The sequence below is a fragment of the Ramlibacter sp. Leaf400 genome (assembly GCF_001424545.1).
Taxonomy (GTDB): Bacteria; Pseudomonadota; Gammaproteobacteria; order Burkholderiales; family Burkholderiaceae_C; genus Ramlibacter.
The window spans coordinates 386622-589402 of record NZ_LMQL01000012.1 but is presented as its reverse complement, the minus strand read 5'-3'; the positions used below and the strand labels follow the sequence as shown (position 1 = coordinate 589402).

Annotated in this window: 166 protein-coding genes, 1 tRNA gene and 3 pseudogenes (1 of these 170 only partly in view); 58 read left to right on the top strand and 112 right to left on the bottom strand. The window is 69.9% G+C overall.

The window, feature by feature from the left end:
* A partial coding sequence (locus ASG30_RS18475) for an acyl-CoA dehydrogenase family protein (RefSeq protein WP_268793589.1) occupies positions 1–258 on the top strand: 258 nt, incomplete at its 5' end.
* An 87-nt stretch (positions 259–345) separates the two neighbouring features.
* Here ASG30_RS18475 and ASG30_RS18470 read toward each other — a convergent pair.
* Entirely contained in the window at positions 346–1377 is a 1032-nt protein-coding gene (locus tag ASG30_RS18470; RefSeq protein ID WP_055900112.1) for a MerR family transcriptional regulator, read from the bottom strand.
* A 150-nt stretch (positions 1378–1527) separates the two neighbouring features.
* Here ASG30_RS18470 and ASG30_RS18465 point away from each other — a divergent pair, with 150 nt between their 5' ends.
* Together ASG30_RS18465 and ASG30_RS23045 are read left to right on the top strand one after the other, a co-directional pair.
* Positions 1528–2379 carry a DUF4399 domain-containing protein gene (locus tag ASG30_RS18465; protein WP_055900109.1) on the top strand — a complete coding sequence of 284 codons (852 nt, stop codon included), beginning with the start codon at positions 1528–1530 and terminating at the stop codon, positions 2377–2379.
* A pseudogene (locus ASG30_RS23045) lies at positions 2376–2822 on the top strand (transglutaminase-like domain-containing protein); the annotation flags it as partial. The gene ASG30_RS18465 and the pseudogene ASG30_RS23045, both read left to right, overlap by 4 nt.
* Before the next feature lie 345 nt (positions 2823–3167).
* Here ASG30_RS23045 and ASG30_RS22800 read toward each other — a convergent pair.
* The gene (locus ASG30_RS22800; protein ID WP_055900106.1) at positions 3168–3614 is read right to left on the bottom strand and encodes a PACE efflux transporter; all 447 of its coding nucleotides are present in this window, start codon (positions 3612–3614) and stop codon (positions 3168–3170) included.
* Positions 3615–3834: 220 nt separating this feature from the next.
* Here ASG30_RS22800 and ASG30_RS18455 point away from each other — a divergent pair, with 220 nt between their 5' ends.
* Positions 3835–6654: a PAS domain-containing hybrid sensor histidine kinase/response regulator gene (locus ASG30_RS18455; protein WP_156385610.1), complete on the top strand. Its 2820-nt coding sequence runs from the start codon at positions 3835–3837 to the stop codon at positions 6652–6654.
* Positions 6655–6692: 38 nt separating this feature from the next.
* Here the strand turns inward: ASG30_RS18455 and ASG30_RS22685 are convergent, their stop codons facing one another.
* Positions 6693–7205: a hypothetical protein gene (locus tag ASG30_RS22685; protein WP_156385609.1), complete on the bottom strand. Its 513-nt coding sequence runs from the start codon at positions 7203–7205 to the stop codon at positions 6693–6695.
* A 247-nt stretch (positions 7206–7452) separates the two neighbouring features.
* Between ASG30_RS22685 and ASG30_RS18450 the strand changes: the two genes are divergently transcribed.
* The 3 genes from ASG30_RS18450 to ASG30_RS18440 all read left to right on the top strand — a co-directional run bounded on the left by ASG30_RS18450 (position 7453) and on the right by ASG30_RS18440 (position 9489).
* On the top strand, positions 7453–7845 hold the full coding sequence (locus tag ASG30_RS18450) for a hypothetical protein (protein ID WP_156385608.1): 393 nt from the start codon (positions 7453–7455) through the stop codon (positions 7843–7845).
* A 173-nt stretch (positions 7846–8018) separates the two neighbouring features.
* Positions 8019–8969 (top strand): Bug family tripartite tricarboxylate transporter substrate binding protein, encoded by a 951-nt coding sequence (locus ASG30_RS18445; RefSeq protein ID WP_327212934.1) that lies wholly within the window; start codon positions 8019–8021, stop codon positions 8967–8969.
* Between the two features lie 4 nt (positions 8970–8973).
* Positions 8974–9489: a carboxymuconolactone decarboxylase family protein gene (locus ASG30_RS18440; RefSeq protein ID WP_055900097.1), complete on the top strand. Its 516-nt coding sequence runs from the start codon at positions 8974–8976 to the stop codon at positions 9487–9489.
* Positions 9490–9658: 169 nt separating this feature from the next.
* On the opposite strand, the gene ASG30_RS18435 is transcribed toward ASG30_RS18440, so the two are convergent.
* Genes ASG30_RS18435 through ASG30_RS18385 form a run of 11 tightly spaced genes read right to left on the bottom strand, consistent with a single transcriptional unit; the run spans position 9659 to position 20531 of the window.
* Positions 9659–10216: a carboxymuconolactone decarboxylase family protein gene (locus ASG30_RS18435; protein WP_055900094.1), complete on the bottom strand. Its 558-nt coding sequence runs from the start codon at positions 10214–10216 to the stop codon at positions 9659–9661.
* A 2-nt stretch (positions 10217–10218) separates the two neighbouring features.
* Positions 10219–11196 (bottom strand): Bug family tripartite tricarboxylate transporter substrate binding protein, encoded by a 978-nt coding sequence (locus tag ASG30_RS18430; protein WP_055900091.1) that lies wholly within the window; start codon positions 11194–11196, stop codon positions 10219–10221.
* Positions 11193–12836, bottom strand: coding sequence for an AMP-binding protein (locus ASG30_RS18425; protein ID WP_055900238.1), 1644 nt, complete (start codon positions 12834–12836; stop codon positions 11193–11195). The genes ASG30_RS18430 and ASG30_RS18425 overlap by 4 nt, the downstream gene beginning before the upstream one ends.
* A gap of 22 nt (positions 12837–12858) precedes the next feature.
* Positions 12859–13560 carry an ABC transporter ATP-binding protein gene (locus ASG30_RS18420; RefSeq protein ID WP_055900088.1) on the bottom strand — a complete coding sequence of 234 codons (702 nt, stop codon included), beginning with the start codon at positions 13558–13560 and terminating at the stop codon, positions 12859–12861.
* Positions 13553–14320 carry an ABC transporter ATP-binding protein gene (locus tag ASG30_RS18415; RefSeq protein ID WP_082522184.1) on the bottom strand — a complete coding sequence of 256 codons (768 nt, stop codon included), beginning with the start codon at positions 14318–14320 and terminating at the stop codon, positions 13553–13555. The genes ASG30_RS18420 and ASG30_RS18415 overlap by 8 nt, the downstream gene beginning before the upstream one ends.
* Positions 14317–15297: a branched-chain amino acid ABC transporter permease gene (locus ASG30_RS18410; RefSeq protein ID WP_055900083.1), complete on the bottom strand. Its 981-nt coding sequence runs from the start codon at positions 15295–15297 to the stop codon at positions 14317–14319. Before ASG30_RS18410 ends, ASG30_RS18415 begins: the two co-directional genes overlap by 4 nt.
* Positions 15297–16181, bottom strand: coding sequence for a branched-chain amino acid ABC transporter permease (locus ASG30_RS18405; RefSeq protein WP_055900080.1), 885 nt, complete (start codon positions 16179–16181; stop codon positions 15297–15299). The genes ASG30_RS18410 and ASG30_RS18405 overlap by 1 nt, the downstream gene beginning before the upstream one ends.
* A gap of 10 nt (positions 16182–16191) precedes the next feature.
* Positions 16192–17442, bottom strand: a complete 1251-nt coding sequence (locus ASG30_RS18400) for an ABC transporter substrate-binding protein (RefSeq protein WP_055900077.1) — start codon at positions 17440–17442, stop codon at positions 16192–16194.
* A 26-nt stretch (positions 17443–17468) separates the two neighbouring features.
* The gene (locus ASG30_RS18395) at positions 17469–18263 is read right to left on the bottom strand and encodes an enoyl-CoA hydratase/isomerase family protein (protein WP_055900074.1); all 795 of its coding nucleotides are present in this window, start codon (positions 18261–18263) and stop codon (positions 17469–17471) included.
* A 10-nt stretch (positions 18264–18273) separates the two neighbouring features.
* The gene (locus ASG30_RS18390; RefSeq protein WP_055900071.1) at positions 18274–19344 is read right to left on the bottom strand and encodes an acyl-CoA dehydrogenase family protein; all 1071 of its coding nucleotides are present in this window, start codon (positions 19342–19344) and stop codon (positions 18274–18276) included.
* Entirely contained in the window at positions 19341–20531 is a 1191-nt protein-coding gene (locus tag ASG30_RS18385; RefSeq protein WP_055900068.1) for an acyl-CoA dehydrogenase family protein, read from the bottom strand. The genes ASG30_RS18390 and ASG30_RS18385 overlap by 4 nt, the downstream gene beginning before the upstream one ends.
* Before the next feature lie 148 nt (positions 20532–20679).
* On the opposite strand from ASG30_RS18385, the gene ASG30_RS18380 reads away from it, so the two are divergent.
* Positions 20680–21363: a TetR/AcrR family transcriptional regulator gene (locus ASG30_RS18380; RefSeq protein ID WP_082522183.1), complete on the top strand. Its 684-nt coding sequence runs from the start codon at positions 20680–20682 to the stop codon at positions 21361–21363.
* A 188-nt stretch (positions 21364–21551) separates the two neighbouring features.
* Here ASG30_RS18380 and ASG30_RS18375 read toward each other — a convergent pair whose 3' ends face one another.
* The 3 genes from ASG30_RS18375 to ASG30_RS18365 form a co-directional block, all read right to left on the bottom strand.
* Positions 21552–24998 (bottom strand): hypothetical protein, encoded by a 3447-nt coding sequence (locus ASG30_RS18375; protein ID WP_156385607.1) that lies wholly within the window; start codon positions 24996–24998, stop codon positions 21552–21554.
* A 487-nt stretch (positions 24999–25485) separates the two neighbouring features.
* A complete protein-coding gene (locus tag ASG30_RS18370; protein ID WP_055900059.1) occupies positions 25486–26745 on the bottom strand; it encodes an acyl-CoA dehydrogenase family protein in 1260 nt (419 codons plus the stop codon).
* Between the two features lie 16 nt (positions 26746–26761).
* Entirely contained in the window at positions 26762–27781 is a 1020-nt protein-coding gene (locus ASG30_RS18365; RefSeq protein WP_055900056.1) for a phosphotransferase family protein, read from the bottom strand.
* Positions 27782–27894: 113 nt separating this feature from the next.
* Between ASG30_RS18365 and ASG30_RS18360 the strand changes: the two genes are divergently transcribed.
* Complete coding sequence (locus ASG30_RS18360) at positions 27895–28689, top strand: SDR family oxidoreductase (RefSeq protein WP_055900052.1); 795 nt, start codon at positions 27895–27897, stop codon at positions 28687–28689.
* Here the strand turns inward: ASG30_RS18360 and ASG30_RS18355 are convergent.
* The 3 genes from ASG30_RS18355 to ASG30_RS18345 are packed head-to-tail and all read right to left on the bottom strand — an operon-like array spanning position 28686 to position 31173.
* On the bottom strand, positions 28686–29582 hold the full coding sequence (locus ASG30_RS18355) for a DMT family transporter (RefSeq protein ID WP_055900049.1): 897 nt from the start codon (positions 29580–29582) through the stop codon (positions 28686–28688). The genes ASG30_RS18360 and ASG30_RS18355 overlap by 4 nt on opposite strands.
* Positions 29579–30358 (bottom strand): 2-keto-4-pentenoate hydratase, encoded by a 780-nt coding sequence (locus ASG30_RS18350; protein WP_162243755.1) that lies wholly within the window; start codon positions 30356–30358, stop codon positions 29579–29581. Before ASG30_RS18350 ends, ASG30_RS18355 begins: the two co-directional genes overlap by 4 nt.
* A gap of 5 nt (positions 30359–30363) precedes the next feature.
* Positions 30364–31173 (bottom strand): enoyl-CoA hydratase-related protein, encoded by an 810-nt coding sequence (locus ASG30_RS18345; protein WP_055900043.1) that lies wholly within the window; start codon positions 31171–31173, stop codon positions 30364–30366.
* Between the two features lie 141 nt (positions 31174–31314).
* On the opposite strand from ASG30_RS18345, the gene ASG30_RS18340 reads away from it, so the two are divergent.
* The gene (locus ASG30_RS18340) at positions 31315–34800 is read left to right on the top strand and encodes an indolepyruvate ferredoxin oxidoreductase family protein (protein WP_055900040.1); all 3486 of its coding nucleotides are present in this window, start codon (positions 31315–31317) and stop codon (positions 34798–34800) included.
* 103 nt (positions 34801–34903) lie between these two features.
* Here ASG30_RS18340 and ASG30_RS18335 read toward each other — a convergent pair whose 3' ends face one another.
* Positions 34904–35686, bottom strand: a complete 783-nt coding sequence (locus tag ASG30_RS18335) for an SDR family NAD(P)-dependent oxidoreductase (RefSeq protein WP_055900037.1) — start codon at positions 35684–35686, stop codon at positions 34904–34906.
* Positions 35686–37845, bottom strand: coding sequence for a fatty acid oxidation complex subunit alpha FadB (gene fadB, locus ASG30_RS18330; RefSeq protein ID WP_055900034.1), 2160 nt, complete (start codon positions 37843–37845; stop codon positions 35686–35688). Before fadB ends, ASG30_RS18335 begins: the two co-directional genes overlap by 1 nt.
* Before the next feature lie 304 nt (positions 37846–38149).
* On the opposite strand from fadB, the gene ASG30_RS18325 reads away from it, so the two are divergent.
* Together ASG30_RS18325 and ASG30_RS18320 are read left to right on the top strand one after the other, a co-directional pair.
* The gene (locus ASG30_RS18325) at positions 38150–39307 is read left to right on the top strand and encodes an acetyl-CoA C-acetyltransferase (protein WP_055900031.1); all 1158 of its coding nucleotides are present in this window, start codon (positions 38150–38152) and stop codon (positions 39305–39307) included.
* 2 nt (positions 39308–39309) lie between these two features.
* Positions 39310–40449 carry a CaiB/BaiF CoA transferase family protein gene (locus ASG30_RS18320; RefSeq protein ID WP_055900028.1) on the top strand — a complete coding sequence of 380 codons (1140 nt, stop codon included), beginning with the start codon at positions 39310–39312 and terminating at the stop codon, positions 40447–40449.
* 17 nt (positions 40450–40466) lie between these two features.
* Here the strand turns inward: ASG30_RS18320 and ASG30_RS18315 are convergent, their stop codons facing one another.
* From ASG30_RS18315 to ASG30_RS18270, 10 genes are all read right to left on the bottom strand, one after another.
* Positions 40467–41444: a quinone oxidoreductase family protein gene (locus ASG30_RS18315; RefSeq protein ID WP_235579836.1), complete on the bottom strand. Its 978-nt coding sequence runs from the start codon at positions 41442–41444 to the stop codon at positions 40467–40469.
* Complete coding sequence (locus ASG30_RS18310) at positions 41441–42607, bottom strand: L-lactate dehydrogenase (RefSeq protein WP_200947326.1); 1167 nt, start codon at positions 42605–42607, stop codon at positions 41441–41443. Before ASG30_RS18310 ends, ASG30_RS18315 begins: the two co-directional genes overlap by 4 nt.
* A gap of 4 nt (positions 42608–42611) precedes the next feature.
* Positions 42612–43817 carry an ABC transporter substrate-binding protein gene (locus ASG30_RS18305; protein ID WP_055900022.1) on the bottom strand — a complete coding sequence of 402 codons (1206 nt, stop codon included), beginning with the start codon at positions 43815–43817 and terminating at the stop codon, positions 42612–42614.
* Positions 43818–43842: 25 nt separating this feature from the next.
* On the bottom strand, positions 43843–44877 hold the full coding sequence (locus ASG30_RS18300) for a branched-chain amino acid ABC transporter permease (protein ID WP_082522182.1): 1035 nt from the start codon (positions 44875–44877) through the stop codon (positions 43843–43845).
* Entirely contained in the window at positions 44877–45746 is an 870-nt protein-coding gene (locus tag ASG30_RS18295; protein WP_055900019.1) for a branched-chain amino acid ABC transporter permease, read from the bottom strand. Before ASG30_RS18295 ends, ASG30_RS18300 begins: the two co-directional genes overlap by 1 nt.
* Positions 45747–45749: 3 nt before the next feature.
* Entirely contained in the window at positions 45750–46466 is a 717-nt protein-coding gene (locus tag ASG30_RS18290) for an ABC transporter ATP-binding protein (RefSeq protein ID WP_055900016.1), read from the bottom strand.
* Entirely contained in the window at positions 46463–47239 is a 777-nt protein-coding gene (locus tag ASG30_RS18285; protein WP_055900013.1) for an ABC transporter ATP-binding protein, read from the bottom strand. The genes ASG30_RS18290 and ASG30_RS18285 overlap by 4 nt, the downstream gene beginning before the upstream one ends.
* A gap of 82 nt (positions 47240–47321) precedes the next feature.
* The gene (ilvD, locus tag ASG30_RS18280) at positions 47322–49205 is read right to left on the bottom strand and encodes a dihydroxy-acid dehydratase (protein WP_055900229.1); all 1884 of its coding nucleotides are present in this window, start codon (positions 49203–49205) and stop codon (positions 47322–47324) included.
* A gap of 2 nt (positions 49206–49207) precedes the next feature.
* Positions 49208–50173 (bottom strand): D-2-hydroxyacid dehydrogenase, encoded by a 966-nt coding sequence (locus ASG30_RS18275; RefSeq protein ID WP_055900010.1) that lies wholly within the window; start codon positions 50171–50173, stop codon positions 49208–49210.
* Positions 50170–51558 (bottom strand): FAD-binding oxidoreductase, encoded by a 1389-nt coding sequence (locus ASG30_RS18270; RefSeq protein WP_055900007.1) that lies wholly within the window; start codon positions 51556–51558, stop codon positions 50170–50172. Before ASG30_RS18270 ends, ASG30_RS18275 begins: the two co-directional genes overlap by 4 nt.
* A gap of 200 nt (positions 51559–51758) precedes the next feature.
* Between ASG30_RS18270 and ASG30_RS18265 the strand changes: the two genes are divergently transcribed.
* The 6 genes and pseudogenes from ASG30_RS18265 (at position 51759) to ASG30_RS22680 (ending at position 59129) form a co-directional block, all read left to right on the top strand.
* Positions 51759–52358: a TRAP transporter small permease gene (locus ASG30_RS18265; RefSeq protein ID WP_162243754.1), complete on the top strand. Its 600-nt coding sequence runs from the start codon at positions 51759–51761 to the stop codon at positions 52356–52358.
* Positions 52355–53632, top strand: a complete 1278-nt coding sequence (locus ASG30_RS18260) for a TRAP transporter large permease (RefSeq protein WP_055900004.1) — start codon at positions 52355–52357, stop codon at positions 53630–53632. The genes ASG30_RS18265 and ASG30_RS18260 overlap by 4 nt, the downstream gene beginning before the upstream one ends.
* Before the next feature lie 59 nt (positions 53633–53691).
* Complete coding sequence (locus tag ASG30_RS18255; protein ID WP_055900001.1) at positions 53692–54717, top strand: DctP family TRAP transporter solute-binding subunit; 1026 nt, start codon at positions 53692–53694, stop codon at positions 54715–54717.
* A gap of 20 nt (positions 54718–54737) precedes the next feature.
* On the top strand, positions 54738–58271 hold the full coding sequence (locus ASG30_RS18250; RefSeq protein WP_055899998.1) for an indolepyruvate ferredoxin oxidoreductase family protein: 3534 nt from the start codon (positions 54738–54740) through the stop codon (positions 58269–58271).
* A 146-nt stretch (positions 58272–58417) separates the two neighbouring features.
* Positions 58418–58777: pseudogene (locus ASG30_RS23235) on the top strand (type II toxin-antitoxin system RelE/ParE family toxin); the annotation flags it as partial.
* Positions 58778–58793: 16 nt separating this feature from the next.
* Positions 58794–59129 carry a helix-turn-helix domain-containing protein gene (locus ASG30_RS22680; protein ID WP_055899995.1) on the top strand — a complete coding sequence of 112 codons (336 nt, stop codon included), beginning with the start codon at positions 58794–58796 and terminating at the stop codon, positions 59127–59129.
* A 37-nt stretch (positions 59130–59166) separates the two neighbouring features.
* On the opposite strand, the gene ASG30_RS18240 is transcribed toward ASG30_RS22680, so the two are convergent.
* The 12 genes from ASG30_RS18240 to ASG30_RS18185 form a co-directional block, all read right to left on the bottom strand.
* Complete coding sequence (locus ASG30_RS18240) at positions 59167–59958, bottom strand: SDR family oxidoreductase (RefSeq protein ID WP_055899992.1); 792 nt, start codon at positions 59956–59958, stop codon at positions 59167–59169.
* A 22-nt stretch (positions 59959–59980) separates the two neighbouring features.
* Complete coding sequence (gene ilvD / locus ASG30_RS18235) at positions 59981–61825, bottom strand: dihydroxy-acid dehydratase (protein ID WP_055899989.1); 1845 nt, start codon at positions 61823–61825, stop codon at positions 59981–59983.
* Positions 61826–61856: 31 nt separating this feature from the next.
* On the bottom strand, positions 61857–62663 hold the full coding sequence (locus tag ASG30_RS18230) for an enoyl-CoA hydratase (protein WP_200947325.1): 807 nt from the start codon (positions 62661–62663) through the stop codon (positions 61857–61859).
* A complete protein-coding gene (locus ASG30_RS18225) occupies positions 62660–63526 on the bottom strand; it encodes an SDR family oxidoreductase (RefSeq protein WP_055899986.1) in 867 nt (288 codons plus the stop codon). Before ASG30_RS18225 ends, ASG30_RS18230 begins: the two co-directional genes overlap by 4 nt.
* Positions 63523–64344, bottom strand: coding sequence for an enoyl-CoA hydratase/isomerase family protein (locus tag ASG30_RS18220; RefSeq protein ID WP_082522180.1), 822 nt, complete (start codon positions 64342–64344; stop codon positions 63523–63525). The genes ASG30_RS18225 and ASG30_RS18220 overlap by 4 nt, the downstream gene beginning before the upstream one ends.
* Positions 64341–65489, bottom strand: a complete 1149-nt coding sequence (locus ASG30_RS18215) for an acyl-CoA dehydrogenase family protein (RefSeq protein ID WP_055899983.1) — start codon at positions 65487–65489, stop codon at positions 64341–64343. Before ASG30_RS18215 ends, ASG30_RS18220 begins: the two co-directional genes overlap by 4 nt.
* A gap of 97 nt (positions 65490–65586) precedes the next feature.
* The gene (locus ASG30_RS18210) at positions 65587–68283 is read right to left on the bottom strand and encodes a LuxR C-terminal-related transcriptional regulator (RefSeq protein WP_055899980.1); all 2697 of its coding nucleotides are present in this window, start codon (positions 68281–68283) and stop codon (positions 65587–65589) included.
* A 233-nt stretch (positions 68284–68516) separates the two neighbouring features.
* Positions 68517–68607, bottom strand: a tRNA-Ser gene (locus ASG30_RS18205).
* Between the two features lie 55 nt (positions 68608–68662).
* Positions 68663–69973, bottom strand: coding sequence for a serine--tRNA ligase (serS, locus tag ASG30_RS18200; RefSeq protein ID WP_055899977.1), 1311 nt, complete (start codon positions 69971–69973; stop codon positions 68663–68665).
* 53 nt (positions 69974–70026) lie between these two features.
* A complete protein-coding gene (locus ASG30_RS18195; RefSeq protein ID WP_055899974.1) occupies positions 70027–71010 on the bottom strand; it encodes a Bug family tripartite tricarboxylate transporter substrate binding protein in 984 nt (327 codons plus the stop codon).
* A gap of 20 nt (positions 71011–71030) precedes the next feature.
* The gene (locus ASG30_RS18190) at positions 71031–72089 is read right to left on the bottom strand and encodes an aromatic ring-hydroxylating dioxygenase subunit alpha (RefSeq protein ID WP_055899971.1); all 1059 of its coding nucleotides are present in this window, start codon (positions 72087–72089) and stop codon (positions 71031–71033) included.
* 102 nt (positions 72090–72191) lie between these two features.
* A complete protein-coding gene (locus tag ASG30_RS18185) occupies positions 72192–73025 on the bottom strand; it encodes a helix-turn-helix transcriptional regulator (RefSeq protein WP_156385603.1) in 834 nt (277 codons plus the stop codon).
* A 131-nt stretch (positions 73026–73156) separates the two neighbouring features.
* Here ASG30_RS18185 and ASG30_RS23130 point away from each other — a divergent pair, with 131 nt between their 5' ends.
* A complete protein-coding gene (locus tag ASG30_RS23130; RefSeq protein WP_268793588.1) occupies positions 73157–73288 on the top strand; it encodes a hypothetical protein in 132 nt (43 codons plus the stop codon).
* 25 nt (positions 73289–73313) lie between these two features.
* Here ASG30_RS23130 and ASG30_RS18180 read toward each other — a convergent pair whose 3' ends face one another.
* The 4 genes from ASG30_RS18180 to ASG30_RS18165 are packed head-to-tail and all read right to left on the bottom strand — an operon-like array spanning position 73314 to position 87679.
* Complete coding sequence (locus ASG30_RS18180; RefSeq protein WP_055899965.1) at positions 73314–75833, bottom strand: ABC transporter permease; 2520 nt, start codon at positions 75831–75833, stop codon at positions 73314–73316.
* 59 nt (positions 75834–75892) lie between these two features.
* Positions 75893–82324 (bottom strand): type I polyketide synthase, encoded by a 6432-nt coding sequence (locus tag ASG30_RS23125; protein WP_055899962.1) that lies wholly within the window; start codon positions 82322–82324, stop codon positions 75893–75895.
* Positions 82325–82333: 9 nt separating this feature from the next.
* Positions 82334–86899 carry a MupA/Atu3671 family FMN-dependent luciferase-like monooxygenase gene (locus ASG30_RS18170; protein WP_082522179.1) on the bottom strand — a complete coding sequence of 1522 codons (4566 nt, stop codon included), beginning with the start codon at positions 86897–86899 and terminating at the stop codon, positions 82334–82336.
* 21 nt (positions 86900–86920) lie between these two features.
* Positions 86921–87679, bottom strand: a complete 759-nt coding sequence (locus ASG30_RS18165) for a 4'-phosphopantetheinyl transferase family protein (protein WP_055899956.1) — start codon at positions 87677–87679, stop codon at positions 86921–86923.
* Positions 87680–87944: 265 nt separating this feature from the next.
* On the opposite strand from ASG30_RS18165, the gene ASG30_RS18160 reads away from it, so the two are divergent.
* Positions 87945–88727 (top strand): polysaccharide deacetylase family protein, encoded by a 783-nt coding sequence (locus ASG30_RS18160; RefSeq protein WP_235579834.1) that lies wholly within the window; start codon positions 87945–87947, stop codon positions 88725–88727.
* Between the two features lie 15 nt (positions 88728–88742).
* On the opposite strand, the gene ASG30_RS18155 is transcribed toward ASG30_RS18160, so the two are convergent.
* The 13 genes and pseudogenes from ASG30_RS18155 to ASG30_RS18095 form a co-directional block, all read right to left on the bottom strand.
* Positions 88743–89585, bottom strand: coding sequence for a formate dehydrogenase accessory sulfurtransferase FdhD (locus ASG30_RS18155; RefSeq protein ID WP_055899953.1), 843 nt, complete (start codon positions 89583–89585; stop codon positions 88743–88745).
* A gap of 37 nt (positions 89586–89622) precedes the next feature.
* Positions 89623–90174 (bottom strand): hypothetical protein, encoded by a 552-nt coding sequence (locus ASG30_RS18150; protein ID WP_055899950.1) that lies wholly within the window; start codon positions 90172–90174, stop codon positions 89623–89625.
* Positions 90175–90190: 16 nt separating this feature from the next.
* The gene (locus ASG30_RS18145) at positions 90191–91438 is read right to left on the bottom strand and encodes a formate dehydrogenase subunit gamma (RefSeq protein ID WP_055899947.1); all 1248 of its coding nucleotides are present in this window, start codon (positions 91436–91438) and stop codon (positions 90191–90193) included.
* Positions 91422–91646 carry a hypothetical protein gene (locus ASG30_RS18140; RefSeq protein WP_055899944.1) on the bottom strand — a complete coding sequence of 75 codons (225 nt, stop codon included), beginning with the start codon at positions 91644–91646 and terminating at the stop codon, positions 91422–91424. Before ASG30_RS18140 ends, ASG30_RS18145 begins: the two co-directional genes overlap by 17 nt.
* Positions 91646–92263, bottom strand: a complete 618-nt coding sequence (gene fdh3B / locus ASG30_RS18135) for a formate dehydrogenase FDH3 subunit beta (protein ID WP_055899941.1) — start codon at positions 92261–92263, stop codon at positions 91646–91648. Before fdh3B ends, ASG30_RS18140 begins: the two co-directional genes overlap by 1 nt.
* A gap of 10 nt (positions 92264–92273) precedes the next feature.
* The gene (locus tag ASG30_RS18130; protein WP_055899938.1) at positions 92274–95261 is read right to left on the bottom strand and encodes a formate dehydrogenase subunit alpha; all 2988 of its coding nucleotides are present in this window, start codon (positions 95259–95261) and stop codon (positions 92274–92276) included.
* Between the two features lie 22 nt (positions 95262–95283).
* Complete coding sequence (locus tag ASG30_RS18125; protein ID WP_055899935.1) at positions 95284–95493, bottom strand: hypothetical protein; 210 nt, start codon at positions 95491–95493, stop codon at positions 95284–95286.
* Positions 95494–95683: 190 nt separating this feature from the next.
* Complete coding sequence (locus tag ASG30_RS18120) at positions 95684–96304, bottom strand: TorD/DmsD family molecular chaperone (RefSeq protein WP_055899932.1); 621 nt, start codon at positions 96302–96304, stop codon at positions 95684–95686.
* Positions 96294–98372 carry a 4Fe-4S binding protein gene (locus tag ASG30_RS18115; protein ID WP_200947324.1) on the bottom strand — a complete coding sequence of 693 codons (2079 nt, stop codon included), beginning with the start codon at positions 98370–98372 and terminating at the stop codon, positions 96294–96296. Before ASG30_RS18115 ends, ASG30_RS18120 begins: the two co-directional genes overlap by 11 nt.
* On the bottom strand, positions 98299–98937 hold the full coding sequence (locus ASG30_RS18110; RefSeq protein WP_055900218.1) for a DUF3306 domain-containing protein: 639 nt from the start codon (positions 98935–98937) through the stop codon (positions 98299–98301). Before ASG30_RS18110 ends, ASG30_RS18115 begins: the two co-directional genes overlap by 74 nt.
* A complete protein-coding gene (locus tag ASG30_RS18105; protein ID WP_055900215.1) occupies positions 98930–99445 on the bottom strand; it encodes a DUF3305 domain-containing protein in 516 nt (171 codons plus the stop codon). Before ASG30_RS18105 ends, ASG30_RS18110 begins: the two co-directional genes overlap by 8 nt.
* 44 nt (positions 99446–99489) lie before the next feature.
* Positions 99490–100578, bottom strand: coding sequence for an iron-sulfur cluster carrier protein ApbC (gene apbC, locus ASG30_RS18100; protein ID WP_055899927.1), 1089 nt, complete (start codon positions 100576–100578; stop codon positions 99490–99492).
* A gap of 276 nt (positions 100579–100854) precedes the next feature.
* A pseudogene (locus tag ASG30_RS18095) lies at positions 100855–101367 on the bottom strand (zeta toxin family protein); the annotation flags it as partial.
* Positions 101368–101518: 151 nt separating this feature from the next.
* On the opposite strand from ASG30_RS18095, the gene metG reads away from it, so the two are divergent.
* Entirely contained in the window at positions 101519–103606 is a 2088-nt protein-coding gene (gene metG, locus ASG30_RS18090) for a methionine--tRNA ligase (RefSeq protein ID WP_055899924.1), read from the top strand.
* Here metG and ASG30_RS18085 read toward each other — a convergent pair.
* A complete protein-coding gene (locus tag ASG30_RS18085; protein ID WP_055899921.1) occupies positions 103563–104489 on the bottom strand; it encodes a LysR substrate-binding domain-containing protein in 927 nt (308 codons plus the stop codon). The two genes, metG and ASG30_RS18085, sit on opposite strands and share 44 nt — an antisense overlap.
* Before the next feature lie 110 nt (positions 104490–104599).
* Between ASG30_RS18085 and ASG30_RS18080 the strand changes: the two genes are divergently transcribed.
* The 3 genes from ASG30_RS18080 (at position 104600) to ASG30_RS18070 (ending at position 108435) form a co-directional block, all read left to right on the top strand.
* The gene (locus ASG30_RS18080; RefSeq protein WP_055899918.1) at positions 104600–105580 is read left to right on the top strand and encodes a tripartite tricarboxylate transporter substrate binding protein BugE; all 981 of its coding nucleotides are present in this window, start codon (positions 104600–104602) and stop codon (positions 105578–105580) included.
* Between the two features lie 4 nt (positions 105581–105584).
* Positions 105585–106433: an N-formylglutamate amidohydrolase gene (locus tag ASG30_RS18075; RefSeq protein WP_055899915.1), complete on the top strand. Its 849-nt coding sequence runs from the start codon at positions 105585–105587 to the stop codon at positions 106431–106433.
* 349 nt (positions 106434–106782) lie between these two features.
* A complete protein-coding gene (locus ASG30_RS18070; protein ID WP_082522176.1) occupies positions 106783–108435 on the top strand; it encodes a SulP family inorganic anion transporter in 1653 nt (550 codons plus the stop codon).
* Here the strand turns inward: ASG30_RS18070 and bamE are convergent.
* Complete coding sequence (gene bamE, locus ASG30_RS18065) at positions 108432–108932, bottom strand: outer membrane protein assembly factor BamE domain-containing protein (RefSeq protein WP_055899909.1); 501 nt, start codon at positions 108930–108932, stop codon at positions 108432–108434. The genes ASG30_RS18070 and bamE overlap by 4 nt on opposite strands.
* Before the next feature lie 42 nt (positions 108933–108974).
* Between bamE and ASG30_RS18060 the strand changes: the two genes are divergently transcribed.
* From ASG30_RS18060 to ASG30_RS18045, 4 genes are all read left to right on the top strand, one after another.
* Positions 108975–109199 carry a DUF3460 family protein gene (locus tag ASG30_RS18060; RefSeq protein ID WP_055899906.1) on the top strand — a complete coding sequence of 75 codons (225 nt, stop codon included), beginning with the start codon at positions 108975–108977 and terminating at the stop codon, positions 109197–109199.
* 58 nt (positions 109200–109257) lie between these two features.
* A complete protein-coding gene (locus ASG30_RS18055; RefSeq protein ID WP_082522194.1) occupies positions 109258–110055 on the top strand; it encodes a segregation and condensation protein A in 798 nt (265 codons plus the stop codon).
* Positions 110055–111623: an L-aspartate oxidase gene (gene nadB / locus ASG30_RS18050; RefSeq protein WP_055899900.1), complete on the top strand. Its 1569-nt coding sequence runs from the start codon at positions 110055–110057 to the stop codon at positions 111621–111623. Before ASG30_RS18055 ends, nadB begins: the two co-directional genes overlap by 1 nt.
* A 169-nt stretch (positions 111624–111792) precedes the next feature.
* Positions 111793–112353 (top strand): 3-keto-disaccharide hydrolase, encoded by a 561-nt coding sequence (locus tag ASG30_RS18045; RefSeq protein ID WP_235579833.1) that lies wholly within the window; start codon positions 111793–111795, stop codon positions 112351–112353.
* A 166-nt stretch (positions 112354–112519) separates the two neighbouring features.
* Here ASG30_RS18045 and nadA read toward each other — a convergent pair whose 3' ends face one another.
* Together nadA and nadC are read right to left on the bottom strand one after the other, a co-directional pair.
* The gene (gene nadA / locus ASG30_RS18040; protein ID WP_055900212.1) at positions 112520–113635 is read right to left on the bottom strand and encodes a quinolinate synthase NadA; all 1116 of its coding nucleotides are present in this window, start codon (positions 113633–113635) and stop codon (positions 112520–112522) included.
* 8 nt (positions 113636–113643) lie between these two features.
* Complete coding sequence (nadC, locus tag ASG30_RS18035) at positions 113644–114504, bottom strand: carboxylating nicotinate-nucleotide diphosphorylase (RefSeq protein WP_055899894.1); 861 nt, start codon at positions 114502–114504, stop codon at positions 113644–113646.
* A gap of 106 nt (positions 114505–114610) precedes the next feature.
* Between nadC and ASG30_RS18030 the strand changes: the two genes are divergently transcribed.
* Positions 114611–114934, top strand: a complete 324-nt coding sequence (locus ASG30_RS18030) for a thioredoxin family protein (protein ID WP_055899891.1) — start codon at positions 114611–114613, stop codon at positions 114932–114934.
* Here ASG30_RS18030 and ASG30_RS18025 read toward each other — a convergent pair.
* The 5 genes from ASG30_RS18025 to ASG30_RS18005 form a co-directional block, all read right to left on the bottom strand.
* Entirely contained in the window at positions 114931–115617 is a 687-nt protein-coding gene (locus tag ASG30_RS18025; RefSeq protein ID WP_055899888.1) for a hypothetical protein, read from the bottom strand. The genes ASG30_RS18030 and ASG30_RS18025 overlap by 4 nt on opposite strands.
* Positions 115618–115669: 52 nt before the next feature.
* Complete coding sequence (locus tag ASG30_RS18020) at positions 115670–116662, bottom strand: NAD(P)H-dependent glycerol-3-phosphate dehydrogenase (protein WP_055899885.1); 993 nt, start codon at positions 116660–116662, stop codon at positions 115670–115672.
* Positions 116663–116680: 18 nt separating this feature from the next.
* Positions 116681–117142 carry a protein-export chaperone SecB gene (gene secB, locus ASG30_RS18015; protein WP_055899883.1) on the bottom strand — a complete coding sequence of 154 codons (462 nt, stop codon included), beginning with the start codon at positions 117140–117142 and terminating at the stop codon, positions 116681–116683.
* A gap of 115 nt (positions 117143–117257) precedes the next feature.
* On the bottom strand, positions 117258–117518 hold the full coding sequence (gene grxC / locus ASG30_RS18010) for a glutaredoxin 3 (RefSeq protein WP_055899880.1): 261 nt from the start codon (positions 117516–117518) through the stop codon (positions 117258–117260).
* Positions 117519–117560: 42 nt separating this feature from the next.
* On the bottom strand, positions 117561–117968 hold the full coding sequence (locus ASG30_RS18005) for a rhodanese-like domain-containing protein (protein ID WP_055899877.1): 408 nt from the start codon (positions 117966–117968) through the stop codon (positions 117561–117563).
* A gap of 73 nt (positions 117969–118041) precedes the next feature.
* Here ASG30_RS18005 and gpmA point away from each other — a divergent pair, with 73 nt between their 5' ends.
* The 3 genes from gpmA to ASG30_RS17990 all read left to right on the top strand — a co-directional run bounded on the left by gpmA (position 118042) and on the right by ASG30_RS17990 (position 121240).
* Positions 118042–118785 carry a 2,3-diphosphoglycerate-dependent phosphoglycerate mutase gene (gene gpmA / locus ASG30_RS18000; RefSeq protein WP_055899874.1) on the top strand — a complete coding sequence of 248 codons (744 nt, stop codon included), beginning with the start codon at positions 118042–118044 and terminating at the stop codon, positions 118783–118785.
* Positions 118786–118953: 168 nt separating this feature from the next.
* A complete protein-coding gene (locus tag ASG30_RS17995) occupies positions 118954–120396 on the top strand; it encodes a S41 family peptidase (RefSeq protein ID WP_055899871.1) in 1443 nt (480 codons plus the stop codon).
* 85 nt (positions 120397–120481) lie between these two features.
* Entirely contained in the window at positions 120482–121240 is a 759-nt protein-coding gene (locus tag ASG30_RS17990) for a HesA/MoeB/ThiF family protein (protein WP_055899868.1), read from the top strand.
* A 981-nt stretch (positions 121241–122221) separates the two neighbouring features.
* Here ASG30_RS17990 and ASG30_RS17985 read toward each other — a convergent pair.
* Both ASG30_RS17985 and ASG30_RS22675 read right to left on the bottom strand, forming a co-directional pair.
* Positions 122222–124447 carry an AsmA family protein gene (locus ASG30_RS17985; RefSeq protein WP_082522175.1) on the bottom strand — a complete coding sequence of 742 codons (2226 nt, stop codon included), beginning with the start codon at positions 124445–124447 and terminating at the stop codon, positions 122222–122224.
* A 7-nt stretch (positions 124448–124454) separates the two neighbouring features.
* Positions 124455–124598, bottom strand: a complete 144-nt coding sequence (locus ASG30_RS22675; protein ID WP_156385600.1) for a hypothetical protein — start codon at positions 124596–124598, stop codon at positions 124455–124457.
* 241 nt (positions 124599–124839) lie between these two features.
* Between ASG30_RS22675 and ASG30_RS17980 the strand changes: the two genes are divergently transcribed.
* On the top strand, positions 124840–125226 hold the full coding sequence (locus ASG30_RS17980; RefSeq protein WP_055899865.1) for a response regulator: 387 nt from the start codon (positions 124840–124842) through the stop codon (positions 125224–125226).
* A 45-nt stretch (positions 125227–125271) separates the two neighbouring features.
* Here ASG30_RS17980 and ASG30_RS17975 read toward each other — a convergent pair whose 3' ends face one another.
* Complete coding sequence (locus ASG30_RS17975; protein ID WP_013902425.1) at positions 125272–125904, bottom strand: response regulator; 633 nt, start codon at positions 125902–125904, stop codon at positions 125272–125274.
* A 110-nt stretch (positions 125905–126014) separates the two neighbouring features.
* Between ASG30_RS17975 and ASG30_RS17970 the strand changes: the two genes are divergently transcribed.
* From ASG30_RS17970 to ASG30_RS17945, 6 genes are all read left to right on the top strand, one after another.
* Positions 126015–127379, top strand: coding sequence for a CHASE3 domain-containing protein (locus tag ASG30_RS17970; RefSeq protein ID WP_235579832.1), 1365 nt, complete (start codon positions 126015–126017; stop codon positions 127377–127379).
* A gap of 198 nt (positions 127380–127577) precedes the next feature.
* Entirely contained in the window at positions 127578–127880 is a 303-nt protein-coding gene (locus ASG30_RS17965; protein WP_055899862.1) for a hypothetical protein, read from the top strand.
* An 8-nt stretch (positions 127881–127888) separates the two neighbouring features.
* Positions 127889–128269, top strand: coding sequence for a hypothetical protein (locus ASG30_RS17960; RefSeq protein ID WP_055899859.1), 381 nt, complete (start codon positions 127889–127891; stop codon positions 128267–128269).
* On the top strand, positions 128266–128730 hold the full coding sequence (locus ASG30_RS17955; RefSeq protein ID WP_055899856.1) for a hypothetical protein: 465 nt from the start codon (positions 128266–128268) through the stop codon (positions 128728–128730). Before ASG30_RS17960 ends, ASG30_RS17955 begins: the two co-directional genes overlap by 4 nt.
* Positions 128731–128806: 76 nt before the next feature.
* Complete coding sequence (locus ASG30_RS17950) at positions 128807–129127, top strand: BON domain-containing protein (RefSeq protein ID WP_442965694.1); 321 nt, start codon at positions 128807–128809, stop codon at positions 129125–129127.
* Positions 129128–129194: 67 nt separating this feature from the next.
* A complete protein-coding gene (locus ASG30_RS17945; RefSeq protein ID WP_055899853.1) occupies positions 129195–130352 on the top strand; it encodes a zinc-binding metallopeptidase family protein in 1158 nt (385 codons plus the stop codon).
* Between the two features lies 1 nt (position 130353).
* Here ASG30_RS17945 and ASG30_RS17940 read toward each other — a convergent pair whose 3' ends face one another.
* From ASG30_RS17940 to ASG30_RS17930, 3 genes are all read right to left on the bottom strand, one after another.
* On the bottom strand, positions 130354–130809 hold the full coding sequence (locus tag ASG30_RS17940; protein ID WP_082522174.1) for a BON domain-containing protein: 456 nt from the start codon (positions 130807–130809) through the stop codon (positions 130354–130356).
* A 79-nt stretch (positions 130810–130888) separates the two neighbouring features.
* Positions 130889–133342: a ligase-associated DNA damage response DEXH box helicase gene (locus ASG30_RS17935; RefSeq protein ID WP_055899847.1), complete on the bottom strand. Its 2454-nt coding sequence runs from the start codon at positions 133340–133342 to the stop codon at positions 130889–130891.
* On the bottom strand, positions 133339–133857 hold the full coding sequence (locus ASG30_RS17930) for a MarR family winged helix-turn-helix transcriptional regulator (protein WP_055899844.1): 519 nt from the start codon (positions 133855–133857) through the stop codon (positions 133339–133341). The genes ASG30_RS17935 and ASG30_RS17930 overlap by 4 nt, the downstream gene beginning before the upstream one ends.
* Positions 133858–133963: 106 nt before the next feature.
* Here ASG30_RS17930 and ASG30_RS17925 point away from each other — a divergent pair, with 106 nt between their 5' ends.
* The 4 genes from ASG30_RS17925 (at position 133964) to ASG30_RS17910 (ending at position 139209) form a co-directional block, all read left to right on the top strand.
* A complete protein-coding gene (locus ASG30_RS17925; RefSeq protein WP_082522173.1) occupies positions 133964–134947 on the top strand; it encodes a Bug family tripartite tricarboxylate transporter substrate binding protein in 984 nt (327 codons plus the stop codon).
* An 18-nt stretch (positions 134948–134965) separates the two neighbouring features.
* Positions 134966–135922 (top strand): Bug family tripartite tricarboxylate transporter substrate binding protein, encoded by a 957-nt coding sequence (locus ASG30_RS17920; protein WP_055899841.1) that lies wholly within the window; start codon positions 134966–134968, stop codon positions 135920–135922.
* A gap of 125 nt (positions 135923–136047) precedes the next feature.
* A complete protein-coding gene (locus ASG30_RS17915; protein WP_055899838.1) occupies positions 136048–137388 on the top strand; it encodes a sulfatase family protein in 1341 nt (446 codons plus the stop codon).
* A gap of 159 nt (positions 137389–137547) precedes the next feature.
* Positions 137548–139209 (top strand): SulP family inorganic anion transporter, encoded by a 1662-nt coding sequence (locus ASG30_RS17910; RefSeq protein WP_055899835.1) that lies wholly within the window; start codon positions 137548–137550, stop codon positions 139207–139209.
* Here the strand turns inward: ASG30_RS17910 and ASG30_RS22795 are convergent.
* The 24 genes from ASG30_RS22795 to ASG30_RS17790 all read right to left on the bottom strand — a co-directional run bounded on the left by ASG30_RS22795 (position 139199) and on the right by ASG30_RS17790 (position 166608).
* Entirely contained in the window at positions 139199–139609 is a 411-nt protein-coding gene (locus ASG30_RS22795; RefSeq protein WP_055899832.1) for a GtrA family protein, read from the bottom strand. The two genes, ASG30_RS17910 and ASG30_RS22795, sit on opposite strands and share 11 nt — an antisense overlap.
* Positions 139606–141075, bottom strand: coding sequence for a hypothetical protein (locus ASG30_RS22790; RefSeq protein ID WP_055899829.1), 1470 nt, complete (start codon positions 141073–141075; stop codon positions 139606–139608). The genes ASG30_RS22795 and ASG30_RS22790 overlap by 4 nt, the downstream gene beginning before the upstream one ends.
* An 8-nt stretch (positions 141076–141083) precedes the next feature.
* A complete protein-coding gene (locus ASG30_RS17895; RefSeq protein WP_082522172.1) occupies positions 141084–142142 on the bottom strand; it encodes a glycosyltransferase family 2 protein in 1059 nt (352 codons plus the stop codon).
* A gap of 138 nt (positions 142143–142280) precedes the next feature.
* Entirely contained in the window at positions 142281–143099 is an 819-nt protein-coding gene (locus tag ASG30_RS17890) for a DUF429 domain-containing protein (protein WP_055899826.1), read from the bottom strand.
* On the bottom strand, positions 143096–143503 hold the full coding sequence (locus ASG30_RS17885) for an acyl-CoA thioesterase (protein WP_162243752.1): 408 nt from the start codon (positions 143501–143503) through the stop codon (positions 143096–143098). Before ASG30_RS17885 ends, ASG30_RS17890 begins: the two co-directional genes overlap by 4 nt.
* Before the next feature lie 43 nt (positions 143504–143546).
* Complete coding sequence (locus tag ASG30_RS17880; RefSeq protein WP_055899820.1) at positions 143547–143969, bottom strand: BLUF domain-containing protein; 423 nt, start codon at positions 143967–143969, stop codon at positions 143547–143549.
* 2 nt (positions 143970–143971) lie between these two features.
* Positions 143972–144706, bottom strand: a complete 735-nt coding sequence (gene folE / locus ASG30_RS17875; RefSeq protein WP_200947323.1) for a GTP cyclohydrolase I — start codon at positions 144704–144706, stop codon at positions 143972–143974.
* A gap of 25 nt (positions 144707–144731) precedes the next feature.
* Positions 144732–146450 (bottom strand): ATP-dependent DNA ligase, encoded by a 1719-nt coding sequence (locus tag ASG30_RS17870; protein ID WP_055899817.1) that lies wholly within the window; start codon positions 146448–146450, stop codon positions 144732–144734.
* Positions 146447–147484: a ligase-associated DNA damage response exonuclease gene (locus tag ASG30_RS17865; protein WP_055899814.1), complete on the bottom strand. Its 1038-nt coding sequence runs from the start codon at positions 147482–147484 to the stop codon at positions 146447–146449. Before ASG30_RS17865 ends, ASG30_RS17870 begins: the two co-directional genes overlap by 4 nt.
* Positions 147481–148698, bottom strand: coding sequence for a cardiolipin synthase ClsB (gene clsB, locus ASG30_RS17860; protein WP_055899811.1), 1218 nt, complete (start codon positions 148696–148698; stop codon positions 147481–147483). Before clsB ends, ASG30_RS17865 begins: the two co-directional genes overlap by 4 nt.
* A gap of 12 nt (positions 148699–148710) precedes the next feature.
* The gene (locus ASG30_RS17855; protein WP_055899808.1) at positions 148711–149439 is read right to left on the bottom strand and encodes an endonuclease/exonuclease/phosphatase family protein; all 729 of its coding nucleotides are present in this window, start codon (positions 149437–149439) and stop codon (positions 148711–148713) included.
* Complete coding sequence (gene nudB / locus ASG30_RS17850; protein ID WP_055899805.1) at positions 149436–149891, bottom strand: dihydroneopterin triphosphate diphosphatase; 456 nt, start codon at positions 149889–149891, stop codon at positions 149436–149438. The genes ASG30_RS17855 and nudB overlap by 4 nt, the downstream gene beginning before the upstream one ends.
* 620 nt (positions 149892–150511) lie before the next feature.
* Positions 150512–152314 carry an aspartate--tRNA ligase gene (gene aspS, locus ASG30_RS17845; protein ID WP_235579831.1) on the bottom strand — a complete coding sequence of 601 codons (1803 nt, stop codon included), beginning with the start codon at positions 152312–152314 and terminating at the stop codon, positions 150512–150514.
* 43 nt (positions 152315–152357) lie between these two features.
* Entirely contained in the window at positions 152358–153020 is a 663-nt protein-coding gene (locus tag ASG30_RS17840) for a DUF502 domain-containing protein (RefSeq protein WP_055899799.1), read from the bottom strand.
* A 19-nt stretch (positions 153021–153039) separates the two neighbouring features.
* Positions 153040–153393, bottom strand: coding sequence for an FmdB family zinc ribbon protein (locus tag ASG30_RS17835; protein WP_055899796.1), 354 nt, complete (start codon positions 153391–153393; stop codon positions 153040–153042).
* An 89-nt stretch (positions 153394–153482) separates the two neighbouring features.
* Positions 153483–154940, bottom strand: coding sequence for a sodium:solute symporter family protein (locus ASG30_RS17830; protein WP_200947322.1), 1458 nt, complete (start codon positions 154938–154940; stop codon positions 153483–153485).
* A 57-nt stretch (positions 154941–154997) separates the two neighbouring features.
* The gene (gene ubiB / locus ASG30_RS17825; protein WP_055899793.1) at positions 154998–156563 is read right to left on the bottom strand and encodes a ubiquinone biosynthesis regulatory protein kinase UbiB; all 1566 of its coding nucleotides are present in this window, start codon (positions 156561–156563) and stop codon (positions 154998–155000) included.
* Positions 156560–157141, bottom strand: a complete 582-nt coding sequence (locus ASG30_RS17820; RefSeq protein WP_055899790.1) for a hypothetical protein — start codon at positions 157139–157141, stop codon at positions 156560–156562. The genes ubiB and ASG30_RS17820 overlap by 4 nt, the downstream gene beginning before the upstream one ends.
* A 99-nt stretch (positions 157142–157240) precedes the next feature.
* A complete protein-coding gene (locus tag ASG30_RS17815) occupies positions 157241–158257 on the bottom strand; it encodes a Tim44 domain-containing protein (protein WP_055899787.1) in 1017 nt (338 codons plus the stop codon).
* A gap of 40 nt (positions 158258–158297) precedes the next feature.
* On the bottom strand, positions 158298–159029 hold the full coding sequence (ubiE, locus tag ASG30_RS17810) for a bifunctional demethylmenaquinone methyltransferase/2-methoxy-6-polyprenyl-1,4-benzoquinol methylase UbiE (RefSeq protein ID WP_055899784.1): 732 nt from the start codon (positions 159027–159029) through the stop codon (positions 158298–158300).
* A 53-nt stretch (positions 159030–159082) separates the two neighbouring features.
* On the bottom strand, positions 159083–159505 hold the full coding sequence (locus ASG30_RS17805; protein WP_055899781.1) for a gamma-butyrobetaine hydroxylase-like domain-containing protein: 423 nt from the start codon (positions 159503–159505) through the stop codon (positions 159083–159085).
* An 11-nt stretch (positions 159506–159516) separates the two neighbouring features.
* The gene (locus tag ASG30_RS17800; RefSeq protein WP_055899778.1) at positions 159517–161154 is read right to left on the bottom strand and encodes a ShlB/FhaC/HecB family hemolysin secretion/activation protein; all 1638 of its coding nucleotides are present in this window, start codon (positions 161152–161154) and stop codon (positions 159517–159519) included.
* A gap of 67 nt (positions 161155–161221) precedes the next feature.
* Positions 161222–162580 (bottom strand): FecR family protein, encoded by a 1359-nt coding sequence (locus ASG30_RS17795; RefSeq protein WP_055899775.1) that lies wholly within the window; start codon positions 162578–162580, stop codon positions 161222–161224.
* A gap of 152 nt (positions 162581–162732) precedes the next feature.
* Positions 162733–166608: a DUF3683 domain-containing protein gene (locus ASG30_RS17790; RefSeq protein ID WP_055899772.1), complete on the bottom strand. Its 3876-nt coding sequence runs from the start codon at positions 166606–166608 to the stop codon at positions 162733–162735.
* A gap of 235 nt (positions 166609–166843) precedes the next feature.
* On the opposite strand from ASG30_RS17790, the gene ugpB reads away from it, so the two are divergent.
* From ugpB to ugpQ, 5 genes are all read left to right on the top strand, one after another.
* On the top strand, positions 166844–168148 hold the full coding sequence (gene ugpB / locus ASG30_RS17785; protein WP_055899769.1) for a sn-glycerol-3-phosphate ABC transporter substrate-binding protein UgpB: 1305 nt from the start codon (positions 166844–166846) through the stop codon (positions 168146–168148).
* A 171-nt stretch (positions 168149–168319) separates the two neighbouring features.
* Positions 168320–169201 carry a sn-glycerol-3-phosphate ABC transporter permease UgpA gene (gene ugpA / locus ASG30_RS17780; protein WP_055899766.1) on the top strand — a complete coding sequence of 294 codons (882 nt, stop codon included), beginning with the start codon at positions 168320–168322 and terminating at the stop codon, positions 169199–169201.
* Position 169202: 1 nt separating this feature from the next.
* Positions 169203–170057, top strand: coding sequence for a sn-glycerol-3-phosphate ABC transporter permease UgpE (ugpE, locus tag ASG30_RS17775; protein WP_055899763.1), 855 nt, complete (start codon positions 169203–169205; stop codon positions 170055–170057).
* A 3-nt stretch (positions 170058–170060) separates the two neighbouring features.
* A complete protein-coding gene (locus tag ASG30_RS17770) occupies positions 170061–171071 on the top strand; it encodes a sn-glycerol-3-phosphate import ATP-binding protein UgpC (protein WP_055899760.1) in 1011 nt (336 codons plus the stop codon).
* Positions 171068–171811 (top strand): glycerophosphodiester phosphodiesterase, encoded by a 744-nt coding sequence (ugpQ, locus tag ASG30_RS17765; RefSeq protein WP_055899757.1) that lies wholly within the window; start codon positions 171068–171070, stop codon positions 171809–171811. Before ASG30_RS17770 ends, ugpQ begins: the two co-directional genes overlap by 4 nt.
* A 1-nt stretch (position 171812) precedes the next feature.
* On the opposite strand, the gene ASG30_RS17760 is transcribed toward ugpQ, so the two are convergent.
* The 3 genes from ASG30_RS17760 to ASG30_RS17750 all read right to left on the bottom strand — a co-directional run bounded on the left by ASG30_RS17760 (position 171813) and on the right by ASG30_RS17750 (position 174320).
* The gene (locus ASG30_RS17760) at positions 171813–172403 is read right to left on the bottom strand and encodes a DUF3501 family protein (protein WP_055899754.1); all 591 of its coding nucleotides are present in this window, start codon (positions 172401–172403) and stop codon (positions 171813–171815) included.
* Positions 172404–172419: 16 nt separating this feature from the next.
* On the bottom strand, positions 172420–173766 hold the full coding sequence (locus ASG30_RS17755) for a (Fe-S)-binding protein (protein WP_055899752.1): 1347 nt from the start codon (positions 173764–173766) through the stop codon (positions 172420–172422).
* Positions 173767–173897: 131 nt separating this feature from the next.
* Positions 173898–174320 (bottom strand): rubrerythrin family protein, encoded by a 423-nt coding sequence (locus ASG30_RS17750; RefSeq protein WP_055899749.1) that lies wholly within the window; start codon positions 174318–174320, stop codon positions 173898–173900.
* Positions 174321–174540: 220 nt separating this feature from the next.
* Here ASG30_RS17750 and ASG30_RS17745 point away from each other — a divergent pair, with 220 nt between their 5' ends.
* From ASG30_RS17745 to ASG30_RS17710, 8 genes are all read left to right on the top strand, one after another.
* Complete coding sequence (locus ASG30_RS17745) at positions 174541–175161, top strand: VOC family protein (protein WP_055899746.1); 621 nt, start codon at positions 174541–174543, stop codon at positions 175159–175161.
* Between the two features lie 4 nt (positions 175162–175165).
* On the top strand, positions 175166–176890 hold the full coding sequence (locus ASG30_RS17740; protein WP_055899744.1) for an FAD-dependent oxidoreductase: 1725 nt from the start codon (positions 175166–175168) through the stop codon (positions 176888–176890).
* 14 nt (positions 176891–176904) lie between these two features.
* Complete coding sequence (locus tag ASG30_RS17735; RefSeq protein WP_055900193.1) at positions 176905–177111, top strand: DUF2783 domain-containing protein; 207 nt, start codon at positions 176905–176907, stop codon at positions 177109–177111.
* 77 nt (positions 177112–177188) lie between these two features.
* Complete coding sequence (locus ASG30_RS17730; protein ID WP_055899741.1) at positions 177189–180062, top strand: valine--tRNA ligase; 2874 nt, start codon at positions 177189–177191, stop codon at positions 180060–180062.
* A gap of 323 nt (positions 180063–180385) precedes the next feature.
* The gene (gene wecB / locus ASG30_RS17725) at positions 180386–181696 is read left to right on the top strand and encodes a non-hydrolyzing UDP-N-acetylglucosamine 2-epimerase (RefSeq protein WP_268793587.1); all 1311 of its coding nucleotides are present in this window, start codon (positions 180386–180388) and stop codon (positions 181694–181696) included.
* A 106-nt stretch (positions 181697–181802) separates the two neighbouring features.
* Positions 181803–182603, top strand: coding sequence for a hypothetical protein (locus ASG30_RS17720; protein WP_156385598.1), 801 nt, complete (start codon positions 181803–181805; stop codon positions 182601–182603).
* Between the two features lie 91 nt (positions 182604–182694).
* Positions 182695–184068 (top strand): glycosyltransferase family 2 protein, encoded by a 1374-nt coding sequence (locus ASG30_RS17715; protein WP_055899737.1) that lies wholly within the window; start codon positions 182695–182697, stop codon positions 184066–184068.
* Complete coding sequence (locus ASG30_RS17710) at positions 184065–185264, top strand: hypothetical protein (RefSeq protein WP_055899735.1); 1200 nt, start codon at positions 184065–184067, stop codon at positions 185262–185264. The genes ASG30_RS17715 and ASG30_RS17710 overlap by 4 nt, the downstream gene beginning before the upstream one ends.
* Positions 185265–185304: 40 nt before the next feature.
* Here the strand turns inward: ASG30_RS17710 and ASG30_RS17705 are convergent, their stop codons facing one another.
* The 6 genes from ASG30_RS17705 to ASG30_RS17680 all read right to left on the bottom strand — a co-directional run bounded on the left by ASG30_RS17705 (position 185305) and on the right by ASG30_RS17680 (position 199090).
* Entirely contained in the window at positions 185305–185526 is a 222-nt protein-coding gene (locus tag ASG30_RS17705; protein WP_055899733.1) for a hypothetical protein, read from the bottom strand.
* A gap of 20 nt (positions 185527–185546) precedes the next feature.
* On the bottom strand, positions 185547–186893 hold the full coding sequence (locus tag ASG30_RS17700) for an HlyD family type I secretion periplasmic adaptor subunit (RefSeq protein WP_055899731.1): 1347 nt from the start codon (positions 186891–186893) through the stop codon (positions 185547–185549).
* Positions 186890–188680, bottom strand: a complete 1791-nt coding sequence (locus tag ASG30_RS17695) for a type I secretion system permease/ATPase (RefSeq protein WP_327212935.1) — start codon at positions 188678–188680, stop codon at positions 186890–186892. Before ASG30_RS17695 ends, ASG30_RS17700 begins: the two co-directional genes overlap by 4 nt.
* 56 nt (positions 188681–188736) lie before the next feature.
* Positions 188737–196140: a peroxidase family protein gene (locus ASG30_RS17690; RefSeq protein ID WP_055899727.1), complete on the bottom strand. Its 7404-nt coding sequence runs from the start codon at positions 196138–196140 to the stop codon at positions 188737–188739.
* A gap of 567 nt (positions 196141–196707) precedes the next feature.
* Positions 196708–197391, bottom strand: coding sequence for an SCO family protein (locus tag ASG30_RS17685; protein ID WP_200947321.1), 684 nt, complete (start codon positions 197389–197391; stop codon positions 196708–196710).
* The gene (locus tag ASG30_RS17680) at positions 197375–199090 is read right to left on the bottom strand and encodes a multicopper oxidase family protein (protein ID WP_082522171.1); all 1716 of its coding nucleotides are present in this window, start codon (positions 199088–199090) and stop codon (positions 197375–197377) included. Before ASG30_RS17680 ends, ASG30_RS17685 begins: the two co-directional genes overlap by 17 nt.
* Positions 199091–199406: 316 nt before the next feature.
* Here ASG30_RS17680 and ASG30_RS17675 point away from each other — a divergent pair, with 316 nt between their 5' ends.
* Together ASG30_RS17675 and ASG30_RS17670 are read left to right on the top strand one after the other, a co-directional pair.
* Positions 199407–200366, top strand: coding sequence for a Bug family tripartite tricarboxylate transporter substrate binding protein (locus ASG30_RS17675; protein WP_055899721.1), 960 nt, complete (start codon positions 199407–199409; stop codon positions 200364–200366).
* A 220-nt stretch (positions 200367–200586) separates the two neighbouring features.
* Positions 200587–201195, top strand: a complete 609-nt coding sequence (locus tag ASG30_RS17670) for a hypothetical protein (protein ID WP_156385597.1) — start codon at positions 200587–200589, stop codon at positions 201193–201195.
* Between the two features lie 7 nt (positions 201196–201202).
* Here the strand turns inward: ASG30_RS17670 and ASG30_RS17665 are convergent, their stop codons facing one another.
* The 3 genes in view from ASG30_RS17665 to ASG30_RS17655 are tightly spaced (at most 13 nt apart) and all read right to left on the bottom strand, a layout consistent with a single transcriptional unit that may run on beyond the window.
* The gene (locus ASG30_RS17665; protein ID WP_055899717.1) at positions 201203–201919 is read right to left on the bottom strand and encodes an ABC transporter ATP-binding protein; all 717 of its coding nucleotides are present in this window, start codon (positions 201917–201919) and stop codon (positions 201203–201205) included.
* Entirely contained in the window at positions 201919–202689 is a 771-nt protein-coding gene (locus ASG30_RS17660; RefSeq protein ID WP_055899715.1) for an ABC transporter ATP-binding protein, read from the bottom strand. The genes ASG30_RS17665 and ASG30_RS17660 overlap by 1 nt, the downstream gene beginning before the upstream one ends.
* A 13-nt stretch (positions 202690–202702) precedes the next feature.
* On the bottom strand, positions 202703–202781 hold the 3' end of the coding sequence (locus ASG30_RS17655) for a branched-chain amino acid ABC transporter permease (protein ID WP_055899713.1). It continues 1043 nt past the right edge of the window; only the last 79 of its 1122 coding nucleotides appear in the window; the start codon falls outside the window, past its right edge; it ends in the stop codon at positions 202703–202705.

Genomic DNA, 202781 nt, shown 5'->3' with positions numbered 1-202781 from the left:
TGCCTGCGCCTGGGCCGCATGAAGGACGAGGGCACGGCTTCGGTGGAGATCACCTCGATCATGAAGCGCAACTCCTGCGGCAAGTCGCTGGACATCGCGCGCATGGCGCGCGACATGATGGGCGGCAACGGCATCAGCGACGAGTTCGGCGTGGCGCGGCACCTGGTGAACCTGGAGGTGGTGAACACCTACGAGGGCACGCATGACATCCATGCGCTGATCCTGGGGCGGGCGCAGACGGGGATCGCGGCGTTTTAGTCGGGAGCACGCAAGCGAACGCGGAAATGAAAAAAGCGCGCCGAGAGGCGCGTTTTTGTCATGGGTCTTTGGCGGAGCAGGAGTCTGTCAAGGGTGTGTCAGGTCGTCCTGCAACTCCGTTCCGCCGTGCTGCGCCACGAGGTGCAGCGCATGCTCGAACAGCGCACGGGCCGAGCCCGAGATCGAGCGCAGGTAGGCGTGCAGCCGCGCGTCCTCGGCGCTGTCGTGCAGGCACTGCTCGCTGTAGGCCTCGAAGCTGGCCAGCTGGTTGATCAAGTCCGCCAGGTGGCGTGGACATTCGCACACGATTGATGTCGGCGCCGCGGCCACGCGGGCCAGCAGGGCCTCGGAGTAGCGCCGGCGCGGGATCGCCGCGCCCGGGCTGAAGGCGCCCATGGACTCGCGGGCGTTCACCACCTTGAGGGAGCGGATCAACTCCACCAGCTCGGCGTCGGGCAAAGGCTCGCGCCGCACCAGCACGCCCGCAGTGCGGATGGCCGCGAGCAGCGGCTCGGCACCAAAGTTGTAAAGGAGGATGGCGCGGCTGACCCGATGGTGTTCGATGGCACGCGCGAGCATCCGATGGGCGGAGACGTTGACGGCGTTCAGTCGCACCAGCAGCAGGTCGGCGGGCGGCGCCTCGTCCAGCGGCACTTCGCCATCGATCGCCTCTTCAAGCGAGGCGTAGACCTGGCGCACGTCGAGCGACTCGCCTTCATCGCCGCGCCGCCACTGCGGCGTCTGCAGGCGTGCGGCAATCGCGTCGCCCACCACGATGGCCGACACCCTGGGCGGCCGCACGGGAGCCGGGCCTGATTCGGCCGATGCCCCCGCCAGCAGTCGCTGCAACTCGTTCACTGGCAGCCGTGCGATGGCACCGACGCTGTGGCCGGAGGCGGTGAGCAGTCGCATCAGTCGCGCCTTCGTCACGTCCGACTCCACGTACAGGCGGTGCCGCCCCGTGCTCTTGGCCGGGCTGAAGGCGACGTAGCGCTTCTCCCAGACCCGCAGGGTGGCGACGGGCACCCCCGATAGCCGCGAGACGCCGCCGATGCGATACGAGCCGGCCGCGAGCGGGAGCGTGTCGTCGACCGCGCCTTCGTTGAGTAGGTTTTGCATAGGTATGAGCCGCAGTTGTATCGGGCTTAAAGGCTCAATTCGTTGACAGTTTGGCGGAGTAACTCGACATTTGTTTCAGTTTAGCCCCATTTCAACGCTGGTCACAACCTCTTCAGCCAACCCTCGATTCTGAACAAAACAGGAAAGCTCATGCAATCTCGCGCCCGTCACCTGCTCTCAGCTTTCGCCGTTGCCGCGGCCTCGCTCCTGCCGACCGCCCAGGCGAGCGACAACGACGAAGCTGTCGTCCACCCCTGGGTCGTGCCGCCGGCCAGCTTGCAGCCGAGCGCGCACTTCACCAATCTGAACGATGGCGACCTGGTGCAGTCCCCCTTCGTCGCCCGGTTCGGCCTGTCGATGCGCGGCCTCGTACCCGCTGGCAAGAACGCAGGCAAGGCGGGACACCACCACCTCTTGGTGAACCAAGCCCTGCCGCTGGACTTCCGGCAGCCACTGCCCTTCACCGACAAGTACATCCACTTCGGCAAAGGGCAGATGGAAACGGTCCTGAACCTGCCCCCAGGCAAGTACCAGCTCAGCCTCCTTCTGGCCGACCAGGGGCACATCCCGTATTTCGTCTACAGCAAGCCGCTGCAGGTCACCGTGACAGAGCAGCGCGCCGTGGCGCCAGCATCGGTCCAGGGACCTCCGCGGGTCGAGATTCTCGGCCTCGCCGAAGGCGCGACGGTGCGCGGTCCCTTCCGCGTGCTGTTCCACGCCAGTGGGCTGAACGTGGCCCATGCCGCCGCGAAAGTGGCCGACACCGGCCACTTCCGGCTGACCATCGAACGCAAGGGCGGCAAAACCGAGGTCCTGGACTTCCCGGGCGGCCACACCGAGGTCTGGCTCGCGCCGCCGCCCGGCGTCTACCAACTGCGGCTGGACCTGGTGAACAACCTCGACGGCCGGCCGGTCGCGACCGCTTCGGCTCTGAGCGTACGTGCGGAGAGCGCGCGGCTCGGGGCCATGCAGCCCGCCGCTGCGAAGGTGGCGCAGCGATGACGGGCACCGCCCCGCTCGCTCCGGCAGACAGCTGGTGGTCCGCGTCCGTCCCCCCGGACGTAGCGGCGGACGAGCACCAGTGGCTGGGTGCCACGGCGCAGTTGGATCTGGGTCATCCCAAGGTCCGCATCACCGCCCAGAAGCTGACGCAGGCGCGGCAGACGCATGCCGCGCGCGCCGCCGCCCTGCACGACTTCGTGCGGCGCCTGCCGTTCTCCACCCGCCCCATCGACGAACGCGTCACGGCCAGCGAGGTGCTGCGCATCGGCCGCGGAGACTGCCACAGCAAGGGCGTACTGTTCGTGGCCCTGTGCCGTGCCGCTGGATTGCCCGCACGCTTGCTCTACGTCCAGCTGCGGCCGCGTTACCTCGACGGGATTCTGAGCGAGATGCCGACCGTGATGCCCCATGCAGTCGGCCAAGTGTTCGTGGAAGGCCGCTGGCACAGCACGGACGGTTATGTGGTCGACCCGGCCCTGTTTGCCAATGCCAAGGCCTTGCTGCGCGAATCGGTACGTGATTGCGGCTGGGGCATCGTGCGCGAGGCGCGGGGCGCATGGGATGGCCGCAGCGAATCGCTGCACCAATTCCGCGCCGCCGACGTGCTCGACGTCTTCGGCGCCGTGCATGACCCCGCGCACTTCTGTCGCAGCGGCGGCAGCGCGCCGCCACGCGGCTGGCTGGGCGGCTGGCGCTTGGCCGTGAGATCCCGCCTGGTCAACCGCCGCGTGGCCCGGATCCGCACGCGACCCGTGCAGCAGACGGCCGGCACCGTTCTGGAATCGTCGCTAGGCACCGACGGTCTTCCCCTCTTTCTGCACGGCCGATGCAGGCAACCCGAAGACCCGATCGAAGGCCCATGTGAACGCGATGGCGTAGACGAAGAAGAACACGAGCAGTCCGAGGTTGGCCACGAATGCTGCCGCCGGCGAGATGTCGAGCCAGAGCGACATGACGGGGAGGAGGATGACCACCAGCCCGCCCTCGAAACCAGCCCCGTGTGCAAGCCGCCTTGCAAGCGAGCGTCCCCGCACGATTTGCCTCGATTCCCAGCGCTCGAAGATCCAGTTGAAGACGTAGTTCCAGGTGAGCGCGATCGTGGACAGAACGACGGCCAGCCCTAACGTGGATGTTGGCGGCTCGTCGAAGGCAAAGCTCAGGGCCGGCCCCACGGCGGCGATGGCGATGGCTTCGTAAAGGACGGCTTGAAGAACGCGGCGGGCAAGAGGTGACATCGTGGGCGTGAAGCAGAAGCGGGGCGGAGCGGTCCAGCGACACACGGGTGGGCTGGTGGCGATGCCGGGAGATTACGGGTGTGGGCGTTCTTGTGCCCCACGACGGTGGGGAAGCCTGGGATCGTCTGGGTGGTTGTGCCGCAACACTGGACAGCCGGGCGCTTGACCCCGGGGGTCAGGTCCCGGACGTGCAGGTATCGGGTTCCTCGGTGCGCTACGGATGAGTTGCGCCGACGCGGTCCATGACCTGAAAAGGACCGCGAACCGCAACCACGGCCGGGAAAAGATGGCACAGTGCTGGGCCCGCCGAACCCCCTTTCCCTTCCTGTTCCCCCCCGAGATGCACTACCAGCCGCCCCCTGTGGATGGCGCCCACGCGTGGGCCGCCGAGGACCGGTTGCGCCTCGCCGCCGAAACCGCGGGCCTGGGCTTGTGGACCTGGGATGTCGCCACCAGCGCCGTCGAATGGTCGCTCGAGTGCTACGCGATCCACGGCATGCAGCCGGGGACCTTCGAGGGCTCCAAAGAGGCTTTCTTCGAGCTGGTGCACCCCCACGACCGCGGCCGAACGCAGGCCGAGGTCCAGGCCGCGATCGAGCAACGTCGCCGCTACGAGAGCGAATTCCGCATCGTCTGCCCCGACGGCACCATCCGCTGGGTGGCCAACACCGGCGTGGCCCGATACGACCCGCAGGGTCGCTGCACCTCGGTGCTGGGCACCATCCAGGACATCACCGCGCGGCGCGCCACCGAAACGGCCTTGCAGGTGGCACTGGAGGCGAGCGGCACCGGCACCTTCCGCTGGTCGATCCAAACCGACGCTCTGTGGTGGGACACGGCGCTCGATCGCTTGTTCGGGCTGGAGCCGGACCAGGTGGTGCGCGGCCTGGAGGAGTTCATCGCGCGTGTGCATCCAGAGGACCGCGCCGAGGTCATCGACCGCTGCAATCGCTGCAAGGTGCACGGCGAGGATTTCGAGATGGAATTCCGTGTCGTCCATCCAGATGGCTCCATCCGCTGGCTGTACGACCGCGGCCGAACCTTCCTCGACGCGGCCGGCCGACCCCAGACGATGACCGGCGCTTGCGTCGACATCACGGAACGCAAGCAGGCCGAGTCGGCACTTCGCGCCAGCGAAGTGTTCTACCGGCAGACACTCGAATCCGTGCCGGGCCTGACCTTCACGACGCGCGAGGACGGCTTTTGCGACTACCTGAGCGACCAGTGGTCGACGTTCACCGGCATCCCCGCGCACGAACACCTCGGCCGTGACTGGGTCCAGGCGCTCCACCCGGACGACCGTGACCGCGCGCGTGAGGCCTTCGAGTCGGCCGTTGCCGCGAAATCGAACTACACGGTCGAGTACCGCATGCGACGGCACGACGGCCAGTACGAGTGGTTCAAGGCGCAAGGGCACTTCATTCCCGGACATGGCGCGCTGCCCGCGCGATGGATCGGCACCGTCGTGAACGTACACGACCTCAAGGAGACGGAGGCCGCCCTTCGGGCTCGCGAGCGGGAGCTTCGCACCCTGACGGAAAGTTCGCCGGATGTGATCGTCCGTTTCGACCGCGAGCTGAGGCATGTGTTCGTCAGCGCCGCCATCGAGCGCATCACCGGCCTGCCGCCGTCGATCTTCATCGGCCGCACCAACCGCGACCTGGGCATGTCCCCGGCCTTGTGCGACCAGTGGGAGGCGGAGATTCGCCGGGTCTTCGACGAGGGGAGTCCGGGCGTCTCCCACTTTGACATGCCCACGGGCGGCGAGACGCGGCACTTCATCAGCAGCCTCGTGCCGGAATTCGATGCCCACGGCCAGGTGGAGTTCGCGCTATGCATCACACGCGACAGCACGGAAGCCTGGAGGGCGCAGGAGGCGCTTCGCCGCGCCGACCGCCAGAAGGATGACTTCCTGGCCACGCTGGCACACGAACTGCGCAATCCGCTCGCACCGCTGCGCACCGGGCTTGCCGTCCTACAGCGCAGTGGTTCCACGCCCGAGCAGGCTCATGTGCAGGGCATCATGGAGCGCCAGCTCGATCACATGGTGCGACTTGTCGACGAGCTGCTGGACGTCGCGCGCATCAGCCAGGGCAAGGTGGTGCTGCGGCGCGAGCTGCTGCCCCTGGACGCTGTCCTGAATCAGGCCGTCGAAGCGGCGCGCCCCTGGCTGGAGACGCACGGCCACGCGCTGATCTGGGACGGCGCGGACCCGGACTGGCACATCAACGCCGACGCCACCCGCCTGGTGCAGGTCGTGGGCAACCTGCTGAACAACGCCGCCAAGTACACGCCGGCGCGCGGCATCGTCACGCTGAAAGCAGCGCTCGAGGGCAACGAACTGCGCATCAGCGTGGAAGACACGGGCGTGGGCCTGCCTCCCGAGCTGCTGGAGCGGGTCTTCGAACGCTTTGTGCAGGTCGACCAGCACCTGGAGCGCGCCCAGGGCGGGCTGGGTATCGGCCTGAGCGTGGTCAAGTCGCTGGTGGAGATGCACGGCGGCCGTGTGGCGGCGCACAGCGGCGGACCGGGCACGGGGAGCAGGTTCACCATCTGGCTGCCGCGGGCACACAAGACCCCAGGGAACGCGATCCAGGTGCCACCGTCGGGCGCCGCCTCGGGGCCTGCCGCGCAGCGGGTGCTGATCGTGGACGACAACGAGGACGCTGCAGAGACGCTGGCGATGGTGCTGGAGTTGGAAGGACACGAGACGCGGCGTGCCTGCGACGGGCCGTCGGGCCTGCGCGAGGCCGAGGCATGGCGGCCCGACATCGTCTTCCTCGACATCGGGATGCCGGGAATGAGCGGCTACGAAGTGGCCTCGCGCTTGCGTGCTCTGCCCGGTTGGCAGCACACCTTGCTGGTAGCCCTGACCGGTTGGGGTACCGAGCAGGACCGGGCTCGCAGCGTCGCGGCGGGCTTCGACGTGCACCTCACCAAGCCCGTTGACCTGCTCGCCGTGGAGGCCCTGCTCACCGGTGTGAGCGGGCAGGCTTCCGGTCTGCCGAGCAGCCGCTCTGGAAATCAGTTGCGAGCCTGACCTTCCGGCAAGGCGCAGGCAGCCGGCTTGAAGAATGCCTAGCAACGCCCCTTCTTCGCTTGTCCAGGAGGGCAGAAGTTGCCACGCCCAGAAGGTGCGTGAGCGCGTGCCTCGCCATCGGCGCGCACGACAACGGCTGCCGGTGCGGGCTGCGCGACGACCTTCGGCTGCGCGGAACCTTTATCGGTGAGCGACTTGCCAACGCTCGACCCGAGGGCCCCGCCCGCGCCTGCGCCCACCACGGCTCCCGTGCTGCCGCCCAGCTTTTGCCCGACCGCGGCACCAGCGCCGCCGCCGACGGCTCCGCCCACGATGGCACCGGTTTTACCCGAACCGGATGTCGTCGCGGCTGCGCCCACGCCGCCGCCCAACGCACCACCGATCACCGCGCCGTTCTTGCCGCCGACTTGGCTGCCGATCAGCGCACCCGCGGCTCCTCCGACTCCCCCGCCGACCGCGGGCCCCACATCCCCGGCCGCAGCACCTCCAGATGCCAACAGAAGGCACACGAACGTGGATGCGATGGAGACGACCTTCAGAGCGTGTTTCATGATTTCAGCCTCGCAGGCTTATGGAAGGTCCACAGCTTCACAAAGCGCGCACGAACAGTCCAGCTTCGAGATGGATGGAGGCGACAGACGGGCCTGTTTGTCTTCCGAGCGGCCAGTGCGGTGTCTGCTTTAGACCCGAAGCAGCGGTGCCACAGGGTGGCTGCGGACGAGGAGCGGCTAACGCTCCGGTTCAGCGGCAAGGTCAAGGCCCGGAGCATGGGATGGCCGGCGACGGCAAAATGGAACGATGTCCCTGCCACGATTGAGTCCTGCGGCCGTCGAAGCACTTGCACGCCGGCACCGTGGCGGCACCCCGTGCCCCAGCTGCAGGCCGTTCACCAGCCCGGGCTGGGAGGCGTTTCCCACCACTGGCGACGAGGCATTGCTGCAACCCATCGGCGCCTTGTGGCTGCCGGAGGATGACGAGCCGACGCTGGAAGAAGCACCGCGCCCGGTGGGCGTTGACAGCTGGTCCCCTTTGGCGCCCATCTCGCTGGCGCACCACCCCTACAACCGTTGCGAGGTCTGGGCGTGCGTGAGTTGCCACCTGCCATTCCTGCGCTACACCGAGTACGGCGGCTACTACGTGGAACGGCGCATCCGCCAACTCCAGGCCAATCGCGTGGGCTCGCCTAGCTGACGTTCAGAGGGCAAGTGGAAAGCACGCGCCGCGGCGGCTGACCGGCAAGTCACTGGTGCGCGCAGTGCCGGTCGCGTACTGCGCCGAGCGTCCAGAAGCTCAGGGTAAGCAGGGGTATTTCGACGCACGCGACGCTTCTAGCATGCCAACTCCTCGCCACCGGAGTCCACATCGTGAAGAAGCTGATCATCGGTGCCCTCGTCGCGTTGTCGGCCGGCATCGCCGCGGCCCAGGACTGGCCATCCAAGCCGATCCGGCTCATCGCGGTGTTCCCGCCCGGCGGCTCGGTCGACCAGGTGGCGCGCATCCTGGCCGAGGCGCTGCGGCCGCAGTTGAACCAGACGGTGGTGGTGGAGAACATCGGCGGCGCCTCCGGCGCCATCGGCACCGCCGCAGTGGCTCGGGCAGCGCCCGACGGCTACACCTTCGGCGTGGTGTTCGACACGCACGCGGTCAATCCCGGACTCAAGCCCAACATGGGCTTCGACACGCTGAAGGACCTGGAGCACGTCACGCTGATCGGCACCGCCCCCATGGTGCTGGCCGCCACCAAAGGTTCGCCGCACGCCAGCTTCACGAGCCTGGTGCAGGCCGCCAAGGGCAAGGAGCAATCCAGCTACGGCAGCATCGGCACCGGCAGCCTGGGCCACCTGGCGATCGCCTCGCTGGCCAAGGGAGCCGGGTTCAACTGGTCCCACATTCCTTATCGGGGGGGCGGGCCGCTGATGAACGATGCGGCCGGCGGCCACGTGCCTCTGGTGGTGGGCTCGCTGTTCCTGGTCAAGCCGCACGTGGACAGCGGCAGCCTCAAGCCACTGGTGGTGTCCACCAGCACGCGCTCGAAGCAGATGCCCAACGTGCCCACCATCGCCGAGAGCGGCTTTCCCGGCTTCGACGCGCCCGCATGGTGGGGCGTGATCGGCCCGGCCAAGGTGGACCCGGCCATCGTGCGGCGGCTCAACGAGGCCGTGACCAAGGCGCTGCGCACGCCCGAGGTGGCGCAGAAGCTGAGCGCCCAGGGCATCGACATCACCGCCGGTGGCCCCGAAGTGTTCAAGCCCTTCGTGGAGAAGCAGATCAGCACCTGGGCGCGCTTCGTCAAAGACAACAACATCACCGAGTAAGCCGATGGCCCGCCTGTTCTACGCCGATCAGGACGACCCCGCAGCCGCACCCCTCGTAGAGCGCATCGTTCGCGAGCGCGGCCAAGTCCTCAACCTGTACGGGATGTTGCTGCACAGCCCGCCCGTGGCCGAGGGCTGGCTTGCCTTCCTCACGGCGATCCGTCAGAAGTGCCAGCTGTCGCCCCGGCTGCGCGAACTGGTGATCCTGCGCGTGGCCGTGATCAACGAAGCGGAGTACGAGTTCGACCAGCACACGCCGTTCGCGCTGGCCGAGGGCATGTCGCAGCAGCAACTGCAGGCACTGCGCGCAGGCGATTTCGGCGCTTTCGACGCAGTGGAACGGGACGTGCTGGCGTATTGCGACTCCATGACGCGCGAGATCCACGTGCCCGATGCCGTTTTCGATGCGGTGCGGCGCCACTTCGATGAACGCGAGATGGTCGAGCTCACCGCCACGGTGGCGGCCTACAACCTGGTCTCCAGGTTCCTGGAAGCGCTGCGCATCGATCACGACCACTGAGCCACGAGTCGGCCTGCCAGCTCTGCTGCGGCGGCACGTTTCGCTCCAGCCGCCCCATCACGTCTTCAGCGCATCGGGCGTGCTGGCCCCCAGCCCAGACCGCCACGAGCGGGCGACCACCTCGAACGAGTTCTCGGGGGCCGCAAGGAGTTTCGGGGCTCAAGAGCCGCTAGCGCTGCGGCGGTGGGTAGTAGGCCCGACTGCCGATGTCGACACCGTCCTGCTCGATCTCGACCTCCAGGTTCTCCAGGACGCGTGACACCATCATGTAGAGGCCGATGGTCAGCAGCAACTCGGTGAGCTGCCGCGGCCCCAGGGACGCCTTCATAGCTTCGAACTGCTCGGGTGGCGCTTTCACCGAGCGGACGACGCTGTCCGTGAAGCGCAGCACCTTGTCCTCCAGGCTGTCGCTGGCTTGAGCAGCCTGCAGGTCGAGCGCCCTGCGGATACGCTCCTCGCTCACGCCCACGTGGCGGGCCAGTCGCTCGTGCTGATGGATCTCGTAGGCCGAGCGGCAATGCGCGCCGACCCGAAGGATCACGATCTCGCGCAGCTGCGGGTCGAGTTCGGTTTTCGTCAGCACCGAGCCGGCCAGCTGCACGAAGCCAGGCAGCAGCGTCGGTGCGTTCGCAAGGACGCGATAGATGTTGTAGGGCGGACGGGTGGCGAGCAGCTCCTGGAGCTCGGGCGCCATCGCCTCCGGTGCGACGGGGTCGATGCGGGCCATGCTCAGTCCAGCTTCAGTCCGATGCGATTGATCACCTTGCCCCAGTAGTCGGTCTGCTCCTGGATGAAGGTGGCGAACTCCTGCGGCGACGTGGCGCGCGGACGCAGGTTCAGCTGCGCGAAGCGCGCCTTCAGCTCGGGCGTGTCGAGCGACTTGCGGATCTCCGCGTTGAGCCTGGCGACGATCGGCGCCGGTGTGCCCGCCGGCGCCACCACGCCGCTCCAGCCCTCGATGGCGAAACTCGGGTAGCCCGACTCGGCGACGGTCGGCACGTCTTCGAGGCCGGCGAGGCGGCTCGGGGAGGTGACCGCGATCGGCTTGAGCTTGCCGCTCTTGATGAAGGCCATGGTCGGCGCGACGTTCTCGAACACCAGCGGCACGTGGCCGGCGATCACGTCGGTGATGGCGGGGCTCGCGCCCTTGTAGCCGACCAGTTGCATCTGCACGCCAGCGGTGTCCTTGAACACCTCCGCCGTCAGGTGCGGCGAGCCGCCCGGAACCGCTGCGAAGTTGTACTTGCCTGGATTGGCCTTGAGCAGCGCGACCAGTTCCTTGACGTTGTTGGCGGGGAACTGGGGGTTGGCCGCGATGATGTTGGGCAGCATCGCGACCAGCGACACCGGCGCGAAATCCTTGATGTGGTTGAACGGCAGGTTCTTGAACAGGTGCGGGTTGATCGCATGGGTCGGGATGGTGCACAGCATCAGCGTGTACCCGTCCGGGGAGGCCTTGGCCACGAAGTCGGTCGCGATGTTGCCACTGGCGCCGGGCTTGTTCTCCACCACCACTTGCTGGCCCAGCCGTTCGCCCAGGTGCTGCGCCAGGATGCGGGCCGCCAGGTCGGTCGAGCCGCCCGGCGTGAAGCCCACGATCAGCTTGATCGGCTTGGCCGGCCAGTCGGCCTGCGCAGCGGCGTGAACGGGGACGAGGCAGGCCAGGGCCAGCGCGGCGAATGCCGTTCGGCGGTCGAATGTCTTCATGCGGATGTCTCCTGTTGCAGTCGATCTCTGACGTCCTTGCGCAGCAGGTCTTTCTTGATCTTGCCGGAAGCCGTCTTGGGAAACTCATCGACGACGATGAGCTTTTCAGGGAATTTCTGGCGGGCCACGCCGGCCGCAGCCAGCGTCCTGCTCACGGCCTGGAGCGACACGTCGGCGCCCGGCTGGGCGATCAGGTAGGCGCAAACGGTCTCGCCAAGGCGGGCGTGCGGCATCGCGACCACCGCCGCCTGCAGCACGCCCGGATGCTCGTGCAGCAGGTCCTCCACTTCCTTGGCGCTGATCTTCTCGCCGCCGCGGTTGATCAGGTCCTTGATGCGTCCGGTGAAGACGATCGCGCCTTCGGGCGTGCGGATGCCGACGTCGCCGGTGTGGAAGAAACCGGAACGATCGAAGGAGGCGGCCGTGTCCGCCGCGTTCGCATAGCCGAGGAACAGGCCGGGGCCGCGCGCGCAGATCTCGCCCTCCGCGCCCGGCGCCACCGGCTCGCCGCCGGCGTCGAGCAGCACCACCTCGTAGTCGATCTCCGTGCCATCGGTCTCGGCGGCCAGCCTGGCCTGCTGCGGCTGGACAAAGCCGAGCGTGATCACCGGCGCCTCGCTCGAGCCGTAGACGCGGAAGGCGCGGCAGTTCTCCAGAACCCGGGCCACGCGGTGGATCAGCTCCGGCGGTACGGCCGCGCCGCCGCAAGGAAAGGTCCGCATGCTGGGCAGGCGCCTGCCCTGCTGCTGGGCCAGGTCCAGCAACTCCTGCAGGAAGGGCGTCGCGCACAGCGTGAAGCAGATGCCGTGGCGCTCGATGAGGTCCGCGGCCTGCGCCGCGTCCCATTTGTCCATCAGGACGCAGCAGGTGCCTTCGAAGAACGGAAACTCGATGCCGTAGGTGTACCCGGTGACATGGGTCACCGGCGAGGGCATCAGGGTCGTGTCGCCGGGCCGCAGGCCCCAATGCCGGCTGGCCATGAAGGTGGAGCGCGCGAGCGTGTTGTGGCTGTGGAGCACGGCCTTGGGGCGGCCGGTGGTGCCCGAGGTGTACAGCATCAGCTTGATCGCGTCGGGCGAGACCAGCGGCAGCTCGGGCAGCGGCGGCGCCTGCGCGAGGAGGTCGCGCAGGTCGCTGCCCGTGCCGTCCGCTCCGCGGACGGTCCACACATGCTGCAGCCCGGGCAGCGAGGGGCTCAGGCGCGCCATCATCTGCGCATAGTCGAAGCCGCGGAACTCCTGCGCGATGAAAATGCCCTTGGCTTGGCTGTCCTGCAGGATCAGCTGCACTTCCTTGTCGCGGTAGATCGGCACGATCGGCACGATCACCAGGCCGAGCCTGCAGGCCGCGAGGTCGATCAGCACCGCCTCGTGCCAGTTGGGCGTCTCGAAGGCGAGACGGTCGCCCGCGCGAAAGCCCTTGCTCCACAAGGCGGCCGCGAGTCGTCCGGATTGCTCCCAGGCCTGTCCGGCCGTCAGCGCCAGATCGCCGCAGACGTGCGTCACGAAGTCCGGCGACCGCTCCGCCAGCCGCCGCGCGCGGTCGGCGATGGTGAGCTCGGCCCACTCCCCGCCTTCCTTCCAGCGCCGGGCCTGCGCCTCATCCCAACGAACTTCGAAGCCGCTGATGTCGTGTCGCATGTCGTCGTCCTGCATGAAGGCGCTACACGGCGAGGTAGCGGGCCTTGAGTTCGGGCTGCGCATCGAACGCGGCCCAGTCGCCCTGGAACACCACGGTTCCGCTGTCCAGGAGATAGACGTACTCGGTGCACTGGCGCGCGTAGGCGATGCTCTGCTCGGCCACCAGCACCGTGAGCCCGAGCTGCTCGCGCGCCCGCTTCACTTCGTGCGCGAGATCCATGGCCAGCCTGGGCGCCAGCCCCTCGGCAGGCTCGTCGAGCAGCAGCAGGGTCGGCGACGCCATCAGGCCGCGGGCCACGGCCACCAGCTGCTGCTGGCCGCCGGAGAGCTGGTCGCCCATCCGGTCCAGGAGGTCGGGCAACAGCGGGAAAAGGCGGCAGACCTGCTCGATGTCCATCACGCGCCGGCCTTCCAGCGCGTGATGCGCCAGCTCCAGGTTCTGCCGCACGCTCAGGCTGCTGAAGATGCGGCGGTCTTCCGGCACCAGGGCCAGGCCCAGGCGGGCGCGGCCACGCGTCGGAACCCCGGTGAGCGAGCGGCCGCCCAGCACGATCTCGCCGCTGCAGGCCGGTCCCGCATCGAGCAGTGCCTTCATGAGCGTGGACTTGCCGGCGCCATTGCGCCCCAGCAGCGCGACGCCGGCACCTGCCGCCACGCTCATGTCGATGCCGAACAGCGCGCGGATGTCGCCATAGCGCGCCTGGAGATTGCGCACTTCAAGCATGGCTGCCCTCGTCGCCAAGATAGACCTCCTTCACGCGGGCGTCGGCGCGGATCTCGGCCGGCGTGCCCGATGCGATCAGCTTGCCGTAGTGCAGCACCGAGATGCGGTCGGCCAGGCCGAACACCACGTCCATGTCGTGCTCGGTCAGCAACATCGAGACGCGGCGTTGCTGCTTCACGCGCAGCAGCATCTGCACCGTGGCCTGCCGTTCGGCAGCCGACATCCCTGCCGTGGGCTCGTCCAGGAACAGCACGGCGGGCTCGAGCGCCAGCACCATCGCCAGCTCCAGCCGCTTGCGGTCGCCATAGGCGAGGGAGCCGGACAGCGCGCGACGGTGGCGCTCCAGGCCGGTGTCGACCAGCAGCTGCTCCATCCGCTGGGCGAGCGCGCCGGCCACCTCCCTGCTGACGGAAGCGAGCGGATTTCCGCGGCGCGTGCGCGCTTCGAGCGCGAGCCGCAGGTTGTCCTGCACGTCGAGCTTGCCGAACACCCGCGCCACCTGGAAGGTGCGGCCGAAGCCGCGGTGCACGCGCTTGTGGGCGGGCAGGCGGCTGACGTCCTCGCCCTGGAACACGACCCGGCCCTGGTTGGCCAGCAGCTCGCCGGTGAGCACCTTGAACAGCGTCGTCTTGCCCGCGCCGTTGGGGCCGATCACCACGTGCGACTCGTCGGCGCCGATGGTCAGGCTGACGTCGTGCAGCACCGCGATGCGGCCGTACGACTTGCGCAGCCCGCTTGCTTCCAGCAATGCGCCGCTCATGGCCTGCCCTTTCCGCGCGTCATGCGCGCCAGCAAGCCCAGCACACCGCCTGGCATGGCGAGCACCACCGAGAGCAGCAGCAGGCCCGTCACGAGGTCCGACACCCCGACCAGCGTTCGCGTCACATAGAACACGGCGGACAGCAGCACGGCGCCGAGCGCAGGGCCCCAGAAATAGGCGCTGCCGCCCAGCAGCGTGTAGAGGATCGGGTTGGTCGAGTTGGACCAGTGCGCGAGTTCCGGCGTCACGATCTGGGCCCAGGGCGCGACCAGCGCACCGGCAGCGGCCGTCATCATCCCGGCGATCGTGAAGATCACGAGCCGGTGCAGGCGCACCGGGATGCCCAGGAACTCGGCCCGCTCCGGATCCTGCTTGAGGGCCTGCAGCGCGCGTCCGAAGGCGGTGCCGATGACGAAGCGGATGGCGGCGATCATGGCGCCGCAGGCGATGACGATGAAGTAGTAGAAATTGTCGCCCTGCCCCAGGTCCAGCCGCGCGGCGCCCAGGGACAACACGGGGCGCGCCAGTCCGCTCAGCCCGTCGTTGCGGCCCAGCATGCCGGTGTTGGTGATCAGCAGGTGCAGCAACTCGGCAAAGGAGAGCGTGAGGATGGCGAAGTAGACGCCTTCGCTGCGCCGAAGGGCGACAGCGCCGACCACTGCTGCGAGCAAGCCGCCGGCGGCCGCGGCCATGATCCACGCCGGCAGGAACGGCCAGCCCAGCGACTGGGTGAACACGGCAGCCGCATAGGCGCCGGCCGCGAAGAACATGGCCTGGCCGAAACTGAGCACGCCCGACAGGCCGAACAGCAGGTTGAAGCTCAGGCCGAACACCGCGTTGATCCAGACCAGGCCGGCGATGAAGATCAGGCCGCGATTGAGCACGCTGGGCACCAGCAGGCCGAGCGCCATCACCACCGCCAGCACGATCCAGTCGCGCCGGGCCGGCCCGCCGAGAAAACTGCTTCGGTGTTCCATCAGTGCTTGCGTCCCATCAGGCCCTGCGGCCGCAGCAGCAGGATCAGCGTCATCGCGACGAAGAATGGCAGGCCGGGCAGGCCCGGCAACACCCACTGGCCGATGGCGTCGATCAGCCCGAGCAGGATGGAGCCGAAGAACGCGCCGCTGATGCTCCCCATGCCGCCGACGATGATCACGCCGAAGGCATAGATCACGAAGGCGCTCGCCAGCGAGGGCGAGAGGGCCTGGTTGGACACCAGCAAGCCGCCGGCCAGGCCGGCCAGGGCGAAGCCGAGGGCGACGGTTGCCGTGTAGACGCGCCGCACGTTGACGCCCAGCAGGGCCGCCATCCACGGATCGGCCGCAATGGCCTTCACCAGCCGTCCCGCCTTGGTCCGGTTGAGGAAGACCTCCAGTGCCACGAAGACGACCAGGCCCGAGGCGATGATGAACAGCGACAGCCGCGGCACGACCGCCGAGCCCATCACCCATGCGCCATCGAGCACCGTCGGCGGCATCACGCTGTGGTATTTCAGGCCCCACACCAGCTTGGTCGAGCCTTCGCAGACCAGCAGCAACGCATAGGTCGCGATCAGGATGTACGCGTCCTCCACGCCGGCCAGCCGCCGCAGCACGAGCCGATCGACGATCAGTCCGAGCACGGCGACCAGCACGCCGGCCGCCAGCGACCCGAACAGGTAGAGCGCGATCGAGTCGCTGGCGCCGATCCACTGCGCGAGCGAGAACGCCGCATAGGCGCCGATCATGAAGAACCCGCCGTGCGAGAAATTCAGGATGTGCAGCGTGCCGAACACCAGCGTCAGGCCGGCGGCCACCAGGAAGGTGGCCATGGCCCAGGTCAGGCTGTTGACAAGGAGCGTGGCGATGTCGGCCGCTTGCATCCCGGGCAACTCAGGCGGTGCGCAGCTTGAGCTTCTGGCCGGGCAGCGGCGGCAGGATCGCGGCCTTGCCGTCGACCTTCACGTACTGCGTGACGGCGTAGCCCTTCTCGGTCTGGGCCGGCTCGATGTAGACCAGTTCCACGTCCTTGACGGCCTGGTTGTCTTCGGCGCGCATGTGGCGCGGGCCGGTGACGGTGTCCCAGGTCAGGCCCTTGAGGTTGGCGATGACGGCCTTGGTGTCGGCCGACTTGCCCTTCTCGATCGCGGTCTTGAGCGCGTAGATGGCGGCGTGCGCCTCGCCGGCCCAGCCGAGCGGCTCGTTGTCCCTGGTCTTGGCCAGGTAGTCGGCGACGAAGCGCTCGCTCATCGGGTTCTTGTTGCCGGCCGGGTAGTAGTGCATGCCGGTCCACTGGGGCGGCAGTTGCTGCTTGAGGCCGCGGGCGACGAGGAATTCGTTGGCCGAATCGCAGACCACCTTGTAGCGCTGCATCAGGCCGAAGCCGCGCGCCTGCTGGAACATGGTGATGGCGTCGCCGCCGTAGGTCGAGTTGTAGCAGCCGTCGGCCTGCTGGCGCAGCGCCGCGGTGATCGCGTTGCGGTAGTCGGAGACGCCGTAGGGCATCAGGATCGGCTCCAGGATCTCGGGCTTCTTCCTGGCGACCTGCGGGTAGAACTCGAGCAGGCCGTCGACGAAGATGCCCCAGGTGGTGCGTCCGTACTCGTGGTCCGGGATCAGGCCGGTCCAGCGCGTGATGTTCGGGTACTTCTCGGCCATCAGCTTGGCCTGGGCCCGGCCGCGCGCGTCGGGGCTGTCGCCGGCGCGGAACATGTTGGCCGAGTAGGCCTCATGGTTCATCTTCTCGGTGCCGGCGCCGCAGGTGATGTGCACGCCGTTCTCCTGCTGCATCACCGGCACCAGCGCCAGCACCACCGCGCTGGAGATGCCGCCGATGTGCAGGTTGACGCCGGCGCCGAGCAACTCGCGCGCGGCAGCCAGTGCCGCGGCAGGGTTGGCCTTGTCGTCGCGGATCTCCAGTGCGACCTGCCGGCCCAGGATGCCGCCGGCCTTGTTGATCTGGTCGACGGCGACTTCCGCGCCGTTCTTGACGTAGGTGCCGATGAACTCCTGCGGCCCGGACAGCGGCGTGATGAGGCCGATCTTCAGCGGCCCGCCCTGGGCCCGCGAGAGGCCGGGCAAGGCGAGGCTGGAGGCGGCGACAGCGCCGTACTGGAGGACATGTCTGCGGTTGAGTTGGCTCATCGTTCGACTCTCTTTGTTGATCGGGTTCAGTGGCCGGTGAATACGGGTTTGCGTTTCTCGCGGAATGCCTTGACCGCCTCGGCGTGATCGGCGGTGCGGTTGGACAGGCACTCGTACGCGATGCCAGCGTCGAAGTGCGCGTGGAAGAGCGCCTTCAGTGGCAGGTTGGTGGCGACCTTGCTCCAGCGGATCGCGCGGGTCGCGCCCGCCGCCAGCTTGCGGGCAAGCGCATCGACGGCGGCGTCGAGTTCGGCGCGCGGCATCACCTCGGTCACGAGGCCGATGCGTTCGGCCTGGGTCGCCGTCATCAACTCACCGGTGAGCAGGTACTTCTTGGCCTTGGCGTACCCGACGATCTGCGGCCAGATGAACGCGCCGCCGTCCCCTGCGACCAGGCCGACGCTCACGTGCGGGTCGCCGATCTTGGCTTCCTCGGCGCACAGGATGATGTCGCACAGCAGCGCGAGGCTGGCGCCCAGGCCGGTCGCATGGCCATTGAGCTTGCAGATCAGGGGCTTCTCGAGATCGAGCTGCGAGAAGACGATGTCCTTGCCTTCGCGGGCGGTGCGCTCGAATTCCTCGGGGTCGTCGATGCTCTCCTGCATCCAGTCGATGTCGCCTCCGGCGCAGAACGCCGAGCCGTTGCCGGTGAGGACGACGATGTCGCTCTCCGGGTCGCGCTGCGCGTCCTCGAACACGCGCGACAGCTCCAGGTGCAGGCGGCCGTTCACGGCGTTGCGCTGCTCGGGACGGTTCAGCGCGATCGTCAGCACGCGGCCGTCGCGGCGCAATTCAAGGCACTTGTAGTCTTCGAAGTTCATTCAGGGGACCTCAGCGGATGGAAAGGGCGGCGGCGAACTGGCGCAGGTGCTGCTCGTGGCCGCCGGAGAGCTGGTCGTCCGCGATGACCCGGCGCAGGTAGTGGCTGAGTGCGTATTCGTCGGTGATGCCGATGCCGCCGTGCAGCTGCACCGCCTCCTGCAGCATCAGCCTGGACTGCTCGCCCACGAAGGCCTTGGCGCCATGCACGTCGCGTGCAGCAGACTCGGGCTGCGCCTGCAGGGACTGCGTCGCCTGCGCCAGCACGGCGCGGCATTCGCTCAGGCGGATGGACATGTCGACCGCGCGGTGCTGGATGACTTGCTGGGTGCCGATCGCGGCGCCGAATTGCCGACGAGTCTTGATGTAGTCGAGCGTCAGCGTCATCGCGGCCTCCATCGCGCCGACCGCGTCGGCGCACAGGGCGAGCGCCATGAGCAGCGCGGGATGCGGACTGTCGCCGGCGTCGAGCGCTTCGCCCCGACACCCCTCGAACTCCAGCGTCGCGCCGCCGCGGCCATCCAGCAGCGGATAAGTGTTTCGCTTCATGCCGGGTGCATCCGGCTCGATCCAGTACCACCGGCGGCCGCCGGCCTCGCCGGCCTGCACCAGCAGCGCGTCGGCGATGTCGCCGTCCAGCACCACGTCCTGTCGGCCGTGCAGCTGGCCCGCGTGGACCTGCACGGGCACCGCCGGTCGCGCGAAAACGCAGGCGACGCGCACCGCGCCCTCGTTCATGGGTGCGAGCCAGCGCCCGCGCTGTTCGGCGCTCCCATGCCGCATCACGATGTCGGGCGCAATGAACCCGGAGGAAAACAGCGGCTCGTTCACGAGCGCCTGGCCGGCCGCCTGGGCAAGCAGCGCGATGGAGCTGACGCGAAGACCCAGGCCGCCCTCCTGCTCCCCGATGGCCACGCCGAGCCAGCCCATGGAGGCCATCTCGTTCCAGGCCGACGCGCTGAATCGCCGCTCGCCGGCAGGCAGCTTCTGGCGCTGGTCGAAGGCATGGCGCTCGCGCGTGTAGCGCTGCGCGGCCTGCGCGAGGGCGGCGTCGGTCTCGTCGAAGTATTCGTCGCGCTTCACAGTCCGAGCTCCGCCTTGGCAATGATGTTGCGCTGGATCTCGTTGGACCCGCCGTAGATGGTGGCCGCGCGGCCGTGCAGGTATTCGCGGATGAAGCCGGGCGTCTGCGCCGGGCCGGCGTGGCTCTCGGCGCGCTCGGCATTCACCTGGGCCGGGTCATAGGCCAGCGCCTGCGGCCCCAGCCATTCCATGGTGGCCTCGGCGATCGCCTGCTGCAGCTCGGAGCCGCGGATCTTCATGATCGAGGCCTCGGCGCCGGGGGGCGCGGCCGGATCCATCTGGCGGGCCGCCTGCAGGCAGAAGGCCCGCAGGGCGTGAAGCTTGAGTTGAAGCTGCGCGATCCTGCGCCGGAACACGGCTTGTTCATCCGGGCGGTCGCCGCCGGCTTCGACCATCGTGTTCAAGTGCTCGAGTTGCCGCATCGACTTGCCCGTCTCGGCGGCGATGACGCGCTCGTTGCTCAGCAGGAACTTGGCGTATTTCCAGCCGCCGCCCTCCTCGCCCACCAGGCTGGAGAGCGGCACGCGCACGTCGTCGAAGAACACTTCGTTGACGTGGTGGCAGCCGTCCATGGTCTTGATCGGCCGCACGGTGATGCCGGGCGTCTTCATGTCCACCAGCAAGAAGGAGATGCCCTGCTGGCGCCTTGCTTCCTCGCTGGTGCGCACCAGCAGGAAGATCCAGTCGGCCCACTGCACGTAGCTGGTCCAGATCTTCTGTCCGTTGATGACGTAGTGGTCGCCGTCACGCGTGGCGCGGGTCTTGAGCGCGGCCAGGTCGGAGCCCGCGCCCGGCTCCGAATAGCCCTGGGCCCACCATTCGGTGCTCGCCAGGATCGGAGGCAGGAAGCGCTCCTTCTGCGCCGCGGAGCCGAAGGTGAAGATGACGGGGCCGACGTAGCTGATGCCGAACGGGATCAGCCAGGGGGCGCCACCGACGGCCGACTCTTCCTCGAAGATGAACCGCTGCATCGGCGTCCAGTCGCAGCCGCCCCATGCCTTGGGCCAGTGGCCCGCGACCCAGCCGCGCGGAATCAGGGAGTGCAGGAAATCGAGGTAGTCCTGCTTTTCCAGGTACAGCCCGGCGCGGACCTTGGCCCGCACGCGCGCTGGCAGCTCGCGCTCGCAATAATCCCGCACCTCGGCGCGAAACGCCGATTCGGCTTCCAGGAGGTCGGTGGGGATCATGGTTATTCCGCAGTGCCGGGTCGAGCGAGGTGTTTAAAAATGAACCGTGGTTCAGAATTCATTATTGGTCGTTTGCCGACGGACGGCGCTAGGGTAAACACCAGCGGCGAACCTCGGCGGTGCGGCTGCTGAGCAGGGGAACAGTGCGATGGCAGACAAGGCAGTGACCGAGCCGGGGGCCGACCGGCCGGCTCGCAAGCTCTCCGACGGGGCGCTGCGGGCGCGCGCGGAAAAAGCGGCGCGGGTGCGCGACCAGCTGATGGTTTCGGCCGCGCGCGTGGTCGGCGACCATGGCTACCGCGATGCGTCGGTGCAGCGGATCACCGCCGACGCGGGGCTGGCCCAGGGCACCTTCTACCTCTACTTCGCCTCACGCCAGGCGCTGTTCGACGAACTGCTTCCGCATTTCGGGCTGCAGATGCTCGAGCAGGTCCGCTTGCGGTCGGAGGACGTGCACGGCTTCCTCGAACGCGAGGAGATGGGCATGAAGGCGGTGGTGGAGTACCTGCACGAGAACCCCTGGTTCTGGCGCCTGCTGAACGAGGCGGAGGTGGAGGCGCCGGTGGCCTGGCAGCGCCACCACGAAGAGGTGACGCGCCGCTACGTCAGCTTCCTGAAGCGCGCACGCGCCGCGGGCGACCTCACGGGGTACTCGGTTGCGGAGCTCGCGACGCTGGCGCAGCTGCTGGTCGCGGCGCGCGACTACATCTACCGGACCCACCTCACCACGCACGGCCGCGGCAAGAAGGTGCCACCGGCGGTGCTCAAGACCTATCGCAAGTTCATCGAGAACGGTCTGGCCCCGCGTGACCCGGAACCGCCTGCGGGCTGAACGGCACTCGCCGACGGGCCGGATCTGCCCTCCGACTTCAAGGGCGACTCCCGGTTCGAAAGAGGTGGACTCCGGGCGTGGGTCGCTCCGGATGGCGATGCAGCATGCGCTGGCCCTGCGCAGGCCGACAGCTGCAACCCGGACGGAACAACGAAGCCCCAGGCGGCTGAGGTTCTCAGCGTTGCCGCCTACTGCACGTTGGCACTGACAGAAGCATTGGCATTGATCGTGAAGGTGCAGGTCCTGGTCTTGTTGCCGCCGCTGGAGCAAGCACCGGACCAGATCACATCGCGGCCGTTCGAGGCGCTCAGCGAGACCGACGTTCCCGTGGCAAAAGAGGCCGAGCCGCTGCTGCCGACGTTGACATTGATGCCCGCAGGACTGGATGTGATGCGCTCCCCGCTGCGCCCGCTCGCACTCACCGTCAAGGTCACACTGGTGCTGGGCGGGCTGACCGTGAGCGTCGCCGTCCTGGTGACACCGCCAAGCACGGCGGAGATGGTCGCCGCAGTCGCGGCCGTGACCGCGCTTGTCGTGACGGCGAAACTGGCGCTGCTGGCACCCGCCGGCACGGTGACACCGGCGGGGACGCCGGCCACTGCCGGGTTGCCGCTGGCCAGGGCCACGAACGCACCGCCCGAGGGTGCCGCTGCAGTCAGGCTCGCGGTTCCGGTCGCAGAGGCCGGGCCGACCACGCTGGCGGGGTTCACCGACACGGAGGACAGGCTCGCTACGGCCGCAGTCGTGGCCGCCCGCGGCTCGAAGCGCCGCGTACTGGAGAACGGACCGAACACACCCGCCGAGTTCTGCGCCCGCACGCGCCACCACAAGCGTTGCGCGGGCAGGCCGTCGATGGTCGCCTGGGAGACGTTGACCACGCGGCTCGCCCTGAAGGGCGCCGCCATGGTCGAGGAATCGTCGATCTGGATCTCATAGCTGGTCGCGTTGGCGACGTCGCTCCAGTCGAAGGTTACGGGTTGCGCCGGCCTTGCGTCGTTGGCCGGAGACAGCAGCGTCGGCGCCGATGGCGCCTCCGGCGTCGGCGCGGTCGGCGGATTCACCGTGAGCGCGGCAGTACGCGTTGCGCCGCCGAAGACCGCGGAGATGGTTGCCGCCGTCGCGGCCGTGACCGGGGCCGTCGTGACCGTGAAACTGGCGCTGCTGGCACCGGCGGGGACGGTGACGCTGGACGGCACGGTGGTCGCGGCCGAGTTGTCGGACAGCGTCACCACCGCTCCGCCGCTTGGCGCGGCGCCGCTCAAGGTCACGCTTGCGGTCGAAGACGTACCACCCGTGACGCTGGCGGGGTTGAGGCTCACTGCCGAGAGCGTCGGCCCGGCCGGCGGTGCGGACGGGCCCACGGTGAGCGCCGCGAACTGAAGCATGCTGTCCAGACCGGCGGAGAGCTGAACGGTCGTCAGCGCGCTGGGAAAGGTGGTCACCGTGAAACTGGCGCTGGTGGCCCCGGAGGGAACGGTGACGCTCGCCGGCACGCTGGCCGCCTGGGGAAGGTTGCTCCACAGATTGATCGCGACCCCGCCGGCCGGCGCGGCGCTCGCCAGCCGGACGGTGCCCGTCGCCGAACTGCCTCCAGCGACACTGGTCGGGTTCACCGTGAGCGAGGTCAGCGCCGGCAAGGCGGGATACAGCGCCAGCGGGACGGACCGAGTCACGCCGCCGCCGGACACCGAGATCGTCACGACGGCCTGCGCAGTCACCGGGGCGGTGGTGATATTGAAGAAGCCGACACCGCTGCCGGCGGAAACCGTCACGACGGCCGGCACGCTGGCAAGCGCCGGGTTGCTGCTCGTCACCTGCAGAAGCTGGTCGAATCCCGTGCCCTCCGCGGCGGTGACGACGCCCTGGGATCCATTGGTCGTCGACATCGGCCGGACGAAGAACGATGTGGGCGCCGCGGCGGGTTCCAGCGTGATCGGCCACTGCGTCGTCACGCCGCCCGCGCTGGCGGTGACGGTGACCACCGTGCTCGTCGGCACCGGGCTCGTCTGGATGGAGAACCCGGCTCCGATGGAGCCGGCCGGAATGGTGACCGAATTGGGGACGATGGCAGCCGCAGAGTTCGTCGAGAGGTTCACGATGAATCCTCCCGCCGGGGCTACGCCGGGGAAGGCGCCACCCTCCAGATCCACATAGCCGGACATCGTTGCGCCGCCCGTGGCGCGGGTCGGACCGGACTGGAGCGGATCGTCGTTGAGGGTCGGCGGCAGCACGGTCAGCTGGCGCGAAAGGGATGCGCCATTGAGCGTCGCGGTCAGCACCACCGGCGTCGGGGCGGTCACCTGCCCGATCGGAATCGCAATGCTGTTCTCGGCGAAGCCAGCGCCTACCGTGAGCGTTGCCGGCACTGGCACCAGGCCCGGGTTCGAGCTGGTCAGGGCGACCGTCGCCCCGCCCGTCGGCGCCACGGCAGTGAGCTGGACACCGACATGGCGGCCAGGCCCGCCGTACACGGACTGCGGCAGGGCGCCGCCCACCGTCGTGATTGCCACAGGCACGGGCGGCGCGGCGCTGACCGTGAATCTTCCCGTCGCGGACCATTCGGTGTTGGCGTTGGTGGAGGCGCCGGTGCGTGGATCGAGCGAAGACAGGCCATGCTGCGAGAGCACGCGCCAGAACTTGGGCCCCGGCGTGAGCGGCGGCAAGACGGCGAACGGCTCGGTGTTCTGGTTGTAGAACGCCTCGATGGTCGAGAACGTCGAGTCCTTGGCAACTTCCCAGACATAGCCCGCGGCCTGCGGGTTGGGGACATGCTCCCACCTGAGCGTGATCGGAAGCGTCAGCGTCTCGCCATTCACGGGCGACACCAGCACCGGCGGCGGCCCGATGGGGTTGTTGTAGAAGACGGAGTACTGGATGACGTTGGACGGCAAGCTGCGGATGCCTCCGGCGAAATCCGAGTCCGTGGCGAAGACGCGCGCATAAAAGATGCCCTCACCCAGGCTGGGGTGGTGCACGAAGCCGTCGGTGGTCGCGCGGATGTTCTCGTTCCAGAACGTCACAACGCCCGGGGTGCCCAGCGGGAAGCTGGGATCGCTCGAGACCTCCAGGCGGTAGGTCGGGGCACCTGGAACGGCGCTCCAGCTGAAATGCACGCTCTCGTACGGATGGAAGGTCGAATACCCGCGCGTGGGCCCGAGCACGGGTGTCCCCGGCGTGCCGGCGCCGGCCCCGGTGACATTGAAGCTCTGCGGCGGCGACCACGCGCTCTGTTCGCCCGCGCTGCTCACCGCCTGGACCTGCCAGAAATAGAGGGCAGGCAAGAGACCGCTGAGGGTGTCCTGCGTGGTGGTTCCGCTCGTCGAGTCTGCGAAGACCAGGGGCGCCATGCCCGGTGAGGGGCTGACTCTCCAGTTGTAGCCGGCGATCGCAGCGCCGTTCGGGTCGGTGACGGCTGACCAGGACATCGTGGCGGGAACCGTGACGTTCGCGCCGTTGACGGGACCGAGCGGCGTTGGCGCAGGCGGGGCGGCAGCGGCCATGCCCCCGCCAAGGAGGCCGAGAACAACGATGAAAAGCGCGCTGACCCGCTGCAAGGCGCCAAGCCAGCTCGAATGCTTCACTTTTGTGAAAGGAGCCAGGCGCCACCGCATCAGCGCCAGGGTCATCGCGGTCAAGGCCCTCTCGGTCGAGGACCTGTTCATAGCGTCTCTGGAGATCATTGGCTTCTCCCAGAAATCTCCGCCCGCTCGCCAGTTCTGCCGCCGCCTTCGCGGCCTGGCAGGAGATGGGCTCCGTCTCAGGCCGCGGGTGGCTTGCATCAGCCGTGCCCGCTTTCCCCGGAGGACCTCATCCAGCCCTTTGCCGCGCAGAGGCGGATACACCGACCGTCGCGGTCGATCAACTGATCTGTCGAGTGGGGGAAGTGCCGCAGCGGTTTGGGCAGTTCACCCACCATTCGAGTTCAGCGCGTCAGCGCAAGCCTGTGCGCTCGAGGGCACCGACGACTGCCGGCCTGGTCAATGCTCCGGGCGCCCCCAACCAGCGGCCGTACAGTCCGCCAATTGGTCCGCCAATTGGTCCGCCAGAATACAAAGCGGCCCATCCATAGTTCGAGCCGATGAACATCCGACGAGAGTCTCTGCTGTTCAGAACGGCACGCCGCTAGCCCGAGTTGGTGCGCCCGCGGTAGTACGCCGCCGTGCTCCCCAGATTCTCCCGCGCTTTGGCCAGTTCGGCCCGCGCCACGCTGCGCAGGTGGACCTCATCCGGCCCGTCCAGGAAACGCATCGCGCGCCCCCAGGACCAGAGATAGGACAGCGGCGTGTCGGGCGTGAGTCCCATCGCGCCGAACACCTGCATCGCCCGGTCCAGAACACGCGTCTGCAGCTGCGCGGCCACCAGCTTGATGGCGGACACGTCGATGTGCGCCGCCTTGTTGCCGAAGCTGTCCATCTTCCAGGCGGCCTGCAGCACCAGCAGGCGGGCCTGGTCGATCTCCACGCGCGACTGGGCGATCCAGTCCTGCACGTTGGCGAAGTCCGACAGGTGCTTGCCGAAGGCGCGCCGCGACAGGGCGCGCTCGCACATCAGCTCCATCGCCAGCTCGCACTGGCCGATGGTGCGCATGCAGTGGTGCACTCGCCCCGGGCCCAGGCGCGCCTGCGCCAGGGCGAAACCTTCGTTCTCGCGGCCCAGCAGGTTGGTCACCGGCACGCGCACGTCGGTGTACGTCAGCTCGCAATGCCCCTCGGGGGCGTGGTGATGCATGATGGGCACGTTGCGCACGACTCGCAGGCCCGGCGCCTCGAGCGGCACGATCACCATCGAGTGCCGCTGGTGGCGCGACGCCCCCCCGCTCTCGTCGGTCACGCCCATCACGATGGCGAACCGGCAGTTCGGATGCAGCGCGCCGGTGGTGAACCACTTGCGCCCGTTGATCACGTAGAAGTCGCCATCGCGCCGGATGGTCGTCTCGATGTTGGTGGCGTCCGACGAGGCCACGTCCGGCTCGGTCATCGAGAAGCACGAGCGGATGCGGCCGTCCAGCAGCGGATTGAGCCAGTGCTCGCGCTGCTGCGGCGTGGCGAACAGGTGCAGCAGCTCCATGTTGCCGGTGTCGGGCGCGTTGCAGTTGAACACCTCGGAGGCCCAGGGGATGCGGCCGATGATCTCGGCCAGCGGCGCGTACTCCAGGTTGCTCAGGCGCGTGCCCGGCTCGTCTTCGCGCAGCGCCGGCAGGAACAGGTTCCACAGCCCGGCCTGGCGCGCCTTCTTCTTCAGCGGCTCGACCACCTCGCTCGGGTAGGTGCCGGTGGCGGCGATGCGCTCGAACTCGCCGTCGCGCGGCAGCACCTCCCGGTCCATGAACTGGCGCAGCGTGCGCTGCATCTGCTGCGTGGCTTCGGGAAACTGGAAATGCATGGGAAGGTCCTTCTTTTCAGAGCTGCGGCACGCAGGTTTCGATGGCCTCGAGCCCGCGGCCGGCCAGGGCCACGGCCAGCACGCCGACTTCGGCGGCGTTGTCGGACGCGGCGGTGCCACGCGCGGCACGCGCCGCGATGCCGGCGAAGATCACGGACCAGCGCATCAGCGCGAAGGCCCAGTGGAAAGGCGTGGCCTGCCGGGCGGGGTCGGTGCGACCCGAGCGCCGGTAGTAGTGCGCCAGGTACTCGTGCTCGCCCGGGATGCCCAACGCCTGCAGGTCCAGCCCGCGGATGCCGCCGTATTCGGAGGGCAGCGTGCGCCAGGCCACCGTGTTGAACGCGACGTCGGCCAGCGGATGGCCCAGCGTCGACAGTTCCCAGTCCAGCACGGCCACCACGCGCGGCTCGGTGGGATGGAACAGGAGGTTGTTCAGCTTGAAGTCGCCGTGCGCGATGGCCGTCTCGTCGTCCTCCGGCAGGTGCGCACCCAGCCAGGCCAGCAACTCGTCGATGGCCGGGATCGGCTCGATGCGCGACAACTCCCACTGCTGCTGCCAGCGCCGCAGCTGCCGCTGGAAGTAGCCGCCCGGCTTGCCGAAGTCCGCCAGTCCGGCCGCGCGCCAGTCGACCGCGTGGAGCGTGGCTAGCGTGTCCGCCATGGCGAAGTAGATCGCGCGCCGCTCGGCAGGCGTGACGCCGGGCGCCGCGTTGTCGTTGAAGACGCGGCCCGGCACCCGCTCCATCACGTAGAAGGGCGTGCCGATCACGTCCGGCTCCGCGTGGTACAGCAGGACCGGGGGCACCGGCAGGTCGGTCGCGGCCAGGGCCTTCATCACCCGGTACTCGCGGTCCACCGCATGGGCCGAGGGCAGCACGTCGCCCGAGGGCTTCTTGCGCAGCACCAGCTCGCGGTTGTCGAATGAGACGAAGAAGGTGGGGTTCGACTGGCCGCCGCCGATCTTCTGCAGCCGCAGCTGCCCGGCCAGGCCGGGGATCTCCCGGCGCAGGAAGGCATCGAGTTGTCGCGTTTCCATGGTGCTCCCATGGTGGCAGTGGCGCGGGCGTGCGTATTCGTCGCAACGGACGATTGCGGGCCGCGGGGGTACCACTACCCTCGCCCGCATCCCTGAACCCCCCGGAGGTCGCCTTGTCCCCTGCCCGCACCGTTTCCCAACTGCACGACCTGACGGGCCGCACGGCGCTGGTCACGGGCGGCTCGCGCGGGTTGGGCCTGCAGATGGCTCAGGCCCTGGCCGAGGCCGGCGCGCGGGTGCTGATCTCCTCGCGCAAGCAGGGCGACCTGGACGATGCGGCGGCCACGCTGCGCGCCGACGGCCACGCAGTGGACACCTTCGCGGCGGACGGCCGCGACGACGTCCAGGTGGGCGCGCTGGTGGACCACGCGTTGGCCACGCTCGGCCCCGTCGACATCCTGGTCAACAACGCCGGCGCCACCTGGGGCGCGCCGGCGCAGGACCATCCCCTGGACGCCTGGGACAAGGTGATGGACCTCAACGTGCGCGGCGTGTTCCTGCTGTCGCGCGAAGTGGCCCGCCGCAGCATGATCCCGCGCGGCCAGGGCCGCATCGTCAACGTCTCCTCCATCGCCGCGCTGGGCGGCAGCGGCAGCATGCAGGCCGCCGCGTACCACGCCAGCAAGGGCGCGGTGGCCAGCCTGACGCGCGCGCTCGCCTGCGAATGGGGGCCGCACGGCATCAACGTCAATGCGATCCTGCCCGGCGTGTTTCCCAGCCGCATGGCGCGCCACCTGCTGGCGCCGGGGACCATCGAGCCCATCGTCGCGCAACTGCCGCTGCGCCGCGTGGGCGACGACGAGGGCCTCAAGGGCGCGGTGCTGCTGCTCGCGTCCGACGCCGGCAAGCACATCACCGGCGTGCTGCTGCCGGTGGACGGCGGCGCTTCCGCCGTCGTCGGGGCCTAGCCGCCGCGCCCGGTGCCCAGCCGCGTGCCGGCCAGCACCATGGCCAGCGCCAGCAGGTGCCAGCCGGTGAGCGGCTCGCCGAGGAAGACCACCGCCGACGCGATGCCGAAGATCGGCACCCAGTAGAGCCACATGGAGGCGCGCGCCATGCCGATGGCGGCGATGGCGCGGTTCCACATCAGGTTGCCCATGCCGGTGGACAGCGCGCCGGACAGCAGCACGGCCGCCCACAGCCAGCCCGCCTCCACGGCCCGCGGTGCCTCGCCGTTCCACAGCGCCGCGATGGCGGTGTGCACCAGCAGGCAGGCCGCGCCCACCGCGTGGATGATGAGGCTGACCACCACGGCATCGACCTGCACCAGCAGGCGCTGCGCCACCACCGCGCCGATGGCGAACAGCAGCACGCCACCCAGCACCATCAGGTCGCCGATGCCGCTGCCGGCCAGTTGCGCGGACGGGCGGTTCAGGATCGCCAGCGCCACGCCGGCCAGCCCGATCAGCACGCCCAGGAACCGTCGTCCGCCGAGCCGCTCGCGCAGCAGCACCAGGGCGAGCAGCGCCGCCAGCAGCGGGTGCAGCGCGGTGATCAGCGCGCCATTGGTGGCGCTGCTGCGGCGCATGCCCTCGGCGAACAGCCACTGGTTGAGGTACACCATCAGCAGCGCGCACAGCAGCAACTGGCGCCATTGCGCGGGCTGCAGGCGGGCCACCAGGGCGCGCCCGGGCAGCAGGCAGGCCAGCGACACCACGGCCGCCAGCATGCGCAGCCCCGACAGCAGCACGGAATCGAAGTGGCCGGTCAGCCACTTGAGCACCGGCAGGTTGAGCCCCCACACCAGCGTCGTGAGCAGCAGCATGCCCTGCACGCCGGTGGGCGGGGCCGCGGGCTTCACGTGAGGGTGAGCGTCACCGACCCCAGGGGCCCGAACTCCGCGACGAAGCTTCCGGCGCCCGGCGCCGGCCAGGGCGCGGTGCAGGCGCCGGTGCTCAGCAGCGTGCCCGCGCGCAGCACCTCGCCGCGCGTGGCAGCTTCGGTCGCCGCCAAGGCCAGCGCGTGCAGCGGGTCGCCCAGCACGGCGTCGCCGCTGCCCTCACGGATCACCTCGCCGTCGCGCGAGAGCGTGACCGGCAGCGTGCGCAGGTCCAGCGCGCGCCAACCGGCGCAGTCGGTGCCGCGCACCCAGTCGCCGGCATAGGCCAGGTCGGCCACGATGGCGCAGGCCGGCGCCTCGGCCCACTGTGCGTAGCGACTGTCGGCGATCTCGATGCAGGGGAATGCGGCGGCGATCGCGTCGGCCACCGCCTCGCGGGGGGGCGCGCCGTCGCGCGCGTCCAGGTCGGCGCCCAGCACGAAGCCGATCTCCGCTTCCAGGATGCAGGCAAAGAAGCGGCTGCGCGGCAGCACGACGCCGCTGGCATGGCTGCGCCCGCGAAGGATGGGGCCCAGCAGCGGCGCCTTGAGCCCCAGCCGCTCCAGCGCGGGCGCGCTGGTGACGCTCAGCTTGGCGCCGTGGACCGCATCGCCGTCCTGTTGCAGCACGCGCTGCAGGTGGGTGTGCTGCAGCGCGTAGGCCTCGGGCAGGCCGCACTGCAGCTCGGAAGGATGCACGCCGAACGGCGCGCCGCTGCGGCGGGCCTGCAGCAGGCTGCCGATCCAATCGCTGGCCAAGCGCGTCAATCCCGCGGCGGGAAGACCGGGTCCCGCTTCTGCAGGAAGGCCTGCACGCCTTCGCGAAAGGCCGGACGGTCGATCAGCTCGCGCTGGCGCGAACGTTCGTAGTCGAGTTGCTGCGCCAGGTCGTTGCCTTCCGCGGCTTCGTAGGCGGCGCGCGCCTCCAGCGCCGCGCCGGCAGGCAGCTTTGCCAGGCGACGCGCCAGCCCCAGAGCTTCGTCGGCCAGGGAGGCATCGGCCACGCAGGCCCAGGCCACGCCCCAGTCCACCGCCTGCTGCGCCGGCAGCCGGTCGCCCAGCAGCGTCAGCCCCATCGCGCGCTGGCGGCCCAGGCGGCGCGGCAGGAACCAAGTGCTGCCCATGTCGGGCACGATGCCCAGCCTGGGGATGAAGGGCAGGTACAGGTAGGACGACTGGGCCATCAGCAGCACGTCGGCCGCGAGGGCCAGCCCCGCGCCCGCCCCGGCCGCCGGACCGTTGACGGCGCAGACCACCGGCACCGGCAGCGCACGCAGCGCCAGCACGATGGGGTTGGTGAGTTCGGCCATGAAGTCCGCCGTCCACGCGCCCAGCGAGGGGTTCGCGGCCGCGGCCTGCTGCATCTCCTCCAGGTCCGCGCCCACGCAGAAGGCGCGGCCCGCGGCCGTCAGCACCAGCGCGCGCACGGAGGTGTCGCCGTGCAGCCGCCGCAGCGTGTCCAGCAGCTCGCGCTGCAACGGCATGGTGATGGGGTTGGGCTTGTCCGGGTGCTGCAGCGTGACGGTGGCGATGCCGTCCGCGATGGCGCAGCGCACGAGGGGCGTCTCGGTCATGGGCGTTCTCCTGCGGGCATTCTGCAAGCCCGGCGGCGGCCCCGGTTCGTCCGTTGCGACGATTCCGTTCTCGTCGGTTCGGACGATCCCCCACCCCGCCCCCGCTGACAGACTGGGCGACCTTCCCTCACGTGGTGACCCATGCAGCTGCGCACCGTCTCACTCGACGACAAGTACGCCGACACGTCCCGGCCCGCCCTGGTCAGCGGCCCGCAGGCCCTGGTGCGGCTGCTGCTCACGCAGCGCCGGCGCGATGCCGCCGCCGGCCTGTCCACCGCCGGCTTCGTCAGCGGCTACCGCGGCTCGCCGCTGGGCTACGTGGACCAGGCGATGTGGGACGCGGCCGCTTGGCTCGATGGCCACCAGGTGGTGTTCCAGCCCGGCGTCAACGAGGACCTGGCCGCCACCGCCGTGTGGGGCACGCAGCAGCTCGCCGTGATGAAGGACGCCACCGTGGACGGCGTCTTCGGCCTCTGGTACGGCAAGGGCCCCGGCGTGGACCGCTCGGGCGACGTCTTCAAGCACGGCAACATGTCCGGCACGCATCCGAAGGGCGGCGTCCTGGTGCTGATGGGCGACGACCACCCGGGCAAGTCGTCCACGGTCGCCCACCAGAGCGAGCAGGCCATGGCGGCCCACCTGATGCCGGTGCTCTACCCCGCGCACGTGGGCGAGGCGGTGCGCTTCGGCCTGCTGGGCTGGGCCCTGTCGCGCTACTCGGGCTGCTGGGTGGGCTACAAGACGGTGAACGAGAGCATCGAGCAGACCGCCACCGTGCCGCCGGAGGAGGACTTCGCCATCGCCACGCCGGACAAGGGCGAGCTGCCGCCGGAAGGCATCCACTACCGCGGCGTGTTCGCGCCGGCGCGCGACGAGATCATCCACAAGCGCTGGCGGCTGCCGCTGGCGCAGCGCTTCGCCCGCGCCAATCGCATCGACCGGGCGGAGTTCGGCACCGCGCAGCGGCGGCTGGGCATCGTGACCGCCGGCAAGAGCTACGGCGACGTGATGCAGGCGCTGCGCTACCTGGGCATCGACGCCGCGCGGGCGCAGGCGCTGGGCCTGGACGTCTACAAGGTCGGCATGATCTGGCCGCTGGAGCCCAAGGGGCTGCGCGAGTTCGCGGCCGGCTGCGACGAGCTCTTCTTCGTGGAGGAGAAGGCCGCCTTCATGGAGCCGCAGGCCGCCGCCCTGTTCTACAACGACGCGCAGCGGCCGCGCATCACCGGCAAGCGAGACGAGCAAGGCCTCGAGCAGCTGCCCTCCGACGTGCAGCTGCAGCCGCTGCAGCTGGCGCAGGTGATCGCCGAGCGCCTGCGGCGCACTGGGCGGCTCGACGCCCAGGCCCAGCAGCGGCTGGCCACGGTGAAGGCGCTGCAGCGTTCGCTGCAGCCACTGTTGGACGCCAGCCCGAAGCGCCTACCTTTCTTCTGCTCCGGCTGCCCGCACAACACCTCCACGGTGGTGCCCGAAGGCAGCATCGCGCTGGGCGGCATCGGCTGCCACGGCATGGCGATGTGGGCCAAGCCCGGCACCACGCTGCTGGGCCCGCACATGGGGGGCGAAGGGGCGGGCTGGGCGGGGCTGCACCACTTCACCAGGCGCCCCCACGTCTTCCAGAACATGGGCGACGGCACCTACTACCACTCGGGCCTGCTCGCATTGCGGCAGGCGGTGGCGTCGAAGGCGAACATCACCTTCAAGATCCTCTACAACGACGCGGTGGCGATGACGGGCGGGCAGCCCGTGGACGGGCCCATCAGCCCGCTGATGGTCGTGCGCCAGGTGCTGGCCGAGGGTGCGCAGCGAGTGGCCCTGGTGAGCGAGGACCCGTCCCGCTACGTGCTGCGCGCGCTGCCCGAAGGCGTGCGGCTGTACCCGCGGGCGCAGCTCGACGCGGTGCAGCGCGAGATGCGCGACGTGCCGGGCTGCACCGTCATCGTCTACGAGCAGACCTGCGCCGCCGAGAAGCGCCGCCGGCGCAAGCGCCAGGAGCTGCCCGACTCGCCGCGCCGCATGGTGATCAACGAAGCCGTGTGCGAAGGCTGCGGCGACTGCGCCGTGCAGTCCGGCTGCGTGTCCATCGAGCCGGTGGAGACTGTGCTGGGCCGCAAGCGCCGCATCAACCAGTCCAGCTGCAACAAGGACTATTCCTGCGCCAAGGGCTTCTGCCCGTCTTTCGTCACGGTGGAAGGCGTGGAGATGAAGAAGCGCGGCCGCGCCGCGGTGCCGCCGGCGCTGTTCGACGGCCTGCCCGCGCCGCACCTGCACGCCCTGCCCGGCATGGGCCTGGGCATCATGCTTTCGGGCATCGGCGGCACCGGCGTGATCACGGTGTCGGCAGTGCTGGCCATGGCCGCGCACCTGCAGGGCCTGAACGCCTCGGTCTATGACATGACGGGGATGGCGCAGAAGAATGGCGCGGTGCTCAGCCACGTGCGCCTGGCCGTCGCCGGGCAGCCGATCCCCACGCAGACCGTCGGCGTCGGCGAGGCCGGCCTGCTGCTGGCCTTCGACCTGATCGCCGCGCTGGCCGACGACGTGTACCGAACGCTGGCCGAGGGTACGCGGGTGGTCGGCAACGAACGCGTGCAGCCCATGGCCTCGGTGCAGTTCAACCCCGACGAGAAGATCGACACCACCCTGCTGGCCCGCCGCATCGCCGGCCGCGTGGGCAGTGGACATGCCGAATGGGTCGATGCCACCGGCATCGCGCTGGCGTTGTGCAGCGACGCGATCGCGGCCAACTTCTTCCTGGTCGGCGTCGCGCTGCAGAAGGGCTGGCTGCCGATCTCGCTGGAAGCGCTAACCCAGGCGCTGGAGCTCAATGGCGTACAGGTGGCCTTCAACCTGCACGCGCTGCGGCTCGGCCGCCTCTGGGCGCACGACCCGCAGGCGGTGCGACGCCTGTGCGACGCGCAGCAGCTGGCGCCGCTGGTGCCGGCGCCGCAGACGCTGGACGAGCGCATCGCCGACCGGGGGCAGCGCCTGGCCGCCTACCAGGACGCGGCCTATTCGCAGCGCTACCGCGCCGCCATCGGCGCGTTGCGGCGGGCCGAGGAGAAGGCGGTCCCCGGCACCACCGAGCTGACGCAGGCCGCCGCCGAGGCGCTCTACAAGCTGATGGCCTACAAGGACGAGTACGAGGTGGCGCGGCTGCACGCCGATGCCGCGTTCCGCGCCCACATCGATGCGCAGTTCGAGGGCGCCGCGCCGCGCCTGCGATTCCACCTGGCGCCGCCGCTGATCGCCCGGCGCGACCCGCGCACCGGCCACCTGGTCAAGCGCGAGTTCGGCGGCTGGGTGCTGCCGGTGTTCAAGGTGATGGCCAGGCTGCGCTTCCTGCGCGGGACCGTGCTGGACGTGTTCGGCTACACGGAGGAAAGGCGGATGGAACGCCGCCTGGTCGGCGAGTACGAGGCGCTGCTGCGGACGATCGCCGCGGGGCTGGCGCCGCACAACCACGCGCAGGCGGTCGAGCTGGCCTCGGCGGCGCTGGCCATCCGCGGGTACGGGCACGTGAAGGAGGCGAACGTGCGCAAGGCGAAGGGGGAGGAAGAGCGGCTTCGGCGGGCGTTCGAGGAGGCTGCGGCGGTGGAGGCTGAAGGAGAGCTGGCGGTGGCGTGAGACGGGCGCCGGGGCTTGCGCGCGTCGCGCGCAGGTGAAGGCGGGAGCTCTGGATTCCCGCCTTCGCGGGAATGACGGAGGTCCCTTTGAATGACGGAGTTCCTCAGCGCGGCGCCATGCGGATCGCGCCGTCGATGCGGATCGATTCGCCGTTCATGTAGCCGGTGGTGATCAGCATCTCGGCCACCTGCGCGTACTCCTCCGGCCGGCCCAGGCGCTTGGGGAAGGGCACGGACGCGGCCAGCGCCGCCTTCACGTTCTCGGGCGCCGCCTGCAGCAGCGGCGTGTCGAAGATGCCGGGCAGGATGGTGTTGACGCGGATGCCCTCGGACATCAGGTCGCGCGCCACCGGCAGCGTCAGGCCCACCACGCCGGCCTTGGAGGCGGCATAGGCGGCCTGGCCGATCTGGCCGTCCTGGGCCGCCACCGAAGCGGTGTTGATGATGGCGCCGCGTTCACCGTCCGCCAATGGCGCCAGCGTGAGCATGCCGGCGGCGGACTTGGCGATGCAGCGGAAGGTGCCGATCAGGTTGATCTGGATGATCTTCTCGAAGTCCGGCAGTGGGAAATGGCGCGGCTTGCCCGTGGCCTTGTCGAAGCTGGCGGTCTTGACCGCGTTGCCCGTGCCCGCGCAGTTGACCAGGATGCGCTCTTGCCCGTGCGCCTCGCGCGCGTGGCGAAAGCCCCGCTCCACGTCCTCGTCGCTCGTCACGTCGACCGGGCAGAAAACGCCACCGATCTCGCGGGCCATCTGCTCGCCCCGCTCCGCGTTCATGTCGAACAGCGCGACCTTGACGCCGTGGGCCGCCAGCCGGCGCGCGGTGGCGGCACCGAGGCCGGAGGCGCCGCCGGTGACCACCGCGGCGATGTCGGATCCGAGTTGCATCAGAAGCTTCCTTGTGCGTAGAAGGTGCCGCCGCCCGCGGCCAGCTGGCGCATGCGGGGCGTGGGTTCGTACATGGGGCCGTGGACGCGCAGCGCATCGCAGCGGCGCACCACCTCGTCCAGCCCCAGCCAGTCGGCGTACTTGAGCGCGCCGCCGATGTAGAGCGGGCAGCCCAGGGCCAGCAGCAGCGCCATGTCCAGTTCGGCGGGCGTGGCCACCACGCCCTCTTCCAGAGCATGCGCGGCTTCGACGATGAAGGGCAGCATCAGCCGGTCGACGATCTCCTCGTCGGCGAAGGCGCGCGGCCCGCCCGGCTGCAGCGTCGCCAGCAGCTCGGGCGTTTCCGGCGCGACCTTCCTGACCAGGCGGCCGTTGGCGTCACGCTCGTAGCGGTAGAAGCCCGCCCCGCTCTTTTGCCCCAGGCGGCCCTGGGCCAGCATCAGCTTGAGCGCGTCGTGTTCCAGCGGCGGCATGCGATGCGGGTAGCCGGCCGCGATCACGTCGGCCACGTGGCTGCCGGTGTCGATGCCGATCACGTCCTGCAGGTACGACGGGCCCATGGGCCAGCCGAAGGCCTCCATCGCGCGGTCGATGGCCTGGTAGTCGGCGCCGTCGGCGATCAGGCGCAGCGCGGCGCCGGTGTAGGCCATCAGCACGCGGTTGACCAGGAAGCCCGGGCCGTCCTTGACGACGACCGGCGTCTTCTTCATGGCGATCGCATACGCGACCGCGGTGGCCACGGCCTCCTCGCTGGTCGCGCTGCCCTGCACCACTTCCACCAGTTGCATGGAAGGGACCGGGTTGAAGAAATGCATGCCGACGAAACGCTCCGGACGCTCGAGCGCGCGCGCGACGTCGTCGATGCGCAGGCTGGACGTGTTGCTGGCCAGCACGGCACTCTCGCCCAGGCGGCTTTCCAGCGCGCCCAGCACCTGGTGCTTGACCTCCAGCCGCTCGACGATGGCCTCGACCACGATGTCGGCCTGGCCCACGCCCTCTTGGCCGGTCTGGAGGGTGATGGCCTTGAGCACCGCCTCGGACTTCTGCGCTGTCAGGCGGCCCGCCTTCACCTGGCGCGCGAGCAGTCGGCCGGCCTCGCCCAGCGCGCCCTCCAGCGCCTTGGGCGAGACGTCGCTGATGCGCACCGGGATCCCGCTGCGAGCGCTGGTCAGCGCGATGCCGCCGCCCATGATGCCGGCGCCCAGCACCACGGCCTGCTTCACCGGCCGGGCCCCGTTCATGCGCCGCCTGGCCGCCTTGCGGATGGCCTGCTCGCTCAGGAAGACCTGCACCAGCGAGGCCGCGGCCTGCGTCTTGGCGATGCGCGCGAAAGCCTCGCTCTCCAGCGCCAGCGCGGCGTCGCGGTCGAAGGCGGCGGCGCGCTCCATCAGGTCCAGCGCGGCCAGCGCGGCGGGCTGGTGCGCGCCGCTGGCGGCCGCGACCGACTTGCGCCATTCGGCGAAGCCGGCGCAGCGGCCCGAGCCGTTGCCGTCCAGCGGCTTGCGCTTGCGCTGCTGCGCCGCCCGCCAGTCGATGGCGCCGTCGGCGGCCTGGCGCAGCAGGTCCAGCGCGGTGGCTCGCAACTGCTCGCTCTCGCACACCACGTCCACCGCGCCCGCGGCCAGCGCGTCTTCGGCATCGCGCGGCTTGCCATCGGCGATCCACTGCACGGCCGCCTGCGGCCCGGCCACGCGCGGCAGCCGCACGGTACCGCCGAAGCCGGGGAACAGGCCCAGCTTCACCTCGGGCAGCCCGACCTGCGCCTTGCGCGACATCACGCGGATCGCGCAGGCCAGCACGAATTCCATGCCGCCGCCCAGCGCGTAGCCGTCGATCGCCACCACGGTGGGCAGCGCCAGGTCTTCCAGCGCCACGAAGGCCTCGTTCGAGGAGCGCACGTCCTCCACCAGGTCGGCATGCGGCAGCTTGAACTTCTCGCCGAACTCGGTGATGTCGGCGCCGACCACGAACACGTCCTTGGCGCTGGTGGCCAGCACCCCGCGCACGCCGGGCGCCGCCGCGATCGCCGCGACCGCCTCCTTCAGCTCGGTGACGGTGCGGGCATCGAACTTGTTGATGGGCTCTCCCGCGCGGTCGAAGCACAGCTCGACGAAGCCGTCCCCGATCGCCCTCACCCGGATGCTCTTGCCTTGGTACATCTGATCTCTCGTCGTCGTCCCGGACGTGCCGGGGGTGCTTCCAGTGTTCCGCGACGCCCTCGTGGGGACATCGTCGTTAGCGACGATCCTCATGCGTGCTCTCCCGTGGGTCTTTCCGGCATCCCCAGCCGTGGCGCCGGGACCATGTGTGCATCCTGCCGCGAGGGCCGTCCGCAAGCCTCGTCGCAAGCGACGAATCCACCCGGTGGCGCCGGATTCGTCGCTTTGGACGACGTTGCGCGCCGCCCCGGAAACAACAATCCCTGCAGTGCCGGTGCATCCGCCGGCAGCAGAAAGGAAACCCATGAGCGAAGCATTCATCGTCGCCGCCCTGCGCACCGCGGGCGGCCGCCGCAACGGCCGGCTGGCCGGCTGGCATCCCGTCGACCTGGCCGCCCAGCTGCTGGACGGACTGGTGGACAAGAGCGGCATCGACCCGGCCGCCGTCGAGGACGTGCTCATGGGCTGCGTCTCGCAGGTGGGCGAGCAGTCCACCAACGTGGCGCGCAACGCCGTGCTGGCCTCGAAACTGCCCGAGTCGGTGCCCGGGACCTCGATCGACCGCCAGTGCGGTTCGTCCCAGCAGGCCCTGCACTTCGCCGCGCAAGCCGTGATGTCCGGCACGCAGGACGTGGTGATCGCCGCCGGCGTGGAGAGCATGACCCGCGTGCCGATGTTCAGCCCCAACCAGGGCGGCGCCTACCAGGCCGGCCGCATCCGCGAGCGCTACCCGCAGGACTTCAGCCAGTTCGCCGGCGCCGAGACGATCGCGCGCAAGTACGGCTTCACCCGCCTGGAGCTGGACCAGTACGCGCTGCAGAGCCAGCAGCGCGCCATCGCGGCCAGCCGCGGCGGCGCCTTCGACGGCGAGGTGCTCCCGATCGCGGTGCGCCGTGCCGACGGCAGCGGCGGGGACGAGCTTCACACCGTCGACGAAGGCATCCGCTTCGACGCCTCACTGGAGGCCATCCAGTCGGTCAAGCTGCTCAAGGAGGGCGGCGTAATCACCGCCGCCAACGCCAGCCAGATCTGCGACGGCGCCAGCGGCCTGCTGGTGGTGAGCGAGCGCGCGCTGAAGGCGCACAAGCTCAAGCCACTGGCCCGCATCCACCACCTGAGCGTGATGGGCCACGATCCGGTCGTGATGCTGGAGGCGCCGCTGCCGGCGACCCAGCAGGCGCTGAAGAAGTCCGGCATGAAGATCGATGACATCGACCTGTTCGAGGTCAACGAAGCCTTCGCGCCGGTCCCCCTGGCCTGGCTCAAGGCCACCGGCGCCGACCCCGGGCGGCTCAACGTCAACGGCGGCGCCATCGCGCTGGGCCACCCGCTGGGCGCCTCGGGCACCAAGCTGATGGCCACGCTGGTCCATGCCCTGCGCAAGCGCGGCAAGCGCTACGGCCTGCAGACCATGTGCGAAGGCGGCGGCATGGCGAACGTCACCATCGTCGAGCGGCTCTGACCATGGCGGGACCGCTGCAGGGCCTGAAGGTCGTCGAGATGGCGGGCCTGGGGCCCGGCCCCTTCTGCGGCATGCTGCTGGCGGACCTGGGCGCGGACGTCGTCCGCATCGACCGGCCGCCGTCGGGCGCCGCGCGCCCCGAAGCGGCCCGCTTCGACGTCACCAGCCGCGGCAAGCGCTCGCTCGCGATCGACCTGCGCAAGGAAGGTGCGGCCGAGGCGGTGCTGCAGCTCGTGGCGGGTGCCGACATCCTGATCGAGGGCTTCCGGCCCGGCGTGATGGAACGGCTGGGCCTGGGCCCCGACGCGTGCCTGCAGCGCAACCCGCGCCTGGTGTTCGGCCGCATGACCGGCTGGGGCCAGCAGGGCCCCTTGTCGGCCAGTGCGGGCCACGACATCAACTACCTGGCGCTCACCGGCGTGCTGCACGCCACCGGGCGGGCCGACTCGCCGCCCGCGCCGCCGCTCAACATCGGCGCGGACTACGGCGGCGGCGCCATGTTCCTCGCGTTCGGCCTGCTGGCCGCGCTGCAGGAGCGGCAGCGCTCGGGCAAGGGCCAGGTGGTGGACGCGGCGATGACCGACGGCGCCGCGTTGCTGGCCGCGATCTTCCATGGACTGAAGGCGGCCGGGCAATGGAGCAACACGCGCGCAGCCAACCTGCTGGACGGCGGCGCGCACTTCTACGACTGCTATGAATGCGCCGACGGCAAGTTCGTCTCCATCGGCGCCATCGAGCCGCAGTTCTACGCGCTGTTGCGCGAGCGCTGTGGGCTCGAAGCGCCCGAGTTCGATGCCCAGATGGACGCGAAGCGCTGGCCGCAGCTGAAGGAGAAGCTCGCTGCGTTCTTCCGCACCCGAACCCGCGACGCCTGGTGCGCGCTGCTGGAGGGCAGCGACGCCTGCTTTGCGCCGGTGCTGGACTGGGACGAGGCCCCGCACCATCCCCACAACCGCGCACGCGGAACCTTCATCGAGGTCGACGGCGTGACCCAGCCGGCGCCCGCGCCGCGTTTCGAGCGCACGCCGGCCGAGCAGCCGCGCGCGCCGCGTCCCGCTGGGGCGGATGGCGAGGCGGTCCTGCGCGAATGGGAAGTGGATCCGCGCCTGGTCGAGCAGCTGCGAGCGCGCCAGGCGATCTGATGCACCTGGCGACCTGATCAGACGCTGAACACGGTGGCGCCCGCGGTGCGGCGCGCTTCCAGGTCGCGGTGGGCCTGCACGGCCTCGGACAGCGGCCGCACGGCGCCGATGCGCGGCTTGAGCACGCCGTCGCGCAGGGCCTGGAACAGCTCGCCGCAGGCCACCTCGCGCTGCCCCGGCGTGCCCACGAAGTCCGGCATCACCGGCCGCGTGAGGTACAGCGAGCCCTTGCGGCCCAGCAGGTTGATCTCCAGCGGATCGATGGTGCCCGAGGACTGGCCGAACACCACCATGGTGCCGCGCGGGCGCAGGCAGTCCAGCGACCGGGCGAAGGTGTCGCGTCCCACCGAGTCGTACACCACGCCCAGCTTGCGGCCTTCCGTGATCTCGAGCACGCGCTGGGCGAAGTCCTCGCGCGCGGTCACCACCACGTGGGCGCAACCGTTGGCGCGGGCGATCTCCGCCTTCGCGTCCGACGACACGGTGCCGATCACCCGCACGCCCAGCGCGCTCGCCCATTGCGCGAGCAGGCTGCCGACGCCGCCCGCCGCGGCATGCAGCAGGATGGTCTCGCCGGGCTGCACCGGGTACACCTCGCGGATCAGGAAGCGCGCCGTCATGCCCTGCAGCAGCACGGCGGCGGCGGTCGTGGCCTCGATGTCGTGCGGCAGCTTCACCAGCGCGTCGGCGGCGATCACGCGCGCCTGCGCATAGGCGCCGGTGCTGCCGGCGTAGGCGACGCGGTCGCCGGGGCGCACGGCGCTGACGCCCGGGCCCACGGCCTCCACCACGCCGGCCGCTTCCGCGCCCGGCACGAAGGGCAGCGGCACCGGGTAGAGGCCGCTGCGGAAGTAGGTGTCCAGGAAGTTGAGGCCGACGGCGGTGTGGCGCACCCGCGCCTCGCCCGGCCCCGGCGCGCCGACGTCGACGCGCTCCCACTGCATGGCTTCGGGGCCGCCCGTGCGGTGCACGCGCAGGCCCATCACGTCGTTCATGGCGTTCCCACGCTCGCGAGGGCGTTGCGGTCCACGTCGGCGATGCGGGTCAGGCCGGCCAGCGCCAGCGAAACCTGCAGCTCCCGCTTGTAGGTGGCCAGCAGGCCCGCCACGCCGTCCTGCCCGCGCGCGGCCAGCGCCCAGATCCAGGGGCGGCCCACCAGGCAGGCCCTCGCCCCCAGCGCCACCGCGCGCAGCACGTCGATGCCGTTGCGCACGCCGCCGTCCAGCAGCACCTCCGCATCGCCGCCCACGGCCTGCACGATGCCGGGCAGGCAGGAGATGGTGGAGCCGACGCCGTCGAGCTGCCGGCCGCCGTGGTTGGAGACCACCAGCGCCTGCGCACCGGCCTTGACCGCCTGCACGGCATCCTCGGGGTCGAGGATGCCCTTGATCACCAGCGGCCCGCCCCATTCGGCGCGGATCCACTCGATGTCGGCCCAGCTCACGCAGGGGTCCCAGTTGGCGCTCGTGAATTGGTAGAAGTCGCTCAGGCGCCGCGCGTTGGGCACGGCCGAGACCAGGTTGCCGAACAGGTGCGGGCGGCCCTTGACGCCCACGTCCCACAGCCAGTCCCAGCGCCTCGCATAGTCGGCTGCCACCCTGGCGCGGCCGCCCCAGCCCAGCCCGCCGGTCATGCCGGTCTGCACGTCGCGGTGCCGCAGCCCGGCCACGGCGAGGTCGACTGTGAGCACCAGCGCCTTGCAGCCGGCCGCCTTGGCGCGGGCGATCAGCTCGCGGGCGAAGCCGCGGTCCTTCATGATGTACAGCTGGAACCAGAAGGGCCGCTGCGACGCGGCGGCCACTTCCTCCAGCGGGCACAGGGCCACCGTGCTCAGGCAGAACTGGGTGCCGGCGTCCTGCGCGGCGCGCAGCGCCTGCAGCTCGCCGCGCCGCCGCATCAGGCCCGCGAGCCCGACCGGCCCCAGGCCTACCGGCAGCGCCCAGCGCTCACCCAGCACGGTGGTGGAGAGGTCGATCTCCCCCACCGGCCGCAGCACGCGCTGGCGCAGCCGCAGCCGCGCGAAGTCGCTGCGGTTGGACGCCACCGTCTCCTCGGCGAAGGAGCCGCCGTCGATGAACTCGAACAGCTGTCGCGGCAGGCGCGTGCGGGCCAGCGCGCGGTAGTCGTCGACGACGGAGGGCAGCAGCGAGGCGGTCATGCGGTCAGTTGTCGCCGATCAGGTCGCCGAACAGCTCCCAGGTCTTGCCGTTGAAGCGCATCATGCGCTGCGCCTCGACGCCGTAGTAGTCGTTGGCGCCGGTCTTGACCTTGATGCCGGGCAGCAGCATGGGCAGCGCGACGTCCAGGCTGGCGGCCTGCTTCATGATGTTCTCGCGCGAGAGGTCGTTGCCGGCCTGCTTGAGCGTCTGCACCAGCGCCTGCGCCATGGTGTAGCCGTACACGTTCAGCTGGTCGCCGGTGCTGCCCTCGGGGTAGTACTTCTTCATGAAGGCCAGCCAGTCCTGGTAGGCCTTGTCGTTGGCCCACTGCGGATCGTTGGGGTCCTTCAGGTAGTAGGCGGTGATCAGGCCCTTGGCCTTCTCCAGGCCCGCGGGCTCCAGCACGCCGGAGACCGAGGTGGCGGTGGCCGTCAGGATGAAGGTGGGCTGCCAGCCGATGTCGTGCACCTTGCGGATGGTCATGGAGGCCCACTTGGAGACGCCGTGCACGATCAGCGTGTCGGCGCCGGAGCCGCGCAGCGCCAGCACCTGCGAGTCGGTGTTGGGGTCGGTCGATTCGAAGGTGGCCTCGGCCACGATCATCTTCTTGACGCCCTCGGGGCCCAGGGCCGCCTTGATGCCGTTGACGTAGTCCTTGCCGGCGTCGTCGTTGCCCGAGAGCAGCGCGATCTTGGCGTCCGGCTTGGTCTTCTTCAGGTACTCGACGTAGATCCTGGCCTCGGCCTGGTAGGACGGCTGCAGCACGATCGTCCAGGGGTAGTTCTTGTAGTCGCCGAAGGTGGACGCGCCGGCGGCGGTGAACAGCTGCGGCACCTTGCGGTCGTTGAGGTACTTGCGCACCGCCACGTTGGGCGCGGTGCCCAGGATGTTGAAGATGAAGGCGACCTGGTCCTTCTCCACCAGGCGGCGCACCTGCTCCACCGTCTTGGGCGGGCTGTAGCCGTCGTCCAGAGCGATCAGGTTGAGCTTGCGGCCATTGACGCCGCCCTGCTCGTTGATCATCTTGAAGTACGCCTGCTGGACCCTGGGGATGGTGCCGTAGGCCGAGGCCGGGCCCGACAGCGGCGAGGTCTGGCCGATCTTGATCTCGCCATCGGTGATGCCGGGGGCGTGTTTCTTCTGCGCGAGGGCCGGCCCGCAGGCGAAGGCCCCGGCGATCGCGAGCGCGACGAGGTTGCGACGGTTCATGCTTGTCTCCGGTAGGGGATGGCCTTCAGGGCCGGTCGGTTGAGGAAGCCTTGCCGCGGACGATGCGGCGCCAGCCGTCGTCCAGCGCCCCGGCGATGCCCTTCTTCAGGAGGAACACGCCGAGGATCATGAAAACACCGTAGAGGGCCCAGGGCGCGGACTTGGACATGTCCTCCGCGAAGTTGGGCACGAACTGGATGAACATCGCCCCGAACAGCGGGCCCCACCAGGAGGTCAGGCCGCCGATCACCGCGCCCACCAGGAACAGGATGGACAGCAGGGGATGGAAGGTGTCGGGCGCCACGAACTGCACCACGATCGCGCCCAGCGCGCCGGCCACGCCGGTGAAGAGCGCGCTCACCGCGAAGGCGAGCGACTTGTACAGCGAGGTGTTCACGCCCATCGCCGCGGCGGCGGTGGGATGGTCGCGGATGGCCAGCAGCGCGCGGCCGATGCGGCCCTTGAGCAGGTTGCGTCCCAGCAGGAACAGCATCACCGCCACGCCCAGCGTCAACCAGTACAGCCAGGCGTCGGCGCTGATCGGCAGGCCGAACGGCGCCGAGGGCTTCTCGATCATGATGCCCTGGACGCCACCGGTCCACGCCTGCAGCGACTTGTGCTTGAGAAACTGCGGCGTGGCCACCGCCAGCGCGAAGGTCGCCAGCGCCAGGTAGTGCCCCTGCAGCCGCAGCGCCGGGCGGCCGAACAGGAAGCCGACCACCATGCAGACGAGGCCGGCCACCGGCAGCGTGGCCCAGTACGGCACGCCCACCTTCGTCATCAGGATCGCCGACACGTAGGCGCCCAGCGCGTAGAAGGCGCCGTGCCCCAGCGAGATCTGGCCGCTGTAGCCGGTGAGGATGGTCAGGCCGAACAGCACGATGGCATAGACCAGCGTCATCGTCGCCTGGAACATGCGGTACTCGCTGACCAGCAGCGGCAGCATGCAGCCCAGGACCAGCACCGGCACCCACACCCAGCGCTGCACGCCGTCGAACATCGTGCGGGCGGGCGGCGGCGCCAGCGCCGCCTCGGGGGCTTTTTCGAGCAGGGCGGACATCACACTCTCCTGATGTGGTGCACGCCGAAGATGCCGGCGGGCTTGAAGGTGAGGACCGTGACGATGATCACCAGCGCGAGCGTCAGCTTCATGTCGTCGCCGATCACGTAGGTGCCCAGCAGGTTCTCGACGGCGCCGAGCAGGAAGCCGCCGGCGACGGCGCCCCAGGGGTTGTTGATGCCGCCGACCAGGGCGGCGGCGAAGCCGTACAGGATGGCCGCGCCCAGCATGTTGGGCTCCAGGAACAGCACGTGCGCCACCATCATCCCGGCCACCGCGCCGATGGCGGCGGCCAGGCCCCAGCCCAGGCCGAGCATGAAGTCGACCCGCACGCCGACCAGGCGGCTGGACACCGGGTTCTGCGCCGCGGCGCGCATGGCCAGGCCCAGCGGGGTGTAGCGGAAGAAGGCGTACAGCCCGACCACCAGCAGCATGGTGATGAAGATCGAGCCGGCCTGGTGCGCGGTGGCGAAGCCGCCCAGGATGCGCGTGTCGGGGAAGGGGCTGGGGAAGGGCCGCACGTCGTAGCCCCAGATCCAGCCGGCCACGCTGTTGAAGATCAGCAGCAGGCCGATGAACACCACCACCAGCGCCAGGTGCGAGCGCTGGCCCAGGGGCCGGATCACGACCCGCTCCACCGCCATGCCCATGACGAAGGAAGCGACCGCGGTGACGAAGAAGGCGGTCCAGAAGCCCAGGCCGGCCTTCATCAGCGCCCAGGCGATGAAGGTCGAGAACATCGCCATCTCGCCCTGGGCGAAATTGAGCTGGTGGGTGGACTGGTGGATCATCACCAGCGCCAGCGCGATGCTGGCGTAGATGCCGCCGTTGGCCAGGCCCGCCACCAGCTGGTGGATGAAGGTTTCCATGGATCAGTACCCCAGGTAGGAACGACGCACGGAGTCGTCCTTCTTGATCTCGTCGGAGGAGCCGGACAGGACCATGCGGCCGGTCTCCAGCAGGTAGGCGCTGTCGGCCAGGTCGAGGGCGAGGTTGGCGTTCTGCTCGACCAGCAGCATGCTCACCTTCTGCTTCTCGTTGATGCGGCGCATGATCCCGAAGATCTCCTTGACCACCAGCGGCGCCAGCCCGAACGAGGGCTCGTCCAGCAGCAGCAGGCGCGGGCGCAGCATCAGCGCGCGGCTGATCGCCAGCATCTGCTGTTCGCCGCCCGAGAGCGTGCCGGCCTGCTGCGTGCGGCGCTCGGCCAGCTTGGGGAAGTAGCCGTAGACCAGCTCGAAGTCCTCGGCCACGCCGGCCTTGTCCCGACGCGTGTAGGCGCCCAGCCGCAGGTTCTCCTCGACCGTCAGGTCGACGAAGGTGCCGCGCCCGTCGGGCACGTGGGCCACGCCCAGGCGGGTGATCTGCTCGGTCTTGCGGTTGTCGATGCGCTCGCCTTCCAGAAGCACCCCGCCCTTGCGCGAGCACATGCCGCAGATGGCGCGCAGGGTGGTGGTCTTGCCGGCGCCGTTGGCGCCCAGGATGGCGGTGATGCCGCCGCGCCTGAGGTTGAAGTTCAGGCCGTGCAGCACCTCGGTATGCCCGTACGACGCATGCAGGTCCTTGACCTCCAGGAGGTTTTCGCTCATGCCGGCGCTCCCAGGTAGGCCGCGATCACGTCCGCGTTCTGCTGCACCTGCGCCGGCGAGCCCTCGGCGATCTTGCGGCCGAAGTTCAGCGCCACCACCTTGTCGGACAGCGCCATCACCAGGCCCATGTGGTGCTCCACCAGCAGCACGGTGATGCGCAGCTCGTCGCGGATGCGGCGGATCAGCGCCTGCAGTCCGTTGAGCTCCTCGTGGTTCAGGCCGGCGGCGGGTTCGTCCAGCAACAAGAGCCTGGGTTTGGCCATCAGCGCGCGCGCCAGTTCGACCCGCTTGCGGTGGCCGAAGGGCAGGTCCGCGACGACGGCGTCGCCCAGGCCCTGCAGGCCGACCAGGCGCGCCGCCTCGCGGGCGTCCTCGCGCAGCTGCTTCTCCTCGGACCGCACCAGCGGCAGGTCGAACGCGTTGGCCGCGAAGCCGCTGCGCGTCTGCGAGTGGCCGCCCAGCATGATGTTCTCCTCCACCGTCAGGGTGTCGAAGAGCGCCACGTTCTGGAAAGTGCGGCCGATGCCGGCCGAGGCGATCTCGTGCACGTCCAGCTGCAGCAGGTCGCGCTCGCCGATGCGGATCTGGCCGGCCGCGGGCTGGTACAGGCGGCTGAGGCAGTTGAACAGGGTGGTCTTGCCGGCGCCGTTGGGGCCGATCAGCCCGCAGATGCTGCCAGGCTCCACGTCGAAGGACACGTCCTCCAGGGCCACGATGCCGCCGAAGCGCACACCCACGCCGGAGATCCGCAGGAGGGGAGTGGATGCTGACATGTCTCCGCTTTTCTGAATGTGGAGGGCAGTCTAGGAACCGACCCCGTCGTGGCCATCGTCGGAAGCGACGAAAGTGGGCGGCTCAGGGTTGACCCGGGTCCTCGGCGCCTTCCAGGCGCGCGAGCCGCGATGGATCGCGCACGGCACCGGTGGACGCCGAGGTGGCGAGCGCGCCGTAGATGCGCAGCGCCGTGCTGACCTGGCGCTCGCGCGGGCGCGGCTTCCAGGCCGCGGCGCCGAGCGCGCGCATGCGCTGGCGTCGCGCGGCCAGCTCCTCCTCGCCGATGGCCAGGTCGATGCGCCGCGCGGCGAGGTCGATCTCGATGGGATCGCCGTCCTCCACCAGCGCGAGGGCGCCGCCCGAGGCCGCCTCCGGCGAGACGTGCGCGATGGCCAGGCCCGAATTGGCGCCGGAGAAGCGTCCGTCGGTGATCAGCGCGCAGCTCGTGTGCAGGCCGAGCGACTGGAACACCACGCCCGGCTTGGACATCTCCTGCATGCCGGGGCCGCCGCGCGGGCCTTCGTAGCGCACGATCACGGCATGGCCGGGCTTCACGGTGCCGTTTTCGATGGCGTCGCGCGCCGACTGTTCACTGTCGAACACGATGGCCGTGCCGCGAAAGCGGTGCAGCTCCGGCAGCACCGCGGCCGTCTTGACCACGCAGCCCTCGGGCGCGAGGTTGCCGCGCAGCACCGCCAGCCCGCCGGTGGCCGCGTAGGCCGACGCGCCCTCGCGGATGCAGCCGGAGACGCGGTTCAGGTCCAGCGTGGCGTAGCGCTTCTCCTGCGAGAAGGCCTGGGTGGTGCGCACGCCGCCGGGCGCGGCGCGGTAGAAGCGGTGCACGTCCTTGTCGGCGGTGCGCTTGACGTCCCAGCGCGCCAGTGCGTCGGCCAGCGACGGCGCATGCACGCAGCCCGCGCGGCTGTCCAGCAGGCCCAGGCGGTCCAGCTCGCCCAGGATGCCGTACACGCCGCCTGCGCGGTGCACGTCCTCCATGAAGTAGTCCGGCGTGGACGGCGACACCTTGCACAGGTGCGGCGTCTCGCGCGAGAGGCGGTCGATGTCCTCCAGCGTGAAGTCGACCTCGCCCTCGTGCGCGGCGGCCAGCAGGTGCAGGATGGTGTTGGTGGACGCGCCCATGGCGATGTCCATGCGCATGGCGTTGGTGAAGCCGGCCCGGTTGGCGATGGCGCGCGGAAGCGCGCTGGCGTCGCCGTCGCGGTAGTAGCGGCGGCACAGCTCGGTGGCCACCCGGCCGGCCTGGCGGAACAGGCGCTCGCGGTCCGCGTGCGTGGCCACCAGCGAGCCGTTGCCCGGCAGCGCCAGGCCCAGCGCCTCCGTCAGGCAGTTCATCGAGTTGGCGGTGAACATCCCGGAGCAGGAGCCGCAGGTGGGGCAGGCGTTGTGCTCGTAGTCGCGCGCGTCGGCGGCGCTGGTGCCGGGCCGGGCCATCGCCACGTACGACTCCACCACGCTGACGCGCTCGACGCTCGCCGGGCGCTGCACGCGGCCGGCCTCCATCGGGCCGCCGGAGACGAACACGACGGGGATGTTCAGCCGCATCGCGGCGTTCAGCATGCCGGGAGTGATCTTGTCGCAGTTGGAGATGCACACCAGCGCGTCGGCCAGGTGCGCGTTCACCATGTACTCGATGGCATCGGCGATGTGCTCGCGCGAAGGCAGCGAGTACAGCATGCCGTCGTGGCCGGCCGCGATGCCGTCGTCCACCGCGATGGTGTTGAACTCGCGCGCCACGCCGCCGGCGGCGGCCACCTCCTCGGCCACCAGCTTGCCCAGGTCGCGCAGGTGCACGTGGCCCGGCACGAACTCGGTGAAGGAGTTGGCGATGGCGATGATGGGCTTGCCGAAGTCGACGTCGGTCATGCCGGTGGCACGCCAGAGCGAGCGGGCGGCGGCGGCGGAAGGGCCGGGCGCCGTGGTGACGCGGGCGGAGCGGTAGGGGATCTTCATGCGGTCCTCGGGTCGACGCGGTCGTTCAGGGGCTGGCCGGCCGCGCGGGCGCGCACGTTGGCGGCCACGTGGCGGGCAAGGCGTTCGTAGTAGCGGTCGGGTGCGGCGCCCCCCAGGTGGGGCGACACGACGGCGTTCGGCAGGCTCCACAGCGGATGGCCGGCGGGCAGCGGCTCGGGCTCGGTGACGTCCAGTGCCGCACCGGCCAGCGCGCCGGACTGCAGCGCCCGCACCAGGGCTTCGGTGTCCACCACCGAGCCGCGGCCCACGTTCACCAGCACCGCGCACGGCGGGCAGGCGGCCAGCTCGCGCTCGCCGATCAGCTTGTCGGTGGCCGGCGAACCCGGCACGGCACAGGCCACGAAGTCGGCACGGCCCAGCGCCTCGTGCAGCCGCGCGACAGTGAGCACCTCGTCGGCGTCGGGGTGGGGCCGGCCGCTGCGCGACACGCCGGTGATGCGCATGCCGAAGGCGCGCGCGCGGCGCGCCAGCTCGCCGCCGATGCTGCCCATGCCGACGATCACCAGGTGCGAGTCGATCAGCATGCCCATCTCCTGCCGGATCGTGCCGTCCCAGGCGGCGCGCCCCTGGGCCTGCAGCACCCGCGGCAGGCGGCGCGCCACGGCCAGCATCAGGCCGAGGGTGTGCTCGGCCACGATCGGCGACCAGACGGAGCCGGCATTCGTCACCTCGACCCGCGCGGGCACGCCGTTCACCACCAGCGTCTCGTAGCCGGCCGACAGCAGCTGCACCCAGCGGCAGGGGCAGTCGTCGCGCGCCAGGGCGGCGGCCAGCGCGGGCGTGTAGTCGGCGGCGGACAGCACCAGCGCCTCGGCGCTCGCGGCGGCGGCCGGCAGGTCGGCACCCGCCACCCACTGCACCTGCACGCCCTCCACCTCTTGCAGCAGTCGTTCGAAACCGGCCCGGGCCACGGGCGTGCAGACAGCGATGCGAAGGCTCATGGGAGGAAGATCCGGTGGGGGTTGAGGATGTTTCGGGGGTCCAGCGCAGTCTTCAGCGTGCGCATGACCGCGATCTCGGCCGGGCTGCGCGAGTGCTGCAGGTACTCGCGCTTGAGCCAGCCGATGCCGTGCTCGGCGGAGACCGAGCCGCGGAAGCGCCCGACCACGCCGTAGACCGCCTGCTCGATGGCATGGAAGGCTTCGGGACGATCGGGCGGCTGGTGCACCGCCAGGTGCAGGTTGCCGTCGGCAAGGTGGCCGAACACCAGCAGGTCGCAGCGCGGGTCCACGGCCTTCGTGGCGGCCTGCACCTCGGCCACGAAGGCCTCCATGCGGGCGATGGGCACGCTGACGTCGAAGGGCACGATCGGGTCCAGCAGGCGCGAGGCCTCGATGGCCAGGTCGCGCACCTTCCACAGCTGCGCGATCTCGGCGCCGGACTTGGCCAGCACGGCGTCGGCCACGATCTCCTGCTCGAGCGCGCCCTGCAGCATGCGCTCGACCTTGTCCGCGAGCGCGGCCGCTTCGGTGCCGCACGCCTCGATCAGCACGTGGTACGCCCGGCCGGGGGCGATGGGCGCCGCGCGGCCGAGCAGCGTGACCGCACGGTCGTAATAGCTGTCCCACATCACCTCGAAGGCGGTGAGGTCGCCGGCCAGCCCGGCGCGGGCATGGCGCAGCAGCGCCTTCACGCGGCCGAAGTCCGCCACGGCGCACAGCGCCACCGTGCGGTCGGCCGGCAGCGGGAACAGCCGCACCACGGCGCGGGTGACCACGCCCAGGACGCCTTCGCTGCCGATGAACAGCTGCTTGAGGTCCGGCCCGGTGTTGTTCTTGAGCAGGGGCTTGAGCCCGTCCAGCACCGTGCCGTCGGCCAGCACCGCCTCCAGGCCCAGCACCAGCTCGCGCGCCATGCCGTAGCGCACCACCCGGTTGCCGCCGGCGTTGGTGGCGATGTTGCCGCCGATCGTGCAGCTGCCGCGCCCGCCCAGGTCCAGCGGGAACATCAGGCCCTGGGGCTCCACCTTCTCCTGCAGCGCCTGCAGGACCACGCCGGCCTGGACGGTGGCGGTGCCGGCGTCGGGGTCGATCTCCTCGATGGCGTTCATGCGCTCGGTGGACAGCACGATCTCGCCGGCGCGCGGAAGCTGCCCCAGGGCCAGGCCGGTGCGGCCACCCTGGGTGATGACCGGCCGGCCGGCGGCGTGGCAGATCGCCAGCGCGGCGGACACCTGGCGCGTGTCCGCGGGGCGGATCACCGCCAGCGGCGGTTCGCCCCGGTTCCCGAGCACGTCGACGAGGTAGCGCTCGTCGACCGATTCGGCGGCCAGGAGGCCGCGGGAGCCCAGCACTTCGTGCAGGGCGGACAGGACGCTGGAGGACAAGGCGGATTCCTCGAAAGAGTGCGGGCCAGTCTAGAAACCGCCTCCTGCCGGGCCATCGTCCGAAGCGACGATCCGGGGCCGGGATCACCCTGAGGCCGGGCCCGGAGCCCCCGGGCCGGCCAACTTCGTCGGTTCCGACGATGGGTACGGCCTCGGCCTGTTCTTACACTGGCCCCGCAAAGACGGGAATCCCAGGAGACATGACCATTGAAGCCCCCGCATCCCCACCGGGCGTGCAGGCGCCACCGGCGCCCGGCGCCCCGCGGCTGATGGGCGAGAAGGCCTTCGCCGCCCGGGCCGCCGCCGGCACCGGCCGGGCCGTCGTGCGCACGCTCGAGGTCCTGCTGGTCGCCTGCCTGCTGACCATGGTGGTCATGATCTTCGGCAACGTGGTGCTGCGCTACGGCCTGGACAGCGGCATCGTGCTGTCCGAGGAACTGTCGCGCTTCGCCTTCGTGTGGATGACCTTCGTGGGCGCCATCCTGGCGGCGCGGGAAGGCCTGCACGTGGGTGTCGACAGCCTGCTCAACGTGCTGCCGGGCTGGGCCCGCCGCGTCTGCATGGTCGCGTCCGAGCTGCTGGTGATCGCCTGCTGCGCGGTGTTCTTCTGGGGCACCTGGCGCCAGCACGAGGTCAACGCCACGATGAAGGCGGCCGTCTCCGGCCTGCCGTTGATCTGGGTGTTCGGCGTGGGCTACGTCACCAGCATCGGGATCGCGCTGGTGAGCCTGCTGCGCATCGGGCGCCTGCTGCGCGGGTTGCCGCTGGAGCACCACGAGCTGCACGGGGACGTGGCATGACGTTCGTGGTCTTCCTCGGGGCACTGGGCGGCGCCATGGCGCTGGGCGTGCCGATCGCCTTCGCGCTGCTGGTCACCGGCGCGGTGCTGATGATCACCAGCGGGCAGTTCGACGCCACGCTGCTGTCGCAGAAGATCGTCGAGGGCGCCGACAGCTTCCCGCTGCTGGCCATTCCCTTCTTCATGCTGGCCGGCGAGCTGATGAACGCCGGCGGCATCTCGCGCCGCATCGTCGACTTCGCGCTGGCCTGGATCGGCCACATCCGCGGCGGCCTGGGCATCGTGGCCATCGTCGCCGCCGTGATCATGGCCGCCATCTCCGGCTCGGCCGCCGCCGACGCCGCCGCGCTGGTGGCGATGCTGATCCCGATGATGCGACGCGCCGGCTACGACGTGCCACGCGCCGCCGGCCTGATCTCCGCGGGCAGCGTGATCGCGCCGGTGCTGCCGCCCTCGATCGCGCTGATCGTGTTCGGCGTCATCGCCAACGTCTCGATCGGCAAGCTGTTCATGGCCGCCATCGTGCCGGGCCTGATGATGGGCCTTGCGCTGCTGGTCACCTGGCTGTGGGTGGCGCGCAAGGAGCCGGCCTCGCGCCAGCCGCGTTTCCCGATGGCGCAGCGGCTGCGCATCACGCTGCGCGCCGGCTGGGCCCTGGCGATGCCGGTGGCCATCGTGGGCGGCATGAAGTTCGGCATCTTCACGCCGACCGAGGCCGCCGTGGTGGCCGTGGTCTACGCCTTCGTGGTCGGCATGTTCGTGTACCGTGAGCTCAGCTGGGACATGCTGTACCCGCTGGTCCTCTCGGCCGCCAAGGCTTCGGCCACGGTGGTGTTCCTGATCGCCACGGCGCTGGTGTCGGCGTGGCTGATCACGGTCTCGGAGATCCCGCAGCAGGTCAGCGACATGCTGCAGCCGCTGATCGCCTCGCCCACGCTGCTGATGCTGGCCATGATGGTGCTGGTGGTGGTGGTGGGCACGGCGCTGGACTTCGCGCCCACGCTGCTGATCCTGACGCCCATCCTCATGCCCATCGTGCGCGAGGCGGGTATCGACCCGGTCTACTTCGGCGTGCTGTTCGTCATGAACAACGCCATCGGCCTGATCACGCCGCCGGTGGGCATCGTGCTCAACGTGGTGTGCAGCGGCGCCAGGATCACCATGGGCCAGCTGATGAAGGGGCTGTGGCCCTTCCTGATCGCCGAGCTGGTGGTGCTGCTGCTGCTCGTGCTGTTCCCTTCGCTCGTGCTCGTGCCGCTGCGCTGGCTGTTCTGACCGGCTGCGCGGACCTGCCCTTCCCTTCCGACCTTCCCCGACCCCCGGAGACAAAGACCATGACCGCCCTTCGCAAGACCCTGCGCCCCGCCCTTCTGCTCACCGCCGTGGCCGCCGCGCTCGGCACCGGCGCCGTCAACGCGCAGCAGTTCCAGGACCGTTCGGTCCGCATCTCGATGACCGGCAGCAAGGACCACCCGGCCGGGATCGCCCTGGCCAAGACCAGCGAATGCCTGGCGGCCAAGACGGGCGGCAAGTTCAAGATGCGGCCCTTCTACGACGCCTCTCTCGGCCCGGAGCCGGCCAACCTGACGCAGCTGCGCAGCGGCTCGCTGGACGGCGCGCTCATGACCACCGCGGTGATCTCCACCGCCGTGCCCCAAGTGGGCATCTTCGACCTGCCGTTCCTGGTGAGCGACTACAAGGAGATCGACGCGCTGCTCGACGGTCCCTTCGGCGACAAGGTGGCGGGCTTCTATCCTGCTGCCGGCCTCGTGAACCTGGCTTTCTACGAACACGGCTTTCGCAACGTCACCAACTCGCGACGCCCGGTGAACAAGCTGGAGGACCTGCAGGGCATGAAGCTGCGCGTGATCCAGAACAAGACCTTCATCGACACGTTCACGCAGCTGGGCGCCAACCCGGTGCCGATGCCCTTCACCGAGGTCTATTCCGCGCTGGAGACCAAGGCCATCGACGGCCAGGAGAACCCCGTCGCCTTCCTCCAGACGTCCAAGCTCTATGAAGTGCAGAAGCACGTGGCCCTGACGCGCCACGTCTACAGCCCGGTGAGCTTCGTGTACTCCAAGTCGCAGTACGACAAGCTGACCCCGGACGAGCAGAAGGTGCTCAAGGAATGCGCCATGGAGACCCGGCTGGTCAACCGCAAGCTGGGCCGGGACATGGAAGCCAAGTCGATGGAGTTCCTCAAGGGCCAGGGCGTGACCATCACCCAGCCCAGCGCCGCCGAGCTCGAGCGCATGCGCGAGAAGACCAAGGTGGTGCACAGCAACCAGACCGCCGCCCTGGGCGCGGACCTGATCTCGGCGCTGCATGCCGAGATCAAGAAGATCCGCGGCCAATGATCCTGCTGCCTGCCTAGTCCATGAACGCCCCCCGCGACCTTCCCGATCCGATTTCCCTCGCCGACAAGTTCACGCGCGAGGAAGGCCCGATCTACCTGAACGGCACCCAGGCCCTGGTGCGGCTGATGCTGGACCAGCGCCGGCTGGACCAGCGCTCGGGCCTGAACACCGCGGGCTTCGTCTGCGGCTACCCGGGGTCGCCGGTGGGCAATGTGGACGACGAGATGGCGCGCAACCAGCCGCTGCTGGACTCCCACCACGTCGTGCACCGCACGGGCCTGAACGAGGAGCTGGCCGCGACGGCGGCGTTCGGCACCCAGGCGCTGCACGAGGTGCCGGGGGCGCGCTACGACGGCGTATTCGCCATGTGGTTCGGCAAGGCGCCGGGGGTGGACCGCAGCATCGATGCGTTCCACCACCACAACTTCCGCGGCGTGGGCCGCAACGGCGGCGTACTGGCGGTAGCCGGGGACGACCCGCACGCGCGCAGCACCATCTTCCCCAGCGACTCCAACGCCGCCTTCTACAAACTGTTCATGCCCGTGCTGGCCCCCGGCAACGTGCAGGAAGTGCTGGACTTCGGCCTGCACGGCTATGCGCTGTCGCGCGCCAGCGGCCTGTGGGTGGGCCTGAAATTCGTCACCGACGTGGCCGACAGCGCGGGCGTGGCCTGGGTCGCCCCTGGGCGCGTCAAGCCGGTGATCCCGCAGGTGCTGCTGGACGGCAAGCCGCTGCAGCCCACCTTCCGGCCGAACGAGGCGGGGCCGCCGCTGATCGAGGCGGAGCGCCGCATCGCCGACGGCCAGCTGGAGATCGCCCGCCGCTACGCGGCCCTCAACGGCCTCAACCGCATCGTGGTCCGGCCCGACGCACCGCGCCTCGGCATCGTCACCAGCGGCAAGACCTACTACGACGTCCGGCAGGCATTGCGCGACTTGGGCTTCACCAGCGACGAGATGCTGGCCGACGCCGGCATCGGCCTTTTGAAGATGGGCCTGGTCTACCCGGTGGAGCCGGAGATCGTTCGCGAGTTCGCGCGCGGCATGCAGGAGCTTTTCGTGGTGGAGGACAAGCGTCCCTTCCTCGAGCTGTTCCTCAAGGACATCCTGTACGGCACGCCCGACCAGCCCCGCATCGTCGGCAAGCACGACGAGAACGGCGACCGGCTGCTGCCGGTGCACGGCGAACAATCGGCCGACACCATCGCCCGAGCGCTGCTCAAGCGGCTGGGTTCCGCCGCGCAGACGCCCGCGGCACTGCAGCGCGCGCAGCTGCTGAACCCTTCGGCCGCTGCGCGCCGCGCCCCCATCATGCTGGGCACCGCGCGCACGCCCTACTTCTGCTCGGGCTGCCCGCACAACACCAGCCTGAAGGCGCCGGACGGCGCCATCGTGGGCGCCGGCATCGGCTGCCACATCATGGACCTGTGGATGGGCGCCGGCTTCGGCGTCGTCAAGGGCTACACGCAGATGGGCGGCGAAGGCGCGCAGTGGGTGGGCCTGGCGCCTTTCACCGACACGCCGCACTTCTTCCAGAACCTGGGCGACGGCACCTTCGCGCATTCGGGCAGCCTGGCGATCCGCTTCGCCGTGGCGAGCAGGACCAACATTACCTACAAGCTGCTCTACAACTCCACCGTCGCCATGACGGGCGGACAGGACATCCTGGGCGGCATGAGCGTCGAGAACATGGTGAAGATGCTGGAGGCCGAAGGCGTGGCCCGCATCCTGATCACCACCGACGAGCCCGAGAACTATCCGGGGCGCAAGGTGGGCAGCGCGCAGGTGTGGCCGCGCGAGCGTCTGCTGGAGGCCGAGAAGCTGCTGGGCGCCATCCCTGGCGTGACCGTGCTGATCCACGTGCAGATGTGCGCCACCGAGAAACGGCGGCTTCGCAAGCGCGGCAAGATGGACTACAAGCCGCGCTCGACCATCATCAACGAGCGCGTGTGCGAGGGCTGCGGCGACTGCGGCGTCAAGTCCAACTGTCTGAGCGTTCAGCCGGTGCAGACGCCCTTCGGCCGCAAGACCCAGATCCACCAGTCCTCCTGCAACCAGGACTTCTCCTGCGTTCAGGGCGACTGCCCGTCCTTCGCCACGGTGGAGGCTCCGGCACTCAAGCAGAAGCTGCGCTCCGGCCAGCGCGTGCCGCTGCCGACCGCCCTGGCCTTGCCGGAGCCCGAGTTCCTGGTGCCGCAGGACGTGTTCTCGGTCTGCCTCACCGGCATCGGCGGCACCGGCGTTGTGACGGTCAACCAGATCCTGGGCACCGCGGCCTTTCGCACCGGCATGAACGTGCAGACCTACGACCACACCGGCTCCAGCCAGAAGGCCGGCCCGGTGGTGTCGCACCTGAAGGTGATGCCGCACGACAGCGGCGGCTCACCCACCGTGGGGACCGGCAGCGCCGACCTCTACCTGGTGTTCGACCCGCTGGTGGCCGTGAGCGCGAACAACATCGCGGTCGCCTCGCAGCAGCGGACGATCGCGGTGGTGTCGACCACGGCGGTGCCCACGGGCGAGATGGTGGCCAACAAGGCCAAACAGTACCCGGCGGCGCAGCAGCTGCGCGAGACGCTGGACGGCGTCACCCGCCAAGACCACAACGTCTACCTGGACGCGCAGAACGTGGCCGAGCGCCTGATGGGCGACCACATGGCCAGCAACCTGCTGCTGGTGGGCGCCGCCTACCAGGCCGGGGCGCTGCCCATCCCGGCCGATGCGATCGAGGACGCGATCCGCCTGAACGGCACGGCGGTGGAGATGAACCTCGAGGCTTTCCGCTGGGGCCGCCTGCTGGTGGCCGACCCGGCCGGGGTCGAGGAGGCCCTGCAGGCCAACCGCAAACCGGTGGCGGCCGAAGTGCTGTCGCCCGCGGCGCGCAAGCTGGTGGAGTCGGTCGGCGCCGGTGGCGAGCTGCTGGCCGCGCTGGAGCTGCGCGTTCCGGAGCTGATCGCCTTCCAGGACGAAGCCTATGCGGCGCGCTACGTGCAGCAGGTGGCCGCGGTGCGCCGCGCCGAAGCCGCGCTGCCCGGTTCTCCCGTGGCGCTCACCCTGGCTGTCGCGCAGAACCTCTACAAGCTGATGGCCTACAAGGACGAGTACGAGGTGGCGCGCCTGCTGCTGGACGACGCCGAGCGCGCCCGCCTGGCCCGCACCTTCGGCGACCAGCCCAAGGTGACCTGGCACCTGCACCCCACGTTCCTGCGCAGCCTGGGCTTCAAGCAGAAGGTGAAGTTCGGTCCCTGGTTCGCGCCGGTGCTCAAGGTGCTGCGCGCCGCCAAAGGCCTGCGCGGCACCGCGCTGGACGTGTTCGCCCGCACCGAGGTTCGGCGCCTGGAGCGCGAGCTGCTCGCGCACTACGAGCAGGTGGTGAAGGGCCTCGTGGAGACGCTCGCCAGCGGCCGCCACGAGCAGGCCGTGCGCATCGCCGCGCTGCCGGACATGGTCCGCGGCTACGAGCACGTGAAGGTCGGCAACGCCCGGGCCTACGCCAAGGAGATCAACCGGGAGACCGCGGACCTGGGGCTGCGGGTGCCGCTGGCAGTGGGCTGAAGCCCGCTGCAGATCGACGCCAGCCCGCCCGGGCCGGCGGGTGGTGCTTCTGTAGGTTGTCCATCCCTGCTTGGGATGGAAAGCTGTGCGCGCACACGGCTGAGCTGGTGCTCGCTATTGCACTTCGTGCTATAGACGGCTACACTATGGCCACGAGCAAGCGAGTCTTCAAACTCAAGACCTTCTCCCGTTGGGCGAAAGGCGTGCTCACCGACGAACAGCTGTGCGAAGCGGGCAGGGATGTGATCGCCGGCCGCTATGAGGCCGACCTGGGGGGCGGCCTCTGCAAGAAGCGGATCGCGACGGAGGGTCGGGGCAAGAGCGGGGCCACCCGGACGCTGCTGGCCAGGAAGCATGAGGATGCGGTCTTCTTCCTGGCAGGGCGCGAAAAGAGCGACCCCGGCACGGACTTCTCGGACCAGCAGGTCGAGGCCGTGAAGTTGATAGCCAAAGGTTTGCAGAAGGCGAGCGACGGGAAGCTGACGGAGTTGCTGGCGGCAGGAACGATCCAGGAGATCTGCGATGAAGAACCAACGTCCCGCGAAAGATCGTGTTCTCGGCGAAATGCTGGAGACGGCCACCGAGCTGAGCCGGCATGGCCTGCTGTCCCAGGAGGACATGGTGCAGGTTCGCGCGCTCTGCGAAGCGCCGCCCGTGTACAGCCCGCGGAAAGTGGCCGACATCCGGACCACGAAGGCCCGGATGAGTCAGTCCGTCTTCGCTGAATTCCTGAACGTCAGCGTCTCCGCCGTCCAGAAGTGGGAGTCCCCCGGCTCCGGCAAGCACCCGACGGGTGCAGCCGCCAGGCTGATCCAGGTCATCGAGAAGAAGGGGATCGAGGCGATCCTGGTCGCCTGATCCCCTGATCCCCCTCGCCCCCAGCGCAGGCAACCGCTCAGACCACCGGCGTCATCCCGCCATCCACGTTGATCGCGGTCCCCGTGATGTAGGACGCCGCATCCGACGCCAGGAAGCAGGCGATGTTGGCGAATTCCTCGGGCTCGCCGATGCGGTCCATGGGCACGCGCGAGTCGCGCACGACCTTGCGGATGAAATCCTCCAGCGGCAGCTCGGACTTCAGTTCCTTGTGCAGGCTCACCACCTGCTCGCTGCGGATCTGGCCCACCAGCAGCGCGTTGACCAGGACGTTGTGCGGCGCGCCCTCGTGCGACAGCACCTTGGTCAGCGCCAGCTGCGCCGCGCGCGTCACCGACGTGGGCGCCGAACCGCCGATCGGCGCCTTCGAGAACGTGTTCAGCACGTTGATGACGCGGCCCCAGCGGCGCTCGACCATCCGGGTCCACACCAGTCGCGTGAGGCGCACGCTAGCCATCAGCTTGAGCTGCAGGTCGGCTTCCCACTGCTCGTCGGTGAGCTGCGCGAAGGCGCCGAAGGAATGGTGGCCGGCGTTGTTGACCAGGATGTCCACCGGGCCCAGCGCCTCGTTCACGTGGCGGTGCGCGGCCCGGATCTGTTCGGCCGACGTCACGTCGCCCTGCACCGTGTAGACGCGGCTCTTGGGCGCCTGCGCAACGATCTGCTCCCTGGCCGCCGCGAGGGCGCTGGCGTCGCGGGCGAGGATCGCCACTGCGGCGCCGCTGCCGGCCAGGCGCATCGCCGTGGCCAGGCCCAGGCCCTTGCTGCCGCCAGTGACGAGGGCCGTGCGGCCGTTCAGGTCGATCTGCATCTCTTGTCTCCTTGCTTTCGGATCAATCCAGTTTCGAGAGGTCGCGCACCGCACCCTTGTCGGCGGACGTGACCAGGAGGGCGTAGGCCTTGAGCGCCGACGACACGCGCCGCTGGCGCGCGGCCGGCTTCCAGCCCGCCTTTCCCTTGGCATCCATGTCGCTGCGACGCTGCGCCAGTTCCGCCTCGGGCACGTTCAGAGCGATGCTGCGGGCCGGGATGTCGATGGCGATCTCGTCACCGTCGCGGACCAGGCCGATGGCGCCGCCGCCCGCCGCTTCCGGCGAGACATGGCCGATGGAAAGGCCCGAGCTGCCGCCCGAGAAGCGCCCGTCGGTGACCAGGGCGCAGGTGGTGTCCAGGCTGCGCGCCTTCAGCAGGCTGGTGGGCTTGAGCATCTCCTGCATGCCAGGGCCGCCCTTGGGGCCTTCGTAGCGGATCACGACCACGTGGCCGGGCTGCACCTTGCCGTTGCTGATTCCCAGCGCCGCCTCCCCTTCGCTCTCGAATACGATCGCGCGGCCGGTGAAGCGCAGCACCGAGGCGTCGACGCCCGCGGTCTTCACCACGCAGCCGTCCGGCGCCAGGTTGCCGCGCAGCACGGCCAGGCCGCCGTCCTGCGAATAGGCATTGGCGCCGTCGCGCACGCAGCCCTTGATGCGGTCGGTGTCCAGGCTGGGCCAGCGCTCCGATTGCGAGAAGGCCGTCTGCGTCGGCACGCCGCCGGGCGCAGCCATGAAGTACTTGCGCACCTTCTCCGACGGGTCGCGCCGGATGTCCCATTCCTCCAGCGCCTGCGCCAGCGACGGCGAATGCACGCTGGGTGTGCTGGTGTCCAGCACACCCAGGCGATCCAGTTCGCCCAGCAGGCCCATGATGCCGCCGGCGCGGTGCACATCTTCCACGTGCCACAGCGGCGACGAAGGCGACAGCTTGGACAGGTGCGGCGTCTCGCGCGAGATGCGGTCGATGTCCTCCAGCGTGAAGTCGACGCCGCCCTCGTGCGCGGCCGCCAGCAGGTGCAGCACGGTGTTGGTGGAGCCGCCCATGGCCACGTCCAGCCGCATCGCGTTCTCGAAGGCGGCTCGGGTGGCGATGCGGCGCGGCAGCGCGCCGGCGTCGCCCTCCTGGTAGTGGCGGCGGCACAGGTCGACCACCACGCGGCCGGCCCGCAGGAAAAGCTCCCTGCGGTCGGCATGGGTGGCCAGCAGCGTGCCGTTGCCCGGCAGCGCCAGGCCCAGCGCCTCGGTCAGGCAGTTCATCGAATTGGCCGTGTACATGCCCGAGCAGGAGCCGCAGGTCGGGCACGCGGCCTTCTCCAGCTCCATCACTTCGTCCTCGGCCACGCGCGAGTCGCCTGCGGCGACCAGCGCGGTGACGCCGTCGATCTTGAGCGACTTGTCGTGGCGCACCACTTTGCCCGACTCCATCGGGCCGCCGGAGACGAAGACCGTCGGGATGTTCAGGCGCATCGCGGCGTTCAGCATGCCGGGGGTGATCTTGTCGCAGTTGGAGATGCATACCAGCGCGTCGGCGCAGTGGGCGTTGACCATGTACTCGATCGAGTCGGCGATCAGGTCGCGCGAAGGCAGCGAATAGAGCATGCCGTCGTGGCCCATGGCGATGCCGTCGTCCACCGCGATGGTGTTGAACTCGCGCGCCACGCCGCCCGCGGCGCTGATCTCCTCGGCCACCAGCTTGCCCATGTCGCGCAGGTGCACGTGGCCCGGCACGAACTGGGTGAACGAATTTGCGACCGCGACGATGGGCTTGCTGAAGTCGCCGTCCGTCATGCCGGTGGCGCGCCACAGCATGCGCGCCAGGGTGTTCTGCCGGCCCTGGGTGACTCGGGCGGAACGGTAGGCCATGGCTTGTCTCCTTGAATGTGTGTGTCGTCGTTCAGAGGCCGGACTGCTGCGCGCGGCCGCGTTCGGCCACGGCGCGCCGGCGCTCTTCCACCGCGCCCGCGGCCAGGCTTCGGGCCCAGTCGGCGGAGCGCTGTTTTTCCAATTGCAGCGCCTGGGCCAGCGGCAGCGCAGCGCCGTCGTCGATCAGGCGCTTGTAGGCGGCCAGCGCCTCGGGCAGCGCCGACGCCATGTCGGCGGCCAGCCGCAGCGCCTGCGGCAGCAGGTCCTGCGGCGGCAGCACGCGGTTCACCAGGCCCCAGGCCTCGGCGCGCTGCGCGTCCAGGAAGTTGCCGCTCAGCGAAAGCTCCTTGGCGCGCGACAGGCCGATCAGGCGCGGCAGCTTCTGCGACAGGCCCCAGCCGGGCAGCACGCCGACGCGTGCGTGGGTGTCGGCGAAGCGCGCGTCGCTGGAGGCCAGCAGCACGTCGCAGGCCAGCGCCAGTTCGAAGCCGCCGGTGATGGCCACGCCGTTGATGGCGCCGATCACGGGCCAGGGGAAGCTGGTGACGGCGAGCACCGGGTCGTCCTCGGGGCCGGGCACGACCGCGGCGGTGGGGTCCGCGCTGCTGCCCAGCTCCTTCAGGTCCAGTCCCGCGCAGAAGGCATCGCCGGCGCCGGTGAGCACCACGGCGCGCAGCTGGTCATCGTTGCGCAGGGCGGCGAACGTGCGCACCAGTTCGCGCCGAAGCGCGAGCGACAGCGCGTTCTTGGCGCGCGGGCGGTTCAGCGTCAAGAGGGCGCAGCCGGGCTGCGGGCGCTCGACGAGGACCAGGGAATCGCTGGCGGCTTCGGCGCTCATGTGCCCTTGCGGATCGCTTCGGTCGCGCGCGTCCAGTCGGCCGGCGACCAGGCACTCAGGTGCGAGAAGTTGGAGCCCGTGGCCTGGTACTCGCCGCCGTCGATGGCGATGGTCTGGCCGTTGAGGTACTCGGCGCCGGGCGACATCAGGTACACGGCCAGGTTGGCCAGCTCCGGCATGCGCCCGGCGCGGCGCATCGGGTTGCGCGCCGTCGGATCGAAGGTGCCGCCGGTGGGGTCCAGGCGCTTGAGCATGCCCTCGGTGGGGAACAGGCCGGGCGCGATGGCGTTGCAGCGGATGCCGTGCGGCCCCCACTCCACCGCCAGCGACTGCGTCATGGCATGCAGGCCGGCCTTGGACATGGCCGAGGGCACGGCGAAGGGTGAGCCGTTCCAGATCCAGCTCACCAGGATGGACAGCACGGAGGCCTTCCTGCCCTCCTCGATCCAGCGCTTGCCGCACTCCAGCGTCACCAGGAAGGAGCCGCGGAACACGATGTTGGCGATGGCATCGAAGCCGCGCGGCGACAGGTCTTGCGTGCGGCTGATGAAGTTGCCCGCGGCGTTGTTCACCAGGCCGGTCAGCGCGCCGCCGTCGGCCCAGATCCTGGCCACCATCTCCTGCACCGATTCGGCTTGGCGGATGTCGCAGGCGATGGGCACCACGCGGCCGCCGTGCGCGGACTGCAGTTCCTGCGCGGTCTGCTGCAGCACCTCGAGCCGACGCCCGCAGATGAAGACCTCGGCGCCCAGCGCGAGAAAGGCCTCGGACATCACGCGGCCCAGGCCGGTGCCGCCACCGGTCACCAGCATGCGCTGGCCCTGGAGCAAGCCGGGGCGGTATTGCAGGTCGTCCAGCGTCACGAGGCTTCTCCCTTGCGGCCGTAGCGCGGCGCGCGCTTTTCCAGGAAGGCGGCGATGCCCTCGGCGAAATCCTCGCCCTGGGTGCACAGCACCTGGTTGCGGTCTTCCATCGCGATGGCGGCCTCCAGCGAAGGCGCGTCGATGGCGAAGGCGAGCGCCTCCTTGGTCAGGCGCAGGCCCAGCGGCGTCGCCGCCATCATGTCGGCCGCCAATGCGGCGGCTTCCGCTTCCAGCGCCGGCAGCTCGTCCACCCGGCTGGCCAGGCCCAGCGACAGCGCCCGTTGCGCGTCCATGAAGCGGCCGGTCAGCAGGAACTCGGAGGCGACCGAGGCGCCCGCCAGGCGCGGCAGGAAGTAGCTGACGCCCACGTCGCAGCCGCTCAGGCCGAGGCGGATGAAGGCGGCGTTCATGCGGGCGTCGGGCGTGAGCAGCCGGATGTCCGAGGCCAGCGCCAGCGCGAAGCCGCCGCCGGAGGCCGCGCCCTGCACGATGCTGATGACCGGCTGCGGGCAGCGGCGCATCGCCAGCATGATGTCGCGCACGTTCTTCTGGACTTCGAGGTAGTCGGTGACGCCCTTCTTCGCGCCGCCGGCCTGCATGTCCTTGAGGTCGAGACCGGCGCAGAAGGCCCGGCCCGCGCCGCGCAGCACCACCACGCGCGCCTCGGAGCGGGCGTGCAGCCCCGAGAAGTACGCGTTCAGCTCCGCGATCAGCCGCGGGTTGAGCGCGTTCAGCCGCTCGGGGCGGTTCAGCGTCACCCAGGCCACGCCGCCGCGCAGCTCGATGTGCAGGTGCTCGTACGTGTCCACGGCGCTCACATCGAGCGCGCGATCACCTCGCGCATGATCTCGTTGGCACCACCGTAGATGCGCTGGATGCGCGCGTCCACGTACATGCGGGCGACGAGGTACTCGTTCATGTAGCCGTAGCCGCCGTGCAGCTGCAGGCACTCGTCGATCACCTTGCCCTGCTGCTCGGAGGACCACAGCTTCACCATGGAGGCGGTGGCGGTGTCCAGGGTGCCGGCCACCAGCCTCTCCACGCACTGGTCGACGAAGGCGCGAGCCACCTTGCAGGTGGTGGCCACCTCGGCCAGCTTGAAGCGGGTGTTCTGGAAGTCGGCCAGCGCCTGGCCGAAGGCCTGGCGCTCGCGCACGTACTCCAGCGTAGTCTGGTAGGCGCCTTCCATGGCCGCGGCCGCCAGCACGCCGATGATGGTGCGCTCGTACGGCAGGTCGGACATGAGCTGGAAGAAGCCCTGGCCCTCCTGGCCGCCCAGCAGGTTCTCCGCGGGCACTTCCACGTCGTCGAAGAAAAGTTCCGAGGTGTCCTGGGCCTTCAGGCCGATCTTGTCCAGCACGCGGCCGACGCGATAGCCCTGCGCCTCGCGCGTGTCCACGATCAGGATGGAGGTGCCGCGGGCACGCTGGGCGGGATCGGTCTTGCACACCACCAGCACCACGCCCGCGAGGTAGCCGTTGGTGATGAAGGTCTTGGAGCCGTTGATCACGTAACGGTCGCCGCGCTTCACGGCGCGGGTGCGCACGCCCTGCAGGTCGGAGCCGGTGCCCGGCTCGGTCATGGCGATGGCGCCCACCACCTCGCCGCGCGCCATGCGCGGCAGCCACTTGCGCTTCTGCGCCTCGGTGCCGTGGTTCAGGAAGTAGTGCGCCACGATGCTGTGCACCGAAGGGCTCATGCCGGTCAGGCCGCGCCGGCTCATGGCGTCGTAGAACACGGCCTCGTGGCGGAAGTCGCCGCCCCCGCCGCCGTACTGCTCGGGAATGTCGGAGCACAGCAGGCCGAGCTCGCCGGCGCGCTTCCACAGCTCGTGGCCGACGTGGCCCTGCTTGCGGGCCGCCTCGTCGTGCGGCTGCATCTCGGTCTCGACGAATCGGACGACGGTGTCCTGGTACATCGCCAGGTCTTCGTCCAGCCAGCTGGGTCGGAAATCGATGGTCATGGGAGGGTGCAGCGAAGTCAGCCTGGATGCTGGCACGGGCGCGCCCGCCGACCCATCGTCGCAAGCGACGAATTTGGCCAGGGCCTGAGCCGGGCTCCTAGCGGATGAGCCCGAGCCGCCGGGCCATGGCCACGGCCTGGGTGCGGTTGTTGGCGCCCAGCTTGCCGTTGATGTTGCGAAGGTGGGTGCGCACCGTGCTGTCGGAAACGAAGAGCTTCTCGGTCAGCGCGCGGTTGGAATAGCCCTCGGCCAAGAGCTGCAGCAGCCGGATCTCCTTGGGGGTGAGCGGCTCCATCATGGGCGGCAGCTGCACCGGCGCCGCCGGGACCGGCTCCTCCACCGCCAGCGCCCCGAAGGCGGAGCGCAGCCGCTGGAGGTAGTCCGCGAAGATGGGCCCGACCTGCGACGGTTCGACCCGGGCCTGCGCCTGGGTCACCAGCCGGGCGGCCACCTCGCCCTCGTCCAACACCAGCCGCATGGCGCCTTCCGCGCAGGCCGGCTGCAGCACGCGCATCAGCGCCTCTTGCGCCTGGTCCTCGTCGCCGCTGCGCGCCAGGGCCATGGCGTGCAGCAGGTGCAGCTTGAGCGCGCGCCTCACCCGCCCGCCGCGCCCGGCTTGCGTGACGAGGTGCTCGAGCGAAGCGGCGGCCTTGCGCGGGTCGCCCGCCAGCACCTGCCAGCGCAGCTGGCCGATCTCCGGGTCCTCCCAGTCGTGGCCCAGGTGGTGGCGGGCGCCCACCTGCCGCCACATCTCCACCGTGCCCGCGGTGCGCAGCTCCTCCGACGCGGCATCGTGGTGGCCCTGCAGCAGCAGCATGCGGGCGCGCTCCAGCCGCGCGGCGGCGGCCAGGCGCGGCAGCTGCCGTTCGTGGCCCAGGTACTCCAGCTCCGACAGGCCCTGGAAGGCGTGGTCGATCTCGCCTTCGGCGAAAGCGATGCGCGAGAGCATCCGGTAGCCCAGCACGATGTGGTCGGACAGCCAGACGTCGCGCGCCATCGGCAGGTACACCTGCAGCAGCCGCTTGGCCTGCCGCAGGTCGTCGGCCTCGTACACGGAGGCGGCGTACAGCAGGCCGGCCCAGGCGTTGCCCTGGGCCGCGTCCAGGCCCGAGCCCTGGGTGGTCTGCACCGCCAGCCGGAACCGCGCCCGCGCCTGCAGCAGCCGGCCTTCGAGCATGTCGATCATGCCCTCGATGGTTTCCGAGTACATGCGGTGGAAGGCGCTGGCGGCCTGCCCCTGGCTTTGCCGCGCGCGCTCCAGCAGCCCGCGCGCTTCGGGGAACTGGCCCAGCATCGCGGCCCCGTTGGCCGTGACGTTCACCAGCGCCGCGTTGGCGAAGACCGAGGTGCTGGGCAGGAGGTGCAGCGAGCGACTGCCGATGGCGTGCGCTTCCTCCCACTGATCCAGCAGCGCCAGCATCGAAGCCTGCAGGGCCGCCACGTGCACCTTCACCTCCGGGTCGGTGGAGTGCTCCAGGCCCGCGGTGCGCATCATGGCCAGGCTGGCCTGCGGGCCGCGCGTGAAGCAGGTGGACCACAGGTAGGTCACCTGCAGCAGCGGATGCTCCTTCAGCCGGTCCTGCGGAAGGGCGTCGAACCAGCGCGTGAGCAGGCGCAGCCGGCCTTGCATCAGCAGGGGCATGGCCTGGTGCTGCAGCACCCCGAAGGCCTCGTCCACCGCGCCGGCCGCGATGAAATGGTCCACCGCCGGGACGGGGCGCTCCTGCGCGATGAACCAGTGCGCGGCCGCCAGGTGCAGGCCGGGGACGGACTGCGGGATCTCGCGCTGCAACTGGCCACGCAAGAAGCTGGAGAAGAGGCTGTGGTACCGCCAGTGGCCGGGCCGCCCCTCGATCGGGATCAGGAAGACGTTTGCGCTGGCCAGCTGCCGCAGGATGCCGCCGGCGTCCGCGCCCGGAAGCAGCGCTTCGCACAAAGACACCGACAGCTCGCGCAGGATGCTGGTGGACAGCAGGAGGCGCCGCACCTCGGGCGGCTGCTGCGCGAGCACCTCCTCGGCCAGGTACTCGGCCAGGCTCTCCTCGGTGCCGGAGAACGCCGCGATGAATTCGTGCCGGTGCTGGTGCCGCTCCAGCGCCAGCGAGGCGAGCCACAGCGCCGCGACCCAGCCTTCCGTCTTGGCATGCAGGACGTCCAGGTGCTCGCTCGCCAGCGCCTGCGAACCCCGGGCGCCGAAGAAGCGACGGGTTTCGTCCAGCGAGAACCGCAGCTTCTGCGCATCGATCTCCACCAGCTGCCCGCTCGCGCGCAGCCGCGCCAACCGCAGGTCGGGAACGCTGCGCGAGCCGATCACCAGACGCGCGCCACCGGGCAGGCGTTCCAGCAACTGCGCCACCAGCGCGACCACGCCGGGCGAGCGGATGACCTCGAATTCGTCCAGGAAGATGGTGAAGGGAAACGGCAACCCGGAGATGCGCTCCATGAGCTCTAGCGCCACCTCGCCCATCGGCGCCTGCGCGCCGCCGACCCGCGTGCTGAACTCCTGGGGCGACAGCTCATCGATGGCGCGGTCGAGGTAGGCCAGGAAGCGCGAGGGATCGTTGTCGGCCGAGTCCAGCGTCAGCCAGCCGGTCGCGACACCGGCCTCCTCCATCTTCTGCCGGGCCTGCGCCATCAGGGTGGTCTTGCCGAAGCCGGCGGGCGCGCGCACCAGCACCAGCCGCGCCTTGGTGTCGGCCATCGCATCCATGAGCGCGTCGCGGGCGACCTGCCGCTCGTCCGCGGCGGGCGGACTGAACTTCGTGGCGACGAGGGCAGGGGAAAGCGGCTTCAAGACAGACCTCCCGGGTCGGAGGACAGAGTGGCTCGGCAGGCAATGCTACGCGTGCCGGCCACCTTAGTCCCAAGGGTGGTGATGTCGATTCGTCGAATCCGACGATGCTCCACGGGCGCGGATGGGCGCTCGTGCGTGTTGAAGTGAACAAGAAAGACGCAGTCAAATCAATGCATGCGTCTTTTCGCCTGCGGGCTGACAGCGGTTCTGTGCGTGTCAGCGAGGCAGTTTACTGGCGGAGCAGGAGGGATTCGAACCCTCGATACGGTGAAACCGTATACCGGATTTCGAGTCCGGCGCATTCGACCACTCTGCCACCGCTCCTGATTCGGTTCGCGTGGTGCGAAGCCCAGGATTCTAACGCAGGCGACGGCCGCGCTCAGGGGGCGAGGCGCTCCAGGCCGCCCATGTAGGGGCGCAGCGCCTCGGGCACGGTGACCGAGCCGTCGGCGTTCTGGTAGTTCTCCAGCACGGCCACCAGCGTGCGGCCCACGGCCAGGCCGGAGCCGTTGAGCGTGTGGACGAGTTCGTTCTTGCCCTGCGCGGTCTTGAAGCGCGCCTGCAGCCGGCGTGCCTGGAAGGCCTCGCAGTTGGAGACCGAGCTGATCTCGCGGTAGGTGTCCTGCGCGGGCAGCCAGACCTCCAGGTCGTAGGTCTTGGCGGCGCCGAAGCCCATGTCGCCGGTGCACAGCAGCATCACGCGGTAGGGCAGCCCCAGCTTCTGCAGGATGGCCTCGGCGTGGCCGGTCATCTGCTCCAGCGCCTCGTAGCTCTTCTCGGGGTGCGCGATCTGCACCATCTCGACCTTGTCGAACTGGTGCTGGCGGATCATGCCGCGCGTGTCGCGCCCGGCGCTGCCGGCCTCGGAACGGAAGCACGGGGTGTGCGCGGTGAGCTTGATCGGCAGCTGCGACTCGGCCAGCACCTCGTCGCGCACGAAGTTGGTCAGCGAGACTTCGCTGGTCGGGATCAGGTACAGCGCCTGCTGCTCCTCCGAGGCCAGCCCCTCCTGGCCGCCCTTGCTGACGGCGAACAGGTCGGCCTCGAACTTGGGCAGCTGGCCGGTGCCGCGCAGCGTGGCCTCGTTCACCACGTACGGCGTGTAGCACTCGGTGTAGCCATGGTCGCGCGTCTGCACGTCCAGCATGAACTGGGCGAGCGCGCGGTGCAGCCGGGCGATGGGACCCTTCATCACGGCGAAGCGCGAGCCGGTGAGCTTGATCGCGGTGCCGAAGTCCAGGCCCAGCCCCTCGCCCACGTCCACGTGGTCCTTGATGGCGAAGTCGAAGCTGCGCGGCGTGCCCCAGGTGCGCACCTGCACGTTGGCGTTTTCGCCTTCCCCGGTGGGCACGCTCTCGTGCGGCAGGTTGGGCAGGGCCAGCAGCAGCGCCTGCATCTCGGGCTGGATCTGCTCCAGCCGCTGGGCCGAACGGTCGAGCTCGGTCTTGAGGCCGGCCACCTCGGCCATCACCGCATCGGCCGATTCGCCCTTGGCCTTGAGCTGGCCGATCTGCTTGGAGAGCTGGTTGCGCCGGGCCTGCAGCTCCTCCGTGCGGCTCTGGATGGTCTTGCGCTCGGCCTCCAGCGCCTTGAACGCTTCCACGTCCAGGTAGGGCTGGGGCGTCTTGCGCGCCTCGAGCCGGGCAACCACGGCGTCCAGGTCTTTTCGTAGCAGGGAGATGTCGAGCATCGCCGGATTTTATTCGGCAGGCCCCTCATGGCCCCGGACATGCGCGCACCGCGCTACTGCGGCTCGATCCCCAGCTCGCGGATGCGCCGCGTGATGATGTCGAACTCGGCCTTGTAGTTGGCCGTGGCCTGCTCCGGGGTCGTCACGTGCATCTCGAAGCCGCGGTCCACCAGCAGGTTGCGGATGTCCGGCGCGTTGGCGATGGCGCGGATTTCGGCCGACAGCTTCTGCACCACCGCCGGCGGCGTGCGCGCCGGCACCAGGGCCGCCATCCACACGCTGGATTCGTACAGCGGGTCGGTGAAGCCCAGCTCCTTGAGGGTGGGCACCTGCGGCATCGCCGACAGCCGCTGCGCGTTCATCACGCCCAGCGGCACGATCTTGCCGGCTGCCACGTGCTGCTTGGCGGTGCCCACGCTCGAGAGGCCCACGCTCACCGTGTTGGTCAGCAGGTCCTGCACCACCGGGCCTTCGCCGCGCTGCGGCACGTGCACCATCTGCGCCTTGAGTTCGCGGTTGAGCGTCTCGCCGGCCAGGTGGCCCAGGCCGCCGATGCCCCAGGACGCATAGCTGAGCTTCTGGCCCGACTGCGCCAGCTTGCGCAGATCGTCCAGGCTCCTGACGCCCAGCGCCGGGCTGGCGGAGATCAGCGCCGGGCTGCGCACGATCTGGGCCACGAAGGCGAAGTCCTTCTGCGGGTCGTAGGGCAGCGTCTTGAAGAGGGCGACGTTGTTCACCAGCGGGTCGTTGATGGTGACCAGGACCGTGTGGCCGTCGGGTTCGGCCTTGGCCACTTCGGCCACGCCGATGCCGCCGGCGGCGCCCGACTTGTTGTCCACCACCACGGGCTGCCCCAGGCTCCTGGACAGCCGCTCGCCGATCAGGCGCGCCACGTAGTCGGTGCCCCCGCCCGCGGGGTACGGCACCACGAAGCGGATCGGCTTGCTCGGCCAATGGGCCGGGGCCTGGGCGAAGGCCGGCGCGGCGGCCAGCGCCAGGCTGGCGGCCAGGGTGTGCAGGAGGAAGGCTCGTCGCATCGCGGGCTCCGTGGGGTTCGTCAGGCAGTGGGGATGAGGCCGCTCTCCGCCGCCACCTTCTGCGACAGGATGCGCCGGAACTGGACCAGCGCGCCGTCGATGGGCAGCGGCAGCATGGGCTTGGCCGGGTCGCGCAGGATGTTGCGGTGCTGCGCGGTGATCATGTCGCGGTCCTCCTCGAAGGCGGTGACGATGCTCTGGTAGATGCCTTCGGTGAGCGCGTCGTCGCCCTGGTCGGAGGGATGCGACTGCTCGAAGAAGTAGTGCGTCGAGGTCTCGGTCTCCGGCGTCAGCGTCTGGCAGCTGTGCAGCCGCACCGCGTTGCGCAGGTCGTCCGGCGGGTCGTCCACCGGCCGGCCGCCCGAGTGCATCAGCAGCGTGCCGGGCAGGAGGAACTCGTAGATGAACCAGCGGTCCAGCAGCGCGCCCTCGGCGAAGGGGCGCATCCGGCGGTAGTAGGGCGGCACGGGCACGCCGGGCACGCGGCGCGTCACCTTCACGCCCGGCATGCCGGGGCCGTCCACGCGCTCGATCTCCGGCTTGGCCTGCGCGATGGCGGTGGAGCCGCCCAGCGTCTTCTCGTGCACGTACGACAGGTGCGAGAAGTCCAGCAGGTTGTCGCAGATCAGGAGGTAGGGCGTGTCGTAGTGGAGGTAGCCGGGCTTGTGCTTCCAGTCCGGGTGGTCGCAGGAGAAGTTGTCGGGCAGCAGCGCGGGATCGGCCCGCGCGGGGTCGCCCATCCAGACGAACACCCAGCGGTTGCGGCGGGCCAGGGGATAGGTGCGCACCCTCGCCCGCTCCGGGATGAGCGGGATGCCGGGCGCATCGACGCAGGTGCCGTACGCGTCGAACTTCAGCCCGTGGTAGCCGCAGCGCACGCAGTCGCCCTCCCGGCGGCCCTTGGACAGCGGCGCCAGCCGGTGGCAGCAGCGGTCTTCCATCGCGGCCAGCTCGCCGTTCTCGCGGCGCAGCACCAGGATGGGTTCACCCAGCACCGTCCTCGTGAACAGCCCGGGCGAGTCGGCGGCGGGGATCTCATGGTCCCACGCGATCACGTACCAGCAATTGCGCAACCACATGCGGGCGGCCCTCCGGACAAGTCGTTCAGATGCTGTCGATGCTGGCCTGCGGGCCGCCGGGTGCCGTCCCCCGCGAAGGGGACGTGTGGGGTTACCGCCGGCTCAGTGCAGCAGTGCGGCCAGCTGCAGCCGGCCGACCGCGAGGCCGCGCGCGGACAGCTTGGCATAGGCACGCTTGCGCAGCGTGACCACGGTGGACGGCGCCACGTCCAGCTCGGCCGCGATGCCGTCGGCGCTGGTGCCGCAGGCGATGCGGGCGCACACGGCCAGCTCGCGTTCGGACAGCTCGGGCGCCTTGCGCCGCATCGCGGCCTGCGCGCGGGCCACGCGCTCGTCACGGCCCCGCGGGCGTTCGGATGCTTCCGTGCTGCACAGGATGGCGCGGTGCGCCTGCTTGAGCAGCGGCGCCACGCCCAGCAGGCGGTCGATCTCGCCCCGGCCGAAGCCGCCATGCGTGCGGTCGCGGTAAAGGTTCATCGCGAAGGTGGTGCCGGCCACCGGCTCGTAGTAGAAGCTCAGCCGCGCCGACAGGTGCGCGCGGTCGTAGATCTCGCTGCGCCAGGTGGACAGCGGGATGTCTTCGGCCTGGAAGTGCAGCGCCGCCAGGCCGCCGGCGCGGCGGCCGGACTGGTGGGCCAGACGCGTGCCTTCGTCCTCGCGCCAGAACCAGCGGCGGTAGTGGTGGAAGCAGTCGGCCGTGACGTTGGCCAGGCCCGGGCGCGAGTGGCCTTCCACCAGCTCCGGCGCCGCCAGGGCTTCGCGGCGCTGGGGCAGGTACTCGACCAGGGAGAGGTAGTCGACCGGCGCGATGCGGTTCAGGAAGGCCAGCAGCGTGGCGGCGGGCGCCTCATCCTGCGGCGCCTGCAGCAGCAGGGCCACGCTGTCGGCGGCGAGCAACTGGGGCGCCGGCGCGGGATCGAGGTGCCATGTCTCCACCAGCCCATGATAGGAGCGGCGGAAGCCGGCAGCAGGCGACGTTTACCCTGAGCCGGAGCGGCCCTCCTACGCGGCAATGCGCCGCAGGGCACTGCCCCGCGCCGCCCGATGGGCAGAGACTCGTTGGCACCATGAACATCCGATCGATCGCCGCCTGCCTCGTCGCACTCGCGCTGTCGGGCTGCGCGGCCAACAGCCGCATGCCCTTCCCGGACGAGGTCGAAGCCTGGGGCTACGACCTGCCGGCGCTCGCGCGCTACTAGCCTTTCCGCGGCCTCTTCGCGCGGCCTACTCCGCCGAGCGTCGCAGGGTCTCGACCACCGGCCGGCGCAGCACTTCCCGCAGGCCCCACCACCCCGCGCCCAGCGCGAGCGCCGCGCCCGCCAGAGCGCCGGCCACCGGCACCAGCGGCGAAGCAGTCCATGCGAAATCGAACACGAAGCGGGCCAGGCCCCAGCCGACGGCGACGGCGACCACGCTGGCCAGGAAGCCCGCCAGCAGCCCGACACCCGCGAGTTCGGCGCGCTGCACCTGCCGCAGCAGCGAACCCCGCGCACCCACGGCGCGCATGATCGCGAACTCCCTTGCCCGCTCCTCGCGCGTGGCCGTGACGGCGGCGAACAGCACCACCACGCCGGCCGCGAGCGTGAAGCCGAACAGGAATTCCACCGCGCGAACCACCTTGTCCAGCACGGCCTGCACCTGGTTGAGCGTGCTGGTCATGTCCACGTTGGTGATGTTGGGGAATTGGCGCACCAGCGCGCTGTCGAAGCCCTTGCGCTCCGGCGCGCGGAACGAGGTCATGAAGGTCGACGGCACGTCGGGCATGCGGCTGACCGGGTACATCACGAAGAAGTTGGCGCGCATCGAGCCCCAGTCCACCTTGCGCAGGCTGGTGATCTTCGATTCGCTGGCGACGCCGCCGATGTCGAAGCGCAGCGTGTCGCCCAGCTTCAGGCCCAGCGTCTCGGCGATCCCCTCCTCCACGCTCACCGCGCCGGCCTCCTCCGGCTCCCAGCGGCCGGCCACCACCTGGTTGTGCGGCGGCGCGGCGGCGGCGTGCGACAGGTTGAACTCACGGTCCACCAGGCGCCGCGCGCGGTCCTCGGTGTAGTCGTCGGGGCCGACGACGCGGCCGTTCACCGCCACCAGCCGGCCGCGGATCATGGGGTACCAGTCGTAGCGCTGCACGCCCCCGGCCCGCAGCGCCTCCTGGAAGTCGTCGCCCTGTTCCGGCATCACGTTGATGACGAAGCGGTTGGGCGCGTCCGGCGGCGTGGCCTTGCGCCAGCTGGCCACCAGGTCGGTGCGCAGCAGCACCAGCAGCATCAGCGCGAGCAGGCCCACGGCTAGCGAGCTCACCTGCACCACGGCGTAGACCGGCCGGGCCGACAGCTGGCGCGTGGCCAGCACCAGCCAGCGCGGCGCCGTGGCCTCGTTGACCGACATGCGCAGCAGCTTCACCGCCACCCAGCTCAGGGCCGCGAACAGCAGCACCGCGCCGGCGAAGCCGCCGACCGCGATGCCGCCCAGCTTGAGGTCGCTGCTGGCCGCCAGCAGCAGCGTGGCGAAGCCCGCCACGCCCACGCCCAGCACCAGCGCCGAGGCCGGCTTGAGGTTGCCCACGTCGCGCCGGATCACGCGCAGCGGCGGCACCTGCGCCAGCTGCAGCACCGGCGGCAGGCCGAAGGCGAACAGCAATGTCAGGCCCATGCCGAAGCCGAAGCCCACCGGCCACAGGCTGGCCGCCGGCAGCGAGGTCTCCACCAGCCCCGACAGCAGCAGCACGAAGACGAAGTGCACCGCGAAGCCGAGCGCCACGCCCAGCGCGCTGGCGGCCAGGCCGATCAGGCCGAACTCCACCGAGTAGGCCGTCGCGATCTTGCGCTGCGACTGCCCCAGCACGCGCAGCATGGCGCAGTCGTCCAGGTGGCTGGCGGCGAAGCCGCGCGCGGCCAGCGCCACCGCGACCGCGCTGAGCAGCGCCGACAGCAGCGCCACCAGGTTCAGGAATTTCTCGGCGCGGTCCAGCGTCTGGCGCATCTCGGGCCGGCCGCTTTCCAGCGACTCCACGCGCACGCCGCGCACGTCGGTGCGGGTGGCCTGGGTCCGGGCGAATTCGGTGAAGGTCTTGACGGCGCGGTCGGGGCCCGCGACGGCGAAGCGGTAGACCACGCGGCTGGCCGGCTGGATCAGGCGCGTGGCCGGCAGGTCGGCCTCGTGGATCATCACGCGCGGCGCGAAGGTCGAGAAGCCCGTGCCGCGGTCCGGCTCCAGCAGCACCACGCGCGAGATGCGCAGGCTGGTGTCGCCCAGCAGCAGCCGGTCGCCCGGCGCCAGGTCCAGTGCCTCCAGCAGGGGGCGGTCGACCCAGGCTTCGCCGCGGCCCGGCACCTCGCGCGTGCGCTGGCCCTGCGCTTCGGCCTCGCTGGCGACGGTCAGGTCGCCACGCAGCGGATACCCCTGCTGCACCGCCTTGAGCGACACCAGCCGCGCCGAGCCGCCCTTGTCGTCGGGCGCGCGCGCCATGGTCGGGAACAGGACGGTCGTCACGCCCTGCAGGCCGAGCGCGCGGGCGCGGTCGATGAAGGCCTGGGGCGTGGGGTTGTCGCTGGCGACGACCGCGTCGCCACCGAGCAGCTGTCGCGCGTCGCGGGCCAGGCCGCCCTTCAACCGGTCGGCGAAGAAGCCGACGGCGGTGAGCGCCGCCACCGCCAGCGTCACCGCCACGATCAAGAGGCGCAGTTCGCCCGCGCGCAGGTCACGCCACAGGGTGCGCCAGCCCAGGCGCCAGGCAGAAGTCTCCATGGCGACCGACCTTAGCAGGGATGGCTTAGGCCGGGATGAGGGCCGGCGAGGGCCGCCCTTCAGGCGACCGGGCTCAGCCCCCGCGACACCGGCCGCACGCCCGCCCGGCCTTCCCCCGTGCCGTGCCCCGCCGACCCTTCGCCGTCCAGCCGGGCCAGCTCGCGCCGGAAGGCTTCGATCACTTCCGAGATGCCGGGCTCGGCCATCATCGTGAAGTGCGAACCGCCGATCTCGGTGACGCGGATCTCGCCCGACACGTTCTCGTGCCAGCCGAGCTTGGGGCCGGCATACAGGTACACCGTCTCGGCCATCGCCGCGCGCAGCAGCACGATGTCGCCGTCGTAGGGCTGGGGCTGGTAGCGCTCCTGCGCGTCGGTGAAGTTGCGGAACAGGTGGAAGTCGGCCAGCTCGGGCGGCAGCGCCTCGCCGCGCGCCACCTTCTCCATCGCCACCTGGTACTGCCGCTGCATCTCGTGGCCGCGGCGGCGCCGGTTGGGCAGGTCGAGCAGGAAGGCCAGGTTCCAGTGGCGCTTGAGCCAGATCTTCTGCAGCAGCGGCACCTTGCGGCGCGCCGCCTCGGGCGCCAGCGTGTCGATCATCAGGATCGTCTCGACCGGCAGGCCTTCGCGCCGCAGCTGCTGCGCCATCTCGTACGCGATCACCCCGCCGCCGGAATAGCCGGCCAGGCGGTACGGGCCGGTCGGGTCCACCGTGCGGATGGCCTCGACGTACTGGGCGGCCATGGCCTCCACGGTGGTCAGCGGCGGCAGCCGCCCGTCCACGCCCTGCGCCTGCAGGCCATAGAAGGGCTGCTGCGCGCCGAGCCGGTCGGAGATCACCTTGAAGTTCAGCACGTTGCCGCCGGCGCCGTGCACGCAGAACAACGGGCGGCGCTCGGGCGCGCCGCGGCAGATCGCCACCAGCGGCGACCAGGCCCGCGGCAGCTGGATGACGTTGGAGGCGGGCGCGGCGGCCGGCGCCGGCGCGCTGGGCATGCTGGTGTCCAGGTGGCCGGCCTCGGCCACGATGGCGGCCAGCCCGGCCAGCGTGGAGCCCTGGAACAGCGTGGCCAGCGGCAGGTCCACGTTCCACTGCTTGCGGATGCGGGCGAACAGGCGCACCGCCGCCAGCGAGTGGCCGCCCAGCGCGAAGAAGTCGTCGTCGCGGCCGACCTCGTCCACGCCCAGCAGCTCGCGCCAGACCTCGGCGATCACCGCCTCCACCGGGTTGAGCAGTGCGGCCGAGGCGGCCGGTGCGCGCGAGGCCGCCACCGGCGGCAGCGGCTTGGGCGCGGCGTCGCTCATCGCACGCTTGATGGCCGACAGCGAGATGGAGGACACGACCACGTCGCGCGCACCGCCCGACAGCACGCGCTCGAACAGCGCCGGCGCTTCCTCGGCCCGCAGGCCGCAGGCCAGCATGGCCTCGGCCAGGCTGGGCTCCTTGCGGGCGTGGGTCGCGGCCTGGCGCGACATGGCCTGCGGGTCGACGCCGCGCAGGCTGAAGCCCTCGAAGGTGGCGATGGGCGCGCCTTCGGGCGTGTGCAGGCTGACGTCGAAGGCGGCGAAGCGGTCCTTCGGCGGGCCCTTGAGTTCGGCGCGGCTGATGCTGCGCAGGGACAAGGGCGCCACGATGCGGATGCGGTCCACCGACAGCGGCACGAACAGGTTGGCCTGGCGCTGCTGGGCGTCCAGCAGGTGCAGGCCGAACGTGGCGGCGATGTCGGTCACGGCCGGGTGGAGCGCGTAGGGCTGCAGGTCGGCGGCGAAGCGCTCGGGCAGCGCCATCTCGGCCACGCCGCGGCGGCCGTCCAGCTGCATGCGCGCGATGTTGTGCCAGCGCGGACCGAAGGCCACGCCCTGCTGGGGCAGCTCGCCGTCGCGCCAGGTGCCGCCGGCGCGCTGGGTGTTGGGCGCCAGCGTGCCCTTGAACTTGTGGACCTTGGCGCGCGCGTGCTCCTGCCAGGGCTCGCGTGCCTCGGCACGGCTGCGCACGGTGAACTCGTAGCCTTCGCCGCTGCGCTGCATCTCGATGCGCACCTCGCGGCGGCCGCCGGCGTCGAAGACCATGGCCTCCTCGAAGGAGAGCGAGCGGATCTCCACGTCGGCGCCGGGGTGCAGCTGCGCCATCGCGGCGCGCGCGATCTCGATGTAGGCGGTGCCGGGCAGCACCGGTCGGCCGGCCACGGCGTGCTCGCGCAGCACCCACAGGTCCTGCGCCGAGTAGGTCGCCTCGAAGGCCGGGCCGCCCTCGCCGTCGCGGCGCACGCCCAAGAGCGGATGGCCGCCTTGCGGGGAAGGCGCGGTGGTCGTGCGGCCGTAGGCGCGCGCGGCCATGCCCTTGTCGCCCCAGATGCCCCAGTGGATGGCCAGCCCGTCGGGCCGGGCCGCGGCCAGTGCATCGAGGAAGGCATTGGCGGCCACGTAGTCGACCTGGCCGGGCGGGCCGAGGTAGACGCTGGTGGACGAGAACACCGCGAACACGTCGAGCTGGCCGGGCGGCAGCAGCTCGTGCAGCACCTGGGCGCCGACCGCCTTGGGCGACATCACCTTGCGGATGGCGTCGCCGGTCTTGGCGGCGATGGGCGCGTCCTGCAGCGCGCCGGCCGCGTGGAACACGCCGTTGATCACGCCCCAGCGGCGGCGCATGTCCTCGACCACGGACGCCATGGCGGCCGCATCGGCCACGTCGGCGCTGTAGGTGGCGAGCTGGGCGCCGGCTGCCTCGAGTTCGAGCAGGCGACGCACCAGGCGCGCCGACTCGCCTTCGTCGCGGCTGGAGGCCAGCGCGTGCCAGACCGCGCGCTCGGGCAGCGTGCGGCGGCTGACCAGGGCCAGCTTGGCCTGATGGCGCGTGGCCAGGAAGGAGGCGAGCTCCAGGGCGATGTCGCCCAGGCCGCCGGTGAGGAGGTAGACGCCGCCTTGGCGGACGAGCGCCCGCGCCCCTTCAAGGGCCCGCGCCCCATTCCCGTCGAAGGCCCGCACCCCATTCCCGTCATTCCCGCGAAGGCGGGAATCCAGTGCTTCCCTGGTCCCCGTCGCCGGCTCCCCGCCTTCGCGGGGATGACGGGAAGCCTTCACCAGCTGCGCCACCCAGCGCGAGCCCCCGCGCCAGGCCACCAGGTCCGCCCCCGGCCCCGCCAGGCTCTCGCTCACGATGGCCCGGCAGATCGCCGCCGAAGTGGTATCGCCCACCTCGAGGTCCACCAGCACCGTGCCCACGTTGGGCACCTCGCGCGGGATCACGCGGCAGGGCCCCAGGGCCAGGCTGCGCACCGGGTGCTCGACCTTCGAGCCGTTCACCGCCTGCCCGCCCGCCGTGACCACGGTGAGCCGCACCGCCTGGCGCATGTCCAAAGCCTGCAGCACCTTGGCCACGTGGACCAGGCTGTCGAAGGCCAGTGCCTGGCCGAGCAGCAGGCCGTCGCCGCCCTGCCCTTCGGCGCCGGTCTCCAGCGACCAGAGGTGCACGACGTGGTCGGGCGCCCGGCCGGCCTGTTCCAGCGCGGCGAAGAGCTGCTCGAACTGCGTCTCGTCGGCCGCGTCCACCGTGTAGCCGTCCGCCCCCGAGGCGAAGGCTTCGCCATGGCGCACCAGCGTGGCCTTGCCGCCCTCTTCGCCGATGCGGCGCAGCACGCCCGCGGTGGTGGCGTCGGGGCCACCCAGCACCAGCCACTGCTGGCCGGGCTGCGCGGCGGGCACGTGCGGCAGCGGCGCCGGGCTCCATTGCGGAACGCCGAACCAGTCGTCCATCTGCGGCAGGCGGCGCACCGACTGGGCCGGCACGGCGTCCTGCGCCGGCGTTTCCTCGTGGGTGATCCGGCCCGGCTCGATCCAGTGGCGCTGGTGGTCGAAGGCGTAGGTCGGCAGCGAGATGCGGCGGGGCGAACCGCCGCCGCGGACCGTGGCCCAGTCGGGCGCGAGGCCGCGCGTCCACAGCGCGCCCGCCGAAGTGAGCATCAGCGACAGGTCGGCGTTGGGCTCCTGCGCCTTGCAGGTCGAAGGCAGCACGGTGCGCTGCTGGCCCTGCAGGTTCTGGCGCGCCAGCGCGCACATGCCCTGGCCCGGGCCCACTTCCAGCAGCACGGCATCGCCCATCTCCAGCACCTTGGCCAGGCCGGCGGCGTAGCGCACCGGCTGGCGCAGGTGGCGCACCCAGTACTCGGGGTCGGACAGCAGCGCGGCATCGGCCCAGTCGCCGCTGAGGTTGGAGATGAAGGGGATGGACGGCGGCGACAGGCGGATGCTGGCCACGCCCTGCCGGAAGCTGTCCAGGATGCCGTCGAGCAGCCGCGAATGCGCGGCCACCTTGATGTGCAGCCGGCGGCCTTCGCGGCCCTGCGCGGCCAGGCGCTTGCCGAGTTCGTCGATGGACGCGGCGGGGCCCGAGGCGATGCACAGGTCGGGCGCGTTGATGACGCCCACGTCCAGCTCCAGGCCCTGCATCAGCGGGCGCAGCTCGGCTTCCGACAGGTCGACGGACAGCATCGCGCCCGCGGGCACCTGCTCGAACAGCTGGCCGCGCAGCACGACCACCTTGAGCGCGTCCTGCAGGCTCATCACGCCGGCGATCACGGCGGCGGCGTACTCGCCCGCGCTGTGGCCGATCACGGCCGCGGGCTTCACGCCCCAGCTCTCCCACAGCTTGGCGATGGCGTACTCGAGCACGAACAGCGCGGGGATGTTGTAGCGCGGCTGCTCCAGCAGGCGGCCGGCTTCCGCGTCGCCGGCCTCGCGCTCGAACATCAGGGCGCGCAGGTCGGCCGGCGCATCGGCGGGCATGCGGCGGAAGCACTCGTCCACCGCGGCGCGGAAGGCCGGCTGGGTGAGCAGCTCGCGGCCGGCGCCGGGGTAGCTGGCGCCGCCGCCGGGGAACATCATCACCACCCCGGGTGCGTTGCTGCCCGCCTTGCCTACGGCGACGCGCGCATGGTTGCGCGTGTCCAGGGCGGCGGCCAGGCCTTCGACATCCTGCGCCACGACGGCGCAGCGGTGCGGGAAGGCGCGGCGGCCTTCCTGCAGCGTGAAGGCCGCATCGAACAGGCTGAAGTCGGCCGGCCGCTGGGCCAGGAAGTCGCTCCACTTGGCCTTGAGCCGCTCCAGCGAAGCCGGCGTGCGGGCCGACAGCGTGAGCACCTGCCAGGGCTGCTGCGCGGGCGCCTGCGACACGATGCGCGGCGGCTCCTCGACGATGACGTGCGCATTGGTGCCGCCCACGCCCAGCGAGTTGACGGCAGCGCGGCGCGGCTTCGGGCCACGGGGCCAGGGCCGGGGCTGGTCCACGACGCGGAACGGCGTCTTGTCCATCTCGAAGCGGCTGTTGGGGCGGCTGAAGTTGAGCGACGGCGGGAGCAGCTCGTTGCGCATCGCCAGCGACACCTTCATCAGCGACGCCACGCCGGCGGCGGTGTCGAGGTGGCCGATGTTGGTCTTGACCGAGCCGATGCCGCAAAAGCCCCGGCCGCCCTCGCCATAGGCCTGCGTGAGCGCGGCGATCTCGATCGGGTCGCCTACCGGCGTGCCGGTGCCGTGCGCCTCGATGTACTGCACGCTGCCGGGCTCGACGTTGGCCACGGCCAGCGCCTCGACGGCGGCGCGCGCCTGGCCGTCCACGCTGGGCGCCAGGTAGCCGGCCTTCTGCGAGCCGTCGTTGTTGACGGCCGAGCCGCGGATGACGGCGTAGATGTTGTCGCGGTCGCGCAGCGCGTCTTCCAGCCGGCGCAGCACCACCATGGCGGCGCCGCTGCCGAACAGCGTGCCGGCGGCGTTCTCGTCGAAGGCGCGGCAGTGGCCGTCGGGCGAGAGGATCTCGCCTTCGGCGAAGCGGTAGCCGTGCCGGTGCGGCAGCTCGATGCTGGACGCGCCGGCCAGCGCCATGTCGCACTCGCCGGCCAGCAGGCTCTGGGCCGCCACGTGCACGGCCACCAGCGAGGTGGAGCAGGCGGTCTGGATGCCCAGGCTCGGCCCCTTGAGGTCCAGCAGGTAGGAGATGCGGGTGGACAGGAAGTCCTTGTCGTTGCCGGTGTGCCGCAGCAGGAACAGTCCGACCGACTTCTTCAGCTCGGGGTTGGTGAGCAGGTTGTACGGCAGGTAGGCCTGCATGCCGCAGCCGGCGAACACGCCGATGGCGCCCTCGAACTTCTCCGGCGGATGGCCCGCGTCCTCCAGCGCCTCCCAGGCGCTTTCGGTCAACTGGCGGTGCTGCGGGTCCAGGATGGCGGCGTCGCGCTTGGAGAAGCCGAAGAACTCGGCGTCGAACATCTCCATGTCGGGCAGCACCAGGCTGGCCTTGACGTAGTTGGGATCGTTCAGCTCCTCGTCGCTGACGCCGGCGGCGCGCAGCTCCTCGTCGGTGAGCCACTGCGTGGCCTCGCGGCCGCCGGCCAGGAGCTTCCACAGCTCGGCGGGCGTGCGCGCGGCGGGGAAACGCCCCGCCATGCCGACGATGGCGATGCAACCGGGTTCGATGCCTTGCGGGTCGTTGTCGGTCATAGGCTCCTCTTACACCGTCGGCTGCGCAAGGTTGCGGTTGCGCAGCATGCGGCGGGCCTGCGCCCGGCTCTGCCCCTGGGCCACGGCGGTGGAAGCCGCTCCGCCGCCCAGGTGGGCCGCCAGCGCCCGGATGGTGGGCAGGCGGAACATGTCGGTGATGGCGACCTCCTGGCCGGTGGCCTCGCGCAGGCGCCGCTGCACCTGCACCACCAGCAGCGAATGGCCGCCCAGGTCGAAGAAGTTCTCGGTGGTGCCCACCGACTCCAGCCCCAGCACGTCCTGCCAGATGCCGGCGATGGTGGTCTCCAGCGGGTTATCGGGCGTGGCGGCCGGCGGCGCGCCCCCCGGCTTGGCCTCGCCGGCCAGCCGCGGATCGGGCAGCAGCTTGCGGTCGACCTTGCCGTTGGGCGTCATCGGCAGCGCGGGCAGCACCAGCACCGCCGCGGGCACCATGATCTCGGGCAGCGCCTGCGCCACGGCCTCGCGCAGCTTCGCGCCTTGCAGGGTCGCGCCGGGCTTGGCGGTCACGTAGCCGGCGAGGAATTTCTGGCCGGCGGTGTCGGTGCGCGCGACCACCACGGCCTGCTTCACGCCGTCCTGGCGCATCAGCACGCTCTCGATCTCGCCCAGCTCGATGCGGTGGCCGCGGATCTTCACCTGGTGGTCGATGCGGCCAAGGAACTCGATCGCGCCGTCGGGCAGGCGCCGCACCAGGTCGCCGGTGCGGTACCAGCGCTGCGCCGGGTCGGCTGTGTCGGCGACGAAGCGCTCGGCGTTCAGCTCGGGCCGGTGCAGGTAGCCGTCGGTGACGCCGTCGCCGCCGATCAGCAGCTCGCCGGGCACCAGCGCCGGGCACTCCGCGCCCCACGGCGTGCGGATCGACAGCTGCGTGTTGGCGATCGGCTGGCCCAGCGGCACGTAGCCGTCGATGCTCTGCAGGTTGCAGGTGGTGGACCAGACCGTGGTCTCGGTCGGGCCGTACATGTTGAGCAGCGCGCCGGGCACCAGCGCGCGCAGCTGCGTCGCCATCTCCAGCGGCAGCGCCTCGCCGCCGACCATCAGGGCCTGCAGCTTCGACAGCGCCGCGCGGCCGGGCGCGTCGGCCAGCAGCATGGCGGCCATCGAGGGCGTGCACTGCAGGTGGGTCACGCCGTGCTGCAGCACCTGCTCGGCCACCGACACGCGGCGGGCGCTCTGGCGCGGCGCGCGCGACGCTTCCATCAGGCCCTTGAGATCGCGCAGGTGCTCGATCACGGTGGCCGGCGCGATGCCGAAGTCGATCAGGCAGGCGATCTCGTCCACGCCGGCCGCCTGCACCTTGTCCACCAGCTCCAGGCAGCGTTCGGGCGTGCCGATCAGCGCGCTGGTGCCGTAGTAGCGGTTGAACGCGTGGTCCAGCAGGGCGTCCATCTCCTCGTCGGAGAGGGGGGCCGCCTCCATTACTTCCTGCGGGGTCTTGCCGGCGGCGGCGCCGCGCTCGACGAAGGTGGGGAAGGACCAGGCGGCCTTCTTGATCAGGTCGACCGAGCTGCGCAGGTACTTCTTCATCGGCTCGCGCGCGGTCTCGCGCGTGGCCTCCTCGTCGGCGCCGACGAAGGTGTGCAGCATCAGCGTGACGTGGCCGTTGCCCGGATGGCCGGCCTTGAGCCAGGCCGCGCGGTAGATCTGCAGCTTCTCGGCGACGTCCTCCACCTTCTGCCCCAGCAGGTGGGTCAGCAGGCGGCAGCCCAGCGTGCCGGCCTGCTCGAAGGTCTTGGGGTTGCCGGCGGCGGTGATCCACACCGGGATCTCCTTTTGCACCGGGCGCGGCAGCGTGCGCGTCTCGACCAGGTTGCCGTTGGGGCCGGGGAAGGCCACGGCCTCGCCGCGCCAGAGCTTCCGCACGATCTCCATGCGGGCCACCATCTCGTCCTGGCGCTTGGCGAAAGCGTCGGGCATGAGGATGAAGTCGTTGGGCTGCCAGCCGGACGCGAAGGAGATGCCGACGCGGCCGTTGGAGATGTTGTCGACGAAGGCCCAGTCCTCGGCCACGCGCACCGGGTGGTGCAGCGGGATCACGCAGCTGCCGGCGCGGATCTGCACGCGCGAGGTGACGCCGGCGATGGCGGCGCTGGTGACCACCGGGTTGGGGTACAGGCCGCCGAAGGCGTGGAAGTGGCGCTCCGGCGTCCAGACGGCAGTGAAGCCCTCGCGGTCGGCGAACTTGGCGCCTTCCATCAGCAGCTCGTAGTGCTGGCGCGGGTCGCGCGAGTCGTCGCTGGCGAAGTAGAACAGGCTGAACTCGGGCGCCGTGGTGGGCGCCGCCGCGGTGTCCGAATGCAGGACCACGGTGACGCCGCGGGCCAGGGTCCAGTACAGCTCCAGCACCGAGATGTCGAACGACAGGCTGGTGACGGCCAGCCAGCGCGCGCCGGGATCGCGCGGCACGCGCTCGTCCATGCCGGCGAAGAAGTTCAGCACGTTGCGGTGGGTGACCACCACGCCCTTGGGCTTGCCGGTGGAGCCCGAGGTGTAGATCACGTAGGCGGGGCGGTGCGCATCGGGCGCGGGCAGCTCGCCGGCGGCGGGCGCGGTGGCGCCGTCGTCGATGCGCATCTGGCGCGAGGCCTCCAGCTCCAGCGACGTGGCCGTGGCCGCGCTCACCAGCACCACCGGCGCACGCGAATCCTCCACCATGAACTGCAGGCGGTCGCGCGGGTACTCGGGGTCCAGCGGCAGGTAGGCCGCGCCGGCCTTCATCACGCCGAGCACCGCCACCAGCAGCTGCGGCGCGCGCGGCAGGCATAGGCCGACGATGTCGCCGGGCTTGACGCCGCGTGCGACCAGGCGGTGCGCGAGCGCGGTGGACTGCTCGTGCAGTTCGCGGCAGCTCAGGCTCTCGGGGCCGGTGGTGACGGCCAGCTGGTCGGGCGTGCGCAGGAGCTGGGCGACGATGGCCTGGTCGACCGCGCCCTTCTCGTCGAAGGGGACGGTGGTGGCGTTCAGCTGGTCGATCGCCTTCTGCTCCGCGGCGGGCAACAGCGGCAGTTGCGCCAGCGTGCCGCTGGATTGCGCGAAGGCCCTCAGCCAGGCGTCCAGGTGCGTGGCCATCGCGAGGCCGGTGCCGGCGCCGAACACCGATCCGTCGACCACCAGCTCCAGGCCGTGGCCGGAGGCGTCGAGCGTGAGGAGCAGCTCGCAGCCCGCGGGCGGCTGGACGCGGGCCAGGCCCAGGGCGACCTTGGCCAGCGCGGGCATCGGCGAATGGCGCTCGCCCAGTCGAAGCGGCAGGTCGCGCGTCATCGCGCCGGCGGCGCGCGTGCGGGCGACCAGCGCCTCGGCACGGCCGGCGGCTTCGAGCGTCGTGGACTGCGGCGCGTTCTCGGTGGTGAGCGGCACCCAGGCCCCCAGCCAGGGTTGCAGGCCCAGGCACTGGTCGGCCAGCGCGGTGTCGGTGTAGAGCACCGAGACGCGCTCCTGGCCGGTCAGCGCGGAGAGCCAGGCCTGGAACGCGGCGACGGTGGTTGCGCCGTGCGGGGCGCTGCCCAGGGCATAGCGAAGCGGCGGGGCCGCATCGCCGCCGCTGCGGCGCGGGTACGGCAGCTCGACCGGCGCGACGGTGTGCAGCGCTTCGCTCCAGTGCTGCTCGCCCCTGGCGATCTGCTCGCCGCGGTCGGCCAGGCGGTGCTGGGCGTCAGCCGGAGGCATCTGCAGCACGGTGCCGGGCCGGACACCATGCGCGCCGGCGTGGCCTTCCAGGTCCGTGCAGCCGGTCAGCGTGAGTTCGCCATCGACCGCGGCCACGCGCAGGGTGTCGCCGTCCACGGCGAGCACCGTGCCCGGGGCGTCGCTGCCGGTGGAGGGCGTCACCTGCGCGCCGCGCACCAGCAGCACGTTGGAGCCGTCGAAAATCTTGGGCCGGCCCAGCGGGTTGGCGTACGTGCCGAAGTCCAGCGCGCGCACCAGGGCCACCAGCTCCTGCGCCGGCCGCGCGAAGTCCAGCGTGGCGAGCGCCTGCGGCCGCTTGTGCCGGCCGAAGTACTGGCGTTCGCCGTGCTGCGCGGTGAGCGCGAGGTCGCCGTGGGCGAGGTCCTGCGCGATCTGCTCGAAGGTGGCCAGGCCCGCTTCGTAGCACTTGGCGTTGAGGCTGAGCGCGGTCTCGTTGGGCGACACCTCGAACGAGGCCTGGCGCACGATGCGGCCCGCATCGGCGCGCGCCGTCATCTCGTGCCAGGTGATGCCGTGCACCGGCTCCTGCGCCATCAGCGCCCAGCAGGTGGCGTTCAGGCCCGCGTAGCGCGGCAGCAGCGCGTCGTGGAAGTTGATGGCCATCCGCGATGCGCGGTCCAGCACGTCCTGCGGCAGCAGCCGCAGGTTGGCCACGCTGAAGAGGTAGTCGAAGCGCAGGCCGTCGAGCCGCGCGCCCCAGTCCCCTTCCATCCGGATCGCCGGCAGGCCTTCTGCCGCCGCCCACTCCAGGTTGGCCGGACTGGCGGACACCACCGCCACGATGCCATGCCCCGCCCTGCGGAACGCGTCGGCGCACTGCACCAGCAGGCTGCCGTCCCCCACGAACACCGCGCTTGTCGTCACCATCCTTGTCCTGCCTTCACACGTTCACGAACTGAAAATTCTTGGGGCGCCCGCCGCCAGGCAGGAGCCGTCATTGCTGCCCGCGAAGGCCCGGTCGGGGCCGGCCGCCGGCGGGGGCGCGAGCTTCTCGAGCTCGACGATCCGCACGCTGTCCACCTTGCGGCAGACCACGCTGAGCACATGGGTCGCCGGCGCGGGAAGCCGCACGGCGAACAGGCCCGAAGGCCGCCGCGCGCCACCGATGCGCACTTCCATGCTGCTGTCGCCGACGTCGTGCAGAGCGATGCGCGGGTGGGTCCTCGACAGGCCCAGGCCCTGCGCCTTCCAGTAGGCCTCGAGCGCCGTCCAGCGCACGTAGAAATCCTCCAGCCCGCTGCCCTCGTGCGCGCCCGGCAGCTCCATGTAGGGCGCCAGCAGCGAGACATCCACGCCATCCCTCACGGCCTCGACGTCGATGCCCACCGGCCCGCCCGCGCAAAGCGCGAACGCCACCATGTCGCGGCTGCGCGAAAGGCTGAACGAAAGCCCGGCGGCATTCGCGTGCAGCAGGATGGGCTGGCCCTGGGCGCCGAGGGTGAAGCGCAGTTCGTGCGGGTCGGTGGCCAGCACGAGCCCCAGCGCGATCCGGCGCATGGCGTGCGACACCAGGAAGGCGCGGCGGTCCGCCTCGAACTGCAGGCGCGAGGCACGCTCGCGCTCGTCCGCATCGAGGACGGCCGCGAGGTCGGCGCAGGCATCACACCCCAGCCGTTGCGGCTGCGCCGTCCAAACTTCCACGCCCATTGACTGCATGCACCTTCCCTGGACGCGCAGGTTGCGTCCTGTTGCAGGGATGTTTGCATGGCCGCCTTGAGTTGTGTGTGTGAGAGAGTGGCTCGGACGGACTACCTGTTGCGGGGACTACAGGGGCACGGGCTTGGCTCCTACAAAGTTCATCCATTGCTGCCGGATGATGTTGGTCACGGCACAGCTAGAAGGCAGCACGGCCATGCAGAACGAAGTGAGACAGACCCGGGGAGCCACAGCACGACCGTCGTGCCCGGTCGCCGTGCTTTCGTACCACCAGACCGCCACGCCGCCCCGGCGAGGCACGCCGGTGCGGTCGCTCGTGTTGCCGCCCTGGCGATTCGCGCTGCAGCTGCGCACGCTGAAGCTGCTGGGCTGGCAGGGGTTGTCCATGCGCGACCTGGAGCCCTACCTGCACGGTGAGAAGACCGGCAAGGTGTTCGGCATCACGCTCGACGACGGCTACCTGAACAACCTGGAGAACGCGCTGCCGGTGCTGCGCGAGCTGGGCTTCACCGCCACGGCCTTCATCGTCAGCGGGCAGGTCGGCGGCACCAATGCCTGGGACCATCCCGTGGGCGCGCCCGCGGTCCCGCTGATGGACGTGGACGACCTGCGCACCTGGCTGGACGCCGGCATGGAGATCGGCGCGCACACGCGCAACCACGTGAACCTCTGCGCGACCGACGAGGTGGTCGCGCGCGAGGAGATCGCCGGCAGCAAGCACGACCTGGAGCAACTGCTGGGCATCGAGGTGCGCAGCTTCTGCTACCCCTACGGCGAGCACCGCGCCGAACACGCGGACATGGTTCGCCAGGCCGGCTACGCCACCGCGACGGCGATCGTGAGTTCACGCACCCGCGCGGGCGACGACCTGATGCGCCTGCCGCGCATCTCGGTCCACCTCTACGACAAGCTCCCCTCTTTCCTCGCCCGGGTCACCACCGACTACGAGGACTGGCGGATGAGGCAGTGGAACACGCAGCCCACCTCGCGTGGCTACTACCTGCTGGGCGGGGAGGGGCCGCACGCCTCGGCGCACTGACCTTCGCGTTGCGGATCAGGCGGGTGCGGTGGCCAGCTCGGGCTGCCAGCGCAGGCGATCCGAGCCCGTGTAGCAGATGAAGCGGCGGTTGAGCGCGCGTCCGACCGTGCACAGGCCCAGCTGCTGCGCGATCTCCTGGCCCATCTGCGTGGTGCCGCTGCGGGAGACCACGATGGACACGCCCATCTGCGCGGACTTGATGACCATCTCGCTCGTCAGCCGGCCGGTCGTGTAGAACACGAAGGGCTGGTCCTCCCGGGCCTGCTCGGCGGCCAGGCCGTTCATCCACATCCAGCCGGCGATGGTGTCGATGGCATTGTGGCGTCCGACGTCTTCGACGAAGAGCAGCATCTGGGCGCCGCGGAAGAGCGCGCAGCCGTGCACCGAGCCGGCCGACTTGTAGGTGCTTTCCTGGCGGCGGATCGCTTCGAGGATGGCGTAGAGCGTTGCCTGGTCGAGGACGGCGGGGGGAAGGCGCAGCGAGGCGACATCGTCCATCAGCGCGCCGAAGACGCTGCCCTGGCCGCAGCCGGTGGTGACCACCCGGCGGGAGGTGCGCTCCTCGATCTGGTCGATGCCCGAGCGCGTCTTGACGGCCGCGCTGGAGACTTCCCAATCGACGCTGACGGACTCGACTTCCTCGACCGATCGCACCAGGCGCTGGTTGCGCAGGTAGCCGAGCACCAGCCATTCGGGGTGCGCGCCCAGCGTCATCAGCGTGACCAGCTCGCGCTTGTCGACGTAGACGGTGAGGTCGCGCTCGGCCGGGATGGAGATGCGCTGGGGCCGGCCGTGCTCGTCGAGCACGTCCACCTCGCGCGTGAGCGGCGCGCGCGCCTGGGTCAACCGCGGCAGCATCGCGGCAGTCTACGCGCGGCGAGGAACCGCGCGGGGATCAGGACTTCTTGCCGGCCGCCGGGGCCGAGGCGCCGCCGGAGGGCGCCGTCAGGGGCTTGACCGGGGCCATCTGCGACGACTCGGCGCGCACGCTGGGCGGGCCGCTGGCGGTGCCGGTCGGCGAGTGCGCGCCGGACGACTCCAGCGGCTTCTGCTGGGGCGCGTTGTAGGCGAACGGGCCGGGATCGGTGCAGGGCGCCGGCGGGGAAGCCGCCGTCACGGGGGTTCCCGGCGCGGAGGCGCTTGCGGCCGGCGCGGAAGCCGCGGCCACGGTGGCAGACGCTGCCGGAGCAGGCGCGGAGGCGGCCTTGGCGACCACCGGCGTGACCGCGGCGTCGCCCGCCTTGCCCAATCCCTTGAATCGGGCGGCGATCTTGTCCTGCGACTTGCACAGCTGGTAGCCCTCGACCTTGGCCTGCCAGGCCGCGCGGGCCGTGGTCTCGGCGGCCTTGGCCTTGGCGGCGTCGTCAAGCGCGGGCGCGGGCAGCTTGGCCTGCGCGGTGGCGCCGAACGCGGAGATCAACAGGAGGGGGAGCAGGCGTTTCTTCATGGGTCTTCTGGCCTCTTTAGACGGTGCGGACCGGCTCGCCGGGAAGCGGCGTGCCTGGGGGCGTGCTGCGCTGCGCGGGGATCTTGCCGGCCTCGATGTCGTCGAGCCAGTAGCCGTGGTGCTCGCGCGCCCACGCCTCGTCCACGTAGCCATGGCGCATGGCGCCGTAGGCGCCGCGGACACCGAGCGTTCCCAGGTAGATATGGAAGCCGATCAGGCAGACCATCAACACTGCGGCCACGGCGTGGATCATGTGCGCCTGCTGCATGGTGCTGCGCACGTAGTCGATCGACGGGACCAGCTTGTCGAGCACCAGCCCGGAGCCCACGACGACCAGACCGAGCACGACCACGGCGGCCCAGAACACCACCTTCTCGCCGGCGTTGAACCGGTGCGTCGGCGGCTCCTCGCCGGACTTGCTGAACACGCCGCCGAACTTCGCCAGCCAGGCCAGGTCGCCCTTGCGCGGGAATTCGTCCTTGATGAACGTGATGATCACGATCAGCAGCGACACCGCGAACAGGGGACCGAAGAAGTTGTGCAGGTTTTTCAGCAGGTAGGTGAAGTACCCGAACAGCGTGCCACCCATGATGGGCAAGAGAAAGAACTTGCCGAACGCCATCACGATGCCCGAGAGGCCGAGCACCACGAACGCGATGGCGTTCGTCCAGTGCGCCGCTCGCTCGAAAGGCGTGAAACGCTCGATGCGCCGGCCGCCGCCGCCGACGGCTTCGTTGTGGCCGATCATGCCGCGCGTGAACCAGAAGATCAGCAGGGCGACGATGGTGATCACCACCAGCGCGCCGCCGTACGGAATGATCCAGTTGTTGCGCACCTGCCGCCAGGCTTCGCCGGCGGTGGTGAGGCGCGAGCCGGGGTACTGCACCGGCGCCTGGATCAGCACGCCGGCTTCCGGCGCCTGGCTGCGGGGCAGGCTGGAGTAGCCCGCCATGCCGCGCTGCACGTCACGCCACATCGGCGAGTTGTTGCCCGGCTGCACCGCATTGCGCTGGCCGTTGGTCTGGTCCATGTAGCCCGGATCGTTCGACGCGTCCCGCTTGACCTCGGGCTTGACGTCGAAGATGTTCTGGCCCTGGATGCCGCCGGGCGACTGGCCCGGTGCGGGATCGTCGATGGCCTTGGACGGTTGCGACGACGCGCTCTGGCCCTGCTGCGCCGGCGCTTGCGCCAACGCCGCGGGAGCTGCCGAGAACGCGGCCAGCGCGATCAGCGCCGACGCCAGCAGCTCAGTTGACCTTGGCATAGTCGTTCTGCCCCTGTTGGGTACGGGTCTTGAGCTGCTGCTCCCAGCTGGTGCGGTCGCCGGCCTTCCAGCCGTTGGCCATGTAGGGCGCGGCCTTGCCGGTGCCCTGGAACGAAGCGGCGTCCTGCTTCACACGGTTGGCGACCTGGGGATCCTCGCCGCAAGCGGCGAGGCCCAGCACGGCGGCGAGGGTGAGGAGCGCGCGCATCACGATTTCTGTCCTTGCGGTTGGCCGCCCTGGCGCGAACCGTAGGCGGTGCCCCAGCCCCAGACTTCGGCGCCCTTGCCGCGCTTGAGCACGCGGTTGCGGAAGATGTCGGCCACCACGTCGCCGTCGCCGGCGAGCAGGGCCTTGGTGGAGCACATCTCGGCGCAGGCCGGCAGCTTGCCTTCGGCCAGGCGGTTGCGACCGTACTTCTCGAACTCGGCCTGGGAACCATGCTCCTCCGGGCCGCCGGCGCAGAAGGTGCACTTGTCCATCTTGCCGCGCACGCCGAAGGTGCCGGCCGCCGGGAACTGCGGCGCGCCGAACGGGCAGGCATAGCTGCAGTAGCCGCAGCCGATGCAGGTGTCCTTGTCGTGCAGCACCACGCCCTCTTCGGTGCGGTAGAAGCAGTTGACGGGGCAGACCGCCATGCAGGGCGCGTCGGAGCAGTGCATGCACGCCACCGACACCGAGCGCTCGCCGGGCACGCCGTCGTTCAGCGTCACCACCCGGCGGCGGTTGACGCCCCAGGGCACCTCATGCTCGTTCTTGCACGCGGTGACGCAGCCGTTGCACTCGATGCAGCGCTCCGAGTCGCAGATGAACTTCATTCTTGCCATGGTCGTCTCCTCAGGCAGCCCGCTCGATCTGGCAGATCGTGGTCTTGGTCTCTTGCATCATCGTGACGCTGTCGTAGCCGTAGGTCGTGGCGGTGTTGACCGCCTCGCCCCGCACGACCGGCGCGGCGCCGTTCGGGTAGTAGGGGAGCATGTCGGCCCCCTGCCAGCGACCCGAGAAGTGGAAAGGCATCCAGCACGTGTCCGGGCCCACGCGTTCGGTGACCAGCGCCTGCACGTTCAGCCGTGCGCCCGTGGGGCTGAGCAGCCACACACGGTCGCCGTTGCGGATGTTGCGGGCCGCGGCCGCCTTCGGGTTGATCTCGACGAAGGCTTCCTGCTGCAGTTCGGCCAGCCAGGGGTTGGAACGGGTTTCCTCGCCGCCGCCCTCGTACTCGACCAGCCGGCCGGAGGTGAGGATCAGCGGGAACTTCTCGTGCACCTTGTCCTGGACGTTCTTCTGCTGCAGCGTCTTGTACAGCGTGGGCAGGCGCCAGAAGGCCTTCTTGTCGTCGTGCGACGGGTACTTGGCCACCAGGTCGGGCCGCGTGCTGTAGATCGGCTCGCGGTGCTGCGGGATCGGATCCGGGAAGTTCCAGACCACCGCGCGCGCCTTGGCGTTGCCGAAGGGATGGACGCCGTGGTTCTTCATGGCGATCCGGATCAGGCCGCCCGACAGGTCGGTCTTCCAGTTCTTGCCTTCGGCCGCGGCCTTCTCGGTCGGCGTGAGTTCATCCCACCAGCCCAGCTTCTTGACCAGGACGTGGTCGATCTCCGGGTAGCCGGTGGTGATGTCGCTGCCCACCGAGTGCGAACCGTCCTCGGCCAGCAGGTTGACGCCGTCGCGCTCCACGCCGAAGTTGGCGCGGAAGTTGCCACCGCCTTCCATCACGTGCTTGCTGGTGTCGTACAGGTTCGGGCTGCCCGGGTGCTTGAGTTCCGGGGTGCCGAAGCAGGGCCACGGCAGGCCGAAGTAGTCGCCCTCGATGTCGTAGCCGGTGGCCGGGTCCTTGACGCTGGTCTTGGCCTTGAGCGTCTTGACGTCGAAGTGCTGCATCAGCTTCATGTGGGCCTTGAGCCGCTCGGGGCTCTGGCCGGTGTAGCCGATGGTCCAGTTGGACTGGTTGACCTCGCGCAGGATGTCCTCGGGCAGGGGTTCGTCCATCCCCTTGACCTTCTGCATCTTGTAGTTCTTGACCAGTTCCTTGCCGAAGCCGAGCTTCTCGGCGAACTGGTACATGATCATGTGGTCGCTGCGGCTCTCCCACAGCGGCTCGATCACCTTCTCGCGCCACTGCAGCGACCGGTTGGACGCGGTGCAGGAGCCGCTGGTCTCGAACTGCGTGGCCGCCGGCAGCAGGTACACGGCGCGGTTCGGATTGAGGTCCTTGGGATCGCCGGGCATCGCGGCCATCGCGGCGGTGGCGGACGGGTACGGGTCCACCACGACCAGCAGGTCCAGCATGTCCATGGCCTTCTTCATCTCGGCGCCACGGGTCTGCGAGTTCGGCGCGTGGCCCCAGTAGATGACCGCGCGAAGGTTCGGGTCCTGGTCGATGACCTCGTTCTTCTCCAGCACGCCATCGATCCAGCGCGACACCGTGATGCCGGGCTTGGTCATCATGGCCGGGCTGGCGAAGCGCGCCTTGATCCAGTCGTAGTCGACGCCCCAGACCTTGGCGTAGTGGCGCCAGGCGCCTTCGGCGATGCCGTAGTAGCCGGGCAGCGAATCCGGGTTCGGGCCGATGTCGGTGGCGCCCTGCACGTTGTCATGGCCGCGGAAGATGTTGGCGCCGCCGCCGGAAACCCCCACGTTGCCCAGCGCCAGCTGCACCAGGCAGGAGGCGCGCACCATCGCGTTGCCGATCGAGTGCTGGGTCTGGCCCATGCACCACACCAGCGTGGAAGGCCGGTTCTTGGCCATCATCTCGGCGACCTTGGCCATCTGGGCCTCGGGCACGCCGCAGGCTTCCTCGACCTTGTCGGGCGTCCACTTGGCCAGCACTTCCTCGCGGACCTTGTCCATGCCGTAGACGCGGTCGTTGATGTACTTCTTGTCTTCCCAGCCGTTCTTGAAGATGTGGTGCAAGAGGCCGAACAGGAAGGGGATGTCGGAGCCGGAGCGGATGCGCACGTACTCGTCGGCCTTGGCCGCGGTGCGGGTGAAGCGCGGATCGACCACGATCATCTTGGTGCCGGTCTCCTTGGCGTGCAGCATGTGCAGCATGGAGACCGGGTGCGCCTCGGCGGCGTTGGAGCCGATGTACAACGCGCACTTGCTGTTCTGCATGTCGTTGTACGAGTTCGTCATCGCGCCATAGCCCCACGTGTTGGCGACGCCGGACACGGTGGTGGAGTGGCAGATGCGGGCCTGGTGGTCGCAGTTGTTGCTGCCCCAGAGGCTCACGAACTTGCGCATCAGGTAGGCCTGCTCGTTGCTGTGCTTGGACGAGCCGATCCAGTACACCGCCTCGGGGCCGCTGGCCTTGCGCAGTTCCATCAGCTTGGCGCTGATCTCGTTGAGCGCCTGGTCCCAGCCGATGCGGGTGTACTTGCCGTCCACCAGCTTCATCGGGTAGCGCAGGCGGAACTCGCCGTGGCCGTGTTCGCGGATGGCCGCGCCCTTGGCGCAGTGCGCGCCCAGGTTGATCGGCGAGTCGAACACCGGCTCCTGGCGGACCCAGACGCCGTTCTCGACCACGGCGTCGATCGCGCAACCCACCGAGCAGTGGGTGCAGACCGTGCGCTTGACCTCGATCTTGCCGGCGCCCACGGCCGGCCCGTTGGCCGAGGCCGCACGGGCTTTCTTCACCAGCGTCAGACTGCCCGCGGCGATGCCCACGCCCACGCCCAGGCCCGAGCGGCGCAGGAAGGCGCGGCGGTCCATGGTGGGCAGCGCGTGCGAAAGGCCGCGCTGGAGGCTGTGGATGAAAGGCGAACGCGATTCGCCGAGCGCGCGCGCGCCGCCCTGGGCGGCACCCTGCTTCTTGGTCAGCAACATGGAAAGGCTCCCGGAGGACGGGTTAAACGCGGGTGGTCTGGTAGTACTGCTTGACGTGCTCGGAGAGCTGGTAGCCGCCGCCACGGGTGGGGGGCTCCGGACGCTTCTCGGTCACCGCTTCGGGCTCGGCCGGCTGCGAGGGCAGCAGGCTGGCGACCGCGGCCACGGCGCCGGTGGTGGCGGCCGCGCCGAACAGGGTCCTGCGGGATAGCTTGCTCTGGGACTGGCTCATTGCTGTCTCCTTGGACTGTGCATGTCATGTTGGCATGCTTATGCACGGCGGAGCATATCCAATCGCGGAGGCAAGGGGGACAGGGGAAATGCCTCAACCGAAAGGTTTGCTCGTGCAGGTGCAGCGTACGCCGCACCAGGCCTTGCTGTCCAAGCGTTCCATTGGGAAAAACCCCAATGTCGCGCGCCACTCACGGGAGGAGGTCGAACCCCTGCTGCTCCACGCTGAAGAAGGCCTGCGTGAAGTGCGCCAGCGCGCGGTAGAAGCGCGCGTCGGGATGACCGGTGATGGCCTCGGACATCGCAGCCGCCCAGGGCTGCAGGTGGCGGCTGAAGAACTCGCGCTGCCGGGTGAGGTTGGCCACCGCGACGTCGTCGCCGGCGATCAGGTAGCGCATCACCTCGCACAGGTAGGCGATGTGGTCTTCGGTGTCCGCCATGGCCTCGTCGCGCGTCAGGCCCAGCTCGATCAGGTCGTCACGCAACTGCGCCAGCGGCCTCTCGTTGAGGAAGCCGCTGAGGTAGTGCGATCCGAACAGGTAGACGTCGGGCTTGCCGACGCCGCCAAAAAGCGCGTCGTACTCCGAAGCGACCTGCGCATCGGACTGCGCGCGCGCCGCGCCCACCAGCTCGCGCCACGGCTCCTCCAGGAAGCCGCCGGGCGCGGGCGCCTCGGTCACCGCCACCCGCAGCGCGGCCAGCAGCTCCGGCGGCGGCGCCGCGTAGTAGAGCTGTGCGAGAAGGCCGTAGATCTCGGCCCGGGCGGTTTCCTCATCCAGCGCGGAGCTGGCCGGCAGCAAGTCAGCGGACATCGGAGATCTTGGCTTCGTCTTGGGCCGAGTAGATGTCGATCACCCGGCAGTCGGAACACATCTTCAGGCGCTCCAGCGCCGCGCCCTGGAACATGGCGTGGCCGGACAGCTTGCCCAGCATCGCCTCCACCGCCTTGAGCGTGCCGAACGGCTTGCCGCAGCGCACGCAGCCGTAGGGCTTGGTTTCGTTGAGCACGCGCGGCTCGCGCCTCTCCGGCGTGAGCAGCAGCCGCGGCTGGAGCGTGATCGCGTTCTCGGGACAGGTGGTGGCGCAAAGGCCGCACTGCACGCAGTTCTTCTCGATGAAGCGCAGCTGCGGCGCCAGCGGGTTGTCCTGCAGCGCGCTGGACGGACAGGCGCTCACGCAGCTCATGCACAGCGTGCAGCGGTCCTTGTCGACCGCGATGGTGCCGAAGGGCGAGCCCTGCGGCGGCAGGTCGATGGCGTCGGGCCGGGCGGGCGCCAGCGCGATCAGGTGCTCGAGCGCGAACTCGAGCGTGGCGCGCTTCTCGGCGGCGACCGCGAACTTCGCCGGCTCCTTGGGACCTTGCTGGCGAGTGCCGCGCAGCGACTGCAGGGCCTGGTCCAGCGCGAGGGCCGACTGCGCCTGCAGCAGCTCGAAGTGCACGCCGGCATAGCCCAGGCCGCTCAGGATGGCCTGCGCCACCGCCATCTGGGCCTTGAGGCCCGACAGGTACTGCGGGGCCTCTTCGCCGGTGGTGAGCACCACCACCTGGCGCGCGCCGAAGGCGATGGCGGACAGCCACAGGTCGACGCCGGTGCTGGCCGTGTGCCACAGCGCCACCGGGATCACGTTGGCGGGCACGCCCTGCGCGCGGCCCAGGCGCGCCGTGCGGCCCAGGTCTTCCACCAGGGCCTGGCCGGCCTCCTGGCTGTGGAACAGGATCGCGGGCTCGCGGCCGCCGGCCTGCAGGTAGGACGCCAGCAGCGTGCGCAGCTTCAGGCCCTGGTCGCCCGCGCGCGGGTACGTATACGTGAGGGCGCCGGTCGGGCAGACGGTGGTGCAGGCGCCGCAGCCGACGCACAGGTTGGGATTGACCTTGATCTGCTGGCGGGAAGGCTCGCTGCTGATCGCCTCGGCCGAGCAGATCTCCACGCAGGCATTGCAGCCGATCTTCTCGTTGCGGCTGTGGGCGCACAGCTTCTGCTTGTAGACGAAGAACTTGGGCTTCTCGAACTCGCCCACCAGCTCGCGCAGCTTCAGCAGCGTGGGCAGGTCGCGGCCGTCCCAGCGCAGGTAACCCTGCGGCGGCGCGTGCTGCGCGAAGGCCGGGGTCTCGCGCAGGTCGAGCACCAGGTCGAAGTTGTCGGTCTGGCCTTGCGCCTCACGCTGGAAGTCGATGGCGCCGGCGGCCTCGCACACCTTCACGCAGGCGCGGTGGCCCTTGCAGCGGTCCATGTCGATCTGGTAGTCCAGGCCGATGGCGCCTTCGGGGCAGACCGCCACGCAGGCATTGCAGCGCGTACACAGGTCCAGGTCGATCGGATTGGTCGGCGTCCAGGCGAACTGGAAGGCGCCCAGCCAGCCGGTGAGCGAATCGATGCGGCCGGACACCACCGGGTACTTGCGTTCCTGCGCGCCGGCGCCGCCGGTGGAGAACAGGGTGACGTCCAGGACGTCTTCCACCATCGACGCGGCGCGTTCGGCATCCTGCATCGGGCCGATGATCAGGACGCGGCCGCCGCTCTTGTAGGTGACGGTGGGGACGGGCTCGGGTTCGGGCAGGCGCGCGGCGGCCAGCAGGGCCGCGATCTTGGGCATGGCCTCGCGCGCGTCGCGGCTCCAGCCACCGGTCTCGCGGATGTTGACGAAGTGCACCGGCGATACGGCGCCCTCGGTCTGCGAGCCGACTTCGGCGAACAGCCTCTTTTCCTGGGTGCAGGCGACGACCACTTCTTCGCCCGACTGGATGGCCTGCTGGAACGAGGCCGCCTCGCGCCGGCACAGGCTGCTGTGCAGCGGCAGACCGGGCTCACCCAGTGCCGCTCCCAGCTTCGCCGGGTCGAGCGGCATCGTCTTGTTGCAGTCGCAGATCAGGGTGGGCATGGGCTTCGGGGGGTACTGCTGGTGGAGGCGCCGGGTCCGGATCGGCCACAGGCGCTTGCGACTGTGCCACGGAATCGGCCCCCTGCCCTTCGGCATCATCCCTAGCTTTCGCGGCCTTCTCCTCCTCCTCGCGCTCTTCTTCACGGAAGAGCCCCAGGAAGCGGCTCGCCGCCAGTTGCCTGAGCATCGACTCGGGGATCGGGTCGGGCTTGCCGTAGTCGTCGATGTAGGTGTCCAGTCCGTCCATCACGTTGAAGTGCGGGTCGGAGAACAGCTTCTTGACCGCGGCGTTCTTCACGTCGGCCGGCACGTCGGCGCGGACGAATCGGGTGAAGTCGGAGTCGATGGTGAGCGCCTGGGCGTCTTCCAGCGTCGGGGGCGGCTCGGGCGCCGGGGCCGCGGGCGCAGCATCGGCCTTCAGTTCCGCCGGCTCGGCCGGCGCAGCCCTCGGCGCCGCCACCGGCTCGGCCGGGAGGACGGGACGAGGCGGCTCCGGCTCCACGGGCCGCCCGTCCTTCGCATCCAGCTTGCGCCGCGACCAGCGGCCGAGGAATCCGTCAGCCATCCTCGCCACCTCCGCCGTATTTCTTGCCGGTCGACACCGACGCCGGATTGCCGAAGCGGTCCTCGAGCCGCTTGAAGCTCTCCGGGCGCTTGCGCTTGCGCGGCTCGGGCACGTAGTGCGCATCGGCGAACTCGCGCATCCACTGCACCACGTCGGCCGGGGCCGGCACCTGCTCGACGGTTTCCTGCGCATCGAGCCAGCGGCCCGCGTCGTGGTAACTCAGGGTCACGATCTCCGGCCGCGCGATCGGCTCGTCGGCCAGCGTCGCCGTCTCTTCCATCCGCCACAGCACGAACCAGCCCGGGGTCTCGGTGGTGGCGTTGAGGTAGTAGCCCTCGGCGTCGTCGCGCCAGAGTTCCACCCGGAAACCCGGATGCAGCCAGCGCTCCTCGTTGTCGTCCGCGAAGATGCGGGTCGGCCCGGTGCCGAAGGCCGGCTCGTTGGGCACGACCTCGGCCAGTTCCCAGCGATAGGGCTGCCAGCGGCTGGACTGCCGCACGCGCCGCATCACGACGGCGACATCCAGTCCCGGGCGCGGGTTCACGGCGGCTCCTAGGTGTTCTTGGACACGGTGATGGTCGGGAACTTCGAGGAGAAGTCCTTGGCCTTGGCCGCGACGCTCACGGCGACCCGGCGCGCCACGTCCTTGTAGATGCCCGCCAGCTTGCCGTCGGGATCGGCCATCACGGTGGGGCGGCCGTTGTCGGCCTGGAGCCGGATGCTCATGTCCAGCGGCAGCGCGCCCAGGTAGTCCAGCTTGCGCTCGGCCGCGTAGCGCTTGCCGCCGCCCTCGCCGAAGATGTGCTCGGCGTGCCCGCAGTTGCTGCACACGTGCACCGCCATGTTCTCCACCAGGCCCAGGATCGGCACGCCGACCTTCTCGAACATGGCGACGGCCTTGCGCGCGTCCAGCAGCGCGATGTCCTGCGGCGTCGTGACGATCACCGCGCCGGTCATGGGCACGCGCTGCGACAGCGTCAGCTGGATGTCGCCGGTGCCCGGCGGCAGGTCCACCACCAGGTAGTCGAGCTCGCGCCAGTTGGTCTGGCGCAGCAGCTGCTCCAGCGCCTGCGTGGCCATCGGCCCGCGCCAGATCATGGCCTCGTCCGGGTTGACCAGGAAACCGATCGACATGACCTGCACGCCGTAGTTCTCCATCGGGTCCATGGTCTTGCCGTCCGAGCTTTCGGGGCGCCCGTCGATGCCCATCATCATGGGCTGGCTGGGGCCGTAGATGTCGGCATCCAGCAGGCCCACGGACGCGCCCTCGGCGGCCAGCGCCAGCGCCAGGTTGACCGCGGTGGTGCTCTTGCCCACGCCGCCCTTGCCCGATGCGACGGCGATGATGTTCTTCACGTTGGGCATCAGCTGCACGCCGCGCTGCACGGCATGGGCGAGCACCTTGGTCGTGACGTTCACCGACACGTTGGCGATGCCGCCCAGCCCGCGCACGGCGGCGATGGCGGCCTGGCGCAATGCGGGCACCTGGCTCCTGGCCGGGTAACCCATCTCGAGGTCGAACGCGACGTCGCCGCCGTGGACCTGGAGGTTCTTCACCGCCTTGGTCGAGACGAAATCCTGGCCCGTGTTCGGGTCTTTGACGGCCGCGAGGGCGGCAAGCACTTGCTCTTGGGTGGGCATCGAAGTCTCTCTGTGCGCCGAGTGTAGCGAGTGGGTGATCCACGCCCGCGAGCAGGGTCGCTATGCTGCGTCGACGCTGCCGGGCCTGACCTTGACGACCTTCCCGTCTCTCACGACCACCAGCGCCGTCCCCGTTTGCCGGGCGAGTTCGCGCGCACGGGCCGCAGCGCGCAGCAGTGCGTTCCAGGAACCTCTCAGATCCGGGCGGGCGTCCGGCGGCAGGCTGTCGTAGGGGGCGGGTGGCTCTTTCACGGAAGGTCCTCCTGGGCTCATCGGCTTACTGTTCCAGTCGAGAAGAACGGGCGCATCCCCGGCGTTGTCGTACAGCGACCAGTCATCCACCAGGTCCTTGTAGACGGTTTCGAACAGCCGCCGGCCCGCGTCGAAGCGCCGGCGGATCACCGCCTCCGGGATGTCGTGCCCGCCTTGCCGCACGCGTTCGGCCACTCGGGCGATGGCAGCTTGCGCGCTCGGCAGGCCGAGGAAGAACAGTTCGACGCGATACCCGGCCTGCTGCCAACCATTGATCTGCCGCGCGTAGCCGCCACCGGAGAGCGTCGTCTCGAAGGCGAAGCTCTCCCGCCGCGACACATGCCCCCCGATCGCCTCCAGCATCAGCCGGCCGGCATGGATCGCCGCCTTTTCCGGCGCGAAGGGCGAGAGGCCCGCGGCGATCAGGTCGGCATTGATGAACGCCGGACAACCCGCCTCGTTCGGCAGGAACTCACGCGCGAAGGTCGTCTTCCCGGCACCGTTCGGGCCCGCGATGATGATGATCCGCGGCTGCATCAAGAGGCGTCCGCCGTCGAGGGAAGGTCGTCCGACAGCATCGATCGATTATCGATGGGCATGACCGGCGCGCCGGCGCGGCCTCCTCACTTCGAGCGAACCGGGGGGCCGGCGACCTAGAATCCCCGGTTCCCCGCGCCACAGACCCACCATGCCGCAGCGCAAGCTATTCGTCACCACCGCCCTTCCGTACGCCAACGGCAAGTTCCACATCGGTCACATCATGGAGTACATCCAGGCCGACATCTGGGTGCGCCACCAGCGGATGGGCGGGCACATGGTGCATTTCGTCGGCGCCGACGACGCGCACGGCGCGCCCATCATGATCGCGGCCGAGAAGGCCGGGAAGACGCCGCAGCAGTTCGTGTCCGAGATCGCCGCGGGCCGCCAGGAGTACCTGGACGGCTTCCACGTGCGATTCGACAACTGGCACTCCACCGACAGCCCGGAGAACACCGAGCTCGCGCAGGGCATCTACAAGGTGCTCAAGGCCAACGGCCTCATCACCACGCGCACCATCGAGCAGTTCTACGACCCGGTCAAGGGCATGTTCCTGCCCGACCGCTACATCAAGGGCGAGTGCCCGACCTGCCACGCCAAGGACCAGTACGGCGACAGCTGCGAGGTCTGCAGCAGCGTCTATTCGCCCACCCAGCTGATCGAGCCCTACTCCACGCTCAGCGGCGCCCGCCCCGAGCTGCGCAGCTCGGAGCACTACTTCTTCAAGCTGTCCGATCCGCAGGTGGTCGACTTCCTGAAGGCCTGGACGCAGGACGGCAAGCTGCAGTCCGAGGTGGCCAAGAAGGCCAGCGAATGGTTCGAGGCCGGCATGGCCGACTGGGACATCAGCCGCGACGCGCCCTACTTCGGCATCGAGGTCCCGGACGCGCCGGGCAAGTACTTCTACGTCTGGCTGGACGCGCCGATCGGCTACCTGGCCAGCCTGAAGAACCACTTCGACAAGGGCCAGGCCCGCGACCACTGGCACGAGGCCTCGCGCACGCCGGTGGACTTCGAGCAGTTCGTGGCCGACCCGGCCGTCGAGCAGGTGCACTTCATCGGCAAGGACATCGTCTACTTCCACACGCTGTTCTGGCCCGCGATGCTGCAGTTCTCCGGCCGCAAGACGCCCGGCCAGGTGAACGTGCACGGCTTCATCACCGTCAGCGGCGAGAAGATGAGCAAGAGCCGCGGCACCGGCATCGACCCGCTGCGCTACCTGTCGCTGGGCATGAACCCGGAGTGGCTGCGCTACTACATCGCGGCCAAGCTCAACGGCAAGGTCGAGGACGTCGACTTCAACCCCGACGACTTCATCGCCCGGGTGAACGCCGACCTGATCGGCAAGTACGTGAACATCGCCAGCCGCGCGGCCAAGTTCGTGCCGGGCGGCAAGCTGCTGGGGCCGTTCTCGGTGCTGGAGGCCCGCGCCTCGCGGCTGGCGGACGAGGTGCGCAACCTCTACGAAGGCCGCGAGTACGGCAAGGCGGTGCGCGAGATCATGGCCTTCGCCGACGACGTGAACCTGCACTTCGACGGCGCCGCGCCCTGGAAGCTGGCCAAGGAAGGGCAGAAGGAGAAGGCGGCCCTGGTCTGCTCCGAATGCCTGGAGGCGTTCAAGGTCATGACGGCCTGCCTGAAGCCCATCCTGCCGGCGCTGGCCCGGCAGGCCGAGGCCTTCCTCAAGTGCGAGCCGCTGGATTGGAGCAATGCGGTCAAGCCGCTGGGGGCGGGGCATGTCATCGGTGACTACAAGCACCTGATGCAGCGGGTGGACGGCAAGCAGGTGGATGCGTTGTTCGAGGCGCCGGGGCAGGAACCGGCAGGGGGCGTGCCCCCACCCCAGCTCTCCCCCGAGGGGGGAGGGAGCGAACTGCCGGGGGGCGAAGAACTGGCGCCGCAGATCACGATCGACGACTTCGCGAAGATCGACCTGCGCATCGCCAGGATCGTCCAGGCCGAAGCGGTCGAAGGCTCGACCAAGCTGCTGCGCCTGACGCTGGACGTGGGCGAAGGCCGCATGCGCAACGTGTTCTCCGGCATCGCGTCGGCCTACAAGCCCGAAGACCTGGTGGGCAAGCTCACCGTCATGGTGGCCAACCTGGCGCCGCGCAAGATGAAGTTCGGCGTGAGCGAGGGCATGGTGCTGGCCGCCAGCCACGGCGACGAGAAGGCCCAGCCCGGGATCTACGTGCTCAACCCGTGGCCGGGCGCGCAGCCCGGGATGCGGGTTCGCTAGCCGCGGCCTGCGCCAGCAGCCACTGGGCGAAGCGCTCGGCTGCCGGGTGCGCGCCCATCGCGCGGCGCCGGCACAGGTAGTAGCCCCGGCCGGTGGAAGCGGCGCCCGGGACCGGCATGACGAGCCGGCCCGCCGCCAGGTCCGCCTCCACCATGCACTTCTGGACCACGGCCACGCCCATGCCGCCGCGCGCGGCCTCGATGAGGTTGACCACCAGGTCGAAGCCGGTGCCGCGCCAGTCGGGCGGCAGCTCGGCGCCCAGGGCCCGGGCCCACAGCGCCCAGTTCTCCGGGTAGCTGGAGTGGTACAGCAGCGGCTGCGCCAGCAGCTCGCGCGCGGCGCGCAGGTGCGCCAGGCGCGGCGCCCCCACGGCGACGATCTCGCGGCCCACCAGGTACTCCGCGGCCACCTGCCGCGGCCAGCCCTGGCGCGCCTGGCGCTTGAGGGCGATCCACAGGTCCACGTCCTCGCGCAGGAAGTCGTCCTCGCGCTGGTAGGGGCGGAACTCCAGCTCGATCTCGGGATGGCGGGCGCGGAAGTCCTCCAGCCGCGGCATCAGCCAGAGGTTGCCCAGGCTGGTGACCACCGAAAGCCGAAGGCGCAGCCGGTCGGGGCTTCGCTGCAGGCGGGTGGCGGCCTGCTCGAGGGCGGCCACCGGCTGCGCCACCAGCCGGCGCAGTTCGTCGCCGGCCGGCGTCAGGCGCACGCCGGTGCCCGAGCGGGCGAACACGTCCACCCCGAGCTGCTCCTCCAGCCGCATCACGGCGCGGCTGACCGCCGCCTGCGTGACGAACATGCGTTCGGCCGCCTTGCGAAAGCTGCCTGTGTCCGCCACAGCCAGGAAGGCATGCAGCTCCACGAGCGAAGGACTGCGGATGGGCATGCGACCGATTACAGCATGTCATCACCTGAGACCGAAATGTCGTTTGTCCGCGGCGCGGCGGCCTTCTACCCTCGCCGGCAGTCTTCACCCTCCGGGCTCCCACCACCCCCATGACCACCCGACGCACCCTCCTCGCCGCTGCCGGCGCCGCCCTCCTGGCCACCGGCACCGCCGCCCTCGCGCAGGCCGACTACCCCACCCAGCCGATCAAGCTGATCGTGCCGTTCGCCCCCGGCGGCTCGACCGACCTGGCCGCGCGCCTGATCGCCGAGTACGGCGGCCGCGAGCTGGGCCAGTCCATCGTGGTGGAGAACAAGGCCGGCGCGGGCGGGTCGCTGGGCATGGAGTTCGTCGCCAAGGCCCGGCCGGACGGCTACACGCTGGGCATGGCCACCGTCAGCACCCACGGCAGCAACCCGGCCGTGTACGGCAGCAAGCTCAAGTACGACCCGGTGAAGGACTTCGTGCCGGTCACCAACGTCGCCACCACGCCCAGCGTGTTCGCCATCAACCCCAAGGTGCCCGCGAAGGACATGAAGGAGTTCCTGGCGCTGGCCAAGGCCAACCCGGGCAAGTTCAGCTTCGCCTCGCCGGGATCGGGCTCGCTGGGCCACGCCAACATCGAGCATTTCGCCGCCCTGGCCAAGATCCAGCTGCTGCATATCCCCTACAAGGGCGCGGGCCCGGCGATGAACGACGCCCTGGGCGGCCAGGTCGACGCGATCACCGACAACCTCCCCTCGGCGCTGGCCAGCATCAAGGCCGGCAAGCTGCGCCCGCTGGCGCTGCTGTCCGAGAAGCGCTCGCCGGCGCTGCCCGACGTGCCCACCTACGGCGAGCTGGGTTTCCCCCAGATGGGCGGCGGCGGCTGGTTCGGCGTGGTCGCGCCTGCCGGCACGCCGCCCGAGGTCGTCACCAAGCTCAATCGCGCCTTCCACAAGGCGATGAAGCACCCGGAGTTCATCCGCAAGATGGACGAATCCGGCGCCCAGCTGATCCCCGGCACCCCGGCGGACTTCGGCAAGCAGATCCAGCAGGCGATGGAGCGCTACCAGCGCGTGTCGCAGATGGCGAACATCCGGGTCGACTGATCGGATGGAGCCCTTCACGCTGCTGGCGCCCACGGCGCCCGCGGTGCCGCTGGTGTGCGACTCCCCGCACAGCGGCACCTGGTACCCCGACGACTACCGCCATGCCGTCCCGCGCGCGCAGCTGCGCCGCGGCGAGGACACCGACATCGACGCCCTCTGGGACGCGGTGCCGCAGGTGGGCGGCACCCTGCTGCACGCGCACTTCCCGCGCACCTACATCGACGCCAACCGCACGCTGGAGGACCTGGACCCGGAGCTGCTCGACGGGCCCTGGCCGTCGCCGCTGCAGCCGGGCGAGAAGAGCCGCCTGGGCTTCGGCCTGGTCTGGCGCAACCTGCGCGCGGGCGTGCCGATCTACGACCGCAAGCTCACGGTGGCCGAGGTGCAGGCGCGCATCGACCGCTGCTACCGGCCGTACCACGCGGCGCTGGCGGAGTGCATCGATGCCAGCGTGCGGCGCTTCGGCGGCGTCTGGCACCTGAACCTGCACTCCATGCCCAACGACGCCTACGAGCGCCTGCAGATCCGCAGCCCGCACCCGCTGGCCGACTTCGTGCTGGGCGACCGTGACGGCACCACCTGCGAGCCGGCCTTCGTCGACCTGGTCGAAAGCCAGCTGCGCGGCTTCGGCTACACGGTGGCGCGCAACGACCCGTACAAGGGCGTGCAGCTGATCCAGCGGATCGGCCGGCCGGCGATCAACCGCCACAGCCTGCAGATCGAGATCCGCCGGCCGCTTTACATGGACGAGGCGACGCGCGAGCGCCACGGCGGCTTCGACGCCCTGCGGAACGACCTCACGGAGCTGTTGCACGCCGTCGCCGGCTACCTGCGCCACCGGGCACCGATCTGAGCCGCGGAGGCTGCCCGTTCCTAGAATCGGCGGAACCCATCCATTCCGCCCACCATGACGCCGCGCCGCTCCCGCCTTTCTTCCCGCAGCCTGCGCTGCAGCGCGGGGCGGCTGCGCCACGGTTGCCGGGGCGCCGACCGCGGCCGCCCGCGCCGCCGGGTGCATCCGGGCCTGCGCTGAACCCCGGCCCGGTTCGGGTGGAGGCCGTACACTCGATCCCGATGGCCCCACCGCCCGTCCTCCCCACGCTGCCGCTCTCGCGGCGCCGGCGGTTCATCACCCGGCTGCACCACTGCGGCCCTCCGGAAGCGCACGCCACTTGCATGGCCGTCCACTTCCGGAGAACCGCTTGATTCCTTCCTTCAGCTTCCGTCCGCGTCTGCTCGACGCCCTGGCCGGGTACGACCGCGACCGTTTCCTGCGCGACCTGGGCGCCGGCATCACCGTGGGCGTGGTGGCCCTCCCGCTGGCCATGGCCTTTGCCATCGCCTCCGGCCTGCCCCCCGGGGCCGGGCTGTGGACCGCGATCATCGCGGGTCTGCTGGTCGCCCTGCTGGGCGGGTCCAACGTGCAGATCGGCGGCCCGGCCGGCGCCTTCATCGTGATCGTCTACGGGATCATCGAGCGCTACGGCGTGGCCAACCTGCTGATCGCCACCGCCTGCGCCGGCGTGCTGCTGTTCGCGCTGGGCCTGCTGCGCCTGGGCTCGCTGGTGCGCTACGTGCCGGTGAGCATCGTCGTCGGCTTCACCAACGGCATCGCGGTGCTGATCGCGGTGTCGCAGCTGAAGGATTGGCTGGGCCTGAAGGTCGAGCGCATGCCGGCCGACTTCTTCGCGCAGATGCTGGTGCTGGGGCGGAACATCAACAGCTTCGAGCCCTGGGCGTTCGCGCTGGGCGCCGCCTGCCTGGCGGGGCTGTTCGCCTGGCCGCGGCTGTGGGGCGCCGGATCGCCGGTCAAGCAGGCGCTGGACCTGCCGGGGATGCGGCGGGCCCTGCAGGTCACCGCGCGCGTGCCGGGGCCGATCGTCGCGCTGGTCACGCTCACGGCCCTGGCCTTCGCGCTGGAGCTGCCGGTCGAGACCATCGGCAGCCGCTTCGGCGGGATCCCCGCGGGGCTGCCGGCGTTCGCCCTGCCGGATTTCTCCTGGGAGACGGTCAAGCAGCTGGTGGCGCCCACGGTGACGATCACGCTGCTGGGCGCCATCGAGTCGCTGCTGTGTGCACGGGTCGCCGACCAGGTGAGCGGGCTGCCGCGGCACGACCCGAACCAGGAGCTCATGGCCCAGGGCGTGGCCAACCTGGTCGCGCCCTTCTTCGGCGGCATGCCGGCCACGGGCACCATCGCGCGCACCGTCACCAACATCCGCTCGGGCGGCACCACGCCGGTGGCGGGGACGGTCCATGCGATCACCCTGGCGGTGCTGGTGCTGGCCGCCGCGCCGCTGGCGCTGCACGTGCCGCTGGCGGTGCTGGCCGGCATCCTGCTGTTCGTCGCCTGGAACATGGGCGAGTGGCGCGAGTTCGCGCACCTCACCCGCTACAGCACGCACTACCGCGTGCTGATGCTGGGCACGTTCTTCCTGACGGTGGTGTTCGACCTCACCGTGGCCCTGCAGGTGGGGCTGCTGGCGGCCTGCGGCCTGTTCATCCGGCGGATGAGCTCGCTGTTCCAGGTGGAGCGGGTGGCGGGCGGGGAAGGCGAGCTGCGCTTTCGCCTCTACGGGTCGCTGTTCTTCGGCGCGGTCGCGCGCATCGACACGGTGGTGCAGGCGGTCGAGGCCGGCCCGCCGCAGCCGGCGGTGGTGCTGGACGCGCTGCAGCTGGTGCACCTGGACACCTCGGGCCTGGACGCGCTGCGCCAGCTGCACAAGGTGGTGCTGCTGCGCGGCGGGTCGCTGCGGCTGGAGAACGTCCAGGCGCAACCGTTCGAGGTGATCGACCGCGCCGGCTTCGCTGCCGAACTGGCCGAGCACCGGCCCTCGCCCGAGGTGGCCGCCTAGCGGCTCGGCCCGCCGCGGTTCTCCGGCGCTTCCGGGTCCGGCCCGCTGGACGTGCGCAGCACGCGCATGTCGGGGTTGAACCACACGGTGAACATCATCGAGGTGCTGGGCGCCTGCATGTACCGCCAGTCCCATGCCTCTTCCTTCTTCAGCGCATACGGCGTGCGCTTGGCCGGCTTGCCCAGCATGCGGCGCACCTGCTCCATCGTCATCCCCGGCTTCACCTGCTCGAAGGTGTTCGGGTTGAGCACCTGCCGCAGCGCGGACATCTTGCCGTCCGGACCGATGGTGATCATGTAGTTCTGGTGGCCCGAGGGATTGCGGTTGTATTCCAGCGTGCGGGCGCCGCCGGGGTCGTCCCACACGGCTTCGGGCTTGCCGAACGTGGCGACCACGTCGGCCTCGGTCGACACGCCCTCCTCGAGCTTCTCGATGCGTTTCTGGTCACAGCCCGCCAGCGTGCCCAGCAAGGCGAGAAAGCCACTGACGAGTCCCATCGACCACCGCAGGTAAAATTGACGACTCACTCGAGAGAGTCTATGTCCAAGTTGCTCCGCATCTTCCGCCGGCCGGACTACCAGTCCGACGTCACCCAGTTCATCGAACAGCTGAAGGCGCAGCGCCCCGACATCGAAGCCCAGCAGCGCGCCGGCCGCGCGATCTGGTGGGACAAGCACCTCGACCGCGAAGCGCTGGTCGACTGGAAGAAGGCGAAGGTGCCACAAAAGGCCTACGTCTACGGCAGCGGCAGCAGCGACACCTGACGTGAACGACAACGAACAGGCCGGCCTGCCCGAGCTCGCGGGCGCGCAGCTCGGCGGCATGCCCGACGTGGTCGACCAGGTGGCGCTGGCGCGGCTTTACGGCGAACCGCTGTTCGCCATGCCCACCGACCTGTACATCCCCCCGGATGCGCTGGAGATCTTCCTGGAGGCCTTCGAAGGCCCGCTGGACCTGCTGCTCTACCTCATCCGCAAGCAGAACTTCAACATCCTCGACATCCCGATGGCGGCGGTCACCCGCCAGTACCTGGTGTACGTCGACGAAATCCGCACGCGCAACCTGGAGCTGGCGGCCGAGTACCTGCTGATGGCGGCCATGCTGATCGAGATCAAGTCGCGCATGCTGCTGCCGCCCAAGAAGACGGCCGAGGGGCAGGAGCCCGAGGACCCGCGCGCGGAACTGGTGCGCCGCCTGCTCGAATACGAGCAGATGAAGATGGCGGCGGCCCGGCTGAACGCGGTGCCGCAGGTCGGCCGCGATGTGTTGCGCGCGCAGGTCTACATCGAGCAGTCGATGCAGCCGCGCTTTCCCGACGTCCACGTGGTCGACCTGCAGGAAGCCTGGCGCGACATCCTCAAGCGGGCCAAGCTGGTGCAGCACCACCGCATCACGCGCGAGGAGCTCTCGGTGCGCGAGCACATGAGCATCGTCCTGCGCAAGCTGCAGGGCCGCAAGTTCGTCGAGTTCGAGAACCTGTTCGACCCCAGCCGCGGCGTGCCGGTGCTCATCGTCACCTTCATCGCCACGCTGGAGCTGGCCAAGGAGACGCTGATCGAGGTGACGCAGGCCGAGGCCTTCGCCCCCATCTACGTGCGCCTGGCGTACCAGGCAGCGTGATGCAGTCGCTCGACTTCGACGTCGTCATCGTCGGCAGCGGCCTGGCCGGCCTCTCCGCGGCGATGCACCTGGCCCCCACCCACCGGGTCGCCGTCATCACCAAGCGCGCGCTGGCCGACGGCTCCAGCGGCTGGGCCCAGGGCGGCATCGCCGCCGTGATGGACCGGGGCGACAGCTTCGAATCGCACGTGGACGACACGCTGGTCGCCGGCGCGGGCCTGTCCGACCCCGAGGCCACGCGCTTCGTGGTCGAGCACGCGCCCGAGAGCATCGCCTGGCTGCAGCAGCTGGGCGTGCCCTTCTCGCAGGAGCACGGCCAGCTGCACCTCACGCGCGAAGGCGGCCACAGCGCGCGGCGCATCGTGCACGTCACCGACGCCACCGGCGCCGCCGTGCAGCGCACGCTGATCGAGCACGTGCGGCGCACGCCCAACATCCGGCTGTTCGAGCACCACACGCTGGTGGACCTGATCACCACCCGGCTGGTGGGCGAGCAGCCGCCGCGCTGCCTGGGCCTGTACGCGCTGGACGAGCAGGCCGACCAGGTCGTCACCTTCCGCGCACCGAGGACCATCCTGGCCACCGGCGGCGCGGGCAAGGTCTACCTGTACACCACCAACCCCGACACGGCCACCGGCGACGGCATCGCCGCCGCGTGGCGGGCCGGCTGCCGGGTGACGAACATGGAGTTCATCCAGTTCCACCCGACCTGCCTGTACCACCCGCTGGTCAAGAGCTACCTGATCACCGAGGCCGTGCGCGGCGAAGGCGGCCGGCTGCTGCTGCCGGACGGCACGCGCTTCATGCCGCAGCACGATGCGCGCGCCGAGCTGGCGCCGCGCGACGTGGTCGCCCGCGCCATCGACTTCGAGATGAAGAAGCACGGCCTGGACTGCGTCTACCTGGACATCTCGCACCAGCCGGCGGAGTTCATCCGCGAGCACTTCCCCAACATCCACGCGCGCTGCCTGGAGCTGGGCATCGACATCACGCGCCAGCCCATCCCGGTGGTGCCGGCCGCGCACTACACCTGCGGCGGCATCCACACCGACCTGTCCGGCCGCACCGACCTGCCGGGCCTGCACGCCATCGGCGAGACGGCCTACACCGGGCTGCACGGCGCCAACCGGCTGGCGAGCAACTCGCTGGTCGAATGCATGGTGTTCGCGCGCGCCGCGACCAAGGACATCCTGGCCACCCCGGCGTCCACCGTCCCGCCGCTGCCCGCATGGGACGAGAGCCAGGTCACCGACCCCGACGAATCGGTGGTGATCTCCCACAACTGGGACGAGCTGCGCCGCTTCATGTGGGACTACGTGGGCATCGTGCGGACCAACAAGCGCCTGGAGCGCGCCGCGCACCGCATCCGCCTGCTGCAGGGCGAGATCCAGGAGTTCTACGCGCACTTCCACATCAGCCGCGACCTGCTGGAGCTGCGCAACCTGGTCACCGTGGCCGACCTCATCGTGCGCTCGGCCCAGTCCCGCCACGAGAGCCGCGGCCTGCATTTCAGCCGCGACTACCCGAAGCTGGCGCCGGACGCCAAGCCGACCACGCTGGTCCCTTAGTCCCCATCCCGTCATTCCCGCGAAGGCGGGGATGACGCCTTATGCGGGTTTGCACGCGGTGCTCAACCGTTCCCCGCGCGCCTAGCATGGCCGTCCCACACGAACCCGGAGACGGCACATGGACATCAGGATCAGAACGGCGCTTCGCACCGCTGCATGCACAGCCGCAGTGGCACTGTCGGGCTGCGCGGGGATGATGGGCGGCAGCGGCGGTGGCTGGGTGCCGCTGGTCGATGGCGGCAAGGGCCTGGAGAAGTTCAACCGCGTCGGCGAGGCGGACTGGGCCCTCGTCGACGGCGCGCTGCAGGCCACGCGCGGCGGATCGACTCCCGCCTACCTGGTCACCCGCGAGTCGTACAAGGACTTCGTGATCCGCGCCGAGTTCTGGGCCAGCGACGACGCCAACAGCGGCCTGTTCATGCGCTGCCAGAACCCGACCCAGATCGGCGACGAGACCTGCTACGAGGCCAACGTGTTCGACCAGCGGCCCGATCCCACCTTCGGCACCGGCTCCATCGTCAAGGTCGCCCCCGTACGCCAGCCGCCGCCCAAGGCCGGCGGCAAGTGGAACACCATGGAAGTCACGATCAAGGGCGACCACATCGTGGTGATGCTCAACGGCGAGAAGACCGTCGACCACCGCGACCGCAAGTTCGCCAGCGGCCCGGTCGCGCTGCAATGGGGGCGCGGGACGGTGAAGTTTCGGAAGGTGGAGATCAGGACGCTTTAGACCTAGCCAGCCCCTTCAGGCCCGTCCAGGCACATTGGACCGTCGTCCCCGCGGAGGCGGGGACCCAGTGCGTCCGCCTTCGCGGACTGCCGGGAAGCCCTGGATTCCCGCCTTCGCGGGAATGACGAAGTCCAGGAAAGACGAGGTCCGGGAATGACGGGGTGCCTTACGCCGCCCCGATGTTCGGCACCAGCGCCCCCGCCGGCTGCCCGTTCTTCAGCGCGGCGGTGAAGGCCAGCATGCGGTCGATCGGCAGCCGGGCCCGTTCGCCCAGGGCAGGGTCGACCACGATCTCGTTGGTGCCGCTCTCCAGCACGTTCGCCAGCCCGGCCAGCCCGTTCATCGCCATCCACGGGCAATGCGCGCAGCTCTTGCAGGTGGCGCTGTTGCCGGCCGTGGGGGCTTCGTAGAACACCTTGCCCGGGTTGAGCGTGCGCAGCTTGTGCATCATCCCGTTGTCGGTGGCGACGATGAATTCGCTGGCGTCGAGTTCGCGCGCGGCCTTCAGGATGGCCGAGGTGGAGCCCACCGCATCGGCCAGCGCCACCACGTCGGCGGGCGACTCGGGGTGCACCAGCACCTTGGCCTTGGGATGCTCCTTCTTCAGCGCCTCCAGCTCGAAAGCCTTGAACTCGTCGTGCACGATGCACGAGCCGTTCCAGAACACCATGTCGGCGCCGGTCTGGCGCTGGATGTAGGTGCCCAGGTGGCGGTCGGGCGCCCACAGGATCTTGTGGCCCTTGTCCTTGAGCGCGCCGACGATGTCCAGCGCGCAGCTGGAGGTGACCAGCCAGTCCGAGCGCGCCTTCACGGCCGCGCTGGTGTTGGCGTAGACCACCACCGTGCGGTCGGGATGCTCGTCGCAGAAGGCGCTGAACTCGTCGATCGGGCAGCCCAGGTCCAGCGAGCAGGTGGCGTCCAGGTCGGGCATCAGCACGCGCTTCTCGGGCGACAGGATCTTGGCCGTCTCGCCCATGAAGCGCACGCCGGAGACGACCAGCGTCTGCGCCGGATGGTCGCGGCCGAAGCGCGCCATCTCCAGCGAATCGCTGACGATGCCGCCGGTCTCCTCGGCCAGGTCCTGCAGGTCGGGATGCACGTAGTAGTGCGACACCATGACGGCATTGCGCTCCTTGAGCAGGCGCTTGATGCGAGCCTTGAGTTCGGTGCGCTCGGCCGGCGTCGGCTCCTGCGGCACGCGCGCCCACGCGTGGCGGGTGTCGCAGGTGCTGCCCACGGGCTGCTCGTACTCGACGTCGAAGATGGGGATGACGGCGCTCATGCTGGTGCTCACAGGTCCTTGAAACGCATCGAATAGTCCGTGGCCTTCACGTCCTTGGTCAGCGCCCCGATGGAGATGCGGTCGACGCCGGTCTGCGCAAGCTCCTTCACGCGGTCGAGCGTCACGCCGCCCGAGATCTCCAGGATGGCGCGACCCTCGTTGAGCCGCACCGCCTCGTGCAGCGTCGGCAGGTCCATGTTGTCGAGCAGGACCATCTTCGCGCCGGCGTCCAGCGCTTCCTTCAGCTGGGCCAGGTTCTCGACTTCGATCTCCACGAACTCGGCGGAAGCCGCCAGCCCGGCCGCGGCCTGCAGCACCGGCGTGATGCCGCCGGCCGCCGCGATGTGGTTCTCCTTGACCAGGATGGCGTCGTACAGGCCGATGCGGTGGTTGGTGCCGCCGCCGGTGCGCACCGCGTACTTCTGCGCCAGCCGCAGGCCGGGCAGCGTCTTGCGCGTGTCCACGATCTGTGCGCGCGTGCCGCGCACGGCATCCACGTAGGTGGCGGTTCGGGTGGCGACGGCGCTGAGCAGCTGCAGGAAGTTCAGCGCCGTGCGCTCGGCCGTCAGCAGCGCGCGCGCCGAGCCGCGGATCTCGACCACCGGCTGGCCCACGCTGCAGCGCCGGCCCTCGGGCACGGCCCAGGTGATGGTGGCCTGCGGATCGAGCTGCCGCACCGCCGCCACGAACCAGGGACCGCCGCACACGACGGCGGCCTCGCGGGCGATCACCACCGCCTGGGCCTGGCGGCCGGCCGGCACCAGGGCGGCGGTGAGGTCGCCCTCGCCCACGTCCTCGGCCAATGCCCGCGCGGCGTCCTGCCGGGCCAGGTCGGCCACGGCCGCCGGGCTGAAATCGAAGCGTTGCATGAGGCGAGCATAGCCGCAGGGCGAAGCCACCGTCGGCATCCCGGCTGACGGCGCTGCCCGCCGCCGCTGACGGTCGCGCCCGGCCGGAGCCGGGACAATCGACCCCATGGAAACCGCGTATCTCGACAACGAACCCTCGCGCGCGGAGGTCGACACCTGGTCCGGGCCGGCCCTGCTGGAATTCGGCACCGACTGGTGCGGCTGGTGCCGCGGCGCGCAACCGCGCATCGCGCAGGCGCTGGCCGGCCATCCGTCGGTGCGCCACGTCAAGGTGGAAGACGGCCCCGGCCGGCCGCTTGGCCGCTCGTTCCGCGTCAAGCTCTGGCCAACGCTGGTGTTCCTGCGCGACGGCCGCGAGGTCGCCCGGCTGGTGCGGCCGCAGGACGCGCAGGCCATCGCCGAAGCGCTGGTGGCGATCGACGCGAACTAGTTCGCCGCGAAGCAGTACAGCAGCCCGCCGCCGCCGGTGCCGCGCAGGGCGTCCAGGCTGCAGCCGCGGCTGCCGTGGGACGAGTTCCAGGAGCGCGAGGCATCGTCATCGCGCAGCCCCCGGCGGTCGTGGTGGCCGACCAGCGCCGATCCTTCGGTGCTTGAAGTCCAGTTGGCGCAGGTGGTGTCGTTGGCCGCCGTCGAAGACCGGCCCTCGGGCGTGCTGCCGGTGAGGATGTCGTGGTTGTTCACCGCGTCGCCGCTGCCGCTGACCGGCTGGCCCTTCTCGGTGAGCGCGGTGTCCTTGGACAGCTTGTTGGTCCCGTGCAGCTCCTCCACGCTGCTGGCGACGACCGCGCCCTTGGCGTTCTGCCAGGGTCCGCGGCCGATGCGGTCGCGGGCGTTCACCGCCGCGGCGCCGCCCGAGGCCGTGGTGCTCAGGTAGGCCCGCCAGGTGCGGTGGCCGGCGCCGGCCGCCGAGGCCAGGGCCTGGCAGTGCTTGTCGGCGCCCGCGAGGCCGCCGAAGTCCGCGCCCTTGCCGGGATTGGCGCTGGTGACGAAGAAACTCATGGGGCTGCGTGCGCCCGTGCTGCCGCCGCCGGAGGGCGCACCGGACGAACCGGCGCAGGCGGACAGCAGCGTGGCGGAACAGGCGATGGCGACGACGACGGGCAGGTGGTTCATGGCGACTCCTGAAGTGGAAACCGCAGGCTAGCGCCGCCGCGCAGGGCCTGCCTCAGGACGACTCCGGAGTCGGGTCGCGCTGCATGAGCCGGGCGACCGCCTGCCGAGGCTCCAGCCGGCCCTCGAGCACGGCCGCCACCGCCTCCGCGATCGGCATCTCCAGGCCCAGCCGTGCAGCTCGGGCCACCACCGTGCGGGCGCAATAGACGCCCTCGGCCACATGGCCGAGCCGGGCCAGCGCCTGGCCGAGGCTGTCGCCCTGGGCCAGCATCAGGCCCACGCGGCGGTTGCGGCTGAGGTCGCCGGTGGCGGTCAGCACCAGGTCGCCCAGGCCCGACAGGCCCATGAAGGTCTCGGCGCGGCCGCCGAGCGCGATGCCCAGCCGCGTCATCTCGGCCAGGCCGCGGGTGACGAGAGCAGCGCGGGCATTGAGGCCCAGCGCCAGCCCGTCGCACAGGCCGGTGGCGATGGCCAGGACGTTCTTCACCGCGCCGCCGACCTCCGCACCGGCCACGTCGTCGTTCGCGTACACGCGCAGTTGCGGGCCGTGGAAGGCGTCGACCAGCACCTGCCGCACCTGCGGATGGGCGCTTGCCGCCACCAGTGCGGTGGGCTGGCCACGCGCGACTTCCTGCGCGAAGCTGGGGCCGGTCAGCACGCCCGCGGCGAGCTTGGGCGCCACCTGCTGCTGGATCTCGTGGCCCAGCAGGCCCGGCTGGTCGTCGCGCGCCTCGAAGCCCTTGCAGAGCCAGGCCACGGGCGCGGTGCGGTCCGCCAGCGCGACCAGCATGTCGCGCAGCCCGGCCATGGGCGTGGCGACCACCAGCAGGTCAGGGGCCTGCGCGGCTGCGCCCACGTCGCCGGAGGCGATGTGCAAGGAGGCGGGCAGCACGACGCCGGGCAGGTAGCGCGCGTTCTCGCGCACCGCCTGCATGTCGCGCGCCTGGGCGGCGTCGCGCGCCCACAGGACCACGTCGTGGCGGGCCGCGGCGTTGACCGCCAGCGCCGTCCCCCACGCACCGGCGCCGAGCACGAGCAGCCGCATGCGAGCGACGCCCTGCCGTCAGGCCGTGGTGATGATCTGGGACCCCTGGTCCTGCTGCAGCTGCGACTGCTGCTGCTCGTACATGGCCTGGAAGTTGATCTCGGCCAGGTGCACCGGCGGGAAACCCGCGCGGGTGACGATGTCCGACACGTTGCTGCGCAGGTACGGGTAGACGATCTGCGGGCAGGCGATGCCCATGATGGCGTTGATCTGGTCGCCCACGTTGCGGATCTCGAAGATGCCGGCCTGCTTGACCTCGACCAGGAACACGGTGCGCTCCTTGATCTTGGTGGTGACGGTGGCGGTCACGCACACCTCGAACATGCCCTCGGCGGCCTGCGTGGCCTCGACGCCCAGCTGGATGTCGACGGCGGGCTGCTCCTGCTCCAGCAGGATGGCGGGCGAATTGGGCTGCTCCAGCGAGGCTTCCTTGAGATAGACGCGCTGGATCTGGAAGACGGGGTCCTGGGAGTCGGCCATGGCTGTGGTGCTTTCGTGCAAAGGAAAAGGCCCGCCGGGTGCAACCGAAGCGGGCCGGGGATTCGGGTCGGGCGGGATTATCTCAGGCCGCGCAAGGCCGGCCGCGGGCCCGTTCTCAGCCGCCGTTGAGCAGCGGCGCGAGGCCGCCGCGGCTGTCCAGCGCCATCAGGTCGTCGCAGCCGCCCACGTGCGTGTCGCCGATGAAGATCTGCGGCACGGTGCGCCGGCCGGTGATCTCCATCATCTTGAGCCGCTCCTGCGGCTGCGAATCGACACGGATCTCGTTGATGTTCTCCACCCCGCGGGCCTTCAGGATCTGCTTGGCCCGGATGCAGTACGGGCAGACGGCGGTGGTGTACATGGTGACGGCTTGCATGGCGGGCGGTGATCCTCGGCGGTTCTTCGAGTTGGCGGCTTTCTAGGCCTTCTCGACCGGCAGGTTAGCTTCTTTCCAGGCCTTGAGCCCGCCGGCCAGGACTTGGGCCTTTTCGTAGCCGAGTTTTTTCGCGATGCCCAGCGCGCGGTTGGCGCGCCCGCCGTTGGCGCACACCAGCAGCACCGGCGTGGCCTTGTTCTTCACGGCCTGCGGCAGCCGCTCCTCGAGCTGGTTGAGCGGCACGTTGCGCGAGCCGACGATGTGGCCGGCCGCGAACTCCTCGGCCTCGCTCACGTCCACCACCGCCGCCTTCTCGCGGTTGATGAGCAGCACCGCGTTGGCGGTGGAGAGGCCGCCGGTCGCGCCCCCCTTCACGGTCGGCCACAGCAGCATGGCGCCGGAGGCCAGGGCGACGGCAAGAAGCGTCCAGTTGTTGATCAAGAAGTCCATCGTGTCCTGAGTAAGCGCCCACGGCGCAAAGACGAGATTCTAGAATCGACGTTTTTGCCCGGCTGAACCCCGCATGCACAAGCTCGTCCTGATCCGCCACGGCGAATCGACCTGGAACCTGGAAAACCGCTTCACCGGCTGGACCGACGTCCCGCTCACCGCCACCGGCATCGAGCAGGCCAAGAGCTCCGGCCGCCTGCTGCGCGAGGAGGGCTACGAGTTCGACGTCTGCCACACCAGCGTGCTCAAGCGCGCCATCCACACCCTGTGGCACTGCCTGGACGAGATGGACCGCCAGTGGCTGCCGGTGGTGAAGTCGTGGCGGCTCAACGAGCGCCACTACGGCGCGCTGCAAGGCCTGAACAAGGCCGAGACCGCCAAGAAATTCGGCGACGACCAGGTGCTGGTCTGGCGCCGCAGCTACGACATCCCGCCGCCGGCGCTGGAGCCGGGCGACCCGCGCTCGGAACGTGCCGACCCGCGCTATGCCCGCCTCGCGCCCGGCGAAGTGCCGCTGACCGAGTGCCTGAAGGACACCGTGGCGCGGGTGATGCCGTTCTGGAACGAGGCGATGGCCCCGGCCATCCGCTCCGGCAAGCGGGTGCTGGTGTCGGCCCACGGCAATTCGATCCGGGCCCTGGTGAAGTACCTCGACGGCGTCTCCGACCAGGACATCGTGGGCCTGAACATCCCCAACGGCATCCCGCTGGTCTACGAGCTGGACGCCGACCTGCGCCCGCTGAGGCACTACTACCTGGGCGACGCGGAAGCCGCCGCCAAGGCCGCCTCCGCGGTGGCCAACCAGGGCAAGGCCTGAGCTCTGCCGTAAAAGCCGGCAAACCGCTGCGCTTGCGCGTCAACGGCTGGTAAAGCACCGGCTTTTTTCACGCGAGGCGGCGCTCTTCCGGAACCGGGGGGTAACGGGCGCGTCATAGTGTCTTCTCAGGTGTATATTGAAAAGTCGAGAGGACTAAAGCTTCCCCCTATGAGCCACAAACTCAAGATCGCCGGCTTGATCTCGGTGGGCGCGCTGGCCGGCGCCCTGACCACGGTCTCGCTGCAGACCGTCGCCCGTGGCTCGCTCGCGCCCCTGCCCCTGGAAGAACTCCAGCAGCTGGCCGCCGTCTTCGGCATGGTCAAGAGCGACTATGTGGAGCCGGTCGACGAGAAGAAGCTCATCAGCGACGCGATCTCGGGCATGGTTGCCAGCCTGGATCCGCATTCGCAGTACTTCGACAAGAAGAGCTACAAGGAATTCCGCGAGGGCACGTCCGGCCGCTTCGTCGGCGTGGGCATCGAGATCTCGCAGGAAGACGGCCTGGTCAAGGTGGTGTCCCCGATCGAGGGCTCGCCCGCCTACCGCGCCGGCCTCAAGCCCAACGACCTGATCACCAAGATCGACGACACGGTGGTCAAGGGCCTGTCGCTGTCCGACGCCGTCAAGCGCATGCGCGGCGAGCCCAGCACCAAGGTGACGCTGACCATCTTCCGCAAGGAGGAGAACCGCACCTTCCCGGTGACCATCACCCGCGAGGAGATCAAGACCCTGTCCGTCAAGGGCAAGGTGCTCGAGCCCGGCTTCGCCTGGGTCCGCCTGTCGCAGTTCCAGGAGCGCACCGTCGAGGACTTCGTCCGCAAGATCGAGGAGGTCTACAAGACCGATCCCAACCTGCGCGGCCTGGTGCTGGACCTGCGCAACGACCCGGGCGGCCTGCTCGATGCGGCGGTGGCCGTGTCCGCGGCCTTCCTGCCGGAGAACGTGACGGTGGTGTCCACCAACGGCCAGCTGCCCGAGAGCAAGTTCGTCTACAAGGCCTCGCCCGAGTTCTACCAGCGCCGCTCCGGCTCCGACCCGCTGCGCCGCCTGCCCGCCGCCATCAAGACGGTGCCGCTGGTGGTGCTGGTCAACGAAGGCTCGGCCTCGGCCAGCGAGATCGTGGCCGGTGCGCTGCAGGACCACAAGCGCGCCACCATCCTGGGCAGCCAGACCTTCGGCAAGGGCTCGGTGCAGACCGTGCGCCCGCTCGGCCCCGACACCGGCCTCAAGCTCACCACGGCTCGCTACTACACGCCCAGCGGCAAGTCGATCCAGGCCCGCGGCATCGTGCCCGACGTGCTGATCGACGAGAGCGAGGAAGGCAACCTGTTCTCGATGCTGCGCACCCGCGAGGCCGACCTCGACAAGCACCTGGGCAGCGGCCAGGGCCCCGAGGTGAAGGACCCGAACCGCGAGCGCCTGCGCGAGGAAGCCCGCAAGCGCGCCGAGGAGGAATCCCGCAAGCCCGCGTCCGAACGCAAGATGCCCGAGTTCGGCGTGCTGGAGAAGGATTTCCAGCTGGTGCAGGCCCTCAACCAGCTCAAGGGCCGTCCGGTCCTGGTGAGCAAGACGCAGGTGATCGAGAACAAGGCGGAGAAGAAGGAGAATTGACCCTCTTCGTCATCCCCGCGGATGCGGGGAACCAGGAAAAGCCGGCGACAGCCGGCTTTTTTCTTTCCTGCCCACAATCGCGGCCATGACCGACGACGACCTGCTGCGCTACTCGCGCCACATCCTGCTGGAGGAGATCGGCGTGGAGGGCCAGGAGCGGCTCGCCGCCAGCCACGCGCTGGTGATCGGTGCCGGCGGCCTCGGCTCGCCGGTGGCGCTCTACCTCGGCACGGCCGGTGTCGGCCGCATCACCCTCGTGGACGACGACAGCGTCGACGTCACCAACCTGCAGCGGCAGATCGCGCATGCGATGGCGCGCGTGGGCCAGCCCAAGGCGCAGTCCGCGCGCGAGGCGATCGCGGCGCTCAATCCGCAGGTGCAGGTCGAGGCCCTGGTGCAGCGCGCGGATGCCGCGCTGCTCGATCGGCTGGTGCCCGGGGCGGGCGTGGTGCTCGACTGCTGCGACAACTTCGCGACGCGGCAGGTGGTCAACGCCGCGTGCTTCCGCCACGGTGTGCCGCTGGTGTCGGGCGCGGCGATCCGGTTCGACGGGCAGCTGAGCGTGTTCGATCCGCGCCAGCCCGACTCGCCCTGCTACGCCTGCCTGTTCCCGGCCGACAGCGCCCCCGAGGAGACCCGCTGCGCCACCCTGGGCGTGTTCGCGCCGCTGGTGGGCATCATCGGCGCGATGCAGGCGGCGGAGGCCTTGAAGCTGCTGGTGGGCGTGGGGGAGTCGCTGGCCGGCCAGTTGCTGATGCTGGACGCGCGGTCGATGGAGTGGACGCGCATGCGCACACCGCGTCGGGTGGGGTGTACGGTGTGTGGGGAGAGGCGGCAGGGGTAGGCGCGCGCGGAGCCTTTCCTCTCCCGTCATTCCCGCGAAGGCGGGAAATCAGTGCGTCCGACTTCGGGGGGCTTCATGAAAGCGCTGGATGCCCGTCTTTGCAGAGCGTTCGGGGCGGCGGCAGGGGGTCCCCGGCGTGGGGCTCATGCTGTGCCTCTCCGAGCTCGCTGACGCTTCGCATTGCTGCGCGCATCGCTTGAGTGGTGCGGGCCCTCGCGGAAAAACTCACTGCGCGCTGAGATGCAGCGCTCCGTTCAGACAGTTTCCGCGAGTCAGTGGTTGATCCACGAGCTGCGCCCGCTTGCCGCGGGCTCGCAGGGCCCGCACCACTGCGCGACGCTCGGCACAGAAATCGCCCCCCGCCGGGGACCCCCTGCCGCTGGACACAGCGGTGGCTGACCAGGCAAGGCTCCTGATAGGCCCCCGTCATTCCCGCGAAGGCGGGAATCCAGAGCATCCGCCTTCAGCGAAGTTGAGAGAAGCACTGGATCCCCGCCTTCGCGGGGATGACGATGGTGTAGGTCGATGACGTGGCGAAAAAATGGGCAATGGCAGTCAGAGGCGAGCAGCGGGGCGCGGAGGATTCCTTGCTCACGCCGCACCCTGCTCCCACGCGGCAGGCGGTGCCTGGCCCGGGCGATTTGTGGGACGAGCCGGGCTTTCCGCGGCCCGGCCGTTGCGAGCCGCAGGCGAGCTTGACGGGCGATTTGTGGGACGAGCCGGGCTTTCCGCGGCCCGGCCGTTGCGAGCCGCAGGCGAGCTTGAAATGAACAACTGACTCGCGGCAGCTGTCTGAACGGAGCGCTGCAAAGCAGCGCGCAGTGAGTTCTGCCGCGCAGGCCGGGCCGCGGAATGCCCTGCGAGTTGGCGAGTGAAGCGAGCCAACCGGCCCACCATGAGCCCGGGCCGGGCACCGCCTGCCGCGAGGGCGCGCGGGTCAAGGAAGCACTGATCCCCGCCTCCGCGGAGATCACGGCTCACTCAAGGCGCGATCGGCTTCCCGGGTGTCCCCGTCCCCAGCGACTCCGCCGAAGCGTTGGACCCAGCCGCAGCAGCCTGCGCCTTCCCATTGCCCGCAGCACGGCCGCCAGTGGCCGCAGGCGCAGCGCCCATGCCGGTCCCCCGCTCATTCACGGTCTTCCCGCCCGCACCCGCAGCCGGCGGCGCCGTCCGCTCCACGCGCGCCTCGGCCCGAGGCGCGGACGCTTGCTTGAGCGTGCCCACGCAATCGGCATCGAGGCCAGGGCCGGTCTCGATCGTGGCGGCCAGCGCCAGCAGCGGGTTGATCGCCCCGAGGCCGATCGCCAGCGCGGCCCGGCCGGCCAGCGCGCTCTTCTGCAGGCCGATCTCGGGCGCACCGAAGGTGCCGGCGACCTTCAGGGGCGAGCGCAGGCTCAGGATGCTGGTGTCCTTGGGCGCGGGCCGGATCAGGACGTCCATGCTCTCGCGCGCCAGGTCGACGCGGGCCTCGCCGTCGAAGACCGTGTCGCCGGTGTCGAGCACCAGCGCGCGCGACGTCATCAAACCGTTGTTCACGTCGAAGGCCGTGGCGGCGCAGCGCAGCTCCACCCGGTTGTCGCCCCGCACCAGGAACTTGATGATCTCGCCGCCGTCCAGGCCCGCGATCTCCAGCAGGATGTTGCTGATCTCGCCGCGGCCCATCAGCATCGCCACGTTGCCGTTGGCATTGGCCAGCATCTGCGCGACCGATCCCCCGCGCGTGGCCAGGTCGACCTGGCCCTGGATCTTGCCGAAGCTGTTGCGGGCCGACTCCGACCGCGGGAACAGCCGGTTCAATTCGAGCGAGCGGGCATCCAGCTTGGTCTGCACCACCGCGGGCTGCGCGTTGGCATCGATGCGCACGCGGCCGGCCAGCCGCCCGCCCGCCACCCCCAGGTCCAGCGGGTCCAGCACCAGCACGCCGTTGTCCAGTCGCACGTTCACGCCCATGCGGTCCAGCGGCAGGCCCTTGGCATTGACCACGCGCGCGGCGTCGATGCGCACGTCGGCGTTCATGGCCTTGAGCCGGCTCACGTCCAGCGGCGCCGCCGGCAGCACCTTGCGGTTGGGGTCCTTCGGTGGCTTCTTGCCGCTCGCCTTGGCTTCCTTGGCCGCGGCCTGGGCCTGCGACACCTTCTGCTGCTGGCCCGGCGCGCCGCGCCGGTCGTCGTCCAGGCCGATCACCGGCGCGAGGTCCACGAAGTCCAGCACGCGCGACTGCAGCTTGCCCGCCAGGCGCGGCACGCTCTGCGAACGGTCGAAGGACAGATCGCCGGCCATGTCGGTGTTGCCCAGGCGCGCGCCGATGTCGCGCACCCGCCAGAGCTCGCCCTGCTTGGAGAGCTGGCCCGCCACCGAGTAGCGCGGCGTGTCGGGCAGCGTCACGCCCACCAGCCGGTAGAGCTCGGCCAGGTTCGGCCCCTGCATCTGGAAATTCACGTTGGCGCCGTCCAGCGTCGACAGGCTGGCGATGGTGCCGCGCGCGCGCAGCTGCGTGCCGCCGGCGGTGGCCTGCACCTCGGCCGGGAAAGGCTGCTGCAGCGGCGCGCTCAGGTACAGCACGTCGCCGGTGCGGCCTTCGGCGTTGAACGCCTGCCCGCTCCAGCGGCCCTGGGCCTTGAAGCGCAAAGGCATCACCGGACCGGCATTGGGCTCTGCGGGCGCCTGCTTGTCCATCGCGAACTGCAGCCGGATGTCCGCGCCCTGGTGGCGCGCGACGTAGTGGGCCGTGCCCTCGTCGATCACCAGCGCGCCGACCGAGGGCACGTTGCGCTCGTCCTTGGTGTCGCTGCCCAGCGCCCAGGTGCGGCGACCGTCCGGCTCGATCTGCAATCCGAGCTGCGGCTTCGACAGATGGATGAAGGGCAGCACGATCTCGCGCCTGGACAGCAGGGGCCACAGGCGGATCTCGACCTCGGCGCCTTCCGCCTTGACCAGGTGCCGGTCCTGCGCCCAGTCGGGGTTGGCGAACTCGATGCCGTCCATGATCACGCGCGTGGTGCGGCCGACCTTCACGTCCAGCCGGCGCGTGATCTCGAAATGCCGGCCGGTCTTGTCCGAGACGTAGCGGTTGATGGGCCCGCGCAGCGTGTCCCAGGGGAAGAAGGCGACGAGCAGCACCAGCGCCAGCAGGAACAGCGCTATGCCGGCGAGGACCTTGAACCAGAGTCTTGAGTGAAGGGGCGAAGGGGCGGCGGCGGAACTCATGTTGCCTTCAGCGCGCGTCCGCCACGGACGGCACCGGAACCTCTCCCACCGCGGCCGGCGGTCCGGCCTCCACGGGCTCGCCCAACGCCACCAGGCCCGCTGCGACCAGCGTGCCGAAAAAGATGATGAGGGTGTGGAGGACCAGCTTCATGCCCGAGCGCGTGCAGCCGCACGCTTGCAGTTGCGGCGAGTTTGGCCGTCGAGTCGCGGACGGCCGGTCAGTTCTCGGCGTCAGGTCCTGTCGGTCCCAGCCTACAGGCAACCGGGCGGGCACCCGGCCCGTTCGGGCCGGGCGCAGTAGGCGCGCTCCTACGGCTGCGCTGGGGGGCCGCTGGCACAATCGCCGCGTCGTGCGCTTGCGCACGCTCCATCGCCGCCGACCGGACCTCCCATTGGAACTGCGAACCTTCTTCGTCGAGGACAACGCGACCATCCGCGAGAACCTGATCGGGACGCTGGAGGAGCTGGCGTGCATCCGCGCGCTGGGGTGGGCGGACAACGAGACCGACGCCCGCGCCTGGCTGCGCAAGGCGGACGACCAGTGGGACCTGGCCGTGATCGACCTCTTCCTCAAGCAGGGCAGCGGGCTGGGGGTGCTGGAAGCGTGCCGCGGGCGATCGCCGGGGCAGCGGGTGGTGGTGCTGTCGAACTACGCCACCACCGACATGCGCAAGCGCTGCTCGCAGCTGGGCGCCGACGCGGTGTTCGACAAGTCCAACGAGATCGATGCGCTGATCGACTACTGCGTGCAGCAGGCCGACGCGCGCTCGCGCGCCTGAACGAAGAAAAACGGCCGGCGGGTGCCGGCCGTGGTTCGCAGCCGATCAGTCGATCAGCTTGTTCTTCAGCGCGTAGTAGGTCAGGTCGCTGTTGGAGGCCAGGCTCATCTTCTCCATCAGCCGCGTGCGGTAAGTGCTCACCGTCTTCACGCTGAGCGACAGCGCCTTGGCGATGTCGCCGGCGGTCTCGCCCTTGGCCAGCTTGAGGAACACCTGGAACTCGCGCTCGGACAGCTGCTCGTGCGGCGCGCCGCCTTCCTTGCGGTTGAGCTGCTGGGCCAGCAGTTCGGCCACGGCCGGCGAGATGTAGCGGCGGCCCAGCGCGATGGTGCGGATCGCGTTGACGATCTCCATCGGCTCGCATTCCTTGTTCAGGTAGCCGCTCGCGCCCTGCCGGATGAGGTTCATCGCGTAGTGTTCTTCGGGGTACCCCGACAGGATCAGGATGCCGACGTCCGGGGCCTTGGCCCGGATCATGCCGAGAGCGTCGATGCCGCTCTGGCCGGGCATCGACAGGTCCATCACCAGCACGTCGAGCTCGGTGGTGCGGACCAGGTCGATGGCTTCGCGGCCGCTGGCCGCCTCTCCCACCACGCGCAGGTCGACCTGCTCCGAGAAGAACTGCTTCAGTCCCGACCGGACGATGGCGTGGTCATCCACAATGCCGACTTTGATCATGTCTGTTCTCTTTCAGTGCCCTCCACGGGCGTCTCGGGCGGCCCACCAGCGGCTGGAATGGCCTACCCTTCAGTCATGATTATTCTGGATTTTATTGTCATTGGGTGCGCTTGCCGGTGAACTTCATCCACTCGAAAGCACTACCGAGGACGGCGATCAGCCTGTTGCTGGCTCTGCTGGCCGCCTGCGTGCTGATCGGCATCAACGAAACCGGCCACAACCGCGCACGCGCCGAACTCGACAGCATGGAGCGCGAATCCGGGACGCGCACGGCCCTGAACCGCCTGCTGCAGCAGGTGCTGGACGCCGAAACCGGCTCGCGTGGTTTCCTGCTCACGGGCGACCCCCGGTACCTGGCTCCGTACGACAGCGCCGTGGCCGGCATCGGCCAGAGCCTCGAAGCCCTGCGTGCAGCATACGCGCATGCCGCGCAGGAATCCGCCATCCTGCAGCAGCTCAGCCGGGACGTGCAGCGCAAGCTGGCCGAGATGGAGCTGTCGGTGCGCATGCGCAGGCAGGGCAACGAGGATGCCTGGAAGTTCGTGGTGCTGTCCGACGTCGGCCAGCAGCAGATGGAGTCGATCCGGGCGCAATCCGCCCGCCTGCTGGAGATGACCGGCCGGCGCATCGACGCCAGCGAGGACCAGGTGCGCAGCTCGCTGCTCTATTCGAGGCTGGGCATCGCCTTCGTCACGCTCGCCGCGCTGCTGGCTTTCTGGGCGTACCTGCGTCAGACCACCGCCCTGCGCGCGGTGGGCGAACAGCAGCAGCTGGCGCTGCAGCAGGAGCGCGACCTGCTCGAGCGCCAGGTGCGCGACCGCACCGCCAGCCTGGCCGAACTCGCGACGCACCTGCAGGAGGTGCGCGAGGAGGAGCGCGGGCACCTCGCGCGCGAGCTGCACGACGAACTGGGCGCGCTGCTCACCGCCGCCAAGCTGGACGTCGCCCGACTGAAGTCGCGCCTGGGCCCCGAGCCCTCCGAGGTGTCGCAACGCCTGCAGCACCTGACCGAGACATTGAACAGCGGCATCGCGCTCAAGCGCCGCATCATCGAGGACCTGCGCCCCTCCTCCCTGGCCAACCTGGGCCTGCAGGCCTCGCTGGAGATCCTGGCGCGCGAGTTCTCCGAGCGATCGGGCGTGGAGGTGGTCACCAGCCTGGAGCCGGTGGAACTGGACGACGCCCACCAGCTCACGGTCTACCGGCTGGTGCAGGAGTCGCTCACCAACATGGCCAAGTACGCGAAGGCCCGGCACGCCGAGGTGACGGTGCGTGCGTATGCGAACCATGTCGAAGTGGAGGTGCGCGACGACGGCAAGGGGTTCGACCCGGCCAGCATCCGCCCTTCCACGCACGGGCTGGCCGGCATGCGCCACCGGGTCGAGGCCGCGGGCGGCCGCCTCATCGTCGACACCCGTCCGGGCGGCGGAACGCGGGTGTTCGCAGTGCTGCCCACGCGCGTGCTGCAAGCCTGAAAAGGGCCGGACGGGCTGTCGGCCGGCTCCTACAGCGCCGCTCCTCGCCAGCCGACAGCCGGTCACGCCTGCGGCTGATCATTTACGGCTGACCTCGCCGCGTACCCTCAGGCTTCGAAGCGCATCCCACGCAGCGCTTGCGACGGGGCCGCGCACGCGAGCGCGGCTGGCACACAACCACGAACGAGAGGAACAGACATGGCCAACCCCACCAGATCGGCTCGCGCCGGAGCCGCCGCCCAATCCCTGGCCGATGACGCGATGGAGCGCATGCGCGACCTGCGCTATGGCGTGCAGGACCTCGCCACCCGCAGCGCCAGCGCCGTCGGCGAGTCGGCCCACATCGCCCAGGAGCGCCTGGGCCGCTACGCCAGCGTGACCGGCCGCTACGTCACCGAGCAACCGGTCAAGTCGGCCATCATCGCGGCCGCCGTCGGTGCCGCCGTGGCGGCCATCGTGATGGTGGCCCGCAGCCGCCGCAACAGCCGCTACTACTACTGAGCGGCGCGATGAGCCTCGTGCACCCGATCTTCTCGGTACTGGTCAGCCGGCCCGAACTGGTCATGGACCACGTCGCGGGCTACGCGGCGCTGGTCCAGGAGGAAGCGACGTCCGCCGGCACCGAAGTGGCCAAGCGTGCCGCCGCCTGGGCCGTGTGCGGGGTCGGGGCGCTGCTGTTCCTGGTGTTCGCCGGCGTCGCGGTGATGCTCGGGGCCATGCACGGGGAATTCCACTGGGCGCTGGTCGTGGTGCCGGCGATCCCGCTGGCGCTGGCGGCGGCGGCCTTCGCCAAGGCGCGCCGCCCCATGCCCGCCAAGGCCTTCGCCGAACTGAAGGCGCAGCTGGATGCCGATGCGCAGGTGCTGCGCACGCTCGGAGGCCGGCCGTGAGCGCCGGCTCGGATCGTCTGCAAAGCAGCCGGCTCGCCATCCTCGAGCACCTCCACCGAAAGGAACAGCGCCGCCACGGACGCTCGCCGGACGAAACCGGCCCCGAGCACGCCGACGAGGGCACGTGGAAAAGCCACCGGCGCGCCAACCCGCCCGGCGCGGGCGGCTGGCTCGACACCCTGCGCGACGTGGTGCAGGACTGGTGGAAGTACCACCCGGCGCACATGGCCTTGGACATCGCCCGGCCCGCCCTCAGCGCCTACGCTGCGCGCAAGCCGGTGCAGTACCTGGGGCTCGCGGCACTCGCCGGAGCGGGCCTGTTCTTCATGCGACCCTGGAAGCTGATCTCGGTGACCGGTGTACTGGTGGCGGTGGCCCGATCCCCGCACGTGGCGCAGCTGATCATGCAGGCCATGTCGGCGTCGCAGAACCCGCGCGACGACGAACCGGTGCACGATTGAAGCGGGCCTGCCGGGCGTGGTGCGGTCCGGCCGGCGAGCGGGACGCGAGAACGCACCGGAGAAGATCGGAGATCACATGAAGATGAATGCAAGGACCCTGCTGGCCGCCACGGCGCTGGCGGCCGCGGCGCTGGCCACGACAGGCTGCGCGGTGGTGCGGGGCCAGGAAAGCGCGGGCGCCTATGTCGACGACACCGCCACCACCACCGCGGTGAAGGCCAAGTTCGTCGAGGACAAGACCGTGGACGCGGGCGCGATCAAGGTCGAGACCCTGAACGGCACCGTGCAGCTGTCCGGCTTCGCCAAGTCCAACGCCGAGAAGGCGCAGGCCGAGTACCTCGCGCGCAACACAAAGGGCGTGCGCTCGGTGCGCAACGACATCATCGTCCGTCCCTGACCCCCGCAAACGCGGCGCCGCCGGCTGCTCGCCGCCGGCGGCGCCGCCCCCCTGCCGAAAGCGAGCCATGAAGACCTTCCGCTGCGACAACTGCGGCCATCCCCTTTTCTTCGAGAACGTGCAGTGCCTCCAGTGCGGCAGCGAACTGGCGTTCCTGCCCCACCGCCTGGCGCTGTGCGCCATCGAACCCGCCGCCAGCGACAGCACGCTGTGGCAACGCAAGCGGCCCGATCGCCAGCAGCCGGCCCACCACGCCTACCGCCTGTGCCGCAACCACGCCGAGCACGCGGCCTGCAACTTCGCGGTGGCGCAGGACGACCCCAATCCGTACTGCGTCTCCTGCCGGCTGACGCGCGTGCTGCCGGACCTTTCGGTGCCACAGAACCTGGACCGCTGGTGGCGCATCGAAGCGGCCAAGCGCCGGCTGTTCTACACGCTGGCGCAACTGGGCCTGGTGGACGCGTCGCCGCCCGACGGCGAGCGCGACGGTCCGGTGTTCGAGTTCCTGGCCGATACGCCCGGCCACATGGTGATGACCGGCCATGCGCAGGGCGTGATCACGCTCAACGTCGCCGAGGCCGACGACGCCGAGCGCGTGAAGCGCCGGGTGGAACTGCACGAGCCCTACCGCACCCTCCTGGGCCACCTGCGCCACGAGTCCGGCCACTACTACTGGGACCGGCTGATCGACGAGGAGGGCCGGGTGGAGGAGTTCCGCCGCCTGTTCGGCGACGAATCGGTCGACTACGCGCAGGCGCTGCAGAAGCACTACGCCAGCGGCGGCCAGCCCCAGGGCTGGCAGGACCGGTTCGTCAGCGCCTACGCCACCTCGCATCCCTGGGAGGACTGGGCCGAAACCTGGGCCCACTACCTGCACATGGTCGACCTGCTGGAGACCGCCGCCTCGTACAACACCCGGGTCGAAGTGCCGGGCAGCGAGGGCGACGAAGTGGACGACCCGTTCGACTCCACCGAGTCGGACTTCGACCGGCTGGTGGAGCAATGGGTGCCGGTGACGCTGCTGGTCAACAGCATGAACCGCAGCCTGGGCCAGGAAGACGCGTACCCGTTCGCGCTGACCACCGGATCGCTGGAGAAGCTGCGCTTCGTGCACGAGGTGATCCACAGCCCGCGCCGCAACCGCCAGCCGCAGGGACAGCAGCCCACCACCGGGTCCGCGATGCAGGACACCGAGCCGGCGGAGCGGGTGTCGCAGCCGGGCTGAATCAGCTCATGACCAGCGTGAGCTGGTCGTTCACGTCGCGCACGTCGCGCACCTGGCGGGCGATCTCGCTGGCGCGGGCCTTCACGGCCGCCGTGCGCACGGGGCCGCTGAGCGTGACCACGCCGTCGCGCGTGTCCACGTCGATGCGCGCGCCGCCCAGGTCGGTCGCGGCCGCCAGTTCGGCCCTCACCTTGGCCGTGATCTGCGAGTCGTCGTTGCGCATCGTGCCGGGCGCCGCGCCCAGCACGGCCGCGGGATCGCCGGCCTGCGCCCGGTCCTGCGTGCGCTGCAGGGGCGCCGTGCCCACCGGCGTGCGTCCCGCCTGCGGGCTGGCCTGGGGCCGTGTCGAGGCCGCTGGCGCCGTGTTGCTGTCGGGGTCATCGTCGCCAGGAGCGCAAGCCGCCACCGCCACGACGGAGGCGATCCACATCGCCAGGCCAATCGGTCGTAAGTCCATGCACCCACTCTAGGTGCGCCCCCCGCCCGCGCGCCACCCCGCATCCGCGCAAGCGCCTGTAGGAGGACTCGCGCAAACCTCAGCGGGTGTCGCGCTCCATGTCCCGCAGGATGCGGTCCAGCCGTGTGGACAGCTGCTCGGTGGTGAGCTTTTCGCGGAAGCGCTCGACCATCAGCGGCAGGCTCATGGGGCTGGGATGGCGCAGTTCGACCAGCGCCAGCTCGCGTTCGCGGATGCGCTCCAGCGTCGCGCGCAGGCGCGAGATCTCCAGCTCCTGGCTGAGGACCTCCTGCTCGGCCTGCGACAAGAGCAGGTTGCCGCGGTCGTACTTGCGGAAGACCTCGAAGAAGAGCCCGCTGGAGGCCTGCAGCTGCCGCATGCTCTTGGGCTGCCCCGGATAGCCCGAGAACACCAGCCCGGCCACGCGCGCGATCTCGCGGAAGCGCCGCTGCGCCAGCTCCGACGAATTGAGCGACGCCAGCACGTCGTGCAGCAGCTCGCCGGTGGAAAAGAGCGTCTTGTCGATCACCGGCGCCAGGTCGAACGGTTCGGCGCTCACCAGCTCGAAGCCGTAGTCGTTGACCGAGATGCTGAAGGTGTTGGGCCGGTCGCGCGCGAGCCGCCAGGCCAGCAGGCTGGCCAGCCCCAGGTGCACGTGGCGGCCGGCGAAGGGGTGGATGTAGAGGTGCTGGCCTTCGCGCGAGCGGAAGCTCTCCACCAGGATCGTGTCCGGCGTCGGGATTCGCGACAGCCTCGCCTGGGTCTCCAGCATGGGGCGCGCCGCCTCCAGCTCGGGATGCGCGTAGCGCCCCGACGCGGCCGCCTGCATCATCTCCAGCACCGCATCGCCCAGTTCGGTGGACAGCGCCATCTTGCTGCCGCTCCACGTGGGCACCGTGCCCTTGCTGCGGGTGGCGCGGCGCACGTAGGCCGCCATCTCCCGCACCCGCACGAACTCCAGCAGCTTGCCCGCGAAGTAGAAGTGGTCGCCCTTGCGCAGCCGCGCGATGAAGCCTTCCTCGATGGTGCCCAGCGTCCCGCCGGTCATGTACTTCACCTGCATGGCCGCGTCGCTGACGATGGTGCCCACCGACATGCGGTGGCGCCGGGCGATGCCGCGGTCGGGCACGCGGTACACACCGTCCTCGTCTGGCCGGATGCGGTGGTAGTCCGGGTAGGCCGACAGGCTTTCGCCGCCGCGTTCGCAGAAGGCCAGCGCCCAGTCGAAAGCCTCGCGCGTCAGCGTGCGGTAGGCCCACGCGCTGCACACCTCTTCGAACAGCTCGTCGGCCTTGAATCCGCCGCCCAGCGCGATCGTCACCAGGTGCTGCACCAGCACGTCCAGCGGCTGCTCGGGCGACGCGCGCTTCTCGATGCGCCCTTCGTAGGCGGCGCAGCGCGCGGCGGCGGCCTCGATGATTTCCATCGTGTTGGTGGGCACCAGCGTGAGCCGGCTGGCGCGCCCCGGCGCGTGGCCGCTGCGTCCGGCGCGCTGCATGATGCGGGCCACGCCCTTGGCCGAGCCGATCTGCAGCACGCGCTCCACCGGCAGGAAGTCCACGCCCAGGTCGAGCGAGGACGTGGCGACGACCGCGCGCAGGTTGCCGTCCTTCAGCCCCAGCTCCACCCACTCGCGCGTCGCGCGGTCCAGCGATCCGTGGTGCAGCGCGATCTGCCCGGCCCACTCGGGCCGGGCCTCCAGCAGCAGCTGGTACCAGATCTCGGCCTGCGAGCGCACGTTGGTGAACACCAGCGTGGTGCCCGGCGCCTGCGAGATCTCCTCCACCACCGGCTCCTGCATGCGCTTGCCCAGGTGGCCGGCCCAGGAGTACTTGCCGGGCTCGGGCGGGATCAGCGTGTCGATCACCAGCTTCTTGTCGATCTTGCCGCGCACGAGCGCCGGCGCGGGGACCGCCTGCTCGCCGCACAGCACGGCCATCGCCTCTTCCAGGTTGCCCAGGGTGGCGCTCAGGCCCCAGGTCACCAGCGCGGGGTTGAAGCGGCGCAGCCGCGCGAGCGCCAGCTGCGCCTGCACGCCGCGCTTGCTGCCGATCAGCTCGTGCCATTCGTCGACCACCACGAAGCCGACCGAGCCCAGCTCCTCGCGGCTGTTCTCGCGGGTGAGCATCAGGCTGAGCGACTCGGGCGTGGTCACCAGCACGGTGGGGAAGCGCCGGTCCTGCTTCGCCCGCTCGCCGGCCGGGGTGTCGCCGGTGCGCTGGCCCAGGGTCCAGTTCGGCGCCAGGTCCTGCAACGGCAGCAGGAGCGCGCGCGAGGTGTCGGCCGCCAGCGCGCGCATCGGCGTCAGCCACAGCACGCGCAGCGGCTCGGCCGACCGGCCCGGTGGATGGCGCTCCAGCAGCGCATCGAGCATGCCCAGCCACACGGCGTAGGTCTTGCCCGCGCCGGTGGTGGCGTGCAGCATCCCGCTGCGGCCCTCGGCGATGGCCTGCCACACCTCGCGCTGGAAGGCGAACGGCTTCCAGCCGCGCGCGACCATCCAGCGCCGACCGGACCCGCCGCGGGTGCTCATCCCATGGTCCTGCGGGCGCGGCCGCCGCGGCGGCGGTCGGCTTTGGGCAGGTCGGCCATGGCGACCAGCGATTCGGCCTTGGCCTGCATGCGCTCCAGGGCGGTGTGGAGCGTGTCGCGCTGGCGCGCGTCCAGCACGCCCAGCAGGTCGCGGTGGATGGCGGAGACCAGCGGGAACAGCTCGCGGTAGAGCTCGCGGCCGGCCGGCGTGAGCGCCAGCCGGGCCTGGCGCCGGTCCGCCTCGCCCGCCTGGCGCAGCACCAGCTGCTTGGCCACCAGCGAGGTCACGGCGCGCGAGGTGCGGGCCCGGTCGAGCTGCACGCGTTCGGCCAGCTGCGACGACATCAGACCCGGGTGCTGCGCCAGCAAGGCCAGCACGCGCCATTCGCGGCGGGTGATGCCGAAGCGGCCTTCGCACAGCCGGATCACCATGCTGCCGGCCGTGGCCAGCAGGCGGCTCAGCCGGTACAGGAGCAGGTCGTCCAGCGCGACGGGCTCATCCAGCCGGTGCGGCATAGAGGGTTTCCGAGGAGAAAGATTGATTTGATCAATCGATTGTGCGGCACCTAGAGTGGTTGGTTGCCCGCTCCGGCGCGATGCCGGACTGAAGGAGTAGCCCAAGATGAAAGCTCGCATCCCCCTGCTCGGCCCGCTGCTGGCCGGCGCCGTCCTCTCAGCCGCGGTGGTCCCCGCCGCGGCCCAGTCGCCTGCCTGGCCCACCAAGGCGGTCAAGCTGCTGGTGGGCTCGCCCCCGGGCGGCCCCTCCGACATCACGGCGCGGTTGTTCGCCGAGCAGCTGAACAAGCGCGGCGGCCAGCCGGTGGTGGTGGAGAACCGTCCCGGCGCCGGCAACAACCTCGCGGCCAGCGCGGCGGCCAAGGCCGAGCCGGACGGGCACACGCTGGTGCTCAGCCCGGACACCGTGCTCACGGTCAACCCGCTCGTCTACCGCACCCAGAACTTCGACGCGCGCAACGAGCTGGTCTCGGTGTCGGTGATCTCCAGCTTCACGCAGATGCTGGTGTGCAACCCCGCGGTCGGCGCGAAGACGCTGGAAGAACTGGTGAGCAAGGCCAGGACCAGCCGCATGACGTATGCGAGCGGCGGCCCCGGCGTGCCGGGCCACCTGGCGGCCGAGATGTTCCTCCAGGCGGCCGGCGCGAAGATGGAGCACGTGCCCTACCGCGGCCCCGCGCCGGCCACGCTGGCCGTGCTGTCCAACGAGGTGAACTGCGGTTTCCTGGCCACGCCCACCGTGATCCAGCACGTGAAGACCGACAAGCTGCGCGCGCTGGCCGTGTCCTCGGCCACGCCGTCGCCGCTCGCGCCCGACGTGCCCACGCTGGCCAAGGCGCTCAACCAGCCCCGGCTGGACGCGAGCTTCCGCCTGGTGCTCCAGACCGCCAGCGGCACGCCGCCGGCGGTGGTCGCCCAGATCGAGCGCGCCGCCATGGAGATCATGAAAGACCCGCAGGTGCGCACGAAGCTGCTGGCGTCCGACCTGGTGGCCCAGGGCACGAGCGCGGCCGAGGCGCAGCAGGTGATGAAGGCCGAGATGGCGCGCTGGGAGCCGCTGGTCAAACGGCTGGACCTGAAAGCCGATTGACCCCCCGGAGCTCCATCCATGAAAAGACTCCTCCTGGCCGCGGCGATCGCGCTGTCCTGCGTCACCGCCGCCTTCGCGCAAGGCGACTGGCCTTCCAGGCCGGTGAAATTCATCGTCAACTTCCCGCCCGGCGGACCGCTGGACGTGCTGGCGCGCTCGGTCGCCGAGGTGCTGCAAGGCCAGTTCAAGCAGCCCTTCGTGGTGGAGAACCGCGCGGGCGCCGGCGGCAACATCGGCGCGGACGCGGTGGCCAAGTCGGCGGCCGACGGCCACACGGTGCTGCTGGGCATCGACTCGACCTTCACCGTCAACCCGCACATCTACAAGGGCATGGCGTTCAAGCCGGCCGACCTGCGGCCGCTGGTGGTGATGAGCTCCTCCGGCCTGCTGGTGGGCGTGAACCCGTCGAACGGCTTCAAGACCCTGGCGGACCTGGTGGCCGCGGGCAAGTCCAAGGGCGTGAGTTTCAGCAGCGCCGGCAGCGGCAGCCCCGGCCACCTGGCGGCGGAGATGGCCACCGACGCCTCCGGCATGAAGATCACGCACGTCCCCTACAAGGGCAACGCGCCCGCCGTGACGGCCGTGCTCTCGGGCGAAGTCACCGGCGGCGTGCTGGCCACGCCGGGCATGCTGCCGCACGTGAAGGCCGGCAAGATCACGCCGCTGGCCGTCACCAGCCGCCAGCGCTCGCCCCTGGCACCCGAAGTGCCGACGGTGGTCGAAGCCGGCCTGCCGCAGCTGGAGCAGGAAGTGCTCTACATCGTCATGCTGCCGGCCGCCACGCCCGAGCCCATCGCGGCGACGCTGCAGAAGGCGGTGGCCGAGGCCCTCGCCCGGCCGGAGATGCGCGCCAAGCTGCAGGGCCTGGACATGCACCCAGAAGGCCAGCAGGGCGCCGCCGCGGCCAAGCGCCTGGCCGACCTGTCGGAGCGCTACGGCAAGGTGATCCGCGCCACGGGAATGAAAGTCGAGTGAAAGAAGAAAGTCGACACAGAGGCACAGAGGCACAGAGGCACAGAGGGACACGGAGGAAGAGAAAGTCATATGAAATTTCCTCCTCTTCCCTCTGTGCCTCCGTGCCTCTGTGTTGAGTTATTTTTATGACCAACACCACCACGAAAAAGGGCCGTCGCCCCAACTTCATCTTCATCGTGGCCGACGACCTCGGCTTCGCCGACCTGGGCTGCTACGGCGGCCGCGACGCGGACTTCGGGCCGGTGTCGCCGGTGCTCGACGGGCTGGCCGCCGCCGGCCTGAAGTTCACGCAGGGCTATGCGAATTCGCCCGTGTGCTCGCCCACGCGCTTCGCGCTGATGACCGCGCGCTACCAGTACCGGCTGCGCGGCGCGGCGGAAGAACCGATCAACAGCCGCAGCAAGGGCAGCACCACGCTGGGCCTGCCGCCCGAGCACCCCACCCTGCCCTCGCTGTTGCGGGACGAGGGCTACCGCACGGCGCTGATCGGCAAGTGGCACCTGGGCTACCCGCCGGTGTTCGGCCCGCTCAAGTCGGGCTACGAGGAGTTCTTCGGCCCGATGTCCGGCGGCGTCGACTACTTCAGCCACGCCAGCAACAACGGCACGCACGACCTGTACGTGAACGACGAGGAGAAGCACGAGGAGGGCTACCTCACCGACCTGATCTCGCGCCGCGCCGTCGACTGGATCGACCGCATGGCCGCAGGCGACGCGCCCTTTTTCCTCAGCCTGCACTACACCGCCCCGCACTGGCCCTGGGAGACGCGCGACGACGCGCACCTGGCGGCCGAGGTGAAGGACAACCTGTTCCACCTGCACGGCGGCAACATCCACACCTACCGCCGCATGATCCACCACATGGACGAAGGCATCGGCTGGGTGATGCAGGCGCTGCAGCGGCACGGCCTGGCCGACGACACGCTGGTGGTCTTCACCAGCGACAACGGCGGCGAACGCTTCTCCGACAACTGGCCGCTGGTGGGCGGCAAGATGGACCTGACCGAGGGCGGCATCCGCGTGCCGTGGATCGCGCACTGGCCGGCTGTGATCCCGCAGGGTGGCGTGACGCCCCAGCACTGCATGACGATGGACTGGTCGGCGACCATGCTGGAAGCCGCCGGCGCATCCGCGCATCCCGACTACCCGCTGGACGGCGTCTCGCTGCTGCCGGTGCTGCGAGAGCCGGGCGCCGCCTTCCCGCGGCCGCTGCACTGGCGCATGAACCACCGCGGCCAGCGCGCGCTGCGCGAGGGCCGCTGGAAGTACCTGCGGGTGGACGGCAACGATTACCTGTTCGACGTGGTGGCCGACGAGCGTGAGCGCGCCAACCTGGCCGGGCGCGAGCCGCAGCGCCTGGAGCGCATGCGGGCGGCGTGGGAAGCGTGGAACGCGGAGATGCCCGCTATCCCGGCCGATGCGACGGTGAGCCTGGGCTACGGCATCAAGGACATGCCGCAGCGGTGAGCCACAGAACACAGAACAGAACACAGAGGCACAGAGGGAAGAGGAGGAAATCCTTTTGAGATCTCCGTCTTCCTCTGTGCCTCTGTGCCTCTGTGTTCTGTTCTGCCCCCGCACTCCCCCCTCCGCGGGAATGACGGTGAGCTGGCTTAAGCTCGGGTGATGCCGCAGAGCTTGTCCCGCTGGTTGCCCTTTCTCCGCTGGCCGCGCCCGACCGCGGCCCTGCTGCGCAGCGAGATCGTCGCGGCGCTCACCGTGACGGTGGTGATGATCCCGCAGTCGGTCGCCTATGCGGGGCTGGCCGGCATGCCGCTGGTGACCGGCCTCTACGCCACCTTCCTGCCGGCCCTGGCGGCCGTGCTGTTCAGCAGTTCCACCCGGCTCTCGGTCGGGCCGTCGGCCCTGAGCTGCGTGCTCATCGGCGCTTCGCTGGTGGGGCTGGCCGAGCCGGGGTCCGCCCAGTGGGTCGCGCTCGCGGTCTGGCTGGCGCTGCTCTCGGGCGTGATGCAGCTCGTGGTGGGCGCGAGCCGCTCGGCCTGGATGCTGAACCTGGTCAGCTCGCCCGTGCTCACCGGCTTCAGCCAGGCGGCGGCGATCCTCATCATCGCCTCGCAGCTGCCCGCGCTGCTCGGCTGGCGCGGACCCTTGTCCTCGATCCTCCAGGGTTCCGTCGCCTCCCTGGACCTGGAGGCGCTGGCGTACGGGCTGGGCAGCGTGGTCCTGTTCGAGGCGGGCAAGCGCCTGGTGCCCAAGGTGCCGATGGTGCTGCTGGTGCTGGCGGCCACGGCCGCGATCAGCGCCCTCACCGGCTACGCCGACCGGGGACGGGTGGTCGGCGCGCTGCCGGCCGGCCTGCCCGCCTTCTACTGGCCGGGCCTGCCGGAGTGGGACACCTTCCGGGTGCTGCTGGCGCCGGCCGTCGTGCTCGCGCTGGTCAGCTCGCTCGAGATGGCGGCCAGCGCCAAGATCGAGAGCCAGCGCGACGGCAAGCGCTGGGATGCCAACCAGGACCTGATCGGCCAGGGCGTGGGCAAGCTGGCCTCGGCGTTCTCCGGCAGTTTCCCCACCAGCACCTCGTTCTCGCGTTCGGCGATCACGCTGCACTCCGGGGCGCGCACCGGCTGGGCGACGGTGGCGGTCACGGTGCTGGTCCTGCTGGTCCTGCTGGTCGCCACGCCGGCGCTGTACCACGTGCCCGGGGCGGTGCTGGCGGCGGTCGTGGTCACGGCGGTGGCCGGCCTGCTCAAGCCGCGCGTGTTCGCGTCGCTGTGGCACATCGACCGGGTCGAAGCCGCGACCGCCGGCATCACGCTGGCCGCGACGCTGCTGTCGGCGCCGCGCATCTACTGGGGCGTGCTCACCGGCGTGGTGGTGGGCCTGGCCCACTTCCTGTACCTGCGGCTGCACCCGCGCATCATCGAGGTCGGCCTGCACCCGGACGGCAGCCTGCGCGACCGGCACCTGTGGCACCTGGCGCCGATCGCGCAGGACACGTATGCGCTGCGGATGGATGCGGAACTGGATTTCGCCTCCGGCTCGGCGCTGGAACGGGTGCTGGTGGAGCACCTGGCGGCGCATCCCGACACCCGCCACGTCGTGCTGTTCGCGCAGCCGATCAACCGCATCGACGCCACCGGCGTGGAGGTGTTCAGCGCGCTGCGCAAGCTGCTGCAGGGGCGCGGCATCGCGCTGCACGTCAGCGGCCTGAAGCTGCCGGTGGAAAAGGTGCTGCGCCAGGCCGGCGAGCTGGCGGAAGGGCCGCTGCTGCGGCTCTACCGCACGGACGTCGAGGCGCTGCTGGCCTTCGGCCGCCTCAGCCCCTGAAGGCGAAGTGCTTGCTGCCCAGGTAGTTGAACACCAGGGCGATGCCGGAGGCGATGGCGAAAGGCGCGAGCGGATGGGCCGCCATGGTGGTCGACGCCAGCACCAGCGAGGTGTAGATGCCGAAGTTCACGCCGGTCCCGACCAGGCTCACCGCGAGATAGCGCACCAGGCTGCGCAGGAGCCCGCCGCCGTCCTGCCCGCGGAAGGTGATGCTGCGGTTGAGCCACCAGGTGGCCAGCACCGCGGCCGGGAACGACAGCCCGCGAGCCGCGATCGGCCCCCAGCCGCCCAGCGACACCAGCAGCTGCAGCAGGCCGCCATCGACCGCGAAGCCGACCGCGCCCACCAGCCCGAAGCGCAGAAGGGGCGGCAGCTGCGCGACCTGCGCCGCCGCGATCACACCATCCCCCGGAAGTCCAGCAGCCGCGAGGCGACGCCCGCCAGCACGACGAAGGCCACCAGCGCGCCCGCCGCCAACAGCTCGCGATCTCGCTGCCGCAGCCACTCGCCCAGGCGGGGCACCACGACCAGCGTGGCCAGCATCACCGCCAGCAGCGACCAGTAGTGGTACCTCATGTCGGTCGCCACGCCCACCAGCAGGTAGGCGCCGGAATAGCCGAGCGCCGACACCGCCAGCACGCGGGCCAGGGCGACCGGCGCGGTGGGCAGCTCGCGCCGCAACAGCACCAGCAGCGCCGCGGCCCACACCAGCCAGGTGACCGGCCACACGGCGGGGTTCTTGCGCAGCAGGTCGAGCTTCACGTCGCGTTCGGTCACCACCTCCAGCGGCGCCACGCGCGGGTCGTCGGTGCGGTACTCCGGCGTCAGGCGGATGTGCTTGGGCGGCACCGCGAACAGCAGCGCCGAATTGAAGTACTTGAGGCGGTGCGTGGCATAGGCCACCGGGTGCTCGGCGATGCTGCGGGCCCAGTGCGCGGCGAGTCCGTCGGGCAGCGTCGGCATCTCGACGTTGGCGGGACGGTGCACGCGGTCCGCGCAACGGCCCCAGGGGCTGAGGCTGTCCCACCAGTAGGGCGTGTAGCAGGCGCGCAGGTCCTCGCGGCTGAACGTCGCTCGCGGCTCCAGCACCGCCGGGTCGCCGGTGTGCACCGCGATCCCCATCAGGTCGAACAGGAAGAGGGACTGCACCGCATGCTGCGGCGTGGGGTTGAACAGCAGCCGGTTGGCGACCGCGCCCACCGGCAGCGCCACCACCGCCACCACCACCGCCGCCACCATCAGCCGCGCGCTGCGCAGCCAGCGGGTCGGCGCGAGGGCGAACAGCAGCAGCGGCCCCAGGCCGAACACGGCGTTGGTTCGCACCATCGTGCCGTAGAACGCCAGCAGCGCGATGGCCAGGGCCCAGGCCCAGGGCACGCGGCGGTGCTGCACGCGGAACCAGAACAGCAGGCCCGCGGCCGCCAGCCAGGTGACGGCCATGCCCACGTCCTTCACCACCTGGGCGTTGACGTAGAGGAAGGGCGGGAAGGCGCCGGCCAGCGTCAGGGCCAGCGCGGTGCGCGGATGCCCGGCACGCCGCAGGCCGTCGGCCAGCAGGCCGAAGCCCGACCAGTACAGCGCCAGGTGCAGCAGCAGCATCGGCGCGGGACCGTCGCCCAGCCAGCGCAGGTAGGACCACAGCCAGGCCATGATGGGCGGGTGCCAGTCGCCATACTGGCCGCTCAGCGCCTGGCGGTACTGGCCGATGGAGTCGTTGCTCATCACCCCGGGGAAGTGCAACGCGGCATTCACCACGAAGAGCGAGAACACCAGCGAGGCGAGCACCCAGCCGGCCAGGGACGTGGGGGCGGCGGCGGAAGCGGCATGCCGCTCCCGGCCGAACAGGAGGTCGGTTCCGGACTGCACGGCAGCTTTCAGGAGACCGCCATCCGCTGGCGGGCCATCACCAGGGATTCGTCATCGGCCGTTTCGCGCAGCACCGGCTCGAGGCGGGTGACGGTCGCGGCGGACCGCGCCGCGCGCCGCGCGAAAGCCGGCCAGCGCGGTGCCGGGATGTCCAGGTAGGCCAGGCGCTTGAGCTCGCGCCGCGAATGCGTGACCGTGTCCAGCACCAGGCCGCAGCCCATGGAGAGCACGGCCACCAGCATGACGCCCACCGACAGCACCGCCGTGGGGATGCGCGGCACCAGGCCGGTCTGCAGCCATTCCAGCACCACCGGCGCGGCCAGGCCGACCGAGAGCATGGCCAGCAGGAAGGCCGCGCAGCTGAAGAACATCAGCGGCCGCTCCTCCTTCACCAGCAGGCCGATCATGCGCAGGATGCGCAGGCCGTCGCGGATGGTGTTGAGCTTGGAGGCCGAGCCCTCGGGCCGGTCCTTGTAGCGGGTGGGCAGCTCGGCGGTCTTCATGCGCAGCTCCAGCGCGTGGACCGTGAGCTCTGTCTCGATCTCGAAGCCGCTGGAGGTGGCGGGGAAGGACTTGACGAAGCGCCGCGAGAACACGCGGTAGCCCGACAGCATGTCGCCGAACTGCTTGCCGAAGATCTGCTGGACCAGGCCCGTGAGCAGCCGGTTGCCGAAGCGGTGGCCGAAGCGGTAGGCCTCCTTGATCTGGGTGACGCGGGCACCGTTGACCATGTCCAGCTGCTGGTCCAGCAGCGCGCGAACCAGCGAGGGCGCGACCGACGCGTCGTAGGTGTCGTCGCCGTCCACCAGCACGTACACGTCGGCGTCCACGTCGCTGAACATGCGCCGCATCACGTTGCCCTTGCCCTTGAAGGGCTCGTGGCCGACGATGGCGCCGGCCCGGGCCGCCACCTCGGCGGTGCGGTCGGTGGACGCGTTGTCGTACACGTGGATCCGCGCCTTGGGCAGCGCCCGGCGGAAGTCCTCCACCACGCGGCCGATCGCGACCTCCTCGTTGTAGCAGGGGATGATGACCGCGATGTCCACGGCGTTCAGATCATTCAGCATGCGTTCGCTCCGATGGGACGACACGCGCCTGCTCGGCAGTCGGGTCGTCGAAGAGGCGGATGCTAGGTCGACCGTTGCGGTCGCGGGGGCCCCTTGGCTCCTTCGGGCCATGGCTCAGCCGTTGAACGCGGCGGCCTCCTACGCGGAGACGATCCAGCCCTCCAGGGGGTCGAGCTCATCCGGCAGGCCCCAGCGCGGAGGGCCGAGCCGCTGCGCCCAGGCCGCCTGCAGCAGGCACAGCACCGCATCGAGCGAATCGCCGCTGGCGTCGTGCACCAGGGCGTCGCGCTGGGCGTTGCTGAGCTTCAGGCGCACGTCGAGCCGGGTGCGGCCGGCCTCGAGCGCGGTGAGGATGTCCTTGCGGGCGATCAGGCGCTCGGGCGTCTGCTTGCCGCGGTCGTCGCTCTTGTAGCTGCGCCGCCCGATGAGCTCGCGCGCGAGCAGGCCGGGGTAGGCCTCCAGGGCCACGCGGTCCGGATCGCCCGGGTGCAGGCCAGGCATGTGCACACCGGCGGCGATCAGCAGCGGCACGGCCGCATGCAGCATGAAGGCGACCGGCGGGTTGACCCATTTCATCGACGGGCTGGAGCCGGCCTGCCGGTCGAAGCGGCGGTTGGCGAACTTGCCGCCGGCCGGCCGCGCCGCGCAGAAGGCGGCGAAGGTCTCGCGGATCTCGGCGCGGCCGAGGCGCGCGTAGTGCTCCATGCATTCGAGCCAGGTGGTCGGCCAGCCGAGGTGCTCGACCAACTCACGCGGCAGGCCGAAAGGGAAGTCGAAGCCGCCGACCCAGGGCCCGGGCTGCCCGAGCCACTGCGCGAAGGCCGGCAGGCTGTCGAGCGGGAGCAGGCGCTCCAGCACCACGCGGCCGCCGTCCGCGCGGCCCAGGGCCAGCACGATGGGCTTGCGCCGGGTCGGGCTGCTGGAGAAGTCGCAGCCGACCAGCGCCGGCGCGCTCACGCCGGCGTGCCGAGCGCGGCGCGCAGCTCGTCGGGGACGGGCGTGCTGCGCAGCGGCGTGCCCGGGCCGGCCTCGTAGCGCGCCCACACGCGTGCCTCCAGGCCGCGGGCCAGCAGCTTGTCGTCGCCCAGCAGGATGAACTCGTGGCGCAGGGCGAACGAGCTGCGGCCGATCCGATCGAGCGTGGACCGCACCTCGATCTGGTCGCCGAACTTGGGCGACGCCAGGAAGGCGCACTGCGAGTCCAGCAGCGGGATGCTCAGGTGCTCGGTGCGCATGCGCGCGCCGGGCCAGCCGCATTCGGCCAGCAGCGACCAGGTGGCCGCGTCCATCCAGCGGTAGTAGGTGGGATAGAAGATGATCCCGGCCGGATCGCAATGGCCCCAGCTGAGGGACCGTCGCATCCGGAACGTCACGGCCGCCATTCGCCAGCGCGCCTTCGAGCGGTCAGACGCGGCCGCAGATGGCCGCGGTGGCCATCAGGTCCTCCAGCAGCGCGAGCGACACCTTGCCGGAGACGGCATAGGGATCGAGCTCGGGCTTCTCGGAGTACTTCAGCAGGATGGAGTGGTTGAGCTTGCTCAGGTTGACCTGCCCCATCGTCCAGCCGCCGAAGCGCCGCTCGAGGATCTCCTCGTAGTGCAGCAGGGCGACGTCCTTGTGGCGCTCGTCCTTCTGGATGTGGCCGAAGAGGTCGGACACCTGCATGCGCCCGCCCTCGATGGCCTGCAGGAAGATGCCGCCGCCGTAGCAGAGGATGCCGGTGATGCCGCTGACCGGGTTGTGCTGGCGCGCCTGCGTCAGGATGGACTCGATGGCCTCGGTCGAGGTGTCGACCGCGCGGCTGCAGTACAGGAGGCGCACGAGCATGGTCAGTTCCCGTTGCGCCTGGGGATGAGCGCGAGGAATTCGCGGCGCAGCGCCGCGTCCTTCAGGAACACGCCGCGCATCACGGAGTTGATCATCTTGCTGTCCATGTCCTTCACGCCGCGCCAGGCCATGCAGTAGTGGCTGGCCTCCATGACGATGGCCAGGCCGTCCGGCTGGGTCTTGTCCATGATGAGGTCGGCCAGCTGCACGACGGCCTCTTCCTGGATCTGCGGGCGGCCCATCACCCACTCGGCCAGGCGCGCGTACTTGGACAGGCCGATCACGTTGGTGTGCTCGTTGGGCAGCACGCCGATCCAGACCTTGCCGATCACCGGGCAGAAGTGGTGGCTGCAGGCCGACCGCACGGTGATCGGGCCGACGATCATCAGCTCGTTCAGGTGCTCGGCGTTGGGGAACTCGGTGATGGTGGGCGGGCGCGTGTAGCGGCCGCGGAACACCTCATTCAGGTACATCTTCGCGACGCGGCGCGCCGTGTCGCCGGTGTTGTGGTCGCTGGCTGTGTCGATCACCAGGCTGTCCAGCACGCCCTGCATCTTCACCTCGACCTCCCCGAGCAGCGCCTCGAGTTCGCCGGGCTCGATGAACTCGGCGATGTTGTCGTTGGAATGGAAGCGCTTGCGCGCGGCCAGCAGGCGCTCGCGGATCTTCACCGACACGGGCGTGCCCTCGTCGTCGGCAGGCTGGAGCTGCTGGGTGGGATCTGCTTTCATGAGCATGGGCGATGGTAGCAAGGTTGGCCGCTCAGCGTCCGAGGCCCAGCAGCACCTCCAGCTGCTGCAGCGTGTCGGCCTCGTGCAGCGGCTTGTCGTGCCGGATGCGCAGCATGCGGGGGAAGCGCACGGCGATGCCGCTCTTGTGCCGGCCGCTGCGGTTGATGCCCTCGAAGCCCAGTTCGAACACGAGCGTGGGCCGCACGCTGCGCACCGGGCCGAACTTCTCGATGGTGGTCTTGCGGATGATGGCGTCGACCTGCCGGAACTCCTCGTCGGTCAGGCCCGAGTACGCCTTGGCGAAGGCCACCAGCTGCAGCGCGCCGGGCTGCGCCGGCTCCTTGCGCTCGATGGCGTCCAGCACCGCGTCGGCCTCGGCCTTGTCGGCCGGCGCGCGGTTCCAGACGGCGAAGGTGTAGTCGGTGTAGACCGAGGCGCGGCGGCCGTGGCCGGCCTGCGCGTAGACCAGCACGCAGTCCACCGTCATCGGGTCGATCTTCCACTTCCACCACAGGCCGTCGGCCTTGGTGCGGCCGGTGCCGTAGGCGGCGTCCAGGCGCTTGAGCATGAAACCTTCGACACCGAGTTCGCGCGAGCGGGCGCGGCGCTGCGCGAACTCGGACCACGAGGCGGCCGTCTCGATGGGCGACAGCTTCAGCCGGGCGCCGGCCAGCAGCGCTTCGAGCCGCTCCCGCCGCTCGCGCTGCGGGCGATCGCGCAGGTCCGCGCCCTCCTGCTCCAGCAGGTCGTAGGCCATGAAGGTCACGGGCGCGTCGGCCAGCACCTTCCTGGTCAGCGTCTTGCGGCCGATGCGCTGCTGCAGCAGGGAGAACGGCGCCGGCCGGCCGGGACCGCCTTCTACGTCCTCGTGCCACACCATGATCTCGCCGTCGAGCACCGTGCCGTCCGGCAGCGGCTGCGCCAGGGCCACGATCTCGGGGAAACGCTCGGTCACCAGCTCCTCGCCGCGCGACCACAGCCAGACCTTGCCCGCGCGCTTGACGACCTGGCCGCGGATGCCGTCGTACTTCCACTCCACCTGCCAGTCGCCCACCGGCCCGAGCCGGGACGAGAACACCTCGGCCGGCCCATCGAGCTGGTGGGCCAGGAAGAACGGATAGGGCTGGCCCTCGTCGGTGCGTTCCTGCGCGCCCTCCCCGGCCTGCGCCACGAGCGCGGAGAAGCGTTCGGCCGAGGGCATGACCTTGCCGTCGGTGTAGCCCATCATGCGCTGGGCCACGCGCTTGGCGTCGATGCCGGCGTGCGCGGCCAGCGCGCGCTGCACCAGCAGCTTGCTGACGCCGACGCGAAAGCCGCCGCCCACCAGCTTGGTCAGCAGGAACCGGCCGGGGTCGTCCAGCTCGCGCCACCAGCCGCGCACGCGCCCGGCGATCTCGTCGGGCGGCAGGCCGCGCAGGGGCAGCAGGCGCTCCTCCACCCACACGGCCAGGCCCACGTCGGACGTCTGCGCCGCCTGCGGCAGCACGTGGGCGATGGTCTCGGCCAGGTCGCCCACCGCCTGGTAGCACTCGTCGAACAGCCAGGCCTCGATGCCGGCCTCCTGGCAGGCCAGCTGCGCGAGGATGCCCATGTTCATCACCTGCCGCGGCTTGCCGCCGGCCAGGAAGTACACCGCCCACGCGGCGTCGGCCGGCGTGGCGGCCGCGAAGTAGCGCTGCAGCGCCTCGACCTTGGCGTTGGTCGACGTGGTGGCGTCGAGCTCGGCGAAGAGCTGGGAGAACCGCCTCACGTGCCCTCGCCCGCCGGCTCCTGCGGCGCCTGGTCGGCCTCCACCACGTCGTCGCCGTACTCGGTGTCGAAGCCCTCGGCCTCCAGGCCCTGCTCCTGCAGGTAGCGCACCATCACCGGCACGCTGCCGTGGGTGACGATCACGCGCTGCGCGCCGGTGGCGCCGATCGCCTTCAGCAGGCCCGGCCAGTCGGCGTGGTCGGACACCACGAAGCCGCGGTCGTAGCCGCCGCGCCGACGCGCGCCGCGCAGCTGCATCCAGCCGCTGGCGAAGGCCGTGCTGCTTTCGCCGAAGCGGCGCAGCCACGTGCTGGCGACCGCGCTGGGCGGGCACACCACGAGCGCGCGCTTGAGCTCGGCGCGGTCCTTCACCTCGGTGACCATGCGCGTGTCGGGCAGCGGCACGCCGGCCGCGCGGTAGGCGTCGTTGAGCGGCCGCACGGCGCCGTGGACGATGATCGGCCCGATGGTCGGGTCGACCCCGCTGAGGATGCGCTGCGCCTTGCCGAAGCTGTAGCAGGCCAGCACGCTGGCACGCCCGGCCAGCACGTTGCGTGACCACCAGTCGTTGATGCCGGCGAAAAGTTCCTCGTCGGGCCGCCAGCGGTAGATCGGCAGGCCGAAGGTGGACTCGGTGATGAAGACGTCGCAGCGCACCGGCTCGAAGGGCTCGCAGGTGCGGTCCGGCGCCACCTTGTAGTCCCCGCTGGCCACCCAGACCTGGCCACCATGCTCCAGCCGCACCTGGGCCGAACCGAGCACGTGGCCGGCCGGGTGCAGCGACACCCGCACGCCGTGGTGCGTGATCGCCTCGCCGTAGGCCAGCGTCTGCAGGTCGATCTCGCCCAGCCGGGCGCGCAGCACGCCTTCGGCCGGCGCCGCCGCGAGGTAGTGGCCGTTGCCCATGCGCGCATGGTCGGCGTGGGCGTGGGTGATGACGGCCCGCGGCACGGCACGCCAGGGGTCGATGTAGAAGTCGCCGGGCGGGCAGTAGAGCCCCTCGGGCCGCTGCACCACGAGGTCGCGTGGCTTCACCAGTAGGTCCTCTTGCCTTCGATGGTCAGCGCCAGCCGCATCACCACCTGGGCGATGCGCTCCAGCACGCGCTGGCGCAGCGGCCGCTGCGCGTACTGGTCGGCCTGCATGGCCTGGCCTTCGTGCGCCACCGCGTGCAGCAGGCGGTCGCGCAGCACCTGCGCGAACCCGGGGTCCTCGATCACGAGGTTGGCTTCGCGCGCGAGCAACAGGCTGAGCGGGTCGATGTTGGACGAGCCCACCGTGGCCCAGCGGCCGTCGATCACCGCCACCTTGGCGTGCAGGAAGCTGGGCGAGTACTCGTGGATGTCCACGCCCGCCCGCAGCAGCGCGCCGTAGATCGGGCGCGCGGCGTAGTACTGCATGAAGTACTCGTAGCGGCCCTGCAGCAGCAGCACCACCCGCACGCCGCGCCGCGTGGCGTTGACCAGCGCCTCGCGCATCTTGCGGCCCGGCACGAAGTACGCGTTGGCGATGATGACTTCGCTGCGGGCCCGGCCGATGGCGCGGCGGTAGGCCCGCTCGATGTTCGTGCGGTGGCGGAAGTTGTCGCGCAGCACCAGCGCGGCGCGGCTGCCCTGCCGCCCCTCGGCTGCGGGGCGCGACGCCACCGCGGCCGGGCGCGAGGCGCGCAGGGACGTGAGCGCGCCGCCCAGCCCGCCGCGGCGCAGCGCGTCGAAGGTGCGCATGCGCTTCCACAGGCGCAGCATGGCCGCGCGGACCTGGGCCACCAGCGGGCCGGTGACCTGCACCGTGAAGTCCAGCCGCGGGGCCGGCAGCGGGCCATGGTTGGGGTCGTGCAGGTCGTCCAGGATGTTGATGCCGCCGCAGAAGGCCACGCGCTCGTCGATCACGCACAGCTTGCGGTGCAGGCGCCGCCAGCTTGCCGGCGTGAGCACGCCCAGCCGCCCGATGGGCGCGAACACGCGCCAGTCCACGCCCGCCTCCAGCAGCCGCTCGCGCCAGGCGGCCGGCAGCGATCCGGTGCCGAAGCCGTCCACCACCACCCGCACGCTGACGCCCCGGCGCGCCGCGCGTTCCAGCGCCCAGGCCACCTCGGCGCTGGAGCCGGTGAAGTCGAAGATGTAGGTCTCCAGCCAGACCTCCCGTTGCGCCGCGTCGATGGCGGCGACCAGCGCGGGGAAGTACTCCGCACTGCCCTCCAGCAGGTGCAGCGCATGGCCGGTTCGCAGCGGCGGGATGCGGTGCGGCATGGTGGCGGCGCCTTACATCGAGAAGGTCGCGATGAGGGGCAGGTGGTCCGACATCTGCCCCCACACCCGCCCGCGCGGGATCTCCACGCCCTGCGGCCGCAGGCCGCGCGCGTAGACGTAGTCCAGCTGCGTGAGCGGCAGCCGCGAAGGGTAGGTGCGCGCCTTGTCGTCGCTGAAATCGCGCAGGCCGATGTCCCGCATCGTCGGGCGCAGCCGCCCGCCCCAGTCGTTGAGGTCGCCGGCCACGACCAGCGGCGCGCGGCGCGGGATCTCGCGCTCGACGTAGCGGCCCAGCTGCTCGACCTGCCGCACGCGGCTGGACGCGATCAGGCCCAGGTGCAGCACGATCACGTGGACCTCGTGCCGGCCTATGCGCACCTTCACGTGCAGCAGGCCGCGCTGCTCGAAGCGGTGGTCCGACATGTCCTCGTGCCCGTGCGACACCACCGGCCAGCGCGACAGCAGAGCGTTGCCGTGCTCGCCGTGGCGGGTGGTGGCGTTGGTCTGGTACACGGCGGCGTAGCCCTCCGGGCACAGGAACTCGGCCTGCGGCAGCTCGGGCCAGCGGGTGAAGTAGCGTTCCTCGCGGCGATGGAGCTTGCGCACTTCCTGCAGGCAGACCACGTCGGCGTCGAGCTGCTCGATCGCGTGGCCGAGGTTGTGGATCTCCAGCCGCCGGGTGGGGCCGAACCCCTGGACGCCCTTGTGGATGTTGTACGTGGCGACCCGCAGCAAGGTCATCGAGCCCCCGAAAACTGCGGCAGCAGCAGGATCGCCTCGGCGTTGCTGGGCGAGAAGCAGGCGTCGGCCGCCGCGCGCCAGGGCAGCCACATGAAGCCGGTGTGCTCGCGCGGGTTGAGCTTCACATCCGTGCCTTCGGCCACGCGCAGGCCGAAGACGTGCTCGGTGTTGTGCGTCACGCCCTCGGCGTAGCGGTGGCGCCAGCGCGGGTAGATCTCGTAGACGTTCTCCATGCCCCAGTCGGCGAGCACGCCGGCGCGCGCGTCGATGCCGGTTTCCTCGAAGACCTCGCGGACGGCCGTGTCCTCGAAGGCTTCGTCCTCGCGGTCCTTGGCGCCGGTGACGGACTGCCAGAAGTTCGGCGCGTCGGCCCTGTTGATGAGCAGGACGTCGAGCGCGGGGGTGTGGATCACCACCAGGACGGACTGGGGGATCTTGAAGGGCTTGGACACCGGGTCATTCTGCACACGCGGCGTGGGCACGCGTGTCAGACACGTTCCGGGACGGTGGCAGGGGCGATGATCAACCGCTCCTGCGCTCGCTCTCCCGTCATTCCCGCGAAGGCGGGAATCCAGGGCGTCCGGCTTCGGCGGACTTCAGAGGAAGCACTGGATCCCCGCCTTCGCGGGGATGACGGTGGCAACGAAAAAGCGATGGGAGGCGGCGGGGCGCAGAAGGCCTCCTGCCCGCACCCGCACCCTGCTCCCACGCGGCAGGCGGTGCCTGGCCCGGGCGATTTGTGGGACGAGCCGGGCTTTCCGCGGCCCGGCCGTTGCGANCTCCTGCCCGCACCCGCACCCTGCTCCCACGCGGCAGGCGGTGCCTGGCCCGGGCGATTTGTGGGACGAGCCGGGCTTTCCGCGGCCCGGCCGTTGCGAGCCGTCAGGCGAGCTTGATATCAACCACTGACTCGCGGCAGCTGTCTGAACGGAGCTGCGTAGCAGCGCAGTGAGTTCTGCCGCGCAGGCCAGGCCGCGGAATGCCCTGCGAGTTGCGAGCAACGCGAGCAACCGGCCCACCATGAGCCCGGGCCAGGCACCGCCTGCCGCGCGGGCGCGCTGCCCGAAAAGGCCTACGCGCCCTGCAGGTTCCGCAGCCGGATGTGCAGCTCCCGCAGCTGCTTCTCGTCCACCGGCCCCGGCGCCTGCGTGAGCAGGTCCTGCGCACGCTGGGTCTTGGGGAACGCGATCACGTCGCGCAGGCTCTCGGCCCCGGTCATCAGCATCACGAAGCGGTCCAGGCCGATGGCGATGCCGCCGTGCGGGGGGGCGCCGTACTGCAGCGCGTCCAGCAGGAAGCCGAACTTCGCCTTGGCCTCCTCCTCGCCGATCTTCAGCGCGCGGAACACCTTGCTCTGCACGTCCTCGCGGTGGATACGCACCGAGCCGCCGCCGAGTTCGATGCCGTTGAGCACCGCGTCGTAGGCCTTGGCCAGGCAGCGGCCGGGGTCGGTCTCCAGCCAGTCCTCGTGGCCGTCCTTGGGCGAGGTGAACGGGTGGTGCACCGCGTTCCAGCGCTGCGCGTCGTCGTCGAACTCGAACATCGGGAAGTCGACCACCCACAGCGGCCGCCAGGCGCCTTCGATCAGCCCCCGGGACTTGCCGAACTCGCTGTGGCCGACCTTCACGCGCAGCGCGCCGATGGCGTCGTTGACCACCTTGGCGCGGTCGGCGCCGAAGAAGATCAGGTCGCCGCTCTTGGCGCCGGTGCGCTCCAGGATGCGCGCGATCGCCTGGTCGTGCAGGTTCTTGACGATGGGCGACTGCAGGCCCTCGCGGCCGGCGGCCACGTCGTTGACCTTGATCCAGGCCAGGCCCTTGGCGCCGTAGATCTTGACGAACTCGGTGTAGCCGTCGATCTCGCTGCGGCTCATCTCGCTGCCGCCGGGCACGCGCAGGCCGACCACGCGGCCGTCTTCCTGGTTGGCCGGGCCGGAGAACACCTTGAAGTCCACGTCCTTCATGATGTCGGTGAGTTCGGTGAACTCCAGCTTGACGCGCAGGTCGGGCTTGTCCGAGCCGTACAGGCGCATCGCGTCGTCGTGCTTCATCACGGGGAAGGCGCCGATGTCGATGCCCAGCACCTTCTGGAAGGTGCTGCGGATCATGCCCTCGAACATGGTGCGGATCTCCTCCTCCTTCAGGAAGGAGGTCTCCACGTCGATCTGGGTGAACTCGGGCTGGCGGTCGGCGCGCAGGTCCTCGTCGCGGAAGCACTTGGTGATCTGGTAGTAGCGGTCGAAGCCGGCCACCATCAGCAGCTGCTTGAACAGCTGCGGCGACTGCGGCAGCGCGAAGAACATGCCGTCGTGCACGCGGCTGGGCACCAGGTAGTCGCGCGCGCCCTCGGGCGTGCTCTTGGTGAGCATCGGCGTCTCGATGTCGATGAAGCCGTTGGCGTCCAGGAACTTGCGCACCTCCATCGTCACCTTGTAGCGCAGCATCAGGTTCTTCTGCATGTACGGGCGACGCAGGTCCAGCACGCGGTGGATCAGGCGGGTGGTCTCCGACAGGTTCTCGTCGTCCAGCTGGAAAGGCGGGGTGACCGAGGGGTTGAGCACCGTGAGTTCATGGGCCAGCACCTCGATGCGGCCGCTCTTGAGGTGGTCGTTGACCGTGCCTTCGGGGCGCGCGCGCACCAGGCCCTTGACCTGGATGCAGAACTCGTTGCGCAGGCCCTCGGCGGTCTTGAACATGTCGGGCCGGTCGGGGTCGCACACCACCTGCACGTAGCCCTCGCGGTCGCGCAGGTCCACGAAGATCACGCCGCCGTGGTCGCGCCGACGGTTCACCCAGCCGCACAGGGTGACGGTCTGGCCGAGCAGCGCCTCGTCCACGAGGCCGCAGTAGAGGGTGCGCATTTGTTGTGAGGACATGGGGGCAAACCTTCCGGAAGGACGCGACGCGCGGCGGGCGCGTTCAGCGGGCGTTGACGGCGGGAGCGATGGGCGCAGCGGGCACAGCGGGCACAGCGGGCACCGCCGGCGCGCTGGGCACCACGACACCCATGGAGATGACGTAGCGAAGCGCCTCGTCGACGCTCATCTTGAGTTCGATGCAGTCGCTGCGGCGAAGCATCACGAAATAACCGCCCGTGGGGTTGGGCGTGGTGGGAACGTACACGCTGACGAAATCTTCCGGCAGGTGGTTGACCACGTCGCCACCGGGGGCGCCGGTGACCAGGGCGATGGTCCACATGCCGGGGCGCGGCCACTCGATCAGCACCGCGGTGCGGAAGGCGTTGCCCGAAGGCGAGAACAGCGTGTCGGAGACCTGCTTGACGCTGGAGTAGATCGACCGCACCACCGGGATGCGGTGCAGGATCGCGTCGCTCCAGGACACCAGCTTGCGGCCCACGAAGTTGCTGGTGATGGCGCCGACCACCAGCAGGATGGCCAGCGCCAGCAGCACGCCCAGGCCGGGCAGGCGAAAGCCCAGCAGCCGGTCGGGCTGCCAGGCGCCGGGCAGGATCAGCAGGGTCTGGTCGAGCGTGCCGATGATCCACTGGAGCACCCACAGCGTGATGCCCAGGGGCGCCAGGACGAGAAGGCCGGCAAACAACCAGCGGCGGAGAGCGGCCATGCGTGCGGGACTCCCGCCTTCAGTGGCAGGCGCAGGCGCTGCCGCAGCCGCCGGCCGAGGCCGAAGGCGCGTCGGTCTTGGTGGAAGGGGACGAGGCCCCGTCGGCGGGCTTGGACTCGGACGGCTTGTCGGCGGGCTTGTCGGCCGCCTTGCCGTCGGCCGCGGCCTCGGTGGGCTTGGACGTGCTGCCGCCGTTGCGGAAATCGGTGGCGTACCAGCCCGATCCCTTGAGCTGGAAGCCGGCGGCGGTGATCTGCTTGGCGAACGCCTCGGCGCCGCAGGCGGGACACGCGGTCAGCGGCGCATCCGACACTTTTTGCAGGACGTCCTTGGCATGGCCACAGGAGCCGCATTTGTAGGCGTAGATGGGCATGGCTGTAAGGAAGTGATGCAGGGTGGCAAAGCCCTCAATTATAGGCGGCGGGGGAAACTTCAACCCCCGCAGCCGCCACCCTGCTCCCTTCAGGCGTGCAGCGGCGCGCGCGGCTCGTGCCGGTTGCGCAGCACCTGCGGCAGCATCGAGCCCACCACCATGCCGGCCAGGGCGGCCAGGAGGCCGGCCAGCTGGCCCGGGAAGGCCTCGCCGAGCCCCTTGTTGATCTGCGGGAAGAACAGCACCCAGGTGGTGATGCCCGCGGCGATGGAGAGGATGGCGCCCTGGGTGGTGGCGCGCTTCCAGTACAGGCCCATGACCAGCGGGACGAAAGCGCCCACCAGCGTGACCTGGTAGGCCGAGGACACCAGGTCGTAGATCGGCGTGCCCTGCATCGCGATGGCGTAGGCCAGCACGATGGCGGTGAAGACCACGATGGTCACGCGCATGGCCAGCAGCTGCTGGCGGTCGCTCATGCCGGGCCGCAGGTTCTTCAGGATGTTCTCCACGAAGCTGGTCGAGGGCGCCAGCAGCGTGGCCGACGAGGTGCTCTTGATGGCCGAGACCAGCGCGCCGAAGAACAGGATCTGCATCACCAGCGGCATCTTGGTGAGCACGAAGGTGGGCAGCAGGCGCTGGTAGTCGTCCTTGGCCATGTCCATCGCGCTGGAGCCCATGACCACCACGGCGCTGGCCACGATGAACATCGGCACGAAGGCGAACAGGATGTAGCTGAAGCCGCCGATCATGGCGCCGCGGCGGGCGGTGTCGGCATCCCGGGCCGACATCACGCGCTGGAAAACGTCCTGCTGCGGGATGCTGCCCAGCATCATGGTCAGGCCGGCGCCGATGAAGAAGGCGATGTCGGTGAAGGTGGGCGGCGGCAGGAAGTTGAACAGGTTCTGCGACGTGGCCATCGAGACCACCTGCCCGGCGCCGCCGGCCAGGTCGGCCGCGAAGAAGGCGATGATGGTCAGGCCCACCACCAGCACGATCATCTGGATGAAGTCGGTCCAGGCCACGGCCAGGAAGCCGCCGATCACCACGTAGACCAGCACCGCGAGCGTGCCCACGATCATCCCTGTGGTCTCGGACATGGCGCCGCCGGTGAGCACCGAGAACACCAGGCCCAGCGCCGTGATCTGCGCCGCCACCCAGCCCAGGTAGCTCAGGATGATGGCCACCGAGCAGAACACCTCCACGCCCTTGCCATAGCGCTGGCGGTAGAAGTCGCCGATGGTCAGCAGGTTCTGCTTGTAAAGCTTGGCCGCGAAGAAGGCGCCCACCAGGATCAGGCAGGTGCCGGCGCCGAACGGGTCTTCGACCACCGCGTTGAGGCCGCCCTGCACGAACTTGGCCGGGATGCCCATCACGGTCTCGGCGCCGAACCAGGTGGCGAAGGTGGTGGTGACCACCATCACCAGCGGCAGGCTGCGGCCCGCGATGGCGAAGTCGGCGGTGTTCTTGATCCGGGTGCCGGCCCAGGCCCCGATGGCCAGCGTGCCCAGCAGGTACAGGACGACGAAAGAGATCAGCGTGTAGTTCACCAGGCGCACCTCCAGCCCCGCGATTCGGGCGCCGGAATTATGCCCGGCAGTGCGCGCCTAGAACAGCCGGATGCGGGCCAGCACCTGCATCACCAGCAGGCCCAGCGCGAAGCCGACGCCGCCGTACAGGAAGGCCTGCAGCAGGCGGTTGGTGCGGCGCTGCTCGTCGATCAGCGTCTGCAGTTCGCGGCGCTCCGGCTGCGAGCGGTGGCGCAGGAAGTCGTGCACCAGCCGCGGCAGCTCGGGCAGCATCTTGGCGTAGCGCGGCGCCTGGTCGCGCAGTTCGTCCAGCAGGCGCTGCGGGCCCACCTGCTCCAGCATCCAGCGCTCCAGGAAGGGCTTGGCCGTGGCCCAGAGGTCGAGGTCGGGGTCGAGCTGGCGGCCCAGGCCCTCGATGTTCAGCAGCGTCTTCTGCAGCAGCACCAGCTGCGGCTGGATCTCCACGTTGAAGCGGCGCGAGGTCTGGAACAGGCGCATGAGCACCATGCCCAGCGAGATCTCCTTGAGCGGCCGGTCGAAGTACGGCTCGCACACCGCGCGCACGGCGGACTCCAGCTCGTCGACCCGCGTCGTCGGCGGCACCCAGCCGGACTCGATGTGCAGTTCGGCCACGCGCTTGTAGTCGCGCCGGAAGAACGCGTTGAAGTTCTGCGCCAGGTACTCCTTGTCGAACTCGGTCAGCGTTCCGATGATCCCGAAGTCCAGCGAGATGTAGCGCTGGAAGGTGGTCGCATCCAGGCTGACCTGGATGTTGCCCGGGTGCATGTCGGCGTGGAAGAAGCCGTCGCGGAACACCTGGGTGAAGAAGATGGTGACGCCGTCGCGCGCCAGTTGGCGCAGGTCGACGCCGGCCTGCAGCAGGCGCTCGTTCTGGCTGATCGGCACGCCGTACATGCGCTCCATCACGATCACCTCGGAGTGGCACCAGTCCCAGAACATCTCGGGGATCAGCACCAGGTCCAGGCCGTCCATGTTGCGGCGAAGCTGGGCGGCATTGGCCGCTTCACGCAGCAGGTCCAGCTCGTCGTGCAGGTACTTGTCGAACTCGGCGACCACCTCGCGCGGCTTGAGCCGCTTGGCGTCGGACGACAGGCCCTCGATCCAGCCGGCCATCATGCGCATCAGCGCCAGGTCGTTCTCGATCACCGGCAGCATGCCGGGGCGCAGCACCTTGACCGCGACTTCGCGCGTGAGGCCCTGGCGGTCCAGCAGCGTGGCGAAGTGCACCTGCGCGATGGAGGCGCTGGCCACGGGCTCGCGCTCGAAGCTGGCGAAGATGGTCGCCACCGGCCGGCGGAAGGCGCGCTCGATGGTGGCCATGGCGATGGCCGGATCGAACGGGGGCACGCGGTCCTGCAGCCGGGCCAGTTCGTCGGCCACGTCGGCCGGCAGCAGGTCGCGGCGGGTGGACAGCACCTGGCCGAACTTGACGAAGATCGGGCCCAGGCTTTCCAGCGCCAGGCGCAGCCGCTGGCCGCGCGGCGCCTGCAGGCGCCGCCCGAAGCTCAGGATGCGCGCCAGCCGGTGCAGCCAGGGCCGCTGGAAGCTGCTGAGGACGAGCTCGTCGAGCCCGTAGCGCAGGATCACCCAGAGGATGTAGGCGCCGCGGAAGTACCTCGTCATGGGTTCCCGGCGGTGGTGCCCGCCATCGGCGCCGGCGACGGGCCCGGGGATGCCGCGGGGGCGCCGCCCGGGGTGAAGCGGCGCAGGGCCTCGGCCATGCCGCGCGCCGCCTGGCCCAGGGCGTGGGCCGGCGCGTCGCCCAGCAGGCGGGCCAGGTCTTCCTCCACGTCCCAGCGGACGTGGTCGACCAGCCAGTTCACCTCCGCGGCGAACTGCACGTCGCCCTCGATGCGCACCGGCGGCTTGGTGCCGCGCAGCGCCGCCTGGCCGAGCGCCCAGGGCGAGTCCTCGGTGACGGTCAGGGTGAGGTCCGGGGCGGGCGCCGCCTCGGCCAGGTCCAGCAGGCCGGCGGGGGTGGCGGCCAGGCGCACGTGGAAGATGCGCCAGCGGACCTCCACCAGCCGGCCGGCCTGGCGGCGCAGCCGCTCCATGGCCTGCGGCTCCTGCATCAGGACGTGGTTGAGCAGCAGCACGAGCCGCCGCTGCGCCTCGTGCACCGCCCAGGGCGGGGGCGCGAACCGCTGGCCCACCGCGTCCAGCAGGCTGTCGACGAAGGGGAAGGGAGACCGTGTTGCCATGGGTGCGGATTATTGATGATGGCCGGGCCACAGCGGCCGGGCTGCACGAATGAAAAGGGCTCCCGAAGGAGCCCTCTGGTCATCCGGCCTCTGCCGGTGTCACTGCAGCGCCTGCACGCCCGCCACCAGCCAGCCGCTGTCGCCGCTCTTGGGCTTGGTCATGTTCCAGACCTCGCGGAAGGGGCTGGGGCCGGCGGACGGCTCCTCGCGGATCATCCCGGAGAACTCCACGCTGGCCATGTAGGCGTCGCCCAGGTCCTCGATGCCCAGCAGCTGGGCTTCCAGCATCACCACGTCGGTCCTGTTGGGCTGGCCGTTCAGCGCCTTCTCGCGCTCGGCCAGCTGGGTGCGGATCTCCGACAGCATCTCGTCGGTCATCATCGACCGCAGCGTGGCGATGTCCGAGCGGTCCCAGGCGTCCTGCAGGGTCTGGAAGTTGCGCTTGGCGGCCTCGACGAAGTTGTGCACGTCGAAGCCGGGGGGGATGCCCCAGTTCTGCGAACCCGCCAAGGCCGAGCCGATCTGCACGCCGCCCCCCGCCTGCTTCGCGGAATCGAAGGCCATGCCGCCGCGCTCCCAGGGGCGTGCCGAGGCGTCGTTGCCCACCTTGTCCGGGCTGTACTGGCGCGGCGCGGTGGCCAGGTCGGCGGCCGAAGCGCCCTGGTACGCCATGGGACGGCCCGAGGCCAGCGAGCCGCGGCGGCTGCGCATCACCAGGCCGATGACGACCATGACGGCGAGCGCGATCAGCGCGAACAGCATGAACTGGGCGAGTTCGGCGCCGAAGCCCAGCGTATGGGCCAGCCAGGCCAGGCCCAGGCCGGCGGCCAGGCCGCCCAGCATGCCGCCCCAGCGCGAAGGCGCGGCCGCCGGTGCCGCCGCGGGCGTGCCCGGGCGGGCCTGCGCGGCCTGCGCCGGCTGCTGGCCGGGCTGCTGCTGGGTGGCCGTGTTGTTGGCAGGCGGCTGCTGCGCGGGGCGCGCGGCGTCGCGTTGCGTGACGTTGCCCGACTGGCGGCCGATGGAGCCGCCGCCACCCAGGCGACGCGCGGCGTCGGCGTCGGGGACGCTGGCCAGTACCAGCATGCCGGCAAGGAGTGCGGTCCACAGCTTCATGATCTGTCCTTCCTGATCAGGTCGTTGGCCTCATATGGGGGCGTCAGCACTTGATTCCAACATGCAGCGCGACGACGCCACCCGTCAGATTGTGATAGTCCACATGCCCGAAACCGGCTTTCTTCATGAGGGTCTTGAGCTCTTCCTGGCCGGGGTGCATGCGGATCGACTCGGCCAGGTAGCGATAGCTGGAGCCGTCGCCCGCCACCGCCTGGCCCAGGCGCGGCAGCACCTTGAACGAGTACCAGTCGTACGCGCGCGTCAGCGGCTGCGCCACGCGCGAGAACTCCAGCACCAGCAGCTTGCCGCCCGGCTTGAGCACGCGATGCATCTCCGCCAGCGCGGCGTCCTTGTGCGTCATGTTGCGCAGGCCGAAGGCGACGCTCACCAGGTCGAAGCGGCCGCCATCGAACGGCAGCTTTTCGGCATCGCACACCAGGGTGGGCAGGACCACGCCTTCGTCCAGCAGCCGGTCGCGGCCGTTGCGCAGCATGGCCTCGTTGATGTCGGTGTGGACCACGCCGCCGGTGGGCCCCACCTTGCGCGCGAACGCACGCGCCAGGTCGCCGGTGCCGCCGGCGATGTCCAGCACCTGCTGGCCCGGCCGCACGTTGGCCACCATGACGGTGTAGGCCTTCCATGCGCGGTGCAGCCCGAACGACATCAGGTCGTTCATCAGGTCGTAGCGCGGGGCCACCGAATCGAACACGCCGCGCACCCGGCGGGCCTTCTCGCGCTCGTCGACGGTCTGGTAGCCGAAGTGGGTGCTGCTCATGCCTCGATGGTAGGGGCAATCCTCGGCGGCGGGGCCCATCCCCGGGCCGTGTGTCAGTGTTTGCAACCGTGGCCGTGCACGTGGCCGCCCGCGGCCGCCATGGGCGCGTCGCGGTCCACGCCGGCCTCGGACAGGCGGCGCTCGTAGTCGGCCCACAGCTGGCCCTGCTGCGAGCCCAGGAAGTACAGGTAGTCCCAGGAGAAGATGCCGCTGTCGTGGCCATCCGAGAAGCGCGGCTGCACGGCGTAGTTGCCCACCGGGTCGAGCGAGACGATGTCCACCTCGCGCTTGCCGGTCTGCAGCACCTCCTGGCCGGGACCGTGGCCCTGGACCTCGGCCGAAGGCGAATAGACGCGCATCAGCTCGAAGGGGATGCGGAACAGCTGGCCGTCGGAGAAACCGATCTCCAGCACGCGCGAGCGTCCATGGAGGGTGAGGGATTGCGGCGTGGCGCCGGAGGGTTGGGTTGCGGCCATGGCGGTGTGAGTCAGAAACGCAGGCCGAGGTTCACGTAGAGCCGGTCGTCGCCACGCTGGGGCGACACCGAGCTCAGCGCGGCCGGCACCCGGCTGCCGGTGACCAGGCGGCCATATTCGATCGATGCGGCGACCACGCCCTGGCTGTACCGCAGGCCGGCGCCCAGGCTGGCCAGGTGGTCGCGCGAGGGCTTGTTCAGGCCATTGGGATCGTTGTTCCAGAGCTGGCCGGCGTCGGCGAAGCCGAACAGGCGCAGGCCCGGCACCAGCTCCGGCGTGGACAGCTCCAGCGTGCCGGCCGCGCCCTTGTCGGCCGACAGCGGCCGCTCGATGCGGGTGCCGCGCACCGAACCGTAGCCGCCCAGGCCGAACTGCTCGCCGGAGATCAGCACGTCGGGGCTGTACTGGTACTGCGCCCGGGCCGACACCAGCCAGCCCTGCGCGAACGGCGCGCCCCAGTTGAAGCTGCCACGCAGCGCCTTCCAGCGCGTGGTGGCCACGCGCGGGTCCTCGCTTTGGTAGGACGCCAGGTCGTTGGCGCGCCCGCTGCCGGTGTTGAAGGCCAGCCCGATGTCGTAGCCCCAGGCCGCGGTGTTGGTCTCGGTGCGCGCGGTGTAGCCCACCACCACCGGGCGGCTGCGGCGGTCCAGCGCGCCGGGCACCACGATGTCGTTGATGCGGGTGGCGTTGAAGACCTTGTCCTCCAGGCCCAGGCTCAGGTAGCTGCGGCGGCCGCCCTGGGGCGCGAGGTAGTGCGTGTAGGTCAGTCCGGCGGTGTGGCCCGCGCCGGTGCTGGTGAAGGCGCCGAAGCTGCCGACCACGTCGGAGCGGGTGTAGCTGGCGCCCACCACGCCGCCCATCGCGTACAGCGGCACCTTGTACGCCAGGCCGAGCTGGCGCACGTCGGACATGCGCTCGATCGAGGTGGTGTAGGCCCCGGTGAACTGGTGGTCCAGGTCGAACAGGTTGCTGTGGCTGCCGGCGACCGTGAAGCGATCGCGCCCGGTGGACTCCGACCCGGTGTTGGAGGCGTTGGCCGCGAAGCTCCAGGGCCGGCTTTCCTTCACCGTGATGGTGGCGTCGATGCGGTCCGGCTCGTCGGCCTCGCGCAGGCCGACCTGGACCTGCTTGTTCGGGTTTTCGTTGGCGATGGCGGTCTGCACCGCCAGGCGCTTGAAGTTGGGCGTCTGTCCTTCCCGCAGCTCGGGCACGGTGCGGCGGACGTTGCCCTCGCCGTAGATCTTCGCGCCGTCGATCGCCACCTTGCTGACGGTGAAGCGCACGACCTCCAGCCGCACGGTGCTGCCCACTTCCTGCGGCGGCAGCGCGACGCGGTGCAGGCCGTAGCCCTTCTCGCGCAGCGCCGTCTCCAGGGCCGCGGTGGCCTTCTGCAGGCTGGACAGGGTGGCGTCGGGGCGGATGAAGGGCGCCAGCACGCGGGCGGTCTCGGCCGCGTCCAGCGGGTTGTCGCCGGTGACCTGGAAGCCGCGGAGGTTGAACACCGGCTCCGGGGCCGGCGCCAGCGGGGCCGGCGCGGCGGGCGGCTGCGCCTGGGCGGCCGCCGGGCCCGATGCGGCCAGTGCCGCGGCCACCAGGCCCGCGGCGGCAGCGCACCGCCCGACGGCGGGCGCGCGATTGCCCTTGTTCATATCCTCTCGCCCCTCTAGCTGTTGTGCCGTGGATTGTCCCCGCCCCCGAGCCGGCCTTGCGGCCCGCTCAGGTGCAGGTGTTCCTGGCCTTGATGTTGTTGTCCTGGAGCACGCTCTGCAGCAGCGGGTTGCGGCTGGTGGGCAGAGGCACGGTGTCGAAGTCGATGAACTTCGGGATGTTCAGGGGCCGGGCGGTGCCGCCCTCCTGGCCCGCGAAGCCGGCCTCGCCCTTGCCCAGGTGCAGCACCTCGCCGGCGGTGGCCACCTCGATGTGGCCGTCGCGCACGAAGACGAACAGGCCCTCCTGCGCGTCGGACACGTTCTCCCTGGCGAACAGCTTGGGCGGCACGTTCACCGAGTCGGGGCGCGGGCCGTCCATCGCGGGCGGCGCAGTCACCGGCTGGATGGCGCCGGTGGGCGAGATGAACAGGCCCTGGCCGGCCTGCAGCACCTGCAGCGCCGTCTGGCCCTGCGGCGTGACCGCGATCGAGCCCAGCCAGGTGAACAGGGTCAGGTTGCCGTCGGCGCAATCGCCCGGGCAGGACGCATCGAAGCCGGTGCCGCGGATGCCGATGGTGGCGGTCGCCGTGGAGAAGCCGACGTTGCGGTTGTTGGCCTTGGCGATCAGCCCGGTCAGGGCGCGCACGGAACCGCGCAGCAGCGAGGCCAGGAAGCGGCCCTCGCCGGCGTTCTGCTCGTCGTAGACGAAGTTGTCGATGCGAAAGCGCGTGGCCGCTCCCAGCGTCACGCGGCTCTCGTCGCGGAAAGCCACCACGGCGCGGGCGCCGGGCGCGGTCTCGATCACGTCGCCCGGGTAGAGGCTGCCGCCGTCGACCAGGCGCCGGCGCTGGCTGCTCGCATCGACCGCGAACACCTCGCCCTGCGACTGGACCACCTTGGCGCTGGCCAGCACCGCGTTGGGCCGCGCCGACTCGGACACGCGGGCCGACTCGGCGCCGCAGTCGCGGGTGCACAGGCGGGCGTCGAAGTCGGTGCCGCGGATGCCGATGGTGGCGGTGCTGGTCTGCACCTTGGCCGCGTGGGGCGAGCCCTTGGAGATCAGCCCGGTGACGGCGCGAAAGCCGCCGCGCACCATCTGCAGCAGCATGTTGTTGTCGGGCGCGTCCTCGCGGAACCGGTACTGCGAGATCACGATCTCGGAGTTGGGCCGCACGGTCATGCGGGTGCCGTCCTGCAGCTTGACGATGGCCGACGCGCCGTCGGCCGTGGTCAGCCGGTCGCCTTCGCGCAGCGGCAGCCCCTTGCCGAGCGTGCGCGGCGCCTCGCCCGGCGACTGGGCGAAGCCCACGCCGCGTGCGAACTCCACCTCCCCGGCCGCCTGCGCCAGCACCTTCGTGCCGCCCAGCGCCAGCAGCAGGCCCACGGCCAGGCCGGCCCACCTGCGATCGATCTTCTGCCCCAGCATCGAGAAACCTCCGGGAACCCGGTCCCCGTCAAATGTAACCAGAGGTTATACACGCTGTTGGGCTGAAAACCCGCAGCCGGAAAGGCCGCAGGTCAGATGAGCGTGCGGAATTCACGCCGCGGTGGCGGCGCGATGGGGCCGCCGAGGCGGGCTCAGACCAGGACGCGCTCGATGCCGCCGGCGTTGGCGGCGTGCACGTATTCGGCCATCCAGTTCTCGCCCAGGATCTTGCCGGCCATCTCCACCACGATGTAGTCGGCCTCCAGCAGGCCGTTCTGCAGGTCGTGGCCGTAGCGGTTCAGGCCCTGCAGGCAGCTGGGGCAGCTGGTGAGGATCTTGATGTTGTCCTTGGTGCCCACGGAGCCCGACTCGCGCAGCGTCGCCTCGTCCTTGCGCAGCTGCTCCTCCTTGCGGAAGCGCACCTGGGTGGCGATGTCGGGCCGGCTGACGCCGAAGGTGCCGGACTCGCCGCAGCAGCGTTCGGACTTGAGCACGTTGTCACCGACCAGCGCCTTGACGGTCTTCATCGGCTCCTGCAGCTTCATGGGCGTGTGGCAGGGGTCGTGGTACAGGTACGCGCCGCCGCCGGGCAGGGTGATGCCCTTTTCCAGCAGGTACTCGTGGATGTCCACGATCCGGCAGCCCGGGAAGATCTTGTCGAACTCGTAGCCCTGCAGCTGGTCGTAGCAGGTGCCGCAGCTGACCACCACCGTCTTGATGTCCAGGTAGTTCAGCGTGTTGGCCACGCGGTGGAACAGCACCCGGTTGTCGGTGATCATCTTCTCGGCCTTGTCGAACTGGCCCGAGCCGCGCTGCGGGTAGCCGCAGCACAGGTAGCCGGGCGGCAGCACGGTCTGCACGCCGGCGTGCCACAGCATCGCCTGCGTCGCCAGCCCCACCTGCGAGAACAGGCGCTCCGACCCGCAGCCCGGGAAGTAGAAGACCGCCTCGCTGTCGGTGGTGGTCGCCTTGGGGTCGCGGATGATCGGGACGTAGTCCTTGTCCTCGATGTCCAGCAGCGCGCGCGCCGTGCGCTTGGGCAGGCCGCCGGGCAGCTTCTTGTTGATGAAGTGGACCACCTGCTCCTTGACCGGCGCGCGGTCGTGGGTCGAGGGCGGCTGCGTCACCTGCTTGCGGGCCAGGCCGCGCAGCAGGTCGTTGCCCAGGCGCTGCGCCTTGAAGCCCACGTCCACCAGGGCCGCGCGGGCCAGCTTGATGGTGTCGGGGTTGGTGGCGTTGAGCATGAACATCGCCGCGGCGTTGGCCGGGCGGAAGCTCTTCTGCCCCATCTTGCGCAGCAGGTTGCGCATGTTCATCGACACGTCGCCGAAGTCGATCTTCACCGGGCAGGGGGTGACGCACTTGTGGCAGACCGTGCAGTGGTCCGACACGTCCTCGAACTCCTCCCAGTGCTTGATCGACACGCCGCGGCGGGTCTGCTCCTCGTACAGGAAGGCCTCGATCAGCAGCGAGGTGGCCAGGATCTTGTTGCGCGGGCTGTACAGCAGGTTGGCGCGCGGCACGTGGGTGGCGCACACCGGCTTGCACTTGCCGCAGCGCAGGCAGTCCTTGATGGAATCGGCGATGGCGCCGATGTCCGACTGCTGCATGATCAGCGACTCGTGCCCCATCAGGCCGAAGCTGGGCGTGTAGGCGTTGGTCAGGTCGGCATACACCGACATCGGCCCCTGCTGGGTCGAGGGCCGCAGCAGCTTGCCCTGGTTGAAGCGGCCTTCCGGGTCGACCCGGGCCTTGTAGTCGGCGAAGGGCCCGAGCTCCTCGTCGGTCAGGAACTCCAGCTTGGTGATGCCGATGCCGTGCTCGCCGGAGATCACGCCGTTGAGCGAGCGGGCCAGCGCCATGATGCGTTTCACCGCGCCGTGCGCGGCCTGCAGCATCTCGTAGTCGTCGCTGTTGACCGGGATGTTGGTGTGCACGTTGCCGTCGCCGGCGTGCATGTGCAGCGCCACCCACACGCGGCCCTTGAGCACGCGCTTGTGGATCGCGTCCACCTCCTCCAGGATGGCCCGGAACGGCTGGCCGGAGAAAACCTGCTGCAGCGGGGCGCGGATCTGCGTCTTCCAGCTGGCGCGCAGGCTGTGGTCCTGCAGTTGCGCAAACAGCGGCTCGACCCGGACCAGCCAGTCCTGCCACTGGGCCCGCACGTCCTCCACCAGCGCCAGCGCCTGCGCCACGCGGTCTTCCAGCAGTTCGGCCGACGGGATCTCGCTGGCGTCGTCCAGCTTGCCCAGGGGCAGGTTGCCGCGGCGGAAGAAGGCTTCCAGCTCGTCGGCCAGGCGGATCTTGTTGCGCAGCGACAGCTCGATGTTGATGCGCTCGATGCCGTCGGTGTATTCGGCCATCCGCGGCAGCGGGATGACCACGTCCTCGTTGATCTTGAAGGCGTTGGTGTGCTTGCTGATGGCGGCGGTGCGCTTGCGGTCCAGCCAGAACTTCTTGCGCGCCTCGGGGCTGATGGCGATGAAGCCTTCGCCGCTGCGCGAGTTGGCGATGCGCACCACCTCGGACGTGGCGCGGGCCACGGCATCGGGCTCGTCGCCGACGATGTCACCGACCAGCACCATCTTGGGCAGGCCGCCACGCTTGGACTTGGTGGAGTAGCCCACCGCCTTCAGGTAGCGGTCGTCCAGGTGCTCCAGGCCGGCCAGCAGGACGCCGGAGCGGTCCTTCTCGGCGAACATGAAATCCTTGATCTCGACGATGCTGGGCACCGCGTCCCGGGCGTTGCCGAAGAACTCCAGGCAGACGGTGCGGGTGTGCGCCGGCATGCGGTGCACCACCCAGCGCGCGCTGGTGATCAGGCCGTCGCAGCCTTCCTTCTGGATGCCCGGCAGGCCCGAGAGGAACTTGTCGGTGACATCCTTGCCCAGGCCCTCCTTGCGGAAGGTCTGGCCCGGGACCGCCAGCGTCTCGCGGCGCAGCTCGGTGCGGCCGTCGGCCGCGAAGTAGACCAGCTCGAAGCTGGCGACCGGCGCGTCGTGGATCTTCCCGAGGTTGTGGTCCAGGCGCGTGACCTCGAGCCACTCGGCCTGCGGCGTCACCATGCGCCAGGACACCAGGTTGTCCAGCGCCGTGCCCCACAGCACGGCCTTCTTGCCACCCGCGTTCATGGCGATGTTGCCGCCGATGCAGGAGGCCTCGGCCGAGGTGGGGTCGACGGCGAAGACGAAGCCGGCCCGCTCGGCGGCGTCGGCCACGCGCTGGGTGACCACGCCGGCCTCGGTCCACACGGTGGCCACCGGCTCGTCATGGCCGGGGATCGTGACGCGCTCCACCTCGCTCATGGCCTCGAGCTTCTCGGTGTTGATCACCACGCTCTTCCAGGTCAGGGGGATCGCGCCGCCGGTGTAGCCGGTGCCGCCGCCGCGCGGGATGATGGTCAGGCCCAGCTCGATACAGGCCTTGACCAGGCCGGCCATCTCGGCCTCGGTGTCGGGCGCGAGCACGACGAAGGGGTACTCCACGCGCCAGTCGGTCGCGTCCGTGACGTGCGAGACGCGCGAGAGGCCGTCGAACTTGATGTTGTCGCGGGCCGTGTGCCGGCGCAGCACCTTGAGCGCCTGGCGGCGCAGGTCTGCCGTCTCGCGGAAGGAAGCGTCGAAGGCCTGGACCGCCTGGCGCGCGGCCACCAGCAGTTCGCCCACGAGCACGTCGCGGTCGCCGTCGGTGGCCGGCGTGCGGCGCTTCTCGATCTCGGCCAGCCGGTGGTGCAGGGCCTCGACCAGCAGGCGTCGCCGCTTGGGGTTGTCCAGCAGGTCGTCCTGCAGGTACGGGTTTCGCTGCACCACCCAGATGTCGCCCAGCACCTCGTACAGCATGCGGGCGGAGCGGCCGGTGTGGCGCTCGGCGCGCAGGCGGGCCAGCACTTCCCAGGCCCGCGGGCCGAGCAGGCGGATCACGATCTCGCGGTCGGAGAACGAGGTGTAGTTGTAGGGGATCTCGCGAAGTCGCGGCGCTTCGTCGGAAGCTGACGCCAGCAGCTGATCGAGCTTGGTCGGTGCGTTCATCGTTGCGGTTGTGCCCCAGGCAGGCGGGGCGGGATGTCAGCCGAACGATTGCGAGAGGCGGCTGAGAGGGGATGTTACCGCAGTGCAACAAGACCCGCGGACCGCAAGGCCGCAAGGGAAGGCGCCCTCATGGGAAACCCCGTTGTACCGCTGCGGTCGGCTCTGTTTAATGACCTGTCACAAATGAACTGTAGAGTCACGCGCTTTTCGTGACCGATCTCATCCAGGAGTTTTCATGAATCTGAAGTTCGCCGCGGTGGCCCTCGCCGCCGCCTTCGCCCTGCCCGCGTCGGCGCAGACCGAAATCCAGTGGTGGCACTCGATGGGCGGCGCCCTGGGCGAATGGGTCAACGACCTCGCCAAGGAATTCAACGCCAGCCAGAAGGACTACAAGGTCACGCCGACCTTCAAGGGCAGCTATGCCGAGTCCATGACCGCCGGCATCGCGGCCTACCGCGCCGGCAACGCGCCGCACCTCATCCAGGTGTTCGAAGTGGGCACCGCCACCATGATGTCCGCCAAGGGCGCCGTCGTCCCGGTGGCCGAGGTGATGACCAAGGCCGGACTGAAGTTCGATCCCAGCATCTACGTGCCGGCCGTCGCGGGCTACTACACGGCGCCCAACGGGCAGATGCTCAGCTACCCGTTCAACAGCTCGACGCCGGTCTTCCACTACAACAAGGACGCGTTCAAGGCCGCCGGCCTGGACCCCGAGAGCCCGCCCAAGACCTGGCCCGAGGTGGCGCTGGCCGCCGCCAAGCTGAAGGCATCGGGCCACAAGTGCCCCTTCACCACCAGCTGGATCAGCTGGACGCAGCTGGAGAGCTTCTCGGCCTGGCACAACGTGCTGTACTCGACCAAGAACAACGGCTTCGGCGGCCTGGACACGCGACTGGCCTTCAACAGCCCGCTGCACGTGCGCCACGTCGAGAACCTGGCCAACATGGCCAAGAGCGGCCTGTTCGTCTACAAGGGCCGCGAGAACAAGGCCGACGCCACCTTCGTGTCGGGCGAGTGCGCCATGATCACCGGCTCCTCGGCCCTGGCCGGCAGCGTCAAGCGCAACAGCAAGTTCGGCTACGGCATCGGCACCCTGCCCTACTACCCGGACGTGCCGGGCGCCCCGCAGAACACCGTGATCGGCGGCGGCAGCCTGTGGGTGATGGCCGGCAAGAAGCCGGAGGAGTACAAGGGCATCGCCCAGTTCCTGAACTACCTGTCCAAGCCTGAAGTCGCGGCCGCGAGCCACCAGCGCACCGGCTACCTGCCGGTGACCAAGGCGTCCTTCGACGTGACCGAGAAGGCCGGCTTCTACAAGCAGAACCCGGGCTACGACGTCTCGGTGAACCAGATGATCCGCAAGACCACCGACAAGTCGCGTGGCGTGCGCCTGGGCAACTTCGTCCAGATCCGCACCATCATCGACGAGGAACTCGAAGGCGTGTGGCAGGGCAACAAGCAGCCCAAGGAGGCGCTGGACAACGCGGTCAAGCGCGGCAACGAACAGTTGGAGCGCTTCCAGAAGGCCAACAAGTCCTGATGCCGGCGTCCCCGCGCAGGCGGGGACCCAGCACTTCACGAAGCCCCGCACCGCGGGGCTTTCTCTTTCATCCGGCAAGCCCTGGATTCCCGGCTTCGCGGGAATGACGGGGGATCGGGGCCCCGCCCGCGGGACGAGTGGCATCTCAACAGTTCGAGGACAATACCGAGCATGGAGAAGAGGGTCCTTTTCAAGTCGTCGTGGCTGCCCTGGGTGCTGATCGCGCCGCAGATGGCCATCATCCTGGTGTTCTTCTTCTGGCCGGCCGGGCAGGCCCTCTACCAGAGCGTGCTGCAGGAGGACGCCTTCGGCGCCACCTCCGAGTTCGTGGGCCTGGAGAACTTCCAGCGCCTGTTCGACGACCCGGGCTACCTCGACTCCTTCCGCATCACGGCCATCTTCTCGGTGCTGGTGGCCGTGGGCGGCCTGGCGGTCTCGCTGCTGCTGGCGGTGATGGCCAACCGGGTGGTCCGCGCCGCGGGCATCTACAAGACGCTGCTGATCTGGCCCTATGCCGTCGCGCCGGTCGTGGCCGGCGTGCTGTGGCTGATGATGTTCGCCTCGCCGTACGGCACGGTGCGCTATGCGCTGATCCAGATGGGTTTCGAGTGGAACCACGTGCTCAACGGCAACCACGCGATGGCGCTGATCGTCATGGCGGCGATCTGGAAGCACATCTCCTACAACTTCCTGTTCTTCCTGGCCGGCCTGCAGTCGATCCCGCAGTCGCTGATCGAGGCGGCCACCATCGACGGCGCGTCGCCGTGGCGGCGCTTCTGGAGCATCGTCTTCCCGCTGCTGTCGCCCACCACCTTCTTCCTGCTGGTGATCAACGTCGTCTACGCCTTCTTCGAGACCTTCGCGATCGTGGACGCAGCCACCAACGGCGGCCCGGGCAAGGACACCTCGATCCTGGTCTACAAGGTCTACTACGACGGCTTCAAGGCGATGGACATCAACGGTTCCGCGGCGCAGTCCGTGGTGCTGATGGTGATCGTGGTGGCGCTGACGGTCGTCCAGTTCCGCTTCGTCGAGAAGAAGGTGCATTACTGACATGGTCCAGCGCAATCCCATCCTCGACTTCTTCTCCCACCTGATCCTGATCCTCGGGGTGCTGGTGGTCTTCTTCCCGATCTACGTGACCTTCATAGGCTCGACGCAGACCGCGCAGCAGATCAACTCCAGCAACCCGATCTCGCTGCTGCCCGGCAGCAACTTCATCGAGAGCTACCGCTTCGCCCTCCTGGGCGGCAAGACGGAAGCCGGCGCCACCGTCGCCCCGGCCTTGCCGATGATGGGCATCAGCCTGGCCAGCGCGCTGATCATCGCCATCGGCAAGATCGCGATCTCCATCCTGTCGGCCTTCGCCATCGTCTACTTCCGCTTCCCGGCCAAGAACCTCGTGTTCTGGATGGTGTTCGTGACGCTGATGCTGCCGGTGGAGGTGCGCATCGGGCCGACCTACGAGGTGATCTCCGACCTGCGGATGCTCAACTCCATGGCCGGCCTGACGGTGCCGCTGATCGCCTCGGCCACCGCCACCTTCCTGTTCCGGCAGTTCTTCCTCACCGTGCCCGACGAACTGGTGGAGGCCGCCCGCATCGACGGCGCCGGCCCGATGCGCTTCTTCAAGGACGTGCTGCTGCCGCTGTCCAAGACCTCGATGGCGGCGCTGTTCGTCATCCAGTTCATCTACGGCTGGAACCAGTACCTGTGGCCGTTGCTCGTGACCACCGACGAGCGCATGTACCCGATCGTGATGGGCATCAAGCGCCTGATCTTCGGCGAGGTCTACATCGAGTGGAACGTGGTCATGGCCACGGCCATCCTGGCGATGCTGCCGCCGGCGGTGGTCGTCATCCTGATGCAGAAATGGTTCGTCAAGGGCCTGGTCGACACAGAGAAATAAGACATGGCATCCATCACGCTCAACAACGTCGTCAAGAAATACGGCAAAGGCAAGCAGGAGCTCCAGGTGATCCACGGCGTGAACGCCGACATCGCCGACCGCGAGTTCATCGTCATCGTCGGGCCTTCGGGCTGCGGCAAGTCGACGCTGCTGCGCATGGTGGCCGGCCTGGAAGAGATCAGCGGCGGCGAGATCTCCATCGGCGGCCGGGTGGTCAACAAGCTCGAGCCGGCCGAGCGCGACATCGCCATGGTGTTCCAGAACTACGCGCTCTACCCGCACATGAGCGTGTTCGACAACATGGCCTACGGCCTGAAGATCCGCAAGATGCCGGTCGAGGAGATCCGCACCCGCGTGGACAAGGCCGCCAAGATCCTGGAGCTGGGCCACCTGCTGGACCGCAAGCCGCGCCAGCTGTCCGGCGGCCAGCGCCAGCGCGTGGCCATGGGCCGCGCCATCGTGCGCCAGCCGCAGGTGTTCCTGTTCGACGAGCCGCTGTCCAACCTGGACGCCAAGCTGCGCGCACAGACCCGCCTGGAGATCCAGAAGCTGCACCGCGAGCTGGGCATCACGTCGCTCTTCGTCACCCACGACCAGGTCGAGGCCATGACGCTGGCGCAGCGCATGCTGGTGATGAACGCCGGCGTGATGGAGCAGTTCGGCACGCCGGAGGAGGTCTACCACCGCCCCGCCTCCACCTTCGTCGCCAGCTTCATCGGCTCGCCGCCCATGAACCTGCTGAAGAAGGCGCCGGGCGGGCGCGACGGCGCCATCCTGGGCATCCGCCCGGAGCACCTGGACATCGGCAACACCGGCTGGGACGTGCGGGTCGAGACGATCGAGCTGCTCGGCGCCGAACGCCTGATCTACGGCCGCATCGGCGACGAGCAGATCATCGTGCGCAACGAGGAAGGCCATCCGGCGCCGGCGCCCGACAGCGTCATCCGCGTGGCGCCGCGCCAGGACCGCGTGCACTGGTTCGACGCGGCCAGCGGCAAGCGCCTGCAGGCATGAACGCCAAGGCGGCGTGGCCCTACCCGCGGTGGGTGGCCCACCGCGGCGCCGGCAAGCTGGCGCCAGAGAACACGCTGGCGGCCTTCCGCCTGGGTGCGCAGCACGGCTATCGCATGTTCGAGTGCGACGCCAAGCTGTCGGCCGACGGCGTGGTCTTCCTGATGCACGACGCGACGCTGGACCGCACCACCAACGCCCAGGGCGTCGGCGGCGACAGGCCCTGGAGCGAACTCTCCCGGCTCGACGCCGGCGGCTGGCATTCGCGGGCCTACGCCGGCGAGCCGCTGCCCACGCTGGAGAACCTGGCCCGCTTCTGCCTGGCCAGCGGTTATTTCCTCAACATCGAGATCAAGCCCACGCCCGGCCTGGAGCAGCGCACCGGCGAAGTGGTGGCGCAGGAGGCCGCCCGCCTGTGGGCCGGCGCCGAGGTGCCGCCCCTGCTCACGTCGTTCCGCCCCGAGTCGCTGCAAGGCGCCCTGCAGGCCGCGCCCGGCCTGCCGCGCGGGCTGCTGCTCGACACGCTGTGGTCGGGCTGGTTCGACATCGCCCGCCGGCTCGATTGCGTGGCCATCGTCTGCAACCATGCGCTGTGGGACGCGCAGACCGTCGCGCAGGTCAAGGCCGCCGGCATGCGCTGCCTGAGCTACACGGTCAACGACGAGTGGGCGGCGCAGCGGCTGCTGCAGCTGGGCACCGACGCGGTCATCACCGACCGCGTGGACCTGTTCTCCCCGACCTGAACTAGCGCAGGTCGCCGGCCAGCGAGGCCAGCGTCTCGGCGGGGATCGCGACGTGCGCCGGGTAGTTGCGGTGGTCGCACCCCAGCTTGACGGCCGCGCCGGCCTTGATGGCCTGGACCGCCGCTGGCTTGAACTCGAAGCGCACGAAGTGGACGGCCGAGGTCTTCTCGTCGTTCTCGCGGTCCAGGTCCTCGTCGGCGATGGCGTAGACGCGCTCCTGCCCTTCGACCTCCACGAACATCCGGTCCTCGACGCCGATCAGCCGGGCCAGCTCGCGCTTGCGCTCGTTGATGTCGGGGTACTCGATCAGCATCGTGCCCTTCCAGTTGCTGCCGTCCGGCACCAGCGGCGCATAGGCCTCGATCTCCTGGGCTATGCCCTCGTCCTCGAAGATGCGCTCCAGGCGCAGCATCTCCTGGATCTGGTAGCGGATGGTGGTCTCGCTCTCGAACTGCAGCGTGATGTGCTCGCCCAGGTGCACGGTGCGCAGCTTGCGGTGGGCGATGACGTCCGCCTTGTGCGCCTTGCGCCACCGGGCGTACGCCTCCAGCGTCATGAGGCTGTCGCGGGTGATCCGGCCGGTCAGTTGCATGGCGTGAACGTGCTCCTCAGAGGCCGTAGGCCTTGCGCACCAGGCTGAGCGGATGCGCCAGCGTGGGCGTGCCGAGCTGGTTGACCTCGAAGCCCTGGGCGATGTGGTGGCCGCCCAGCGGGCAGTCGGAGCTGATGTAGTCGGGCGCGCCGCCGGCGGGGTGTTCCGACATCCTGCGGAAGAGCGGCTTGCCGATCTTCATCGCCATCTGGTGGTAGCCCTTCTTCACGCCGTAGGTGCCGGCGTGGCCCGAGCAGCGCTCGTGGGTCGACACCTGGGTGCCCGGCACCAGCTTGAGCACTTCCTCCGTGCGCTTGCCGATGTTCTGCACGCGGCCGTGGCAGGGCGTGTGGTAGCTCACCTTGCCCAGCGGCTGGCTGAAGTCGGTGCGCAGCAGCCCGTCGCGCCGGCGCGCGGAGAGGTACTCGAACGGGTCCCACATCGCCTCCTTGACGGCCTGCACGTCGGCGTCGTCCGGGTACATGAGGGGCAGCTCCTGCTTGTACATCAGCGTGCAGCTGGGCACCGCCGACAGGATGGCGTAGCCCTCGCGCGCATAGCGGGCCAGCACCGGGATGTTGACCTGCTTGAGCTTGTCGACGCCTTCCAGGTCGCCCAGCTCGAGCTTGGGCATGCCGCAGCACTTTTCCTTCTGGACCAGCTCGTAGGGCACCTGGTTGTGCGCCAGCACCGTGAGCAGGTCGTGCCCGATGCCGGGCTCGTTGTAATTGATGTAGCAGGTGGCGTAGACCGCCACCTTGCCCGGCGACTTGGCGCCGTCCTGCACCGGGAAGGGCTTGGACTTGGGCGCGCCCGAGCGGAACTTGCGGGTGGCCAGGTCGGGCAGCCAGGCGTCCTTGTCGACGCCGATCACCTTCTCCATCGCGGCGCGGGCCGGCTTGGTGTGGTTCACCGCATTGGCCACCTGCACCACGACCGGGATGCCCGCGAACTTGCCGTGCGTGTCCGTCGACGCGAGGAACCTCTCGCCCGCGGGCAGGCCCTTGCGGTACTTGATGGCCTTGGCGCGCAGCATGGTGTGCGGGAAGTCCACGTTCCACTCGTGCGGGGGCACGTAGGGACACTTGGTCATGTAGCACAGGTCGCACAGGTAGCACTGGTCGACGACCTTCCAGTAGTCCTGCTTGTCCACGCCGTCGACCTCGCCGGTCTTGCCCTCGTCCACCAGGTCGAACAGCGTCGGGAAGGCGCCGCACAGGCTCACGCAGCGGCGGCAGCCGTGGCAGATGTCGAAGATGCGCTCCAGCTCCTTGAACGCGACCGGCTCGTCGTAGAACTCGGGGTTGCGCCAGTCGATCGGATGCCGGGTGGGGGCTTCGAGGCTGCCTTCGCGTGGGGGCATGGCTGGGGGGAGGGGCTAGGGGCTAGGGGCTAGGGGCTAGGGGCTAGGGGAGAAGGCGGACCGGCTGTTCCCTAGTCCCTAGCCCCCAGTCCCTAGCCCCTAGAGCGAAGCGGCCATTCGGCCGCGCGCGCTCAATCGACCAGCTCGTTCAGCGCCCTGGTATAGCGATTGGCGTGCGAGCGTTCGGCCTTGGCCAGCGTCTCGAACCAGTCGGCGACCTCGTCGAAACCTTCCTCGCGCGCGGTCTTGGCCATGCCCGGGTACATGTCGGTGTACTCGTGGGTCTCGCCGGCCACGGCGGCCTTCAGGTTGTCGCGCGTGGCGCCGATCGGCAGGCCGGTGGCGGGGTCGCCGCACTGCTCCAGCCATTCGAGGTGGCCGTGGGCATGGCCGGTCTCGCCTTCCGCGGTCGAGCGGAACAGGGCCGCCACGTCGTTCTGGCCCTCCACGTCGGCCTTGTTCGCGAAGTACAGGTAACGGCGGTTGGCCTGCGATTCGCCGGCGAAGGCGGCCTTCAGGTTCTCTTCCGTCTTGGAGCCTTTGAGTGCTGCCATGGGAGTCTCCTTTTGGGGGGTGGATCGATGGGACGGGCGTCCTGGACGGGCACGCCCGGAAGGACCAACGCAATGTAGCGCCGGCACCCGAATCAGGGTCATAGAGCCTGCCTAATGCGCCGATAGCAACCAGGTCTGGTGCGGCCCGATGGGCTTCCGTCGCCGGAAATCATTACGGTATAGTAAATGCATTACGCATAGTTGAATGCAGGAGAGACCGATGGCCGCCGTTCTGAAGACCGCGGGGGCGCTGCCCGCGCCCGCGCCGATCCAGCAGCTCCACCATTACGCCTACCGGGCCCGCGACGCGGAGGAGACCCGGCATTTCTATGAGGACATCCTGGGCCTGCCGCTCTACCACATCATCCAGAGCGACCACGTGCCCAGCACGGGCGAGTACTGCCCGTACACCCACTTCTTCTTCCGCCTGCAGGACGGCTCGTTCATCGCCTTCTTCGACCTGGGCGACGACCAGGCCTGCGAGCCCTCGCCCAACACGCCCAAGTGGGTCAACCACATCTCCTTCCGGGTGGACTCCATGCAGGCGCTCGAGGACATGAAGGCCCGGCTGGAGGCCCACGGCGTGGAGGTGCTGGGCATCACGGACCACCACATCTTCCACAGCATCTACTTCTTCGACCCCAACGGCGTGCGGCTGGAGCTCACGGCGCAGCTGGCCGATGAGTTCCAGATGCTGCAGGAGAGCAAGACGGCCCACGCCCGCCTGGCCGAGTGGACCGCCCGCAAGGACCAGTGGCGCCGGGAGCGTGCCGAGGGCAAGGCGGCGCAGCCGCTCAAGCCGCAGCAGAACGACCGGCCCGAAGTGGCCACCAGGACCTGACCGCATGGACGAGTTGCGCACCGGCTACGCCGACACGTCGTTCAGCAACGGCTACGAATTCACCCAGGGCACCGGCTACCAGTTGCCGGAATACCCGTTCGAGACACCGGCCGAGCTGAAGGACGGCCGCCCGGGCGAACACCGCATCGCCATCGTCGGCGGCGGCCTGGCGGGCCTGACCCTGGCCTGCGCGCTCGCCCGCTACGGCGTGCAGGCCGTGCTGCTGGACGAGGACAACACGGTGGGCGTCAAGGGCGCCTCCTCGCGCGGCATCTGCTACACGCAGAAGTCGCTGGAGATCTTCCACCGCCTGGGCATCTACGAGCGCATCGCCCGCAAGGGCATCCAGTGGAGCGTGGGCCGCACCTTCGCCGGCCACGACGAGGTGTACTCGTTCGACCTGCGCCAGCAGAGCGCCTACAACCTCTCGACCCAGCCGCCCTTCATCAACATCCAGCAGTTCTACATCGAGGGCTACCTGGTCGAACGCATCCGCGAGCTGGGCGGCGTGGAGCTGCGCTGGCAGAACCGCGTGACCGGCTTCGAGCAGGACGCGGCCGGCGCCACGCTCTCGGTCAGCACCCCGGCCGGCGACTACAAGCTGCGGGCCGAGCACGTGATCGACGCCACCGGCTCGCGCAGCCCCTTCCGCCAGTGGGCCGGCGCGAGCGTGACGGCGCGCAAGGGCGACGATCGCTGGTGCATCGCCGACGTGCGCTTCTCCAAGCACCCGCCGGTGGAGCGCCACACCTGGATCGAGGCGCCCTTCAACGAGAACCGCGCCGTCTGGCAGCACCTGATGGGCGACGAGGTCTGGCGCATCGACTACCAGATGGCCCCCAACGCCGACCCCGAGGAGGTCAGCCGCGAGGAGGTGGTGCGCGAGCGGCTGCGCCGCCAGTTCGGCAAGGACTGCGAGGTCGAGATCGTCTGGGTCGGCCCCTACGCCTACCGCAGCGAATGCATCGACGCGATGCGCCACGGCCGGCTGTTCTTCATGGGCGACGCCGCCAAGGTGGTGAGCCCCTTCGGCGCGCGCGGCGGCAACACCGGCGTGGCCGATGCCGACAACCTGGCCTGGAAGCTGGCCGCGGTGCTCCAGGGCCGGGCGCCGGCGTCCCTGCTGGACAGCTTCCACGAGGAGCGCCACGAGGCGGCGCAGCAGAACGTGCTGGTCACCAACCGCACGGCGCGCTTCCTGAGGCCGGCCGACGGCATCGAGAAGGTGTTCCGCACCGCAGCGGTGGGCCTGGCGCGCCAGTACCCCTTCGCCCGCCAGCTGGTGAACACCGGCCGCATGGCCATCGCCAACCCCTACACCCGCTCCAGCGTGTGCGAGAAGGGCGGCGGGCAGTCGGTCCAGAACGTGTCCTTCCTCTGGCCGGACGGCTCGCGCGGGGTGGTCAACGACCTCCTGCAGTGGGCCGACGGCCGGCTGCTGCTGCTGGTGTTCGGCGATCCCGGCCGTGCCGGCCTCGCTCGGCTGCGCGACCTGGTGCAGGCCGCGCCGCTGCGCTGCGTGCAGGTGCTGGGCCCGAACGACCGTCCGGGGGCGCTGGAACACGTGCGCGACCCGGAAGGCCACCTGCAGGGCGCCTGCCACGTGTTCGGCCACGCCTGGGCCCTGGTGCGGCCCGACAGTTACGTCGCCGCCACCGGCGAGAGCGTGGACGCCGGCCTGGTGCAGGCGGTGGCCCGCGCCATGGGCGCGCACGGAGCCGACCAATGAAGCTGCCCACCTCCATGAAGACCAACCTGAACCTGCAGGACGCCGACGGCTTCTACGAACAGCTGCTGGACGCCCACCAGGGCCTGGACCGCGAGCAGTCCGAGCTGCTCAATGCCCGGCTCATCCTGCTGCTGGCCAACCAGGTGGGCGACGCGCAGGTGCTGCGCGAGTGCGTGCGGGCGGCCGCCCACGTCCCCGCCGCCTCGGCCGGGCCGGCCTGAAAGCGCGCTGGCCGAATAAAATCGGCGCCTCCCTTCCACAACGGCATCCCCCGGGTGCCGTTTTTCGTTTTTCCGCCATGAGCGACACCCCTGCCCAGCCCGGCCTCAGCAGCCTGCCCAAGTCCTTCGAGCCCGCCGCGATCGAGGCCCGCTGGGGCCCGACGTGGGAGTCGCGCGGTTACGGCCGAGCCGGCTGGCGCGGCACCGGCGCGCCCAAGGAAGGCGAGCCCTCCTTTGCCATCCAGCTGCCGCCGCCCAACGTGACCGGCACGCTGCACATGGGACACGCGTTCAACCAGACCATCATGGACAGCCTCACGCGCTACCACCGGATGCGCGGGTTCAACACGCTGTGGGTGCCGGGCACGGACCACGCGGGCATCGCCACCCAGATCGTGGTGGAGCGCCAGTTGCAGCAGCAGGGACAGAGCCGCCACGACCTGGGCCGCGGCAAGTTCGTCCAGCGCGTCTGGGAGTGGAAGCAGCAGTCGGGCAACACCATCACCATGCAGATGCGCCGCATGGGCGACAGCGTGGACTGGTCGCACGAGTACTTCACGATGGACGAGAACCTCTCGAAGGTCGTGACCGAGACCTTCGTGCGGCTGTACGAGCAGGGGCTGATCTACCGCGGCAAGCGGCTGGTGAACTGGGACCCCGAACTCAAGACCGCCGTCAGCGACCTGGAAGTGGAGAGCGAGGAGGAAGAGGGCTTCCTCTGGCACATCCGTTACCCGCTCAGCGACGGCGGCGGCAACCTGACGGTCGCCACCACCCGGCCCGAGACCATGCTGGGCGACGTCGCCGTGATGGTCCACCCCGAGGACGAGCGCTACCGCCACCTGGTCGGAAAGACGGTGCGGCTGCCGCTGTGCGACCGCGAGATCCCCGTGATCGCCGACGAGTACGTGGACCGCGAATTCGGCACCGGCGTCGTCAAGGTCACGCCGGCGCACGACCCCAACGACTATGCCGTCGGCCAGCGCCACGGGCTGCCGATGATCGGCGTGCTCACGCTGGACGCGAAGGTCAACGACAACGCGCCGGCGGCCTACCGCGGCCTGGACCGGTTCGATGCGCGCAAGAAGGTCGTGGCCGACCTCGAAGCGCAGGGCCTGCTCGCCGAGACCAAGAAGCACAAGCTGATGGTCCCGCGCTGCGCCCGCACCGGCCAGGTGGTGGAGCCCATGCTCACCGACCAGTGGTTCGTCGCGATGACCAAGGTGGGCGAAGGCGACCCGACCGGCAAGTCCATCGCCGCCAAGGCCATCGACGCCGTGCAGTCCGGGCAGGTGCGCTTCGTGCCGGAGAACTGGGTCAACACCTACAACCAGTGGATGAACAACATCCAGGACTGGTGCATCTCGCGCCAGCTCTGGTGGGGCCACCAGATCCCGGCCTGGTACGACGAGTCGGGCAACGTGTACGTCGCCCGCAGCGAGCAGGAAGCCCGGGCCAAGGCGCCCGGCAAGACCCTGCGCCGCGACGAGGACGTGCTGGACACCTGGTACTCGTCGGCGCTGGTGCCCTTCTCCACCCTGGGGTGGCCGGACAAGACGAAGGACCTGGAGCTGTACCTGCCCTCCTCGGTGCTGGTGACCGGCTACGACATCATCTTCTTCTGGGTCGCCCGGATGATCATGATGACGACCCACTTCACCGGCCAGGTGCCCTTCCGCGACGTGTACATCCACGGCCTGGTGCGCGACTCGCACGGGCACAAGATGAGCAAGTCGGAAGGCAACGTGCTGGATCCGGTCGACCTGATCGACGGCATCTCGCTGCCGCCGCTGCTGGAAAAGCGCACCACCGGCCTGCGCAAGCCCGAGACCGCGCCGCAGGTGCGCCGCAACACGGAGAAGGAATTCCCCGAAGGCATCCCGGCCTACGGCGCCGATGCCCTGCGCTTCACCTTCGCCTCGCTGGCGTCGCTGGGCCGCAGCATCAACTTCGACCCCAAGCGCTGCGAGGGCTACCGCAACTTCTGCAACAAGCTCTGGAACGCCTCGTTGTTCGTGCTGATGAACTGCGAGGGCCAGGACTGCGGCCTGAAGGAGCACACCAAGGAAGAATGCCAGCCGGGCGGGCCGGCCCACGGCTACATGAAGTTCTCGCAGGCCGACCGCTGGATCAGCTCGCTGCTGCAGAAGACCGAGGCGGACATCGCGCAGGGCTTTGCCGACTATCGCCTGGACAACGTCGCCAACTCGCTCTACGACTTCGTCTGGAACCAGTACTGCGACTGGTACCTGGAGATCGCCAAGGTGCAGCTGCGCAACGGCAGCCAGGGCGAGCAGCGCGCCACCCGCCGCACGCTGATCCGCACGCTCGAGGCCATCCTGCGCCTGGGGCATCCGGTGATCCCGTTCATCACCGAGGAGCTCTGGCAGAAGGTCGCGCCGGTGGCCGGCCTCGCGGGTGAATCGGTGAGCATCGCGCGCTACCCGCAGGCGCAGCCGGAGAAGATCGACGAGGCGGCCATCGCCTACGTCGACCGCCTCAAGGCCATGGTCGACAGCTGCCGCCAGCTGCGCGGCGAGATGAACGTGTCGCCGGGCACGCGGCTGCCGCTCTACGCCGTGGGCGACGCCGGCTTCCTGCGCGAGGTGGCGCCGGTGCTGCAGGCGCTGGCCCGCCTGAGCGAAGTGAAGGTGTTCGACGACGAGGCCGCTTGGGCCGCTGCGGCGCAGGCCGCGCCCGTGGCCCTCGTGGGTGATTCCCACCTTTGCCTCTTCATGGAAATCGACGTGGCGGCCGAGAAGGCCCGCCTCTCCAAGGAAGCCGCGCGGATCGAAGGCGAACTGGCCAAGGCCAACGCCAAGCTCGCCAACCAGGCTTTCGTGGCCAAGGCGCCGCCGGCGGTGATCGAGCAGGAGCGCAAGCGGATTGCGGAGTTCGGGGCGACGCTCGAGCGGCTGCGGCAACAGCTCGCGCGCCTAGCCGCGGCGTGAAAAAAACCCTGCTAGAGCCGGGCTGGGCTCACTGATCGGCGTGGGCGCCTACGCGCGCCCGCCGTCCTGGCCTACAGCGCTGTCAGCGTGCACCGACGCTGCCGTAGGACGGTGACCCATCCGTGGTTTTTACCGAGACACGGCAGAGCCAGCGTGGCTGCGGCCCGCGTACGGATCAGCTGCGGAATGTGTGCCGGACCACCACACGACTGCAACGAAGACTCCTAGACTGTTTCGCAGGCGTTCGAGAGGAAACGGTTTGTGAAACCGACCTCTGGACCTCGAGAAAGTGTGACCGACCTGAGGTCGTCCAGGAGGGATTCATGGCGCAACTGATGTTCGAAAGCTCCGCTGGTCCGTTCGCGCGGCAAGCCCCGCAGGCGCGCCTGCGCTTTCCCATCGACGACCTGCTGGGCCTGGCCAGCAAGTGGGAGCGGCGCTCCTCGGCCGGCGAGGAACAGCGGCAGCCCGCGCCCAAGCGCGGCAAGGTGCTCTGCGTGGTCGGCACGCGCCCCGAGGCGATCAAGATGGCACCCGTCATCCTGGCGATCCGCCGCCACCCCGGCATGGAGTGCAAGGTGCTGGCGACGGCGCAGCACCGCCAGATGCTGGACCAGGTCCTGGACTTCTTCCGCATCCGGCCCGACATCGACCTGGACCTGATGCGCCCCAACCAGAGCCTGGCCGAGCTGACGTCGCGGCTGATGGTGAGCCTGGACGGCGTGCTGGCGGAAGAGAAGCCGGACGTCGTGCTGGCGCAGGGCGACACCACCACCGTGATGGCGGTCGCGCTGGCGTGCTTCTACCGGCGCATCCCCTTCGGCCACGTCGAGGCCGGGCTGCGCACCGGCGACATGCAGAACCCCTTCCCCGAGGAAGCCAACCGCGTCATCGCGAGCCGGCTGGCCAAGTGGCACTTCGCGCCGACCGAGGGTTCGCGGGCCAACCTGCTGAAGGAAGGCGTGCCGTCCGAGGACATCTTCGTGACGGGCAACACCGTCATCGACGCCCTCCTGGCGACGGCCGCCCGCCCCGACGCTCTGCTGCCCGTGGCGATCGACGAGGGGCGGCGGGTCGTCCTGGTCACGGCCCACCGTCGCGAGAACTTCGGCGAGCCCTTCCGGCAGATCTGCCGCGCGGTGGACATCCTCGCCCGCGAGTACCCGGACACGGCCTTCATCTACCCGGTGCATCCGAACCCCAACGTGCGCGACGTCGCCCACGGGACGCTGGGCCACCTGCCCAACGTGGTGCTGTGCCCGCCGATGGACTACGCGCCCTTCGTGGCGGCCATGAAGCGCTCGCACTTCATCATCAGCGACTCGGGCGGCGTGCAGGAAGAAGCGCCCGCGCTCGGCAAGCCGGTGCTGGTGCTGCGCGACGAGACCGAGCGGCCCGAGGCGGTGGAGGAAGGCGTGGTCAAGCTGGTCGGCCCCCACTGCGAGGCCATCGTGGCCCAGGCCCGCCGGCTGATGGACGACGAAGCCGCCTACCGCGCCATGGCCCGGGGCGTCTCGCCCTACGGCGACGGCAAGGCCTCGGCGCGCATCGTGGCCGTCCTCGACCGCCATCTGCACCCGCAGCGCGGCCTCGCAACAACAGCCCGCATTGCACCTGCCTCAACAGTCTGCTAAAACCTAAGTCACAGCGCCCGAGCTTCTTCGGGCAGCTTCTGGCAAGGCATTCGCTCCACGCGCAACAGCCGGCCAGCCAGGTTGACGGGACGGGAACGGGGAATTCATGTTGAGTCGAAGCGCGCTTTTCCTGGCGGTGGCCGCCGCCATGGGAACTACCTCTGTGCTGGCCGCCGAAGTGGGCGTGGAGTACAGCCACACGGACGATTACCGCGGCTTCGGCGCGATCGACCATGTCGCCGTGGGCCTCACGGTGCCCGTCAGCGACAAGTTCAAGACCACGCTGCGCCTGGAGCGCCGCAAGCAGGAGGCCGTCGCGGGCAATCCCGGCGCCACCGGCAATTTCGTCGAAGGCCTGCTCAATTACGACCTGGGCCCTTCGTTCTACGGCTTGACGCGCCTGGGTTTCACCGACGAGAACACCCTCTTCACCGACAAGGCGCTCTACCAGGAGTTCGGCTGGAAGGCGGGCAAGTGGGGCCCGGCCTTCATCGACCTCAACGCCGGCATCGGCACGCGCGAGTTCACCACCGGCCGCGAGACCTTCCTGTCCTTCGGTCCGACGTTCTCCTGGTCCAACGGCGCGCTCTGGCTGCGCCGCGAGCAGTCTGCCGACGGCGGCGGCTACCGCCACCTGGTGACGGTGCGCCAGGAGTTCCTGCCGCGCTGGCACGTCGAGGCCTTCGCGCTGGACGAGAAGCGCAGCAAGTTCACCCTCCCCCTCGGCCCGGGCGTGACCGGCACCGAGTTCGAGGGTCAGCGCTACTCGCTGGGCGTGGGCCACCAGCTGACGGACGCCCTCTCGCTCTACGCCCGGGGCGAGAAGGTGTCGCTGGAGCGGGTCGGCACGCCGGGCAAGTACTACGCCCCGAGCGGGTACAGCCTGGGACTGAACCTCAAGTTCTGAACCCGGCGGCGCGGCAAGAGGACTCCGGACTGGCATTGCGAACCCGGGTCCCCTCTCCAATGCGCCGCCCTCCCCTCCACAGCCGCCGGCCATGACCAACTGGCTCCTGGTCGGCCGCCGCTGGATCTTCCTGCTGCCCGCGCTGCTGCTGGTGACGACCCTGTCCGCGGCGTCCGTCACGGCGCTGGAGCCGGACTTCCGGATCGACCTGAGCACGCCGACGGCGATCATCTGGACCTTCGTCAGCGTCGTGGCCATCCTCCCGGCCGTGCTCTTCATGCTGACGGGCCTGGTGCGCTCCCTGTCCGCGCGGCCGGCCCCCACCGACGAGCCGGTGCGCGAGCCCGCCACGCGCTTCGTGGTCATCGTGCCGGCCTACAACGAGGAGAAGGTGATCTCCAACTCGGTGGGCTCGCTCCTGGGCCAGGACTACCCCGCTGGCCTGTTCAGCGTGACCGTGGCCTGCAACGGCTGGGACGGCACCGCCCGCATCGCGCGCGAGATGGGCGCCAACGTCCACGAGACCACCAAGAAGGGCATCGGAAAATCCGCCGCCATCGCCGAGGCGATGCACGCGCTGGAGATCCCCGAGGGCGCCTACATCGTCATCTTCGACGCCGACAACCTGGTCTCGGGGAGCTTCCTGCGCGCGCTGGACGGTGAGATCCAGGCGTCCGGCGCCCTGGCCCTGCAGGGCAACCACAAGCCGCTGACCTCCTCGGACAACCTGGTGTCCATCGGCATCCGGGCCGCCTACCGCGCCTCCTCGATGTTCTACAGCGTGGGGCGCAGCCACCTGCTGCGCAGCGCCCTGCTGTGCGGCACCGGCTTCGCCGTGCAGGCGTCGCTGTTCGCGTCGATCTGGTCGCGGGTGCGCACCCAGACGGAGGACATCGAATCCAACGCGCTGCTGCAGCTGGAGCACCAGCTGGGCGTGGTCTGGGTCGAGAAGGCGGAGTTCTTCGACGAGAAGCCGGACCAGATCGTCATCGCGATCCGCCAGCGCGTGCGCTGGATGGTGGGCCACTTCCACACCGCCCAGTTCTACGCCTGGCCGCTGATCAAGCACGGGCTGCGCCACCGGTCGCTGCGCTCCATCGAGCTGGCGGTCTACTACCTCTTCCCGCTGGCCCTGTTCCTGTCGACCGCCTGGTACCTGCTGGCGCTGCCGACCATGTTCGTCGGCCTGGGCATCTTCCACTCGCAGGCGCTGGCCATGACGGTGGCCGGCACCGCGCTGGGCATGGTCTACATCGTCGCCATGCCGGCGCTGGCGTCGCTGCTCGAGCAGCGTTCGCTGCGGCCTCGCGCCCTGGCCGTGGCCGCGCGGGAGACCTTCGCGGCTCTGCTGATCTCCCTGGTGGTATGGTCGATCGCCATCATCCTTGCTGCGGTCTGCCTGCGCCGCAAGGACTGGATCTTCCACACCCCCCACAAGGCCAAGGTGCCCCTGCCCCGCGCATGAAGCGCCGTGACCTGAACCGATCGATCGCCCTGTCCCTGCTGGCTCCCGCGTTCGCGGTCCACGGCAGCAGCGCGGAGGACGCGCGGGCGACGGGCCAGCTGGTGCTCGCGCGCCGGCGCTTTCGCGCCTGGCTCAAGTCGCTCGAGCGGCCCGGCATGCGAGGCCTCTACCCCTACATGGCGCGCGGCAACGGCGCGCACGCCTCCGGCCTGTCGCCGCTGGCCAGCGCGGACGTCGCGATCTGGGCGTTCAGCGCGGGCGAGACCGACCTCGGCCTGAAGGTCGCGTCCGGCCTGGTCCACTGGCAGCGCGAAGTCGAGCGGCAGATGCCGGCGCGCGTGCACGGCGGCCTGCCGAGCGACTTCACGCCCGACGGCGCCGACTGGAAGCCCGGCACCGCCTTCTACGCCGGGGACAACCTGGTGTGCATGGCCGCGCTGGCGCGCGCCCATGCGGCGTCCGGCCGCGACGAGTACGCGACCGCCGCCCTGAAGATGGCGCGCTGGATGCGGGCGACGCTGTTCGACGGCCGCCGCGCCGGCGTCTGGGCGCGCAACTATGGCCCGCCGATGCACTACATGACGGCGGCCGGCGCCTTCGACAACTCCATCCACACGACGGTCGAGTACCTCTGGCTGACCGCGCTCTGGGACATCGACGCGCTCGATCCGCAGGGCGGCTGGGCCGGCATGGAAAGCGAGGCCGCGACCTTCCTCGGCGCGGGACAGAGCAGCCACGGGAGCTGGTTCTCGTTCTTCCGCCCCGACAACCCGCGCGCCGACGCCGGCAAGTGGTACTGGTACCGCGAGACCGACGTCACCATCGGCGACGACAACCTGCGCGCAGCCCTCGCCGCCCAGAGGTATGGCCGCAAGGACCAGGTGGCCGCGTTCCTCAACTGGCTGCAGCCGGTCGATGGCGTCTACGTGAACGGCTACCTCGATCCGCGCACCGGGCGCTCCAAGTTCCTGCCGGGCGACTCGCCCTACTTCGACCTGGTCTGCACCGGGCTGCTGCGCACCCTTTACGAGCGCCTCGGCCAGCGCGAGGCGGCCGGCCGCTGCGGGGCCGCGCTGCTGCGCTGGCAGGCCGAGGACGGCGGCTGGCACTGGGGCCGGCGCCAGTCCGACATGCAGCCGCTCAAGGACGAGCGCGCGGTGATCACCGGCGTGTGGGCGGTGGGCGCCGCCGGCTAGCCCGCCCCCCCACAAGCCCTCACACCTGCGCGCCGCCCCCTCAGCCGGGCGGCCTGAGCTTGCGCATCAGGTCCAGCAGGTGCTCGAACGTGACGTCGTACTGGTCCTCCAGGTGGCGCAGCTCCGAAGCCAGGCGGTCGAGCTCCGGGCTGGGCACCTGCTCCTTGCAGGACCGCAGCTGCGCCTTGAAGGCGCGCAGCCGCAGGCGCTGCTCGTCCCATTGCCGGAAACTGGCTCGTATGTGCTCGTCGAGCATGTCCATGGTCGGCCACCCCCAGGCCTTCAATCCTCGCGCAAGGCCATGCGCACGTGGTCCAGCACGGGCTTGAACAGGTAGTTCGCGAACGTCCGCTCGCCGGTCTTGACGAACATGTCGACCGGCATCCCGGGCCGCACCTTCAGGTCGGCCAGGACCTTGCGGCCCTCGGGCGCCACCACGGCCTTGACCGAGTAGTACGGCATGCCGGTGCGCTCGTCGGTCAGGCGGTCGGCCGACACCTGCGTGAGCAGGCCCGGCACCTGGGGCGTGACGTTCTGGTTGAAGGCCGAGAAGATCAGGTTGACCGGCAGGTCGGGGTGGACCTTGTCGACCAGGTGCACGGGCAGCTGGCCCTCGACCATCAGCGGCTCGTCGCTGGGCACGATGTCCATCAGGCGATGGCCCGGGGGCACCACGCCGCCCTGGGTGAAGATGTTCATCGAAACGACGGTCCCACCGGCCGGCGCGCGCACCACCACGTTGGCCAGGTCGTGGTCGAGCGCGACCAGCTTGCTGCCCACGCCGTCGGCCTCCTTCTGCGCCTCGGACATGTGCGCGCTCACCTCTTTCTGGTGCTCCTGCACGCGCTGCAGGCGCCGCATGCGAAGCTCCGCGACCTGCCGCTCGCCGCGCGCCATGCTGCTGGACTCCTCGCCGATGGCGGTCTGCAGCTCGGAGTGCGTGCGCTCCAGCTCCAGCACGCGGGTGCGCGGCATGAAGCCCTGGGCGGCCAGTTCCTTGGCGGCGTCCAGCTGTTCGCGCACCAGCTTCAGCTGAGCCTGCTTGCCCTCGCGAGAGTCGGCATGCCCGCGGATCTGCTGCTGCGAAGCCGCCACGCTTTCATCCAGCGCGGCCAGTTCGCTCTGCAGCGCCGCCAGGCGCATGGTGAACAGCTGCGTCTGCGACCGCATGGCGGCCACCACGCGGGCGTCGTCCCCCATCTCCGCCAGCTCGGGCGGGAAGGCGATGCTGCGCAGGCCGTCGCGCTCGGCGACCAGGCGGGCCATGGTGGCGCGGGCCACCAGGTACTGCGCCCGCAGCGCATCGGCGTTGGCCTTCTGGTGGACCGAGTTCATGCGGACCAGGGGGTCGCCCTCCTGCACCGTGTCGCCTTCCTTCACCAGGATGGCTTCCACGGTCCCGCCGGTCAGGTGCTGCACCGCCTTGCGGTTGCCCGCCACGGTGACGGTGCCGCTCAGGGGCACGCCCTTGTCCAGCGGCGCCAGCGCCGACCAGAGCGCGAACAGGCCCAGCCCGCCGATCACCACCCACCAGCCCAGGCGGGCGGGCCCGCGCGGATCGGTGGACAGGCCGCGCAGGTCCGGCTCGCCGGTGGCCTGGGGGATGTCGATGTTGGTGTAGGCGCTCATGAGCGGTCTTCTCCGTCTTTGTCGTTCTGCTGCGCGGTCCGCGCGATGGCCGGCTTGGCGGCCTGCACGCCGGGGCGGGCGGCCTGCGCCTTCTGCTGCAGCGTCGTGATCTCGGCCAGCACTTTGGCGGTGGGGCCGAACATCTCGGCGTTGCCCTGGCGCAGCAGCAGCAGCTTGGAGGTGACCCCCAGCACGCTGCTGCGGTGCGTGATCAGCACCAGCGTCTTGCCCGACCGGCGCAGGTCGAGGATGGCTTCGACCAGCGCCTGCTCGCCGGCGTCGTCCAGGTTGGAGTTGGGCTCGTCCAGCACCAGCAGCGCCGGGTCGCCGTACATGGCGCGCGCCAGCGCGATGCGCTGCTTCTGCCCGCCCGACAGGCCCGCACCGCCGTCGCCCAGCACGGTGTCGTAGCCCTGCGGCAGTTGCAGGACCATCTCGTGCACGCCGGCGCGGCGGGCCGCGGCCACCACCTTGTCGGCGTCGACCTCGCCGAAGCGGGCGATGTTCTCGCTCACCGTCCCGGCGAACAGCTCGATGTCCTGCGGCAGGTAGCCGATGCCCGGGCCGAGCTCCTCCTTGTTCCAGCGGTAGATGTCGGCGCCGTCCAGGCGCACCGAGCCGTGCGCGGCCGGCCACACGCCGACCAGCAGGCGGGCCAGCGTGGACTTGCCGGCGCCGCTGGGTCCGATGACGCCCAGCACGTCGCCGGGCGACAGCGCCAGCGAGACGCTCTTGATCGAAGGCACCATGCTCCCGGGCGGCGCGGCCGTGACGTTCTCCAGCGCCAGGCGCCCCTGCGGCGCGGGCAGCGACATCACCGACTTGCGCGGCGGGTTGGACTGCAGCAGCCCGGACAGGCGGCGCCAGGCGCTGCGGCAGCTGCTCCAGGAGCGCCACACGCCGATCAGCTGCTCCACCGGCTGCAGCGTGCGGCCCATGAGGATGGAGGCGACCACCATCATCCCGGCGGTCATCTGCTCCTGCAGCACCAGCACCGCGCCGATCGCGAGCACCGCCGACTGCAGGGCCATGCGCACCGATTTGGTCGCGGCCTGGATGGCGCCGGCGCGCTGGCTCGCCGTGGACTGCAGGGCGAGGAAGGACGAATGCAGCCGGAACCAGCGCTTCATCATCTGCGGCAGCATGCCCATGGCCTCGATCGCCTCGGCGTTGCGCAGGTTGCGGGTGGCCATGTTGCCGGCGGCCACGGCCTGGTTGCTGGCCTCTTCCAGCGCCTTGCGCGACACCGCCTCGTTGGCGAAGGCCAGCGCGATCAGCACCGCGGTGCCCGCCAGCGCGAACAGCCCCAGCCAGGGATTGAAGAGGAAGATGACGGCCAGGTACACCGGGAACCAGGGCGCGTCGAAGAACGCGAACAGCGAGTTGCCCGTCATGAACTGGCGGATGGTGGTGAGGTCCTGCAGCGCCTGGCCGGCGTTGCCGGACTTGCCCTTCAGGTTCTCCTCGAAGGAGGCGGTGTACACGCGCCGGTTCAGCGCCATGTCCAGCCGGGTGCCCATGCGCACGAGGACCGCGCTGCGCACGCCCTCCAGCAGGCCCATCACGGCGAAGGCGCCGAGCACCATCACCGTGAGCATCAGCAGCGTGGTCTGGTTGCGGCTGGCCAGCACCCGGTCGTAGACCTGCAGCATGTAGAGGGACGGCACCAGCACCATCAGGTTGACGATGGCACTGAAGCCGGCGACGCTGCGGAAGGCGCCCCGGCAGCTGTCCAGTGCGAGGCGCAGTTCGCCCTTGTCGGAAGGCGTGTTCGACGGCATAGGCATCTTTTTCAAGGTTGGTGCTCCCCGGGCGCCCGCGAAGGGCGCCCGGGGTCAGGCACTTAGAGGATGAAGTCCTGGGCGACCAGGGCCGGCGCGCCCACCAGTTCCACCTGGAAGTCGGCACCGAGGTCGCCGTCCACGTTGGCCTCGACCACCGTCACGCCGTCGACGACGCTCCAGCGCACCTGGCCGGCCGCCGTGAAGGCGTCCTCCCCGATGAACGTGAACTCGTCGTTGCCGCCCGCCAGCACGTTGGCGTCGATGCCGCTGAGCTGCAGGATGTCGGCGCCGGACACGAAGTCCGCGATGACGTCGCGCACACCCGCCCCGACCCCGGACTCCGACACGTCGTCGAACGCGAAGGCATCGGAGCCGGCCCCGCCGGTCATCTGGTCGCGGCCCGCGCCGCCGACCAGCAGGTCGTTGCCCTCGCCGCCGTCCAGGGTGTCGGCCCCGGTGGCGCCGATCAGGACGTCGTCGCCGCCGTTGCCGGCCAGCACGTTGTCCTGGGCGTTGCCGCCGATCCAGTTGCCCAGGCCGTTGCCGTTGCCGGTGACCGCCGCGCCGAAGAGCGACAGGTTCTCGACGTTGTCGGTCAGCGTGTACGTGCCGATGTAGCTGCTCACCGTGTCGACGCCTTCGCCCGCGGCCTCGACGACGACATCGCCGGCGTTGTCCACGCCGTAGCTGTCGTTGCCCGTGCCGCCGGACATGGTGTCGGCGCCGGTCGCGCCGTCCAGGATGTCGTTGCCGCCACCACCGGCCAGCGTGTTGGCCAGGTCGTTGCCGTAGATCTGGTTGTCCACGTCGTTGCCGGTCAGGCTGACGGCGGGGCCGACCAGCCACGCGTTCTCCACGTTGGCGCCCAGCGTGTAGTCGACGGCGTAGCTGTTGACCCAGTCGATGCCCTCGCCGGCGGCCTCGACGATCACGTCGCCCGAGTCGTCCACCACGTAGCCGTCGTTGCCCAGGCCGCCCGTCATGGTGTCCGCGCCGCCGCCGCCGATCAGGACGTCGTCGCCGCCGTTGCCCACCAGCACGTTGGCCAGGTCGTTGCCGCCGATCCAGTTGCCCAGGTCGTTGCCGATGCCGGTGACGGCCGCGCCGAACAGCGAGAGGTTCTCGACGTTGGCGGCCAGGGTGTAGGTGGCGGCGTAGCTGCTCACCGCGTCCACGCCCTCGCCCGCGGCCTCGACCACGACATCGCCGGCATCGTCCACGCCGTAGTTGTCGTTGCCGGTGCCGCCGGTCATCGTGTCCGCGCCGGCTGCGCCGTCCAGGATGTCGTTGCCGCCAGCGCCCACCAGCACGTTGGCCAGGCCGTTGCCGTAGATCTGGTTGTCCAGGTCGTTGCCGGTCAGGCTGACGGCCGGTCCCACCAGCCAGGCGTTCTCCACGTTGGAGGCCAGCGCGTAGCTGACGGCGTAGCTGTTGACCCAGTCGATGCCGGCGTCGGCCGACTCCGAGATGGTGTCGCCCGCATCGTCGACCACGTAGCCGTCGTTGCCCTCGCCGCCGGCCATGGCGTCGGCCCCTGCGCCGCCGACCAGGATGTCGTCGCCGCCGTTGCCCACCAGCACGTTGGCCAGGTCGTTGCCGCCGATGTAGTTGCCCAGCTCGTTGCCGATGCCGGTGATGGCGGAACCGAACAGCGAGAGGTTCTCCACGTTGTCGGCCAGCGTGTAGATCACGGCGTAGCTGCTGACGGAGTCGAGGCCCCCGCCCACGGACTCGATCACCACGTCGCCCGCTTCGCGCACCACGTAGATGTCGTTGCCCTGGCCGCCCGCCAGCACGTCCTCGCCGGCACCGCCGTCCAGGATGTCGTCGCCGGCCCCGGCCGTGGCCACGTCGCTGCCCAGGGTGCCGGCGAAGAAGTTGTCGACGCCCGCACCGCCGTTCCAGATGACGCCCACCGGCTGGGTGGCCGCCGACGTCACCCGCTCCACCTGGCCCGTGCCGTCCACGAAGGTGGTGACCACGCGCAGCATCCTGCCGGCGAGATCGCTCAGCGTGGTGCCGGGCGGGTTGAGCAGGTTCAGGCTGTTGCCGGAGGCGCCGGGGATGAAGCTCCAGTTCACGCCGTCGCTCGACTGCTGCCAGTGGTGGCTGAAGGCGCCCAGGCCGTCCGGGTCGGCGATGCCGGCCGTGTTGACCGTGAGGATGTCGCCTTCGCGCACCGAGCCGCCGTTGGCGTCGACGATCACCGCCGCGCCGGTGGCATTGGTTTCGCTGAGGTTGTTCAGCAGGATGGTGAACTCCCGCTGCAGGATCAGCGTGCCGCCGGCGGCCGGATCCAGGTCGTAGGTGTTGACGACGATGGTGTACTGGTTGTCCACCGGCGACTGCAGCGCCTCGTAGTCGAGCACCGCGCCCGGGGTCACCTGGATCTCCCAGATCGGGTTGAACTGCGCGTCCACCCCGTTCTGGACGACGGTGAAGCGGCCGCCGCCCGTGCTGGCAGGATCGATGCGGTGGAACACCGTGGCCAGGTCCAGGTCGATGTCGACGGCGTGCGCATCGCCATCGATGCTGAACGGCAGGACCGCGACCCGCGAGCCGGCGGCGCTGTTCTCGTTCACGCTGAACGTGACCTGCGGGCGCTCGGTGGCGTCCGAGTACAGGCGCTCGGTCACGCCGCTGCCGTCCTTGAACACCGCCACCGCGCGGATGACGTTGTCCACGTCGCCCGGCTGCACCGTGTAGGTCAGGCCGTTGGACACCGTGACCCAGTTGGGCGCCTCGCCGGCGATGGACACCTGCCAGATGAAGCTCAGGCCGACCGGCTGGCCGTCCGGGCCCAGCGGGACGCCTTCCTCGTCGGCGGCGCTCACCGTGGCCGTCAGCACCTGGCCCACGTGGGGCGTCACCAGGCCGGCCAGCGTGGTCGGGTCGACGATGGTGACCGTGCCGGTGGCCGGTGCGTTGTTGCCGTCGATCGTGATGGCCTGATCGGCGAACTGCAGCCGCTCGATGCCACGCACCAGGTCGGTGTCGTCGGTGAAGACGCCACGCGACTCCAGCTGCACCGGCAGGCCGGTGATGGGATCGATGACCACCGCGCCGTCGAGGCCGTTGTCCAGGTCACGCACGGAGATGAAGCCGTCGCCGTTCAGGTCGTTCGCGCGGTAGATGACGGTGCCGTCCGGGAGCGTCTGCAGTTCCTGCAGGCCTTCGATCTCGTACTCCGCGAAGGTGCCCTGGTACACGGCCGTGTCCACGTCGGTGGTGGCCTCGGGCGCCTCGTGCTTCAACTCCCGCACGATCTTCAGCTGGCCCGGGTTGATGGTGCCGTCCTTGAGCAGGGACTGCAGCGAGCGGCCGTTGAACAGCGGCGTGTGCGGGCCGGGCAGGCTCAGGTCCGTGCCGGCGGCGAACACCTTGCCGGCGTAGGGGCCCATGAAGGCCGTCTCGGTCGTCAGCGATTCGGCCGTGTACAGCACGTTGCCCAGCGAGCCGTCCGGGTTGCGGGCGTGGATCGCGATGCGCACGTTCAGCCAGGAGTCGCCGTCGATGATGTCGAAGCCGCCGCGGCCCATGAGGGTGTCGTTTCCGGCGCCGCCCAGCAGCATGTTGCCGTCACGGTACGTGGTGGCGTCCGCGCCGAACAGGGTGGCCAGCGCGCCGCCGGTGCCATCCTCGCCCACGCCCAGCCAATCGGCCATGCCGTCGATGCGGGCGATGCCCTCCTGGTCCAGGACGTGGTTGTCGAACTCCAGGGTCGGGTCCAGGGCCCCCAGCGGGGTGCCGCGGCTGTCGCCGAGCAGCACGTCGTCGTACTTCCAGCCGGAGAGCGACTCCACCAGGTCGAAGCGGTCGCGCAGGACGTCCTGCTGGTCCGTGGTGAAAAACGGGATGGCCATGTCGAAGTTCACGCCCGACAGGTCGTACTTGGCGATCGCCCAGTCGAAGCCGAACATGCCCTCGTAGCGGAACACGCTGGGGCCCGAGCCCATGATGTCGTCGCCGGACTCGGCGTCGTAGTCGGTCTCGTCGCCGTGGCCGAAGAGCACGTCGTGGCCGATCAGCACGCTGTTGAAGAACAGCTCGGAGTTGTCGCCGGCCAGGGTGTCGAAGCCACCCGCGCCCTCGATCCAGTCGCTGCCCTCGTTGCCCAGCAGGAAGTCGCCGCCGGCGCCGCCCAGGATGAAGTCGTCGCCCTCGCCGCCGAAGGCTTCGGAAGCATCTTGCCCCAGCTGCATGTAGTCGTTGCCGGTGCCGCCGAACAGCAGGTCCAGGCCGCGGGCCGCGGTGACCACGTCGTTGCCGGCCTCGCCGCGCAGGATGTCGTCGCCCAGCGGGTCCTCGATGATGTCATCGCCCTCGCCGCCGTAAGCGTTGTCCGCGCCGGCGCCGCCATTGAGGTAGTCGTTGCCACCATCACCCCAGAGCGTGTCGTCGCCCAGGTCGGTGAAGATGACGTCGTGGCCTTCGGTGCCGCCGACCACGACGTGCTCGCCGCCGTGGAAGATCATGGTGCCGCCGACGTCATGCATCTTGCCGTCGTCGCCCAGCACCTGCGTGCCGCTGTAGGTCGTGGTGACCTTGTCCTGCAGCAGCGGATGCGGCTCGTCCTCGGCCCAGTCGGGGTTGCGTCCCGCCGCCGCCCCGTTGTAGTCGGTCTGCGCGATGCCGCGGTCCAGTTCCAGGAACAGGTCGGGCGTGACGAACAGCGAGCCGCTCAGGTGCGTGGCGTAGATGTTGCCCAGCTCCGTGTTGCGCATCACCAGGTCGGTGAAGGTGTTCGGCTCCAGCTGGTTGAGCAGGTTCATGCCCTGCGTGCGGGTCAGGTAGTACATCCGGTCGCCGAACTGCAGGGCTTCCATCTGGTACTCGAAGATCCAGTTGAAGGTCTGGCCCAGCATGCCGCCGAACTCGAACTGTTCCTCCGCCAGGCCGCCGATCCACAGGTCGACGTTGTTCATGCCGCCCAGGTTGGAGGCGTAGATGCCGGTGCCGTTCAGGAAAGCCGCGCGATCAGCCATCCAGGCCGCGATGGCGCCCGCGTTCTCGGGGGTGTCCTCGATGCCGTGGTTCCCGAACACCAGGTTCTCGGCGGCGGTCCGCTGGTCCTGGTAGCTCGTGGCCGACGCGATCGACGAATGGGTGCCGTACGCCGCGATGAAGTTGATGATCGACATCGGGTTGCGGATGTTGGCCGCGAAGTCGACCCAGCTCGTGTAGGGCTTGAGGTCGATCGCCCCGGCGTCGTACAGCTGCGCGCGGGTCTCGTTCAGCGAGGGGACGCCGGTGTCGCGGCCGCGGGCGATGTTCAGCGCGGCCAGGTCCAGCGGCAGGCCCAGCAGGTTGCTGCGCACGTCGGTGACGATGAACTCGTCGATCTCGTTGCCCACGTCGCGGCTGAGGCCGCGGATGAAGTTGGCGTTGATCTCGCCGATCGACCCGCCGGTGGCCAGGTACATCTGCGGGTTGAGGAAGGCCTCCAGCAGGGTGGACTGGTCTTCGCCGTCGGTCGTCTCCAGGTTGTTGTCCAGCCGGTCCACCGTGCCCGTGAGCATGGAGTGGCCGAAGCGGTACACGGTGTGGGCGAACTCCGCCACGATCGACGGGTCGACTTCCGGGTTGTTGTTGAAGATGAAGGGGTCGACGGTGGGCTGGAGGCGCCGCGCGAACTCCTCGAACACCAGGTGCTGGTACTGCATCTCGGTCACGAATCGGGAGGCCTGGAACAGGCGCTCGCCGTCCCAGGTCAGGGACGGGTCGTTGACGTCGGTGGGCAGCGGGTCGCCCTCGAACAGGTCGTTGACCAGCCACTCGTTGATGAACGCCAGGTCGCCGGTGGCCAGGATGGTGGCCTTGTTGGCCTCCACCAGGCGGTTGTGCTCCGAGTGGAAGATGCTGTGCACCGCGGTCAGCGCGGCGTTCTCGTTGCCGCGGCCGTCGCCGGTGATGAAGTGCGCGCCCAGCATCTCGTTGTCGTAGGTGAGGCCGTCGCCGTCGTCGGCGTAGAAGTCGGCGGTCGTCACCTGGAGATCGCCGTTGACGTCCGTCAGGGTGTCGTTCTGGTCCCAAACGCCGTCGCCGTCGGCATCGACGAACGTCTCGCCTTCGTCGAACACGCCGTTGTCGTTGGCGTCGGTGAAGTCTTCCGGCGCGTCATAGACGCCGTCGCCGTCGGCGTCGATGTCGGTGTCGGCGGTCTGGGCCACGCGCGGCGTGCCCGGGTTGTGGTCGTGGTCCACGATCGCGGGCGCGGCATGGTGGGCGATGTCGTCCAGGAAGGCGTGGTTGGTCTTGACCGAACCGGCCGTGGTGATGCCTTCGGCCGTGCCTTCCTTCAGCCAGTTCGTGGCGTGCGTGGCATCGGGCGCCATCACCATCTGGGCGTAGCCGTTGGCGCCGGGGATGAACTTGCCGTACTGGTCGGTCAGCAGCAGCGGGACGTTGCCGATGTCGAAGTCGTTCAGGGCGATGCCCAGCATCTCCAGGGCCTGGGCCTTGACCTGGGCCCAGTTGCCGGGCGCGCCGTGCACGGAACCGGTTTCCTCGTTGCCGTCCAGCAGGCGGCCGGTGGACATGGCCTCGCCATTCACCTTCACGTACTCGCGCAGGAACACCTGGTGCGAGGAGTGCGAGGTGTAGGTCTGGTTCTGGTCGATGAAGGAAGTCGTGGTGTTGGTGTGCTGGGGCACGCCGTCGACCATGGTCGCGGTGGCGCGCGTGAGCACCATGAAATTGGTGGGCGAGCCTTCGACGTACAGCGGGTCGCCCGGCTGCAGCGGGATGTAGACCGTGCCGTTGTTTCCCTTGGTGACCAGGTCCAGGCCGTGGTCGAAGAACTGGCCGAAGTACGTCATCCAGGAGTTGAAGGACGAGGTCAGGCCGACATCGGGCGAGATGTTGGGGATGGTCTGCAGGTCTTCGTTGGTGATGTACTGGCCGCCGGCGGGCAGCGGATCACCGGGCCGCACGGGCGTCATGCCGTGCGCTTCCTCGAACGCCGCCACCGCGAGCTCGTTGTTGAAGAAGGCTTCGACCGCCGCCGGGTTGTTGATCGACATGTCGACGATCAGGTTGGAGATGATCCGCGGGTCGGCATCGGCCACGCTCATGGGCTTGCCGGTGATGGGATCGATCGCACCGTAGTCGTTGTTGGTGATCGTGGGAGCGCCCGAGCCGGGGGGGCCCAGGGGCATCGTGTCGCCGTCGGCATCGTTGCGGAAGTCCGGGTCCGTCAGGCGCGGGAACAGGGTGTCGGCGGCGCCGTAGTCGGCCTGGCCCGGCAGCAGGTTGTTGTCGGAGCCGTCGACCGTGCGCAGGCCGTACGGCAGCATGGCCGCGTCGCCGACCGAGACGCCGTACGCCTCCTGGATGGCCTGGACTATGGTCTTGGGCGTGGAGGTGTAGCCGATCGAGGTCGCCTCGGCGATCTTGATCTGCTTCAGGATGAAGTCGAGGTCGGCTCGGTTGACGCTGAAGGCGGTGGTGTAGGTGGTCGGCACGGCAGTTCTCTCATGAAAGGGGTTTGAAGGGATGGAGGAAAGGCGCTGTTGTCAGGCTGGCCCTCGCCGTCGTCGTGGCGGCAGGAGATAGCCGTGCGAAGCGCACCAGGCCTTGTGGGCTGGTGCCGTGGGGAAAAGGAAGAAGGTCGGGAAAGGCTCGGCGGGCGGGCCGCTCGGGTCGCTGTCGTTACGGCTGTAACGAGACGCCAGCAGCTGGGCAAGCCAAGGACTGCGAACTTTTGGCCCGTCAATCCTGCGCGATCCGGCTCGGTCTTGAGCACTAGTGCACATCTGGACACCTCCCTGGCGTCTTGCGGTTTGTTGCACCAACGAACGTGTCGATGCAGCGCGTTGCAAGTGTGAGGAGATGTGGGTGAGCCGTTGGTTCTCGTTTACAAGTTGACTTACTTGTTACCTTGCAGAGCTACGGAAAATATGCTATGTGCGCCAGCTAACCGAGCGATGGCCAGGCAAGAAAAAGCGGCCGCGCCGATGCTCGACGCGGCCGCTCCTGGCCCTCCTGCGGTTGAGCAGGCCCTCGGACAGCCCCCGCAGGCAGCGCGACCGTCAGGCCACGCGGATGCGTCCGGTCGCCCGCGTGCGCGGATCGACCGAGATCAGGCACTCGAGGATCTGGTTGGGCGACACGCGAGCCGGCGCCATGGTCCAGCGGTCGAGCGCGTCGTTCCCCACCCGGACCATGCCGGTGTGCCGCGTGATGTCCGCATCGAGCTGCGGGTCCGGATCGGAGAAGCCGAGCCCGCGCCGCAGCTGCTCCACGTCGGCCTTGCGGCCGGTGAGGAAGGTCCAGTTGGCGCCCTGCTGCTCCCGGTAGGCCCGCAGGTCGGCCGGGCTGTCGAACTCCGGCAGCAGCGTGATCGAGTACATGAAGATGTCCTGGCCGGCGCGCGACCCGAGGGCCTCGTGCACGCGTCGCAGGTTCTGCGTCATCGGCGGGCACTGCTCGCTGCACTGCGCATACATCATGTTGACGAACACCACGCGCCCGCGCACCAGGTCCGAGTAGAAGCGGACCTTGCGGCCGTCGTGCGTGACGAGGGGGACATCCGGTATCGAGCCGGCCGAAGGGGCGCGGGCGACCGGCGCCGCGGAACCGCCGCCTCGCAGCAGGGCCGCGCCGGAGGCCGCCAGGCCGGCCACGCCGCCCAGCGCCAGCCAGCGCCGCGCGGCCTGCCGCCGTTGGGGATCGCGGGGAGCATCCATCCCGCTGCGCTCAAGATTCGATGTCATAGCGGATCATCATTGAGTGGTCTTCGTGGATGGTGTTGTGGCAATGCATGATGTAGCGGCCCGGGAAGTCCCGGAACCGCATGAACACCTGCACGCTTTCGTTGGGGCCCAGGTAGTACGTGTCCTTGCGGCCCTTCTCCCAGGGCAGCGGATCGCGCCCGTTGCGCCGCAGGATGCGGCCCTGCTCGAAGTGGATGTGGACCGGGTGCGCCCAGCCGCCGCTGTCGTTCACCAGGTTCCAGATCTCCGCCGTGCCCAGCTTCGGCTTGGCCACCGCCTTGTTCTCGAACAACTTGTCGTTGACCGACCAGGCGCCGTTGGAGCGGCCGAACACGAAGGTGCGGGTCTGCTTCACCTCGGTGTGGATGATCGGCGGCTGCGCGCGCAGCAAGGTGGGCACGCGGCTGTAGTCCGGCCCTTTCAGCGGCTTGTCGACGATGAACTTGAGCAGTTGCACGGGCTGGTCCAGGTAGCCGTACGGCTTGCGGCCGTCCAGGTGGTACAGCCGGTTCGTCAGGAACAGCTCCGAGCCCACGGGGAACTTGGAGAAGTCGATCACGATGTCGGCCCGCTCGGCGGGCGCCACCTGCACGTTGGGCCGGGTGAGCGGGTTCTGGAACAGGCAGCCGTCGGCCGCGATCTGCGTGAGGTTGTGCACCTGGCCCTGCGCGGTCCGCAACTGCAGGTCGAAGACCCGCGCAGTCGACGCGCACAGCACGCGGAAGCGGTACTTGCGAGGCTCGACGTGGAAGTACGGCTGGATCTTGCCGTTGACGATGAACTTGTCCCCGATGAAGCCGTCGGTGTCGAACTGGTTGAAGCGCAGGTAGCCGCCGCTGTCGAACTGCTTGTCGGCGAACATCAGCGGCACGTCGTACTCGCCGCTGGGCAGGCGCAGCGCGTTCGGATTGGTGTCGTGTTCGTTGCCCGAGTCGATCTCGTCGAAGGCCAGGAAGAATCCCGCCATGCCGCGGTACACGTTGGGCGCGGTGAAGTCGACGCGGTGGTCGTGGTACCACATGGTGCCCAGGGCCTCCCGCGGGTCGCCGATGCCGCCGTACTGGTCCACGCCGGCGTACACCATCGGGTAGTGGTGGTCCTTGTACTCGCCCGCCCGCGTGAGCGTGGGGCCGTAGCCGGAGGCGCTGAACCAGTCGGTCGGAAAACCGTCGCTCTCGGAAGGCGTGTGCAGGTTGTGCAGGTGCACCGAGATGTCGGGCGAGCCGTACCCCTGCAGCGTGCTGGCCAGCTGGTTGCGAAAGCGCACCACCAGCGGCCGCCCGTAGCGCGCGTGGATCAGCGGCCCGGGAAACGTGCCGCCGTAACCCCAGATTTCCGCGGGGGGCAGCTGCGGATGGAAGCTGTGCTGGCCCACCTTGACGTCGATCTGGTAGAAGTCCTGCGGGACGAAGCGCGCCCACCCCTGGTGGTCGGCGCGCCCGCATTCGAACTCGCCGCTGTAGCCATACGACAGCGGGGCGAGCAGGGGCTGGGAGCTGAGCGGTGTCTGGACCGGGAGCGGCTCGGCCCACAGGCTGGTGGGCGGGCTGCCGGCCACCACGGTCTGCGAAGGCGCGAGACTCGGGGCGCAGATGGCCGCCGCGGCCGCGCCGCCTGCCCGGAAGAACGAGCGCCGTCCCGTATTGCCCGGTGCCGGCTCCGGTCGCTTCGGAACTGCAGGCTGCGTATCGAAATTCATGGCGGCTACCTCCTGCTGTGGAAGCCGCATTGAGAAGCTCGGCCGTACTCTGCCTATTTACAAAATGTATCTAACGCGTCATTTTGCAAATTTAGTAACACGATTTGCATGGCACTGCGACGGTGCACACTGAGCTCTCTCGCTGCCGCTCCCACCTGACCAGCACCTGACGTGACGAATTGCTGGGAATTGCGACCATATGCATCTAAAACAGATGCTGACCCGGTAGAGCTTGACTTTGCGGGTTCGTGATGGCAGGGCTTCGCCAAACCGCCCTGGGCCAAGGCGTTCCGCCACGCTCGGTACCATTGGAAACATGAAGCGCAGACACCTTCTCCTCTCCGGCGCCGCAGCCGCCGCCTTCCCCGCCCTCGCCCAGCAGCGCCCCATCCGCCTCATCGTGCCGTACGCGCCGGGCGGCCCGATCGACGTCACGGCCCGCGTGCTGGCCGAACGCGTGAAGGACACGCTGGGCACGGTGATCATCGAGAACCGCCCCGGCGGCGGCGGCAACATCGGCGCCGATGCGGTGGCCAAGGCGGCCCCGGACGGCACCACCATCGGCATCTCCGCGGTGGCCACGCATGCCATCAACCCCTGGCTTTTCAGCAGGATGCCGTACGACGCGGCCAAGGACTTCGCGCCGATCACACAGATGGTCCGCGTGCCCAACGTGCTGGTGGTCAACGCCGACACCGCCGCGCGCCTGAAGATCAACACGCTGGCCGACCTGATCGCGTACGCCAAGGCCAACCCCGCCAAGCTCAACTACGGCAGCGGCGGCAACGGCAGCGCGGGCCACCTGGCCGGCGAGATGTTCAAGCGGGATGCCGGGATCTTCGCGGTCCACATCCCCTACAACGGCGGCAACCCCGCGCAGCTGGCGCTGCTCTCGGGGCAGGTCGACTTCAACTTCGACAACCTGGCGACCGCCGCGCCCAACATCCGCTCGGGCAAGCTCAAGGCGCTGGCGGTCACGACGCTGAAGCGCTCGCCCAGCCTCCCCGAAGTGCCGCCGGTGGCCGACACGCTCAAGGGCTTCGCGATCGACACCTGGTGGGGCCTGGTGGCGCCGGCCGGCACGCCGCGGGAAACCGTCGTCCGCCTCAACCAGGCTTTCGTGGCGGCGTTGCAATCGCCCGAGGCCAGGACCCGCTTCGCTGGCCTGATGGCCGAGCCGGTGACCAGCACGCCGGAGGAGTTCGGCGCGTTCATGCGGGCCGAGCTGGCCAAGTACGAGAAGGTTGTCAAGGCCTCCGGCGCGAAAGTGGACTGAGCGCTCACTAGCACATTTTGCCGGCGACAAAACGTAAATCCGCCGTCGCTGTCGGCACCTCGGATTTGTGAGTCGCAGCCTTTCGGCTCCTTGCGACCCCGCTCCTTTTTTGGGAGCGCGGGACGTTACCTCCTACCCCATCCGTAGGACAGGTCCCACACCCGCTGAGCTACATCCGGCCTAGATTGTTCCAACGGGAAACAGCCTGAGGAGGCTTGCGATGAAGGCAATCAGTGTGATCCGTCGTTCGTCAGCGATCTCTATGGTGGGGCTCGCCTTGCTGCTCGGCAGTGCGCACGCGCAGCTGGTTCACCGGGGCGGCGACCCCTGGCAGCTCGCGCCTTCCACGTCCTCTGCGGGCCAGGGCCTGCAAGCCTCGCGCGTGCAATACCCGATCGGATGCGGGGCTTCGCTGCTGCGCTGCGAGCCGGGCCAGGCCGCCGCGATGGTGATGAGCGGCGCGCCACCGCTGTGGAACCTGGAACTGTCGCAACTCAACCTGGGACCTGCCGACCGCCTGGCCATCGGGCCCGCGCGCCAGGGCCTGAACGTGAGCCTGGTCGGACGCCGGCCGCTCTTCGGCAGTGCCTTCTCGGTCTACGGCAAGCTGGGGGCGACCTACGGGTATGCCGACCTGGCCAGCTCGCCGGTGCCGGCGGCGCCATCGGCTTTCGACCAGGGCTATGGCCTGTCGTTCGGGGCGGGACTGAGCATGGAGGTCACGCCGAGGTTGTCCGCCACCCTGGGCTGGGACAACCACGACCTGCGCCTGGGCGGCGTGCGCGACGGCTTCCGCTCGACCAGCCTGGGCCTGCAGTACCGCTACTGAGCGCCGCTCACTCGCCCAGGTAGGCGGCTCGCACCTTCGGGTCGCTGAGCATCTGGCGGGCGTCGCCGGACATGGTGATCACACCGGACTCCATGACGTAGGCGCGGTCGGCGATCTGCAGGGCGCGGCTGGCGTTCTGCTCCACCAGCACGATGGTGACGCCCTGGGCGTACACCTCGCGAACCACCTCGAAGATCTTGTCCACCATGATGGGCGACAGGCCCATCGAGGGCTCGTCCATCAGCAGCACCTTGGGCCGGCTCATGAGCCCGCGGCCCATCGCCAGCATCTGCTGCTCGCCGCCGGACATGGTGCCGGCCAGCTGGTCGCGGCGCTCCTTCAGGCGCGGGAAGATGGTGAACACCTTCTCCATGTCGCGCGCGACTTCGGCCCGGTCGTTGCGGATGTGGGCGCCCATCAGCAGGTTCTCGGTGATGGTCATGCGCGTGAACACGCCGCGCCCCTCCGGCACCATGGCCAGGCCCTGCTTGACCAGGTCCCAGGCGCCGCGGCCGCGGATGCTGCGGCCCAGGTACTCGATGTCGCCGCCGGCCAGCGGCTGCAGGCCGGTGATGGCCTTCATGGTGGTGGTCTTGCCGGCGCCGTTGGAGCCGATCAGCGTGACCAGCTCGCCCTCTCGCACCTCGAAATCCACGCCCTTGACGGCCTGGATGCCGCCGTACGCGACCTTCAGGCCGCTGACCTTGAGCAGCACTTGCGTCATCAGTGGCCTCCCGTCCCGAGGTAGGCCTCGATGACTTTTTCGTTCTTCTGCACGTCCGCCGGCGTGCCTTCCGCGATCTGCTTGCCGTAGTCGAGCACGGTGACGCGGTCGCACAGGCCCATGACCAGCTTCACGTCGTGCTCGATCAGCAGGATGGTGCGGTTGTCCTTGCGGATGCGGTCGATCAGCTCGCGCAGTTGCACCTTCTCGGTGGCGTTCATGCCCGCTGCGGGCTCGTCCAGCGCGATCAGTTGCGGGTCGGTGGCGAGCGCCCGGGCGATCTCCAGCCGGCGCTGGTCGCCGTACGACAGCGTGCGCGCCTTGTAGTCGGAGTACTTGCCGATGCCCACGTAGTCGAGCAGCTCCTGCGCCCGCTTGGCGATGGCCGTCTCCTCGGCGACGAACTTGCGGGTGCGGAAGATCGCGCCCATCAGGCCCGAGCCCGTGCGGATGTGGCGGCCCACCATCACGTTCTCCAGCGCCGTCATCTCGGAGAACAGGCGGATGTTCTGGAAGGTGCGCGCGATGCCGGCCTTGGCGACCTCGTGCACCGCGTTGGGCTTGTAGGGCTTGCCGGCCAGCTCGAAGCTGCCGCTGTCGGGCGTGTACAGCCCGGTGATCACGTTGAAGAAGGTGGTCTTGCCGGCGCCGTTGGGGCCGATGAGGCCGTAGACCTGGCCCTTCAGGATGGTCATGCCCACGTCGGACAGGGCCTGCAGCCCGCCGAAGCGCTTGGAGATGCCCGCGACGCGCAGAACGGTCTCTGTCATTCTCGTCCTTCCCTCAGCGGCCGCTCTTGCCGTCCTGCAGCGCCTTGCCGTGTTCCGGCGAAGGCCACAGGCCGCGGGGGCGCAACAGCATC

Excerpts from the sequence above, each read along its gene's own strand:
- ASG30_RS18470 (WP_055900112.1), bottom strand. The coding sequence starts at position 1,377 with ATGCAAAACCTACTCAACGAAGGCGCGGTCGACGACACGCTCCCGCTC.
- ASG30_RS18465 (WP_055900109.1), top strand. The coding sequence starts at position 1,528 with ATGCAATCTCGCGCCCGTCACCTGCTCTCAGCTTTCGCCGTTGCCGCG.
- ASG30_RS22800 (WP_055900106.1), bottom strand. The coding sequence starts at position 3,614 with ATGTCACCTCTTGCCCGCCGCGTTCTTCAAGCCGTCCTTTACGAAGCC.
- ASG30_RS18455 (WP_156385610.1), top strand. The coding sequence starts at position 3,835 with ATGAGTTGCGCCGACGCGGTCCATGACCTGAAAAGGACCGCGAACCGC.
- ASG30_RS22685 (WP_156385609.1), bottom strand. The coding sequence starts at position 7,205 with ATGAAACACGCTCTGAAGGTCGTCTCCATCGCATCCACGTTCGTGTGC.
- ASG30_RS18450 (WP_156385608.1), top strand. The coding sequence starts at position 7,453 with ATGTCCCTGCCACGATTGAGTCCTGCGGCCGTCGAAGCACTTGCACGC.
- ASG30_RS18440 (WP_055900097.1), top strand. The coding sequence starts at position 8,974 with ATGGCCCGCCTGTTCTACGCCGATCAGGACGACCCCGCAGCCGCACCC.
- ASG30_RS18435 (WP_055900094.1), bottom strand. The coding sequence starts at position 10,216 with ATGGCCCGCATCGACCCCGTCGCACCGGAGGCGATGGCGCCCGAGCTC.
- ASG30_RS18430 (WP_055900091.1), bottom strand. The coding sequence starts at position 11,196 with ATGAAGACATTCGACCGCCGAACGGCATTCGCCGCGCTGGCCCTGGCC.
- ASG30_RS18425 (WP_055900238.1), bottom strand. The coding sequence starts at position 12,836 with ATGCGACACGACATCAGCGGCTTCGAAGTTCGTTGGGATGAGGCGCAG.
- ASG30_RS18420 (WP_055900088.1), bottom strand. The coding sequence starts at position 13,560 with ATGCTTGAAGTGCGCAATCTCCAGGCGCGCTATGGCGACATCCGCGCG.
- ASG30_RS18415 (WP_082522184.1), bottom strand. The coding sequence starts at position 14,320 with ATGAGCGGCGCATTGCTGGAAGCAAGCGGGCTGCGCAAGTCGTACGGC.
- ASG30_RS18410 (WP_055900083.1), bottom strand. The coding sequence starts at position 15,297 with ATGGAACACCGAAGCAGTTTTCTCGGCGGGCCGGCCCGGCGCGACTGG.
- ASG30_RS18405 (WP_055900080.1), bottom strand. The coding sequence starts at position 16,181 with ATGCAAGCGGCCGACATCGCCACGCTCCTTGTCAACAGCCTGACCTGG.
- ASG30_RS18400 (WP_055900077.1), bottom strand. The coding sequence starts at position 17,442 with ATGAGCCAACTCAACCGCAGACATGTCCTCCAGTACGGCGCTGTCGCC.
- ASG30_RS18395 (WP_055900074.1), bottom strand. The coding sequence starts at position 18,263 with ATGAACTTCGAAGACTACAAGTGCCTTGAATTGCGCCGCGACGGCCGC.
- ASG30_RS18385 (WP_055900068.1), bottom strand. The coding sequence starts at position 20,531 with ATGATCCCCACCGACCTCCTGGAAGCCGAATCGGCGTTTCGCGCCGAG.
- ASG30_RS18380 (WP_082522183.1), top strand. The coding sequence starts at position 20,680 with ATGGCAGACAAGGCAGTGACCGAGCCGGGGGCCGACCGGCCGGCTCGC.
- ASG30_RS18370 (WP_055900059.1), bottom strand. The coding sequence starts at position 26,745 with ATGCATTTCCAGTTTCCCGAAGCCACGCAGCAGATGCAGCGCACGCTG.
- ASG30_RS18365 (WP_055900056.1), bottom strand. The coding sequence starts at position 27,781 with ATGGAAACGCGACAACTCGATGCCTTCCTGCGCCGGGAGATCCCCGGC.
- ASG30_RS18345 (WP_055900043.1), bottom strand. The coding sequence starts at position 31,173 with ATGACCGAGACGCCCCTCGTGCGCTGCGCCATCGCGGACGGCATCGCC.
- ASG30_RS18340 (WP_055900040.1), top strand. The coding sequence starts at position 31,315 with ATGCAGCTGCGCACCGTCTCACTCGACGACAAGTACGCCGACACGTCC.
- ASG30_RS18335 (WP_055900037.1), bottom strand. The coding sequence starts at position 35,686 with ATGCAACTCGGATCCGACATCGCCGCGGTGGTCACCGGCGGCGCCTCC.
- fadB (WP_055900034.1), bottom strand. The coding sequence starts at position 37,845 with ATGTACCAAGGCAAGAGCATCCGGGTGAGGGCGATCGGGGACGGCTTC.
- ASG30_RS18325 (WP_055900031.1), top strand. The coding sequence starts at position 38,150 with ATGAGCGAAGCATTCATCGTCGCCGCCCTGCGCACCGCGGGCGGCCGC.
- ASG30_RS18320 (WP_055900028.1), top strand. The coding sequence starts at position 39,310 with ATGGCGGGACCGCTGCAGGGCCTGAAGGTCGTCGAGATGGCGGGCCTG.
- ASG30_RS18315 (WP_235579836.1), bottom strand. The coding sequence starts at position 41,444 with ATGAACGACGTGATGGGCCTGCGCGTGCACCGCACGGGCGGCCCCGAA.
- ASG30_RS18310 (WP_200947326.1), bottom strand. The coding sequence starts at position 42,607 with ATGACCGCCTCGCTGCTGCCCTCCGTCGTCGACGACTACCGCGCGCTG.
- ASG30_RS18305 (WP_055900022.1), bottom strand. The coding sequence starts at position 43,817 with ATGAACCGTCGCAACCTCGTCGCGCTCGCGATCGCCGGGGCCTTCGCC.
- ASG30_RS18300 (WP_082522182.1), bottom strand. The coding sequence starts at position 44,877 with ATGTCCGCCCTGCTCGAAAAAGCCCCCGAGGCGGCGCTGGCGCCGCCG.
- ASG30_RS18295 (WP_055900019.1), bottom strand. The coding sequence starts at position 45,746 with ATGGAAACCTTCATCCACCAGCTGGTGGCGGGCCTGGCCAACGGCGGC.
- ASG30_RS18290 (WP_055900016.1), bottom strand. The coding sequence starts at position 46,466 with ATGAGCGAAAACCTCCTGGAGGTCAAGGACCTGCATGCGTCGTACGGG.
- ASG30_RS18285 (WP_055900013.1), bottom strand. The coding sequence starts at position 47,239 with ATGTCAGCATCCACTCCCCTCCTGCGGATCTCCGGCGTGGGTGTGCGC.
- ASG30_RS18275 (WP_055900010.1), bottom strand. The coding sequence starts at position 50,173 with ATGAGCCTTCGCATCGCTGTCTGCACGCCCGTGGCCCGGGCCGGTTTC.
- ASG30_RS18265 (WP_162243754.1), top strand. The coding sequence starts at position 51,759 with ATGACCATTGAAGCCCCCGCATCCCCACCGGGCGTGCAGGCGCCACCG.
- ASG30_RS18260 (WP_055900004.1), top strand. The coding sequence starts at position 52,355 with ATGACGTTCGTGGTCTTCCTCGGGGCACTGGGCGGCGCCATGGCGCTG.
- ASG30_RS18255 (WP_055900001.1), top strand. The coding sequence starts at position 53,692 with ATGACCGCCCTTCGCAAGACCCTGCGCCCCGCCCTTCTGCTCACCGCC.
- ASG30_RS18250 (WP_055899998.1), top strand. The coding sequence starts at position 54,738 with ATGAACGCCCCCCGCGACCTTCCCGATCCGATTTCCCTCGCCGACAAG.
- ASG30_RS22680 (WP_055899995.1), top strand. The coding sequence starts at position 58,794 with ATGAAGAACCAACGTCCCGCGAAAGATCGTGTTCTCGGCGAAATGCTG.
- ASG30_RS18240 (WP_055899992.1), bottom strand. The coding sequence starts at position 59,958 with ATGCAGATCGACCTGAACGGCCGCACGGCCCTCGTCACTGGCGGCAGC.
- ilvD (WP_055899989.1), bottom strand. The coding sequence starts at position 61,825 with ATGGCCTACCGTTCCGCCCGAGTCACCCAGGGCCGGCAGAACACCCTG.
- ASG30_RS18230 (WP_200947325.1), bottom strand. The coding sequence starts at position 62,663 with ATGAGCGCCGAAGCCGCCAGCGATTCCCTGGTCCTCGTCGAGCGCCCG.
- ASG30_RS18215 (WP_055899983.1), bottom strand. The coding sequence starts at position 65,489 with ATGACCATCGATTTCCGACCCAGCTGGCTGGACGAAGACCTGGCGATG.
- serS (WP_055899977.1), bottom strand. The coding sequence starts at position 69,973 with ATGCTCGACATCTCCCTGCTACGAAAAGACCTGGACGCCGTGGTTGCC.
- ASG30_RS18195 (WP_055899974.1), bottom strand. The coding sequence starts at position 71,010 with ATGCGACGAGCCTTCCTCCTGCACACCCTGGCCGCCAGCCTGGCGCTG.
- ASG30_RS18190 (WP_055899971.1), bottom strand. The coding sequence starts at position 72,089 with ATGTGGTTGCGCAATTGCTGGTACGTGATCGCGTGGGACCATGAGATC.
- ASG30_RS23130 (WP_268793588.1), top strand. The coding sequence starts at position 73,157 with ATGAACATCCGATCGATCGCCGCCTGCCTCGTCGCACTCGCGCTGTCG.
- ASG30_RS18180 (WP_055899965.1), bottom strand. The coding sequence starts at position 75,833 with ATGGAGACTTCTGCCTGGCGCCTGGGCTGGCGCACCCTGTGGCGTGAC.
- ASG30_RS23125 (WP_055899962.1), bottom strand. The coding sequence starts at position 82,324 with ATGACCGACAACGACCCGCAAGGCATCGAACCCGGTTGCATCGCCATC.
- ASG30_RS18170 (WP_082522179.1), bottom strand. The coding sequence starts at position 86,899 with ATGGTGACGACAAGCGCGGTGTTCGTGGGGGACGGCAGCCTGCTGGTG.
- ASG30_RS18165 (WP_055899956.1), bottom strand. The coding sequence starts at position 87,679 with ATGGGCGTGGAAGTTTGGACGGCGCAGCCGCAACGGCTGGGGTGTGAT.
- ASG30_RS18155 (WP_055899953.1), bottom strand. The coding sequence starts at position 89,585 with ATGCTGCCGCGGTTGACCCAGGCGCGCGCGCCGCTCACGCGCGAGGTG.
- ASG30_RS18150 (WP_055899950.1), bottom strand. The coding sequence starts at position 90,174 with ATGAAGAAACGCCTGCTCCCCCTCCTGTTGATCTCCGCGTTCGGCGCC.
- ASG30_RS18145 (WP_055899947.1), bottom strand. The coding sequence starts at position 91,438 with ATGCCAAGGTCAACTGAGCTGCTGGCGTCGGCGCTGATCGCGCTGGCC.
- ASG30_RS18140 (WP_055899944.1), bottom strand. The coding sequence starts at position 91,646 with ATGCGCGCGCTCCTCACCCTCGCCGCCGTGCTGGGCCTCGCCGCTTGC.
- fdh3B (WP_055899941.1), bottom strand. The coding sequence starts at position 92,263 with ATGGCAAGAATGAAGTTCATCTGCGACTCGGAGCGCTGCATCGAGTGC.
- ASG30_RS18130 (WP_055899938.1), bottom strand. The coding sequence starts at position 95,261 with ATGTTGCTGACCAAGAAGCAGGGTGCCGCCCAGGGCGGCGCGCGCGCG.
- ASG30_RS18125 (WP_055899935.1), bottom strand. The coding sequence starts at position 95,493 with ATGAGCCAGTCCCAGAGCAAGCTATCCCGCAGGACCCTGTTCGGCGCG.
- ASG30_RS18120 (WP_055899932.1), bottom strand. The coding sequence starts at position 96,304 with ATGTCCGCTGACTTGCTGCCGGCCAGCTCCGCGCTGGATGAGGAAACC.
- ASG30_RS18115 (WP_200947324.1), bottom strand. The coding sequence starts at position 98,372 with ATGCCCACCCTGATCTGCGACTGCAACAAGACGATGCCGCTCGACCCG.
- ASG30_RS18110 (WP_055900218.1), bottom strand. The coding sequence starts at position 98,937 with ATGGCTGACGGATTCCTCGGCCGCTGGTCGCGGCGCAAGCTGGATGCG.
- ASG30_RS18105 (WP_055900215.1), bottom strand. The coding sequence starts at position 99,445 with ATGCGGCGCGTGCGGCAGTCCAGCCGCTGGCAGCCCTATCGCTGGGAA.
- apbC (WP_055899927.1), bottom strand. The coding sequence starts at position 100,578 with ATGCCCACCCAAGAGCAAGTGCTTGCCGCCCTCGCGGCCGTCAAAGAC.
- metG (WP_055899924.1), top strand. The coding sequence starts at position 101,519 with ATGCCGCAGCGCAAGCTATTCGTCACCACCGCCCTTCCGTACGCCAAC.
- ASG30_RS18085 (WP_055899921.1), bottom strand. The coding sequence starts at position 104,489 with ATGCCCATCCGCAGTCCTTCGCTCGTGGAGCTGCATGCCTTCCTGGCT.
- ASG30_RS18080 (WP_055899918.1), top strand. The coding sequence starts at position 104,600 with ATGACCACCCGACGCACCCTCCTCGCCGCTGCCGGCGCCGCCCTCCTG.
- ASG30_RS18075 (WP_055899915.1), top strand. The coding sequence starts at position 105,585 with ATGGAGCCCTTCACGCTGCTGGCGCCCACGGCGCCCGCGGTGCCGCTG.
- bamE (WP_055899909.1), bottom strand. The coding sequence starts at position 108,932 with ATGGGACTCGTCAGTGGCTTTCTCGCCTTGCTGGGCACGCTGGCGGGC.
- ASG30_RS18060 (WP_055899906.1), top strand. The coding sequence starts at position 108,975 with ATGTCCAAGTTGCTCCGCATCTTCCGCCGGCCGGACTACCAGTCCGAC.
- ASG30_RS18055 (WP_082522194.1), top strand. The coding sequence starts at position 109,258 with ATGCCCGACGTGGTCGACCAGGTGGCGCTGGCGCGGCTTTACGGCGAA.
- nadB (WP_055899900.1), top strand. The coding sequence starts at position 110,055 with ATGCAGTCGCTCGACTTCGACGTCGTCATCGTCGGCAGCGGCCTGGCC.
- nadA (WP_055900212.1), bottom strand. The coding sequence starts at position 113,635 with ATGAGCGCCGTCATCCCCATCTTCGACGTCGAGTACGAGCAGCCCGTG.
- nadC (WP_055899894.1), bottom strand. The coding sequence starts at position 114,504 with ATGCAACGCTTCGATTTCAGCCCGGCGGCCGTGGCCGACCTGGCCCGG.
- ASG30_RS18030 (WP_055899891.1), top strand. The coding sequence starts at position 114,611 with ATGGAAACCGCGTATCTCGACAACGAACCCTCGCGCGCGGAGGTCGAC.
- ASG30_RS18025 (WP_055899888.1), bottom strand. The coding sequence starts at position 115,617 with ATGAACCACCTGCCCGTCGTCGTCGCCATCGCCTGTTCCGCCACGCTG.
- ASG30_RS18020 (WP_055899885.1), bottom strand. The coding sequence starts at position 116,662 with ATGCGGCTGCTCGTGCTCGGCGCCGGTGCGTGGGGGACGGCGCTGGCG.
- secB (WP_055899883.1), bottom strand. The coding sequence starts at position 117,142 with ATGGCCGACTCCCAGGACCCCGTCTTCCAGATCCAGCGCGTCTATCTC.
- grxC (WP_055899880.1), bottom strand. The coding sequence starts at position 117,518 with ATGCAAGCCGTCACCATGTACACCACCGCCGTCTGCCCGTACTGCATC.
- ASG30_RS18005 (WP_055899877.1), bottom strand. The coding sequence starts at position 117,968 with ATGGACTTCTTGATCAACAACTGGACGCTTCTTGCCGTCGCCCTGGCC.
- gpmA (WP_055899874.1), top strand. The coding sequence starts at position 118,042 with ATGCACAAGCTCGTCCTGATCCGCCACGGCGAATCGACCTGGAACCTG.
- ASG30_RS17995 (WP_055899871.1), top strand. The coding sequence starts at position 118,954 with ATGAGCCACAAACTCAAGATCGCCGGCTTGATCTCGGTGGGCGCGCTG.
- ASG30_RS17990 (WP_055899868.1), top strand. The coding sequence starts at position 120,482 with ATGACCGACGACGACCTGCTGCGCTACTCGCGCCACATCCTGCTGGAG.
- ASG30_RS17985 (WP_082522175.1), bottom strand. The coding sequence starts at position 124,447 with ATGAGTTCCGCCGCCGCCCCTTCGCCCCTTCACTCAAGACTCTGGTTC.
- ASG30_RS22675 (WP_156385600.1), bottom strand. The coding sequence starts at position 124,598 with ATGAAGCTGGTCCTCCACACCCTCATCATCTTTTTCGGCACGCTGGTC.
- ASG30_RS17975 (WP_013902425.1), bottom strand. The coding sequence starts at position 125,904 with ATGATCAAAGTCGGCATTGTGGATGACCACGCCATCGTCCGGTCGGGA.
- ASG30_RS17965 (WP_055899862.1), top strand. The coding sequence starts at position 127,578 with ATGGCCAACCCCACCAGATCGGCTCGCGCCGGAGCCGCCGCCCAATCC.
- ASG30_RS17960 (WP_055899859.1), top strand. The coding sequence starts at position 127,889 with ATGAGCCTCGTGCACCCGATCTTCTCGGTACTGGTCAGCCGGCCCGAA.
- ASG30_RS17950 (WP_442965694.1), top strand. The coding sequence starts at position 128,807 with ATGAAGATGAATGCAAGGACCCTGCTGGCCGCCACGGCGCTGGCGGCC.
- ASG30_RS17945 (WP_055899853.1), top strand. The coding sequence starts at position 129,195 with ATGAAGACCTTCCGCTGCGACAACTGCGGCCATCCCCTTTTCTTCGAG.
- ASG30_RS17940 (WP_082522174.1), bottom strand. The coding sequence starts at position 130,809 with ATGGACTTACGACCGATTGGCCTGGCGATGTGGATCGCCTCCGTCGTG.
- ASG30_RS17935 (WP_055899847.1), bottom strand. The coding sequence starts at position 133,342 with ATGAGCACCCGCGGCGGGTCCGGTCGGCGCTGGATGGTCGCGCGCGGC.
- ASG30_RS17930 (WP_055899844.1), bottom strand. The coding sequence starts at position 133,857 with ATGCCGCACCGGCTGGATGAGCCCGTCGCGCTGGACGACCTGCTCCTG.
- ASG30_RS17925 (WP_082522173.1), top strand. The coding sequence starts at position 133,964 with ATGAAAGCTCGCATCCCCCTGCTCGGCCCGCTGCTGGCCGGCGCCGTC.
- ASG30_RS17920 (WP_055899841.1), top strand. The coding sequence starts at position 134,966 with ATGAAAAGACTCCTCCTGGCCGCGGCGATCGCGCTGTCCTGCGTCACC.
- ASG30_RS17915 (WP_055899838.1), top strand. The coding sequence starts at position 136,048 with ATGACCAACACCACCACGAAAAAGGGCCGTCGCCCCAACTTCATCTTC.
- ASG30_RS17910 (WP_055899835.1), top strand. The coding sequence starts at position 137,548 with ATGCCGCAGAGCTTGTCCCGCTGGTTGCCCTTTCTCCGCTGGCCGCGC.
- ASG30_RS17895 (WP_082522172.1), bottom strand. The coding sequence starts at position 142,142 with ATGCTGAATGATCTGAACGCCGTGGACATCGCGGTCATCATCCCCTGC.
- ASG30_RS17885 (WP_162243752.1), bottom strand. The coding sequence starts at position 143,503 with ATGCGACGGTCCCTCAGCTGGGGCCATTGCGATCCGGCCGGGATCATC.
- ASG30_RS17880 (WP_055899820.1), bottom strand. The coding sequence starts at position 143,969 with ATGCTCGTGCGCCTCCTGTACTGCAGCCGCGCGGTCGACACCTCGACC.
- folE (WP_200947323.1), bottom strand. The coding sequence starts at position 144,706 with ATGCTCATGAAAGCAGATCCCACCCAGCAGCTCCAGCCTGCCGACGAC.
- clsB (WP_055899811.1), bottom strand. The coding sequence starts at position 148,698 with ATGCCGCACCGCATCCCGCCGCTGCGAACCGGCCATGCGCTGCACCTG.
- ASG30_RS17855 (WP_055899808.1), bottom strand. The coding sequence starts at position 149,439 with ATGACCTTGCTGCGGGTCGCCACGTACAACATCCACAAGGGCGTCCAG.
- aspS (WP_235579831.1), bottom strand. The coding sequence starts at position 152,314 with ATGTCCTCACAACAAATGCGCACCCTCTACTGCGGCCTCGTGGACGAG.
- ASG30_RS17840 (WP_055899799.1), bottom strand. The coding sequence starts at position 153,020 with ATGGCCGCTCTCCGCCGCTGGTTGTTTGCCGGCCTTCTCGTCCTGGCG.
- ASG30_RS17835 (WP_055899796.1), bottom strand. The coding sequence starts at position 153,393 with ATGCCCATCTACGCCTACAAATGCGGCTCCTGTGGCCATGCCAAGGAC.
- ubiB (WP_055899793.1), bottom strand. The coding sequence starts at position 156,563 with ATGACGAGGTACTTCCGCGGCGCCTACATCCTCTGGGTGATCCTGCGC.
- ASG30_RS17820 (WP_055899790.1), bottom strand. The coding sequence starts at position 157,141 with ATGGCAACACGGTCTCCCTTCCCCTTCGTCGACAGCCTGCTGGACGCG.
- ubiE (WP_055899784.1), bottom strand. The coding sequence starts at position 159,029 with ATGAGCAGCACCCACTTCGGCTACCAGACCGTCGACGAGCGCGAGAAG.
- ASG30_RS17805 (WP_055899781.1), bottom strand. The coding sequence starts at position 159,505 with ATGGCCGCAACCCAACCCTCCGGCGCCACGCCGCAATCCCTCACCCTC.
- ASG30_RS17800 (WP_055899778.1), bottom strand. The coding sequence starts at position 161,154 with ATGAACAAGGGCAATCGCGCGCCCGCCGTCGGGCGGTGCGCTGCCGCC.
- ASG30_RS17795 (WP_055899775.1), bottom strand. The coding sequence starts at position 162,580 with ATGCTGGGGCAGAAGATCGATCGCAGGTGGGCCGGCCTGGCCGTGGGC.
- ASG30_RS17790 (WP_055899772.1), bottom strand. The coding sequence starts at position 166,608 with ATGAACGCACCGACCAAGCTCGATCAGCTGCTGGCGTCAGCTTCCGAC.
- ugpB (WP_055899769.1), top strand. The coding sequence starts at position 166,844 with ATGAATCTGAAGTTCGCCGCGGTGGCCCTCGCCGCCGCCTTCGCCCTG.
- ugpA (WP_055899766.1), top strand. The coding sequence starts at position 168,320 with ATGGAGAAGAGGGTCCTTTTCAAGTCGTCGTGGCTGCCCTGGGTGCTG.
- ugpE (WP_055899763.1), top strand. The coding sequence starts at position 169,203 with ATGGTCCAGCGCAATCCCATCCTCGACTTCTTCTCCCACCTGATCCTG.
- ASG30_RS17770 (WP_055899760.1), top strand. The coding sequence starts at position 170,061 with ATGGCATCCATCACGCTCAACAACGTCGTCAAGAAATACGGCAAAGGC.
- ugpQ (WP_055899757.1), top strand. The coding sequence starts at position 171,068 with ATGAACGCCAAGGCGGCGTGGCCCTACCCGCGGTGGGTGGCCCACCGC.
- ASG30_RS17760 (WP_055899754.1), bottom strand. The coding sequence starts at position 172,403 with ATGCAACTGACCGGCCGGATCACCCGCGACAGCCTCATGACGCTGGAG.
- ASG30_RS17755 (WP_055899752.1), bottom strand. The coding sequence starts at position 173,766 with ATGCCCCCACGCGAAGGCAGCCTCGAAGCCCCCACCCGGCATCCGATC.
- ASG30_RS17750 (WP_055899749.1), bottom strand. The coding sequence starts at position 174,320 with ATGGCAGCACTCAAAGGCTCCAAGACGGAAGAGAACCTGAAGGCCGCC.
- ASG30_RS17745 (WP_055899746.1), top strand. The coding sequence starts at position 174,541 with ATGGCCGCCGTTCTGAAGACCGCGGGGGCGCTGCCCGCGCCCGCGCCG.
- ASG30_RS17740 (WP_055899744.1), top strand. The coding sequence starts at position 175,166 with ATGGACGAGTTGCGCACCGGCTACGCCGACACGTCGTTCAGCAACGGC.
- ASG30_RS17735 (WP_055900193.1), top strand. The coding sequence starts at position 176,905 with ATGAAGACCAACCTGAACCTGCAGGACGCCGACGGCTTCTACGAACAG.
- ASG30_RS17730 (WP_055899741.1), top strand. The coding sequence starts at position 177,189 with ATGAGCGACACCCCTGCCCAGCCCGGCCTCAGCAGCCTGCCCAAGTCC.
- wecB (WP_268793587.1), top strand. The coding sequence starts at position 180,386 with ATGGCGCAACTGATGTTCGAAAGCTCCGCTGGTCCGTTCGCGCGGCAA.
- ASG30_RS17720 (WP_156385598.1), top strand. The coding sequence starts at position 181,803 with ATGTTGAGTCGAAGCGCGCTTTTCCTGGCGGTGGCCGCCGCCATGGGA.
- ASG30_RS17715 (WP_055899737.1), top strand. The coding sequence starts at position 182,695 with ATGACCAACTGGCTCCTGGTCGGCCGCCGCTGGATCTTCCTGCTGCCC.
- ASG30_RS17710 (WP_055899735.1), top strand. The coding sequence starts at position 184,065 with ATGAAGCGCCGTGACCTGAACCGATCGATCGCCCTGTCCCTGCTGGCT.
- ASG30_RS17705 (WP_055899733.1), bottom strand. The coding sequence starts at position 185,526 with ATGGACATGCTCGACGAGCACATACGAGCCAGTTTCCGGCAATGGGAC.
- ASG30_RS17700 (WP_055899731.1), bottom strand. The coding sequence starts at position 186,893 with ATGAGCGCCTACACCAACATCGACATCCCCCAGGCCACCGGCGAGCCG.
- ASG30_RS17695 (WP_327212935.1), bottom strand. The coding sequence starts at position 188,680 with ATGCCTATGCCGTCGAACACGCCTTCCGACAAGGGCGAACTGCGCCTC.
- ASG30_RS17685 (WP_200947321.1), bottom strand. The coding sequence starts at position 197,391 with ATGACATCGAATCTTGAGCGCAGCGGGATGGATGCTCCCCGCGATCCC.
- ASG30_RS17680 (WP_082522171.1), bottom strand. The coding sequence starts at position 199,090 with ATGAATTTCGATACGCAGCCTGCAGTTCCGAAGCGACCGGAGCCGGCA.
- ASG30_RS17675 (WP_055899721.1), top strand. The coding sequence starts at position 199,407 with ATGAAGCGCAGACACCTTCTCCTCTCCGGCGCCGCAGCCGCCGCCTTC.
- ASG30_RS17670 (WP_156385597.1), top strand. The coding sequence starts at position 200,587 with ATGAAGGCAATCAGTGTGATCCGTCGTTCGTCAGCGATCTCTATGGTG.
- ASG30_RS17665 (WP_055899717.1), bottom strand. The coding sequence starts at position 201,919 with ATGACGCAAGTGCTGCTCAAGGTCAGCGGCCTGAAGGTCGCGTACGGC.
- ASG30_RS17660 (WP_055899715.1), bottom strand. The coding sequence starts at position 202,689 with ATGACAGAGACCGTTCTGCGCGTCGCGGGCATCTCCAAGCGCTTCGGC.